216 protein-coding genes, 1 other RNA gene, 4 pseudogenes and 1 riboswitch (1 of these 222 only partly in view) are annotated in these 219,636 nt (G+C 60.1%); of the genes and pseudogenes, 123 read left to right on the forward strand and 98 right to left on the reverse strand.

What is annotated here, in order from left to right; genetic code table 11:
* The coding region (locus tag AAEZ06_RS09925; protein WP_350614101.1) for a hypothetical protein at positions 1-276 on the forward strand (276 nt) is incomplete at its 5' end.
* Here the strand turns inward: AAEZ06_RS09925 and AAEZ06_RS09930 are convergent.
* Positions 273-737 carry a TIGR02444 family protein gene (locus tag AAEZ06_RS09930; protein WP_149412331.1) on the reverse strand — a complete coding sequence of 155 codons (465 nt, stop codon included), beginning with the start codon at positions 735-737 and terminating at the stop codon, positions 273-275. The two genes, AAEZ06_RS09925 and AAEZ06_RS09930, sit on opposite strands and share 4 nt — an antisense overlap.
* Before the next feature lie 49 nt (positions 738-786).
* Here AAEZ06_RS09930 and AAEZ06_RS09935 point away from each other — a divergent pair, with 49 nt between their 5' ends.
* The 3 genes from AAEZ06_RS09935 (at position 787) to AAEZ06_RS09945 (ending at position 3,988) form a co-directional block, all read left to right on the forward strand.
* A complete protein-coding gene (locus tag AAEZ06_RS09935; RefSeq protein ID WP_149412330.1) occupies positions 787-2,697 on the forward strand; it encodes an ATP-binding cassette domain-containing protein in 1,911 nt (636 codons plus the stop codon).
* Positions 2,697-3,263 carry a mechanosensitive ion channel family protein gene (locus tag AAEZ06_RS09940; RefSeq protein WP_149412329.1) on the forward strand — a complete coding sequence of 189 codons (567 nt, stop codon included), beginning with the start codon at positions 2,697-2,699 and terminating at the stop codon, positions 3,261-3,263. Before AAEZ06_RS09935 ends, AAEZ06_RS09940 begins: the two co-directional genes overlap by 1 nt.
* Before the next feature lie 92 nt (positions 3,264-3,355).
* Positions 3,356-3,988, forward strand: a complete 633-nt coding sequence (locus tag AAEZ06_RS09945) for a LysE family transporter (protein WP_149412328.1) — start codon at positions 3,356-3,358, stop codon at positions 3,986-3,988.
* A 120-nt stretch (positions 3,989-4,108) separates the two neighbouring features.
* Here AAEZ06_RS09945 and AAEZ06_RS09950 read toward each other — a convergent pair whose 3' ends face one another.
* The 4 genes from AAEZ06_RS09950 to AAEZ06_RS09965 are packed head-to-tail and all read right to left on the reverse strand — an operon-like array spanning position 4,109 to position 7,255.
* Positions 4,109-4,852: a penicillin-binding protein activator LpoB gene (locus AAEZ06_RS09950; protein ID WP_149412327.1), complete on the reverse strand. Its 744-nt coding sequence runs from the start codon at positions 4,850-4,852 to the stop codon at positions 4,109-4,111.
* Between the two features lie 3 nt (positions 4,853-4,855).
* Positions 4,856-5,443, reverse strand: coding sequence for a penicillin-binding protein activator LpoB (gene lpoB, locus AAEZ06_RS09955; RefSeq protein ID WP_133100821.1), 588 nt, complete (start codon positions 5,441-5,443; stop codon positions 4,856-4,858).
* A gap of 35 nt (positions 5,444-5,478) precedes the next feature.
* Positions 5,479-5,847, reverse strand: a complete 369-nt coding sequence (locus AAEZ06_RS09960; RefSeq protein WP_133100822.1) for a YcfL family putative periplasmic lipoprotein — start codon at positions 5,845-5,847, stop codon at positions 5,479-5,481.
* A gap of 10 nt (positions 5,848-5,857) precedes the next feature.
* Positions 5,858-7,255 (reverse strand): COG3014 family protein, encoded by a 1,398-nt coding sequence (locus tag AAEZ06_RS09965; RefSeq protein WP_350614106.1) that lies wholly within the window; start codon positions 7,253-7,255, stop codon positions 5,858-5,860.
* A gap of 315 nt (positions 7,256-7,570) precedes the next feature.
* Here AAEZ06_RS09965 and AAEZ06_RS09970 point away from each other — a divergent pair, with 315 nt between their 5' ends.
* Positions 7,571-9,466: an FTR1 family protein gene (locus AAEZ06_RS09970; RefSeq protein WP_350614108.1), complete on the forward strand. Its 1,896-nt coding sequence runs from the start codon at positions 7,571-7,573 to the stop codon at positions 9,464-9,466.
* A 16-nt stretch (positions 9,467-9,482) separates the two neighbouring features.
* On the forward strand, positions 9,483-9,938 hold the full coding sequence (locus AAEZ06_RS09975) for a YaiI/YqxD family protein (RefSeq protein WP_133100825.1): 456 nt from the start codon (positions 9,483-9,485) through the stop codon (positions 9,936-9,938).
* Here AAEZ06_RS09975 and elbB read toward each other — a convergent pair.
* The gene (gene elbB, locus AAEZ06_RS09980; protein ID WP_149412323.1) at positions 9,935-10,600 is read right to left on the reverse strand and encodes an isoprenoid biosynthesis glyoxalase ElbB; all 666 of its coding nucleotides are present in this window, start codon (positions 10,598-10,600) and stop codon (positions 9,935-9,937) included. The two genes, AAEZ06_RS09975 and elbB, sit on opposite strands and share 4 nt — an antisense overlap.
* 115 nt (positions 10,601-10,715) lie before the next feature.
* On the opposite strand from elbB, the gene AAEZ06_RS09985 reads away from it, so the two are divergent.
* On the forward strand, positions 10,716-11,951 hold the full coding sequence (locus tag AAEZ06_RS09985) for a sterol desaturase family protein (protein WP_149412322.1): 1,236 nt from the start codon (positions 10,716-10,718) through the stop codon (positions 11,949-11,951).
* Here AAEZ06_RS09985 and AAEZ06_RS09990 read toward each other — a convergent pair.
* On the reverse strand, positions 11,932-12,579 hold the full coding sequence (locus AAEZ06_RS09990; RefSeq protein WP_149412321.1) for a DedA family protein: 648 nt from the start codon (positions 12,577-12,579) through the stop codon (positions 11,932-11,934). The two genes, AAEZ06_RS09985 and AAEZ06_RS09990, sit on opposite strands and share 20 nt — an antisense overlap.
* Positions 12,580-12,786: 207 nt before the next feature.
* On the opposite strand from AAEZ06_RS09990, the gene hemB reads away from it, so the two are divergent.
* Both hemB and ppk1 read left to right on the forward strand, forming a co-directional pair.
* Positions 12,787-13,800 (forward strand): porphobilinogen synthase, encoded by a 1,014-nt coding sequence (gene hemB / locus AAEZ06_RS09995; RefSeq protein ID WP_350614111.1) that lies wholly within the window; start codon positions 12,787-12,789, stop codon positions 13,798-13,800.
* Positions 13,801-13,818: 18 nt separating this feature from the next.
* The gene (gene ppk1, locus AAEZ06_RS10000; RefSeq protein WP_149412319.1) at positions 13,819-16,044 is read left to right on the forward strand and encodes a polyphosphate kinase 1; all 2,226 of its coding nucleotides are present in this window, start codon (positions 13,819-13,821) and stop codon (positions 16,042-16,044) included.
* Between the two features lie 100 nt (positions 16,045-16,144).
* On the opposite strand, the gene ppx is transcribed toward ppk1, so the two are convergent.
* The 5 genes from ppx to AAEZ06_RS10025 form a co-directional block, all read right to left on the reverse strand.
* Positions 16,145-17,647 carry an exopolyphosphatase gene (gene ppx / locus AAEZ06_RS10005; RefSeq protein ID WP_149412318.1) on the reverse strand — a complete coding sequence of 501 codons (1,503 nt, stop codon included), beginning with the start codon at positions 17,645-17,647 and terminating at the stop codon, positions 16,145-16,147.
* A gap of 88 nt (positions 17,648-17,735) precedes the next feature.
* Positions 17,736-18,473 carry an amino acid ABC transporter ATP-binding protein gene (locus AAEZ06_RS10010; RefSeq protein WP_149412317.1) on the reverse strand — a complete coding sequence of 246 codons (738 nt, stop codon included), beginning with the start codon at positions 18,471-18,473 and terminating at the stop codon, positions 17,736-17,738.
* Positions 18,460-19,110 carry an amino acid ABC transporter permease gene (locus AAEZ06_RS10015; protein ID WP_133100833.1) on the reverse strand — a complete coding sequence of 217 codons (651 nt, stop codon included), beginning with the start codon at positions 19,108-19,110 and terminating at the stop codon, positions 18,460-18,462. Before AAEZ06_RS10015 ends, AAEZ06_RS10010 begins: the two co-directional genes overlap by 14 nt.
* Positions 19,107-19,775: an amino acid ABC transporter permease gene (locus AAEZ06_RS10020; RefSeq protein ID WP_149412316.1), complete on the reverse strand. Its 669-nt coding sequence runs from the start codon at positions 19,773-19,775 to the stop codon at positions 19,107-19,109. Before AAEZ06_RS10020 ends, AAEZ06_RS10015 begins: the two co-directional genes overlap by 4 nt.
* 21 nt (positions 19,776-19,796) lie before the next feature.
* The gene (locus tag AAEZ06_RS10025) at positions 19,797-20,582 is read right to left on the reverse strand and encodes a transporter substrate-binding domain-containing protein (protein WP_350614115.1); all 786 of its coding nucleotides are present in this window, start codon (positions 20,580-20,582) and stop codon (positions 19,797-19,799) included.
* 254 nt (positions 20,583-20,836) lie between these two features.
* On the opposite strand from AAEZ06_RS10025, the gene AAEZ06_RS10030 reads away from it, so the two are divergent.
* The 6 genes from AAEZ06_RS10030 (at position 20,837) to AAEZ06_RS10055 (ending at position 28,143) form a co-directional block, all read left to right on the forward strand.
* Positions 20,837-21,532, forward strand: coding sequence for a FadR/GntR family transcriptional regulator (locus tag AAEZ06_RS10030; RefSeq protein ID WP_149412314.1), 696 nt, complete (start codon positions 20,837-20,839; stop codon positions 21,530-21,532).
* A 121-nt stretch (positions 21,533-21,653) separates the two neighbouring features.
* The gene (gene trxA, locus AAEZ06_RS10035; RefSeq protein WP_133100837.1) at positions 21,654-21,983 is read left to right on the forward strand and encodes a thioredoxin TrxA; all 330 of its coding nucleotides are present in this window, start codon (positions 21,654-21,656) and stop codon (positions 21,981-21,983) included.
* Positions 21,984-22,217: 234 nt separating this feature from the next.
* A complete protein-coding gene (gene rho / locus AAEZ06_RS10040) occupies positions 22,218-23,477 on the forward strand; it encodes a transcription termination factor Rho (RefSeq protein WP_133100838.1) in 1,260 nt (419 codons plus the stop codon).
* Positions 23,478-23,635: 158 nt separating this feature from the next.
* Positions 23,636-25,618, forward strand: a complete 1,983-nt coding sequence (locus AAEZ06_RS10045) for an acyltransferase family protein (protein ID WP_149412313.1) — start codon at positions 23,636-23,638, stop codon at positions 25,616-25,618.
* A gap of 90 nt (positions 25,619-25,708) precedes the next feature.
* Complete coding sequence (gene ubiD, locus AAEZ06_RS10050) at positions 25,709-27,175, forward strand: 4-hydroxy-3-polyprenylbenzoate decarboxylase (protein ID WP_133100840.1); 1,467 nt, start codon at positions 25,709-25,711, stop codon at positions 27,173-27,175.
* Complete coding sequence (locus AAEZ06_RS10055) at positions 27,175-28,143, forward strand: CDP-6-deoxy-delta-3,4-glucoseen reductase (RefSeq protein ID WP_149412312.1); 969 nt, start codon at positions 27,175-27,177, stop codon at positions 28,141-28,143. The genes ubiD and AAEZ06_RS10055 overlap by 1 nt, the downstream gene beginning before the upstream one ends.
* 66 nt (positions 28,144-28,209) lie before the next feature.
* Here the strand turns inward: AAEZ06_RS10055 and AAEZ06_RS10060 are convergent, their stop codons facing one another.
* On the reverse strand, positions 28,210-28,689 hold the full coding sequence (locus AAEZ06_RS10060; RefSeq protein ID WP_149412311.1) for a sn-glycerol-3-phosphate transporter: 480 nt from the start codon (positions 28,687-28,689) through the stop codon (positions 28,210-28,212).
* A 325-nt stretch (positions 28,690-29,014) separates the two neighbouring features.
* On the opposite strand from AAEZ06_RS10060, the gene AAEZ06_RS10065 reads away from it, so the two are divergent.
* Together AAEZ06_RS10065 and AAEZ06_RS10070 are read left to right on the forward strand one after the other, a co-directional pair.
* A complete protein-coding gene (locus AAEZ06_RS10065) occupies positions 29,015-31,402 on the forward strand; it encodes a TonB-dependent receptor plug domain-containing protein (protein WP_149412310.1) in 2,388 nt (795 codons plus the stop codon).
* Between the two features lie 28 nt (positions 31,403-31,430).
* Positions 31,431-32,084, forward strand: coding sequence for a gamma-glutamylcyclotransferase (locus AAEZ06_RS10070; RefSeq protein ID WP_149412309.1), 654 nt, complete (start codon positions 31,431-31,433; stop codon positions 32,082-32,084).
* Here AAEZ06_RS10070 and glpT read toward each other — a convergent pair.
* The gene (gene glpT / locus AAEZ06_RS10075; RefSeq protein WP_149412308.1) at positions 32,081-33,418 is read right to left on the reverse strand and encodes a glycerol-3-phosphate transporter; all 1,338 of its coding nucleotides are present in this window, start codon (positions 33,416-33,418) and stop codon (positions 32,081-32,083) included. The two genes, AAEZ06_RS10070 and glpT, sit on opposite strands and share 4 nt — an antisense overlap.
* Before the next feature lie 210 nt (positions 33,419-33,628).
* Positions 33,629-34,606 (reverse strand): NADPH:quinone oxidoreductase family protein, encoded by a 978-nt coding sequence (locus tag AAEZ06_RS10080; RefSeq protein WP_149412307.1) that lies wholly within the window; start codon positions 34,604-34,606, stop codon positions 33,629-33,631.
* Positions 34,607-34,755: 149 nt separating this feature from the next.
* On the opposite strand from AAEZ06_RS10080, the gene AAEZ06_RS10085 reads away from it, so the two are divergent.
* Complete coding sequence (locus AAEZ06_RS10085) at positions 34,756-35,172, forward strand: flagellar basal body-associated protein FliL (RefSeq protein WP_149412306.1); 417 nt, start codon at positions 34,756-34,758, stop codon at positions 35,170-35,172.
* A gap of 69 nt (positions 35,173-35,241) precedes the next feature.
* Here AAEZ06_RS10085 and AAEZ06_RS10090 read toward each other — a convergent pair whose 3' ends face one another.
* The 4 genes from AAEZ06_RS10090 to AAEZ06_RS10105 form a co-directional block, all read right to left on the reverse strand.
* Positions 35,242-36,360 (reverse strand): ABC transporter permease, encoded by a 1,119-nt coding sequence (locus tag AAEZ06_RS10090; protein ID WP_149412305.1) that lies wholly within the window; start codon positions 36,358-36,360, stop codon positions 35,242-35,244.
* Entirely contained in the window at positions 36,360-39,083 is a 2,724-nt protein-coding gene (gene rbbA / locus AAEZ06_RS10095; protein WP_149412304.1) for a ribosome-associated ATPase/putative transporter RbbA, read from the reverse strand. Before rbbA ends, AAEZ06_RS10090 begins: the two co-directional genes overlap by 1 nt.
* Complete coding sequence (locus tag AAEZ06_RS10100; RefSeq protein WP_149412303.1) at positions 39,080-40,045, reverse strand: HlyD family secretion protein; 966 nt, start codon at positions 40,043-40,045, stop codon at positions 39,080-39,082. The genes rbbA and AAEZ06_RS10100 overlap by 4 nt, the downstream gene beginning before the upstream one ends.
* 139 nt (positions 40,046-40,184) lie before the next feature.
* Positions 40,185-40,634, reverse strand: coding sequence for an EVE domain-containing protein (locus tag AAEZ06_RS10105; protein ID WP_149412302.1), 450 nt, complete (start codon positions 40,632-40,634; stop codon positions 40,185-40,187).
* A gap of 195 nt (positions 40,635-40,829) precedes the next feature.
* Between AAEZ06_RS10105 and AAEZ06_RS10110 the strand changes: the two genes are divergently transcribed.
* A complete protein-coding gene (locus tag AAEZ06_RS10110; protein ID WP_178114368.1) occupies positions 40,830-40,979 on the forward strand; it encodes a hypothetical protein in 150 nt (49 codons plus the stop codon).
* Positions 40,980-40,981: 2 nt separating this feature from the next.
* On the opposite strand, the gene AAEZ06_RS10115 is transcribed toward AAEZ06_RS10110, so the two are convergent.
* The 4 genes from AAEZ06_RS10115 to AAEZ06_RS10130 all read right to left on the reverse strand — a co-directional run bounded on the left by AAEZ06_RS10115 (position 40,982) and on the right by AAEZ06_RS10130 (position 42,416).
* Positions 40,982-41,617, reverse strand: a complete 636-nt coding sequence (locus AAEZ06_RS10115; RefSeq protein WP_149412301.1) for a 5-formyltetrahydrofolate cyclo-ligase — start codon at positions 41,615-41,617, stop codon at positions 40,982-40,984.
* A gap of 66 nt (positions 41,618-41,683) precedes the next feature.
* Positions 41,684-41,862: non-coding RNA, 6S RNA (ssrS, locus tag AAEZ06_RS10120), on the reverse strand.
* Between the two features lie 30 nt (positions 41,863-41,892).
* The gene (locus tag AAEZ06_RS10125; RefSeq protein ID WP_149412300.1) at positions 41,893-42,210 is read right to left on the reverse strand and encodes a cell division protein ZapA; all 318 of its coding nucleotides are present in this window, start codon (positions 42,208-42,210) and stop codon (positions 41,893-41,895) included.
* The gene (locus AAEZ06_RS10130) at positions 42,207-42,416 is read right to left on the reverse strand and encodes a TIGR02449 family protein (RefSeq protein ID WP_003213954.1); all 210 of its coding nucleotides are present in this window, start codon (positions 42,414-42,416) and stop codon (positions 42,207-42,209) included. The genes AAEZ06_RS10125 and AAEZ06_RS10130 overlap by 4 nt, the downstream gene beginning before the upstream one ends.
* Positions 42,417-42,554: 138 nt before the next feature.
* Here AAEZ06_RS10130 and AAEZ06_RS10135 point away from each other — a divergent pair, with 138 nt between their 5' ends.
* The 9 genes from AAEZ06_RS10135 (at position 42,555) to gcvH (ending at position 51,998) form a co-directional block, all read left to right on the forward strand.
* Complete coding sequence (locus tag AAEZ06_RS10135) at positions 42,555-43,112, forward strand: YecA/YgfB family protein (protein WP_149412299.1); 558 nt, start codon at positions 42,555-42,557, stop codon at positions 43,110-43,112.
* Between the two features lie 20 nt (positions 43,113-43,132).
* Positions 43,133-44,455 carry a Xaa-Pro aminopeptidase gene (gene pepP, locus AAEZ06_RS10140; protein ID WP_149412298.1) on the forward strand — a complete coding sequence of 441 codons (1,323 nt, stop codon included), beginning with the start codon at positions 43,133-43,135 and terminating at the stop codon, positions 44,453-44,455.
* The gene (ubiH, locus tag AAEZ06_RS10145) at positions 44,452-45,639 is read left to right on the forward strand and encodes a 2-octaprenyl-6-methoxyphenyl hydroxylase (protein ID WP_149412297.1); all 1,188 of its coding nucleotides are present in this window, start codon (positions 44,452-44,454) and stop codon (positions 45,637-45,639) included. The genes pepP and ubiH overlap by 4 nt, the downstream gene beginning before the upstream one ends.
* On the forward strand, positions 45,632-46,117 hold the full coding sequence (locus AAEZ06_RS10150; RefSeq protein ID WP_350614124.1) for a DUF4442 domain-containing protein: 486 nt from the start codon (positions 45,632-45,634) through the stop codon (positions 46,115-46,117). The genes ubiH and AAEZ06_RS10150 overlap by 8 nt, the downstream gene beginning before the upstream one ends.
* A gap of 9 nt (positions 46,118-46,126) precedes the next feature.
* Positions 46,127-47,344 (forward strand): 2-octaprenyl-3-methyl-6-methoxy-1,4-benzoquinol hydroxylase, encoded by a 1,218-nt coding sequence (locus AAEZ06_RS10155; RefSeq protein WP_178114375.1) that lies wholly within the window; start codon positions 46,127-46,129, stop codon positions 47,342-47,344.
* 138 nt (positions 47,345-47,482) lie between these two features.
* Positions 47,483-48,487, forward strand: a complete 1,005-nt coding sequence (locus AAEZ06_RS10160; RefSeq protein ID WP_149412294.1) for an extracellular solute-binding protein — start codon at positions 47,483-47,485, stop codon at positions 48,485-48,487.
* Positions 48,488-48,707: 220 nt separating this feature from the next.
* On the forward strand, positions 48,708-50,324 hold the full coding sequence (locus AAEZ06_RS10165) for an ABC transporter permease (RefSeq protein ID WP_149412293.1): 1,617 nt from the start codon (positions 48,708-48,710) through the stop codon (positions 50,322-50,324).
* 156 nt (positions 50,325-50,480) lie between these two features.
* Positions 50,481-51,563: a glycine cleavage system aminomethyltransferase GcvT gene (gcvT, locus tag AAEZ06_RS10170; RefSeq protein ID WP_350614127.1), complete on the forward strand. Its 1,083-nt coding sequence runs from the start codon at positions 50,481-50,483 to the stop codon at positions 51,561-51,563.
* Between the two features lie 51 nt (positions 51,564-51,614).
* Positions 51,615-51,998 carry a glycine cleavage system protein GcvH gene (gene gcvH, locus AAEZ06_RS10175; protein ID WP_149412291.1) on the forward strand — a complete coding sequence of 128 codons (384 nt, stop codon included), beginning with the start codon at positions 51,615-51,617 and terminating at the stop codon, positions 51,996-51,998.
* A gap of 85 nt (positions 51,999-52,083) precedes the next feature.
* On the opposite strand, the gene AAEZ06_RS10180 is transcribed toward gcvH, so the two are convergent.
* The 6 genes from AAEZ06_RS10180 to AAEZ06_RS10205 all read right to left on the reverse strand — a co-directional run bounded on the left by AAEZ06_RS10180 (position 52,084) and on the right by AAEZ06_RS10205 (position 57,574).
* Positions 52,084-53,226 (reverse strand): DegT/DnrJ/EryC1/StrS family aminotransferase, encoded by a 1,143-nt coding sequence (locus AAEZ06_RS10180; protein WP_149412290.1) that lies wholly within the window; start codon positions 53,224-53,226, stop codon positions 52,084-52,086.
* A gap of 154 nt (positions 53,227-53,380) precedes the next feature.
* Positions 53,381-53,698: a DUF2388 domain-containing protein gene (locus AAEZ06_RS10185; protein ID WP_041161049.1), complete on the reverse strand. Its 318-nt coding sequence runs from the start codon at positions 53,696-53,698 to the stop codon at positions 53,381-53,383.
* Between the two features lie 69 nt (positions 53,699-53,767).
* Positions 53,768-54,214, reverse strand: coding sequence for an NfeD family protein (locus AAEZ06_RS10190; RefSeq protein ID WP_149412289.1), 447 nt, complete (start codon positions 54,212-54,214; stop codon positions 53,768-53,770).
* Between the two features lie 10 nt (positions 54,215-54,224).
* Entirely contained in the window at positions 54,225-55,145 is a 921-nt protein-coding gene (locus AAEZ06_RS10195; RefSeq protein WP_149412288.1) for an SPFH domain-containing protein, read from the reverse strand.
* A 245-nt stretch (positions 55,146-55,390) separates the two neighbouring features.
* Positions 55,391-57,151 (reverse strand): type IV pilus assembly ATPase TfpB, encoded by a 1,761-nt coding sequence (gene tfpB / locus AAEZ06_RS10200; RefSeq protein ID WP_350614130.1) that lies wholly within the window; start codon positions 57,149-57,151, stop codon positions 55,391-55,393.
* An 84-nt stretch (positions 57,152-57,235) separates the two neighbouring features.
* Positions 57,236-57,574, reverse strand: a complete 339-nt coding sequence (locus AAEZ06_RS10205; protein WP_149412286.1) for an ACT-like domain-containing protein — start codon at positions 57,572-57,574, stop codon at positions 57,236-57,238.
* A 127-nt stretch (positions 57,575-57,701) separates the two neighbouring features.
* On the opposite strand from AAEZ06_RS10205, the gene AAEZ06_RS10210 reads away from it, so the two are divergent.
* Complete coding sequence (locus AAEZ06_RS10210) at positions 57,702-58,172, forward strand: Lrp/AsnC family transcriptional regulator (RefSeq protein ID WP_133100867.1); 471 nt, start codon at positions 57,702-57,704, stop codon at positions 58,170-58,172.
* Positions 58,173-58,217: 45 nt separating this feature from the next.
* On the opposite strand, the gene AAEZ06_RS10215 is transcribed toward AAEZ06_RS10210, so the two are convergent.
* Entirely contained in the window at positions 58,218-59,585 is a 1,368-nt protein-coding gene (locus tag AAEZ06_RS10215; protein ID WP_149412285.1) for a CYTH domain-containing protein, read from the reverse strand.
* Between the two features lie 159 nt (positions 59,586-59,744).
* On the opposite strand from AAEZ06_RS10215, the gene argE reads away from it, so the two are divergent.
* Positions 59,745-60,893: an acetylornithine deacetylase gene (gene argE, locus AAEZ06_RS10220; protein WP_149412284.1), complete on the forward strand. Its 1,149-nt coding sequence runs from the start codon at positions 59,745-59,747 to the stop codon at positions 60,891-60,893.
* Between the two features lie 135 nt (positions 60,894-61,028).
* Positions 61,029-62,327 carry an amino-acid N-acetyltransferase gene (gene argA / locus AAEZ06_RS10225; RefSeq protein WP_350614134.1) on the forward strand — a complete coding sequence of 433 codons (1,299 nt, stop codon included), beginning with the start codon at positions 61,029-61,031 and terminating at the stop codon, positions 62,325-62,327.
* A 48-nt stretch (positions 62,328-62,375) separates the two neighbouring features.
* Here argA and tauA read toward each other — a convergent pair whose 3' ends face one another.
* Positions 62,376-63,362: a taurine ABC transporter substrate-binding protein gene (gene tauA, locus AAEZ06_RS10230; RefSeq protein ID WP_350614136.1), complete on the reverse strand. Its 987-nt coding sequence runs from the start codon at positions 63,360-63,362 to the stop codon at positions 62,376-62,378.
* A 368-nt stretch (positions 63,363-63,730) separates the two neighbouring features.
* Between tauA and AAEZ06_RS10235 the strand changes: the two genes are divergently transcribed.
* From AAEZ06_RS10235 to AAEZ06_RS10275, 9 genes are all read left to right on the forward strand, one after another.
* On the forward strand, positions 63,731-65,089 hold the full coding sequence (locus AAEZ06_RS10235; protein WP_350614138.1) for an OprD family porin: 1,359 nt from the start codon (positions 63,731-63,733) through the stop codon (positions 65,087-65,089).
* A 272-nt stretch (positions 65,090-65,361) separates the two neighbouring features.
* A complete protein-coding gene (locus AAEZ06_RS10240; RefSeq protein WP_350614140.1) occupies positions 65,362-66,000 on the forward strand; it encodes a peroxiredoxin in 639 nt (212 codons plus the stop codon).
* A gap of 38 nt (positions 66,001-66,038) precedes the next feature.
* On the forward strand, positions 66,039-66,224 hold the full coding sequence (locus tag AAEZ06_RS10245; RefSeq protein ID WP_350614142.1) for a hypothetical protein: 186 nt from the start codon (positions 66,039-66,041) through the stop codon (positions 66,222-66,224).
* A gap of 96 nt (positions 66,225-66,320) precedes the next feature.
* A complete protein-coding gene (gene ssuE / locus AAEZ06_RS10250; RefSeq protein ID WP_350614144.1) occupies positions 66,321-66,914 on the forward strand; it encodes an NADPH-dependent FMN reductase in 594 nt (197 codons plus the stop codon).
* Positions 66,915-67,008: 94 nt separating this feature from the next.
* Positions 67,009-67,977 (forward strand): sulfonate ABC transporter substrate-binding protein, encoded by a 969-nt coding sequence (locus AAEZ06_RS10255; RefSeq protein WP_350614146.1) that lies wholly within the window; start codon positions 67,009-67,011, stop codon positions 67,975-67,977.
* A gap of 25 nt (positions 67,978-68,002) precedes the next feature.
* Positions 68,003-69,151 (forward strand): FMNH2-dependent alkanesulfonate monooxygenase, encoded by a 1,149-nt coding sequence (ssuD, locus tag AAEZ06_RS10260; protein ID WP_149412278.1) that lies wholly within the window; start codon positions 68,003-68,005, stop codon positions 69,149-69,151.
* Between the two features lie 9 nt (positions 69,152-69,160).
* A complete protein-coding gene (gene ssuC / locus AAEZ06_RS10265; RefSeq protein ID WP_149412277.1) occupies positions 69,161-69,949 on the forward strand; it encodes an aliphatic sulfonate ABC transporter permease SsuC in 789 nt (262 codons plus the stop codon).
* Positions 69,946-70,752 (forward strand): aliphatic sulfonates ABC transporter ATP-binding protein, encoded by an 807-nt coding sequence (gene ssuB / locus AAEZ06_RS10270; protein ID WP_149412276.1) that lies wholly within the window; start codon positions 69,946-69,948, stop codon positions 70,750-70,752. Before ssuC ends, ssuB begins: the two co-directional genes overlap by 4 nt.
* 27 nt (positions 70,753-70,779) lie before the next feature.
* Positions 70,780-70,995, forward strand: coding sequence for a TOBE domain-containing protein (locus AAEZ06_RS10275; protein WP_003213899.1), 216 nt, complete (start codon positions 70,780-70,782; stop codon positions 70,993-70,995).
* A 47-nt stretch (positions 70,996-71,042) separates the two neighbouring features.
* Here AAEZ06_RS10275 and AAEZ06_RS10280 read toward each other — a convergent pair whose 3' ends face one another.
* The 3 genes from AAEZ06_RS10280 to AAEZ06_RS10290 all read right to left on the reverse strand — a co-directional run bounded on the left by AAEZ06_RS10280 (position 71,043) and on the right by AAEZ06_RS10290 (position 74,060).
* Entirely contained in the window at positions 71,043-71,792 is a 750-nt protein-coding gene (locus AAEZ06_RS10280; RefSeq protein ID WP_350614149.1) for a hypothetical protein, read from the reverse strand.
* A 17-nt stretch (positions 71,793-71,809) separates the two neighbouring features.
* A complete protein-coding gene (locus AAEZ06_RS10285) occupies positions 71,810-72,442 on the reverse strand; it encodes a TetR/AcrR family transcriptional regulator (RefSeq protein ID WP_149412274.1) in 633 nt (210 codons plus the stop codon).
* Positions 72,443-72,683: 241 nt separating this feature from the next.
* Positions 72,684-74,060, reverse strand: coding sequence for a glutamine synthetase family protein (locus AAEZ06_RS10290; protein ID WP_133100880.1), 1,377 nt, complete (start codon positions 74,058-74,060; stop codon positions 72,684-72,686).
* 278 nt (positions 74,061-74,338) lie between these two features.
* Here AAEZ06_RS10290 and AAEZ06_RS10295 point away from each other — a divergent pair, with 278 nt between their 5' ends.
* The 8 genes from AAEZ06_RS10295 to AAEZ06_RS10330 all read left to right on the forward strand — a co-directional run bounded on the left by AAEZ06_RS10295 (position 74,339) and on the right by AAEZ06_RS10330 (position 83,531).
* The gene (locus tag AAEZ06_RS10295) at positions 74,339-75,118 is read left to right on the forward strand and encodes a gamma-glutamyl-gamma-aminobutyrate hydrolase family protein (RefSeq protein WP_149412273.1); all 780 of its coding nucleotides are present in this window, start codon (positions 74,339-74,341) and stop codon (positions 75,116-75,118) included.
* Positions 75,119-75,157: 39 nt separating this feature from the next.
* Positions 75,158-76,516 (forward strand): glutamine synthetase family protein, encoded by a 1,359-nt coding sequence (locus AAEZ06_RS10300; protein WP_133100882.1) that lies wholly within the window; start codon positions 75,158-75,160, stop codon positions 76,514-76,516.
* A 57-nt stretch (positions 76,517-76,573) separates the two neighbouring features.
* On the forward strand, positions 76,574-77,938 hold the full coding sequence (locus AAEZ06_RS10305) for an aspartate aminotransferase family protein (protein ID WP_149412272.1): 1,365 nt from the start codon (positions 76,574-76,576) through the stop codon (positions 77,936-77,938).
* Between the two features lie 187 nt (positions 77,939-78,125).
* Entirely contained in the window at positions 78,126-79,238 is a 1,113-nt protein-coding gene (locus AAEZ06_RS10310) for a polyamine ABC transporter substrate-binding protein (protein ID WP_178114367.1), read from the forward strand.
* Between the two features lie 184 nt (positions 79,239-79,422).
* Positions 79,423-80,517, forward strand: coding sequence for a polyamine ABC transporter substrate-binding protein (locus AAEZ06_RS10315; RefSeq protein WP_149412271.1), 1,095 nt, complete (start codon positions 79,423-79,425; stop codon positions 80,515-80,517).
* A gap of 73 nt (positions 80,518-80,590) precedes the next feature.
* Positions 80,591-81,733 carry an ABC transporter ATP-binding protein gene (locus AAEZ06_RS10320; protein ID WP_149412270.1) on the forward strand — a complete coding sequence of 381 codons (1,143 nt, stop codon included), beginning with the start codon at positions 80,591-80,593 and terminating at the stop codon, positions 81,731-81,733.
* A complete protein-coding gene (locus AAEZ06_RS10325) occupies positions 81,730-82,650 on the forward strand; it encodes an ABC transporter permease subunit (protein ID WP_149412269.1) in 921 nt (306 codons plus the stop codon). Before AAEZ06_RS10320 ends, AAEZ06_RS10325 begins: the two co-directional genes overlap by 4 nt.
* On the forward strand, positions 82,647-83,531 hold the full coding sequence (locus AAEZ06_RS10330) for an ABC transporter permease subunit (RefSeq protein WP_149412268.1): 885 nt from the start codon (positions 82,647-82,649) through the stop codon (positions 83,529-83,531). The genes AAEZ06_RS10325 and AAEZ06_RS10330 overlap by 4 nt, the downstream gene beginning before the upstream one ends.
* A 460-nt stretch (positions 83,532-83,991) precedes the next feature.
* On the opposite strand, the gene AAEZ06_RS10335 is transcribed toward AAEZ06_RS10330, so the two are convergent.
* Together AAEZ06_RS10335 and AAEZ06_RS10340 are read right to left on the reverse strand one after the other, a co-directional pair.
* A complete protein-coding gene (locus AAEZ06_RS10335; RefSeq protein ID WP_350614155.1) occupies positions 83,992-86,376 on the reverse strand; it encodes a penicillin acylase family protein in 2,385 nt (794 codons plus the stop codon).
* Positions 86,377-86,407: 31 nt separating this feature from the next.
* Complete coding sequence (locus tag AAEZ06_RS10340; protein WP_350614157.1) at positions 86,408-86,983, reverse strand: DUF6436 domain-containing protein; 576 nt, start codon at positions 86,981-86,983, stop codon at positions 86,408-86,410.
* A 110-nt stretch (positions 86,984-87,093) separates the two neighbouring features.
* On the opposite strand from AAEZ06_RS10340, the gene bipL reads away from it, so the two are divergent.
* Complete coding sequence (gene bipL, locus AAEZ06_RS10345; protein ID WP_350614159.1) at positions 87,094-88,035, forward strand: phospholipase BipL; 942 nt, start codon at positions 87,094-87,096, stop codon at positions 88,033-88,035.
* Between the two features lie 43 nt (positions 88,036-88,078).
* On the opposite strand, the gene AAEZ06_RS10350 is transcribed toward bipL, so the two are convergent.
* The gene (locus tag AAEZ06_RS10350) at positions 88,079-88,831 is read right to left on the reverse strand and encodes a DUF2059 domain-containing protein (RefSeq protein ID WP_149412264.1); all 753 of its coding nucleotides are present in this window, start codon (positions 88,829-88,831) and stop codon (positions 88,079-88,081) included.
* A gap of 131 nt (positions 88,832-88,962) precedes the next feature.
* Between AAEZ06_RS10350 and AAEZ06_RS10355 the strand changes: the two genes are divergently transcribed.
* The gene (locus tag AAEZ06_RS10355) at positions 88,963-89,595 is read left to right on the forward strand and encodes a 2OG-Fe(II) oxygenase (protein ID WP_149412352.1); all 633 of its coding nucleotides are present in this window, start codon (positions 88,963-88,965) and stop codon (positions 89,593-89,595) included.
* A 2-nt stretch (positions 89,596-89,597) separates the two neighbouring features.
* Entirely contained in the window at positions 89,598-90,092 is a 495-nt protein-coding gene (locus tag AAEZ06_RS10360; RefSeq protein ID WP_149412263.1) for a 2-thiouracil desulfurase family protein, read from the forward strand.
* Positions 90,093-90,129: 37 nt separating this feature from the next.
* Here AAEZ06_RS10360 and AAEZ06_RS10365 read toward each other — a convergent pair whose 3' ends face one another.
* A complete protein-coding gene (locus tag AAEZ06_RS10365) occupies positions 90,130-90,909 on the reverse strand; it encodes a transporter substrate-binding domain-containing protein (protein WP_149412262.1) in 780 nt (259 codons plus the stop codon).
* Between the two features lie 139 nt (positions 90,910-91,048).
* Here AAEZ06_RS10365 and AAEZ06_RS10370 point away from each other — a divergent pair, with 139 nt between their 5' ends.
* Complete coding sequence (locus AAEZ06_RS10370) at positions 91,049-91,489, forward strand: DUF4399 domain-containing protein (protein WP_133100896.1); 441 nt, start codon at positions 91,049-91,051, stop codon at positions 91,487-91,489.
* A 61-nt stretch (positions 91,490-91,550) separates the two neighbouring features.
* Here AAEZ06_RS10370 and serA read toward each other — a convergent pair whose 3' ends face one another.
* On the reverse strand, positions 91,551-92,780 hold the full coding sequence (gene serA / locus AAEZ06_RS10375) for a phosphoglycerate dehydrogenase (protein WP_350614163.1): 1,230 nt from the start codon (positions 92,778-92,780) through the stop codon (positions 91,551-91,553).
* Positions 92,781-92,984: 204 nt separating this feature from the next.
* On the opposite strand from serA, the gene AAEZ06_RS10380 reads away from it, so the two are divergent.
* From AAEZ06_RS10380 to AAEZ06_RS10395, 4 genes are all read left to right on the forward strand, one after another.
* A complete protein-coding gene (locus AAEZ06_RS10380; RefSeq protein WP_149412261.1) occupies positions 92,985-94,379 on the forward strand; it encodes a D-2-hydroxyglutarate dehydrogenase in 1,395 nt (464 codons plus the stop codon).
* 24 nt (positions 94,380-94,403) lie between these two features.
* Positions 94,404-95,069 carry a fumarylacetoacetate hydrolase family protein gene (locus AAEZ06_RS10385; protein ID WP_149412260.1) on the forward strand — a complete coding sequence of 222 codons (666 nt, stop codon included), beginning with the start codon at positions 94,404-94,406 and terminating at the stop codon, positions 95,067-95,069.
* Positions 95,070-95,241: 172 nt separating this feature from the next.
* On the forward strand, positions 95,242-96,168 hold the full coding sequence (locus AAEZ06_RS10390) for an SdiA-regulated domain-containing protein (RefSeq protein WP_149412259.1): 927 nt from the start codon (positions 95,242-95,244) through the stop codon (positions 96,166-96,168).
* A 121-nt stretch (positions 96,169-96,289) separates the two neighbouring features.
* Complete coding sequence (locus tag AAEZ06_RS10395) at positions 96,290-97,204, forward strand: SdiA-regulated domain-containing protein (RefSeq protein ID WP_149412258.1); 915 nt, start codon at positions 96,290-96,292, stop codon at positions 97,202-97,204.
* Between the two features lie 40 nt (positions 97,205-97,244).
* Here the strand turns inward: AAEZ06_RS10395 and AAEZ06_RS10400 are convergent, their stop codons facing one another.
* Positions 97,245-99,191, reverse strand: coding sequence for an autotransporter domain-containing protein (locus tag AAEZ06_RS10400; protein ID WP_149412257.1), 1,947 nt, complete (start codon positions 99,189-99,191; stop codon positions 97,245-97,247).
* Positions 99,192-99,458: 267 nt separating this feature from the next.
* Positions 99,459-100,130, reverse strand: a complete 672-nt coding sequence (rpiA, locus tag AAEZ06_RS10405) for a ribose-5-phosphate isomerase RpiA (RefSeq protein ID WP_133100903.1) — start codon at positions 100,128-100,130, stop codon at positions 99,459-99,461.
* Between the two features lie 136 nt (positions 100,131-100,266).
* Between rpiA and ilvA the strand changes: the two genes are divergently transcribed.
* Positions 100,267-101,781 carry a threonine ammonia-lyase, biosynthetic gene (gene ilvA / locus AAEZ06_RS10410; protein WP_149412256.1) on the forward strand — a complete coding sequence of 505 codons (1,515 nt, stop codon included), beginning with the start codon at positions 100,267-100,269 and terminating at the stop codon, positions 101,779-101,781.
* 40 nt (positions 101,782-101,821) lie between these two features.
* Entirely contained in the window at positions 101,822-102,235 is a 414-nt protein-coding gene (locus AAEZ06_RS10415) for a DUF2269 family protein (protein WP_350614168.1), read from the forward strand.
* A 122-nt stretch (positions 102,236-102,357) separates the two neighbouring features.
* Here AAEZ06_RS10415 and AAEZ06_RS10420 read toward each other — a convergent pair whose 3' ends face one another.
* Entirely contained in the window at positions 102,358-103,014 is a 657-nt protein-coding gene (locus AAEZ06_RS10420) for a histidinol-phosphatase (protein WP_350614170.1), read from the reverse strand.
* A gap of 143 nt (positions 103,015-103,157) precedes the next feature.
* Here AAEZ06_RS10420 and AAEZ06_RS10425 point away from each other — a divergent pair, with 143 nt between their 5' ends.
* On the forward strand, positions 103,158-103,637 hold the full coding sequence (locus AAEZ06_RS10425; RefSeq protein WP_133100907.1) for an RNA pyrophosphohydrolase: 480 nt from the start codon (positions 103,158-103,160) through the stop codon (positions 103,635-103,637).
* Between the two features lie 22 nt (positions 103,638-103,659).
* Positions 103,660-105,939: a phosphoenolpyruvate--protein phosphotransferase gene (gene ptsP, locus AAEZ06_RS10430; protein WP_149412253.1), complete on the forward strand. Its 2,280-nt coding sequence runs from the start codon at positions 103,660-103,662 to the stop codon at positions 105,937-105,939.
* A gap of 53 nt (positions 105,940-105,992) precedes the next feature.
* On the opposite strand, the gene AAEZ06_RS10435 is transcribed toward ptsP, so the two are convergent.
* Positions 105,993-106,739, reverse strand: a complete 747-nt coding sequence (locus AAEZ06_RS10435; RefSeq protein WP_149412252.1) for an NRDE family protein — start codon at positions 106,737-106,739, stop codon at positions 105,993-105,995.
* A 109-nt stretch (positions 106,740-106,848) separates the two neighbouring features.
* Here AAEZ06_RS10435 and AAEZ06_RS10440 point away from each other — a divergent pair, with 109 nt between their 5' ends.
* The 3 genes from AAEZ06_RS10440 (at position 106,849) to AAEZ06_RS10450 (ending at position 109,551) form a co-directional block, all read left to right on the forward strand.
* A complete protein-coding gene (locus tag AAEZ06_RS10440) occupies positions 106,849-107,631 on the forward strand; it encodes a sulfite exporter TauE/SafE family protein (protein WP_149412251.1) in 783 nt (260 codons plus the stop codon).
* Between the two features lie 84 nt (positions 107,632-107,715).
* The gene (gene lgt / locus AAEZ06_RS10445) at positions 107,716-108,528 is read left to right on the forward strand and encodes a prolipoprotein diacylglyceryl transferase (RefSeq protein ID WP_149412250.1); all 813 of its coding nucleotides are present in this window, start codon (positions 107,716-107,718) and stop codon (positions 108,526-108,528) included.
* 51 nt (positions 108,529-108,579) lie between these two features.
* The gene (locus AAEZ06_RS10450) at positions 108,580-109,551 is read left to right on the forward strand and encodes a thymidylate synthase (RefSeq protein WP_149412249.1); all 972 of its coding nucleotides are present in this window, start codon (positions 108,580-108,582) and stop codon (positions 109,549-109,551) included.
* 165 nt (positions 109,552-109,716) lie between these two features.
* Here AAEZ06_RS10450 and cadR read toward each other — a convergent pair whose 3' ends face one another.
* Entirely contained in the window at positions 109,717-110,166 is a 450-nt protein-coding gene (gene cadR, locus AAEZ06_RS10455) for a Cd(II)/Pb(II)-responsive transcriptional regulator (RefSeq protein WP_149412248.1), read from the reverse strand.
* Positions 110,167-110,250: 84 nt separating this feature from the next.
* On the opposite strand from cadR, the gene AAEZ06_RS10460 reads away from it, so the two are divergent.
* From AAEZ06_RS10460 to AAEZ06_RS10490, 7 genes are all read left to right on the forward strand, one after another.
* Positions 110,251-112,500, forward strand: a complete 2,250-nt coding sequence (locus tag AAEZ06_RS10460) for a heavy metal translocating P-type ATPase (protein ID WP_149412247.1) — start codon at positions 110,251-110,253, stop codon at positions 112,498-112,500.
* 16 nt (positions 112,501-112,516) lie between these two features.
* Positions 112,517-113,383: a LysR family transcriptional regulator gene (locus tag AAEZ06_RS10465; RefSeq protein ID WP_350614175.1), complete on the forward strand. Its 867-nt coding sequence runs from the start codon at positions 112,517-112,519 to the stop codon at positions 113,381-113,383.
* A gap of 151 nt (positions 113,384-113,534) precedes the next feature.
* On the forward strand, positions 113,535-114,599 hold the full coding sequence (locus AAEZ06_RS10470) for a putative 2-aminoethylphosphonate ABC transporter ATP-binding protein (protein ID WP_149412245.1): 1,065 nt from the start codon (positions 113,535-113,537) through the stop codon (positions 114,597-114,599).
* 1 nt (position 114,600) lies between these two features.
* Entirely contained in the window at positions 114,601-116,325 is a 1,725-nt protein-coding gene (locus tag AAEZ06_RS10475; protein ID WP_149412244.1) for a putative 2-aminoethylphosphonate ABC transporter permease subunit, read from the forward strand.
* Positions 116,326-116,374: 49 nt separating this feature from the next.
* Positions 116,375-117,400, forward strand: a complete 1,026-nt coding sequence (locus AAEZ06_RS10480) for a putative 2-aminoethylphosphonate ABC transporter substrate-binding protein (protein ID WP_149412243.1) — start codon at positions 116,375-116,377, stop codon at positions 117,398-117,400.
* Between the two features lie 119 nt (positions 117,401-117,519).
* Complete coding sequence (locus AAEZ06_RS10485; RefSeq protein ID WP_350614178.1) at positions 117,520-118,656, forward strand: TIGR03364 family FAD-dependent oxidoreductase; 1,137 nt, start codon at positions 117,520-117,522, stop codon at positions 118,654-118,656.
* Positions 118,653-119,207: a phosphonate degradation HD-domain oxygenase gene (locus AAEZ06_RS10490; protein WP_149412241.1), complete on the forward strand. Its 555-nt coding sequence runs from the start codon at positions 118,653-118,655 to the stop codon at positions 119,205-119,207. Before AAEZ06_RS10485 ends, AAEZ06_RS10490 begins: the two co-directional genes overlap by 4 nt.
* Here AAEZ06_RS10490 and AAEZ06_RS10495 read toward each other — a convergent pair.
* The gene (locus AAEZ06_RS10495) at positions 119,204-120,577 is read right to left on the reverse strand and encodes a DUF3482 domain-containing protein (RefSeq protein WP_350614180.1); all 1,374 of its coding nucleotides are present in this window, start codon (positions 120,575-120,577) and stop codon (positions 119,204-119,206) included. The genes AAEZ06_RS10490 and AAEZ06_RS10495 overlap by 4 nt on opposite strands.
* Positions 120,570-121,949: a DUF2868 domain-containing protein gene (locus AAEZ06_RS10500; RefSeq protein ID WP_149412239.1), complete on the reverse strand. Its 1,380-nt coding sequence runs from the start codon at positions 121,947-121,949 to the stop codon at positions 120,570-120,572. Before AAEZ06_RS10500 ends, AAEZ06_RS10495 begins: the two co-directional genes overlap by 8 nt.
* A gap of 102 nt (positions 121,950-122,051) precedes the next feature.
* On the opposite strand from AAEZ06_RS10500, the gene AAEZ06_RS10505 reads away from it, so the two are divergent.
* On the forward strand, positions 122,052-122,564 hold the full coding sequence (locus AAEZ06_RS10505) for a dihydrofolate reductase (RefSeq protein WP_149412238.1): 513 nt from the start codon (positions 122,052-122,054) through the stop codon (positions 122,562-122,564).
* A 54-nt stretch (positions 122,565-122,618) separates the two neighbouring features.
* Here the strand turns inward: AAEZ06_RS10505 and AAEZ06_RS10510 are convergent, their stop codons facing one another.
* Complete coding sequence (locus AAEZ06_RS10510; RefSeq protein WP_149412237.1) at positions 122,619-124,010, reverse strand: L-cystine transporter; 1,392 nt, start codon at positions 124,008-124,010, stop codon at positions 122,619-122,621.
* Between the two features lie 242 nt (positions 124,011-124,252).
* On the opposite strand from AAEZ06_RS10510, the gene AAEZ06_RS10515 reads away from it, so the two are divergent.
* Complete coding sequence (locus tag AAEZ06_RS10515) at positions 124,253-125,311, forward strand: HAD family hydrolase (protein WP_149412236.1); 1,059 nt, start codon at positions 124,253-124,255, stop codon at positions 125,309-125,311.
* 153 nt (positions 125,312-125,464) lie between these two features.
* On the opposite strand, the gene ilvD is transcribed toward AAEZ06_RS10515, so the two are convergent.
* The 3 genes from ilvD to AAEZ06_RS10530 form a co-directional block, all read right to left on the reverse strand.
* Positions 125,465-127,306, reverse strand: coding sequence for a dihydroxy-acid dehydratase (ilvD, locus tag AAEZ06_RS10520; RefSeq protein ID WP_149412235.1), 1,842 nt, complete (start codon positions 127,304-127,306; stop codon positions 125,465-125,467).
* A 296-nt stretch (positions 127,307-127,602) separates the two neighbouring features.
* On the reverse strand, positions 127,603-128,061 hold the full coding sequence (locus tag AAEZ06_RS10525; protein ID WP_149412234.1) for an REP-associated tyrosine transposase: 459 nt from the start codon (positions 128,059-128,061) through the stop codon (positions 127,603-127,605).
* Positions 128,062-128,289: 228 nt separating this feature from the next.
* Positions 128,290-129,486, reverse strand: coding sequence for a class I SAM-dependent rRNA methyltransferase (locus AAEZ06_RS10530; RefSeq protein WP_133102468.1), 1,197 nt, complete (start codon positions 129,484-129,486; stop codon positions 128,290-128,292).
* Positions 129,487-129,619: 133 nt separating this feature from the next.
* Between AAEZ06_RS10530 and AAEZ06_RS10535 the strand changes: the two genes are divergently transcribed.
* The gene (locus tag AAEZ06_RS10535) at positions 129,620-130,486 is read left to right on the forward strand and encodes an HDOD domain-containing protein (protein WP_149412233.1); all 867 of its coding nucleotides are present in this window, start codon (positions 129,620-129,622) and stop codon (positions 130,484-130,486) included.
* Between the two features lie 36 nt (positions 130,487-130,522).
* Positions 130,523-131,335 (forward strand): bifunctional DNA-formamidopyrimidine glycosylase/DNA-(apurinic or apyrimidinic site) lyase, encoded by an 813-nt coding sequence (gene mutM / locus AAEZ06_RS10540; protein WP_149412232.1) that lies wholly within the window; start codon positions 130,523-130,525, stop codon positions 131,333-131,335.
* 32 nt (positions 131,336-131,367) lie between these two features.
* Here the strand turns inward: mutM and AAEZ06_RS10545 are convergent, their stop codons facing one another.
* The 5 genes from AAEZ06_RS10545 to AAEZ06_RS10565 all read right to left on the reverse strand — a co-directional run bounded on the left by AAEZ06_RS10545 (position 131,368) and on the right by AAEZ06_RS10565 (position 136,022).
* On the reverse strand, positions 131,368-131,616 hold the full coding sequence (locus AAEZ06_RS10545) for a YfhL family 4Fe-4S dicluster ferredoxin (protein ID WP_149412231.1): 249 nt from the start codon (positions 131,614-131,616) through the stop codon (positions 131,368-131,370).
* Between the two features lie 181 nt (positions 131,617-131,797).
* Entirely contained in the window at positions 131,798-132,277 is a 480-nt protein-coding gene (gene coaD, locus AAEZ06_RS10550) for a pantetheine-phosphate adenylyltransferase (RefSeq protein ID WP_049711086.1), read from the reverse strand.
* Positions 132,278-132,391: 114 nt separating this feature from the next.
* Positions 132,392-133,987, reverse strand: coding sequence for a GMC family oxidoreductase (locus AAEZ06_RS10555; RefSeq protein ID WP_149412230.1), 1,596 nt, complete (start codon positions 133,985-133,987; stop codon positions 132,392-132,394).
* A 33-nt stretch (positions 133,988-134,020) separates the two neighbouring features.
* On the reverse strand, positions 134,021-134,566 hold the full coding sequence (locus AAEZ06_RS10560) for a twin-arginine translocation pathway signal protein (protein ID WP_350614187.1): 546 nt from the start codon (positions 134,564-134,566) through the stop codon (positions 134,021-134,023).
* A 28-nt stretch (positions 134,567-134,594) separates the two neighbouring features.
* Entirely contained in the window at positions 134,595-136,022 is a 1,428-nt protein-coding gene (locus AAEZ06_RS10565) for a coniferyl aldehyde dehydrogenase (protein ID WP_149412228.1), read from the reverse strand.
* A gap of 147 nt (positions 136,023-136,169) precedes the next feature.
* Here AAEZ06_RS10565 and AAEZ06_RS10570 point away from each other — a divergent pair, with 147 nt between their 5' ends.
* Both AAEZ06_RS10570 and AAEZ06_RS10575 read left to right on the forward strand, forming a co-directional pair.
* Positions 136,170-136,841, forward strand: coding sequence for a TetR/AcrR family transcriptional regulator (locus tag AAEZ06_RS10570; protein ID WP_149412227.1), 672 nt, complete (start codon positions 136,170-136,172; stop codon positions 136,839-136,841).
* 31 nt (positions 136,842-136,872) lie between these two features.
* A complete protein-coding gene (locus AAEZ06_RS10575) occupies positions 136,873-137,727 on the forward strand; it encodes a sulfurtransferase (protein WP_350614190.1) in 855 nt (284 codons plus the stop codon).
* Here AAEZ06_RS10575 and AAEZ06_RS10580 read toward each other — a convergent pair.
* The 4 genes from AAEZ06_RS10580 to AAEZ06_RS10595 all read right to left on the reverse strand — a co-directional run bounded on the left by AAEZ06_RS10580 (position 137,690) and on the right by AAEZ06_RS10595 (position 142,237).
* Positions 137,690-138,706, reverse strand: a complete 1,017-nt coding sequence (locus AAEZ06_RS10580) for a hydrolase (RefSeq protein WP_350614192.1) — start codon at positions 138,704-138,706, stop codon at positions 137,690-137,692. The two genes, AAEZ06_RS10575 and AAEZ06_RS10580, sit on opposite strands and share 38 nt — an antisense overlap.
* Before the next feature lie 78 nt (positions 138,707-138,784).
* Complete coding sequence (gene rsmD, locus AAEZ06_RS10585; RefSeq protein WP_149412224.1) at positions 138,785-139,399, reverse strand: 16S rRNA (guanine(966)-N(2))-methyltransferase RsmD; 615 nt, start codon at positions 139,397-139,399, stop codon at positions 138,785-138,787.
* The gene (locus AAEZ06_RS10590) at positions 139,399-140,889 is read right to left on the reverse strand and encodes a M16 family metallopeptidase (protein WP_149412223.1); all 1,491 of its coding nucleotides are present in this window, start codon (positions 140,887-140,889) and stop codon (positions 139,399-139,401) included. Before AAEZ06_RS10590 ends, rsmD begins: the two co-directional genes overlap by 1 nt.
* Positions 140,882-142,237 (reverse strand): M16 family metallopeptidase, encoded by a 1,356-nt coding sequence (locus tag AAEZ06_RS10595; protein WP_133102455.1) that lies wholly within the window; start codon positions 142,235-142,237, stop codon positions 140,882-140,884. The genes AAEZ06_RS10590 and AAEZ06_RS10595 overlap by 8 nt, the downstream gene beginning before the upstream one ends.
* A gap of 353 nt (positions 142,238-142,590) precedes the next feature.
* Between AAEZ06_RS10595 and ftsY the strand changes: the two genes are divergently transcribed.
* From ftsY to rpoH, 4 genes are all read left to right on the forward strand, one after another.
* Positions 142,591-144,036, forward strand: coding sequence for a signal recognition particle-docking protein FtsY (gene ftsY, locus AAEZ06_RS10600; protein ID WP_350614195.1), 1,446 nt, complete (start codon positions 142,591-142,593; stop codon positions 144,034-144,036).
* A complete protein-coding gene (gene ftsE, locus AAEZ06_RS10605; protein WP_149412221.1) occupies positions 144,033-144,704 on the forward strand; it encodes a cell division ATP-binding protein FtsE in 672 nt (223 codons plus the stop codon). The genes ftsY and ftsE overlap by 4 nt, the downstream gene beginning before the upstream one ends.
* Positions 144,701-145,726 carry a permease-like cell division protein FtsX gene (gene ftsX / locus AAEZ06_RS10610; protein ID WP_149412220.1) on the forward strand — a complete coding sequence of 342 codons (1,026 nt, stop codon included), beginning with the start codon at positions 144,701-144,703 and terminating at the stop codon, positions 145,724-145,726. Before ftsE ends, ftsX begins: the two co-directional genes overlap by 4 nt.
* Before the next feature lie 129 nt (positions 145,727-145,855).
* Entirely contained in the window at positions 145,856-146,710 is an 855-nt protein-coding gene (gene rpoH / locus AAEZ06_RS10615; RefSeq protein WP_003176698.1) for an RNA polymerase sigma factor RpoH, read from the forward strand.
* Positions 146,711-146,779: 69 nt separating this feature from the next.
* On the opposite strand, the gene mtgA is transcribed toward rpoH, so the two are convergent.
* Positions 146,780-147,502, reverse strand: a complete 723-nt coding sequence (gene mtgA, locus AAEZ06_RS10620) for a monofunctional biosynthetic peptidoglycan transglycosylase (RefSeq protein ID WP_149412219.1) — start codon at positions 147,500-147,502, stop codon at positions 146,780-146,782.
* Positions 147,503-147,576: 74 nt separating this feature from the next.
* On the opposite strand from mtgA, the gene AAEZ06_RS10625 reads away from it, so the two are divergent.
* The 4 genes from AAEZ06_RS10625 (at position 147,577) to trmB (ending at position 149,847) form a co-directional block, all read left to right on the forward strand.
* On the forward strand, positions 147,577-147,957 hold the full coding sequence (locus tag AAEZ06_RS10625; protein WP_133102450.1) for a DUF423 domain-containing protein: 381 nt from the start codon (positions 147,577-147,579) through the stop codon (positions 147,955-147,957).
* A gap of 91 nt (positions 147,958-148,048) precedes the next feature.
* A complete protein-coding gene (gene thiS / locus AAEZ06_RS10630) occupies positions 148,049-148,249 on the forward strand; it encodes a sulfur carrier protein ThiS (protein ID WP_178114366.1) in 201 nt (66 codons plus the stop codon).
* A gap of 68 nt (positions 148,250-148,317) precedes the next feature.
* Complete coding sequence (locus tag AAEZ06_RS10635) at positions 148,318-149,112, forward strand: thiazole synthase (RefSeq protein WP_149412217.1); 795 nt, start codon at positions 148,318-148,320, stop codon at positions 149,110-149,112.
* A 9-nt stretch (positions 149,113-149,121) separates the two neighbouring features.
* Positions 149,122-149,847: a tRNA (guanosine(46)-N7)-methyltransferase TrmB gene (gene trmB / locus AAEZ06_RS10640; RefSeq protein WP_149412216.1), complete on the forward strand. Its 726-nt coding sequence runs from the start codon at positions 149,122-149,124 to the stop codon at positions 149,845-149,847.
* A gap of 79 nt (positions 149,848-149,926) precedes the next feature.
* Here the strand turns inward: trmB and AAEZ06_RS10645 are convergent, their stop codons facing one another.
* The 10 genes from AAEZ06_RS10645 to AAEZ06_RS10690 form a co-directional block, all read right to left on the reverse strand.
* Positions 149,927-150,250 (reverse strand): DUF3392 domain-containing protein, encoded by a 324-nt coding sequence (locus tag AAEZ06_RS10645; protein WP_133102446.1) that lies wholly within the window; start codon positions 150,248-150,250, stop codon positions 149,927-149,929.
* A gap of 18 nt (positions 150,251-150,268) precedes the next feature.
* Positions 150,269-151,471, reverse strand: coding sequence for a radical SAM family heme chaperone HemW (gene hemW / locus AAEZ06_RS10650; RefSeq protein ID WP_149412215.1), 1,203 nt, complete (start codon positions 151,469-151,471; stop codon positions 150,269-150,271).
* Positions 151,468-152,064, reverse strand: a complete 597-nt coding sequence (gene rdgB / locus AAEZ06_RS10655; protein WP_149412214.1) for an RdgB/HAM1 family non-canonical purine NTP pyrophosphatase — start codon at positions 152,062-152,064, stop codon at positions 151,468-151,470. The genes hemW and rdgB overlap by 4 nt, the downstream gene beginning before the upstream one ends.
* Positions 152,061-152,495, reverse strand: a complete 435-nt coding sequence (locus AAEZ06_RS10660; protein WP_350614202.1) for a DUF4426 domain-containing protein — start codon at positions 152,493-152,495, stop codon at positions 152,061-152,063. The genes rdgB and AAEZ06_RS10660 overlap by 4 nt, the downstream gene beginning before the upstream one ends.
* Positions 152,496-152,519: 24 nt before the next feature.
* On the reverse strand, positions 152,520-153,140 hold the full coding sequence (metW, locus tag AAEZ06_RS10665; protein WP_133102442.1) for a methionine biosynthesis protein MetW: 621 nt from the start codon (positions 153,138-153,140) through the stop codon (positions 152,520-152,522).
* 7 nt (positions 153,141-153,147) lie between these two features.
* Complete coding sequence (gene metX / locus AAEZ06_RS10670) at positions 153,148-154,287, reverse strand: homoserine O-succinyltransferase MetX (protein ID WP_149412212.1); 1,140 nt, start codon at positions 154,285-154,287, stop codon at positions 153,148-153,150.
* 62 nt (positions 154,288-154,349) lie between these two features.
* Positions 154,350-154,643, reverse strand: coding sequence for a DUF167 domain-containing protein (locus AAEZ06_RS10675; protein ID WP_133102440.1), 294 nt, complete (start codon positions 154,641-154,643; stop codon positions 154,350-154,352).
* Positions 154,643-155,233, reverse strand: coding sequence for a YggT family protein (locus AAEZ06_RS10680; RefSeq protein ID WP_149412211.1), 591 nt, complete (start codon positions 155,231-155,233; stop codon positions 154,643-154,645). Before AAEZ06_RS10680 ends, AAEZ06_RS10675 begins: the two co-directional genes overlap by 1 nt.
* Positions 155,234-155,242: 9 nt before the next feature.
* A complete protein-coding gene (proC, locus tag AAEZ06_RS10685) occupies positions 155,243-156,061 on the reverse strand; it encodes a pyrroline-5-carboxylate reductase (protein WP_149412210.1) in 819 nt (272 codons plus the stop codon).
* A gap of 33 nt (positions 156,062-156,094) precedes the next feature.
* A complete protein-coding gene (locus AAEZ06_RS10690) occupies positions 156,095-156,781 on the reverse strand; it encodes a YggS family pyridoxal phosphate-dependent enzyme (RefSeq protein ID WP_350614206.1) in 687 nt (228 codons plus the stop codon).
* Positions 156,782-156,838: 57 nt separating this feature from the next.
* Between AAEZ06_RS10690 and AAEZ06_RS10695 the strand changes: the two genes are divergently transcribed.
* The gene (locus AAEZ06_RS10695; RefSeq protein WP_149412208.1) at positions 156,839-157,873 is read left to right on the forward strand and encodes a type IV pilus twitching motility protein PilT; all 1,035 of its coding nucleotides are present in this window, start codon (positions 156,839-156,841) and stop codon (positions 157,871-157,873) included.
* Between the two features lie 28 nt (positions 157,874-157,901).
* Here AAEZ06_RS10695 and AAEZ06_RS10700 read toward each other — a convergent pair whose 3' ends face one another.
* A complete protein-coding gene (locus AAEZ06_RS10700; protein WP_149412207.1) occupies positions 157,902-158,537 on the reverse strand; it encodes a C40 family peptidase in 636 nt (211 codons plus the stop codon).
* 251 nt (positions 158,538-158,788) lie between these two features.
* Between AAEZ06_RS10700 and AAEZ06_RS10705 the strand changes: the two genes are divergently transcribed.
* Positions 158,789-159,217 (forward strand): TM2 domain-containing protein, encoded by a 429-nt coding sequence (locus AAEZ06_RS10705; protein WP_149412206.1) that lies wholly within the window; start codon positions 158,789-158,791, stop codon positions 159,215-159,217.
* A 122-nt stretch (positions 159,218-159,339) separates the two neighbouring features.
* On the opposite strand, the gene AAEZ06_RS10710 is transcribed toward AAEZ06_RS10705, so the two are convergent.
* The 7 genes from AAEZ06_RS10710 to gshB all read right to left on the reverse strand — a co-directional run bounded on the left by AAEZ06_RS10710 (position 159,340) and on the right by gshB (position 165,230).
* Positions 159,340-160,611 carry a dihydroorotase gene (locus AAEZ06_RS10710; RefSeq protein ID WP_149412205.1) on the reverse strand — a complete coding sequence of 424 codons (1,272 nt, stop codon included), beginning with the start codon at positions 160,609-160,611 and terminating at the stop codon, positions 159,340-159,342.
* Positions 160,608-161,612, reverse strand: a complete 1,005-nt coding sequence (locus tag AAEZ06_RS10715; protein WP_149412204.1) for an aspartate carbamoyltransferase catalytic subunit — start codon at positions 161,610-161,612, stop codon at positions 160,608-160,610. Before AAEZ06_RS10715 ends, AAEZ06_RS10710 begins: the two co-directional genes overlap by 4 nt.
* Positions 161,613-161,636: 24 nt before the next feature.
* The gene (gene pyrR, locus AAEZ06_RS10720; RefSeq protein ID WP_149412203.1) at positions 161,637-162,143 is read right to left on the reverse strand and encodes a bifunctional pyr operon transcriptional regulator/uracil phosphoribosyltransferase PyrR; all 507 of its coding nucleotides are present in this window, start codon (positions 162,141-162,143) and stop codon (positions 161,637-161,639) included.
* Positions 162,144-162,225: 82 nt separating this feature from the next.
* Positions 162,226-162,663 (reverse strand): Holliday junction resolvase RuvX, encoded by a 438-nt coding sequence (gene ruvX, locus AAEZ06_RS10725; protein ID WP_133102430.1) that lies wholly within the window; start codon positions 162,661-162,663, stop codon positions 162,226-162,228.
* Positions 162,663-163,232 carry a YqgE/AlgH family protein gene (locus AAEZ06_RS10730; RefSeq protein WP_350614211.1) on the reverse strand — a complete coding sequence of 190 codons (570 nt, stop codon included), beginning with the start codon at positions 163,230-163,232 and terminating at the stop codon, positions 162,663-162,665. Before AAEZ06_RS10730 ends, ruvX begins: the two co-directional genes overlap by 1 nt.
* A gap of 67 nt (positions 163,233-163,299) precedes the next feature.
* The gene (locus AAEZ06_RS10735) at positions 163,300-164,199 is read right to left on the reverse strand and encodes an energy transducer TonB (RefSeq protein WP_149412201.1); all 900 of its coding nucleotides are present in this window, start codon (positions 164,197-164,199) and stop codon (positions 163,300-163,302) included.
* 77 nt (positions 164,200-164,276) lie between these two features.
* Complete coding sequence (gshB, locus tag AAEZ06_RS10740) at positions 164,277-165,230, reverse strand: glutathione synthase (RefSeq protein WP_149412200.1); 954 nt, start codon at positions 165,228-165,230, stop codon at positions 164,277-164,279.
* 238 nt (positions 165,231-165,468) lie between these two features.
* On the opposite strand from gshB, the gene pilG reads away from it, so the two are divergent.
* The 16 genes and pseudogenes from pilG to AAEZ06_RS10820 form a co-directional block, all read left to right on the forward strand.
* Positions 165,469-165,876 carry a twitching motility response regulator PilG gene (gene pilG, locus AAEZ06_RS10745; protein WP_149412199.1) on the forward strand — a complete coding sequence of 136 codons (408 nt, stop codon included), beginning with the start codon at positions 165,469-165,471 and terminating at the stop codon, positions 165,874-165,876.
* 46 nt (positions 165,877-165,922) lie between these two features.
* Entirely contained in the window at positions 165,923-166,288 is a 366-nt protein-coding gene (gene pilH, locus AAEZ06_RS10750; protein WP_149412198.1) for a twitching motility response regulator PilH, read from the forward strand.
* A gap of 12 nt (positions 166,289-166,300) precedes the next feature.
* Positions 166,301-166,840: a chemotaxis protein CheW gene (locus AAEZ06_RS10755; RefSeq protein ID WP_149412197.1), complete on the forward strand. Its 540-nt coding sequence runs from the start codon at positions 166,301-166,303 to the stop codon at positions 166,838-166,840.
* Entirely contained in the window at positions 166,837-168,891 is a 2,055-nt protein-coding gene (locus tag AAEZ06_RS10760; RefSeq protein WP_350614215.1) for a methyl-accepting chemotaxis protein, read from the forward strand. The genes AAEZ06_RS10755 and AAEZ06_RS10760 overlap by 4 nt, the downstream gene beginning before the upstream one ends.
* 42 nt (positions 168,892-168,933) lie before the next feature.
* Positions 168,934-174,783: an Hpt domain-containing protein gene (locus AAEZ06_RS10765; protein ID WP_350614217.1), complete on the forward strand. Its 5,850-nt coding sequence runs from the start codon at positions 168,934-168,936 to the stop codon at positions 174,781-174,783.
* Positions 174,776-175,231 carry a chemotaxis protein CheW gene (locus tag AAEZ06_RS10770; RefSeq protein ID WP_149412194.1) on the forward strand — a complete coding sequence of 152 codons (456 nt, stop codon included), beginning with the start codon at positions 174,776-174,778 and terminating at the stop codon, positions 175,229-175,231. The genes AAEZ06_RS10765 and AAEZ06_RS10770 overlap by 8 nt, the downstream gene beginning before the upstream one ends.
* 238 nt (positions 175,232-175,469) lie before the next feature.
* On the forward strand, positions 175,470-177,140 hold the full coding sequence (gene mdcA / locus AAEZ06_RS10775) for a malonate decarboxylase subunit alpha (protein WP_350614219.1): 1,671 nt from the start codon (positions 175,470-175,472) through the stop codon (positions 177,138-177,140).
* Positions 177,141-177,998, forward strand: a complete 858-nt coding sequence (locus AAEZ06_RS10780) for a triphosphoribosyl-dephospho-CoA synthase (RefSeq protein WP_350614221.1) — start codon at positions 177,141-177,143, stop codon at positions 177,996-177,998.
* On the forward strand, positions 177,998-178,297 hold the full coding sequence (locus AAEZ06_RS10785; RefSeq protein WP_350614223.1) for a malonate decarboxylase subunit delta: 300 nt from the start codon (positions 177,998-178,000) through the stop codon (positions 178,295-178,297). The genes AAEZ06_RS10780 and AAEZ06_RS10785 overlap by 1 nt, the downstream gene beginning before the upstream one ends.
* The gene (locus AAEZ06_RS10790; protein ID WP_350614225.1) at positions 178,290-179,132 is read left to right on the forward strand and encodes a biotin-independent malonate decarboxylase subunit beta; all 843 of its coding nucleotides are present in this window, start codon (positions 178,290-178,292) and stop codon (positions 179,130-179,132) included. Before AAEZ06_RS10785 ends, AAEZ06_RS10790 begins: the two co-directional genes overlap by 8 nt.
* On the forward strand, positions 179,129-179,905 hold the full coding sequence (mdcE, locus tag AAEZ06_RS10795; protein ID WP_350614227.1) for a biotin-independent malonate decarboxylase subunit gamma: 777 nt from the start codon (positions 179,129-179,131) through the stop codon (positions 179,903-179,905). The genes AAEZ06_RS10790 and mdcE overlap by 4 nt, the downstream gene beginning before the upstream one ends.
* A gap of 5 nt (positions 179,906-179,910) precedes the next feature.
* The gene (locus AAEZ06_RS10800) at positions 179,911-180,510 is read left to right on the forward strand and encodes a malonate decarboxylase holo-ACP synthase (RefSeq protein WP_350614401.1); all 600 of its coding nucleotides are present in this window, start codon (positions 179,911-179,913) and stop codon (positions 180,508-180,510) included.
* Positions 180,507-181,412: a malonate decarboxylase subunit epsilon gene (mdcH, locus tag AAEZ06_RS10805; RefSeq protein ID WP_350614229.1), complete on the forward strand. Its 906-nt coding sequence runs from the start codon at positions 180,507-180,509 to the stop codon at positions 181,410-181,412. The genes AAEZ06_RS10800 and mdcH overlap by 4 nt, the downstream gene beginning before the upstream one ends.
* 67 nt (positions 181,413-181,479) lie before the next feature.
* Positions 181,480-181,872: a malonate transporter subunit MadL gene (gene madL / locus AAEZ06_RS10810; protein WP_149412187.1), complete on the forward strand. Its 393-nt coding sequence runs from the start codon at positions 181,480-181,482 to the stop codon at positions 181,870-181,872.
* A gap of 5 nt (positions 181,873-181,877) precedes the next feature.
* A complete protein-coding gene (gene madM / locus AAEZ06_RS10815; RefSeq protein WP_133102413.1) occupies positions 181,878-182,642 on the forward strand; it encodes a malonate transporter subunit MadM in 765 nt (254 codons plus the stop codon).
* A 192-nt stretch (positions 182,643-182,834) separates the two neighbouring features.
* A pseudogene (locus AAEZ06_RS10820) lies at positions 182,835-183,032 on the forward strand (malonate transporter subunit MadM); the annotation flags it as partial.
* Positions 183,033-183,248: 216 nt separating this feature from the next.
* On the opposite strand, the gene AAEZ06_RS10825 reads toward AAEZ06_RS10820, so the two are convergent.
* Positions 183,249-184,163 carry a LysR family transcriptional regulator gene (locus tag AAEZ06_RS10825; RefSeq protein ID WP_149414418.1) on the reverse strand — a complete coding sequence of 305 codons (915 nt, stop codon included), beginning with the start codon at positions 184,161-184,163 and terminating at the stop codon, positions 183,249-183,251.
* A 161-nt stretch (positions 184,164-184,324) separates the two neighbouring features.
* Between AAEZ06_RS10825 and trhA the strand changes: the two genes are divergently transcribed.
* On the forward strand, positions 184,325-184,942 hold the full coding sequence (trhA, locus tag AAEZ06_RS10830) for a PAQR family membrane homeostasis protein TrhA (protein WP_149414419.1): 618 nt from the start codon (positions 184,325-184,327) through the stop codon (positions 184,940-184,942).
* A gap of 5 nt (positions 184,943-184,947) precedes the next feature.
* Here the strand turns inward: trhA and AAEZ06_RS10835 are convergent, their stop codons facing one another.
* Entirely contained in the window at positions 184,948-185,850 is a 903-nt protein-coding gene (locus tag AAEZ06_RS10835) for a LysR family transcriptional regulator (RefSeq protein WP_149414420.1), read from the reverse strand.
* Between the two features lie 62 nt (positions 185,851-185,912).
* Between AAEZ06_RS10835 and AAEZ06_RS10840 the strand changes: the two genes are divergently transcribed.
* The 3 genes from AAEZ06_RS10840 to AAEZ06_RS10850 are packed head-to-tail and all read left to right on the forward strand — an operon-like array spanning position 185,913 to position 188,502.
* Positions 185,913-187,199 (forward strand): D-amino acid dehydrogenase, encoded by a 1,287-nt coding sequence (locus AAEZ06_RS10840; protein WP_350614403.1) that lies wholly within the window; start codon positions 185,913-185,915, stop codon positions 187,197-187,199.
* Between the two features lie 10 nt (positions 187,200-187,209).
* On the forward strand, positions 187,210-187,563 hold the full coding sequence (locus tag AAEZ06_RS10845; RefSeq protein ID WP_149414421.1) for a RidA family protein: 354 nt from the start codon (positions 187,210-187,212) through the stop codon (positions 187,561-187,563).
* A 36-nt stretch (positions 187,564-187,599) separates the two neighbouring features.
* Positions 187,600-188,502 carry a transporter substrate-binding domain-containing protein gene (locus tag AAEZ06_RS10850; RefSeq protein ID WP_350614233.1) on the forward strand — a complete coding sequence of 301 codons (903 nt, stop codon included), beginning with the start codon at positions 187,600-187,602 and terminating at the stop codon, positions 188,500-188,502.
* 85 nt (positions 188,503-188,587) lie between these two features.
* On the opposite strand, the gene AAEZ06_RS10855 is transcribed toward AAEZ06_RS10850, so the two are convergent.
* Positions 188,588-189,307, reverse strand: coding sequence for a 16S rRNA (uracil(1498)-N(3))-methyltransferase (locus tag AAEZ06_RS10855; RefSeq protein ID WP_149414423.1), 720 nt, complete (start codon positions 189,305-189,307; stop codon positions 188,588-188,590).
* A gap of 69 nt (positions 189,308-189,376) precedes the next feature.
* The gene (locus tag AAEZ06_RS10860; protein ID WP_149414424.1) at positions 189,377-190,783 is read right to left on the reverse strand and encodes an adenosylmethionine--8-amino-7-oxononanoate transaminase; all 1,407 of its coding nucleotides are present in this window, start codon (positions 190,781-190,783) and stop codon (positions 189,377-189,379) included.
* A 282-nt stretch (positions 190,784-191,065) separates the two neighbouring features.
* Here AAEZ06_RS10860 and AAEZ06_RS10865 point away from each other — a divergent pair, with 282 nt between their 5' ends.
* The gene (locus AAEZ06_RS10865; protein WP_149414425.1) at positions 191,066-191,617 is read left to right on the forward strand and encodes a cytochrome b; all 552 of its coding nucleotides are present in this window, start codon (positions 191,066-191,068) and stop codon (positions 191,615-191,617) included.
* Between the two features lie 32 nt (positions 191,618-191,649).
* A complete protein-coding gene (locus tag AAEZ06_RS10870; protein WP_149414426.1) occupies positions 191,650-192,246 on the forward strand; it encodes a YceI family protein in 597 nt (198 codons plus the stop codon).
* A gap of 224 nt (positions 192,247-192,470) precedes the next feature.
* Here AAEZ06_RS10870 and AAEZ06_RS10875 read toward each other — a convergent pair whose 3' ends face one another.
* Together AAEZ06_RS10875 and AAEZ06_RS10880 are read right to left on the reverse strand one after the other, a co-directional pair.
* Entirely contained in the window at positions 192,471-193,025 is a 555-nt protein-coding gene (locus AAEZ06_RS10875) for a LysR substrate-binding domain-containing protein (protein ID WP_306108720.1), read from the reverse strand.
* Positions 193,012-193,197 carry a LysR family transcriptional regulator gene (locus AAEZ06_RS10880; protein WP_306108719.1) on the reverse strand — a complete coding sequence of 62 codons (186 nt, stop codon included), beginning with the start codon at positions 193,195-193,197 and terminating at the stop codon, positions 193,012-193,014. Before AAEZ06_RS10880 ends, AAEZ06_RS10875 begins: the two co-directional genes overlap by 14 nt.
* Positions 193,198-193,322: 125 nt before the next feature.
* Here AAEZ06_RS10880 and AAEZ06_RS10885 point away from each other — a divergent pair, with 125 nt between their 5' ends.
* On the forward strand, positions 193,323-193,697 hold the full coding sequence (locus AAEZ06_RS10885; protein WP_149414427.1) for a nuclear transport factor 2 family protein: 375 nt from the start codon (positions 193,323-193,325) through the stop codon (positions 193,695-193,697).
* 64 nt (positions 193,698-193,761) lie between these two features.
* Here the strand turns inward: AAEZ06_RS10885 and rhlE2 are convergent, their stop codons facing one another.
* The 6 genes and pseudogenes from rhlE2 to AAEZ06_RS10915 all read right to left on the reverse strand — a co-directional run bounded on the left by rhlE2 (position 193,762) and on the right by AAEZ06_RS10915 (position 199,983).
* Positions 193,762-195,651 carry an RNA helicase RhlE2 gene (gene rhlE2 / locus AAEZ06_RS10890; protein ID WP_149414428.1) on the reverse strand — a complete coding sequence of 630 codons (1,890 nt, stop codon included), beginning with the start codon at positions 195,649-195,651 and terminating at the stop codon, positions 193,762-193,764.
* A 222-nt stretch (positions 195,652-195,873) separates the two neighbouring features.
* Positions 195,874-196,690: pseudogene (locus AAEZ06_RS10895) on the reverse strand (substrate-binding periplasmic protein).
* Positions 196,691-196,763: 73 nt separating this feature from the next.
* Positions 196,764-197,087 (reverse strand): annotated as a pseudogene (locus AAEZ06_RS10900) (hypothetical protein); the annotation flags it as partial.
* A gap of 167 nt (positions 197,088-197,254) precedes the next feature.
* Complete coding sequence (gene metF, locus AAEZ06_RS10905; RefSeq protein WP_350614239.1) at positions 197,255-198,100, reverse strand: methylenetetrahydrofolate reductase [NAD(P)H]; 846 nt, start codon at positions 198,098-198,100, stop codon at positions 197,255-197,257.
* Between the two features lie 171 nt (positions 198,101-198,271).
* Positions 198,272-199,681: an adenosylhomocysteinase gene (locus AAEZ06_RS10910; RefSeq protein ID WP_149414431.1), complete on the reverse strand. Its 1,410-nt coding sequence runs from the start codon at positions 199,679-199,681 to the stop codon at positions 198,272-198,274.
* A gap of 21 nt (positions 199,682-199,702) precedes the next feature.
* Positions 199,703-199,809: riboswitch (S-adenosyl-L-homocysteine riboswitch) on the reverse strand.
* Positions 199,810-199,860: 51 nt separating this feature from the next.
* Entirely contained in the window at positions 199,861-199,983 is a 123-nt protein-coding gene (locus tag AAEZ06_RS10915) for a hypothetical protein (RefSeq protein WP_256666342.1), read from the reverse strand.
* Between the two features lie 24 nt (positions 199,984-200,007).
* Between AAEZ06_RS10915 and AAEZ06_RS10920 the strand changes: the two genes are divergently transcribed.
* The 5 genes and pseudogenes from AAEZ06_RS10920 (at position 200,008) to AAEZ06_RS10940 (ending at position 202,193) form a co-directional block, all read left to right on the forward strand.
* The gene (locus AAEZ06_RS10920) at positions 200,008-200,412 is read left to right on the forward strand and encodes an acyl-CoA thioesterase (RefSeq protein ID WP_149414432.1); all 405 of its coding nucleotides are present in this window, start codon (positions 200,008-200,010) and stop codon (positions 200,410-200,412) included.
* Positions 200,413-200,509: 97 nt separating this feature from the next.
* A complete protein-coding gene (locus AAEZ06_RS10925) occupies positions 200,510-200,728 on the forward strand; it encodes a hypothetical protein (protein WP_149414433.1) in 219 nt (72 codons plus the stop codon).
* Between the two features lie 56 nt (positions 200,729-200,784).
* A complete protein-coding gene (locus AAEZ06_RS10930) occupies positions 200,785-201,624 on the forward strand; it encodes a formate/nitrite transporter family protein (protein WP_149414434.1) in 840 nt (279 codons plus the stop codon).
* Positions 201,625-201,672: 48 nt separating this feature from the next.
* Positions 201,673-201,762, forward strand: a pseudogene (locus tag AAEZ06_RS10935) (EamA family transporter); the annotation flags it as partial.
* A 44-nt stretch (positions 201,763-201,806) separates the two neighbouring features.
* The gene (locus AAEZ06_RS10940; protein WP_149414435.1) at positions 201,807-202,193 is read left to right on the forward strand and encodes an MAPEG family protein; all 387 of its coding nucleotides are present in this window, start codon (positions 201,807-201,809) and stop codon (positions 202,191-202,193) included.
* Positions 202,194-202,253: 60 nt separating this feature from the next.
* Here the strand turns inward: AAEZ06_RS10940 and mltA are convergent, their stop codons facing one another.
* The gene (gene mltA, locus AAEZ06_RS10945) at positions 202,254-203,426 is read right to left on the reverse strand and encodes a murein transglycosylase A (RefSeq protein WP_350614243.1); all 1,173 of its coding nucleotides are present in this window, start codon (positions 203,424-203,426) and stop codon (positions 202,254-202,256) included.
* A gap of 128 nt (positions 203,427-203,554) precedes the next feature.
* Between mltA and AAEZ06_RS10950 the strand changes: the two genes are divergently transcribed.
* Positions 203,555-204,004: a c-type cytochrome gene (locus AAEZ06_RS10950; protein ID WP_149414437.1), complete on the forward strand. Its 450-nt coding sequence runs from the start codon at positions 203,555-203,557 to the stop codon at positions 204,002-204,004.
* A gap of 30 nt (positions 204,005-204,034) precedes the next feature.
* Here the strand turns inward: AAEZ06_RS10950 and AAEZ06_RS10955 are convergent, their stop codons facing one another.
* The 5 genes from AAEZ06_RS10955 to AAEZ06_RS10975 form a co-directional block, all read right to left on the reverse strand.
* Positions 204,035-204,430: a DUF1090 domain-containing protein gene (locus tag AAEZ06_RS10955; RefSeq protein WP_149414438.1), complete on the reverse strand. Its 396-nt coding sequence runs from the start codon at positions 204,428-204,430 to the stop codon at positions 204,035-204,037.
* Between the two features lie 81 nt (positions 204,431-204,511).
* Positions 204,512-206,188 carry an NAD-dependent DNA ligase LigB gene (gene ligB / locus AAEZ06_RS10960; RefSeq protein ID WP_371923847.1) on the reverse strand — a complete coding sequence of 559 codons (1,677 nt, stop codon included), beginning with the start codon at positions 206,186-206,188 and terminating at the stop codon, positions 204,512-204,514.
* Between the two features lie 101 nt (positions 206,189-206,289).
* Entirely contained in the window at positions 206,290-206,637 is a 348-nt protein-coding gene (locus tag AAEZ06_RS10965; protein ID WP_149414440.1) for a DUF1090 family protein, read from the reverse strand.
* Between the two features lie 223 nt (positions 206,638-206,860).
* Complete coding sequence (gene metK / locus AAEZ06_RS10970; RefSeq protein WP_133102391.1) at positions 206,861-208,051, reverse strand: methionine adenosyltransferase; 1,191 nt, start codon at positions 208,049-208,051, stop codon at positions 206,861-206,863.
* Between the two features lie 19 nt (positions 208,052-208,070).
* The gene (locus AAEZ06_RS10975; protein WP_149414441.1) at positions 208,071-209,066 is read right to left on the reverse strand and encodes an ArsR/SmtB family transcription factor; all 996 of its coding nucleotides are present in this window, start codon (positions 209,064-209,066) and stop codon (positions 208,071-208,073) included.
* Between the two features lie 260 nt (positions 209,067-209,326).
* Here AAEZ06_RS10975 and tkt point away from each other — a divergent pair, with 260 nt between their 5' ends.
* From tkt to AAEZ06_RS11010, 7 genes are all read left to right on the forward strand, one after another.
* A complete protein-coding gene (gene tkt / locus AAEZ06_RS10980; RefSeq protein ID WP_133102389.1) occupies positions 209,327-211,324 on the forward strand; it encodes a transketolase in 1,998 nt (665 codons plus the stop codon).
* Between the two features lie 183 nt (positions 211,325-211,507).
* Positions 211,508-212,569: an erythrose-4-phosphate dehydrogenase gene (epd, locus tag AAEZ06_RS10985; RefSeq protein WP_149414442.1), complete on the forward strand. Its 1,062-nt coding sequence runs from the start codon at positions 211,508-211,510 to the stop codon at positions 212,567-212,569.
* A gap of 25 nt (positions 212,570-212,594) precedes the next feature.
* Positions 212,595-213,758, forward strand: a complete 1,164-nt coding sequence (locus tag AAEZ06_RS10990) for a phosphoglycerate kinase (RefSeq protein ID WP_350614248.1) — start codon at positions 212,595-212,597, stop codon at positions 213,756-213,758.
* Between the two features lie 31 nt (positions 213,759-213,789).
* On the forward strand, positions 213,790-214,011 hold the full coding sequence (locus tag AAEZ06_RS10995) for a hypothetical protein (protein WP_149414444.1): 222 nt from the start codon (positions 213,790-213,792) through the stop codon (positions 214,009-214,011).
* Positions 214,012-214,071: 60 nt separating this feature from the next.
* On the forward strand, positions 214,072-214,407 hold the full coding sequence (locus AAEZ06_RS11000; protein WP_350614250.1) for an MliC family protein: 336 nt from the start codon (positions 214,072-214,074) through the stop codon (positions 214,405-214,407).
* Between the two features lie 125 nt (positions 214,408-214,532).
* Positions 214,533-215,597 (forward strand): class II fructose-bisphosphate aldolase, encoded by a 1,065-nt coding sequence (gene fba, locus AAEZ06_RS11005; RefSeq protein ID WP_029297347.1) that lies wholly within the window; start codon positions 214,533-214,535, stop codon positions 215,595-215,597.
* Positions 215,598-215,771: 174 nt separating this feature from the next.
* Positions 215,772-216,455, forward strand: coding sequence for a pentapeptide repeat-containing protein (locus AAEZ06_RS11010; RefSeq protein ID WP_350614252.1), 684 nt, complete (start codon positions 215,772-215,774; stop codon positions 216,453-216,455).
* A gap of 24 nt (positions 216,456-216,479) precedes the next feature.
* On the opposite strand, the gene alr is transcribed toward AAEZ06_RS11010, so the two are convergent.
* Both alr and AAEZ06_RS11020 read right to left on the reverse strand, forming a co-directional pair.
* On the reverse strand, positions 216,480-217,709 hold the full coding sequence (gene alr / locus AAEZ06_RS11015; RefSeq protein WP_149414447.1) for an alanine racemase: 1,230 nt from the start codon (positions 217,707-217,709) through the stop codon (positions 216,480-216,482).
* A 130-nt stretch (positions 217,710-217,839) separates the two neighbouring features.
* Positions 217,840-218,505, reverse strand: a complete 666-nt coding sequence (locus AAEZ06_RS11020; RefSeq protein ID WP_149414448.1) for a polysaccharide lyase family 7 protein — start codon at positions 218,503-218,505, stop codon at positions 217,840-217,842.
* A gap of 309 nt (positions 218,506-218,814) precedes the next feature.
* Between AAEZ06_RS11020 and AAEZ06_RS11025 the strand changes: the two genes are divergently transcribed.
* Positions 218,815-219,636: the 5' end (the start) of a putative bifunctional diguanylate cyclase/phosphodiesterase gene (locus AAEZ06_RS11025; RefSeq protein ID WP_350614255.1), read on the forward strand. Its footprint extends 1,272 nt past the window's final position; only the first 822 of its 2,094 coding nucleotides appear in the window; the start codon lies at positions 218,815-218,817; its stop codon lies beyond the right edge, outside the window.

The raw sequence follows: 219,636 nt of genomic DNA on the forward strand, positions 1-219,636 counted from the left end.
GCTAAAACCGCTGCTGCAAAACCGGCCGCCAAGCCAGTTGCTAAAACCGCTGCTGCGAAACCAGCCGCCAAGCCAGCCGCCAAGCCAGCTGCTAAACCTGCTGCTGCAAAGCCAGCCGTCAAGCCAGCCGCCGCTAAACCTGCTGTAACAAAACCAGCCGCTATCGCTGCCAAGCCAGCTACCCCGGCCGCACCGGCTGCCAGCACTGCGGCATCTGTCGCGTCGGCCAGCAGCACCCCTGCACCGGCAAGCACCACCCCAACCAGCGCTTCCTAAGTGCCGGTGATCGCGACGCGCAGCTGATGCAGCGCGTCGCGGTCAAGGTTGGCGGCTTCGGTCGCCAGTCCTTCAAGCCAGGCACCTTGATCGGTCGCCTCGCCCAATGGCCATATCTGCGCCAGGGCTTCCAGGCGCGACAGCAATTGCCGTTCGGCATCCAGCTCCAGGGCCTTGACCCGTTCCCGTAACACTCCCAGCTCGGCATCCTGCTGCGCCATGGCGCGCCATTGCTTGCGCACGTGTCGTAGGGGTTCGACCACCTCGGCCTGCCAGGGATCTGCGATCTGTCGCAGCGCCTGCAAGCGGCGCTGTTCGAACGTCACGCCACGCTGATCCAGCCACAACCCACACAGCAACAGGCACACATCGGCCCCTTGACCCTGCAGGCGTAGGCAAGCGTCCTCGACACCCGGGCGGGCGTAGGTCAAGAGGGCAAAGCTCCACAGGTCAGCGCACATATTCCCCCCAAGCCAGCGGTCAACGAAGCTGGTAGACTCCGCCGCCATTATGATCCGACTTCAAAGCCTAACATTACAGCGTGGCCCGCAACGTCTTCTTGAAGACGCCGAGCTGATCCTGCACGCCGGTCACAAAGCCGGCCTGATCGGTGCCAACGGCGCCGGCAAATCCACGTTGTTTGCCTTGTTGCTGGGCGAGATGACTCCCGATTCCGGGGATTGTCTGCTGCCGGCCGACTGGCGAATCGCCCATATGCGCCAGGAGATCGACACCCTGGACCGCATCGCGATCGACTACGTGCTCGATGGCGACCTGCGCCTGCGCCAGGTGCAACACGACCTGGCCGAGGCCGAGAAGGCCCAGGACGGCGCCGCACAGGCCCGCCTACATGCCGAGCTGGACAGCGCCGATGGCTACACCGCCGACGCCCGCGCCCGCAAGATGCTGGCTGGCCTCGGGTTCACCAACGAACAAATGGATCGCCCGGTCGCGGACTTCTCCGGTGGCTGGCGCATGCGCCTTAACCTGGCCCAAGCGCTGATGTGCCCCTCGGACTTACTGCTGCTCGATGAACCGACCAACCACTTGGATCTTGATGCGATCCTGTGGCTGGAAGACTTTCTGAAAGCTTACACGGGCACCCTGTTGCTGATTTCCCACGACCGGGACTTCCTCGACGCCGTGGTCGACAACATTGCGCACATCGAACAGAAAAAAATCACCCTCTATCGCGGTGGTTACAGCGCGTTCGAGCGTGCCCGTGCCGAACGCCTGGCTCAACAGCAACAAGCCTACGAGAAGCAACAGGTGCAACGGGCGCACATGGAAAGCTACATCGCCCGGTTCAAGGCCCAGGCCACCAAGGCCCGTCAGGCCCAGAGCCGGATCAAGGCCCTGGAACGCATGGAAGAACTGTCGGCGGCCCACGTCGACTCACCGTTCGACTTCGTGTTCCGCGAATCGCTGAAAATCTCCAGCCCCTTGCTCGACCTGTCCGATGCTCGCCTGGGCTACGGCGAGAAGACCATCCTGGAGAAGGTCAAGCTGCAACTCGCGCCGGGCGCGCGGATCGGTTTGCTCGGCCCCAACGGTGCGGGCAAGTCGACGCTGATCAAAAACCTTTCCGGCGATCTGCAACCCCTGGCCGGTCGCCTGGTGCGTGGCGAGAACCTGGTGGTGGGCTACTTCGCCCAGCATCAGTTGGACTCTCTCGACTCCAAGGCCAGCCCGTTGTTGCACTTGCAGCGCCTGGCGCCCACCGAGCGGGAGCAGGTACTGCGCGACTTCCTCGGCGGGTTTGACTTCCGTGGCGCGCGCATCGACGAGCCAGTGCTGAATTTTTCCGGAGGCGAAAAAGCTCGTCTGGCCCTGGCGTTGATCGCCTGGGGCCGGCCGAACCTGTTGCTGCTCGATGAGCCGACTAACCACCTGGACCTGGAAATGCGCCTGGCGCTGACCATGGCCCTGCAGGAGTTCACCGGCGCCGTGCTGGTGGTGTCTCACGATCGGCACTTGCTCAAGAGCACTACCGATAACTTCCTGCTGGTGGCCGATGGCAAGGTTGAGGAGTTCGACGGTGACTTGGAAGACTACGCCCGCTGGCTGACGGACTATCGTCTGCGCCACGCGCCGGCCAGCAATACTCCGGTCAATCCCGACAAAACCGACAAGAAGGCCCAGCGCCAGGCCGCCGCCGCGTTGCGTCAGCAACTGGCCCCTCACAAACGCGAAGCCGACAAGCTGGAAGCCGAGTTGGGCAAGGTCCACGAGAAGCTGGCGAAGATCGAAACCAGCCTCGGCGACAGCGCTGTGTACGAACCTGCGCGCAAGGACGAGCTGCGCGACCTGCTGGCCGAACAGGCCAAGCTCAAGGTGCGTGAAGCGCAATTGGAAGAAACCTGGATGGAATCCCTCGAACTGCTGGAAAGCCTGCAAGCAGAGCTGGAGGCGCTGTCCTGATGGAAGCGTTGCAACTGCCGCTGCCGCCGCAATGGGTCGAGCCCATATGGTTTGGCGTGCAAATCCTGCTGATCCTGCTGGCTGGCTACCTCGCCCAGCGTTTTGTCGCCAAGTGCCTGACCCGTCTGGGCGAGCGTTATCCGTTCCCGCCGCAACTGCTGATGCCCCTGCGCGGCGGCTTGCGCTGGCTGATCATGGGCAGTGCGCTGATCTTTGTGCTGGAGCGCCTCGGCGTTTCTGCCACGGTGCTGTGGACCGCGCTGTCGGGCTTTGTCGCCGTGGCAGCGGTAGCGTTCTTCGCCATGTGGTCGGTGCTGTCCAACCTGCTCTGCGCCATTTTGATCTTCACCGTTGGGCCGTTTCGCCTCGGAGATGTGGTCGAGTTGGTGGACACCGTCGACAAGCCTGGCGTCAAAGGCCGGGTGGTGGCGATCAACCTGCTCTACACCACGCTGATTGAAGTGGAGGAGGCGGGGACCGGCAGCGTCATGGTGCAAGTGCCCAACAGCCTGTTCTTCCAGCGCTCGGTGCGCCGTTGGCGCGGCACCGATGTAACACCTTTGTAGGCGCGAGCGCTTCTACAGAAAAATCTGTAGCCATTGTTCGGGTGCCGGGGTTAGTTTAAGAAATATTCAGCAAACTCTCCCCGAGGTGTGTAATGGCGCTCGACACATGGCTGGCCTTTTTCCTGGCCAGTTGGATCATCAGTCTCTCTCCTGGCGCGGGCGCCATCGCCTCGATGTCCAGTGGCCTGCAATACGGTTTCCTGCGCGGCTACTGGAACGCCCTGGGCCTGCAACTGGGCCTGGCAATGCAGATTGCCGTGGTTGCCGGCGGCCTGGGCGCGATTCTCGCCACATCGTCCACTGCCTTCTACGCAATCAAATGGTTTGGCGTGGCCTACCTCGTGTACCTGGCCATCAAGCAATGGCGCGCACTGCCGGCCGACCTGACCGATGACGCAGCGGTTCGCCCCATCGGCAAGCCGTTGGCGATGATGTTTCGCGGCTTCCTGGTAAATGCCAGCAACCCCAAGGCCCTGGTGTTCATGCTGGCGGTGCTGCCGCAGTTCGTGAACCCGCAGGCTCCGCTGCTGATTCAGTACCTGATCTTGGGCGCGACGATGATCTGCGTGGATATGATTGTAATGGCGGGCTACACGGGGCTGGCGTCGAAAGTGTTGCGTTTGTTGCGCACGCCCAAACAACAGAAACGTATGAACCGTACGTTTGCCGGGTTGTTTGTGGGCGCGGCGGGTTTCCTTGCCAGCCTGCATCGCGCAACGGCCTGACTGAAGAAACCGAATCAAAATGTGGGAGCTGGCTTGTCTGCGATAGCATCACCACGGTGTAACTGATACACCGAGGCGTTTGTATCGCAGGCAAGCCAGCTCCCACATTTGATTTGTGTATCAGCGCAGAATTTTCGGCGCTTCATCTCGTGGCAAGTTGTTGCGCAATGCAGGTTGACCAGGTTGCTCCTGATAGCCGCTGCCCAGTTGCTCCTGCAACTGGCGCGCTACATCTTCCCCCAACGCCTTCGACACTTCCCGCACTACCCGTGGCCGGCTCAGGCTGACCTTTACATCGCGACTGTTCACCAGCTTGGTGTCCTGGCCTTCGCCTATGGCGGTAAACGCCGAGGTGATCTCAAAGGTGCGGGTGTTGATCAGGCTGAAATCGGCCACCAGGGTCAGGCCCAGGACCGCCGAGTAGCTGTTGGTGTTGTCCAGGGCGTTGATGTCCTGGGTGAAGTCGATGTCCGACAAGGTGCCGAACAGCACGTAGTCGGCACCCTTGAAGTTGCCCGCCTTGATGCGCTTGATCACGTCGTAGACATCGCCCTTGGCGTCAGCGGTATAGGGCGTGCCCTGCACCAACTGAAACTGCCGCGACTTGAGGATCTCGCCCTTGATGTCGCCCGTGAATTTACGCAACTCGGTCTGTTCGATGTAGCTGTTGCGGCTTTCGAACTCGCTGTAGCTCGACGAACCACTGGCGTTGTAGGCGCTGGCCTGGAAGTTGTTGTTGGCCGAGACCGCGTGGATGTACTCCTCCACTCGTGCCTCGTAGGCCAGGTCAGTGACGGCGATCTTGGGTGCGGCCGAGGCGCCAAAGGCGCACAGCAGGCCGATTATGCCGATCCATGCACGCATTGCTTAGCGCTCCGTGGTCTTGCGGATTTCTTTTTCGTCCATCCATTCGGCCAGGCCGCTTTCGACGTCGATCAGTTGCAGGCTGAACTTGTAGAACACGTCCTTGTAGTCAGCGCTGCGCTTGACGATGGAGCTGATGGAGCCTTCCAGCCGGTACTTGGCGGCGATCATGTTGCCGGTCTTGCTGACCGTGGCCTTCTTGTACAGACCGCTCTGGTTTTGCAGCTTGAGCTGGTCGACCTGGCTTTGCATGTCGGTGTTGTCGCTGGCAAAACGCGCGGTACCGGTCTTCATCAACTGGGTCTTGATTGAGGTGGTGATTTCGCGCGTGTCAATGTACTCGCTGGTCTTGTTCTTCACGTCGTACACCTGCACCACAGGGCGGCCGTGGAGGATGCCGGACTGGGCCAGGGAGCGGGTCATGCTTTCGGCGATCATCTGCAGGTCGGTGGAACCGAACTCGTTGGTCACCAGTTCCACGGCCTTGGTGTCGCCGTAACTGATGTTTTTCCCGCCGATGACCGGCGAGGTGTTGGCGCAGCCGCTGGCCAAAACGGCGACCACGGCGAGGAACGAAAAGCGTGCAAACATGGGGATGTCTCTCTGAAGCTTAATAGGGGGGTGGATCACGGCGTTTTTACTTCAAGGCGGAAGTCGGCAGCCTGGGGCAGGTTGGCGATAGCCGGCAGGAAGGTGGCCTGGTTGGCATAGAGCGTCAGCACTTTCCAGGTCTCTTCATCGCCCACCGGGAAACCATCGGCACCTAACCAGGCGAAGCGGTAATACATCATCTGGTTGCTGCTGGTGATGTTGCTCAGTTGCACCTTGGCGGTCATGAAGCCGTTTTCCCGGGCGACGCGGATTGCGCCCACGGCGATGCCCTTGAACTTGCCCATCACCACGATTTTGCTCGCAGCGCTGCCCGGTTCCGGTGGCGGTGTGGCGCAGCCGGCGAGCAGGACCAGCGCCAGGGCGCCGAAAATGAAATGACGCATAGCGTGCTCCTTAAGGTTGTTTGAGGCTGGCGACAGCCTGGGAAGGGTTGCTTGGTACCACATGGGCCGCCAGACCGCTGGCGAACACCTGGTTGCCGACCACGCGTAAGGTGATCACTTGATAACGCTGGTCGGCTTTAACCGTCACCAGGCTGCCGCCCAAGGCATTGGGCAGGCTGACCTGATGCTCGCCGTGCTTGAGGCGCAGGCGCGTCACCTGGGTTAGGTCTGGCAGGGTGCGCCAGGTGCGGGTGTCGGCGCCTTCGGTGATCGCCGAGGCGATACCCAGCACCAGGCCGGCCATGGGATTAACCTCGTTGAGGTTCTTTTGCGTTATGCCTCGGGTAATCGCCCGCACGGTGGTGCGCAGGATGATCCCCGGCATGTCATCGCGCAGGGCGCGACGAGACATGGCGGTGGTGCTGTTGAGGGCGGTGAGGTTCTGCTGCCGACCGCCGACGCCGATCTGGTTGAATGTCGCGGTGGAGGTGTCGGGCTTGATCACCGGGAACGACAGCGGAGTGATCACCAGATTGCCGTTGATGGGGATCGGTAGCGGCAAGCGAATCGAATCCCGGGCCGGTGCCAAACCGCTTTGCACGACGATCAGCACGTCGCTTTCATCGGCGCTGGAAGCTGATTTATCCAGATCCAGCAGCGCCTGTTCCAGCAACGGCGTATTGGGGCGCAGTTCAGCAGCCTTGCGATAGCCCGGCGCGGCCAGGTCTTTCTCGCCCAGGGCCTCGTAGACGAAGCCAGCCAGGTAATGACTGAAGGCACTCTGGTAGCTGTTCTTCAAGCCGACCACTTCCGGTGCATTCAGGCTTTCCACCGGGTAGCCGCGCAGATCCTTGAATTGGGTGCTCACGCCCTGGCGTTCAGCCGCCTCTTCGCGCTTGAGGTATTCCTTATCCCGCAGATCCGCGATCACTGCTTCGCGTTCGTGGGTTTTCTTGATTTCGGTGCGGGCGCCGTCGAAGTCATTCACGGCCAGCAGGTTCAGCGCCATCTGCGTGGTCAGCATGACTTTCTCGTAGTCATAGCCTTCGTAGCGGCGGACTTTATCGTTGACCAGGAAGCTGCCGAACTGCGACAGGTAGCGCTCGGTGTCGAACTTCACCGACTCTTCCCATTTGTAGACCGCCAAATCCGCACTGCGCCAGGCTGTCTGGCTGCCGGTCAAGTCACCCTTGGCCCGAAGCAGCTCGCCTTTTTCAAAGTAGTAGAGAAGGTCCTTGTCTTCGCCGCTGTTGTTCTTCTCCAGCAACGTCAATGCGCCGTCAACATTACCGGTGGCCAACTGCTGATTGGTAGCCTGCAACTCCGAATCGTAACTGCGAAACATAGAACAGCCCGTCAGCAACATGACCGCGCTGAGCGCAAGCGAAGTAAAGAGGCGAGATACCATTGGAGTGCTGCTTCCCTGAGCGTAATCGGCCTAATGTGCTGGTTGGGCCGAATAACCAATCGCAGGAGAAGCCTCTATCCCACAAATCCCTCATAAAAGAGGAGCAAAATGCCATTTCGCGATAACGAAGGCGCCGCATTATAGGTCCCTCTACTGGCAAAACAATGGCTTTTCAGTGCCATCGCTTAACGAAAATGCCACTACCTACATCGACCCAATGACGGGTCATTGCACCCGACAAATCACTAACGTCTTGAGTCAAACCTTCTAACACTCGACAATGTGTTACTTCTTATTTCCATTTGGGAATCATTCATGACTGCCCCTTCCCGTTTTCTCGCCTGGTTGCTCCTGCCTGCGTTGGTGTCGTGCAGCTTCAACCTGTTGGCTGCAACCGCAGAGGGTGCCACTCAGGCTCTGCATCTACTGGACTATATCGGCGCCGATTACCCGCCGACGGTGGAGGCGGGCAAGGTTATCGATGATTCTGAATACCGTGAACAGGTGGAATTCCTTGGCGTTTTGCAGGGGCTTGTCGCTGAACTACCGGACAAGCCCGAACGCGCTGAACTGGTGAAAGGCGTTGATCAACTGGTTGCTGCCGTGAACGGGCATCAGGAGGGTGAGTCGGTAGCCCATCAGGCTCGCCAATTGGGCGCGAAGCTGGCGGTGGCCTATGAAGTCAGCCAGGCCCCGGCCATCACTCCAGACCCGACGCGTGGCGCGCCGTTGTACGCCCAGCAGTGCTCGGTGTGCCACGGCGATGCAGGCGCCGGCGACGGTCCTGCGGGCGTTGGCATGACGCCGCCACCGGCCAACCTGCGTGATACCGCGAGGCTGGACCGCTTGAGTCTCTACGGGATCTACAACACCCTTGGTCTCGGGGTCGAAGGCACTGACATGCCGTCTTTCGCCGATCAACTGGACGACCGCCAGCGCTGGGACCTGGCCACCTACATCGCCGGCTTCACCGCCAACCCGGCTGCGGCGAAAAGCGAAAAATCCTTCAACCTTGCCGAGCTGGCTCGACAGACCCCCAACGAAGTATTGGCCGCCGAAGGCCCGGACGCGGCTGTCACCTTTCGTGCGCAACGGGCGCAGCCGCCTCAGGTCAAGCGAGGCCCGGCGCAGTTGCTTGATTACACCGCGACCACCCTGGACAAGAGCCTTGCTGCCTTTCGCAACGGTGAACACGAACAGGCCTATGACCTGTCGGTGGCTGCCTACCTGGAAGGGTTCGAGCTGGTTGAAAGCTCTCTGGACAACGTCGACGCCAACGTGCGCAAGGACACCGAAAAAGCCCTGATGGCCTATCGGCAGTCGTTGCAGGATGGGTTGCCGATCGAGCAAGTCCAGCAGCGCCTGGATATGGCCAAGGGCAAGCTCACGGAATCTGCCGGCCTGTTGGGCAGCGATGGCTTGAGCTGGTCGTTGAGCTATATCTCCGGCTTGTTGATTCTGCTGCGTGAAGGGTTGGAAGCGATTCTGGTGCTGGCGGCGATCCTCGCATTCCTGCGTAACACCGGCCAGCAATCGGCGGTGCGCAGCGTCAACGTTGGTTGGGGCCTGGCGCTGGTGGCTGGCTTGGCGACCTGGGCGTTGGCGGCGTATGTGATTGATGTCAGCGGCGCCCAACGCGAATTGCTGGAAGGCTGCACGGCGCTGTTTGCCAGCGTCATGGTGCTGTGGCTCGGGGTGTGGATGCATGACCGGCGTCACGCGGCGGCCTGGCAGGACTATATCAAGAGCAGCCTGGTGGGCGGCGGCGGGCGTTTTGGCTTTGCGGTGCTGGCGTTCTTCTCGGTCTACCGTGAGTTGTTTGAAGTGATTCTGTTCTACGAGACCCTGTGGCTGCAGGCAGGTCCCTCCGGGCACAACGCGGTACTGGCAGGCGGCGCCACGGCGCTGGTGCTGTTGATGGGCCTGGCATGGGTGATTTTGCGCGGTTCGGCAAAACTGCCGCTGGCGCTGTTTTTTGGCATCAACGCGGCGCTGCTGTGCGCACTGTCGGTGGTGTTCGCCGGGCATGGCGTCAAGGCGTTGCAGGAAGCCGGTGTCTTTGGCACGCGGCCGGTGGCGTTCTTTGACTTCGACTGGCTGGGCATCCACGCTGATGCCTATTCGCTGAGTGCCCAGGCGGTGGCAATTCTGGCGATTGTGGTGCTGTATGGCCGCAGTCGGCTGGCCGATAAGCGCCGGGCTACGGTCTGATCAAAAGGAAATACCCATGCGAGTCTGGATCGACGCCGACGCCTGCCCTCGGGCGGCCAAGGATCAGGTGGTGAAATTCGCTCTCAAGCGCCAGTTTGAAGTGGTGTTGGTGGCCGGACAGAGCCAGATCAAGCCGAGTTTTTCGTGCGTGAAGCTGATCGTCGTGCCCAGCGGCCCGGACGCCGCCGATGATTACCTGGTGGAACACGCGGTGCCTGGTGAACTGGTGATTTGCAGCGATGTGCCGTTGGCGGATCGCCTGGTGAAAAACGGCGTGACTGCTCTCGACCCTCGCGGCAAGGAGTTCAGCCCGCAGAACATGAGCGAGCGGCTGGCAGTGCGCAACCTGTTCACTGATCTGCGGGAGCAGGGCCAGATGGGCGGCGGTCCGCCGCCTCACGGTGAACGGGAGAAGCAAGCCTTCGCCAATGCCCTGGACCGGATCTTGATCCGGTTGATGCGCACCGATTAATCGTTCTCGTGGGTCAGTTCCAGCACGCGGTCCACCAGTTTGTTGATCCCTGAGGCCACTTCACTGATGTTCTGCCCCAGCATGTAAGCCGGGGTGCTCACCAGTTTGCGGGCCTTGTCTTCGACAATCTCATCCACGGTACATTCCTGGTGAGTCGCACCCATCTTGTCCATGGCCGCCGCTGTGTCGGCGTCGTTGCCGATGGTGCAGATCACGCCAGGGCCGTAGATCTTCGCCGCCAAGGCCGGCGAGATGCAGATCAGCCCCACCGGCTTGCCTGCTTCAGCAAAGGCTTCAGCCAGTTCCAGCACCTGCGGATTGACGCTGCACCCGGCGCCTTCAATAGCGAAGTTCGACAGGTTTTTCGCCGCGCCAAAACCGCCGGGCACGATCAGCGCGTCAAACTCTTCGGCGCGGGCTTCTCGAATATCCTTCACCTGGCCCCGGGCAATGCGCGCCGATTCCACCAGCACGTTGCGTGATTCGGGCATTTCTTCGCCGGTCAGATGGTTGATCACATGCAACTGCGCAATATTGGGTGCAAAGCACTGCACCTGAGCGCCGCGTTGGTCCAGGCGCAGCAGGGTGATTACGCTTTCATGGATTTCAGCGCCGTCGTACACGCCACAGCCGGAAAGGATCACTGCAATCTTTTTGCTCATGGGCATTTCTCCTGATTCATGGCGTTAAATGTCTACTAATTTGTCACTCGTTGCCAATGGGATCTCAAGCCGCTACACCTAATCTTGATGTAACAATAATTGACCGGACTTGCCCATGGACTTCGTTCCTTACGCGGTACCGTTTTTCATTGCGCTGATCGTGGTCGAGCTGCTGGCCGACCGTTGGCGCGGTGAGCGCAACTATCGGGTGGCGGACGCCATTAACAGTCTCAGCACCGGCGTGCTTTCCACCACCACGGGGTTGCTGACCAAAGGTGTGGGGCTGTTGACCTATGCGTTTGCCCTCAAGCACCTGGCAGTCATCGAACTCTCGGCCCAAAGCGTCTGGACGTGGGTATTTGCCTTTGTCTTCTATGACTTCTGTTACTACTGGCTGCATCGCTGTGGCCACGAGCGCAACATCCTCTGGGCCGCGCATTCGGTGCATCACCAGAGCGAGGATTACAACCTCACCACGGCCTTGCGCCAGACCAGCACCGGCTTTCTGCTGAGCTGGATCTTCTACCTGCCGCTGACCGTGCTCGGCGTGCCGCTGGTGGTATTTATCAGCGTAGCGTCCCTCAACCTGCTGTATCAATTCTGGGTCCACACCCGCCATGTGCCCAAGCTTGGCTGGTTCGAGTGGTTTTTCGTCACGCCGTCCAATCATCGGGCTCACCATGCGCAGAACGCTCTCTACATGGATCGCAACTACGGCGGTGTGTTCATTATTTGGGACCGGCTGTTTGGCTCCTTCCAGGAGGAAGACGAAAACGAGCCGGTCATCTTTGGCGTGACCACGCCGCTGGCCAGTTGGAACCCGCTGTGGGCTAACCTGCAGTTTTATGCACAGCTGTGGAGCGATGCCCGGCGCACCGAAAGTAGGTGGGACAAGCTACGCATCTGGTTCATGCGCACCGGTTGGCGCCCGGCGGACGTGAAGGCCAAGTACCCGCTGGCCAAGCCGGACCTGAGCCAGTTCCGCAAATTCGAGGTGCCGTTGGATGCGCGCCAGCAGATTTATGTCGCCCTGCAATTCGCCGCTTATGTAGGATTTGGCAGCTATCTGATGAATTTTGGCGAAGCAATGCCGACTGCGGCCCTGGTATTGGGCTGGAGCGCGATGGCATTGGGGTTGTTTACGCTGGGCGTGGCTTTGGAGAATCGCCCATGGGCATTGAAGGCTGAGCTTGTGCGACTGGCGCTGAACGTGCCGTTGGTGTGGCTGGCGCCGCTGGTCGGGCTATGGCCGGCCAGTTCGCTGAGCTGGCTGGGGCTGCTCAGCTACAGCTTGCTTAGCGTCATCGGCCTCTACTGTTGCAGAGACCGGCTTACTCGACTGGCGTCTTAGGCGTGTTGGATGTTTGCGGTTCGCTCAACTGTTCTTCTGCCAGGCGAACCTTTTCGGCAGCGCAGGCTTCCCGGATCAGGCGGGCGTTCTTGATGCGGCGACGGATCCACAGGCCCAGGCCCAGTACCAGCAAGGCGCCCAGCACCCACAGTTCGTATTTCTTGACGCTGCCCAGCATGCCTTCAAGTACCGCGCCGAAGTGGTAGGCCGCAGCGCCCAGCGCAGTCGCCCAGATCGCCGCACCGATGCCGTTAAGCAGCAGGTAACGTCCCGGCGGATAGCCCGACAGACCGATGGCCACCGGCATGACGGTGCGCAGGCCGTAGACAAAACGGAAACTCAGCACCCAAATGTCCGGATGCCTGCGGATATGCTCCAGCGCCTTGTCACCCAGCAGTTGCCAGCGCGGCTTGCGTGCCAGCAGTTTGCGGCCATGCTTGCGCCCCAGGAAATACCACAGCTGGTCGCCGGCGTAGCTGCCGCAAAAGGCAATGACCACCACCAGGTTGATATCCATGTATCCGCGGAACGCCAGGAAGCCTGCGAGCACCAAGATGGTTTCGCCTTCGAAGAACGTGCCTAGGAAGAGGGCAAAATAGCCGAAGTCATGCAGAAGTTGTTGGAGCATTGTCTGGGTGCTAGCGAAATGAACGCGCAGCCTACGCCTTCGTGAACATTCATGAAAGTATCGAGATGTGTCACGAAGTGAACAATTCCTACAAAAACTGCGAATGCGACTACAGGTCGCATGGCTAAGCACAACTGTCATTCCTTCGTCATAATGGCCGCTTATAACTGTCACGCTCGCCCGTCAACACGGGCTCAGGAGTCTGCCGTGAGCTTCACTCCCGCCAACCGCTTGTTCCCTGCCACGCGTCTGCGCCGCAACCGCTGTGATGATTTTTCTCGCCGTCTGGTTCGTGAAAACGTCCTGACGGTGGATGATTTGATCCTGCCGGTATTTGTGCTGGACGGTGAAAACCGTCGGGAAGCGGTGGCGTCGATGCCTGGTGTCGAGCGCTTGACCATTGATCTGTTGCTTGAAGAAGCTGTGCACTGGGTCGAGTTGGGAATTGTGGCGCTGGCGCTATTCCCGGTGACGCCATCCGAACTCAAGTCACTGGACGCCGGCGAAGCCTGGAACCCCGAAGGCATCGCCCAGCGCGCCACTCGTGCCCTGCGCGAGCGTTTCCCGGAGCTTGGGGTGATTACCGACGTGGCCCTGGACCCGTTCACCGCACATGGGCAGGATGGCATCCTGGACGAAGACGGTTATGTGCAGAACGACATCACCGTCGATGCACTGGTCAAGCAAGCTCTATCCCATGCGGCGGCGGGCGCTCAGGTGGTTGCTCCATCGGACATGATGGACGGTCGAATCCAGGCGATCCGCGAAGCCCTGGAGCTGGCCGATCACGTCAACGTGCGGATCATGGCCTACTCGGCCAAGTACGCCAGCGCCTATTACGGCCCGTTCCGCGATGCGGTCGGCTCGGCGCTTAACCTGGGCAAGGCCAACAAGGCCTCGTACCAGATGGACCCGGCCAACAGCCACGAAGCCCTGCACGAAGTGGCGGCAGACTTGGCCGAAGGCGCCGATATGGTTATGGTCAAGCCCGGCATGGCGTACCTGGATATCCTTTACCGCGTCAAAGATGAATTCAAGGTGCCGACCTTTGTCTATCAGGTTAGCGGTGAGTACGCCATGCACATGGCCGCGATCCAGAATGGTTGGTTGAGTGAAGGGGTGATTCTTGAATCCTTGACTGCCTTTAAACGTGCGGGAGCTGATGGCATCCTGACTTACTTTGCCGTCCGTGCCGCCCAATTGCTTAGAGAGCAAAAATAGCCCTCACAGGAACACTCGATGAATACCGAAGGACTCACAGAAGTTGCCGTAAAAGACGCTCACCCGGTGGTCGAACCAGTTGCCGAAACCCCGTCGGTACTGGAGCCCGCGCCGCCTGCCGTGATCGCGGAACCGCCGGTGGTGGTGGCGCCTGCGATCGTGATTCCGAACCTGGATGACAGCAGCCTCTACATCCATCGCGAGCTGTCGCAACTGCAATTCAACATTCGCGTACTGGAACAGGCACTGGATGAGTCCTACCCGCTGCTGGAGCGACTGAAGTTCCTGCTGATTTTCTCCAGCAACCTGGACGAGTTCTTCGAGATTCGTGTCGCTGGCCTCAAGAAACAGATCACCTTCGCCCGCGAACAGGCCGGTGCCGATGGCCTGCAACCGCACCAGGCCTTGGCCCGCATCAGCGAGTTGGTGCATGGTCATGTTGATCGTCAATACGCCATCCTCAACGACATCCTGTTGCCGGAACTGGAAAAACATCAGGTCCGCTTCATTCGTCGCCGCAACTGGACCGTCAAGCTCAAGACTTGGGTGCGTCGCTATTTCCGTGACGAGATCTCACCGATCATCACCCCGATCGGCCTGGACCCGACGCACCCGTTCCCGCTGCTGGTGAACAAGAGCCTGAACTTCATTGTTGAGTTGGAAGGTATCGACGCCTTCGGTCGCGATTCGGGCCTGGCGATCATTCCGGCACCGCGTCTGTTGCCGCGAATCATCAAGGTGCCCGAAGAGGTTGGGGGTGCTGGCGATAACTATGTGTTCCTTTCATCGATGATCCACGCCCACGCCGATGACCTGTTCCAGGGCATGAAGGTCAAGGGCTGCTACCAGTTCCGCCTGACCCGTAACGCGGACCTTGCGGTAGACACCGAAGACGTCGAAGACCTGGCCCGCGCCTTGCGCGGCGAATTGTTCTCCCGTCGCTACGGCGATGCAGTGCGCCTGGAAGTGGTGGACACCTGCCCCAAGCACCTGTCCGACTATTTGCTCAAGCAGTTCAACCTCGCCGAGACCGAGTTGTACCAGGTCAACGGCCCGGTGAACCTGACGCGCCTGTTCAGCATCACCAGCCTGGACAGCCATCCGGAGCTGCAATACATCCCCTTTACCCCGCAGATCCCGAAACTGCTGCAAAACAGCGAGAACATTTTCAGCATGGTCAGCAAGCAAGACATCTTGCTGCTGCACCCCTTTGAGTCGTTCACCCCGGTGGTCGACTTGCTGCGCCAGGCTGCCAAGGACCCGCATGTGTTGGCGGTGCGCCAGACCCTGTATCGCAGCGGCGCCAACTCGGAAATCGTCGATGCGCTGGTGGACGCCGCGCGTAACGGCAAGGAAGTCACTGTAGTGATCGAATTGCGCGCGCGCTTCGATGAAGAATCCAACCTGCAACTGGCCAGCCGTCTGCAAGCGGCCGGTGCGGTGGTGATCTACGGCGTGGTCGGCTTCAAGACCCACGCCAAGATGATGCTGATCCTGCGTCGTGAAGCCGGCGAAATCGTGCGTTACGCCCACTTGGGCACCGGTAACTACCACGCTGGTAACGCCAAACTCTACACCGACTACAGCCTGCTGACCTCCGACGATGCATTGTGCGAAGACGTCGGCAAACTGTTCAGCCAGTTGATCGGCATGGGCAAGACGTTGCGCATGAAGAAGCTGCTGCACGCGCCGTTCACCCTGAAAAAGGGCATGCTCGACATGATTGCCCGGGAAACCCAGTTCGCCCTCGACGGCAAGTCGGCACACATCATCGCCAAGTTCAACTCGCTGACTGATCCGAAAATCATCCGCGCGCTGTACAAGGCAAGCCAGTCTGGCGTGCGCATCGACTTGGTGGTGCGTGGCATGTGCTGCCTGCGGCCGGGCATCGCCGGGGTCTCCCATAACATCCATGTGCGCTCGATCATCGGCCGCTTCCTGGAGCACACGCGGGTGTTCTACTTTCTCAACGGCGGCGAGGAGCAGATGTTCCTCTCCAGTGCCGACTGGATGGAGCGCAACCTCGACAAACGTGTGGAGACTTGCTTCCCGGTGGAAGGCAAGAAGCTGATCATGCGGGTTAAGAAGGAACTGGAGAGTTATCTCACCGATAACACCCACAGCTGGAGCCTGCAGTCGGACGGTCGCTACGTGCGCAACACGCCAACCGGCAACCAGAACCCACGCAGCGCCCAGGCGACGTTGCTGGAGCGGTTGGGCAGCCCGGTGTTGAACGTTCGTTGAGACTCTTTTAAGCCTGACAAAAAACGGCCCTTGCGAGGGCCGTTTTTGATTGGGGCGGGTAACTCTCAATGTGGCGAGGGAGCAAGCCCCTCGCCACAGATCAACGCACGTTCAGGCTAAACCCAACCCGCGTCAGCCACTCCGCTTCCTGGGCGAAATCCGCCTGGGTCAGTTGGTTTTCGTTCAGCCAGTTTTTCGGGAACACCACATCGAGGTTGTCACCGTGCGCGCGCAAGGTGACCTGAGGCATTTCCTGGGTGCCACGAATGTGGTGGAACAAAATTGCAAACCGCAGCAGGGCGCACAGGCGAATCAGCTTGATGCCCTCGGCACCGAACTCGGCGAACTTGTCCTTGGGGATATTGCGGCGATGGCCGCGTACCAGGAGCGCAAGCATTTGCTGGTCTTCCCGGGAGAAACCGGCCAGGTCCGAGTGTTCGATCAGGTAGGCGCCGTGCTTGTGGTAATGATAGTGGGCGATGTCCAGGCCCACTTCATGGACCTTGGCCGCCCAGCCCAGCAATTCACGCCAGACGCCGTCTGCCAGGTCCCAATCCTCGGCCACCTGGTCGAAGGCATGCAGCGCCTTGCGCTCGACTCGCTCCGCTTGTTTGAGGTCGACGTGGTAGCGCTCCATCAGGGAGCCCAGGGTGCGTTCACGGACGTCTTCGTGGTGATGGCGGCCCAGCAGGTCGTAGAGCACGCCTTCGCGCAGGGCGCCATCACAGTGATCCATGCGTTGCAGTTCAAGGGCGTCGAAAATCGCTTCGAGGATCGCCAGGCCGGCGGGGAAGATCGCCCTGCGGTCAGGCTTGATGCCGTCGAAGTCGATTTTTTCGGCGTCGCCCAATTTGAAAATCTTGCGCTTGAGCCAGGCCAGGCCTTCGGCATTGACCTCGCCGGTGCCGTGGCCGCCGGCCTTCAGGGCCAGGCCAATGGCGCGGACGGTGCCGGATGAGCCGATGGCTTCACCCCAGGTCAGGCGATGCAGGGCATGTTCGATGCTCATGATCTCCAGCCGCGCCGCCGTATACGCCTGGGCATAGCGGGCCGGGGTGATCTTGCCATCCTTGAAATAACGCTGGGTGTAGCTGACGCAACCCATCTGCAGGCTTTCGCGCAGCAAGGGTTCAAAGCGTTGGCCGATGATGAACTCGGTACTGCCGCCGCCGATGTCTGCCACCAGGCGCTTGCCAGGGGTGTCGGCCAGGGTGTGGGACACGCCGAGGTAAATCAGGCGTGCTTCTTCACGACCAGAAATGACTTCTACCGGATGCCCCAGGATTTCTTCGGCGCGACGGATGAATTCGCCACGGTTACGGGCTTCCCTGAGGGCGTTGGTGCCGACAATTCGCACGGCGCCCGGAGGCATGCCGTTGATCAGTTGGGCAAAGCGCTTGAGGCAATCGAGCCCGCGCTGCATGGATTCTTCGTTGAGCTTGCGCTCTTCGTCGATCCCGGCAGCCAGTTGCACCTTTTCACCGAGCCGCTCAAGGATACGGATCTCGCCGTTCTGGGCCTTGGCCACGACCATGTGAAAGCTGTTGGAGCCCAGGTCGATGGCGGCGATCAGGGACAGATTCTTGGCTTGGGATTGCGGCATGGGTAGGGGATCTCGGTCGATAACCTCGCCATCGTGCCACGATCAAACGCTGACGCCAACGCGTAGTGCCTGGGGAATTTTGAGCTGGTCAGCCCGGCTCTTCCACCGAACCGATGAAGTTGGCCAGTTCAGCTGTCTGCGGGTTGGCAAACAGCACCTTCGGGTCGCCGACTTCGTGCACCTTGCCCTGGTGCATGAACACCAGTTTGTCACCCACCTCCCGGGCAAAACGCATCTCGTGGGTGACCATGATCAGGGTCATGCCGTCCTTGGCCAGTTGGCGGACCACGCTGAGCACTTCGTTGACCAGCTCCGGGTCCAGCGCCGAGGTGATTTCGTCGCACAGCAACACCTTGGGCGACATTGCCAGCGCACGGGCGATGGCCACACGCTGTTGCTGGCCGCCGGACAGGCGATCGGGGAAAGCATCGAACTTCTCCCCCAACCCAACCCGTTCCAGCATCTGCCTCGCCAGCTGTGCGGCCTTGGCCTTGGGCACTTTCTGCACCACCTGCGGCGCGAGCATGACGTTTTCACCCACCGTCAGATGGGGGAACAGGTTGAACTGCTGGAATACCATGCCGACTTTCTGCCGCAGGCTGCGCAGGTCGGCACGGGCGGCGTCGAGGTATTCGCCATCGACCTCGATCACGCCATCGTTGATCGACTCCAGGCCGTTGAGGGTGCGCAGCAAAGTGGATTTTCCCGAGCCGCTGCGGCCGATGATCGCGACCACCTGGCCTTCTTCGATCGTCAGGTCGATACCCTTGAGCACATGGTGATCGCCGTAATACTTATGCAGGGCAGAAATTCTAAGCAGAGGCATGCAGTCTCCTTTCCAGGTAGCGCGCACTGAGGGACAAGGGGTAGCAGAGCAGGAAGTAACCCAGCGCCACCAGGCCATAGACCATGAAGGGTTCGAAGGTGGCATTGGCGAGCATGCCGCCGGTCTTGGTCAGTTCGGTGAAGCCGATGATCGAGGTCACGGCGGTGCCTTTGACCACCTGCACCGAGAAACCTACGGTGGGCGCCACGGCGATGCGCAGGGCTTGGGGCAAGATCACGTAGCGAAGTTGCTCATACGGGTTGAGGGCCAGGCTCGCCGACGCTTCCCATTGCCCGTGGACGATGGATTCGACGCAGCCACGCCAGATCTCCGCCAGGTAGGCGCTGGTAAACAGGGTCAAGGCAATCGCCGCCGCCAGCCAGGGTGAGATATCAATCCCCAGCAGGGCCACGCCGAAGAACACCAAAAACAGCTGCATCAACAGCGGCGTGCCCTGGAACAGTTCGATGTAAGTACGCGCGACGTTGCGTGGGAACGCCTTGGTGCTGATGCGCATCGTCATCACCAGCAAACCGATCAGGCCGCCACCAATAAACGCTACCAGCGACAGCAGCAGGGTCCATTGCAGGCCGGTGAGCAGGTTGCGCACGATGTCCCAGAAGGAAAAATCACTCATCGACTGTTTCTCATCACATAGCGGCGGCCGATCCAATTGAGTAACTGACGGATCATCAACGCCATGCACAGGTAGACCAGGGTGGTCAGGGCATAGGTTTCAAAAGCGCGGAAGTTGCGCGACTGGATAAAGTTGGCGGCAAAGCTCAACTCCTCAGTGGCGATTTGCGAACAGACTGCCGAGCCGAGCATTACGATAATGATCTGGCTGCTCAGGGCGGGCCAGACCTTGCCCAGCGCCGGCAGCAGCACCACATGGCGGAACGCCTCGAAGCGGGTCATCGCCAGCGCCGCCGCGGCTTCCAGCTGTCCACGAGGAATGGCCTGGATGCCGGCACGGATAATCTCCGTGGAGTAGGCCCCCAGGTTGATCACCATCGCCAGTACAGCCGCCTGCCATTCGGAAATCTGCAGGCCGAGGGAGGGCAAACCGAAGAAGATGAAAAACAACTGCACCAGGAACGGCGTATTGCGGATCAATTCGACATACACCCCGAAGATCCAGCAAAACGGCTGGATCTTCCACGCCCGCACCACTGCCCCGGCGATCCCCAGGGCGACGCCCAGCACCGCGCCGATGGCGGTCAGCTCAAGTGTGAACAGCGCGCCGCGCAGCAACAGATCGGTATTGGCCAGGACTGGCACAAAGTCAAATTGATAGGCCATATCTAACCCTCTTCGCAGCGATTAGAGATCAGCTGGCAGCGGCTCTTTGAGCCACAGTTTTGCGTTCTTTTCCAGGCTGCCGTCGGCCTTGGCCGCGACCAGGATCTGGTTGACCTTGTCCAGCAGCGCTGGCTCGTTCTTGTTCACGCCCACGTAGACCGGCGAGTCCTTGAGCTTCACTTTCAGTGCCGGCACGCGCTTGGGATTGCGCGCGCTGATGGCCACCATGACCACGTTGCCGCTGGCGATCAGGTCTACCTGGCCTGCGAGGTAGGCGGCGATGGTTGAATTGTTGTCTTCAAAGCGCTTGATGGTGGCTTCTTTGGGCGCGACGGCGGTCAGCTCGATGTCTTCGATGGCACCACGGGTCACGCTGATGGTTTTGCCCTTGAGGTCGTCGAGGGTGCTGATCGTGGCGTCAGGCGGACCGAAGACCGCCAGGTAGAACGGCGCATAAGCTTTGGAGAAATCGATGACTTTTTCCCGCTCCGGATTCTTGCCCAGGCTGGAAATCACTAGGTAGACCTTGCCGGTGGTCAGGAACGGAATGCGATTGGTGCTGTTGACTGGGGTCAGTTCCAGCTTGACCTTGAGCTGGTCGGCCAACAGTTTTGCGGTATCGATATCCAGGCCGCGAGGCTTCATGTCGGGTCCTACCGAACCAAACGGCGGGAAGTCCTGAGGCACGGCGACCTTGAGGGTGCCACGGGCAACGATATCGTCCAGGCTGTCAGCCTGTGCGGGCGCCTGGCTCAGCATCAGGCTGGCAAACAGGGCAGTGAGCAGGACGCTGCAACGCTTGGTCATGGCAACTCTCCGAAAAGGGCGAAGGGATTTTCTGATTTCTGCCAGTGCACAGCCCATGCCATCACTGCCTGGATCGGCTGAAAGATCGGTACTTGTTGAGCTACGGCGGTCTTACTGGTCTGAACAGTTACTGCGCTTTTTGCACCCTTTTCGAGCGTTGCCAAAACCCCACGAGCCCCTTTAGGGCGTGGCTTGCCGGCTGGTGCGAATAGCTTTACAACTAGCCGATCAGTTGACTGGAAACTTGAGTTTTTATGAATTCCATCGCGCAGGCCGTACCGGAGGTGGCGTTGCAAGCCATCCGCAAACTGATCGCTGAAGAGGGTTTCGGGCCGGGCGATGCGCTGCCCTCCCAGCGCGACCTGGCGCTGCAATTGGGCGTGAGTCGCGCCTCGTTGCGCGAAGCCTTGTCTTCCCTCAGCGCTTTGGGCGTGGTCAGTGTGCAGCCAGGTAAAGGTGTGTTCGTACAAGCGCCCGAGGAAACCCCGGGGCTGGCCTGGCCTTTTGCTGCGCAGGCCACGCCGCTGGACATCTTTCAACTGCGCTACGCCCTGGAAGGGTTCGCGGCGGGGCTGGCGGCGGTGACGTTGACCACCGATGAGCTGGATCTCCTGGAAGATAATGTCGAGGCGATGCGCAAGGAGTTCAAGATCGGCGACTTTGAGGCGTCGGCCCGGCTAGACTTCGAATTCCACCAGCACATCCTCCAGGCCAGCGGCAATCAGGCGATGCTCAGCATTCTCAGTGCCAGTGCCGAGGTGTTTCTGGAGAGCCAGAAGCTACCGTTCATCCGGCCGGAGCGTGCCATGGAAACCTGGCAGGAGCACCGCAAGATTCTCCGGGCGCTGGCCCGGCGCGCTAGCGGGGTGGCGCAGAAAACCATGCAGGAACACGTACGCAATGCGGCGTTGCGTACAGGAATTGCCTTCATTACTCCCGTCGCACCTTAAGTTGGGCTATACCCAAACTCATGCACCACCATAGCAAGACTCAATCAGAGGCGGCTTCCTGAACGAGGGAAGGGCAGCTATGATGGGCAACGTTTTTTTTGCTTACAACCCGGAGACATCCATGAGCAACGATCTTATCAAGCACGTCACCGACGCGACCTTTGAGGCAGAAGTACTTCAGGCCCAAGGCCCGGTGCTGGTTGACTACTGGGCTGAATGGTGTGGTCCTTGCAAAATGATCGCTCCGGTCCTGGACGACATTGCTACCACTTACGCAGGCAAACTGACCATTGCCAAGCTGAACATCGACGACAACCAGGAAACCCCGGCCAAGCATGGCGTGCGTGGTATCCCGACGCTGATGCTGTTCAAGAACGGCAACGTCGAAGCCACCAAGGTCGGCGCACTGTCCAAGTCCCAGTTGCAAGCATTCCTCGACGCCAACATCTAAGCGTCGTAAAAAAAGCCCCGCAAATTGCGGGGCTTTTTCGTAAGTCAGGGCTAGACGCTCTGAAACTCAGGTGGTACATTCGGTCCCGCACTGGTTTCTCCACTGCCCCCTGCAAGCCGTCGCCGACGCTCTTCTTTTCGATTAGTACGCGATTCTGTCGCCTTCTCTGCGGCGCGGCCTCATTAAGCCCAAAGCTTAATTCCCCCCCTCCATAAATGATTACGTCATTCCTATATGAATCTGACTGAACTCAAGCAAAAGCCGATTACCGAACTGCTCGAATTGGCCGAACAGATGGGCATAGAAAATATGGCCCGTTCGCGCAAGCAGGACGTGATTTTCTCCTTGTTGAAAAAGCACGCGAAAAGCGGCGAGGAAATCTCCGGTGATGGCGTGCTGGAGATCCTCCAGGACGGCTTCGGCTTCCTCCGCTCTGCAGACGCTTCCTATCTTGCCGGTCCAGACGATATCTACGTCTCGCCGAGCCAGATCCGTCGCTTCAACTTGCGCACCGGTGACACCATCGTTGGCAAGATCCGTCCTCCGAAGGAAGGCGAGCGTTATTTCGCCCTGCTCAAGGTCGATACGATCAACTACGATCGTCCCGAGAACGCGAAAAACAAGATTCTCTTCGAGAACTTGACGCCGCTGTTCCCGACCGTGCGCATGAAGATGGAAGCCGGCAACGGTTCCACCGAAGACTTGACCGGTCGTGTCATCGACCTGTGCGCCCCGATCGGTAAAGGCCAGCGTGGCCTGATCGTCGCGCCACCGAAGGCTGGCAAGACCATCATGCTGCAGAACATCGCAGCGAACATCGCTCGTAACAATCCTGAAGTTCACCTGATCGTATTGTTGATCGATGAGCGTCCGGAAGAAGTGACCGAAATGCAGCGCACCGTGCGCGGCGAAGTGGTTGCCTCGACGTTCGATGAGCCGCCAACCCGCCACGTGCAGGTTGCCGAAATGGTGATCGAGAAGGCCAAGCGCCTGGTCGAGCACAAGAAGGACGTGGTGATTCTGCTCGACTCCATCACCCGTCTGGCCCGTGCCTATAACACCGTGATCCCGAGCTCCGGCAAGGTCCTCACCGGTGGTGTCGATGCCCACGCCCTGGAGAAACCTAAACGTTTCTTCGGCGCCGCACGGAACATCGAAGAAGGCGGCTCGCTGACCATCATCGCCACCGCGCTGGTTGAAACCGGCTCGAAGATGGATGAAGTGATCTACGAAGAATTCAAAGGTACCGGCAACATGGAATTGCCTTTGGATCGTAAGATCGCTGAAAAACGCGTCTTCCCGGCCATCAACATCAACCGCTCCGGCACCCGCCGCGAAGAGTTGCTGACTGCCGACGACGAACTGCAACGCATGTGGATCCTGCGCAAGCTGCTGCACCCGATGGACGAAGTAGCCGCCATCGAGTTCCTGATCGACAAGTTGAAACAAACCAAGACCAACGACGAGTTTTTCTTGTCGATGAAGCGCAAGTAACGCGACTTTTCAGGTCGAAAAAAGATGGCGCCCTACGGGGCGCTATTTTTTTTGTGTCGAGAGAGGGAGGTTTAGGCACTATGCGTGTCTGTTAAGAAACAAAAAAGGTGAGCACGTCTACGCTCACCCCATTCGCATCTGACTGACAATAAGACTTTATGACCACATTTGCTTACCGACGGGATATCGACGGCCTGCGCGCAATAGCTGTAATCGCTGTAGTGTTATTCCATTTTGGCGTTCCAGGGTTCACAGGCGGCTTTATTGGCGTCGACGTGTTCTTTGTGATTTCTGGCTACTTGATCACTTCCATCATCTGGCGCGAGCGCCAATCCAATCGTTTCAGTTTCGTGGATTTCTGGGCCCGTCGTGCCCGGCGCATCCTGCCTGCGCTGTTCGTGATGATGATCGCGGCGCTGCTGATGGGCTGGTTTCTGCTGGCGCCCAAGGACTATGAAGAGCTGGGGCGTTCGGTGCGCTATCAGGTGCTGTTCACCTCCAACCTGCTGTTTATGCGTCAGGACGGCTACTTTGACGTGGCGTCCGACCTCAAGCCCTTGCTGCACACTTGGTCGCTGGCGGTGGAGGAGCAGTTCTACATCCTGTTTCCGCTGTTACTGGCGCTGCTGTCTCGTTACTTGAAACACTGGCGCACGGCGTTGTTCGCGGTGTTGCTGGTGTCGTTCGGGCTCAGTGTCTGGGCCGTGGCTTATCACCCGGAAAAAGCCTTCTTCCTGCTGCCGATGCGAGCCTGGGAGCTACTTGCCGGTGCCATGCTGGCGGTACAGCCCAAGCGTAACTGGCGCGCATCACCGGCCCTGGCTCAAGGCGTCAGCCTGGTGTCCATGGTGCTGATCCTGGTGGCGGTGTTCTGTTTTGACCCCCGCACGCCATTTCCAGGTGTGGCGGCGTTGCTGCCGGTGCTGGGCGTGGTCGGGCTGATATGGGCCAACGGACATCAGCAAACGCTGATGGGACGGCTGCTGGGCACGCGAGTGCTGGTGGGGCTGGGGCTGATTTCCTATTCCTGGTACCTGTGGCATTGGCCAGTGTTTGTTTTTGCCAGTTATGCCAGCGTCGATGGTCTGGGGCCGTTCGAGCTCGCTGGGCTGATTATGTTGACCCTGGGACTGGGTTACCTGTCCTGGCGGCTGGTGGAAAGCCCGTTCCGGGAAAAGCGTTTGTTGGCGGGACGCAAGGCGATATTGGCTGCGGCGGGCGTCGGCATTCTTTGTATCGGCCTGGCCGGGCAAGCGTTGCGCTGGACCGATGGCTTGCCCTGGCGGCTGTCCGAGGAGGCGTTGCGTTATGCCCAGGCCAAAGAGTGGAGCCCGGAACTGTTGGCGTGCCTGGCCGAGAAGGACACCCCTGATGACCGGCTTTTCTGCCATTTCGGGCCCAAGAGTCGCTCGGTTTCCGCCCTGGTCTGGGGCGACAGCCATGCCACGGCGTTGATCCCGGCCCTTGAGGATGGGGCGCAGAAACACGATATCAGCCTGGTTCAGGCCAGTTTTGCCGGCTGCGTGCCCCTTGCAGGCCTGGAAGGTATTCCCCGTTGTGCGCATTTCAACCAGCGCGTGCAGGAGGTCCTGGTCCAGCAAACCTTCAGCGATGTGGTGCTGGTGGCCCGTTGGAGCCTATACGTTTATGGGCAGGCGTCTGGTGACAAAGAGCATGCGCTCAAGGACCCGGCCACCGGCCACTACGTGCAGGCTATTGCCGAACAGCGTTTCGCCGAGGGCATGCGTGAGCGCGTCGCCGGGTTGCGCGCCGCAGGGCATCGGGTCTGGCTGGTCAAGGAAGTGCCGCTGCAGGAGTTTAGCGTGCCGTACCGCCTGAGCCGTCTGGCGATGCTCCATCGGCCGGTGGAAGGCCAAGGATTACCGCTGGCTCAGCACTTGCAGCGCCAGGGGTTCATCAACCAGTTGTTCGATCAGATGGCCGCCGCCGACTCAGGCGTCGTAGCGTTGGACCCTGCGTCCCGGTTGTGTGCTATCGACAGCCTGTGCCGGGTCGAACTCAATGGCCAGGCGCTGTATACCGACGACAACCACATTTCCGAGGTGGGCGCGCGCTACATTGAGGGTTTTCTGGAGCCGTTGTTCAGTTCGCTGCAATCGCGAGGGCTGACGGCCAATTAAGCGTGCGCGGCACTCAATTGCACCGCGATAAGCTGCCAGCCGCCCTCAGAGCAGGTAGGATGTACGCCTATTTTACGGGTGGCATGGTTAATGAAATTCAAGGATCTTCGGGATTTCGTGCAGCAACTTGAGCAGCGCGGAGAGTTGAAACGTATCCAGGTGCCGATTTCCCCGGTCCTGGAAATGACTGAGATTTGCGACCGCACCTTGCGTAACAAGGGCCCGGCGTTGCTGTTCGAAAAACCGGTGGGCTTTGATATTCCGGTGCTCGGCAACCTGTTCGGCACCCCCGAGCGAGTGGCCTTTGGCATGGGTGCCGAAGCGGTCAGCGAGTTGCGCGAGATTGGCAAGCTGCTGGCCTTCCTCAAGGAGCCCGAGCCACCCAAGGGCCTGAAAGACGCCTGGTCGAAGCTGCCGATCTTCCGCAAGATCATTGCCATGGCCCCCAAGGTGGTCAAGGATGCGGTATGCCAGGAAGTCGTCATCGAAGGCGATGACGTCGACCTTGGCATGCTTCCGGTGCAAACCTGCTGGCCCGGCGACGTTGGCCCGCTGATCACCTGGGGCCTGACCGTTACCAAGGGCCCGAACAAGGACCGCCAGAACCTCGGCATTTACCGTCAGCAAGTGATCGGCCGCAACAAGGTCATCATGCGTTGGCTGAGTCACCGAGGTGGTGCGCTGGATTATCGCGAGTGGTGCGAGAAGCATCCCGGCAAACCGTTCCCGGTCGCCGTGGCCCTGGGCGCAGACCCGGCAACCATCCTCGGCGCGGTGACGCCGGTGCCCGACAGCCTGTCCGAATACGCCTTTGCCGGATTGCTGCGCGGTAATCGCACCGAGCTGGTGAAGTGCCGTGGCAACGACCTGCAAGTGCCGGCGACTGCCGAAATTATCCTCGAAGGCGTGATACATCCCGGGGAGATGGCTGCTGAAGGTCCGTATGGCGACCACACCGGCTACTACAACGAAGTCGACAGCTTCCCAGTGTTCACCGTCGAGCGCATCACCCACCGGATCAAGCCGATCTACCACAGCACCTACACGGGCCGCCCGCCCGATGAGCCGGCGATTCTCGGCGTGGCGCTGAACGAAGTATTCGTGCCTATCCTGCAGAAGCAGTTTCCGGAAATCACCGACTTCTACCTGCCGCCTGAAGGTTGCTCGTATCGCATGGCCATCGTGACCATGAAGAAGTCGTATCCGGGCCACGCCAAGCGGGTAATGCTCGGTGTCTGGTCGTTTTTACGACAGTTCATGTACACCAAGTTCGTTATTGTGACCGACGACGACATCAACGCCCGGGACTGGAATGACGTGATCTGGGCCATTACCACGCGCATGGACCCCAAGCGCGACACGGTGATGATCGACAACACGCCAATCGACTACCTCGACTTCGCCTCGCCGGTATCAGGCCTGGGATCAAAAATGGGCCTGGATGCCACCCATAAATGGCCGGGTGAAACCACCCGCGAGTGGGGCCGGGTGATCGTCAAGGACGAGGCGGTGACTGCTCGTATCGATGCGCTCTGGAAAGAATTAGGAATAGATTGATGCGTGTAACCCTGCAGCCTTCCGGTGCGGTACTTGAGCTTGTGCCCGGTGAGCGGATTCTCGATGGCGCGCGGCGCCTGGGCTACGATTGCCCCCAGGCCTGTCGCAACGGCGTGTGCCACGTGTGCGCGGCACTGCTGGTCGAGGGCCGCGTGCAGCAGGCCGGCGAGGTGCGTGACCATGGCGAATTCTATACCTGCATTGCCGAGCCGCTGGAGGATTGCATCGTTCTATGGGATGGCGTGTTGGCGCCGGGAGAGTTGCCCGTGCGCAAGCTGTCGTGCCAACTGAGCGAGTGCGTGGACATCGGCGGTGATGTCTGGCGCGTCCGCTTGCGGGCGCCGGCCGGCAAGCCAGTGCGTTATCACGCCGGGCAGTACTTGATGATTGAGCGGGAAAACGGCGAGAAGTCGGCGTTTTCACTGGCCTCGGCCCCCCACGGTGGACGTGAGCTTGAGCTGCATGTGCTGGTCCGCGAAGACAGTGCCCGTAGCCTGATCGAGCAGTTGCAACGCAACCAGATGGCGCGGGTCGAATTTCCGTTTGGTGATACTCACCTGGCGGAATTGCCCGACGGGCCGCTGGTGTTGATCGCCGCCGGTACCGGCATGGCGCAGATGCACAGCCTGATCGAACATTGCCGGGCCAGCGGTTTCAAACACCCGGTGCACCTGTATTGGGGCGTGCGTCGTCCCGACGACTTTTATCAGATCGAGCATTGGGAGCAGTGGAAGCAACTGTCCAACCTGTTCCTGCACAAAGTGGTCAGCGACCTTTGCGGTTGGGAAGGGCGCTGCGGAATGTTGCATGAAGCAGTGTGCGAAGACATCAGCGAACTCAAGGCCGTGCATGTCTACGCCAGCGGTTCCCCGGCGATGATCTATGCCACGCTGGATGCGTTGGTGACGGCCGGCATGGATGCGCACCAGATGCGTGCCGATGTGTTTGCCTATGCCCCAAGGTCCTAACCTCAAAGGCTGCCGAGTATCCTGTGGCGAACGGGCTTGTTGTGGAAAGCCCGCTCGCCACAGCAATCAAAACCGCAGCCCCGTCGTCACCATCGCCGCATTAAACCCCAGCAACACAAACTCCCCGGCCACAGGCCCATAGTTAACGCCCACTGACGGAATGATCACCGGCGCCACGCCAAAACGGTTCAGCGGGATCTTGTCGCGGTACTTGCCGCGATAGCCCTGGATCACCCCGCCGGTCAGCTTCAGGTACACCGGATAGTCGGTCATGTCATAGCGCTTGCCGGCATAGGCGTAGTAGGACCGCTGACTGAACGAGTTGCGAAACGTCGCCCCGCCATACACCAGGCCCGAAGCTTCATTGCGCTCCAGGCCAATCAGGTCCTGGTTGTTGTTGTGCTCGGGGTCTGGGGCAAAGTGCCGGGTGTAGACGCTGGTCTGGACGTACCAGAAGCCTTTGTCATCTTCGGTCGGTGGTGTTTCGACCGCCAGGGCAGTGGTGGCCTGTGCAATAAGCAGCAGGCCGCAAAGTCGGTATTTCATGGTGCGACCTCGATAGTCGGTTGAGTGACGGCTAAGTGGGTCGTGACGTACGCCTATTTTGAAGGCTCGGGGTGCACAAAGGCTGAACGGATGCTGAAAGTACCGGAATTGAGTCGCTGAATCCTGACGGGCGGGTGTACGGGCTTATACCTTTGCTTATTCCTAGACGGTATTTATTCTGTCCAATAGATATCATTAAGCTATATATATCGGGCCACCGACTATCTGCCAATAACCAGACACTGACCGCCACCGTCTGCCACACGGATCGATCGTATGAGCTCAGAGCATTGATGTTCTGACTTTTGATTCCAAGGGGAGCGGTATGGGGAGCAACAAGCAGCACCTGCTTTACACGGCGATTTTGTCGGCTAATTTGCTGGCCGCCGTGGGATTTCGTCCCGTCGCAGCCGCCGAAACGGTCACTGCCGATGTACCAAAACTCGACACCGTCATCGTGACCGGTACGCGCGCTCAAGAGCGCACCGCCAGCGCCTCGCTGTCACCGATTGACGTGATTTCCGGCGACAGCTTGCGCAGCACCGGTTCCGATGAGTTGGGCGCCGTGCTGGCGCGCTTGATCCCTTCCATCAACTTCCCGCGCCCCAGCCTGGTGGACGGTGCCGAACTGGTGCGCCCGGCGCAACTGCGCGGCCTGTCACCGGATCAGGTGCTGGTGCTGGTCAACGGCAAGCGTCGTCACACCAGCGCCTTCGTCAACCTCGGCGGTGCGGTAGGTCGAGGTTCGGCACCGGCGGATTTGAATGCGATCCCGCTGTCGGCGGTGGACCACATCGAAGTACTGCGCGACGGCGCCTCCGCCCGCTACGGCTCCGACGCGATCGCCGGGGTGATCAACGTCATCCTCAAGCACGCCGACCATGGCGGCTCAATCTCCACCAAGTTCGGCGAGTACAAAAAAGGCGACGGCATCCAGCGCAACATCAGCGGCAACACCGGCTTGGCGCTGGGGGACAACGGCTTTATCAACCTCTCGGCCGAAGGCGCCGATAACGATTACACCAACCGCGCCGGTAACGATTACCGCCCGGCCAGCGTGGGCTCCACCACCTATGGTCAGCGAGTGTTCCGCCAGGGCGAACCGTCGACCAATGAAGGCAAGCTGGCGTTCAACGGCGAATATTCCTTCAACGAAGCCGCCGAGTTCTACTCCTTCGGCGGCTACAGCAAGCGTCGCGGTGAGACGGCGGCCTTCTACCGGGCGAGCAACGCTTCCAACAACATTGCGGCACTCAACCCCAACGGCTACTTGCCGCTGATTCGCGGCAGCCTGGAAGACACCTCGTTGGTGGTTGGTCTGCGCGGCCTGCTGGCTTATGACTGGCATTACGACTTGTCGGCCAACTACGGCAAGAACCAGTACGAACTGGGCACCGAGACCATCAACACCTCCCTGGGCTTGGCGACACCACGCAAGTTCGACAACGGCACCCTGAGCAACGACCAGAAGCAAGTGAGCTTGGACCTGTCTCGTGAGTTCGACCTGGGCTGGTTGCCGTACCCGGTATCGGTGGCCTTTGGTGGCGAATATCTGCACCAGGGCTACGAAATCGAGGCCGGCGAGCCAGCGTCCTACTACCAGACCGGCAGTTCCGGCCTGGGCGGTTTCCGTGCGGCAGATGCCGGCACTGCATCGCGGCACAACTGGGCCCAGTACCTGGACCTGGAAACCAACTTCACCGAAAAACTCAGCGCCTCGGCCGCCGTGCGTCATGAGGACTACAGCGACTTTGGCTCCAACGTCAGCGGCTCGCTCTCGGCCCGTTACGACTTCACTCCGCAAGTGGCCTTGCGCGGCAGCGTCTCCAATGGTTTCCGAGCGCCGTCCCTGGCCCAGCAAAACTTTGCCTTCACTTCATCGCAACTGATCGGCAATACCGTGCAGGAAGCCGGTACCTTCCCGGCCAACAGTCAGGTGGCCCGCCTGCTTGGTGCCGAAGACCTCGAGGCCGAGAAGTCGCGCAACTACAGCCTCGGCCTGGTGCTGGAGCCCACCGACAACCTGACGGTGACCGCCGACGTCTACCGCATAGACATCCGTGACCGCATCAGCCTGTCGTCGAACCTGGTGCTGAACCCGGCTGCGATTGCTTACCTGCAAGCCAATGGCGTCGGCAACATCAACTACACCAGCGCCCGCTACTTCACCAACGCCACCGACACCAGCACCGACGGCGTCGATCTGGTGGCCAACTATCGCTACCCACTGGACAACGGCGTGCGCTGGAACAGCACCGTCGGCTACAACTACAACCACACCAAGGTCACGGACGTAAAAGCTAACCCGGCGGTGCTGGATAACCTGGGCGTCAACCTGGTGCGGGTGGACCGTCGCGAACGCATCGGTTTACTGGGTGATACCACTCCCCAACACAAGTTGAGCCTGGGCAACGACCTGAGCTTCGGCAACTGGGCGCTGCACAGCAACTTGGTGCGTTATGGCGAGTTCACCAGCTATCAGGCAGACAAGGTCAACGACCAAACCTTCAAGGCCGCTTGGGTGCTGGACCTGTCGGCGGACTACAAGTTGAAGAACTGGACCTTCACCGTCGGTGGCGACAACGTCACCGACAAATACCCGGAAAAGCTCAATGCCTACGCGAGTAGCGGTGGTAACTTGGCCTATAGCACTTTTTCGCCGTACGGTTACAGCGGCGCGTTCTATTACGGTAAAGTTGCATACAATTGGTAATTAAAAAGGGGGACCTAAGCGATTCGCCATGACCGCCATTGAATCTGATCTTTTGCAATTGGCTTACCCTCCGCGGCTCGATCTTGGGCCGCAACTCACTCACGAACAGTTGATGAGCTCGATGCAGGCCACCATGGGTCGGCACAAGGGTGGGCCGGTCTGGCTATTCGCATATGGCTCGCTGATCTGGCGGCCTGAATGCTCAGCTGTAGAGCGGGTGCGGGGACGGGTACATGGTTATCATCGCGGCTTGTACCTGTGGTCCCACGAGCATCGGGGCACGCCGGAGTTGCCGGGGCTGGTGTTTGGCCTGGACCGTGGCGGCTCCTGCAGCGGGTTTGCCTACCGCTTGCCGGAAGAGCAACTGGAAGCGTCGCTCTACGCCCTGTGGCGCCGCGAGATGCCGTTTCCATCCTACCGCCCGCACTGGCTCAGCTGCCGTCTTGCCGATGGCAGCCAGGTGCAGGCGTTGGGGTTTGTCCTGGAACGGCACCTGCCCAGCTACGCCGGCAACTTGCCGGACAGCGTGCTGAACCAGGTATTTGAAAGCGCTTGCGGGCGTTACGGCACTACGCGCGATTATGTCGAGCAGACCGTCAACGCCCTGCGTAGCCACGCCATGCCAGATAAAAACCTGGAGGCGCGGCTCAAGCGTTGTTTGAAGGATTGCTCCGTCGACTAGCGCGCGTTGCTGACGCTATTGGTGTGCCACAAGGTGGGGATCAGGAAGGCAATCGCCAACAGACACGCACCGATCAGCAACACAAAACCGCCATCCCAGCCGAAGTGGTCAACGGTGTAGCCCATGGCTGCACTGGCTGCCACGGAACCGCCCAGGTAACCGAACAGGCCGGTAAAGCCTGCCGCCGTACCAGCGGCTTTCTTCGGTACCAATTCCAGCGCCTGCAGGCCGATCAGCATCACCGGGCCGTAGATCAGGAAGCCGATGGAGAACAGCGCGATCATGTCGACCATCGGGTTGCCTGGTGGGTTGAGCCAGTAAACCAGGGTCGCGACCGTCACCAATGCCATAAACACAATGCCGGTCAGGCCACGGTTGCCCCGGAAGATCTTGTCTGACATCCAGCCGCACAACAGCGTGCCTGGAATCCCTGCCCACTCGTAGAGGAAATAGGCCCAGGACGTTTTATCGACGTCGAAGTGCTTGGCTTCTTTCAAATAAGTCGGCGCCCAGTCCAGTACGCCATAGCGCAGCAGATAGACGAAGACGTTGGCGAAGGCGATATACCAGAGCATTTTATTGCGCAGCACGTACTTGACGAAGATTTCCTTGGCGCTGAATTCCTCTTCGTGGCTGGCGTCGTAGCCTTCCGGGTAATCGTTTTTGTATTGCTCGATCGGCGGCAGGCCTACCGATTGCGGGGTGTCGCGCATGGTGATGAAGGCAAAGGCCGCCACCAGCAGAGCCACGGTGGCCGGGACGTAGAATGCCGCGTGCCAGTCGTTGAACAAGGCCATGCCCAGCAGGAACAGCGGGCCGATCAGGCCGCCGCCGACGTTATGCGCCACGTTCCACACAGACACCACGCCGCCGCGTTCCTTCTGCGACCACCAGTGCACCATGGTCCGCCCACTTGGCGGCCAACCCATGCCCTGGGCCCAGCCGTTAATGAACAGCAAAATGAACATCATGGTGACGCTGGACGTCGCCCAAGGTGCGAAACCGAAAATGAACATCACCCCGGCGGAAACCAGCAGGCCGAAGGGCAGGAAGTAACGTGGGTTGGAGCGGTCGGAAATCAGGCCCATGAGGAACTTGGACAAGCCGTAGGAAATTGCAATCGCCGACATTGCCAGGCCTAACTGGCCTCGGGTGTAACCCTCGTCGATCAGATACGGCATGGCCAGGGAGAAGTTTTTGCGCAGCAGGTAGTACCCGGCGTAACCGACGAAAATACCGGCGAAGATCTGCCAGCGCAGGCGTCGGTAGGTGCTGTCTATTTTTTCTTTAGGCAGGGGCGCCTGGTGTGCGGCAGGTCGAAAGAAAGCAAACATTCAAGAGCTCCAAGTTTCTTGTTTTGACTGCGGATGCGAATGTTACAGTTTCGTTACCGAAAATAGCATCGCCTCTTATCTGGGAGCACAGGAATTGGGAGCTATTGCATGTTCTTTTACGAACATGTCGCTAATGGATAAGTTAGGGGCGTAATAAGGTAGGAGCGAGCAAGAACTAGGCGTCCCCCTCGCTCCCACAGAAAGGCAGGGTTAGCGGACTTGAACCACGACTTTGCCCACCGCCTTGCGCTGGCCGAGGTCATTGATCGCCTGGGCGGCGTTGTCGAGCGGATACACCTGCGACACCAACGGCTTCAACTTGCCCTCGGCATACCAGCCAAACAACTGCGCAAAGTTCGCCGCATTATCCTGGGGCTGGCGCTGGGCAAACGAACCCCAGAACACCCCGACCACTGCCGCGCCCTTGAGCAGTGCCAGGTTCACCGGCAGCTCGGGGATGCGCCCGCTGGCAAAACCCACCACCAGCAGCCGGCCGTTCCAGGCGATGGCGCGGATGGCCTGGTCAAACAGATCGCCACCCACCGGGTCGTAGATCACATCAGCGCCGTTGCCGTCGGTCAGGCGTTTGATTTCATCCTTGAGGCTGGTTTCGCTGTAGTTGATTAACTCATCAGCGCCGGCTGCCTTGGCCACCGCGAGCTTTTGCGCGCTGCTGGCGGCAGCAATCACCCGGGCGCCCATGGCCTTGCCGATTTCCACAGCAGCTAGACCAACGCCGCCAGACGCGCCCAGTACCAACAGGGTTTCCCCTGCTTGCAGGTTGGCGCGCTGTTTCAAGGCATGCATCGACGTGCCGTAGGTCATGCTGAAGGCGGCGGCGGTGTTAAAGTCCATGCTTGGCGGGATTGGCAGCACGTTGTAGCCCGGTACCGCGACCTGTTCGGCAAAGCTGCCCCAGCCGGTCAAGGCCATGACCCGGTCGCCGACTTTCAGGTGGCTGACCTTTTCCCCGACTTCGCTGACCACGCCCGCCGCTTCACCACCCGGCGAAAACGGGAAGGGCGGCTTGAACTGGTATTTGCCTTCGATGATCAAGGTGTCCGGGAAATTCACCCCGGCGGCGTGCACATCCAGCAGGATTTCGTTCTTCTTGATTGCCGGGCTTTCGACGTCTTCCAGCACCAGGGTTTCGGCGGGGCCGAAGGCTTTGCACAGCACGGCTTTCATCGGACTCTTCCTTTTGGCGTATTGGCCGATAAGTGTAGGTGGGTAAGTCGAGGGGTCAACGAGCATACCTTGGCCTGATAAGTCGCCATAAGCTTGTGCTCAGCCTTGCTAGCGTTATGCTACTGAGCAATCGAATTGAGGAATGAACTGTGAAAGCGTGGACCCTGTTGATGCTGGCCCTGACGTTGCCAATGGCAGCCCATGCCGAAGAAGCCAAAGAAGCCAAGGAAGGCGAAGCGCCGAAGGTGAGCTATATCAGCCTGACGCCGCCCTTCGTCGGCAACTATGGCCTGGACGGCACTGCGAAACTCAAGGTGTACAAGGCTGACATCGCCCTGCGCGTGACCGGGCCGGAGGCTGCTGCTGCGGTCAAAGCCAACGATCCGTTGATTCGTAATCAGTTGGTGGCCCTGTTCACCCAGCAAACCGCCGAGGCCATGGGCAGCGTCGAGGGGAAGGAAAAACTGCGTCAGGAAGCCTTGAAGCAGACCCAGCAAGTGATGAACGACGAGACCGGTAAACCGATGGTTGAGGATTTGTTGTTCAACAACCTGATCATCCAGTAATCGCACCCTATTGCTGTGTGCGGCGGGCCCTTTGTGGCAAGCCCGCTCGCCACAGAGATCGGCAATACCTTAAGAGGCAAGGCTCTTCCTGAACCGCGCCAACGCCACCGCAAAAAACAGCAAGCCAATCCCCGCCAGCGCCAGCAAGTCCGGCCACACCACGCTCACACCCGCATCCCTGAACAGGATCGCCGCACTCAGGCTGACAAAGTGCGTCGACGGCGAGCCCTGCATCACCCATTGCAACCATTGCGGCATGCTGTCCAGCGGTGTGCTGCCGCCTGACAGCAACAGCATCGGAATGATCACCGGGATCGCCAGCAAGCCGAACTGTGGCGTCGAGCGGGCGAGGGTGGCGAGGAAGATTCCCAGGGCAGTACTGGCAAACAGATACAGTGCCGTGACCAGCAGAAACAACGTCAGCGATCCTGCCAGCGGTACCCCGAGCAAGCCCTTGACCACCACTTCCAGCGACAGCCAGGTACAGAGCACCACCACCAGCATGTTGCTCCAGATTTTCGCCAGCATGATTTCCAGCGCCGTCAGCGGTAGCACCAGCAAGTGGTCGAGGGTGCCGTGTTCGCGCTCGCGCAGCAATGCGGTGCCGGTCAGCACAATGGCGAGGATGGTGATGTTGTTGACGATCTGGATCACCGCCAGGAACCAGCCGCCTTCCAGGTTGGTATTGAACAACGCCCGCGTGGTGAGTAACGCCGGCGCCTTGTTGGCCGCATCGGCCTGACCGCTATAGGTGAGCAGTTCGCGCTGGAAAATCCGCCCGATGTACCCGGCGCCCATAAAGGCCTGGCTCATGGCTGTGGCATCGACATTGACCTGCACACTCGGCTGGCGCCCGGCCAACAGGTCGGCCTGGAAATTTGCCGGCACGTTGATCACGAAGGTGTACTGGCCGCTGTCCATGACCTTGTCCAGCTGGTCATAGGGCAACGGCACCGCGGGCTGGAACTCTGGCGGTAGCAAGGCTTCGGCCAACTGGCGGGACAAGTGACTGTGGTCTTCATCCACCAGGGCAACGCTGGCGTTATGTACGCCGATGACCGAACCGGCCGCCGGCATATAGATCGCCACCGTGAAGGCGTAGAACAAAAACAACAGCAACACGCTGTCGTGGCGCAGGCTGGTCAGTTCTTTAATGCCCAGGCGCAGGATATGAGCGAGCTTGTGCATCAGGCCTCCTGCTTCTTGAGCATGATCAGGCTAAGTCCGGTAAACCCCAGGAAAAACCCGAACAGTGCCAGGCACTGCGGCCACAGCTGGCGCAGGTCCAGGGCCTTGGTGAAGGTGCCGACGGCAATATCGAGAAAGTAACCGGCCGGGAACAGCATGCCCATCAGCGCGGCCGCACCTTCCAGGGACGAGCGCGGCACGATCAACCCGGAGAACTGAATGGTCGGTAGGCTGGTGATAATCATGGTGCCGAGGATCGCGGCGATCTGGGTGCGGGTGAACGCCGAAATCAACAGGCCCATGCTGGTGGTCGCCAGCACGTAAAGCAGGCCGCCGAAGGCCAGGGTCACGCCGCTGCCCTTGAACGGCACGCCGAACAGCCAGCGATTCATCGCCACCAGCAAGGCCAGGTTGATCAGGCTGACGGCCAGGTACGGCGCCTGTTTGCCCAGCAGAAATTCCAGGCGGGTCAGCGGCGTGGCATAGAAGTTGGTGATGGAACCCAACTCCTTCTCACGCACGATTCCGAGGGCGGTGAGCATCGCCGGGATAAACGCCAGGATCAGCGCCATGACGCCGGGGCCGATGGCGTTTACGCTGACCACGTCCTGATTGTAGCGAAAGCGGGTTTCCAGTTTGGCGGCGGCGCGGTTGTTCAGTGGTGGGCTGTGGAGTTCGGCCAGTTGCTGGAGATTGGCCTGGTGTACTGCTTCCACGTAGTTGCGGCTGGTCTCGGCCCGAAACGGCATGCCGCCGTCGAGCCATGCGGCAACCGCCGGTTGGCGCCCGGCGTACAGGTCGCGGCCGAAACCGGGTGGAATTTCCAGGGCCAGCTTGATTTCCGAGCGTTGCAGGCGCTTGTGCAGTTCGTTCGAGTCCTGGATCGGCGGTTGTTCGGCGAAGTAGCGCGAACTGCGAAAGGCTTCCAGGTAGGCGCGGCTTTGTGGAGTTTGGTCCTGGTCGTAGACGGCGAAGGCGAGCTTCTCCACATCGAGGGAAATGCCGTAGCCAAAGATCACCATCATGAAAATCGCCCCGAGCAGGGCGAAGGCCATGCGCACCTTGTCGCGCAACAACTCCTTGCCTTCGCGGCTGGCGACAGCCAACAGGCGGGCTACGCTGAAGCCGCGTTTGCTGGTGGGCACCGTGGCGGGTGTTTCAGCAGTGGCGGTCTCGACGGTTGTCGGCGCGTCAGGCGCACCCTGGGCTTGTTCCAGGCAAGTAACAAACGCCGCTTCCAGGGTCTCGCCGTGAAATTGCTGTTGCAGTGCATCGGGCGTATCGCAAGCCAGCACCTTGCCGGCGTGCATCAGCGAGATGCGGTCGCAGCGCTGGGCTTCGTTCATGAAGTGGGTGGACAGAAAGATCGTCACCCCTTGCTCGCGGGACAACTCTATCAACAGCCGCCAGAAATCATCCCGCGCCGCCGGGTCGACGCCGGAAGTCGGTTCATCGAGGATCAGCACTTCCGGACGATGCAGCACCGCCACCGCCAATGACAGGCGCTGACGCAAGCCCAATGGCAACTCGCCGGAAGGCTGCTCGGCAACGCCGCTCAGGTCAAAGCGCTTGATCAGCTCGTCGATGCGCTGCTCGCTGTCAGCCTTGGGCAGGTCGAACAGTTGCGCATGCAGCACCAGGTTCTGCCGCACGCTGAGTTCGCCGTACAGCGAGAAGCTTTGTGACATAAAGCCCACGCGCTTGCGAGTGGCCAGGTCCTTGGCGTTCACCGGGTTGCCCAGCAAGGTGGCGCTGCCTTCACTGGCCGGCATCAGCCCGGTGAGGACTTTCATGGTAGTGGTCTTGCCGCAGCCGTTGGAGCCGAGGAAGCCGAAGATTTCGCCCCGGCCGATAGCGAAGCTGACCTTGTCCACCGCCGTGAAGTCGCCGAAACGCAGGGTCAAGTCATGGGCTTCTATGGCGATGTCAGTGTTGTCGCTCGCCCTGGGTGGAATTACCAACGGTTGGTTGTTGTGGGCGCTGTCGCCCTGGAAGTGGGTAAAGGCTTCATCCAGTTTGCCGCTGGGGGTGATGGCCGCCAGTTCGCTGCTCAGGCCGTCGGCGATCAATTTGCCGCGGTCGAGCATCAGGCAATGTTCGAACTGCTCGGCCTCTTCCATATAAGCGGTGGCCACCAGCAGGGTCAGTTGCGGCCGCTCGCTGCGTACGTTTTCTACCAGCTCCCAGAAGCGCCGGCGGGAGAGCGGGTCTACGCCAGTGGTGGGTTCGTCAAGGATCAACAGGTCCGGGTCGTGGATTAGCGCGCAGCACAGGCCGAGCTTCTGTTTCATCCCGCCGGAGAGCTTGCCCGCCGGGCGCTCGGCGAAACGAGCCAGGTCGGTGGCCAGCAGCAGGTTGTGCATGCGCTGGTCGCAATCGGCTTTCGACAGGCCGAACAGGGTCGCGAAGAAACGGATGTTTTCGCTGATGGACAGCTCGGGGTAAAGGTTGCCGCCCAGGCCTTGGGGCATGAAGGCGATGCGCGGGTACAGGCTGTTGCGGTGGCGGCGGTCTTCGATGGAGCCGCCGAGCACCTCAAGTTGACCGTCCTGGAGCTTTTTAACCCCGGCGATCAATCCCAGCAGGCTCGACTTGCCGGCACCATCCGGGCCGATCAGCCCGCAACGGGTGCCGGCCGGCAAGCTGAAGGCTATGTCGATCAAGGCCTGTTGCTTACCGTAGCGATGGTTGATGTCTGTGGCGTGCAGCGCCGGGCCGGTCATTGCAGGTTAGCCGGCCAGTCCAGTTCGGCGGTGCGCACGTAGCCGGCGCCGGGCATGCCGGGCTTGGCTTGCGGCACGGCACTGGGTTGGGTCAGGCGCAACTTGACCCGGAATACCAGTTTCTGGCGCTCGTCGCGGGTTTCAACTTCTTTGGGGGTGAACTGGGATTTGGCGGCGACAAAGCTGATTTTTGCCGGCAGCGGTTGTTGTGGCAGGGCGTCGAGGACGATCCGCGCTTCGCTGCCTACGGTCAGGCGACCGGTAACGGAGGCGGGCAAATAGAGGTTCATGTATTGGTCGTTGGGATCGATCAGCAACAACACCCGGCCACCGGCGCCGAGCACTTCGCCGGGCTCGGCCAAGCGCAACTGGATGATGCCGTCGATGGGCGCCCGCAGGCTGCTGTCTTCGATTTCACTGGTGAGCTGTTCGACGCTGGCCTGGGCGGCGCCAATGGCGGCCTTGACTGCGTTGACCTGAGCGCGGGCAGCAAGCACGGCGGCGTTACCGGTGTTCTGGTGGGCCTGTTGCTGGTCGATCAGTTGGCCGCTGGCGAAGCCGCGCTTGTACAGCTCCTGGGTGCGCTTGAGTTCCTGGTTGGCCAGCAGCTGTTCGCTCTGGCGCAGTTGCACGTTGGCCTCGGCTGCCGCGAAGTTTTCCTTGGCCCGCAGCACTTCAGCTTCGGCCTGGGCACGCTGGGCTTCCAGGGTGCGTGTGTCGATGCGCGCCAGCAGTTGGCCCTTGAGCACCTTGTCGCCTTCATCGACCCGCACCTCGGCCAGGCGCCCGGGGATTTTGGTGGCGATCTGCACTTCGGTGGATTCGAGCCGGCCGTTGCCCATGCTCAAGCCTTCGGGCAGGCGGTCCTGGGTGGACTTCCAGTAACCGAAGCCGCCAGCGGCCACCAGCAGAAGTATCAGGAGCGTGGCGAAAAGATGGGAACTGCGATGGGTCGTCGACATGGGTGCGTCCTGCGGTGTTAGCGTCCTAGTTTGACAGATACTGCCCTAGGGCCCTTGATACCGGTCAAATGAAGCGCAAGCCTAACCCGGTTGACGCGCAGATGCATGCGCCGGTGGCGTGACCGCAGGGTTCTGCTGTCTAGCGCAAGCCCAGCACGGCGGCCCATTGGTCGGCGGTTACCGGCATCACCGACAGTCGGCTGCCTTTTTGCACCAGGGGCAATTCGGTAAGGGCACTCTGTTGTTTCAAATACCCCAGGCCCAGCACCTTGGGGAAAGTCTCGACATGGGCGACGTTGATCGCGCTCCACGGATTCTTTTCGGGCGTAGCCTTGGCATCGAAATAATGACTCTCGGGCTCCAGCGCGGTCGGGTCGGGATAGGCCGCCTCGATGATTTTCCCTATCCCGGCAATCCCCGGTTCCGGGCAGCTGGAGTGGTAGAAGAAAAACTCATCGCCCACCGCCATGGCCCGCAGGAAGTTGCGCGCCTGGTAATTGCGCACGCCATCCCAACGGGCTTCACTGAGTTTTTCCAGGTCCTTGATGGACAGCTCGTCGGGCTCGGATTTCATCAGCCAATAGGCCATGTTTTTGCTCCTTTTGGGGTATTGGGCAAGTTGTTCGGCAATTGCATGACAAACCGACGGTCGGTTGACGTCAAGGTTTGCGTGTTGGATCACGTTAACGCAGAATGCCGGGATTTTAAGCTTGACGCAGCCAGAACGGACTACTTATGGAACGTTGCTGTCATCGTGTGTGATATGCCTGAAGGGGGGCAATCGATGAAACGCAAACCGGATTTACTATGGATTTTGGTTATTTTGTTCGGTCTGGGCGTCGTGACCACTGGCTACGCGCAAAGCCTGTGGACGAACAAGACCGAAGCACCGATTGAACTTGCACAACAGACGCCACAACTCTTCAAGCGTTGAAGCTACTTCGGCGCCGCTGACTCCAGCTGCGTCCTCTCTGCGACATACCATTGCCTATCGGTGACCGTGCCTTCAAGCGGCACATCCCACCTCGCCTGCGCCAGTCGTTCGACTTTCTGACATTCATGGGCCAGGCCCAATAGCGTCGGCTTGCGCCAGGTCGTTCGCCGCGCCAAGTAGGCAAGACTGCGGTCATAAAAGCCGCCGCCCATGCCAAGGCGTCCACCCATATCATCGAAACCCACCAGCGGTAACAGCACCAGATCCAGGGCCCAGACCTTGCGCTGGCGGCCAACGTTGACCCGTGGCTCAAGAATGCGAAAACGGTTAGGCGACAGCTTTTCCCCCGGACGCACCCGTTGAAACACCATCTTGGTTCGCGGCCACGCACTGAGTACCGGCAGGTAGGTAGCCTTGCCCCGGCGCTGGGCGGCGCGCAGCAGCAAGCGCGGATCGATTTCACCGTCCATCGGTAGATATAAAGAGATATGTTTGGCCCGGCGAAACAGCGGGTGTTGTGCCAGTTGCCGATACAGGCCGTGGGCGGCCTGGCGTTGCTCGCTCGGCGTCAGGGCGCGACGGGCTTTGCGCAGCATGCGTCGAAGTTGCGGGCGGGAAAGCGGCGCAGGTTCGGTCATGGGGATCTGCTTTTTTCGGGTCATAAAACAATGCCAGTCACAAGACTGGCATTGGATTTGGGAATCAGGCTCCCCGACAGAACCGCTGTCGACTAAGCCCTTGAACCCGAAAGTTCAAGGTGGAAGATGCAGTAGGCTTTAAGGCTTTCCGTCTAGCGGACATGCACACCAGCCAAACGTGCAACTTCCAGGGTAGTGCGAATCGGCTCCGGGACATCGCCGACTGGCAAGCACGCCAGGGAGTGGGGCGAGTATACCCGAAACAGACACTGCAATCAGCCCTTGGGTGGCTCCTGGTCGGTAGAAAGCACCAGATCAACGCGCTCCAGCAGGTCGCGTACCTGCTCGCGCGTCGAGCCGCCGGCCTGCACGTCAGGGCGTTCCTGCTTATGCAGCAAATCGTGGGTGATATTCAACGCGGCCATCACAGCGATGCGATCGGCGCCAATCACTTTGCCGCTGCTGCGGATTTCACGCATCTTGCCATCCAGGTAGCGGGCAGCGCTCACCAGGTTGCTGCGTTCTTCCTGGGGGCAACTGATCGAATATTCTTTATCGAGAATCTGCACGGTGACGCTATTGCTTGAACTCATGAGTCTTGCTCCAGGGCCTTCAGGCGCGAAATCATCGACTCGACCTTACGCCGGGCGATTTCGTTTTTTTCAATGAGGTGAGCGCGCTCCTCGCGCCAGGTCTTTTCCTGAGCTAATAGGAGTCCATTCTGGCTCTTTAGTTGCTCGACCCGGTTAATTAGCAATTCGAGTCTGGCCATCAGCGCTTGCAGGTCGGTGTCTTCCATTGGGTTCCACTGGATTTGTCTGATGAATGGCAACTGCTGGATAAACGATCTGACGCCCTCGATAGTCTTGGTACGTCTGCCGATGCTAGGATACAGCGCTTCATTCTAGACATTGCGCCGCTTGGCGCCTAGCTCACCATGCCTATTCAGAATTCCCCGTACGACGCTTTTTCCAAACTGCTGAGCATCAGCGGTCATCCTTGCTCGCCTGCCGAGCTTCACGGCGTGCTGCTGGGTCGCAGTTGCACCGGTGTCGGGTTTGATGCCGACAACTGGTTGGCTGACGTTGCCGAGCTGCTTGAAACCGAGCCGCAAGAGAACGTTCGCAACGCCCTGATCGGCTTGCAAGAGATGGTCAAGGGCGAGCTGACCGGCGACGACGTGACTGTCGTCCTGCTGTTGCCAACCGATGATGCGCCGCTCCCTGACCGTGCCGCGGCACTGGGCCAATGGTGCCAGGGCTTCCTCCATGGTTTTGGGGTGAACGCCGCCGGCCTGGAGTTGAGCACCGACGCCAAGGAAGTGCTGCAAGACCTCGCCGCCATCTCCCAGGTGCAAGAAGCCCTGGAAGAATCCGAAGACGGTGAAAGCGACTATATGGAAGTGATGGAATACTTGCGCGTCGCGCCGCTGCTGCTGTTCACCGAGACCAAGAAACCGGATGAACCGGCAGCAATCAAGCCTTCGCTGCACTAAGAAAGGAAGCCCACCTGCCCATGATTCATATCCCCAAAGCGGAATACACCCGGCGCCGCAAGGCGCTCATGGCGCAGATGGAACCCAACAGCATCGCGATCCTGCCTGCTGCTGCCGTGGCGATCCGCAATCGCGATGTCGAACATGTCTATCGCCAGGACAGCGACTTCCAGTACCTGAGTGGCTTCCCCGAGCCTGAGGCGGTGATCGTGCTGATGCCCGGTCGCCAGCATGGCGAGTACGTGCTGTTCTGCCGTGAACGCAATGCCGAGCGCGAGTTGTGGGACGGCCTGCGTGCTGGCACAGAAGGCGCGATCCGTGAGTTCGGTGCCGACGATGCTTTTCCCATCACCGATATCGACGACATCCTCCCTGGCCTGATCGAAGGCCGCGACCGGGTGTATTCGGCCATGGGCAGCCACGCCGAATTCGACCGGCACCTGATGGAGTGGATCAATGTGATCCGCTCCAAGGCGCACCTGGGCGCCCAGCCACCGAACGAATTTGTTGCCCTGGATCATCTGCTCCACGACATGCGGCTGTATAAATCCGCCGCGGAAGTGAAGGTGATGCGCGAGGCTGCGCGGATTTCCTGCGCGGCCCATGTACGGGCGATGCAGGCCAGCCGTGTCGGGCTGCATGAATTCAGCCTGGAAGCGGAGCTTGATTACGAATTTCGCAAGGGCGGGGCGAAGATGCCGGCCTATGGCTCCATCGTCGCGTCGGGACGCAATAGTTGCATCCTGCATTATCAGCAGAATGACGCGGTGCTCAGGGACGGCGATCTGGTGCTGATCGACGCCGGTTGCGAGATCGACTGCTACGCCAGCGACATCACGCGTACCTGGCCGGTCAACGGCAAGTTTTCTGCTGAGCAGAAAGCGATTTACGAAATAGTGCTGGCGTCCCAGGAAGCAGCGTTTGCTCAGATCGCGCCGAACAAGCACTGGAACCAGGCCCACGAAGCGACGGTGCACGTCATCACCGCCGGGCTGGTGAAGTTGGGCTTGTTGCAGGGCGATGTGGATGAGTTGATCGCCAGCGAAGCCTACAAGGCTTTTTACATGCACCGCGCCGGCCACTGGCTGGGGATGGATGTGCACGACGTCGGGGAGTACAAGGTCGGCGGTGAGTGGCGGGTGCTGGAAGTCGGCATGGCCCTGACCGTGGAGCCGGGGATCTATATCTCGTCGGACAACCAGAACGTGGCGAAGAAATGGCGTGGCATTGGCGTACGCATCGAGGACGACGTGGTGGTGACCAAGCAAGGCTGTGAAATTCTGACCGTTGGCGTACCCAAGACGGTCGCCGAGATCGAAGCCCTGATGGCGGATGCACGATGAGCCGGATCAATCTGGCAATCATTGGTGGCGGCCTGGTGGGCGCCAGCCTGGCGTTGGCGCTGCAGGCCGGGGCCAAGGCGCGCGGCTGGAAGATCGTGCTGATCGAGCCCTTCGCCCCCGGCGACAGTTTCCAGCCGAGCTACGATGCCCGCTCTTCGGCACTGTCCTTCGGTGCGCGGCAGATTTATCAGCGCCTGGGGGTGTGGCAAGACATCTCCCGCCGCGCCGAGCCAATCAAGCAGATTCATGTGTCGGACCGTGGACGTTTCTCTACCGCGCGCTTGTCGGCCATGGAAGAAGGCGTTCCGGCTCTCGGCTACGTGGTGGAAAACGCCTGGCTCGGCCAGTGCCTGTGGCAAGGCCTGGACAAGGACGTGATCAGTTGGCGCTGCCCGGCCGAAGTCACCCGCATGGAGCCGCTGGTCGACGGCTATCGCCTGACGCTGAACGATGAAACCGTCCTCGAATGTGACCTCGCGGTACTCGCCGATGGCGGCCGTTCCGGGCTGCGGGAGCAGTTAGGCATCGGCGTTAAACAACGCCCGTACAACCAGAGCGCGTTGATTGCCAACATCACCCCGAGTGAAGCCCATAACGGCGAGGCGTTCGAACGTTTCACCGATGACGGCCCGATGGCCTTGCTGCCGCTGCCGGACAACCGTTGCGCGCTGGTTTGGACCCGTGTCGGCATGGACGCCCAGCGTCTTGCCAATCTCGACGAACGTAGTTTTCTCAGTGAGTTGCAAGGTGTGTTCGGCTATCGCCTTGGCACCCTGAAACAGGTGGGCGCTCGGCATTTGTATCCGTTGACCCTGGTGGAAGCCGAGGAGCAGGTGCGCTCCCATCTGGCGATACTGGGTAACGCCGCCCACAGCCTGCACCCGATTGCGGGGCAGGGTTTCAACTTGTCCCTGCGCGATGCCTACGCCCTGGCCGAGGCCTTGTTGGCCGGGCCGGCGGTGCCGGGTGACCTGGCGACCTTGCAGGCGTACCGCGAACGCCAGCGCATGGATCAGAAATTGACCGTGGGTTTCTCCGATCAGGTCACCCGCCTGTTTGGCAGTGCCCAGCCGTTGGTCGCGTTGGGCCGCAACATGGGCTTGCTCGGTCTGGACTTGTTGCCACCGGCCAAGCGCTGGTTCGCCCGTCAGGCCATGGGCCTGGGCACCCGTCCCGATGCGTAGGTGGCTGATCGAGCGGCTGGGCAAGGCGCGGCTGTTGCGCTGGGTCATGACCCTGTACCCGCCGTACCTCGGCGCCGGGGTTCGCGTGCAGCACATCAGCAGCGACTTTCGTCAGGTCAAGGTGCGCATGGGCCTGGGCTGGTACAACCGTAATTACGTAGGCACGCAGTTTGGCGGCAGCCTGTACTCGATGGTCGACCCGTTTTTCATGCTGATGCTGATGGAGAACCTGGGCCGCGACTACATCGTATGGGACAAGGCTGCGGCCATCGACTTTATCTCGCCGGGTAAAGGCCCGGTGTTTGCCGAGTTTTCCATTGACGAAGCCTTGCTGGACGAGATTCGCCGACAGACCGATAGCGGCGACAAGTATTTGCCGCACCTCAAGGTCCTGATTCATGACGGCTCCGGCACCCTGGTGGCGGGGGTCGACAAAACCCTTTACGTGCGGCGCAAGCCGCAAGCGAGACAGGCTTAAAGCATGGACATGCGCGCAGATGTTCTGATTGTCGGGGCCGGAATGGTCGGAAGCGCCCTGGCGCTGGCGTTGCAGGGCAGTGACCTGCAAGTGCTGCTGCTCGATGGCAGCCCGCTGAGCGTCAAGCCCTTCGACGTGGATGCGCCGTTCGAACCGCGGGTGAGCGCCTTGTCGGCCGCCAGCCAGCGAATTCTGGAGCGCCTCGGCGTCTGGGACGGCATCGTTGAGCGCCGCGCGAGCCCTTATGGCGAGATGCAGGTGTGGGACGGCAGCGGCACCGGGCAGATCCACTTTTCGGCGGCCAGCGTGCATGCCGAGGTGCTCGGGCATATCGTCGAAAACCGCGTGGTCCAGGACGCCTTGCTCGACCGCCTGCACGACTGCGACCTGGGCCTGTTGGCCAATGCGCGGCTGGAGCAGATGCGCCGCTCCGGCGACGACTGGCTGCTGACCCTGGCCGACGGCCGCACCTTGCGCGCGCCGCTGGTGATCGCCGCTGACGGCGCCAATTCGGCGGTGCGACGTCTGACCGGTACCGCGACACGTGAATGGGATTACTTGCATAACGCCATCGTCACCAGCGTGCGCAGCAGCCTGCCGCATCAGCGTACCGCCTGGCAGCGCTTTACCGACCATGGCCCGCTGGCGTTCCTGCCGCTGGTACGGGACGGCCAGGAAGATTGGTGTTCGATCGTCTGGTCGACCACGCCGAGCGAATCCGAACGCCTGATAGCGCTGGATGATGAAAGCTTCTGTCGTGAGCTGGAGCGTGCCTTTGAAGGCCGTCTTGGCACCGTGGTGAGCGCCGACCCGCGACTGTGCGTGCCGCTGCGTCAACGCCATGCCAAGCGCTATGTGGCCGAAGGCCTGGCGCTGATCGGCGATGCGGCTCATGTCATTCACCCGCTGGCGGGGCAGGGTGTGAACCTGGGTTTCCTGGATGCAGCCGTGTTGGCTGAGGTGTTGTTGCAGGCATCGGAGCGCGGCGAGCGGCTGGCGGATGTGAAAGTGCTCAGCCGTTATGAGCGCCGGCGCATGCCCCATAACCTGGCGCTGATGGCGGCAATGGAAGGCTTTGAGCGGTTGTTCCAGGCCGATCAACTGCCGTTGCGCTGGCTGCGCAATGCCGGCTTGAAAGTGGTGGACCAGATGCCTGAGGCCAAGGCGATGTTCGTGCGTCAGGCGTTGGGGTTGACCGGGGATTTGCCGGAACTGGCCAAGGCGTGAAGGAGAGGGTGCGGCTGATGGCCTCACCCGAAATTCCGGTTGCGCAACATCTCGTAACGCCTTCGCCAAGTGTTCAGTTGAGAAGCTAAATGTGAGTCCTTATCATTTACGCTCATTTCGCTACGAGAGACCGCACTCATGTTGGTACCCAAGCGCCTCCTGACTGCCCTGGCACTCACTCTAATTGGCAGCACCACCGTCCAGGCGGCTGACGAGGTGGTGGTCTACTCCTCGCGTATCGACGAACTGATCAAGCCAGTCTTCGATGCCTACACCAAAAAAACCGGCGTACAGATCAAGTTCATCACTGACAAGGAAGCGCCGCTGATGCAGCGCATCAAGGCCGAAGGCGAAAACGCCACCGCCGACCTGCTGCTCACCGTCGACGCCGGCAACCTCTGGCAAGCCGAGCAAATGGGCATCCTGCAACCGCTCACCTCCAAGGTGATCGACGCCAACATCCCGCTGCAATACCGCTCATCGACCCATGCCTGGACTGGCTTGAGCCTGCGGGCGCGGACCATCGCCTATTCCACCGATCGCGTAAAACCGGGCGACTTGACCACTTACGAAGCCCTCGCCGACAAGCAATGGGAAGGCCGCCTGTGCCTGCGCACGTCGAAAAAGGTCTACAACCAGTCGCTGACTGCCACCCTGATCGAAACCCACGGCGCGGCCAAGACTGAAGAAATCGTCAAGGGCTGGGTCAATAACCTGTCCACCGACGTGTTCTCCGATGACATTGCCGTGCTGGAAGCCATCAACGCCGGCCAGTGCGATGTTGGCATCGTCAATACTTACTACTTCGGCCGCCTGCACAAGCAGAAGCCGGGCTTGGCGGTGAAACTGTTCTGGCCGAACCAGGGCGACCGTGGCGTGCACGTCAACCTGTCGGGTATTGGCCTGACCAAGCACGCGCCTCACCCGCAAGCGGCCAAGGCGCTGGTGGAGTGGATGACCACACCTGAGGCCCAGAGAATTTTTGCAGACGTGAACCAGGAGTTCCCGGCCAATCCGGCTGTGCCGCCGTCGGCCGAAGTGGCCGCCTGGGGCAAGTTTGTCGCCGACACCCTGCCGGTTGAAGTGGCTGGCAAGCGCCAGGCCGAAGCCATTCGCCTGATGGATCGCGCTGGCTGGAACTAAGCCAAACGCTATACTGCGCCCCGCATTTGCGGGGCGTTTTGCTTAACGGGCTTTGCTTTGTGTAGGAGCGAGCTTGCTCGCGAAAAGCCTGAGAGCGCCGCATTCTTCCAGGCAAGCCCGAGTTGCCGTTGACGTTTTTCGCGAGCAAGCTCGCTCGTACAGTAGAGCCGCGGCGTATTCTGCAAAGCGCACATATTCCTACCTTGATCGAGAGTTTTCCTTGGCCCACCCCGCTCAACGCCGCTGGTACCTGCCGGTCTTCATCGTCGCCGCCCTAGTGCTGTTGCCGCTGAGCGTCCTGTTGCTGTCATGGCAAAGCATCGACCAGCAAATCTGGTCCCATTTATGGGAAACCCAGATGACGCGCCTGCTGGGTAATACCCTGACCCTGGTGTTGGGCGTTGGCGTGGGCGTTACGGTGCTGGGTGTCAGCCTGGCCTGGCTGACCAGCCTCTGCGAGTTCCCCGGCCGCCGCTGGCTGGACTGGGCGCTGATGCTACCGTTCGCCATTCCCGCCTATGTTCTGGCATTTGTCTTCGTCGGCCTGCTGGACTTCTCCGGCCCCGTGCAAACCCTACTGCGCGAATGGTTCGGCAGCGGCCTGCGCCTGCCGCGGGTGCGCTCCACCAGTGGCGTCATCATCGTGCTGGTGCTGGTGTTCTACCCCTACGTCTACCTGCTGGCGCGCACCGCATTCCTGGCCCAGGGCAAGGGCCTGATGGAAGCGGCGCGGGTGCTGGGGCAATCGCCGTGGCAGGCGTTCTGGCGCGTGGCCTTGCCCATGGCCCGGCCGGCCATCGGGGCTGGTGTGGCGTTGGCGCTGATGGAAACCCTGGCAGATTTCGGCGCGGTCTCGGTGTTCAACTTCGACACCTTCACTACCGCCATCTACAAGACGTGGTACGGCTTTTTCAGCCTTTCCAGCGCCGCGCAATTGGCAAGCCTGTTGCTGCTGGTGGTGATGCTGGTGCTGTACGGCGAGCGTCGTGCCCGGGGTTCCAGCCGGCCGAGCAATGAACGGCCGCGTGGCAAGGCGCTCTATCACCTGCGCGGGTTCAAGGCGGCAGCGGCCAGCGGCTGGTGCGGATTGGTTTTCGCCTGCGCTTTCGTCATCCCTATGGTGCAACTGGTGGCCTGGTTCTGGCAGCGTGGCCGGTTCGACCTCGACGAGCGTTACGCCGGGCTGATCGTCCATACCTTGTACCTGGGCGCCATGGCGGCGTTGATCACCGTTAGCGTGGCGTTGGTGCTGGCGTTTGCCCATCGCTTGGCGCCGACCCGGGCCATTCGTTCGGGTATCAGCCTGGCCAACCTCGGCTACGCCTTGCCGGGTTCGGTGCTGGCGGTGTCGATCATGTTGGCATTCAGTTACCTGGACCGTGAACTGGTGATCCCGGTGTCGGGCTGGTTGGGCGGTGCGGGTAAGCCGTTGCTGTTGGGCAGCCTGTCGGCATTGCTGTTGGCTTATCTGGTGCGGTTCATGGCGGTGGCCTACGGGCCGCTGGAAAACAGCCTGGCGCAAATCCGACCCTCGCTGCCTGAAGCCGCCCGCAGTTTGGGGGTAAGTGGCCCGCGACTGTTTTGCAAAGTGTATCTGCCGTTATTGCTGCCGGGGACCTTGAGCGCGGCGCTGCTGGTGTTTGTCGATGTGCTCAAGGAAATGCCTGCGACCCTGCTGATGCGCCCGTTCGGTTGGGACACGTTGGCGGTACGAATCTTCGAAATGACCAGTGAAGGCGAGTGGGCGCGCGCGTCTCTGCCAGCGTTGACCCTGGTGCTGGTGGGCCTATTACCGGTCATCGGATTGATCCGGCGCTCAGCGCGACGAATCGGTTAGGTGCCAGTCCTACGGCTTGAGGCTACAATGCGCGGCATTCGGTGCGGTCCATCTTTTAGATCGGGTGACTGAACGTGGCTGCAGGCCTTGTATTGCAAGGTGTGTGGCCCGAACGGCAACCGTCCGCACCTTCGCCACGCCCGGAAGGAGAAACCCATGGGACAGCGTACGCCTCTGTATGACCTGCATCTCGCCCTTGGCGCGAAAATGGTCGATTTTGGCGGTTGGGATATGCCTCTGCATTACGGCTCGCAGGTCGAAGAGCACCATCAGGTGCGACGTGACTGCGGAGTATTTGATGTTTCCCACATGACCGTGATCGACGTCACCGGCCTGCAGGCCACGCAATGGCTCAAGTATTTATTGGCCAATGATGTTGATCGTTTGCATGGCTGCGGCCGTGCCTTGTACAGCGCCATGCTCAACGAGCAAGGCGGCGTGGTGGACGACATGATTGTCTACCGCACTGAAGCCGGCTATCGGCTAGTGGTCAACGCTGCCACCCACGACCAGGACATCGCCTGGATGCAGGCTCATTTGGGCAGCTACCAGGTGCAACTGCACGAGCGCGCGGACTTGGCCATGCTCGCCATTCAGGGCCCCCATGCGCGGTACAAAATTGCCGAACTAGTGACTCAGTCCCGTGGCGTCCTGATTCACCAGCTCAAACCTTTTGAAGGTCAGGCCGACGGCGACTGGTTTATTGCGCGTACCGGCTATACCGGCGAAGACGGCCTGGAAATTATCCTGCCTGCCGATCAGGCCCCGGCGTTTTTCAACGACCTGGTAGGTGCGGGTATCTCGCCCATCGGCCTCGGCGCCCGTGACACCCTGCGCCTTGAGGCCGGGATGAACCTCTACGGACAGGATATTCACCTGAATGTATCGCCGCTTGCCGCCAATATGGCCTGGAGCATCGCCTGGGAACCTGCCTGCCGCGACTTCATCGGCCGCGCTGCGCTGGAAGCCGAGCGGGCAGGCGGTGTGAAGTTCAAGCTGGTGGGCCTGGTGCTGGAAGAACGCGGGGTTTTACGTGCTCATCAGGTGGTCCGTATCGCCAATGTTGGCGAAGGAGAGATCACCAGTGGTAGTTTCTCTCCTACGCTTAGCAAATCCATTGCCCTGGCGCGTGTACCGATGGCGACCGCTGACCGTGCCGAAGTGGAAATTCGCGGTAAGTGGTACCCGGTCCGGGTGGTCAAACCGACCTTCGTGCGCCATGGCAAAACATTGATTTAAATTTTCCGGCGGGCCAATGGCCGCTGACATTTCTTCTTGAGGACACAGATTATGAGCGATATCCCTGCCGACCTGCGTTTTGCCGAAAGTCACGAATGGGCCCGTCTGGAAGCTGATGGCACCGTAACTGTCGGAATCTCCGACCATGCCCAGGAAGCTCTGGGGGATGTGGTGTTCGTCGAGTTGGCTGAAGTGGGCAAGGTGTTTGGCAAGGGCGATCAGGCTGGCGTGGTAGAGTCGGTGAAAGCGGCCTCGGACATCTATGCACCGATTGCCGGTGAAGTGATTGCAGTCAATGAAGACTTGAGTGGCAGCCCCGAGTCGCTGAACACCGACCCGTACGGCGCCTGGATCTTCAAGCTCAAGCCAAGCAATGCCGCGGAACTGGACAAACTGCTGGATGCTGCCGGCTACAAGGCCGCCATCGGCGAATAAGCCCGAGAGCTGCAACGGCACAAATCAGTGCGGGAGCTGGCAAGCCAGCTCCTGCATTTGATTGGAGGAGGCTAAAAATCGTTGTTTAGCTTGCCTTCAACACTGCTTTGACCGCCGCCACCGAACGCTCTACATCCGCTTTCGTCATCGCCGTAAACATCGGCAACGAAACAATCAAACGCCCGACTTTTTCCGCCACCGGGAACATGCCTTCCTTGAATCCTTGTGCCCGATACAGGCTCAGCAGGTGGATCGGCGGGTAGTGATAGCCAATGCCGACGCCGTGGGCCTGCATCTGCTCCATGAACGTGGCGCGTGCCGGCAGGCCGTCCTGGCGCTCCGGCAGCACCAGTTGGAACAGGTGCCAGTTGCTGTTCTCGAAGTCTGTCGGCGGCAGTTGCGCGCCGTACTTCTCTTCAAAATCACTGCCAAAACATTCGAAATAGTGCTGGGCCAGTGCCTGGCGATGGGCGGTGATGTTCTCTATATGGGCAAACTGACCCAGGCCGATGGCCGCCGCAATATCAGTCATGTTGAACTTGCCGCCCAGCACATCCACGTCCAGGCCGTCGAAGCCGCTGCGGGTAACGCCTTGCAGGCGATATTTCTCTGCCAGTCGGGCTTCTTCGGCGTTGTTCAACACCAAGCAGCCGCCTTCAGAGGAAGTAATGTTTTTGTTCGCCTGGAAGCTGAACGACACAAAATCTCCGGTGGCACCAATACGCTGGCCATCCCAGCTGGAGCCCAGTGCCTGCGCGGCATCTTCGACGATGCGCAGGCCGTACTTATTGGCCAGCGCGTAGAGCATTGGCATGTCCAGCGGTAGGCCCGCCAGGTACACCGGAATGATTGCCTTGGTGCGCGGCGTGATGGCCGCTTCCACCTGGGCCAGGTCGATGTTGCGGGTGACCGGGTCGATATCGGCAAACACCGGTGTGGCGCCCACTTCAAGAATCACGTTGGCCGTGGCCACCCAGGAGATCGGCGTGGTGATGACTTCATCCCCAGGCCCAACGCCAGCGATGCGCAAGGCAATCTCCATCGTGCAGGTGCCTGAGTTGAACGTGCGCACCGGCCGGCCGCCAAAATATTCCGATAACTGCGCCTCGAACGCTTGCACCTTGGGCCCGCTGGTGATCCAGCCAGAGCGCAACACATCACCAACCGCCGAGATGGTGGCTTCATCAATGGTGGGCTTTGAAAACGGCAGGAAGGGCAACTGGCTCATGACGTGGCAGGTATCCGTTTAAGAGAGGCAATGGGTAAGAACATATCAACATGGTTACATGCAGAGACTGAATATAGCCTGTCATCTGTGAACGAATTGTCACCCTCCAGGCAAAAAAAAGCCGCTTCAAAAGCGGCTTTCTCATGAGGCGGTTTTACTCGGAAGCGATGGCGTTTTTCGCCAGGATGGCGTTGGCCAGCTCCATGTCTGTGGCTTTCAGGCCAGGGTTGTCAGCGCGGACCTTCTGCATTGCGGCTTCCAGGTACGGGCCACGGATGCCGCCGTCACTGGCGACGAAACTGCCGGCGTCGTCCTGGGCTGCGACCACGAGTTTGTGGTCCTTGAAGGTCAGGTACGTCGAGCCGGTTGTGGCGCCCGACGAGATGACATTACGCCAGAAGCTGTCGGCCATGGCTGAACCGACAGGAAGGGATAGCACGGCGAGGGTTGCGACAGCATATTTGAGACGCATGATGGGTGACTCCAACTGGGTTATCTAAATCGTTGGATTATAGATAGCCCAGCCTAGTTCCCTGGCTGACTAAACAGTTTCAACCCGCAGAACCACGCCATCCTGGCCAATCACTCGGACTTGAGCCCCCACCGGCGCATCTTCACCGGTGGCCATCCACACGCCATCGCCGACTTTGATCTTGCCCCGGCCATCGACAATCGCTTGATGCACCACAAAGGTGCGACCGATCAGCTCCGAACCACGCATGTTCAGCCCCGGTTGGTCACTGACCTTGGCGCTGCTGCGTTGGCGTTTCCACCAATACACCGCCGTCAATATGGACAGCACGGCGAACAGCAGCAGTTGCAGTTCCAGCCCAAGCCCTGGGATCAGGAACTTGAGCACGCCGACGGCCGCCGCCGCGATACCCATCCACAACAGATAGCCACCGGCACCGAACACTTCAAGGATCAACAGCACGGTGCCCAGTGCCAGCCAGTCCCAAAAAGACAGGTTCTGCAAGAATTCCCACATGGCGTGTGCCTCAGGCTTTCTTGTTGTCGAAGGTGGCTTTGACGATCTCGCCGATGCCGCCCACCGCACCGATCACCTGGCTGGCTTCCAGAGGCATCAGGATCACTTTACTGTTGTTGGCCGAGGCCAGCTTGCCGAGGGCGTCGATGTACTTCTGCGCAACAAAATAATTGATGGCTTGCACGTTACCGGTGGCAATTGCCTCCGATACCACTTTGGTGGCGCGGGCTTCTGCCTCGGCCTGACGCTCACGAGCTTCGGATTCCAGGAATGCGGCCTGGCGACCACCCTCGGCTTCAAGAATCTGTGCCTGCTTCTTGCCTTCAGCCGTCAAGATCGCCGCCGCCCGCAGGCCTTCGGCTTCAAGGATCTGGGCACGCTTGATCCGCTCGGCCTTCATCTGGCCGGACATGGCGGCCATCAGGTCGGCAGGCGGGCTGATGTCCTTGATTTCGATCCGGGTGATCTTGATGCCCCACGGCGCGGTCGCTTCGTCGACGGTGCGCAACAGTTTTTCGTTGATACCGTCACGCTGGCTGAGCATCGCGTCCAGTTCCATGGATCCGAGCACGGTACGGATATTGGTTTGCAGCAGGTTGCGTATGGCGTGTTCGAGGTTGTTCACCTCGTAGGCCGCCTGGGCGGTGTTGACCACCTGGAAGAAGCACACGGCATCGATCTGTACCGTGGCGTTGTCGGCGGTGATGACTTCCTGGGGCGGAATATCCAGCACGCTTTCCATCACGTTGATCTTGCGACCGATGCGGTCCATGACCGGAATGATGATGTTCAGGCCGGGTGTGAGCGTGTTGGTGTAGCGCCCGAAGCGTTCGACCGTCCACTGATAGCCCTGTGGCACGACCTTGAAACCCATGAAGAGGATGGCGATAGCTAAGCCTACAAAAAGAAGCAATACGGTACCGATCTGCATAACTATTCCCTGTCTGGATGGTGGCGGTAAAGCGAGGTTTGGCTGATTGTAACGGGCTTGTCAGAGATAAGAACGGTTTACTCGGTGAACAATTAAGGGATTGCGCCACTCGTGGTGACGTGGCGGACCTTAAGGGCAAACCCTGCCCCCTCTACGGCGTGCTTTCATGATCTTTGGCCCCGCCCCGTCGGTCATTTTGTTAAATAAGTGTGCTGATGTTGCTGGCAGCTTTGGCGACGCAATCTTTATCGCACTTCGTTTTGAGGCGTTACCCGCAACACTTCCTCAAGGGTTGTGAGCCCTTCGGCCACCTTGAGCGCGCCCGATAACCGCAGGCTGTGCATGCCTTCCTTGAGCGCCTCGCGCCGCAGGGCCTGCACATCGGTGTCCGGGCTGATCAGTGCCTTGACGTCATCGCTCATCCGCATGATTTCGTAAACGCCGGCCCGCCCGCGATAACCGCTTTCCCGGCATTCCGGGCAGCCGACGGCCTGATAAACCTGCTCTGGGCGAGGGACCGGCCAAGGCTGGGTCAGGCTTTGCCAATCCTCTTGCGCCAGGGCCATGGCCTGTTTGCAGTGCGGGCACAGCAGGCGCACCAGACGTTGAGCCATGACCCCCAGCAAAGTTGCCTTGATCAAATAGTGAGCAATCCCCAGTTCCAGCAGGCGACTGATGGCGCTCGGCGCGTCGTTGGTGTGCAGCGTCGACAGCACCAGGTGCCCGGTCAGCGCGGCCTGGATCGCCATTTCGGCGGTTTCCAGGTCGCGGATTTCACCGATCATGATGATGTCTGGGTCCTGGCGCATCAGTGCGCGTATGCCACTGGCGAAGGTCAGGTCGATGTTGTGCTGGACCTGCATCTGGTTGAAGGCCGGCTCTACCATCTCGATCGGGTCCTCCACGGTGCACAGGTTGACCTCGCGGGTCGCCAGCTGTTTGAGGGTGGTGTACAGCGTACTGGTCTTGCCCGAGCCGGTGGGACCGGTAACCAGAATGATGCCATTGGCCTGGCCGGTCATACTTTTCCAGCGTTGCAGGTCGTTACTTGAGAGCCCTAGTTGGTGGAAGTCCTTGAGCAGCACCTGGGGATCGAAAATCCGCATGACCAGCTTTTCGCCAAAGGCTGTGGGCAAGGTCGAGAGGCGCAGTTCCATTTCTATTCCGGTCGGACTTTTGGTCTTCACGCGGCCGTCCTGGGGTTTGCGCTTTTGCGCCACGTTCATCCGCCCGAGGCTTTTCAGGCGGCTGACCACGGCCGTCGTCACCTGGGGCGGGAATTGATAGACATCGTGCAGCAGCCCGTCGATGCGAAAGCGCACGCGGCCCTGATCGCGACAGGGTTCGACATGAATATCGCTGGCGCGCTGATCAAAGGCGTATTGCAGCAGCCAATCGACGATGTTGACGATGTGCGCATCGTTGGCGTCGGGCTCCTGGTCACTGGCGCCGAGGTTGAGCAACTGTTCGGGATTGAACGCGCTGAGTGTTTTTTGATCAGCTCCGCTGACTGACTTGGCCAGCCTGAAAAACTCCACGCTACAGCGCTGGATGGTCTGGGGATTGGCCAGCACGCGTTTGATCGAGCGTTTCAGTACATGGGCCAGGCCTAATTCCCAACTGCACAGATAAGGCTCGGCGCTGGCGACCGTCACGCTTTGGGAGTCGAGGGCGATGGCGAGGATTTTATGCCGTTGGGCAAAGGCGTAGGACATCAGTGGCACCACCGTCGCCACGTCGATCTTCAACGGGTCGATGCGCAGGTAGGGTTGGCCAACGTGACAGGCGAGCCATTGCGTCAGGGTTTCCAGGGACAGCGACTGGCCGGGGTGGGCGGGATCGGCGAGCTGCCGGCTGGCGAGAAACTCCAGGGGATGCAGTCCGTTGTCCGTCTCGTTCGACAACCGCTTGGCCATGTCTTCGCTGATCAGTCCTTGTGTGATCAACGCGGGTAGCAGCTCATCAAGCGTCAGCCTGCGATCCTGAGGGGTTGGCGCAACGGGCATGGTGAATTTCCTGGACGATATCGAGAGGTGCAACAAGGCTAGTTGCGCCTTGGGCCTTGTCGTCCAGCAGGGTATTGCAGGCTTTTACTGAGCCACCGCCTGTACCGCTTGTAGCCGCGTGGATTCAAGCGGTTGCAGCTCCAGCGAACAGACGCTGATCAGGTTACGAAGTTTTTCACCGATCACCTGGGCCCGATGCCAGCTCAAACCGTCCATGACCACGTCGATGGTCAACAGGTCATCGTCGCGCATCACACTCACCTGCTGCGGCACCAAAAACTGCAGGGCGAAGTAGTTGAGCACCCGGCACAACACGTCGGGTTCCGCCTCGGCGAGGATTTGATAGTGGGCCCGGCAATGGCTGTTGTTGACTGCCCAGGCATCGACGCGGGTGGCTGGGCGAGTAGCTTCGACTGAGTGCATGGCAATTCTCCGGATTCGACTGGAGAAATTTTTACATGCTGCAGCGGGTATTTCTTATCTATGTTTGGACGTATTGGCCTATAAATGAATAAATCAATTCGTAGATATGACGCTTAAAGGTATTTTTATGCACAGTGAGTTGGATATATACGACCGCCGGATTCTGGCGCTGCTACAGGAAGACGCTTCGCTTTCCAGCGCGCAGATTGCCGAACAGGTCGGCCTCTCGCAGTCGCCGTGCTGGCGGCGGATTCAGCGGCTCAAGGAGGAAGGGGTGATCCGTGGACAGGTGACCTTGCTCGACCGCAAGAAAATCGGCCTGAACACGCAAATTTTCGCCGAGGTCAAACTCAATGCTCACGGGCGCTCCAACTTCACCGAATTCACCGAGGCGATTCGCGGTTTTCCGGAAGTTCTGGAGTGTTATGTGTTGATGGGGGCGGTGGATTTTCTGCTGCGGATCGTCACGTCAGACATCGAGGCGTATGAGCGGTTTTTCTTCGAAAAACTGTCGATGGTGCCGGGGATTCAGGAGGTCAATTCGATTGTGGCCTTGTCGGAGATCAAATCAACGACGAGCTTACCGGTGTTGCGCTAGGCGGCCCTTGTGGCGAGCGGGGCAAGCCCGCTCGCCACAGGTTTTTTACAGGCGCAGTAAAGTCTTCCACGCCCGATTCTGATACACCGCAATCGCCTGGTGCATCCGCGCATCCAACGATTCATCGGTGATCGGCTGATTGGCCAGGTGCGCCAACTTATTTAGCTCACCGTACAAGCGATCCATCTCCGGAATTTCCAGTACCTGACGCGCATGGTGCAACCAGGCCAGGATGCGTTCGATGCGTGGCAGTTGCTCGGCCAAGTCTTCCGGCTGTTGCTGATAGCGCTGCAGTTGCAGGGCGACGGCTTCGTCGGCCAGTAGGCGCGGTAGCCAGTTGGCGACTTGTGCAGCGCCCTGACGGTTGCCGCGTACGTTGCGATCAGCAGCCCAGGTACGGGCCAGCAGCCAGCGGGAAGTGTTCAGTGAGAACAGGCCCCAGCGCACGTCTTCCAATTCATCGGCGAACTGTTCCGGCGCAGCTTTGCGCACGTCTTCATCTTCGTCGCCGGCCTGAACCAACGGGCGCCAGTCTTCCAGCAAGGCGTCCAGCGCACTGCGCAGTTCACTGGTGGATTGGCGTGGCGCGGCTTGGCCGAGGCTGCCAATCAAGGCGCGCAGTTCGCCGAGGTTTTCCACCCAGTCTTGCAACAGGCGCCAGTGACCGTTGAAACGGTACTGCTCGGCCAGGCGCTGGCTGCTGCCCAGCAAATGCCACATCACGGCGGCGAAAGCGTCGTCCAGCGGCGTTTCGGCGTGCAGCACCGGCGCTGGCAGGCTCAGGGAATAGCTGTTGGCGTCGAACAGGCGATAACCACGCTCGGCCTTGCTGATGTCGCAGGGCATCAGCGCCAGGGTCGCCGCCAATTCCGCAGCCAGTTCCAGCAGCGCGGCGGGTTCGCCTTCGCGCAGTTCCAGTTCCAGTTCGCAGATTTCTTCTTTCTGTTTGCCGGCAATCACGTGGCCCAGGTCCAGGGCGGCTTCGATCACCACCTTGGCCTTGCCACGGCCCCAGGCAATTTCGGCGCGTTCGCGGACAAAATCGGTGGTGAAGATCGGCTTGAGGGTCTTCTTGTCCAGATCGGCCAGTTGCTCGGGCCAGCATTCGCCGTCGAGCTTTTTCACGTCGAGCTTGGCTTTGGCCAGTTTCCAGTCGTATTCGTTACGTTCCGACAAGCCGGCGACGCTCTGGCCACGGGTCTTGAGGGTCTGGATCACTTCGTCGCCATCCTTGCGCAGGCGCAGGGCCACCTTGGCCTGGGCCAGGTCACGCTCAGGCGTGTCGAAGTACTGGTTCATCAGCTCACGGCGTTCCCAGCCACTTTTGTTGCGCTTTTTCAGTAACGGGTGCTCACGCAGCGCGGCGAGGGTTTCGCGGCTGACGCGGAGCTTGATTTCGGTTTCTTTCTGCATGGCCGGAAAATCCAGGATCGGGAGCGCAGCCGGGGAAATGTGTGGCTGCCAAAGTCGTGCAGTGTACAGGACTGAGCCCGGCAACGTGCCGCAACGGTTTATTCCTCGGCGCAGATGGCTCTATGATGGGTTTCATCTGTGGAAGTTGAGAGACAGCGCATGCCTTTACCACCCATGAAAGATCAATTTGCCGCGCTGATTGCCGCACCTTCGGTCAGTTGTACCCAGGCGTCTCTCGATCAAACCAACCGGCCGGTGATCGACTTGCTGGCAACCTGGCTCGGCGACCTGGGTTTTGCCTGCGACATCCAGCAGGTCAGCCCCGGTAAATTTAACCTGCTGGCCAGCTTCGGTACCGGACCTGGTGGCCTGGTACTGGCGGGGCACAGCGATACGGTGCCTTACGACGGCGCGCTGTGGCAGACCGATCCACTCAAGCTGACGGAAGTGGACGGTCGCTGGGTAGGCTTGGGCAGCTGCGACATGAAGGGTTTTTTCGCCCTGGTGATCGAAGCCGTGCAACCGCTGTTGGATCAACCGTTCAAGCAACCGCTGCTGATCCTCGCCACCTGTGATGAAGAAAGCTCCATGGCCGGCGCCCGTGCGTTGGCTGAGGCGGGGCGCCCGCTGGGCCGCGCAGCGGTGATTGGCGAGCCGACGGGCCTCAAGCCAATCCGCCTGCACAAGGGTGTGATGATGGAGCGCATTGATATTCTCGGACGCAGCGGCCATTCGTCGGACCCAAGCCTGGGCCACAGCGCCCTGGAAGCCATGCACGATGCCATCGGCGAACTGCGTGGCCTGCGCCTGGCCTGGCAGCGTGAATACCGCAACCCGCAGTTCAGTGTGCCGCAACCGACTATGAACTTTGGCTGCATTCATGGCGGCGACAACCCCAACCGCATCTGCGGCCAGTGCTCCCTGGAGTTTGATCTGCGGCCCTTGCCGGGCATGGACCCGCAAGTCTTGCGCGCCGCCATCCGACAGAAACTGGAACCCTTGGCCGAGCGCCATCAGGTGAAGATCGACTATGCGCCGCTGTTCCCCGAAGTGCCGCCGTTCGAGCAGGCAGAAGACACTGAATTGGTGCGCGTTGCGCAGCGACTGACCGGCCATCGTGCCGAAGCAGTAGCGTTCGGCACCGAAGCGCCTTATCTTCAGCGCCTTGGTTGTGAAACCATTGTGCTTGGCCCTGGCGACATCGCCTGCGCCCACCAGCCGGGCGAGTACCTCGAAATGTCACGCTTGACGCCTACAGTGCGTCTATTGCGGGAACTGATTGAACATTACTGCCTGAAGCCTGCATAAATTAACCACTGACCATCCCGTACATAAAGGAGAGTGAGCGTGTCGCCAAGCCTGTTCCGACGATAAGCAACAGCCCGCTGTGTGTTTTCACGATTCATCCTTTTTCGGCTGCTTTTTATTACAGGCCCAGGTTTTATGCCCGAATACGTCAATTGGCTTCGTCATGCTTCGCCCTACATCAACGCCCACCGCGACTGCACTTTTGTGGTCATGCTGCCGGGCGATGGTGTGGACCATCCGAACTTCGGCAACATTGTTCATGACCTGGTGCTGCTCCACAGCCTTGGCGTGCGACTGGTGCTGGTCCACGGTTCGCGCCCGCAAATCGAAACCCGCCTCATCGCTCGTGGCTTGACCCCGCATTACCACGAAGGCTTGCGCATCACCGATGCTACGACCCTGGAGTGTGTGATCGACGCGGTTGGCCACTTGCGCATCGCCATCGAAGCACGCCTGTCCATGGACATGGCTTCTTCGCCGATGCAGGGCTCGCGCCTGCGGGTGGCCAGTGGCAACCTGGTGACAGCGCGTCCCATCGGCGTGCTGAATGGCATCGATTACCAGCACACCGGCGAAGTGCGCCGGGTCGACCGCAAGGGCATCAACCGCCTGCTGGACGAGCGCTCCATCGTGCTGTTGTCGCCGTTGGGCTACTCGCCTACCGGAGAAATTTTCAACCTGGCCTGCGAAGACGTCGCCACCCGTGCGGCCATCGACCTGAGTGCTGACAAATTGCTGCTGTTTGGCGCCGACTTGGGCCTGATCGATGAAAACGGTTGCCTGGTGCGTGAGCTGCGGCCGCAACAAGTGCCCGCGCACTTGCAGCGCCTGGGCAGCGACTACCAGGGCGAATTGCTGGATGCCGCCGCCCAGGCGTGTAGTGGCGGAGTTGGGCGCAGCCATATCGTCAGCTACGTCGAAGACGGCGCCTTGCTCACCGAACTGTTTACCCGTGACGGCGGCGGTACGCTGGTGGCCCAGGAGCAGTTCGAACTAGTGCGCGAGGCGGCGATTGAAGACGTCGGCGGCTTGCTGGACCTGATCAGCCCGCTGGAAGAGCAGGGGATTCTGGTGCGTCGCTCGCGCGAAGTGCTGGAGCGGGAGATCGAGCAGTTCAGCGTGGTCGAGCGTGAAGGCATGATCATCGCCTGTGCGGCGCTGTATCAAATCGCCGAGTCGGATGCTGGCGAGCTGGCGTGCCTGGCGGTCAACCCGGAGTACCGTCATGGTGGTCGGGGTGATGAACTGCTGGAACGCATCGAGACCCGCGCCCGGGCCCAGGGGTTGAAGACGCTATTCGTGCTGACGACCCGCACCGCCCACTGGTTCCGTGAGCGGGGCTTTGTGCCCAGCAGCGTAGATCGTCTGCCGTCGGCGCGGGCTTCGCTGTACAACTTCCAGCGTAATTCGAAGATCTTCGAAAAAACGCTGTAACCCCCTTTCTTGCCAGGAGCGAGCACGCTCGCTCCATTTAGCTCTTCTTTAATCGCTGACAAATTTCCCCGTCACAAACGCCGAATAATCCGGCAGCACCGTCTCCACTTTTCCTTGTTCCTTGAGAAACTTCGCGGTTTCCCCAATCGCCTTGGCCGTTCCGCCGTTAAGCAAGGCGTCGGTTTGCTGCGCCCTGGCATCGGGGAACGTCGAGCCGGTCAGCAACTCAGGGATGTCAGCAGCATTAGCACCTGTCAATTTGGCTATTTTTTTCACGGGTGCGGAGTCGACCGTCCACTCGGATTTATGGGCCGCATAGTCGGCAAATGAATCCAGGGTGACCTTGGCAAACTTGGCCACGACGTCAGGATGCTTTTCGGCGAAATCCTTGCGCGCCACCCACACCTCGAACGTCGGCGCGCCCCACTGACCCACCTGCGCCGCATCTGTCAGGGTTTTCCCGGTCTTGCGGATCTCCCCCAGCGCCGGCGACCAGACAAATGCGCCGTCGATATCTCCACGTTTCCACGCGGCAGCAATCTCGGCCGGTTGCAGGTTCACCACTTTGACTTTCGAGGTGTCCAGCCCCCAATGCTTCAAGGCGCCAAGCAGGCTGTAATGGGAGGTTGAGACGAACGGCGTGGCAATGGTTTTGCCGATCAGGTCCTGGGGTGCGTCAATGCCGCTGCCGTTACGCACTACTAAGGCTTCAGAACTATTGATCTGGGCCGATACGATGAACGCCACGATGGGTAGATTGCGCGAAGTGGCTGCTGCCAATGGGCTTGAGCCGAGGTTGCCGATCTGCACATCGCCGGAGGCAATCGCGGTGATTACGTCCGGGCCGCTGTTGAAGCGACGCCAGTCGATCTTTTCGCCGATGGCTTTTTCGTACAAGCCGTCTGCCTGGGGCACTTTGCTGGGGTCGATGCCGGTTTGATAACCAATGGTGAGGTTGGCCGCCTGCACGCTAAAAGAAAGCGCTAGCAATACAAAAACTGTAACAAATTGACGAGAGGATGTCCGTTTGGCCATGATGGCGTCGCCTTTTTGATCGTGAGTGACGTATGCAACTGTACGTTCACACTAAGCGATCTAAAAAATGGCCAACAAATACCCTTTAGGAATTAGCTTATGGAGCGGTGTCCTCGTTGTCGGGTCTATCGCCCCATGGAAAGCCTTATTCCTGGATCGTATGAAAAATGATGAAATAATTCTTTTTGGGTGTATGGAAAACTCATTACCCTGCAGGGACCAAATAACTGCGGTTAGACCAAGGTCGTAGACACACAATGTTACGTTGACTTGTCAGTCACGATCTGGCGCTAATCGCGCATCTGTGGATCAAGGGCGTCAGACCCGAGACCAAGAACTACAAAAATTAGAAATGAGAGGAGCGGTACATGAAGAAGTCCACATTGGCGTTGGCTGTAGCTGTTGGGGTTTTGGCTCAGCAGGCAGGCGCCGCAGGTTTTGTAGATGACAGCAAGCTTACTTTTTCCGCACGTAACTTTTACATCAACAACGACAACCGTGACTCGGCTGCACGGACTGCTGCCAACACCCAGAGCAAGAACGAAGAGTGGGGCCAAGGCTTCCAGCTCAACTTCATCTCTGGCTACACTCAAGGGACTGTCGGCTTCGGTGTCGATGCCATTGGCCTGTTGGGCATCAAGTTGGATTCGGGCGGCGGCACCAACGGCGCCACTTCAGCCTCCTACGGCGGCACGATCTTCCCGAGCAAGTCCAATGGCGAAGCCGTTGACAACTACTCGAGCCTTGGCCTGACCGCCAAAGCCAAGATCTCGAAAACCGAGCTGAAACTGGGCACCCTGATGCCTAAGCTGCCTGTGATCTCGTACAACGACGGTCGCCTGCTGCCTCAAACCTTCCAAGGTGGTCAGATCACTTCCAACGACATCGACAACCTCACTCTGGTTGGTGGTCAAGTTGAGAAAACCAAAGGGCGTAACTCCAGCAACGAAGAGAATTTCTCCCTTGCTGGCGCCAACACCCGTGGCGTGAACTGGCGCGACAGCAACAAGTTCATCTACGCCGGTGGTGACTACAAACTCACCAAAGACCTGACTGCCCAGTACTACTACGGCAACCTGGAAGATTTCTACAAGCAGCACTTCCTGGGTCTGGTTCACAACTGGTCGATCGGCCCGGGTGTATTGAAGTCTGACCTGCGTTACTTCAACAGCAGCGACGACGGTGCCAACGGTAGCGATCCGAAGTACTACACCACTGGTAATTACAATGCGGCCAGCGGCAAGGGCAAGGTTGACAACAACCTGTACAGCGGCCTGTTCCTGTACACCGTTGCCGGTCACACCTTCGGCGGCGGCTACCAGGTCAGCAATGGCAGCAGCGACTTCCCTTGGTTGAACCAAGGCGACGGTTCGTCGAACTACACCATCACCGACATGCAAATCCAGAAGTTCGGCCGTGCCGGCGAACGCACCTGGCAAGCACGCTACTCGTATGACTTCGCCAAGGCCGGCCTGCCAGGCCTGACCGCTGGTGTGGTTTACCTGCGTGGTGACAACATTGACACCGTCGGTGCCAACAGCCAGTCGACTGGTAAAGACCAGACCGAGTGGGAACGTGACATCACCGTGGCCTACGTTGTACCAGAAGGCCCGCTGAAGAACGTTGGCGTGGCCTGGAAAAACGCTTCGTGGCGCAACAACATTGCGAGCACGCGCGATCAGGACGAAAACCGTTTGATCCTCAGCTACACCCTGCCGATTTTCTAAATCGGATATAACCTTGCCCGGCGCAATGCCGGGCAAGGTGCTGTTGCTTTCAAGTCGGGCTACCCCCGCAAGCCCTTCCTGAACCCCTCTGTTTACAGCGTCTCAAGGCCTTCTCGAACCTTGACGGGCATGTTGGCCTGCGCCTTTTCCACGGTCCAGTGAACAGATTTTTAATATTCCTATATCGTCTAAATAAATCGATATTTATTCTTTTTAAATTATCGCAAGCACAGGCACAGTGAACTCCATAAGCACTCATCAGGAGCCACACCATGAGCCTCAGACTGGGCGATATCGCCCCCGACTTCGAACAGGACTCCAGCGCCGGCAAGATTCGCTTCCACGAATGGTTGGGCGATAGCTGGGGCGTGCTCTTTTCCCACCCGGCAGACTTCACCCCGGTATGCACCACCGAGTTGGGCTTCACCGCCAAGCTCAAGGACGAATTTGCCCAGCGCGGTGTCAAGGCCATTGCCCTGTCGGTAGACCCGGTGGATTCGCACCACAAGTGGATCGAAGACATCAACGAAACCCAGAACACTGTCGTCAACTTCCCGATCCTGGCCGACGCCGACCGTAAGGTCAGCGACCTGTATGACCTGATCCACCCGAACGCTAACGACACCCTCACTGTGCGTTCATTGTTCGTGATCGACCCGAATAAAAAGATTCGCCTGACCATCACCTACCCGGCCAGCACTGGCCGTAATTTCCACGAAATCCTGCGGGTTATCGACTCGTTGCAGCTGACCGACAACTACAAAGTCGCCACCCCGGCCAATTGGCAGGACGGTGATGAAGTGGTGATCGTGCCTTCGCTCAAGGATGAGGAAGAGATCAAGAAGCGCTTTCCCAAGGGTTATCGTGCGGCGAAGCCGTACCTGCGACTGACACCTCAACCCAACCGTTAAGATCAACCGAATCAACCGAATCAACTGTAGGAGCGAGCTTGCTCGCGAAGAACGTCAACGATAACGCAGCGTGTCGGGTTGCCCGCGGTGCCTGTGCGTTCTTCGCGAGCAAGCTCGCTCCTACAGGAAAGCAGGGGTTTTCAGGCCGTTTTTACGGCCTTTTTTTTCGTTTGGCGATTGAGTATCCGTATATGCATTTAAAGAATAAACAAATGAAAAAATGAGATTTATAGATATATAAATCTGCTGATAAGGTCTGTCCCATCTTGGCGCCATCGCCGCACAGCGAACCGCCGACACTTGCTCAAGGAATTCTCTAGATGCTGGTCGTAACACTTGGTGGCAGTCCCAGCCAGCGCTCCCGCTCCGGGGTCTTGCTGGATCATTCCCGGCGCTGGTTGCAGCAGCAAGGCGTGGAAGTGGTGAGTTATCAGGTACGGGACTTCCCGGCCGAAGACTTGCTGCATGCGCGCTTCGACAGCCCCAAGGTCATCGACCTGCTGGCGCAAGTGGCAAACGCGGATGGCCTGGTGATCGCCACGCCAGTGTACAAGGCTTCGTTTTCGGGCGCGTTGAAAACCGTTCTTGACCTGCTGCCCGAGCGTGCCCTGGCCCACAAAGTGGTATTGCCGATGGCTACCGGCGGCAGCATCGCCCACATGCTCGCGGTGGACTATGCCTTGAAGCCGGTGCTGTCAGCCCTGAAAGCCCAGGAGTTGCTCCACGGGATCTTCGCCGAAGACAGCCAGATCGCGTACGGCGAAGGCAGTGCCCAGGCGCAATTGGTGCCGATTCTTGAACAACGCTTAAGCGAGGCCTTGGATCAGTTTTACAGCGCCATGGCCCGCCGCCCCAAGCCCCTTGACCCCCATGTGTTGAATGAACGTTTGTTGAGTGCTCGCTGGAGCATCTGAGCTTCACCCTGATCTAGAAACACTCACCTTACTCAGCCGCCAACGGCCAAGCAGGTGCAGCCAAAATCCTAATCGCATAATTGGAGAGAGCGCCATGCGCACTGTCATCTTGCGTCGTGGTCTGGTCGCACTGTTTGCTGCGGCTGTGTCCTTCGGCGCCATTGTTCAAGCTCAAGCGGCCGAAACCTTGCGTATCGGCTATCAAAAATACGGCACCCTGGTAGTGCTCAAGGCCAAGGGCTCGCTGGAAAAGCGCCTGGCTGAGCAGGGCGTGCAGGTGCAATGGACGGAATTCCCCGGTGGCCCGCAGCTTCTTGAAGGGCTGAACGTTGGTTCCATCGACTTCGGCGTCACCGGTGAAACCCCACCAGTGTTCGCCCAGGCCGCCGGTGCTGATTTGCTCTACGTCGCCTACGAACCACCGGCCCCCACCAGTGAAGCGATCCTGGTGCCTAAGGACTCACCGATCAAATCGGTGCAGGACCTCAAGGGAAAGAAAATCGTACTCAACAAAGGCTCCAACGTGCACTACCTGCTGGTGCGTGCCCTGGAAGATGCTGGCTTGAAATACACCGACGTGCAGACCGTATTCCTGCCGCCCGCCGACGCCCGCGCCGCATTTGAGCGTGGCAGTGTCGACGCCTGGGTGATCTGGGACCCGTATCAGGCCGCCGCCGAGAAACAACTGCAAACCCGCACCCTGCGTGACGGCACCGGCATCGCCGACAACCATCAGTTCTACCTGGCGACCAAGCCTTACGCCGAAAAACACCCTGAAGTGATCAAGGCGTTGGTGGAAGAAGTACGTGCCGTGGGCGAGTGGTCCAAGGCCAACCCTGAAGAAGTCACCACCCAAGTCGCGCCGCTGCTCGGCCTGCCCGCCGACATCACCCTGACCTCAGTGAAACGCCAGGGCTACGGCGCGCTGTTCCTGACGCCGGAAGTGGTCGGTGCCCAACAGAAAATCGCCGACACCTTCTACCAACTCAAACTGATCCCCAAACCCTTGAGCATCAAGGACGTGATCTGGACGCCGCCTGCGACCGTTGCCAAAGCACCGTAATCCGACTTCTTCAGGAGACAACTCCATGGGCCTCAATATTTTCTGGTTCCTGCCTACCCACGGCGATGGCCATTACCTTGGCACCGCTGAAGGCGCTCGCGCCGTTGATCACGGGTATTTGCAACAAGTGGCCCAGGCGGCGGATCGCCTTGGTTTTGGCGGGGTACTGATCCCCACCGGGCGCTCCTGCGAAGATTCCTGGCTGGTGGCGGCCTCGTTGATTCCAGTAACCCAGCGCCTTAAGTTTTTGGTCGCCCTGCGCCCCGGGATCATTTCCCCGACGGTGGCAGCACGTCAGGCAGCAACGCTGGATCGCCTGTCGGGCGGGCGGGCGTTGTTCAACCTGGTGACTGGCGGTGACCCGGAAGAATTGGCCGGTGACGGTTTGTTCCTCAGCCATGAAGAGCGTTATCAAGCCTCGGTGGAATTCACCCGCATCTGGCGTCGGGTACTGGAAGGCGAAACCGTTGATTACGACGGTCAGCACATCAGTGTCAAAGGCGCCAAATTGCTTTATCCACCGATCCAGCAACCACGTCCGCCGTTGTACTTCGGCGGCTCTTCGGAAGCCGCGCAGGATTTGGCAGCCGAACAAGTGGAAATGGTTTTGACCTGGGGTGAGCCGCCGGCAGCCGTGGCGGAAAAAATCGAACAGGTACGGGCCAAGGCCGCGAAGCTGGGGCGCACCGTACGCTTCGGCATTCGCCTGCATGTGATTGTGCGTGAAACCAACGCCGAAGCCTGGCAAGCGGCCGACAAACTGATTTCCCATGTGGACGACGACACCATCGCCCGCGCCCAGGCGTCCCTGTCGCGCTTCGATTCGGTGGGCCAGCAACGCATGGCTGCCTTGCACGGTGGCAGCCGTGACAACCTGGAAGTCAGCCCCAACCTGTGGGCAGGTGTCGGCCTGGTGCGTGGCGGTGCGGGCACGGCGCTGGTGGGCGACGGGCCGACCGTTGCGGCGCGGGTCAAGGAATACGCGGACTTGGGCATCGACACTTTTATCTTCTCCGGTTATCCACACTTGGAAGAGTCGTACCGGGTCGCCGAACTGTTGTTCCCGCACCTGGACATCGAGCGTCCGCAGCTGCCTAAAAGCGCCGGTTACGTCAGCCCGTTTGGCGAGATGGTGGCCAACGATATCCTCCCCAAAGCTGCGTCCAAGAGCTGAGGCGCTACCATGAATATTGAAAAGTTAAGCCATCGACTGGCGCCTTGGGCGCTACCGATTTTCTTGCTGGCGGTGTGGCAGTTGTCGGTCTCGGCGGGCTGGTTGTCCACTCGAATTCTGCCAGCGCCCAGCGCGGTAATCGAAGCCGGCATCAACCTGGTGCGCAGCGGCGAAATCTGGACGCACCTGGCCATCAGCGGTTGGCGTGCGGGCCTTGGTTTTATCATTGGCGGCGGTATCGGCCTGGCCCTGGGCTTTATCACCGGCCTGTCGGCGTGGGGTGAACGCCTGCTGGACAGTTCGGTGCAGATGATCCGAAACGTGCCGCACCTGGCGCTGATCCCACTGGTGATCCTGTGGTTCGGCATTGATGAGACGGCAAAGATTTTCCTGGTCGCCCTCGGCACGTTGTTCCCGATCTACCTCAACACCTACCACGGCATCCGTAACGTCGACCCGGCGCTGGTGGAAATGGCCCGCAGTTATGGCCTGTCCGGTTTCAGCCTGTTTCGCCAGGTGATTCTGCCGGGTGCCTTGCCTTCGATTTTGGTGGGTGTGCGTTTTGCCCTGGGCTTTATGTGGCTGACCTTAATTGTTGCGGAAACCATCTCCGCCAGTTCCGGTATTGGGTACCTGGCAATGAATGCCCGCGAGTTCCTGCAAACCGACGTCGTGGTGCTGGCGATTGTGCTGTACGCCGTGCTCGGCAAGCTCGCCGACCTGGCGGCTCGCGGCCTGGAACGTGTCTGGTTGCGTTGGCATCCGGCTTATCAAGTGGCCAAGGGAGGTGCAGCATGACCGCTCAACAACCCCCACGCCTGCTGCGCGGTATTCCGCTGGCAGTGCGCAAGCTACGTAAATCCTTTGGCGCTCGGGAAGTACTGCGTGAGATTGACCTGCACATTCCGGCAGGCCAATTCGTCGCAGTGGTCGGCCGTAGTGGTTGCGGTAAAAGCACCTTGCTACGCCTGCTTGCCGGTCTGGATAAAGCCAGCAGTGGTGAATTGCTGGCAGGTTCTGCGCCGCTGAGCGAAGCCATTGAAGACACGCGGTTGATGTTCCAGGAAGCGCGTCTGTTGCCGTGGAAAAAAGTCATCGACAACGTCGGTCTTGGACTCAAGGGCAACTGGCGCGCCAAGGCACTGGAAGCGCTGGAAGCCGTCGGCCTGGCCGAACGCGCCGATGAATGGCCGGCGGCCTTGTCCGGTGGCCAGAAGCAGCGCGTCGCCCTGGCTCGTGCCTTGATTCATCAGCCGCGCTTGCTGCTGCTCGATGAGCCGCTGGGTGCGCTGGATGCCCTGACCCGGATCGAGATGCAGCAACTGATCGAGAACCTTTGGCAGCAACACGGTTTTACCGTGTTGCTGGTGACCCACGACGTCAGCGAAGCCGTGGCCATTGCCGACCGGGTGATCCTGATTGAAGACGGCGAAATCGGCCTCGACCTGCTCGTCGACCTGCCACGCCCACGGGCCCGTGGTTCGCACCGCCTGGCAGCACTGGAAGCCGAAGTGCTCAACCGCGTGCTGTCATTGCCTGGTACTGCGCCGGAACCCGAACCTGTTTCACCGTTGCCTACGCAATTGCGTTGGGCGCAATAACTCACTTGCCCATGAAGGAAGAACAACATGACTATTAAAGCCATTAACGTGCGTAACCAGTTCAAAGGCACCATCAAGGAAATCGTCGAAGGCGACGTACTGTCGGAAATCGACGTGCAGACCGCTTCGGGCATCGTCACTTCGGTGATCACCACCCGCTCGGTAAAAGAGCTGGAGTTGGTGATTGGCAGTGAAGTGATTGCGTTCGTTAAGTCCACCGAGGTGTCGATCGCCAAGTTGTGATCGATGTGCGACAGACGACCCCGGACGGCATGAGCCCTTCGGGGTTTTCAGCGTTTTGGGGAGGGATCTGAAGCGAGTTTCCAGCCGTTGGTTGGGGCGAAATAACCCATGGCATGGCTGAACAGATCGTCGGCCAACGGTTCCACGCTGGCCGGCAGTAGTCGCTGGCCGATCTGCGCGGGCAGGGTGGAGTAGTCGATGTGCCAGGGCATGGCGCCAGCACGATGTTGGCCGAAGGACAGTTCACAGGCCAGCAGTGCCTGCCGGTTTTCACTGTCGATACGTTCACGCAAGTGGCCGTTGGGTGCCAGTGGTGCATGCCGGTCGGCGGCGAACAAAAAATAGTCGCCCGCGAGTACCAGGCACGCGCTGCGGGTCGGGTTGTCGTTGGCTTGTAGCCATTGGCTGCGACACAGACCTTTAGAGTCGGCAAGCCGCTCCCATATTTCGTAATAATCATCGTCCAGGGCGGTTTCGATCAGGCGGTCGCGGGTTTCAAAATGCATCCGGCCGATATCGGCCTCATTGCTGGCGGGCTGAAAGTCGATGTGTCGATGCCATTGGCAGATATCGCCGTCGACCTGGGTCACGCCGGCAAAGCCTTTTTGTTCGCACAGGGCCAGGCGGTCGGCATGACTGATGGAGTGAGCAGGCATGTCTGTCGGGATGCGCAGGTCGGCGAACAGGCGCGGTGTTTGCAGCCAGTACACCGAGGTGTGTTGATCGATTTCGCCGTTCTGATAGCTGATCAGGCGTCGTTTCCATACGCCCAGATAGTGTTCGGGGACTTGCTGCATGAGCCCATCCTGGAATTTCAGTGGCTGCGCTTGGGCAGGTAGGGCGGCAGGTAAAGCCCTAAATACGCATCAAATACGCGCATCCCTTCCTCGGCCATACGCGGCGTAATGTGGTCATTTTGTTGCACCGAGCGGGCGTAGACCCGGTCGCTCAGCTCCATGGCCAGGGCGAACACGTCGACGTCTGTGGGCAGGGCCGGCAGTTGGAAGTGCTGGTCGAACACGGTGAGCATCAAGTCCCCCAACTCCAGGTCATGCTGACGGTCAGCCTGGGTCACTTCGGTCAGCCCATGCTGGGCGAGAATCAACTGGCGGGCGGCGGCATCCTTGCTGTAGATGCTCAGCATGCGCAGTTCCACCAGGCGTGACAGATCGCGCCAATGGTTGAGTTTTTCATGATCGATAGGCGCTTGCAGGGCGGCGCGGAAGGCGGCGTGAACATCAGCCGTCAGCGCTTGCAGCAGCGCCGGGACGCTGGCGAAGAAGTGGTAGACCGACGACGGCGGAATCTGCGCCCGTTCGGCCACACTGTAGATCGACAAACTGGCCACGCCTTCGGCGGCCAGCAAGGTGCGGGCGGCATCGAGGATCGCGTCGATCCGGGCCTGGCTGCGGGCGCGGGGTTTGCGAGGGGCTGCGGGGCGGGTCATGGAAGTCTCCTACAGGGCAGTGGGCATTGTACGCAGAGCCTGAAGATGATCCATACCTGTGGCGAGTGGGCTTTTGTGGCGAGCGGGCTTGCCCGCGTTGGGCTGCGCAGCAGCCCCCGGGGTATCGCCGTAATCTTGATGGAGTCAGATCAAAGGAGTTGGGGCCGCTTCGCGGCCCAACGCGGGCAAGCCCGCTCGCCACAGCAAAAGCCTGCGGCGTTCCTTTTACTGTCGCAACCGCTTACACGGTATGCAGGTACCAGTTGTACTCAAGGTCGGAGATGGAGTGTTCAAACTCTTCCAGCTCACTTTCCTTACAGGCGACGAAGATATCGATGTATTTCGGATCGATGTACTTGGCCATCACTTCGCTGTCGTCCAGCTCGCGCAATGCATCGCGCAGGTTGTTCGGCAGGCTTTGCTCGTTCTGCTCGTAACTGTTGCCTTCCACCGGAGCGCCCGGTTCGATCTTGTTGGTCAGGCCGTGGTGCACGCCCGCCAGGACCGAAGCCATCAGCAGGTACGGGTTGGCATCGGCGCCGGCCACGCGGTGTTCCAGGCGGACCGCGTCGGCGGAACCGGTGGGTACGCGTACCGCAACAGTGCGGTTATCCAGCCCCCAGCACGGCGCGTTCGGCACGTAGAACTGTGCGCCGAAACGACGGTAGGAGTTGACGTTGGGGCACAGGAACGCCATTTGGGCGGGTAGGGTCTCCAGCACACCGCCGATCGCATGTCGCAGTGCGGCGTTCTGCTCGGGATCCTCGCAGGCAAAGATGTTCTTGCCTTCCTTGTCCAGGATCGAAATGTGTACGTGCAAACCGTTGCCTGCCTGGCCTGGGTAAGGCTTGGCCATGAAGGTGGTGTCCATCTCATGGTCGTAGGCGATGTTCTTGATCAAACGCTTGAGCAGTACCGCGTAGTCGCAGGCCTTTATCGGGTCGGCAACGTGGTGCAGGTTCACTTCGAACTGCGCCGGGGCACTTTCCTTGACGATGGCGTCGGCAGGGATGCCTTGCTCTTTTGCACCTTCCAGAATGTCCTGGAGGCAGTCGACGTATTCGTCGAGGTCGTCGATCAGGTAGACCTGTGTCGAGTGCGGGCGTTTGCCGGAGATCGGCGAGCGGGGCGGCTGTGGCCGGCCATTCACGTTCTCCTGGTCGATCAGGTAGAACTCCAGCTCGAATGCGGCGCAGATGGTCAGACCGAGGTCATCAAACTTGCTCACAACTTGGCGGAGCACTTCGCGAGGATCGGCGAAGAAAGGTTCACCTTCGATTTCGTGCATGGTCATCAGCAGTTGCGCGGTTGGGCGCTTTTGCCAGGGTTCATTGCACAGGGTGTCAGGGATTGGATAACAGATTCGGTCAGCATCACCGATGTCCAGACCCAGGCCGGTGCTTTCCACCGTCGAGCCATTGATATCCAGGGCAAATAAAGAGGCCGGCAAATTGATGCCTTTCTCGTAAACCTTGTGGAGGCTGGTGCGTTCGATGCGCTTGCCGCGCACCACACCATTCATATCCGCAATTAGAAGGTCTACGTACAGAACCTCAGGATGATCCTTAAGGAACGCGTTCGCTTCGTTAAGCTGAACGGCACGCGGGGGTACCGACATGATGCAACACCTTTGTTGTTAAAAATATCAATCATTGAAATCTTCGGGTTTCAGTCAACCCGAACGGCATGCCGAAGTCAAGCGAGGCCTTTTTTGCCCTAAAAAAGCGCCCTGAGGGCATTTTCGAGGCTTTTTGGGGCGATTTTTTGTATTTGAGTCTCTTGGAACCAGCACGTTTGAGCGGGCCGTGTTGTATTTTTTACGGGGGTGTTGTGTAAAAAAATGAACAAGGCTAAGCTCGATTCAAACCCATAACAGCAATAATATCGGGGTGCTTCATGTCTCGCCTGCCGTTAATCGGCGTCGCCGCCTGTTCCAAACAGGTCGGTCTGCATGCTTATCACATCAGTGGCGACAAATACGTCCGTGCAGTGGCCACCGCTGCCAAGGGCTTGCCATTGATTATTCCGTCTCTGGCGGATTTGCTCGACCCGGCCAATATTCTTGACGGTCTGGACGGCATTCTCTTTACCGGCTCACCCTCCAATATCGAACCTTTTTATTACGACGGTCCGGCCAGCGCGCCCGGGACTGCTCATGACCCTGCACGGGACCAAACCACCTTGCCGTTGATTCGCGCCGCGATTGTCGCAGGCGTTCCGGTGCTGGGGATTTGCCGTGGCTTCCAGGAAATGAACGTGGCGTTTGGCGGCAGCCTGCATCAGAAGGTTCATGAGGTGCCGGGCATGATGGATCATCGCGAAGACGACACCCAGCCGCTGGACGTCCAGTACGGCCCGGCTCACCCGGTGACGATCTCTGCAGGTGGTGTATTGGCAAGCCTGGGTTTGCCAGAAACGATCCAAGTCAACTCGATTCACGGGCAGGGCGTTGATCGTCTGGCGCCTGGGCTACACGTTGAAGCAACAGCTCCCGATGGCTTGGTCGAAGCCTTTTCGGTGACAGACGGCAAGGCTTTTGCTTTGGGAGTGCAATGGCACCCCGAATGGCAGGTAAGCTCTAACCCGCACTATCTCGCGATCTTCCAGGCATTTGGCAATGCCTGTCGAAAGCGGGCGACACAACGCGACGCGGATGATGCGTCAACCAACGCCTGACCTTTAATGGATGTCAGGAAACTCAGCCCAGAGGCATTTATGAGTAACAACCTCGACCAGCTCACCGATTGGTTGAAAGACCACAAGATCACAGAAGTCGAATGCATGATTGGCGACCTCACCGGGATCACCCGGGGCAAGATCTCGCCGACCAACAAGTTCATCGCCGAAAAAGGCATGCGCCTGCCCGAGAGCGTTCTGTTACAGACCGTGACCGGCGACTATGTCGAAGACGACATCTATTACGAACTGCTCGACCCTGCCGACATTGACATGATCTGCCGCCCGGACGAGAACGCGGTATTCCTTGTGCCTTGGGCCATAGAGCCCACGGCCCAGGTGATCCACGACACCTACGACAAGCAAGGCAACCCTATCGAGTTGTCGCCGCGCAACGTGCTCAAAAAAGTCCTCAAGCTCTACGCCGACAAAGGCTGGCAGCCCATCGTGGCGCCGGAGATGGAGTTCTACCTGACCAAGCGCTGCGAAGACCCGGACTTTCCGCTGCAACCGCCGATTGGCCGCTCTGGCCGCCCGGAAACCGGTCGCCAGTCCTTCTCTATAGAAGCGGCCAACGAATTCGACCCGTTGTTCGAAGACGTCTACGACTGGTGCGAACTGCAGGAGCTGGACCTCGACACCCTGATCCACGAGGACGGCACGGCGCAGATGGAAATCAACTTCCGTCACGGCGATGCCCTGTCTTTGGCCGACCAGATCCTGGTGTTCAAGCGCACCATGCGTGAGGCCGCGCTCAAGCACAATGTGGCCGCCACGTTCATGGCCAAGCCGATGACCGGCGAGCCCGGCAGCGCCATGCACCTGCACCAGAGCATCATCGACATTGCCACCGGCAAAAACGTCTTCTCCAACGAAGACGGGTCCAAGAGCGAACTGTTCCTTTACCACATCGGCGGTCTGCAAAAATTCATCCCCGAGCTGTTGCCGCTGTTTGCGCCCAACGTCAACTCGTTCCGCCGCTTCCTGCCGGACACCTCGGCACCGGTTAACGTGGAATGGGGCGAAGAAAACCGCACCGTCGGCCTGCGGGTGCCGGATGCCGGCCCACAGAACCGTCGGGTGGAAAACCGCCTGCCGGGCGCCGATGCCAACCCGTACCTGGCGATTGCCGCCAGCTTGTTGTGCGGCTACATCGGTATGGTCGAAGGCATCAACCCAAGTGCACCGGTGGTCGGTCGCGGTTACGAGCGTCGCAACCTGCGCCTGCCGTTGACCATCGAAGACGCCCTGGAGCGGATGGAAAACAGCAAGACCATCGAGAAATACCTGGGTCACAAATTCATCACAGGCTATGTCGCGGTCAAGCGGGCCGAGCATGAAAACTTCAAGCGCGTGATCAGTTCGTGGGAGCGGGAATTCCTGCTTTTTGCCGTCTGATGCGCCGGGTGCGGCCGTTACACGCCGCACCTTCACCTGCTACTTTTGGAGATTGGTATGACCAGCAGCAACCCGCAAACCCGTAAATGGCAAGCCTTGAGCAGCGATCACCACCTGGCGCCGTTCAGCGACTTCAAACAGTTGAAAGAGAAAGGCCCGCGAATCATCACCAAAGCTCACGGTGTCTACCTGTGGGACAGCGAAGGCAACAAGATTCTCGACGGCATGGCCGGCCTGTGGTGCGTGGCCATCGGTTATGGCCGCGATGAACTGGCTGACGCCGCCGCCAAGCAGATGAAAGAGCTGCCGTACTACAACCTGTTCTTCCAGACCGCCCACCCGCCGGTACTGGAATTGGCCAAGGCCATCTCTGACGTTGCCCCTCAAGGCATGAACCACGTGTTCTTCACCGGCTCCGGCTCCGAAGGCAACGACACCATGCTGCGCATGGTTCGTCACTACTGGGCGATCAAGGGCCAGCCGAACAAGAAAATCATCATCAGCCGCAAGAACGGCTACCACGGTTCCACCGTTGCCGGCGCGAGCCTGGGCGGCATGACCTACATGCACGAACAGGGCGACTTGCCGATCCCGGGCATCGTCCACATCGCCCAGCCGTACTGGTTCGGCGAAGGCGGCGACATGAGCCCCGAAGCGTTCGGCATCTGGGCCGCCAACCAACTGGAAGAGAAGATTCTGGAACTGGGCGTGGACAACGTCGGCGCCTTTATTGCCGAGCCGATCCAGGGTGCCGGTGGCGTGATCATACCGCCCGACAGCTACTGGCCGCGCATCAAGGAAATCCTCGCCAAGTACGATATCCTGTTTGTCGCCGATGAGGTGATCTGTGGTTTCGGCCGTACCGGTGAGTGGTTCGGTAGCGATTTCTACAACCTCAAGCCGGACATGATGACCATCGCCAAGGGCCTGACCTCGGGTTATATCCCCATGGGCGGTCTAATCGTGCGCGACGAAGTGGTTGCTGTGCTCAATGAAGGTGGCGACTTTAACCACGGTTTCACCTACTCCGGTCATCCGGTGGCCGCCGCAGTGGCCCTGGAAAACATCCGCATCCTGCGCGATGAAAAAATTGTCGAGCGCGTCCACAGCGAAACGGCACCCTATTTGCAGCGACGCCTACGAGAGCTGAGTGATCATCCCCTGGTGGGTGAAGTACGCGGTGTCGGCCTGTTGGGTGCCATTGAGCTGGTGCAGGACAAAGCGACGCGCAAGCGTTACGAAGGGAAAGGCGTTGGCATGATCTGCCGCACCTTCTGTTTTGAGAATGGCCTGATCATGCGCGCTGTCGGCGACACCATGATCATTTCGCCGCCGCTGGTGATCAGCAAGGCCGAGATTGACGAGTTGGTGACCAAGGCGCGCAAGTGCCTGGACCTGACTTTGGCGGCATTGCAGGGCTAAGTGTTAGGCTCAGGACGGAGTGGCCTTTGGCCGCTCCGTTATAAATGTGGGGCTTTGGTTGAAAGCCGGCCCTTGAACTTGCCAGACTGTCGCCCTGTTTTGTTGCCCTTCGAGGGGCCACTCAACACTTTGCAGCTGTTTATAGATAAAGAATGTGGCCCAAAAAGAAAAATTGGAGCATGACCGAATGAAGGCATTAGGTTTGAAGAACGCTGGCAAGACCCTCCTGGCCTTGTCCCTGATGGGCGTGATGGCGGGCGCGGCCCAGGCAGACGACAAAGTGCTGCACGTCTACAACTGGTCCGATTACATTGCACCGGACACCGTGAAGAAGTTCGAAGCGGAGTCGGGCATCAAGGTGGTCTACGACGTATTCGACAGCAACGAAACCCTGGAAGCCAAGCTGCTGGCGGGCAAATCCGGGTATGACATCGTCGTGCCTTCCAACAACTTCCTGGCCAAGCAGATCAAGGCCGGTGTTTACCAGAAGCTGGACAGATCCAAGCTGCCAAACTGGAAAAACCTCAATCCTGAATTGCTCAAGGCTGTTTCGATCAGCGACCCGGGCAACGAACACGCGTTCCCTTACATGTGGGGCTCGATCGGTATTGGCTTCAACGCCGATAAGGTCAAGGCCGCACTGGGTGCCGACGCACCGACCAATTCCTGGGATTTGCTGTTCAAGCCGGAAAACGCGGCCAAGCTGAAATCCTGCGGTATCAGCTTCCTCGACTCGCCAACCGAAATGTTGCCGATTGCCCTGCATTACCTCGGTTACCCGACCGACAGCCAGGACAAGAAACAGCTGGCCGAAGCCGAAGCACTGTTCCTGAAGATCCGTCCTTCGGTCGGTTACTTCCACTCCTCCAAGTACATCTCGGACCTGGCCAACGGCAACATCTGCGTGGCAGTCGGTTACTCGGGTGATATCTACCAGGCCAAGGCCCGTGCCGCCGAAGCGGGTGACAAGGTCAAAGTCAGCTACAACATTCCCAAGGAAGGCGCTGGCAGCTTCTTCGACATGGTCGCCATCCCTAAAGATGCCGAAAACGTCGACGGCGCCTACAAGTTCATGACCTTCCTGATGAAACCGGAAATCATGGCCGAGATCACCGACGCGGTGCGTTTCCCCAACGGTAACGCGGCGGCGACTCCACTGGTCGACAAGGAAATCACCAGCGACCCAGGTGTTTATCCACCAGCGGACGTCATGGCCAAGCTGTATGCAATTGCTGACTTGCCGGCCGCCACTCAGCGCTTGCTGACCCGCAGCTGGACCAAGATCAAATCGGGCAAATAAGCTGGTTTGATGAGGTCTTCGTTAACCGCCGCGATGCGCGCGGTGGTTAACGAAACAATTAAATGACAGAAAGTTTTGCCGGATCGGTTTATCGAGGGTAAGTTGCGCGCCGGTTTTGTTGCCGCGCAGTGTTGCTGCCATGCCGCTCGGGTAACTTGGCCCAACTAGTTGAGAGGACCTCCACTTGCCAATTTCTTTATTTCGCAAAGCCTTGCTGGTCGGTGCGGGCGTCACGTTGGCAGTCAGCGTGCAGGCCGCTTCAACCGTGCATGTTTATAACTGGTCGGACTATATCGGCCCCGACACCCTGGCCAACTTTGAAAAGGCCACCGGCATCAAGCCCGTCTACGACGTGTTCGATTCCAACGAAACCCTGGAAGGCAAGTTGCTGGCCGGTCGTACCGGCTATGACGTGGTAGTGCCGTCCAACCACTTCCTAGGCAAGCAAATCAAGGCCGGCGCATTCCAGAAGCTAGACAAGTCCCAGCTGAGTAACTACGCCAACCTGGACCCGGCGCTGCTCAAGCGGCTGGAAAAGAACGATCCAGGCAACCAGTACGCAGTGCCCTATCTGTGGGGCACCAACGGCATTGGCTACAACGTCGAGAAAGTCAAAGCGGCGCTGGGCGTCGACAAGATCGACTCCTGGGCGGTGCTGTTCGAGCCAGAAAACATCAAGAAGCTCTCCAAGTGCGGCGTGGCGTTCCTTGATTCGGCCGATGAAATGTTGCCGGCGGTGCTCAATTACATGGGCCTGGACCCCAACAGCCAGAACCCCGAAGACTATAAAAAGGCTGAAGCCAAGCTGATGGCGGTGCGTCCGTACGTGACTTACTTCAACTCCTCCAAGTACATTTCCGATCTGGCCAATGGCGAGATCTGTGTCGCCGCCGGCTTCTCCGGCGACGTCTTCCAGGCCAAGGCTCGTGCGGCCGAAGCGGGCAAGGGCGTGAACATCGCCTACGTCATCCCGAAAGAAGGCGGCAACCTCTGGTTCGACGTGCTGGCGATCCCCAAGGATTCCACCAACGTCAAGGAAGCCCTCGCTTTCATCAACTATTTGCTGAAACCTGAAGTGATCGCTCAGGTCAGTGATTACGTCGGTTACGCCAACCCTAACCCAGGGGCGGACACACTGATGGAGCAATCGATACGCACCGACGAAGCGGTTTACCCACCGCAGGCGGTTCTCGACCGGACCTTTGTCAACGGCGAGCTACCCCCGAAGGTGCAACGCTTAATGACCCGCAGCTGGACCAAGGTCAAGTCGGGCAAGTAAGGCTCAAAGCTCAAACTATCCAAGGTTCGCCCGCCTCGGGCGAACTGCACTCTTCTTGTTGGGAGTTTCGTAAATGGCAGTTGCCTCCGGCGCCTATAAGAAAGCCCTCGAGGGCGACCAGACACCGAAAAAGGTGCTGGTCAAAATCGACCGGGTCACGAAGAAATTCGACGAGACGATTGCCGTGGACGATGTGTCCCTGGAAATCAAGAAAGGCGAGATCTTCGCCTTGCTCGGCGGTTCGGGTTCAGGCAAGTCCACCCTGCTGCGTATGCTCGCAGGTTTCGAGCGCCCGACCGAGGGCCGGATTTTCCTCGACGGTGTGGACATCACCGACATGCCGCCCTACGAGCGGCCGATCAACATGATGTTCCAGTCCTACGCCTTGTTCCCGCACATGACGGTGGCGCAGAACATCGCTTTCGGCCTGCAACAGGACAAGATCCCCAGGGCCGAGGTGGATGCCCGCGTCGCGGAAATGCTCAAGCTGGTACAGATGAGCCAGTTCGCCAAGCGCAAGCCGCACCAACTGTCTGGCGGCCAGCGTCAGCGCGTGGCCCTGGCCCGCTCCCTGGCCAAGCGGCCGAAGTTGCTGTTGCTCGATGAGCCGATGGGCGCCCTGGACAAGAAGCTGCGTTCGCAAATGCAACTGGAGCTGGTGGAAATCATCGAGCGCGTGGGTGTGACCTGCGTGATGGTGACCCACGACCAGGAAGAGGCCATGACCATGGCCGAGCGCATTGCGATCATGCACCTGGGCTGGATCGCGCAGATCGGCAGCCCCATCGACATCTACGAGACGCCAACCAGCCGCCTGGTGTGCGAGTTCATCGGCAACGTCAATATCTTCGAAACCCAGGTTGTGGACGACGCCGAAGGCCACGCGCTGCTCAAGTGCCCTGACCTGGACCGCGACATCTATGTCGGCTACGGCATCGCCACCTCGCTAGAAGACAAGTCGGTGACCTACGCCATCCGCCCGGAAAAACTGCTGGTGACCTCCGAAATGCCGACCTGCGAGCACAACTGGTCCAGCGGTAAGGTCCACGATATCGCCTACCTGGGAGGGCACTCGGTGTTTTACGTCGAGCTGCCCAGCGGCAAGCTGGTGCAGTCCTTCGTCGCCAACGCTGAACGCCGTGGCGCGCGGCCGACCTGGGGTGACCAGGTCTACGTGTGGTGGGAAGACGACAGCGGCGTGGTACTTCGTTCATGAACATGAAGAAACTCAAGCGCCAGTTGCAACGAATAACCCCCGGTGGCCGGCATGTGGTCATCGGGATACCTTTCCTCTGGCTGTTCCTGTTCTTCATGCTGCCGTTCTTCATCGTCCTGAAGATCAGCTTTGCCGAAGCCGACGTAGCGATCCCTCCGTACACTGAGATCTACACCTTCGTTGAACAGAAGCTGCAGTTGGTGCTCAACCTGGCCAACTACGCGATGCTGGGCGATGACGAGTTGTACATCGCAGCCTATCTTGGCTCGCTGAAGATGGCGTTTTTCAGCACAGTGTTGTGCCTGCTGATCGGTTATCCGATGGCCTATGCCATCGCCAGCGCCCGCAAGGAAATGCAGACCGTGCTGGTGCTGCTGATCATGATGCCGACCTGGACGGCGATCCTGATCCGCGTCTATGCGTGGATGGGTATCCTCAGCAACAACGGCTTGCTCAATGGCTTCCTGATGTCCATCGGACTGATCAACGAGCCGTTTCAGATACTCAATACCAACATCGCGGTGTATATCGGCGTGGTCTATTCCTACCTGCCGTTCATGATCCTGCCGCTCTACGCCAACTTGGTCAAACATGACCAGAGTCTGCTGGAAGCCGCGTCGGACCTGGGTTCGAGTACCTTCAACAGTTTCTGGAAAATCACCGTGCCACTGTCCAAAAACGGCATCATCGCCGGCTGCATGCTGGTGTTTATCCCGGTGGTGGGCGAGTTCGTGATCCCTGAACTGCTGGGCGGTCCGGAAACCCTGATGATCGGTAAAGTGTTGTGGCAAGAATTTTTCAACAACCGTGACTGGCCGGTGGCTTCTGCCCTGGCGGTGGTGATGCTGGCGATCCTGATCGTGCCGATCATCCTGTTCAACCGCAGCCAAGCCAAAGAGATGGAGGGCAAGATATGAAGCGCTTCAGTTTCTCCAGCTTTATGCTGGTCGTCGGGCTGCTGTTTATCTACCTGCCGATGCTGATTCTGGTGATCTATTCGTTCAACGAGTCGAAACTGGTGACGGTGTGGGGCGGTTGGTCGATCAAGTGGTATATCGGCCTGCTGGATAACACCCAACTGATGGGCTCGGTAGCACGCTCCCTGGAAATCGCCTGCTACACGGCGGTGGCGGCAGTGGCGTTGGGCACGTTGGCGGCATTTGTGCTGACGCGCATCAGCCAGTTCAAGGGCCGCACGCTGTTCGGCGGCCTGGTTACGGCGCCGCTGGTGATGCCAGAAGTGATCACCGGTCTGTCGCTGTTGCTGCTGTTTGTAGCCATGGCGCAGATGATCGGCTGGCCCCAGGAACGTGGCATCGTCACCATCTGGATCGCTCACACCACGTTCTGTTCGGCGTATGTGGCGGTGGTGGTGTCGGCGCGTTTGCGTGAGCTGGACCTGTCGATCGAAGAAGCGGCGATGGACCTGGGTGCGCGGCCGTGGAAGGTGTTCTTCCTGATCACCATCCCGATGATCGCGCCGTCGTTGGCGGCGGGTGGGATGATGTCCTTCGCGCTGTCCCTGGATGACCTGGTATTGGCCAGCTTTGTCTCGGGGCCGGGTTCCACCACGTTGCCGATGGAAGTGTTCTCGGCGGTGCGTCTGGGGGTTAAACCCGAGATCAACGCCGTGGCCAGCCTGATTCTGTTGGCGGTGTCGCTGGTGACCTTCCTGGTGTGGTTCTTCAGCCGCCGTGCCGAAGAGCGCCGCAAGAAGGCGATCCAGCAGGCGATTGAAGAAGCTGCAGCGGACGGTTGGAAGCAGCCAGATGTGCGTCGGGCGCCTGCGCCAGTTTAATCAGGTCTACCTGAAGAAACTGGATCAAAATGTGGGAGCTGGCTTGCCTGCGATGAGGCCCTGTCAGTCGACTGATTGGTTGACTGATACCCCGCCATCGCAGGCAAGCCAGCTCCCACATTTGATTGCATTGCAAGTCGGTTATGCAGTCCAGGGCGACTGGCGAATCACCTCGACAAAGTTCATCGGCCTGAACCCAGACATCTGATCCCCTCGCGGGTTTTTGTGGCGAGCGGGCTTGCCCGCGTTGGGTCGCGAAGCGGCCCCAAACCTGGCGCTGCGACTTTGTCTGTAAGAATGCGGCGGCCTTACTGGGGCTGCTGCGCAGCCCAACGCGGGCAAGCCCGCTCGCCACAAAGCCCGCTTGTCACAAGCCCAGCACATGCGCAGCGTGTTCAATCGCAGGCTTGGAGTGACGCCGCAACAATTCAGGCTGAATTTCGCGGCGCCAGTTTGAGCGCTATTGCGCGGCTCTGGCCGGCAACAGTTTGAGCGTACCTCGGGTATTGGCCGTCACTTCCTCATCATTGAGGTGCGCCTGCTCATACCCACCCTCGATATACGTTTCTGCCTGGTCGGCGTAGTGCTTGTCGAACGGCACGCCGCTTTGCCCTACCGGGTTGATGGTCAGGGCGTGCGCGGCGTCGGCGAAGTCGATCAGGCGCCGGGTTGACGGCCCATAAGTCACCGGCCAGGGCGCCGGGCCGATGGCGGCAGACAGGTTATTTGGCACTTCGTGGGTGCCGGGGGCCGCGAAGGGGCCGACATTGACGATCTGGTCCAACGGCTTCTGCGATCCCAGCGGATGGCCATGAGTCAGGGTATGCGCCTTGCCCCACTGCCACTGCGTCGGGTCATCGCCGAAGGTGGCCTTGAGGTGCGCAAGGCTAGCTTGCCAGGCGAGCCGGACGGTGTCGGTGCGGGTCTCCTTGAGTGGGGTGGTGCGGTTGTCCCACCACGGCGAGTCGGTGGCAGCTGTGAGGCGCGGCAGGGCGGAGTCGATGACCCGGGTCGAGAGCAGGGTCTGGAACATGGCGTCGCCCAGCTCGTCACGCATCGCGGCATCAGCAAGATCAAACAGCAACTGGTTGAACAGCGTGGCGCTGGTGGAGTCGAGCGGGTAATCACCTTTCCACGCGGCCAGTTGCTCCACCAGTTTCAACTCTACCGGGTCCTTGACCACATCACGCAGCACTGGCAACAGCGGCGCCAGCAGCCTTGGCCCGTAGGCGGTGGTGGTGCCGAGCTGCAAGGCCTGGCTGTTTTCCAGATCCCATTTCACGCGGTTGTCGCTCAATTGCGCGTTCAACTGTTGGCCGCGATCCGCCAGGTTGTAATAGCCAGGAATCTCCATGCCGGTGGGCGACACGGGCTGTGCGTTGGCGGAGACCACGTAGCCACGCGCCGGATTTTCTTCCTGTGGGTTGGCGCTAAACGGGTAGAAGCCGAGCTTGTCGGCCTGGGTGGTGCTGCCATCGAGGATAAAACCGGGCTTGGCGTCGGCCGGGCGGATCGGCAACTGCGCCGACGCCCACCAGCCGATATCGCCCTTGGCATTGGCCCAGACAATATTCAGTCCCGGTGCGTGGACCTTGGCCACGGCGCTGCGAGCCTTGGCCAGGGTGTTGGCACGATTGAGCTGGTAGAAGCCGTCGAGGATCGGATTCTCGGTTTCGAGGAACGCCCACCACATGGCGATCGGCGTCTTGCCAGCGTTTGCGCCGAGCACGTCATTGATGATCGGGCCGTGGGGCGATTGACGCAGGGTCAGCGTCACCGGGGCCTGGCCCTTGATGGCGATCTGCTGCTCGCTGCTGGTAATGTCGACCCACTGGTCGTGGTAGCGGACCTGATTGGGGTTGTCCGGGTTGACCTGTTCGGCGATCAGGTCCAGATCATCGTTCTGGAACATGGTCAGGCTCCAGCCGAAATCCTTGTTGTGCCCCAGGAACGCTACCGGCACCAGCGCGTTGTGATAACCGTAGAGTTCAAAGCCCGGTGCCGACAACTGCGCCTCGTACCACACCGACGGCACCGAGAAGCGGATATGTGGGTCGCCAGCCAGCAACGGCTTGCCGCTCTTGGTGCGTGCGCCGCTGATGGCCCAGGCGTTGCTGCCCTCGAACTGCGGCAGGCCGTTATCGGCCAAAGCCTGCTCGCTCAGGCGGGCGATGGCGCCAAGGTCTTTCCAGTCGCCGGCGGCCAGGCCAAGATCGCCCCTGGGTTTCCAGTCAAGGTCGAAAGTTTTCAGGTAGTCGCTGCCGAGTTGATCGCGTACGTAAGTCAGCAAGGGCTCGGTACGAAAGGCGGCGGCAAAGCTGTAGGCCAGGTAGCCGGCGATGCTGATGGTGTCTTCGGCGGTAAACGGGCGCTTGGGGATGCCCAGTACGTCGAACTCCATGGGTTTGGCGTGGCTGTCCTGATACTGGTTGATACCGTCCAGGTAGGCTTGCAGGGCTTTCCAGTGGGGCGACTGGCGGTCCATCTGCGCTGCATAAGTGGTGGCGCGGTCACGGATGCGCAGGCTGCGAAACAGTTTGTCGGTGTCCAGCAACTTGGGGCCGAGCACTTCGGCCAGTTCGCCACGGGCCAGGCGACGCATGATTTCCATCTGGAACAGCCGGTCCTGGGCATGCACATAGCCAAGGGCGCGGTACAGGTCGGCTTCGTTCTCGGCGCGGATATGGGGTACGCCACGGTCGTCATAGCGAACAGTCACCGAGCCTTGCAGGTTGGCTATCTCTACCGTGCCCTGGCGGGTCGGCTGCTTGCTGTAGACGTACCAGCCGGCGCTGAGGGCGATCAGCACCAGTAGGGCTGTGAGGACCGACAACACGCGCTTCATGGAAATTCCTTAGTGAGAATGGGGCAGCAGACTACAAACCTTCCGGCCAGGAACAATAGCAGCCCACCGCCAGGGTGTGGGTTGCGTTCACGTCGCGTCCACCCTTGAGTGCCTGCAGGATAGGTTCGATAAAGCTGTTACTGGAATTACAGGTCAGCCCTTCGCTGTAAGGCCCGAAATAGGCCAGCTTGCCCGTGCGATCCCAAATCCCCACGGCGGGGCTGGCGGGCACGTGTTCGGCGCCGGGCAGGGCCGTGAGGACTTTCATTGCGCCGAGGGTCGTGGGCAACTGGCCGTGGCTGCCGGCTTTTTGCAGGGCGTAGAACTCCACGCCCTGGGGCGCGTATTGCTCGATCAATTCGCTGAGGTGCTGTTGATTGCCGACGTTGCACGGGCACGCAGGGTCCCAGAAATGCACCAGGCGAATCGGGCCGGGCCCGGCGAGGTCGTTGGGCAGCTTGAGCATGTCCCCGGAAAACACCGCCGTGTGTTCGCTGAAGGCTCGCAGGTAGCGATCCTGGAACCAGTCATACGCCGCCCACAACCCCACCGCGCAGATCAGTACGATCAGGCTGGCGAACAGGTCCGTGCGGTAAGGCTTTCGCATTCAGATCAATCCTCGAAGGACGCGTAGCTTGCCATGCTTGCCCTGACAGATGAATATCGCAGCTCGATAAAACCTGTGCAGCGCACCAAGCCTCTAGTCTGGAACCTCTTATGCCCGTGACCTTTGACCCCGATCACCTTCGCGAAAGCTTGCGGCCGTTGGTGGATGCGCAGCCGCTCTCAGCCGAGGCCCGGGTCTATCAGCGCTTCTATGGTCTGGACCTGGCGGCCCGCAAGGAGCCGGTTGTCAGCCGCCTGGGGCGTTTTGAGGTCGACGGATTCGAGGTGGTCAGCCAGGTCTGGTGGCCACGGCAACCTGTGGCAACGATGTTCCTGTTTCACGGTTTCTACGATCACATGGGCCTGTATCGCAACGTGGTGGACTGGGGCCTGGACCAGGGTTTCGTGGTGATCGCCTGCGACCTGCCGGGCCACGGGCTGTCCAGTGGCGAGCGGGCCAGCATCGACGACTTCGCGGTGTACCAGAGCGTGGTGCAGGCGCTGTTCGAGCAGGCCAAGGCGTTGCAACTGCCTCAGCCGTGGCACCTGTTCGGGCAAAGCACCGGCGGGGCGATTGTAGTGGACCACCTGCTCAACCACGGCGTCGACAGCCCGGCGCAAGGCAAGACGTTCCTGTTGTCACCGCTGGTCCGGCCTCGAGCCTGGGGTTGGTCGCAGCTCAGCTATTACTTGCTCAAACCGTTCGTCAAAGGCATTGCCCGACGCTTCAGCGATAACACCAACGACCCTGCGTTCAGGCCGTTCCTGGAAGCGGACCCGTTGCAGCCGCGGCAACTGCCCACCGCCTGGGTGGGTGCGCTGGCACGCTGGATCAAGCGTATCGAAGCCGCACCGCGCAGCAGTCGGCGGCCGCTGATTGTGCAGGGTGAAGAAGATATGACGGTGGATTGGCAGCACAACTTGCAAGTGCTGCAGGGGAAGTTTGATCAGCCTGAGATTTTGATGTTGCCGCGTGGCAGGCATCATTTGGCCAATGAGATTTCACAGATTCGCCAAGAGTATTTCAAGTTCCTCACCGACCACCTGAGCTGACCGAAATCTACAGGTGGGAGCGGGCTTGCCCGCTCCACATTTATTACGGAGCCAGGCTCGATGTACTTTGGCCGACGGCCAGGCCGGCGCGGATCGCGGCCAAGGCCGCTTGATAGTAAGCCTTGCCTTCCGGCGACTCGGCAAACGTAGCGAATTCTTCCAACTCCGGGTCGGACAAATCGCGATAGACGTACAACAGCGTGTTGTTCAAGTCATTGCCAATCTGCTGCATTAACCGCTCGCGCTGGCCGTTCAACATACCTTGGGCCTGACCGCCGCCCAGTAGGCCGGGAATCATCTGGCTCAAGCTGTCGGCCGCCACACCGGCAATCGCCAGGCTAACCTCCGCGCCGGCCTCTCGGGCGGGTAGCGCCTGGGCCAGGTGGCCGATGATCAGGCTACGGGTGGCATCGGCCTGGATTTGCGGCAGGCCCTGGGCGTTTTTCGCCAACTGATCCCGACGGGTCGCGAGCAATTCGGCGGCGACGATCTTGCTGCCCAAGGGCGACTGGAAGAAGGCCAGTGCAGGTTTTGGGTCCACCAGATTTTTGCGCAACTGCGCCTCGGCCCGCTGATCCATGGCCTTGGGGTTGAAGCGCTTATTGCTGTTGTCCACCAGCGCTTGGTATACGGCGGGCGGCAAGCTGTTGCGATAGCGTTGCTGAGCGGCACTCAAGGCGTCATTAAAATGCGCGCGTTGTTCTGGCCAGCCGGCGACCGTGTACAACTGGTCATGGCTGTCTGCCCAAGCGGGTAAAACGCAGAACATCAGCAAGGAAAAAAACAAACGACGCATATGGACTCCTGTCAGTCGGCCACTATTGTCCGTGTCGGGCGTAGGATTTGTCGAGAAGTCCTATCAGTCACCTGACTAAAGTGTATTCAGACGCTCAGCGGTGCTGTCGGATTCACAGGGGTATGGATACTATGCGCGCCATGCAAATACCCTCTGATCACCCGCTGTTGTTACGCATCGTCGACGACTTGGCTGTGAAAGGCTGGTCGCAGCAGAACATCTTCCTGCCAGAGGCTCTGACCCTGGAACTGGCGGCTGAGTGCCATAAACGTGCCGCTGAAGGTGAATTGGCACCAGCAGCCGTTGGGCGCGGGCCGTTTCAGGAGATTCGCGAGGGTATTCGTGGTGATCACATTCAATGGCTGGAAGCCGGCCAGGTCGCTGCCTGCGATAATTACCTCGACCTGATGGACAGCCTGCGGGTGGCGATGAATCGAGGCCTGTTCCTCGGTCTGGAAGATTTTGAAAGCCATTTCGCCCTGTACCCACCGGGAGCGTTTTACCTCAGGCATATTGACCGCTTTCGCGACGACGACCGGCGTATGGTCTCTGCGGTGATCTACTTGAACAATGCCTGGCTGCCTGAGCATGGCGGCCAGTTACGCATGTACCTTGACGAGGGTCTGGAGCACGATGTGGTGCCAATCGGCGGTTGCCTCGTGGTGTTCCTGTCGGGTGAAGTGCCCCATGAAGTCCTGCCCGCCACCCGCGAGCGCCTGTCCTTGACGGGCTGGTTTCGCCGGCGGGGCAACGAGCCGTTTTAATCATGGAAAAAATCTTGATCAGCCGCTGCCTGCTCGGGCATCGCGTGCGATACGACGGCGGGGCCAGCGGGCCCTTTGATCAACTGGCCGCTTGGCAGGCCGAAGGCCGCGTGGTTGCAGTGTGCCCAGAAGTGGCCGGTGGCTTGCCGACGCCACGTCCGTCTGCCGAGATTGCGGGCGGGCAGGGCGTTGATGTCTGGGAAGGCCGCGCTAAGGTGCTGACGGCTGAAGGTGAAGACTTCAGCGAAGCCTTTCTCGACGGCGCGCGTCAGGCGTTGGCGTTGGTGCAGCGCCACGGTATTCGTATTGCGGTGCTCAAGGCCAATAGCCCGTCATGCGGCAATCTGCTGACCTATGACGGCACCTTCACCGGCGTGAAGGTGAGCGGCGAAGGAGTGACAGCGGCGTTGCTCAAGCGCCATGGGGTGTTGGTGTTCAGTGAGCTGGAGCTGCCCGAGGCGGCACAGGCGCTGGCGCACCTCTCAAATCCGCACTGACCTAATGTGGGCTCGACAGCTCCCACATTGATCGAGTTTAGTCAGCCTTCGCCATCGGCTTGCTCGCATCCATCCCGAACCATTTCTCTGACAACGCCGTCAGCCGGCCATCCGCCTTGATTCGTTGCAGCGCCTTGTCCAGGCTCGACTTGAACGCGGGGTTGCCCTTCTGGAAGGGAATCGCCAGGCTCAAGGTCGGGCCGACGGTTGCACCTTCCTTAACCGGTAACTGACTGTCGCGAATCGCGTAGGGAATCAGCAGCCGATCACTGATGGCCGCATCGATCTGCTGGTCGGCCACGTCCTTGATCGGTTGTTTGGCGTCGGCGTAACTGCGCAGGTCGACACCTTCGGCGGTGCGCGCCTGCTCCACAAACTGACTGCCTTGGGCCACGCCCAGCGCCTTGCCCTTGAACGCGTCAAGGCTGCCCAATGGGCGGTTTTCCTGCTTGCGCACAATCAACTGGGCACTGGAATAACTATAGGGTTCGCTGAAATCGAAACGATCCTGCAGTTCAGGAGTCACAGCGATATGGTTGATCGCCACGTCGTACTTACCGCTTTCCACGCCGGGCAGCATGTCCGTGGCATCGGTGGTGATAAAGGAGGCGCGTACGTCCATCTCTTTGGCCAGCAACTCACCCAGTTCCACTTCAAAGCCGGTGAGCTTGTCGCCTTCCTTGAAGTTGAAGGGCGGTGTGTTGGCCTCCTGGGCAATGCGCAATTCGCCGCGATCAAACACATCATCGAACATTTCGGCATGAGCCAAGGGGCTTATCAGGGGTAGCAAAAGTAACAGGCCAGGCAAAAAATGCATGGTCACTCCTAAAGAATTCGAATGTGCGAGGCGTCGTTCAGACTCGCTTTGCTTTGCTATGGTGTTGAGTGCCTTGGACAACGATTTGTCGCTAAGTTGTCATAACCCTACAGATTTCACAAAAAAACTGGAGAAGTTAATGAAAGCCTTTTTGTCCCGTGCAACCCTGGCCAGCCTATTGCTGGGTGCTTCGATGCTGGCGACTGCCGCAGACGGTATCCCTCGTAGCGAACCACCGGCTGATGCCAAAGTCTTCATCGTCTCGCCCAAAGACGGCGCCACTGTCGATAAGACCTTCACCGTCAAGTTCGGCATGGGAGGCCTGAAACTGGCCCCAGCCACCGACCAGACCCCAGGCACCGGTCACCACCACCTGCTGGTCGACCAGAAAGCACTGCCTGACGCCAGCGTGCCGATTCCGGCTACCGACACCGTGATCCACTACGGCAAGGCCCAGACCGAAACCGAACTGACCCTCACTCCAGGTAAGCACACCTTGCAACTGGTGGCCGGCGACAAACTGCACATGCAGTTCAACCCGACTGTAGCGTCTAAAGTCATTACGGTTAACGTTAAGTAAGATTTGTTCAGACAAAAAAAGGGAGACCCGAGGGTCTCCCTTTTTCGTGGACGCTTGAAACCTAGAACAACACGCGGCTACGAATCGTGCCGTTGATGTGCTGCAGCTTCTCTTGCGCCAGGTCCGAGTACTCGGCGTCGACGTCGATGACGACGTAGCCGACTTTCTCGTTGGTCTGCAGGAACTGACCGGAAATGTTGATGCCGTTTTCCGCGAAGACCTTGTTGATCTCGCTCATCACACCCGGAATGTTCTTGTGGATGTGCAGCAGGCGGTGCTTGCCAGGGTGAGCCGGCAGAGCCACTTCCGGGAAGTTGACCGAGGACACCGATGTACCGTTGTCGCTGTACTTGACCAGCTTCTCCGCCACTTCCAGGCCAATGTTGACCTGGGCTTCAGCGGTGGAACCGCCGATGTGCGGGGTCAGGATCACATTGTCCAGGCCACGCAGCGGGCTTTCGAAGATGTCGTCGTTGGAGCGAGGCTCTACCGGGAACACGTCGATGGCGGCGCCGATCAGGTGCTTGTCCTTGATCGCGTCGGCCAGGGCGTCCAGTTCGACCACGGTGCCGCGAGCAGCGTTGATCAAGATTCCGCCCTTCTTGATGGCGCGGATTTCTTTCTCGCCCATCATCCACTGGGTTTCAGCGGTTTCCGGAACGTGCAGGGTGACGATGTCCGACATGCCCAGCAGCTCAGTCAGGCTGGAGACCTGAGTGGCGTTGCCCAGCGGCAATTTGGTCAGGGTGTCGTAGAAGTACACCTGCATGCCCAGGCCTTCGGCCAGGACCGACAATTGCGTGCCGATCGAGCCGTAACCGACGATACCCAGCTTCTTGCCGCGGATTTCGAAGGAGTTGGCCGCGCTTTTGATCCAGCCGCCACGGTGGCAGGAAGCGTTCTTCTCAGGGATACCGCGCAGCAGCAGGATGGCCTCGGCCAGCACCAGTTCAGCAACGGAACGGGTGTTGGAATACGGTGCGTTGAACACCGCGATGCCGCGCTCGCGCGCCGCGTTGAGGTCGACCTGGTTGGTGCCGATGCAGAAACACCCTACAGCCACAAGTTTCTTGGCATGGTCGAAGATTTCTTCGGTCAACTGGGTGCGGGAGCGGATGCCGATAAAGTGCGCGTCGGCGATCTTTTCCTTGAGCTGGGATTCCGGCAGAGAACTGGTGATGTACTCAATGCTGGTGTACCCGGAGGCCTTCAGGACGTCGACGGCCGATTGGTGGACGCCTTCCAGAAGAAGGAACTTGATCTTGCTCTTATCGAGAGAAGTCTTGCTCATCTGCGTAAACCTGTATCCCGGAGAAAATTGGCAGGGAGTCGAGCAGCGCAAGCTGACCCGGACGGCAGGAAAGCCGTCACCGCAGAACGCCCTTGGGCACTATCCTGCGGGGGCGGTATGCTAGCATACGTGCCCCGCTAAACACCCATTCCTGCGACGTGAAGCGTTCTCAGGATGACCATGAATTGTTCGAGAGTTCTGTCGATGACCCATCCTGCCCTGATTGATGAGCTAAAGACCCTGGTTGAGCCTGGCAAGGTCCTGACCGATGCCGACTCCCTGAATGCTTACGGCAAGGATTGGACCAAGCATTTCGCCCCGGCCCCTACCGCCATTGTCTTCCCGAAGACCACTGAGCAGGTGCAGGCCATTGTTCGCTGGGCCAATGAACACAAGGTCGCGCTGGTGCCATCTGGTGGCCGCACCGGCCTTTCGGCCGCAGCGGTAGCCGCCAATGGCGAAGTGGTGGTGTCGTTCGACTATATGAACCAGATCCTCGACGTGAACCTCACCGATCGCACCGCCGTGTGCCAACCGGGCGTGGTCACCAAGCAGTTGCAGAACACCGCCGAAGAAAAGGGCCTGTACTATCCGGTGGACTTCGCGTCGTCCGGCTCCAGCCAGATTGGCGGCAATATCGGCACCAATGCCGGCGGGATCAAGGTGATTCGCTACGGCATGACCCGCAACTGGGTCGCGGGCATGAAAGTGGTCACCGGCAAAGGCGACCTGCTGGAACTGAACAAAGACCTGATCAAGAACGCCACCGGCTACGACATGCGCCAGCTGTTTATCGGCGCCGAGGGCACTTTGGGCTTTGTGGTTGAAGCGACCATGCGCCTGGACCGTGCGCCGAAAAACCTCACCGCCATGGTTCTCGGTACCGCCGATTTCGACTCGATCATGCCCGTGTTGCACGCCTTCCAGAGCAAGCTGGACCTGACCGCCTTCGAATTCTTCTCCGACAAAGCCCTGGCCAAGGTCCTCGCCCGTGGCGACGTGCTGGCGCCGTTCGAATCCGACTGCCCGTTCTACGCGCTGCTGGAATTTGAAGCGACCACTGAAGAAGTGGCCAACGATGCCCTGGAAACCTTCGAGCACTGCGTCGAGCAGGGCTGGGTACTGGACGGCGTGATGAGCCAGAGCGAAACCCAGCTGCACAACCTGTGGAAGCTGCGCGAGTACATCTCTGAGACTATTTCTCACTGGACGCCGTACAAGAACGACATCTCGGTCACCGTATCGAAAGTCCCGGCTTTCCTGAAGGAAATTGACGCGATCGTCGGCGAACACTACCCAGACTTCGAAATTGTCTGGTTCGGCCACATCGGCGACGGCAACCTGCACTTGAACATCCTCAAGCCGGAAAACCTGAGCAAGGACGAGTTCTTCGCCAAGTGCGCCACCGTCAACAAGTGGGTGTTCGAAACCGTCGAGAAGTACAACGGTTCGATCTCCGCCGAACACGGCGTTGGGATGACCAAGCGCGATTATCTGAGCTATACCCGTTCGCCAGTAGAAATTGAATACATGAAGGCAGTGAAGGCAGTGTTCGACCCGAACGGGATCATGAACCCAGGCAAGATTTTCGCTGTTTAACAGTCACGAACCAGGAGTGGGTCAATGAGCTATCAGCATAAGTACGTCGACGGGACCAATATCCACTTTCCCCTGGGGAAAGTGGTGTGCATCGGGCGCAACTACGCCGAACACGCCAAGGAACTGGATAACCCGGTACCCACCGAGCCCCTGCTGTTTATCAAGCCGGGCAGTTGCGTCGTGGCGCTGGAAGGCGGTTTCACCATTCCTGCCGAGCGTGGTTCGGTGCATTACGAAGCGGAAATTGCGGTACTGATCGGCAAGCCCTTGTCGACCAAGCCCAGCCGCGAAGAAGTGCTGGACGCCATCTCTGGCTTCGCTCCGGCCCTGGATCTGACCCTGCGCGACAAACAGGCCGAACTGAAAGCCAAGGGGCTGCCGTGGGAAATCGCCAAGTCCTTCGACGGCGCGGCGGTGATTGCACCGTTTGTAGTGGGCAGCAGTTTTGCGGACATCGCCGACATTGGCATTCGCCTGACCATCAATGGTGAGGTGCGCCAGGATGGTAATAGCGCCAGCATGCTCAATCCAATTATCCCGATGATCCAGCACATGGCTGGCTGCTTTTCGCTGCAGGCGGGTGATGTGATCCTCACCGGTACGCCTGCCGGCGTGGGGCCGTTGAATGCCGGTGATGAACTGGTGCTGGAATTACCGGGTGTCAGTCGCTTCGAAAGCAGCGTTCGCTAAAACTTTGTGGCGAGCGGGCAAGTCCGCTCGCCACGACAAGCCCGTTCCCAGGTTGCCCAGCGTTGGCGTGTTGCATTTTTTTCACAGCTCATCTGGATAATCCCTAGACTGCGGCACGCGGGCCTGTCGATCCTGTGCTATCACCTATAGCTGACTTTTTGGAAAGTTCTCAATGGCCGTGCCTCTTCCGTCAGTAAAACCCTCTCGCCGTTCACGCTTCGTCATGCGCTGGTATTCCTGGCTGTTCCTGGCCGGGTCGATCATCTATGGCGTCTCCTGGGCGATGCACTGGGACGACCGTGGCGTGTTATGGGTGCTGGAGCGCTTCGAAAGCCCGGTAGAGCGCCAGGAAAGCGTTTGGCTTCCGGACTATCACGCGGTGATCGACGCCAAGCTACTGCCGGGGATGGAAAAGGACGAAGCTTCGGACCTGGCCTACAACCCGCAAACCAAAACGCTGTTCTCGGTCATGGGCAAGAACCCGTTCCTGGTCGAGCTGAGCCTGCAAGGCGATGTGCTGCGCAAGATGCCGCTGCTTGGCTGGAACAACCCGGAAGGTGTGACCGTGATGGAGAACGGCGTGCTGGCCATTGTCGATGAGCGCATGCACACCCTGACCCTGGTCAAGGTCGATGCAGGCACCCGCCAACTGACCTTCGCCGACTTCCCGACCTATGACCTTGGCCCGTCCAAGGACCAGAACAAAGCGTTCGAAGCCATCACCTGGGACAAACGCAACCAGCAACTCGTACTGGGTGAGGAACGCCCACCGGCCTTGTTCACCTGGAAAAGCGACGGCAGCCAGGCCCTGGTTGGCGACAAACAGAAGCACCCCAGCACCGAATTGGACATGCGCAACCTTTCGGCCCTGAGCATCGACCCGCGCACCGGCCATATGTTGGCGCTGTCGGCCGATTCCCACCTGCTGCTGGAGTTGGATGGAACAGGCGAGCAAGTCAGCTTCATGACCTTGCTCGGCGGCTTCAACGGCTTGAAGAACACCATTCCCCGTGCTGAAGGTGTGACCATGGACGAGAACGGCACCCTGTACATGGTCAGTGAGCCAAATCTGTTCTATCGTTTCGAGAAGCAGAAATAGCAGACTGATTACGTCGGACTCTTCTCTGTCAGCGGCATTCACCAGACTGTCAGGTGCGTTTAAGCTTAAATTCAGGCGGCCGTGATATTCATTCGCCAGTTTTTACTTTGAGCCCGCTCCCATGCGTCGACTTGCCCGCCCCAAGCCCGCTTTTTTTATCCTGTTGCTGATCGCCCTCGTTGCCGTGGGGGTGCTCGCTCAGCAGTTCCGCCTGTTTGAACGTGCCTGGTTCAACTGGCAGTCCTGGCGCCAGCCTGCCGACGAGCGCTCCATTGGCCTGGCGGGCTACCAAGTCGCTGTGGAGGCCCAGGTCATCGACGGCCTGGACAATGACGTCTCGGCGCTGACCTACGATCCGGTGCGCAACAGTCTGTTCACTGTCACCAATAAAAACGCCGAACTGATCGAGCTGTCCCTGGGTGGCAAAATTGTGCGGCGTATTCATTTGGTGGGCTTTGGCGATGCCGAGGCGGTGGAATTTATCAGCGAGAACACCTACGTCATCAGCGACGAATACCAGCAACGGTTGATCAAGGTTCACCTGAAGGACGACACCCAGTTTCTCGATGCCGCCGATGCCGAACAAATGACCTTGGGTTTGCACCTGGGTAGCAACAAGGGCTTTGAAGGCCTGGCCTACGACTCGGTGGGCAAACGGCTGTTTGTCGCCAAGGAAAAGGACCCGATGCTGATCTACGAAGTGCACGGTTTCCCCCATTTCAAACCAGAAAAAACCTACTCGGTACACGTCATCAACAACCCCAAGCGCGATGCAGGGCTGTTTGTGCGCGACCTGTCCAGCCTGCAATACGATGAGCGCAGCGGCCATTTGCTGGCGCTGTCCGATGAGTCGTTTCTGGTGCTGGAGCTGGATATCGACGGTCGTCCCTTGAGCAGTTTGTCGCTGCTCAAGGGACGCCATGGTTTGAAAAAACGCGTACCCCAAGCCGAAGGGATTGCCATGGACGACCACGGCACGCTCTATATGGTCAGTGAGCCGAACCTGTTCTATGTGTTCAAGAAGCCGGCACCCTGAACCCAACGAACCCACCTCGCTCCTGCAGGGGCCACCTCAATCAAAACATCCATTGCACGCCCAATGAGTAGCCGGTCTGGCTGCCCTCGGAGTGGCCCAGGCGGCCATTTACTTCGGCGTACACCCCAAGCTGCGGAGTGATTGCCAGTTGGCTGCCGACTTGCGCCCGGCCAAAGGTCTTGTCCACTGAACCGAGTTTGGCTGTACGTGCCTGGCCATCGGCGCGGGCGATCAAGTCAAGATCGTCCAGTCGACCATCCGCCAGCTCCTTGACCCAGGCGATATCGCCATAAGGCATCAGGCTCAAGCCATAGGGCAGGGCGACGGCGCCACGCACGCGCCAGCCAAGGCTGGCTTCCAGGGATTCGAAGGACTGTTCCTGATACTCAAGGGCAGTTCGCAGGTTCTGCTTCTCGTGGAATTTATCGATGCGGTAGTGGCTGTAGTCCAGCCCGGCAAACGGCCCGCTCTTGATGGCGCCGAAGTCGAAGTCGTAGCCGCCGAGCACCCGCGCGCCCAGGGACAAGGCATCGGTTTCGCCGGTCAGGTGCTGATTGAGCAGTACTGGCCCACCATTGGCCTGGATCACCAGGTTGCGCTGGGAATCGAAGCTGCTGTGGCCGATGCTCAGGTCGCCCGCCAGCCAGGTCGGGCCGCCATCGTTCAGCAGGGCGTAGACCGCTGCTTGCCACGTGTCGCTTTCCAGTTTTCCGCGATGTTCCAGCTTGTCGCGCCCGTTGAGATAGCTGAGGCTGGCGCCGATATTCAGAGTTGAACTCAACTGGTAGTCGCCCAAGGCGTGCAGCCCCAAGCGCCGGGCTTCGGGGTTGGGCGCAGTGTCGAAACCGCTGTCCGGGTTGTACTCGCCGTCGACGCCAATCTCGCCATCGAAGCTGCCCACCTCGCGGCTGGCCGATTGCAGTGTCAGCCAGCGGCGATCATGCAGACGCACCATGGACTGGTGCTGGCGTTGCAGATTGTCCTGCATATTGCGTGCAACCGCGCCGCCCGAAGCGGTGGATGCCATCAAGTCGGCGTTGGTCAACTCCAGTACCAGGCGGCTGAGCAGGCGTGAATAGTCCCGCAAACGCTGGTCGATGCGCTCCTGGCCGAAGGCGTTGGTCAGCACGGCCTTGTTGTCTTCGTTGGGGTCGTGCCAGGTCGAGCCACCGGGAATCGCCGGGTTGTCGGTCTGGGTGTAGCCGTCCAGGTCCCCCAGCTCCCAGTTGGTGGCTTCGATATAAAGGATCGGGATATTCAGCCCCTCAAAGGCTTCCCCGTCGCTGCAACAGCCGGTGCCAGCGGGGTATTGCGGGTCGAGGCCGGGGTTGGTGAACAGGTTGATGTTCAACTCCTTGGCGATCTGTAAGGTGTGTTCGCGCAGTGAAGCCAGGGCCGGGTTGGCGGTGCTGTTCTGGCCTGCGTGGGCATACATCATGTCGCCGGTTATCAGGCTGTCGAGGTTGATCATCGCCAACATGTTGGCCCGTTGGCTGGCGCTCAGCGAGTCGACGAACGCCTTTGAGCCGCGCAAACCCTCTTCCTCGGCGCCAAAGCCGACGATTTTCAGGCCGTTTTCCAGTTGCAGGCCGCCAAGGTTCTTCGCCACTTCCGTCAGCACGCTGGCGCCGGAGCCGTTATCGTCCAGGCCTTGCAAGGTTGGGCGGCCGAAATAGGTGTCGAAGTGCGCGCCGATCACCACGTACTGCGGTTTTGTGCCGGCGGCATAAGCGACCACGTTTTGCGAGGCGCGGCTGCCACCGCTCCAGGAAAAATCCTGACGGCTGATGTTGTAGGCGCTGCCCATCTGGCTCTGCATCCAGTCGGCCGCCCCGGCGAAATTGGCCGTGCCGCGATAACGACCGGGGTAGTCGTTGATCAGCTTTTCCAGGGTGGTGTTGGCGTGTTGGCCGTAATCGTAGGCCAGGGAGTGGGTCGACAGCAGGGCACTGGCAACGCTGATAGCGAGGGCTAGAGGCTTGATCACAGGTCTTCCTTGAGGTGATTGGGATTCGTGAGCCGAGACCCTTTGCACAATGTGCGCCTCATTCCATGGAGGGTCGCGAATTGGCGCATTGTTAAAAGCGTGGGTCGCCTCGGTGTAATTTGTAACGGATTTGATACCTGATACGGCGTGGGATGCCGTGATGGGGTGCGCAGTTTTGGAAGGGGCTGGGCGGAAATGCTGCGGAAAGTAGCGTTTTTGTTACAAGCGCTGATGGTTCCCACGCGTGGGAACCATCAGTGGGGAGGGTCAAGCCTTAAGGGTTTTCACGCCTTCAGAAGTGCCCAGCAGCAACACATCCGCAGGACGCGCTGCAAACAAGCCATTGGTGACCACGCCAACGATGGCATTGATCTGACGCTCCAGCTCCACCGGGTTGGTGATCTGCATATTGAACACGTCGATGATGATGTTGCCGTTATCCGTCAGCACACCTTCACGGTACACCGGGTCGCCGCCCAGCTTCACCAGCTCGCGGGCCACGTGGCTGCGGGCCATGGGGATCACTTCCACTGGCAGCGGGAACGCGCCGAGGACCGGTACCAGCTTGCTGGCGTCGGCGATGCAGATGAAGGTCTTGGCCACGGCTGCGACGATCTTCTCGCGGGTCAGGGCTGCGCCGCCGCCTTTGATCAGGTTCAGGTGTTCGTCGCTTTCATCGGCGCCGTCCACGTAGAACTCCAGGTCGCTGACGGTGTTGAGTTCGTACACCGGAATTCCGTGGCCCTTGAGGCGTGCGGCGGTGGCTTCGGAACTGGCGACGGCGCCGTCGAACGCGCCCTTGTGCAGGGCCAGCGCATCGATAAAGCAGTTGGCAGTGGAGCCGGTGCCGACACCGACGATGCTTTTATCGTCGAGCTTGGGAAGGATTAAATCGACGGCGGCCTGGGCCACTGCCTGTTTGAGTTGATCCTGGGTCATGCGGGCTCCGGAACGGGCGGGGAGTAAAGAGGGGCGCGAGTATAACCCAACAAAACCTTTGTATTCGTGTGGTCGCCCGGCCAAACGCTGGGTTAGACTCCTTGGCCCTGCCCAAACCGCTCAGTGATGCTTTCCGATGCTCGAACAGTACGTCAAGAAGATCCTCACCTCGCGCGTTTATGACGTTGCCGTAGAAACCCCGTTGCAGACCGCCCGCCAGCTCTCCGAGCGACTGGGTAACAAGGTCTGGCTCAAGCGTGAAGACTTGCAGCCGGTGTTTTCCTTCAAGATTCGCGGCGCTTACAACAAGCTCACGCAACTGACGGCTGAAGAGCGCGCCCGCGGCGTTGTCACCGCATCTGCCGGCAACCATGCCCAGGGCCTGGCCCTGGCGGCCAAGGTGCTGGGGGTCAAGGCCACTATCGTGATGCCCAAGACCACCCCGGAGATCAAGGTTGAAGGCGTGCGCTCCCGTGGCGGCAAAGTAGTGCTGCACGGTGATTCCTTTCCGGAAGCGTTGGCGTACTCGCTGAAACTGGTCGACGAAAAAGGCTTCGTCTACATTCACCCTTACGATGATCCGCACACCATTGCCGGGCAGGGCACCGTGGCGATGGAGATTTTGCGCCAGCATCCAGGTCCGTTGGACGCGATTTTTGTACCGGTGGGCGGTGGTGGCCTGATCGCTGGCATCGCGGCCTACGTGAAATACCTGCGCCCGGAAATCAAGATCATCGGCGTCGAGCCTGACGACTCCAACTGCCTGCAAGCCGCCATGGCGGCGGGTGAACGTGTGGTGCTGCCGACCGTGGGCATCTTCGCCGACGGCGTTGCAGTGGCGCAGATCGGCCAGCACACCTTCGATATCTGCAAAGACTATGTGGATGAAGTGATCACCGTCAGCACCGATGAAATCTGCGCGGCGATCAAGGACATCTACGACGACACCCGCTCCATCACCGAGCCTGCCGGCGCCCTGGGCGTGGCGGGGATCAAGAAGTATGTCGAGACCCGTGGCGTCACTGGTCAGACCTTTGTCGCCATTGATTCCGGGGCCAACGTCAACTTCGATCGCTTGCGCCATGTGGCCGAGCGTGCCGAGTTGGGTGAAGGTCGCGAAGCCATTATTGCCGTGACCATCCCCGAGAAACCGGGCAGCTTCAAAGCCTTCTGTGAAGCCGTGGGCAAGCGCCAGATCACCGAATTCAACTACCGCTACCATTCCGGCAGCGAAGCGCACATTTTCGTCGGCGTGCAGACCCACCCGGAAAACGACCCGCGCAGCGCCCTGATCTCCAGCCTGACCAGCCAGGGTTTCCCGGTGCTGGACCTGACGGAAAACGAACTGGCCAAGCTGCATATCCGCCATATGGTCGGCGGCCATGCGGCGAAGGTCAGCGATGAAGTGGTGTTTCGCTTCGAGTTCCCGGAGCGTCCTGGGGCGTTGTTCAACTTTCTTAACAAGTTGGGCGGGCGCTGGAACATCTCGATGTTCCACTATCGCAACCACGGCGCGGCCGATGGACGTGTGGTCGCCGGCTTACAAGTGCCGGCGAGCGAGCGTCACCTGGTGCCGGCGGCGCTGGAAGCCATCGGATACCCGTATTGGGATGAAAGTGATAACCCGGCCTACCAACTGTTCCTCGGTTGAACGACTACGCTGATTGGGCGGCCTTTAAGGAATTGAGAACATGGAAACGCTGACTACCCTCAAAGTTATCCACATAGCAGCCACCGTATTGCTGCTACTCAGTGGTATCGGGCTGGCCATGCTGGCCTGGCGCAAACGCAGCGCAGGGCCTGCCTATACCGTGCAACGGCCGTGGGTGTTCGTCTGGTTGTTGATGGGGATTTGCCTGGTTAGCATGCCGTTCACCGGTTGGTGGCTGGCGCATCTGATCGGCTGGCCGCTGGGGCAGACCTGGATACTGGGTTCCAGCGTGATCTACACCGTGGCGGCGTTGAGCTGGTTCTGGTTGGTGGCGCGGCTTAATCGACTGCGACTGGGCGGGGCAGGCAGCCTGAGTTTCACCTTGGCGCTGGCAGTTGTCAGTCTGGTGGGCTTTGTTGCCATTGCTGGGTTGATGGGTGCCAAGCCGGTTTAAGGCTTATCAACCCCCGTAGGAGCGAGCTTGCTCGCGAAAAGCCCGAGGGCGCCGCGTTCACTCAGAATGCCAGCGTCATCGTTGACGTTCTTCGCGAGCAAGCTCGCTCCTACAGTGGGTCATCAGCTACGCAGGCTAATCACGGGCCAGCCGCGTTTCTCGGCTTCGGCCCGCAAGTTTGGGTCCGGGTCCACCGCCACCGGGTGTGTCACCTGCTCCAGCAACGGCAAGTCATTCATCGAATCACTGTAGAAATAGCTGTTTTCCAGACTGTACCCGGTCTCTTCCAGCCACCGATTCAAGCGCGTCACCTTGCCCTCGCGAAAGCATGGGATATCGGTACTGCGCCCGGTATAACGGCCATCCGCCATCTCGCATTCCGTCGCGATCAGCGTTTCAACGCCCAAGCGTGCGGCAATCGGCGCGGTGACAAAACGGTTGGTGGCGGTAATGATTACCAACTTATCGCCAGCAGCATGGTGTTTGGCCAGTAATTCAACGGCAAGGGGCAACATGATCGGCTCGATGCAGTCGCGCATATAATCACGGTGCCATTCGTCCAGTTGGGCCATCTCGGTGCGGCCGAGAATTTCCAGGCAGAAGTTGAGGTAGGCGGCGTTGTCGAGCTTGCCGGCCAGGTAATCCTGGTAGAAATCGTCGTTACGGGCCTTATAGGCGACGGCATCGAGGATGCCCCGTTCACATAGGTAATCACCCCAGGCGTGGTCACTGTCGCCGCCCAAAAGCGTGTTGTCCAAGTCGAATAAAGCCAGGCGCATTGCGGTTACTCGCTGAAAAGTCTGTAAAAAGGCGTCCAGAATACGGTCTTTTCACAAGAGTGCACATAAGGTAAGCAGCCTCGTTGCCGCTGGATCAACCTTTGTGGAACAATGCGGCGACATGCGTTTGCGAGGTTGTTGCCGTGATCGACCCCGATGGTTTCCGTCCTAATGTCGGGATTATTCTTACGAATGATTCCGGACAGGTGCTATGGGCTCGCCGTATCAACCAAGATGCCTGGCAGTTTCCTCAAGGCGGAATCAACCCCGACGAAACCCCTGAAGACGCCTTGTACCGTGAGTTGAACGAAGAAGTAGGCCTTGAGCGAGAAGATGTGCAAATACTCGCCTGTACCCGGGGCTGGTTGCGCTATCGTTTGCCGCAACGTCTGGTCAGGACTCACAGCCAACCGCTGTGCATCGGCCAGAAACAGAAATGGTTTCTCCTGCGCCTGGTCTCCAACGAGCAGCGGGTGCGGATGGATTTGACCGGTAAACCGGAGTTCGATGGCTGGCGCTGGGTCAGTTATTGGTATCCGTTGGGCCAGGTGGTGACATTCAAGCGCGAGGTTTATCGTCGCGCTCTCAAAGAGCTTGCCCCGCGCCTTTTAGCGCGCGACTGACGACGGAGTTCGACCCCGAGCCATGCTCAATACGCTGCGCAAGATCGTCCAGGAAGTTAACTCCGCCAAGGATCTCAAGGCGGCGTTGGGGATTATTGTGTTGCGCGTCAAGGAAGCCATGGGCAGCCAGGTCTGCTCGGTTTACCTGCTGGACCCCGAGACCAACCGTTTTGTCCTGATGGCCACCGAGGGCTTGAACAAGCGCTCCATCGGCAAGGTTAGCATGGCGCCCAATGAAGGCCTGGTGGGCCTGGTGGGGACGCGTGAAGAACCCCTGAACCTCGAACATGCCGCCGATCACCCGCGCTATCGCTACTTTGCCGAAACTGGCGAAGAGCGTTACGCCTCGTTCCTCGGTGCACCGATCATTCACCACCGCCGCGTTGTTGGCGTGTTGGTCATTCAGCAGAAAGAGCGTCGCCAGTTCGACGAAGGTGAAGAAGCCTTCCTCGTGACCATGAGCGCGCAATTGGCCGGGGTTATTGCCCACGCCGAGGCCACCGGCTCGATCCGCGGCCTGGGCCGTCAGGGCAAAGGCATCCAGGAAGCAAAGTTCGTCGGCGTGCCCGGTTCGCCAGGCGCTGCTGTCGGCACCGCCGTGGTCATGTTGCCACCGGCCGACCTCGACGTGGTACCGGACAAGACGGTTACCGATATCGAGGCTGAGATCGGCCTGTTCAAGACCGCCCTCGAAGGCGTGCGCAATGACATGCGCACCCTGTCGACCAAGCTGGCTACCCAACTGCGGCCCGAAGAGCGGGCACTGTTCGACGTTTACCTGATGATGCTCGACGACGCGTCCCTGGGCAGCGAAGTCAAGGACGTGATCAAGACTGGCCAGTGGGCTCAGGGCGCACTGCGCCAGGTGGTCACCGATCACGTCAACCGTTTCGAATTGATGGACGACGCCTATCTGCGCGAGCGAGCCTCGGACGTGAAGGACCTCGGTCGCCGTCTGTTGGCTTACCTGCAGGAAGAACGTTCCACGACGCTGGTCTACCCCGACAACACCATTCTCATCAGTGAGGAACTGACCGCCACCATGCTCGGCGAAGTGCCGGAGGGCAAGCTGGTGGGCCTGGTTTCGGTATTGGGTTCGGGCAACTCCCACGTGGCGATCCTGGCACGGGCCATGGGCATCCCCACGGTGATGGGCCTGGTGGACCTGCCGTATTCCAAGGTCGACGGCATTCAGATGATCGTCGACGGCTACCACGGCGAGGTCTACACCAACCCCAGCGAAGTGCTGCGCAAGCAATACGCCGAAGTGGTGGAAGAAGAGCGCCAGCTGTCCCAGGGGCTCGATGCCCTGCGGGAACTGCCGTGCATAACCCTCGACGGCCACCGCATGCCGCTGCTGGTTAACACCGGCTTGCTGGCGGACGTAGCCCGAGCGCAGCAGCGTGGCGCCGAAGGGGTAGGCTTGTACCGCACTGAAGTGCCGTTCATGATCAATCAGCGGTTCCCCAGCGAAAAGGAGCAGCTGGCGATTTATCGCGAGCAACTTTCCGCCTTCCATCCGTTGCCAGTGACCATGCGCAGCCTGGACATTGGCGGCGACAAGTCACTGTCGTATTTCCCGATCAAAGAAGACAACCCCTTCCTCGGCTGGCGTGGCATTCGCGTCACCCTCGACCATCCTGAAATCTTCCTCGTCCAGACCCGCGCCATGCTCAAGGCCAGCGAAGGCCTGAACAACCTGCGCATTCTGCTGCCCATGATCTCTGGCACCCACGAGTTGGAAGAAGCGCTGCACCTGATCCACCGGGCCTGGGGCGAAGTACGCGACGAAGGCACCGACGTGCCGATGCCGCCCATTGGCGTGATGATCGAAATTCCGGCAGCGGTGTACCAGGCCAAGGAGCTAGCGCGGCAGGTGGACTTCCTTTCGGTGGGCTCCAACGACCTGACCCAGTACTTGCTGGCGGTGGACCGCAACAACCCACGGGTGGCCGATCTTTACGACTATCTGCACCCGGCAGTGCTGCAAGCCTTGCAGAACGTGGTGCGCGACGCCCATGCCGAAGGCAAGCCGGTGAGTATCTGCGGCGAAATGGCCGGCGATCCGGCGGCGGCAGTGTTGTTGATGGCGATGGGCTTTGACAGCCTGTCGATGAACGCCACCAACCTGCCGAAAGTGAAATGGATGCTGCGCCAGATCAACCTGAGCAAGGCCAAGGAGCTGCTGGCTGAGCTGATGACCATCGACAACCCGCAAGTTATCCACAGCTCGCTGCAACTGGCGCTGAAGAACCTTGGGTTGGCGCGGATGATCAATCCGGCTTCGGCGAAGACCCTCTAAACCTGGCAGCGAGTGGTTTTTTTGTGGCAAGCCCGCTTGCCACAAATGCCTGTCTAAAGCTTCAGCTCGACTTCTCCCAGTTGCCCACCATAGGGCCCGAAGCTGCGCTCGACGATGTGCCGCGACCCATCGGCATTCACGATCAGCGCCGTACTCGCCCGCGTCCCATAACTGGGGCTGGCAATAAACACGCTAGATAACAAACTCTCAGTCGCCAAACCTACGCCGGTATCCGGCAAGTCGGCGAAAGGCGCGGTCTGCGGGTCGCTCAAAATGCCCAGCAAGGCTTCAGGTCGCGGGTCGTCCAGCACTTCAGTCAGCGCCGCCTTGGCCTTGAGCAATTTGGGCCACGGCGTATCCAGCCCGGCATTGGATAACCCATATATCCCGGCCGCCAACTGAGTGGGCGCAGAATCATTGGCGTTGTAATGCCACAACTCATCCCGCGTCCCAATCAGCAGGTTAAACCCGGCATATTCAATCGATCTACCGTTAACGTCGGCCAAATAGGCGTCCAGCGATAGCGAACCGCTGAGAAATCGCGCTACCAGTTCTCCACGGGACTTACGCGCCGGCGGCTGGTGCGGGTCGCGAATATTGGTCAGCGCGGCAAAGCGTCCATCCGCGCCAACCCCCAGCCATGTGCCCCCTGCTTCCTGATCACGCCCGGCGTAAACCTGCGGTGCATCGAGCCACTGGGCCAGCGGCAGGCTGGGTCGGGCATAGAACTCATCACGGTTGGCCGCGACGATCAGCGGCTGGACATGGCCCGGCCGCCAGGCAAAAACAATCAGGCACATAAGGCGATCCCTTTGTGTTTTTCCCACTGTACCCATAGCTATCCATCGCATCCAGTTCCGCCTTGCGCCCCGCATCCGTTAACATGCCGGTCTGATTTTGAGGGTGCCCATGGAATTTCTACTGTATTTGCTGCTGGGCGCCTGTGCAGGCGTGCTCGCTGGGCTGTTTGGCGTGGGCGGCGGGATCATTATTGTTCCGGTGCTGGTGTTCAGTTTCACTTTGCAGGGTTTTGATCCGCAGGTATTGACTCACCTGGCGGTAGGCACGTCGCTGGCGAGCATTATTTTCACTTCAGTCAATGCTGTGCGTGAGCACCATCGGGTTGGCGCGGTGCGTTGGCCGATTTTTGTGTGGATGACCGTCGGTATTTTGATCGGCGCAGGTTTTGGCGCGTTGACGGCTGAAGCCATCTCAGGGCCTCACTTGCAGAAGATCATCGGCGTATTCGCGCTGATCGTCGCCGTGCAATTGGCCCTGGAGGTCAAACCCAAGGCCAGTCGAACGGTTCCGGGCAAGGTCGGGCTGACCCTGGCGGGCACGGTGATCGGCTGGGCTTCAGCGATTTTCGGCATTGGCGGTGGCTCGCTGACCGTGCCGTTCCTGACCTGGCGCAGCGTGCCGATGCGCCAGGCTGTGGCTACCTCATCGGCCTGCGGCTTGCCGATTGCCCTGGCCAGTGCATTAAGTTTCATGATTTTGGGCTGGCACGATCCGCTGTTGCCCGCTCATAGTCTCGGGTTCGTGTATTTGCCAGCGCTGCTGGGTATCGCCCTGACCAGTATGCTAGCCGCCCGTTTCGGCGCGCGCCTGGCTCACCGATTGTCGCCGCGCTTGCTCAAGCGGCTGTTTGCCGGCCTGTTGTTTTGTGTCGGTTTGAGTTTTCTGCTGTAACGAAGCTTATTTTATGTAACGCAGGCTTAATCGCGTCCCGGCATGGTCCGTGCGCAATAACGAATGATTTAACGAGGAGTCGCAATGCTGCCTTACCCGCATATCGACCCGGTGGCCCTGGCCATTGGTCCGCTGAAAATCCACTGGTACGGGTTGATGTACCTGATTGGCATCGGCGGTGCATGGCTGCTGGCTTCCCGGCGTCTGAACCGTTTCGATCCGACCTGGACCAAGGAGAAGCTCTCCGACATGGTGTTCTGGATGTCGATGGGCGTGATCGTCGGCGGGCGCCTGGGGTATGTGTTGTTCTACGACCTGAGTGCCTACATCGCCAACCCGACGCTGATTTTCGAAGTGTGGAAAGGCGGCATGGCGTTCCACGGTGGTTTTATCGGTGTGATGCTCGCGGCCTGGTGGTTCGGCCGACGCAACGGCAAGTCGTTCTTCCAACTGATGGATTTTGTTGCACCGATGGTGCCGATTGGCCTGGGCGCCGGGCGTATCGGCAACTTCATCAACGCCGAATTATGGGGCAAGCCGACCGATGTGCCGTGGGCCATGGTGTTCCCGGCGTTCAGCGACCCTTCGCAACTGCCGCGCCATCCGTCGCAGTTGTATCAGTTCGCCCTGGAAGGTGTGGCGCTGTTCCTGATTCTCTATATTTACTCTCGTAAACCGCGGCCTACCATGGCGGTATCGGGGATGTTCGCGCTGTTCTACGGGATTTTCCGCTTTATCGTCGAGTTTGTGCGGGTGCCAGATGCGCAACTGGGCTACCTGGCGTTTGGCTGGGTGACCATGGGTCAGGTTCTCAGCATCCCGATGATCCTCGCCGGCCTGGGTCTGCTGTGGTGGGCTTACAATCGCCCGCAACCGATCAAGAACACCGCGCTTTAAATTCGAACGCCGAGGCCTGAGGGCTTCGGCTTCAACGATGCAGGTAATGACATGAAGCAATATCTCGATCTGGTGTCCCACGTCATCAAGAACGGCACCAAGCAGGCCAACCGTACCGGCGTGAACACCATCAGCTTTCCCGGTGCGATGCTGCGCTTTGACCTGCAGGAAGGTTTTCCGGCGATCACCACCCGAAAAATGGCCTTCAAATCGGCGATTGGCGAGATGGTCGGCTTCCTGCGTGGGGTGAACAACGCTGCCGAATTCCGCGCCCTGGGTTGCAAGGTCTGGGACCAGAACGCCAACGAAAACGCCCAATGGCTGGCCAACCCGTTCCGCCAGGGCAATGACGACCTCGGCGAGATCTACGGCGTGCAATGGCGCAAATGGCCGGCGTACAAGCAGATTCCGGTCAGCAACCAGGCTGCCATCGAGCAGACCCTAAGCCAGGGTTACCGCCAAATCGCCGAAGGCGAGGAAGACGGTCAGGCCTATGTGGTGCTGTACAAGGCCATTGACCAGATTCGCCAGTGCGTCGACACCATCATCAAGGACCCGGGCAGCCGGCGTATCCTGTTCCATGGTTGGAACTGCGCCCAGCTCGATGAAATGGCCTTGCCGCCGTGCCACCTGCTGTACCAGTTCCATCCCAACGTTGAGACCAGGGAAATATCCTTGACGCTCTATATTCGCTCCAACGATTTGGGCCTGGGCACGCCGTTCAACCTCACCGAGGGCGCCGCGCTGCTGAGCCTGATCGGCCGTCTGACGGGTTACACGCCGCGCTGGTTCACCTATTTCATCGGTGACGCCCACGTCTACGAAAACCATCTGGACATGCTCAACGAACAGCTCAAGCGCGAGCCGTTCGCGGCGCCCAAGCTGGTGATCAGTGACCGTGTGCCGGAGTTTGCCAAGACGGGTGTGTACCAGCCGGAGTGGCTGGAGCAGATCGAACCGAGCGATTTCTCGCTGGAAGGTTACGAGCACCATGCGCCGATGACAGCGCCGATGGCGGTCTGACACTCGGGCCGGCTTATGGTGGCGAGCGGGCTTGCCCGCGTTGGGCTGCGAAGCGGCCCTAAAATCGGCTACCGCGATCTATCTGACGGAGCGCGGTGATCCTATTGGGGCTGCTGCGCCGCCCAACGCGGGCAAGCCCGCTCGCCACACAGGCCATTACGATCATCAATGCCCGTGGCTCCTGCCCACATGGGAATGCTCCGACTCACTCGCCGCCACACCTCCGCTGACCTCCAGTCGCTTCAAAATCCCACATTGATCAATATCCGGCCCTTCGCCACAACGCTGGCGCAGGTCGAGTAACTGTTCCTGTAACGCCAACAACCCATCGATCCGCGCCTTGACGTGGTGGATGTGCTCGTCGATCAGCGCATTAACGTTTTCGCACTGGTCCTGCGGGCTATCTCGCAAACCCAACAGGCTGCGAATTTCCTCAAGGGTCATGTCCAGGCTGCGGCAGTTGCGGATAAAGGTCAGCCGCTCGGTGTGGGCCTGGGTGTACAAGCGGTAATTGCCCTCGCTGCGCGCGGGCGGCGGCAGCAGGCCTTCCTTCTCGTAATAACGGATGGTTTCCACCTGACAATCCGTCAGTTTTGCCAACTCACCGATCTTCATCGCAGCAATCTCCAAAAGGGTGCTTGACCCTATAGTGGCTACAGGGTCTTTACTTGGCAACAGGCACCTTTCCGGACCCGACTAATGAACGACTCTATCCACGCCCCGCACAAGCACGACCATGATCATGATCACGGCGAAAAGCTTCAGCCTGTGCAAAAGCACAATCATGGCAGCTCTTGCTGCTCCGGCGCCGCGGCACCGTCCCTGGTGCAATTGAGCGAAGCGCCCACCGCAGGCTCCAGGCTGAGCACCTTCCGCATCGAAGCCATGGACTGCCCCACCGAGCAGACGCTGATCCAGAACAAACTGGGCAAGCTCGCTGGCGTGCAACAACTGGAATTCAACCTGATCAACCGCGTCCTCGGTGTGACCCATGACTTGCCGACAACGGCACCGATCATCGAGGCCATCAAATCTCTGGGGATGCAGGCCGATCCGATCGAAGAAGGCATCGCCGCCGCCGCGCCTCCGGCCAAGAAACACTGGTGGCCATTGGCGCTGTCCGGCCTCGGTGCCTTGGGCGCCGAAGTGCTGCACTTCACCAATGCCGCGCCAACTTGGGTGATTGCCTTGGTGGCGCTGGTGTCGATCCTCAGCGGCGGCCTCACCACCTATAAAAAGGGCTGGATAGCCCTGAAAAACCTCAACCTGAACATCAACGCCCTGATGAGCATCGCCGTGACTGGCGCGGTCCTCATCGGCCAGTGGCCGGAAGCGGCCATGGTGATGTTCCTGTTCACTGTGGCCGAGTTGATCGAGGCCAAGTCCCTGGACCGCGCGCGTAACGCCATCAGCGGCTTGATGCAGATGACTCCGGAGCAGGCCACGGTTCGTCAAGCTGACGGAAGCTGGATTGAAAAAGACGTTAAAACCATTGAACTGGACGCTATCGTGCGGGTTCGTCCCGGCGAGCGCATTGGCCTGGACGGCGAGGTGGTGTCCGGCCAGTCGACCATCGACCAGGCGCCCATCACCGGTGAAAGCCTGCCCATCGAGAAAACCGTCGGCGACAAGGTTTTCGCCGGCACCATCAACCAGGCCGGTTCCCTGGAATACAAAGTCACCGCGGCCGCCAACAATTCCACCCTGGCGCGGATCATCCACGCCGTGGAACAGGCCCAGGGCGCGCGGGCGCCGACCCAGCGCTTTGTCGACAGCTTTTCCAAAATCTACACCCCGGTAGTGTTCCTCTTTGCCTTGGGCGTGGCCGTGATTCCACCGCTGTTCATGGGCGGCATCTGGTTCGACTGGATCTACCGCGCGCTGGTGTTGCTGGTAGTGGCTTGCCCGTGTGCGCTGGTGATTTCCACCCCGGTGACCATCGTCAGCGGCCTGGCTGCAGCCGCCCGCAAAGGCATCCTGATCAAGGGCGGCGTGTACCTGGAGGGCGGTTACAAACTCGACTACCTGGCCCTGGACAAGACCGGCACCATCACCCACGGCAAGCCGGTGCAAACCGATTACCTGGCGCTGCTCCCCAATTTTGAAGGCCGCGCGCCGGCACTGGCGGCGAGCCTTGCCGGTCGTTCCGATCACCCGGTGTCCCTGGCCATCGCCAACGCGGCGGTGGATAAAAATCTGCCCGTGCATGCTGTGGATAACTTCGAAGCCCTGACCGGTCGTGGTGTACGCGGTGAGATCAACGGCGAGGTCTATCACCTGGGCAACCACCGCCTTGTGGAAGAACTGGGCCTATGTTCACCGGCCCTGGAAGAAAAACTCTTCGCCCTGGAAAAGCAAGGCAAGTCCGTGGTCCTGCTGCTGGACAAATCCGGCCCGCTGGCACTGTTCGCCGTGGCTGATACCGTCAAGGACAGCAGCCGCGAAGCGATCCAGCAATTGCATGACCTGGGTATCAAAACCCTGATGCTCACCGGCGACAATACCCACACCGCCCAGGCGATTGCCGCCCAGGTCGGCATCGATCAGGCCCGGGGCGACCTGTTGCCCACCGAAAAACTGCAAGCGATTGAAGCCCTCTACGGCAAGGGCTATCGGGTCGGCATGGTTGGCGACGGTATAAACGACGCCCCGGCGCTGGCCCGTGCCGAGATCGGTTTTGCCATGGCCGCCGCCGGTACAGACACCGCCATCGAGACCGCCGACGTGGCGCTGATGGACGATGACCTGCGCAAGATTCCGGCATTCATACGGCTGTCGCGGCAAACGTCGAGTATCCTCAAGCAGAACATCGCCCTGGCGCTGGTGGTCAAGGCGATCTTCCTCGCGGTGACCTTCTTCGGGATGGCCACCATGTGGATGGCGGTGTTCGCCGACATGGGCGTGAGCCTGCTGGTGGTGTTCAATGGTCTGCGCTTGTTGCGCAAATAGTCGATGTGAGGGTGGTGTGCTGAGTGCTGAGCTGAAGGCGTTTTATATGGTCGCCCGTCTGGGTAGCATTACCCAGGCGGCGAAAAAGCTAGGCCTGAGCCAGCCCACGGTGACCACCCAGGTTCGCCATCTGGAAAGCCAGTATTCGGTTGAGCTGTTCTACCGGGGCGGGCGCCGCCTGACGGTCAGTGACGAAGGTGCGCGGCTGCTACCGATGGTCAAGGCGTTGTTGCAGCAGGAAAGCGATATCGAGTTTTTCCTGCGCAACAGCGGCCAGGTCCAGGGCACGCTGAGAATTGCCGCGACCGCTCCGTACTACATCCTCGATTTGGTAAAAACCTTTCGCGAAAGGCTGCCCCAGGTGGAAGTCTCGGTGGAGATCGGCAACTCCCAGCAGGTGCTGGAAGCGCTGGAAGACTACCGGGTGGATATCGCCGCGTCATCGCAATTGCTGGAGGACCCGCGCCTGATTCGTCGGGTGTTGGGCACTGATCCGCTGGTGCTGGCGGTGCATCGCAATCATCCTCTGGCGGTGCTGGACCCTGTGCCGTTGAGCGCCCTGGCCGGGCACACTTTGTTGATGCGCGAAGCAGGTTCCACCACTCGGCGGCTGACCGAAGAAATGTTGCAGGGCGCGGGGGTGAGTTACGGCCCGCTGCTGGAGATTGGCAGCCGGGAATCGATTCGCGAGGCGGTGCTGCGCAATATTGGCATCAGCATCATTGCTCGCCAGGAAGTGCCCCATGATCCGCAGTTGCGGGTACTGACCATCGAGAATGCGCCGCAGATTGCCGAATACCTGTACTGCCTCAAGGAGCGAAAGGGCGCGCGGTTGCCGGCGGCCTTTCTGGGGTTGGCGCAGGAAATGTCGCCAGCGGGCTGACTACTTTCTGTGGCAAGCCCGCTCGCCACACATAATTGTTCAGCCCTGCCCAAATCTACCAATACCACTATCGCTCACTTTTGCCTTCCTGCCACACGAGCTACGCATTTGCTCCCTAGGATGGCCTTCATCAGTTTGATGAGGTGCCTCCATGAACACAGCCATGACCAACCCCGGCGCGCCGATGAAGGTGCGCGGTATCCAGAAGCGTTTCGGCGCCTTTACCGCTCTGGACAACGTGTCCCTGGATGTCGCCGCCGGTGAACTGGTGTGCCTGCTCGGCCCGTCCGGCTGCGGCAAGACCACCTTGTTGCGTTGTATCGCAGGGCTGGAGCGCCAGGACAGTGGCGAGTTGTACCTGGGTGAGCGCGACGTTTCCCTACTGGCCCCTCAGGCGCGGGACTACGGCATTCTGTTCCAGTCCTACGCGCTGTTTCCCAACCTCACCGTCGCAGCGAACATCGGCTACGGCCTGGCCGGCAGCGGCCGCGATGAAGTGCGCAAGCGCGTCGGGCAGATGCTGGAACTGGTGGGCCTGCTGGGCAGCGAAAAGAAATACCCCGGCCAACTCTCCGGCGGCCAACAACAACGCGTGGCCCTGGCCCGTGCCCTGGCGCCCGCACCTTCGCTGTTGTTGCTTGATGAGCCGATGTCCGCCCTCGACGCCCGCGTGCGCGAGCATCTGTGTACCGAACTGCGCCAATTGCAACAGCGCCTGGGCATCACCACCCTGATGGTCACCCACAATCAGGACGAGGCCATGCTGATGGCCGACCGCATCGCCGTGATGAATAACGGCAAGGTTGAGCAATACGCCACTCCCCAGGAAATTTACGATCGCCCGGCCACGCCTTTCGTCGCCGAATTTGTCGGCCAAGGCAACTGGCTGCCGTTCAGCCGCAACAGCGCCAGCCATGCCCAGGTCGGCGGGATGAATGTGCGGTTGGCCGAGAACTCCGGCAAAGCGGCATCGGGTCGTTTGTTCTGCCGCCCCGAAGCCATCAGCGTCAACCCGCCAGTGCATGAGGAAAACCTGTTCCCGGCCAAGGTCCGTGAGATCACCTTCCTCGGGAACCGTTGCCGCATGAGCTTTGAGCTGGACCAATTGCCCGGCCATTCACTGTTGGCCGAACTGGCCCCGGAAGCCATGCCGCGCCTTGGCTCCCAGGACATCTGGGTTGCGCTGCCGCCGCGCAGCCTGCAGGTGTTTGCCTGAGATGGCTGCCGACATGACCTTGCCGGTACCCGACAACGTGGCTCGTCAGGCTTCCCGTGCCGAACTCGGCGACCGCATTTTCGTACTGGGCGGCAAGCTGCTGCTGTTGCTCCTGCTGGGCGTGGCGGTGTTGCTACCGCTGCTGGCGATCTTTTGGCGTGGTTTCAGCGCTGAAGATGGGCAGGGCGGTGGCCTGGTGGCTGCGCGCGAGTTGCTCACCAGTGACAATTTCCACTGGCTGCTGGGCAATAGCCTGAAGGTTTCCCTCAGTGTCTCGGCCATCGTCGTACCGCTGGCCTACCTGTTTGCCTACGCGCTGCAACGCACACTGATCCCCGGCAAGGTCATCTGGCGAGGCATGTCATTGCTGCCGCTGATGGCGCCTTCGATGCTGCCGGGTATCGCACTGGTCTATCTATTCGGCAACCAAGGAATGTTGCGCGGGTTGCTGTCGGACAACATCTACGGCTTCTGGGGTATTGTCATTGGTGAGGTCATCTACACCTTTCCCCATGCGCTGATGATCCTGTTGTCGGCGCTGTCCCTGGCGGATGCGCGGCTGTTCGACGCCGCGTCGAGCATGGGCGCAAGCCCCGCCCGAGCTTTTCGTAGCATCACTTGGCCGGCAACGCGCCAGGCGGTATTCGCCGCGTTCTGCCTGGTGTTCACCCTGACCATCACCGACTTCGGCGTGCCTGTGGTGGTGGGCGGCGACTACCAAGTGCTGGCGTTGGAAGCTTACAAAGCGGTAGTCGGCCAACAACAATTTGGCCGTGGCGCCTTGATCGGCATGGTGCTGCTGCTGCCAGCGTTGTTCAGCTTTGGCGTTGATGCCTGGCTGCGCCGTCGTCATGGTGACTCCATGAGCGGTCGCGCCCAGGTCTTTCAACCTGCGCCATCGCGGCTGCGGGACGGCTGTTACCTGGCCATCGTCCTGCTGATCTGTACGGTGTTGCTGCTGGTGTTCGGCATGGCGGTCTATTCATCGCTGGTGAAGTTCTGGCCCTATAACCTGTCGCTGTCGCTGAACCATTACCAGTTCAACGACACGGCGGGCGGCGGCTGGCTGGCCTATCGCAACAGTTTGACCATGGCCCTGTGCACGGCATTGATCGGCAGCGTGCTGATCTTCACCGGCGCCTACCTGATGGAAAAGACCCACGGCCAACGCGGCCTGAACCTGGCATTGCGCATGCTCAGTTTCGTACCGATGGCGGTACCGGGCCTGGTGCTGGGCCTGGGCTACGTGTTCTTTTTCAACCTCCCCGGCAACCCGCTGCATGTGTTCTACGGGACCATGACCCTGCTGGTGGTGTGCACCATTGCTCACTACTTGACCACCGCACAAATGACCGCCACCACGGCCCTGCGCCAACTAGACGCGGAATTTGAAGCCGCCGCGTTGTCCCTCAAGGCGCCGCTTTACCGCCACTACCTACGGGTCACCGTGCCGATTTGCCTGCCGGCGTTACTGGACATCGTGCGCTACCTGTTCGTCTCGGCGATGACCACTGTCTCGGCGGCGATCTTCCTCTACAGCCCCAACACCATCCTCGCGGCGGTGGCGGTTCTGAACATGGACGACGCCGGCAATGTTGGCGGTGCGGCGGCCATGTCCACGCTCATTCTGTTCACCTCGGCGGGCGTATCGCTGCTGCTGGCGTGGGCCTCACGCGGTTTGTTGCGCCGCTCCCAGGCCTGGCGCCAAACCGCGCCTGGTCAATAAATAAATCCGTCCCCATTAAAAAACGTCCCCATTAAAAAGGAACTGCACCATGTTCAAGCCCCTGGCGTTAGCCGCTGCTGTGCTCGCTGCGTTCAGTCTGAATGCCTTCGCTGCGAAAACCGAGTTGACCGTCTACACGGCCCTCGAAGCCGAGCAGCTGAAGACCTACAAAAAAGCCTTCGAAGCCGCCAACCCAGACATTGAAATAAAATGGGTGCGCGACTCCACCGGGATCATCACCGCCAAGCTGCTGGCTGAAAAAGCCCGCCCGCAGGCTGACGCAGTCTGGGGCTTGGCGGCGTCCAGCCTGGCCATTCTTGACCAACAAGGCATGCTGCAAAGCTACGCCCCGAAAGACCTGGGCAAGATCGGCGCGAACTACCGTGACGCCGCCAACCCTCCGGCCTGGGTCGGCATGGACGTGTGGGCCGCGACTATCTGTTTCAACACTGTCGAAGCTGAAAAGCAGGGCCTGACCAAGCCGATCAGTTGGCAAGACCTGACCAAGCCCGAGTACAAGGGCAAGATTGTCATGCCCAACCCGGCGTCGTCCGGCACGGGCTTCCTGGATGTCAGCGCCTGGCTGCAGACTTTCGGCGAGAAGCAGGGTTGGCAGTACATGGACGACCTGCACCAGAACATCGGCCAGTATGTTCACTCCGGTTCCAAACCGTGCAAGCTGGCGGCTTCCGGTGAGTTCCCGATCGGGATTTCCTTCGAATACCCAGCCGTTCAGTTGAAACGCCAAGGCGCGCCGCTGGACATCGTGCTGCCCAAAGAGGGCCTGGGTTGGGACATCGAAGCCACCGCCGTAATCAAGGGCACCGCTCATGAGGACGCGGCGAAGAAGCTCGCCGACTTCTCTGCCAGCACTGCCGCGATGGACCTGTATAAAGAGAACTTCGCCGTGCTCGCCCAGCCGGGTATTGCCAAGCCGCAGACCGAATTGCCGGCTGACTATGAGCAGCGGCTGATCAAGAACGACTTCGCCTGGGCTTCGAAAAACCGCGACAACATCCTGACCGAGTGGCGCAAGCGCTATGACGGCAAGTCGGAGAAGGTGGCGGGGCAGTAATTTTTCGGTTTGAGCTGATGGCCCCATCGCGGGCAAGCCCGGCTCCCACAGGGGAATGCATTCCAATGTGGGAGCCGGGCTTGCCCGCGATGACGGTCTCACATTCAGGACAGCACTTCATGACACACCACAGCGATCTACTGATCATCGGCGCCGGCATCCTCGGCCTTTCCCACGCTTACGCCGCAGCCAAACGCGGCCTCAAGGTCAAGGTGTTCGAGCGCAGCGCCACGCCCTTGGGCGCCTCGGTACGCAACTTCGGCCAGGCCCTGGTCACCGGCCAGCCGCCAGGGCCGATGCTCGACCTGGCTCTGGAAAGCCGTGACATCTGGGGTCAATGGGCGCAGTTGGCCGGCATCCAGCTCAAGCGCAACGGCTCCTACTTGTTTGCCCGCACCGAAGCGGAAGAAGATTTGCTGGAAGCTTTTTGCGCCGGCCGCGCCCGGGAGCATGGCTACCGCGTCGAGCTGCTACAGGGCGCTGCGATGAGTGATCTGTATGGCGGCCAGTTCCGCCATCACCGCGCTGCGCTCCTTGGCCAGGACGATCAGCAGCTGTATTCGCGCGAAGCTATCCCGGCGTTGATCAACTACCTGAGTCGCGAACTCAAGGTGGAGTTTCACTTTTCCACGCTGGTACGCGACGTCGAGCCTGGTCAGGTGCATACCACCGCCGGGACTTTTCGCGGTGAGCAGATCATCGTCTGCTCCGGTCATGACTACCAAGCCCTGCTGGCCGAGCAAATGGCCGAACTCAATCTGCAAACCTGCCGCCTGCAAATGCTGCGCGTCAAGCCTCAGGTAGATTTGAATCTGCAGCACGCACTGCTGACCGGCCTGAGCTGCGTGCATTACGGTGCCTTCGCTGACCTGCCGGAAGCGGCGGCGGTGCAGGCACAAATCCTTCGTGACACGCCACACCTGCACGAAAACGGCATCCATCTGCTGATCAGCCCGACGCCTTATGGTGAACTGATCATCGGCGATTCTCACCATTACGGTAGTGATCCATCACCATTCAACGCCGAACAGGTGGATAACTGGATGATCGAACTGGCCGAGCACACGCTAGGCTGTGAGATTCAGGTGCTGGAACGCTGGCAGGGCGTTTATGGTTCCCGCGGGCCAGGGCCGTTTTCGTTCTTGCGGGTGGCGCCGGGCGTGAGTGCGGCGTTGATGCACACCGGCGTGGGCATGAGCGTGGGGCCGGCGATGGCCGAGGGCAATATCACCGATCTGTGGGGAGACGCTGCATGACGCTTGAACACGCCATCGCCGAAGTCTTCGGTCTTTACGAGCAACATGGCGCAGCCGATTACATCGGCGAACCGGTGTCGCAGATCGAGCACATGTCCCAGGCCGCGCAATTGGCCATGGCCGAAGGTTTTGATGATGAGGTGGTGTTGGCGGCGTTTTTCCATGACATCGGCCATCTTTGCGGCCATGGCGGCGAGAACATGGGCGGTTATGGCGTGGTCAGTCATGAGCGGCTGGGGGCTGATTATTTGCGGCGGGCCGGTTTCAGCGAGCGGATGGCGAAACTGGTGGAGTACCACGTCCAGGCCAAGCGCTACCTGACGTTCAGCCAGCCGGATTACTACGCGCGCCTGAGTGAAGCCAGCCGCCGCACACTGGGTTATCAGGGTGGCGTCATGACGGCAGATGAAGCGCGGGCGTTTGAGCAGGACCCGTTATGCGCCGTGAGTCTGCGTATGCGCCACTGGGATGAGCAGGCCAAGGAAATGCATGTGCCGGTGCTGGACCTGGGCCTCTTGAAGGCCAAGGCCCAGCGTTTGTTGGCTGCTTAGGTTTCGTCCAGACGCAGGGCCAGTGCTTCGATCTGTTCCTGGCGCTCGGCCTGGCTCAGTTTTGCGTGAGGGTTGAGGGACGACCATTGTGGATGGGCCCGGGCCTTGTTCAGCGATTCAGGTAACTTGCCTTCGCGCCAGGTCTTGTCCTGGGGGGTATCGACCTTGATGCTGTGCATGGCCGCATGGCCTCGCAGGTTCAAGGCCTTGAGCAGTTGCCGCTGGCGCAGGGCCAACAGGCGTAACACGCTGTCATCGACGGTCAGTTCACGCTGGCCCTTGATCTTGCCCAGCAGGCGGCTGCCATAACTGCGGGCGGTTTGCAGCGCGCCACCGGCGATGGCCCCGGCCAGGGCGGCAGCGCCAAGGGTCAGGCCGCCGACCAATAAATCCACACCCGCACCCGCCGCCGCGCCGGCCGCGATACCGCCGCCAACCCGCACACCCAGTTGCTTGAGCGTTTCGGGGTTGAACAGGTCGTCGCCCCAGCGGCCATCCAGCAGCGGCAAATCACTGGCGGCGGCATCTTGTGGGCGAAAGCCGAACAGCTTGAGCAGGGCTTCTACGCAACGTTGTTCGCGCTGGCGTACGGTTTTGCGCAGTTCGCTGATGGCTTGCTGTTCGATATCGGCCTCGCTGACCACGCTACGCCGGCAGGCGGCGCAGTCGATCAGCAGCTCGGCGATCAGCCGGGCGGCGCTTTGCTGACGGGCCTGGCGCTGGGCCTCTTGATCAATAATCAGCCGCTCCAGTTGTGGCCGTGAATGCTCCAGCAACAGGGCCAGGCTTTCATACAGTCGCCGCTCGCCGTCTTCCGGTGGCGCCACGCTGTCGAAGCGCACCAGCGCATGCAGGCCGAGGCGGGCCAGGGCTTCGCGCCAGTCTGGCTCGCGGTGTTCAGCGCTGCTGACAAAATTGAGCACCGGCAACAACGGTTTGCCGCAGCTGGCCAGCACTTGCAGTTCGTCGCGGTATTTGGCCAGCACCGGTTCGCGGGCGTCGATTACGTAGAGCCCGGCGTCGCAGGCCAGCAACTGGCGCAGGACCTTGGCTTCCTGTTCGAAACGCTGCCGGGCTTCGCTGCCGTCCAGAAAGCGCGCCAGTCTGGACGGGCCGTCGAGGCGTTCGCCGGGGCGGTCCAGACGTTCGAGGTAGTCGAGCAGGGCGATGGCATCTTCCAGTCCGGGGGTGTCGTACAGCTCCAGCAGAGCTTCGCCGTTCACCGACAGGCGCGCGCCTTCGACATGGCGGGTGGTGCTCGGGCGATGGGAGACTTCACCAAAGCCCACATCCCGAGTCAGGGTGCGCAGAAGCGAGGTCTTGCCGACATTGGTGTGGCCGACCACGGCAAGTTTCAGCGGTTTAGTCATGACCTGTCTCCAGCCAATTGAGCGGCGCGCAGTCGGCGAATGGCAATTGCAACTGCTGCAAGGCTGTATGCCAATCGCCAAGGCGTTCAGCATCCAGGGCCTGGCCCGGCGGCGCTTGTAGCAGCCAGACACGGGTGGCCGTGGCACTGCGGGCCAGTTCGGCGATCAGCGCCAGGCTGCCGCGATCTGGCGAACGGCGCGGGTCGCAGGCGATGGCCAGGCGCGCGGGCGGGAAACGGGTCAATTGCTCCAGCAGCTTGTGCCGCGATTCGCGGCTGTCGAGGATGCCGGCGTCCTTGACGTTGGCGGGCAGTTTTGGCGGCCATGGGCGTTGATCATCAAGCTCGATGGCCACCAGCAGAGCGCCATCGCTTTCCAGGGTGCTGACGCCACCGGTCACGTGATGCAGCTGTTCGGGCGCGGCGTCGTTGACCCCAAGGCGCTCGCTGCTGGGCATCAAACGCTCACGCAATGGGCTGTAGCCAGGCAGGTTGAGGTCCAGGCGCAAGGCGGTGCGTCCGTGTTTCCAGCGCCATAGGCACAGCAATGCGAGGATCAGTCGGGGCAGGATGCCGTAGATCAGCAGTACGCCGACCAGCCAGGCGGCCCAGGCTTGGCGGGCGCTTTCGATGTTCAGTGCCGAATCGCCGCTGGCGCGGATCATCTCGACGGTGGGCACGCTGAAACCCAGCAGTGCGGGCAGGGCGCCGAGGGTTTGGGTCACGCTGACAAAGGTATCGGCCCGCAGAATAGTGGTTTCCCAGACAAAACCGTAGCGCCGGGTCGCCATCAAAGTCAGCAGGATCACCAGCGCGCTGAACAGGGCCAGCAGCCACAAGCCATTGACCAGCACTCCCACTGCCCAGCGATTGAGTTTCTTGCGCTGCAACAGGAGCAACAGTGCCGGCGCCAGTTGCGCGGCCTTGGCGTCACGGGCGAGTTTTTCGCTGAGCCACAACCACAGGCGCCCGAGGCTGGCACCATGCTCGCCGGCAAACAACAGGCCCAAGGCCCAGCTCAAGAGCAGGATCAGGTTCAAGCCCAGCAGGCTGCCCAGGGCCCAGAACACATTGACCGGCGTCAGGCCGTTGCCCAGCGCGGCGAATGCCAGGCCGGCGCCGCTGATGATGGCGATCACGGCCAATACCATCAGCGCCAGCCGTGCGCCTTGCAGCCAATGCTGCAGGGCGGCGGTCAGGCCATCACGTTCGGCCAGCCACAGGGCGCGGTTTTGAATGCGCGTCGGCAAGTCGCCGCCAGTGCTACGGGCCAGGCGATTGGCTTCTTGGTCTTCCAAAGGGCCCGCGTGTTCTTCACGCAGGCGCACGGTTTCCGTTAGCCAGAGTTGGTGCAGGGGAGTCAGAGCAGTCACGCGCCGTCCTGTTGTGCAAGTGAGGTTGGAGCATAACCGCTGTGGCGTGGGTTGGGGTATGCCGCTCGTTTGTCGGCGTGTGCCTCTGGTATTCTCGCCAGCATGAAAAAAACTCTCCCTTTAAGCCTGATCGCAGCTCTCGGTGAAAACCGTGTGATCGGTGTCGACAACAGCATGCCCTGGCACTTGCCGGGGGATTTCAAGTATTTCAAGGCCACCACGCTGGGCAAGCCGATCATCATGGGGCGCAAGACCTGGGATTCCCTCGGTCGGCCGTTGCCGGGTCGCTTGAATATCGTGGTCAGCCGTCAGACCGATCTGGTGCTTGAAGGTGCGCAAGTTTATCCGTCCCTTGATGCTGCGGTGGCGCGAGCTGAAGAATGGGCTTTGGCGCAGGGTGTTGATGAGCTGATGCTGATCGGTGGCGCGCAGCTTTATGCGCAGGGCCTTGCGCAGGCGGATCGCCTGTATCTGACGCGAGTGGCGTTGAGCCCTGAAGGGGATGCGTGGTTTCCCGAGTTTGATTTGAACCAGTGGAAACTGGTATCGAATGTCGAGAATCCGGCCGAAGGCGATAAGCCGGCGTTCAACTTTGAGGTTTGGGAAAAGATCTGACGACAGATCGTTCCCACGCGCGCGGGAACGATCTCGACAGGTTAAGAGTTCATTCTAAGCCTGCGCCAACTCGGCATGCTTATCGGCATTGAGCAGCTCTTTATCGGTCTGCTGCATGATCTGGCTGGTAATTGCCCCCGCTGTCATCGAACCATTGACGTTCAACGCCGTACGGCCCATGTCGATCAATGGCTCAACCGAAATCAGCAACGCCACCAGTGACACCGGCAAGCCCATGGCTGGTAGCACGATTAGCGCGGCAAACGTCGCACCGCCACCCACGCCGGCCACGCCCGCCGAACTCAAGGTCACAATCGCCACCAGCGTGGCAATCCACAGCGGGTCCAGCGGGTTGATGCCCACGGTCGGCGCCACCATTACCGCCAACATGGCCGGGTACAGGCCGGCGCAACCGTTCTGGCCGATGGTCGCACCAAACGAGGCAGCAAAACTGGCGATGGATTGCGGGATGCCCAGGCGGCGGGTCTGCGCTTCAATGCTCAGCGGGATGCTTGCGGCGCTGGAGCGGCTAGTGAAGGCAAAGGTCAGCACCGGCCAGACCTTGCGGAAAAACCGCAGCGGGTTGATCCCGGACAGGGACAGCAGCAGGCCGTGGACCACAAACATCAGCCCCAGGGCCAGGTAGGACACCGCCACGAAACTGCCCAGCTTGACGATGTCTTGCAGGTTGGAGCTGGCGACCACCTTGGTCATTAGCGCCAGTACGCCGTAAGGGGTCAGCTTCATCACCAGGCGCACCAGGCGCATCACCCAGGCTTGCAGGGTGTCGATGGCGTTGATCACTTTCTGACCTTTCGCCACGTCATCCTTGAGCAATTGCAGCGCGGCAACCCCCAGGAATGCAGCGAAAATCACCACGCTGATAATCGACGTTGGCTTGGCTCGCGCCAGGTCGGCAAACGGGTTTTGCGGGATGAACGACAGCAGCAGTTGCGGCACATTCAGGTCGGCGACCTTGCCGGCGTAGTCGCTCTGGATCACTTGCAGGCGGGCCATTTCCTGGGTGCCGGCAACCAGGCCTTCGGCGGTGAGGCCGAAGAGGTTGGTCAGGCCAATACCGATCAGCGCCGCGATAGCCGTGGTGAACAGCAGCGTGCCGATGGTCAGGAAGCTGATCTTGCCCAGGGCCGTGGCGTTGTGCAGCCGCGCTACGGCGCTGAGGATCGAGGCGAACACCAGCGGGATCACGATCATCTGCAGCAACTGCACATAACCATTGCCTACCAGGTCAAACCAACCGATCGACGCCTTGAGCACCGGGTGACCGGCACCATAAATGGTGTGCAGGATCACACCGAAAACCACGCCGAGCACTAGGGCGAGCAAGACCTTTTTGGCCAGGCTCCAGTGGGTGCGACGGGTTTGTGCCAGGCCCAGCAACAGGGCGAGAAACACCAGTAAATTGAGAATCAGAGGCAGATTCATTGAAGCTCCATGTAGAGGGCAGCCAATCGCGCGAGCCTGCGATTGCGAACCGGAAATCCTAACAGCTTGATATTTATTGATTTAATACCGAGTTGGAATGGTGACTGTCGGTTTTGGCATAAGGGCTTGGCGCTCAGGAGTATGCCCGTGGCGGGATCAGGACGCAGTCGGTCGTGCCCGTGGTGGGAAGCATCACGGGGATTTGTTAGCGTCGATGTCTTTCACTCAGGGAGAAAACGCACATGAAGCTCGCGCCAAGATTATTTGCCGCCGCACTTTGCCTGGGGCTCGCCAGTCAGGCGTTTGCCGCCACCGAGTTGAAGCACTGGCCTGCACCTGCCGCCAAGCAACTGAACGAAATGATCGCCGCCAACGCCAATAAGGGTAACTTCGCGGTGTTCGACATGGACAACACCAGTTACCGCTACGACCTCGAAGAGTCCTTGCTGCCGTTCATGGAAAACAAGGGCCTGATCACCCGCGACACTCTCGATCCTTCGCTGAAGCTGATGCCGTTCAAGGACACCGCTGACCACAAGGAAAGCCTGTTCAGTTACTACTATCGCCTTTGCGAAGTCGACGACATGGTCTGCTATCCGTGGGTTGCCCAGGTTTTTTCCGGTTTCACCCTCAAGGAACTCAAGGGCTACGTCGATGAGTTGATGGCTTCCGGCAAGCCGGTCCCGGCTACCTACTACGAGGGTGACGTGGTGAAGAACATGGAGGTCCAGCCGCCGAAAATCTTTACCGGCCAGGCTGAACTGTTCAACAAATTGATGGAAAACGGCATCGAGGTCTACGTGATGACCGCCGCCTCTGAAGAGCTGGTGCGCATGGTCGCCGCCGACCCGAAGTACGGCTACAACGTCAAACCGCAGAACGTCATCGGCGTCACCACTTTGCTCAAGGATCGCAAGACCGGCGAGCTGACCACCGCCCGTAAGCAAATCACCGCAGGCAAGTATGACGAAAAGGCCAACCTCGGCCTGGAACTGACTCCCTACCTGTGGACCCCGGCGACCTGGATGGCCGGTAAACACGCGGCGATCCTGACCTATATCGACGAATGGAAAAAACCGGTGCTGGTAGGCGGCGACACCCCGACCAGTGACGGCTACATGCTGTTCCACGATGTTGACGTGGCTAAGGGCGGCATCCACCTGTGGGTCAACCGCAAGGACAAATACATGACCCAGCTCAACGGCATGATGGCCAAGCACGCTGCGGCCCAGGCCAAGGAAGGCTTGCCGGTCACGGCGGACAAGAATTGGGTGATCGTCAAGCCGGATGAGATTCAATAGCCCCAACTGTTGTGGCGAGCGGAAAATCCCGCTCGCCACAGAAGGTCAACCGCACAGTAGAACCCAGTGTTTTTGGGTTAACCCAGACAAAAAAATGCCCCGCACTTGGCGGGGCATTTTTATGGGCGACGGCTTTTATGGGTAAGGGCAGGCTTACAGCCCGTCCAACATCGCCTTGTTACGCACGGCACCCTTGTCGGCACTGGTAGCCAGCAGGGCGTAAGCCTTCAACGCGGTGGTGACTTTGCGTGGACGCTTCTCCACTGGCTTCCAGCCTTTCTTGTCCTGCTCGACCCGGCGAGCCGCCAGTTCTTCATCGCTGATCAACAGGTTGATCGAGCGGTTCGGAATGTCGATCAGCACCTTGTCGCCGTCTTGCACCAGGCCAATCGCGCCACCGGCTGCGGCTTCCGGGGAAGCGTGGCCGATGGACAGGCCGGAAGTGCCGCCGGAGAAACGACCATCGGTCAGTAAGGCGCAGGCTTTGCCCAGGCCCTTGGACTTCAGGTATGAGGTCGGATAGAGCATTTCCTGCATGCCCGGGCCGCCTTTCGGGCCTTCGTAACGGATGATCACGATGTCGCCAGCCTTCACTTCGTCAGCGAGGATGCCGCGCACAGAGCTGTCCTGGCTTTCATAGATCTTGGCGCGACCTTCGAACACATGGATCGACTCATCCACACCGGCGGTTTTTACCACGCAGCCATCGATGGCGATGTTGCCGTACAGCACGGCCAGGCCGCCTTCCTGGGAGTAGGCGTGTTCGACGCTGCGGATGCAGCCGTTTTCACGGTCGTCGTCCAGGGTTTCCCAGCGGGTCGACTGGCTGAATGCGGTCTGGGTCGGGATGCCGGCCGGGCCTGCCTTGAAGAAAGTGTGCACGGCTTCATCGTCAGTCTGGGTGATGTCCCATTTGGCGATACCCTCGGCGAGGGACTTGCTGTGTACGGTCGGCAGGTCGGTGTGCAGCAGGCCACCACGGGCCAGGGAGCCGAGGATCGAGAAAATCCCACCGGCACGGTGCACGTCTTCCATGTGGTACTTCTGGATGTTCGGCGCGACCTTGCACAATTGCGGCACATGGCGCGAGAGACGGTCGATGTCGCGCAGGTCGAAGTCGATCTCGGCTTCTTGGGCGGCGGCCAGCAAGTGCAGGATGGTGTTGGTGGAACCGCCCATGGCGATGTCCAGGGTCATGGCGTTTTCGAACGCCTTGAAGTTGGCGATGTTGCGCGGCAACACCGACTCATCGTTGTCGGTGTAGTAACGCTTGCACAGCTCGACGATGGTGCGCCCGGCCTGCAGGAACAGCTGCTCGCGGTCGCTGTGGGTGGCCAGTGTCGAACCGTTGCCCGGCAAGGCAAGGCCCAGGGCTTCCACCAGGCAGTTCATCGAGTTGGCGGTGAACATGCCGGAGCACGAACCGCAGGTTGGGCAGGCGCTACGCTCGTATTCCGCGACCTTCTCGTCAGAAGCGCTGGAATCGGCGGCGATGACCATGGCGTCTACCAGGTCCAGGCCGTGGCTGGCGAGTTTGGTCTTGCCGGCTTCCATCGGACCGCCGGAGACGAAAATCACCGGAATGTTCAGGCGCAGGGCGGCCATCAGCATGCCAGGGGTGATTTTGTCGCAGTTGGAAATGCACACGATGGCGTCGGCGCAGTGGGCGTTGACCATGTATTCCACGGAGTCGGCGATAATCTCGCGGCTCGGCAGGGAATACAGCATGCCGTCATGGCCCATGGCGATGCCGTCGTCCACGGCGATGGTGTTGAATTCTTTCGCTACGCCGCCAGCGCGTTCAATCTCACGGGCCACCAGTTGCCCCAGGTCCTTGAGGTGGACGTGGCCTGGTACGAACTGGGTGAACGAGTTGGAAATGGCGATGATCGGCTTTTTGAAGTCGTCATCTTTCATCCCCGTGGCGCGCCACAGTGCTCGGGCGCCGGCCATGTTGCGGCCGTGGGTGGATGTTTTCGAGCGGTAATCTGGCATGGAGCACTCCGGGCGGCTAATCAGGTATCAAAGGGGAGTGAGCTTCTATTGACGTCTGGAACACATCAGAAATGGCCGTGTGTCCGGAAGTTGCCTCAAACGTTACGGGATCGCCGTGCGCATTGGCCTTGAGCTCATAAACCCGCCGGGGGATGACTGGCGATGAATAGGCCGATTCTACACCGCTGGCGGCTGGAGGGAATGGCGAGAAGCGTGGAGGTAGCGCTTACGAGACGTGTGGGTGCGTAAAATGCAATAACTGTAGGAGCAAGCTCGCTCCTACAGTGGTGTGCATTTCAGAGCCACATTGCGTCCCACAGCGAGTATTCGCCGATATGGTCGACTATCCCGGCTCGCAATGGATTGCCGACGATGTACCGAGCCATCGCTTTCAGATCCTCTTCGCGACGCAGTGCTCGGTCGAAATAACCTTTTTGCCACAGCGTCTCGTGCAGACCTCTCGCCTTATTGATGGCTCGTGCGCTTCGCGACTTGGTGGCTTGCATCAGCTTCGGCAAGTCACCGTTATGTAGCTCAATCAGCCAGTGGAAGTGATCAGGCATGACCACCCACGCCACGGAAGTGGCCTTGCCGTCTTCCTCAGCTCTTCTGAATTCGTTCACCACCAGTCGACCCATGCGCCAATCCTTGAAGGCCGGTTGTCGTTGATGGGTAACGGCAGTTAATAAGTAGAAACGCCCAGGTTCCGAGTAGCGCCCGGTGCGTAAATGATGTGCATGTGGTGCGTTGGACATTCCTTCGTCCTCTTCCGTGATAGGAAGAGAAACGGTAGGCGTGGAGCGGGAGGTTGTCGTTTCGACAGTGGGTCAGGATGTGTCTCGTTTCCTGTAGGAGCGAGCTTGCTCGCGAAGAATGTCAACGATAACGCAGCGCTATCAGGTAGCCCGCGGTGCCCTTGCGTTTTTCGCGAGCAAGCTCGCTCCTACAGTGGGGCCGGTTTCAATTTGAAATCGGTCCTGGCCTTAGCTATTGGGCAACAACCGGCAAGTAATGCTCTTGATGTACCGAGTCTCGGCAATCGCCGGGTGCACCGGATGATCCGGACCCTGACTGCCACGTTCCAGCATCTGGATATTGCGATCCAGGTGACGGGCGCTGGTCAGCAGGATGTTCTGCAGGTCATCTTCCGGCAAATGCATGGAGCACGAGGCGCTGATCAGGATGCCGTCCTTGCTGAGCAGGCGCATGGCTTGCTCGTTGAGACGGCGGTAGGCGCCTTCGCCGTTTTTCATGTCTTTCTTGCGTTTGATGAAGGCAGGAGGATCGGCGACGATCACGTCGAAGCGTTCTTCGCTGGCTTTCAGTTCTTTCAGGGCTTCGAAGACGTCGCCTTCGACGCAGGTCATTTTCTCGGCAACACCGTTCAGCGCTGCGTTGCGCTCGACGCCGTCGAGGGCGAAGGCCGAAGAGTCAACGCAGAACACTTCACTGGCACCGAACGCGGCGGCTTGCACGCCCCAGCCGCCGATGTAGCTGTACAGGTCCAGGACGCGTTTGCCTTTGGCGTAAGGGGCCAGGCGGGCGCGGTTCATGCGGTGGTCGTAGAACCAGCCGGTTTTCTGGCCTTGGATGACCGGCGCTTCGAACTTCACGCCGTTTTCTTCCAGGGCAACCCATTCCGGCACCAGGCCGAATACGGTTTCGACGTAGCGGTTGAGGCCTTCGGCGTCGCGGGCGGCGGAGTCGTTCTTGAACAAGATGCCGCTGGGCTTGAGTACTTGGGTCAGCGCGGCGATCACGTCGTCTTTATGGGCTTCCATGGTCGCCGAGGCGATCTGTACCACCAGGATGTCGCCGAAACGGTCGACCACCAGGCCCGGCAGCAAGTCGGAATCGCCGTACACCAGACGGTAGAACGGCTTGTCGAACAGGCGATCGCGCAGGGACAGGGCGACGTTGATGCGGTGGACCAACAGGGATTTGTCCAGGGGCAACTTGACGTCGCGGGACAACAGGCGGGCGCAGATCAGGTTGTTCGGGCTCATGGCCACGATGCCCAGCGGCTTGCCGCCGGCCGCTTCCAGAATCGCCTGGTCGCCTGCCTTGAAGCCATGAAGTGGGGTGGCGGCCACGTCGATTTCGTTGCTGTAGACCCACAGGTGGCCGTTGCGCAAACGACGATCGGCGTTGGCTTTGAGACGCAGGCTTGGCAGGGACATGACGTCGCTCCGGAAAAAAGAGCGGGAGTATACCCTGTTGTGCAGTAATTGATCGCGCCGTCGGATGTGCGGGAAGGTGTCGGCCCATCCTTTATAAGGGTTAGAATCGCCGCCTAGCCCAGAGTATGAACTTATGTCCCAAGAGCTTTCCGCCGAACAGATCCAGCAGGCCCTGCAAGGCATCAGCGTACCGCCTCAACCGCAAATCATGGTGGATTTGCAGATGGAGCAGTACATGCCCGACCCGGACCTGGAAGTGATTGCCCGGCTGATCTCCCAGGACCCGGGCCTTTCCGGCTCGTTGCTGAAGATCGTCAACTCGCCGTATTACGGCCTGAGCAACAAGATTGCTTCGATCCAACGGGCGGTAAACCTGCTGGGCAGCCGCTCGATCATCAACCTGATCAACGCCCAGTCGATCAAGGGCGAGATGAGCGACGACACCATCGTCACCCTAAACCGGTTCTGGGACACCGCCCAGGACGTCGCCATGACGTGCCTGACCCTGGCCAAGCGCACAGGCTCCCAGGCTGTGGACGAAGCTTACGCCCTGGGGCTGTTTCACGATTGTGGCGTACCGCTGATGCTCAAGCGCTTTCCTGATTACATGGCGGTGCTGGAAGAGTCCTACGCCTGCGCTGGCCCGGAGTGCCGCGTGGTCGATACCGAAAATCGGGCGTTCAACACCAATCATGCAGTAGTCGGCTATTACACGGCCAAATCCTGGCGCTTGCCGGAGCACGTGACCAACGCTATCGCCAACCATCACAACGTCCTGGCGATTTTCAGCGACGAATCTGCGCGCAACAGCCCGTTGAAAAACCTGCTGGCGATCCTGAAAATGGCCGAGCATATTTGCGCCTCTTACCGGGTGCTGGGCAATCAGGTGGATGACCACGAATGGAACAGCATCGGCCATCTGGTGCTCGATTACGTCGGTTTGTCGGATTACGACTTCGAGAGCCTGAAGTTGTCGATTCGCGAGCTGGGTGCGCACTGATCTTTTATTCACGGCCCCGTCATACAAGAGGTAAACATGCCCGAGTTACCTGAAGTCGAAACCACCCGGCGCGGTATTGCGCCGCACCTGGAAGGCCAGCGGGTCAGCCGCGTGGTGGTGCGTGACCGGCGCCTGCGCTGGCCGATCCCCGAAGACCTGGATGTGCGGCTTTCCGGGCAACGCATCGTGCTGGTGGAGCGGCGGGCCAAGTACCTGTTGATCAATGCCGAAGTGGGTACCTTGATCAGCCATTTGGGTATGTCGGGCAATCTGCGGCTGGTGGAGGTCGGCCTGCCGGCGGCCAAGCATGAGCATGTGGACATCGAGCTGGAGTCGGGCCTGGCCCTGCGTTACACCGACCCTCGACGTTTCGGTGCGATGCTCTGGAGCCTGGACCCGCTCAACCATGAACTGCTGATTCGCCTGGGGCCGGAGCCGTTGACCGACCTGTTTGATGGCGAGCGCCTGTTCCAGATGTCCCGTGGGCGGTCCATAGCGGTGAAGCCATTCATCATGGATAACGCGGTGGTGGTGGGGGTGGGCAATATCTACGCGACTGAAGCGTTGTTCGCTGCCGGGATCGACCCGCGCCGTGCGGCCGGAGGCATTTCCCGTGGGCGCTATTTGAAGCTGGCGATTGAGATCAAGCGCATTCTCGCCGCCGCCATCGAGCGCGGCGGCACCACGCTGAGGGACTTTATCGGCGGCGACGGGCAGCCGGGGTATTTCCAGCAGCAATTGTTCGTCTATGGCCGGGGCGGGGCGGGCTGTAAGGTCTGCGGAACCGAGTTGCGCGAAGTGAAGCTGGGGCAGCGGGCGAGCGTGTTTTGCCCCAGGTGCCAGAGCTGATTGAAGGGGAAGCACTTGGGCCGAGCAAATCCTTAAGCCTTGGTAATCACCAGGTACTTCTCCATCAACTGCTCTTGCGTCTCTGGATGAGCCTCGTCCAGCGGAATGCAATCCACCGGGCAAACCTGCTGGCACTGGGGTTCGTCGTAGTGGCCGACGCATTGGGTGCACAGGTTCGGGTCGATCACATAGATCTCTTCGCCTTGGGAAATGGCGGCGTTCGGGCACTCGGGTTCGCAAACGTCGCAGTTGATGCAATCGTCGGTGATGATCAGGGACATGGGAACTCCTGCCAGGGCACATGGCCAAGGCATCTGAAAACTAATGCGCGCAATTGTGCCGCATTGGCGCCCGCAGTGCGAGCTGTGGCGAGCGGGCTTGCCCGCGGTGGGCTGCGAAGCGGCCCCAAAAATGGGACTGCTGTGCAGTCCACCGCGGGTAAACCCACTCGCTACAATTACTTTATTTCTTGAAGCGTAGGGTCAGCGCATCGGCTACCGCAGGGTGGACAAACTTGGTGATGTCACCGCCCAGCGCGGCGATTTCCCGGACCAGGGTCGAGGAAATGAACGAATAACGCTCCGACGGCGTAAGAAACAGGCTTTCCACGTCCGGCGCCAATTGACGGTTCATATTGGCCAGCTGAAATTCATATTCGAAGTCCGACACCGCTCGCAGGCCGCGCAGGAATACATTGGCGTTCTGTTCCTTGGCGAAATGCGCCAGCAGCGTGGCGAAGCCGACGACTTCGACGTTGGGCAGATGCTTGGTGACCTCACGGGCCAGCTCCACGCGCTGTTCCAGGGGAAACAGCGGATTTTTCTTGGGGCTGGCGGCGACCGCGATGATCACATGGTCGAACAAGCGCGAGGCGCGTTCGACCAGATCACCATGGCCCTTGGTAATAGGGTCGAAGGTACCTGGGTACAACACTCGGTTCATCGCGTCGTCCTGGCGGAGTCCGTTGGGGAACCGGATGGTATCGCAGCCATCCCGGTCGGCCAAGTCAACTTATTCAGAAGAAAGCACTATAGACACCGCGAATAGTCTGTTTTTTCAGGCTGTTTTCAGACGTTCTGCCAGTGCTGTTGCCAGTTGCGCCGTCAGCCCATACACCGAAAGCTGTGGGTTGGCGCCGATGCTGGTGGGGAATAAAGAGCCATCGTGGATCGATAGATTGCGCAACTGATGATGGCGGCCGAGGCTGTCAGCTACGGCGTTTTTCGGCTCTTCGCCCATGGCACAACCACCCATCACGTGGGCGCTGCCCAGCCGTGTGCGGTGTAATTCCAGGTTCAGGCCATCGATCATGCTGCGCGCCTGGGCCAGAGTGTTCACGTAGCGCGCATCACCGTGCAGCGGCATCACCGACTTGGCACCGCCGGCAAACTGGATCTCGGCCATGCTGTGGAAGGCGCGGCGCAAGCCGTCCCAGGCGTAGGGCGAGACTTGATAGTCGAGCACTGGCGTGCCGTCGCCGCGTAGTTCGACACTGCCGCCTTGGCTATCGGGGTGAAATCCGTCCCGCAGTAGCGCGAGCATGGCGTGGGTATTGGGTAATTGGCCCATGTCCAGGGCGTTTTGCGTGCCATAACCACCGAACAAGGTGCTGGCCAATCCGGGGTGCAGCGGAGGTACTTCAAGCTTGTAGGACATTTTGCCGGCGGTGCCGTCCTGCCATTGGAAGTGGTCGGAATAGATCGACTGCGGCGCGCCATAGAACGGGTTGATGACCTCGTCGAACAGCCCAGCGGAGAAATTCACCAGGTGCAGGAAGGTCCGCTTGCCCAGCCGTGAATGGGGATCGGGCGCGTCCGAACGCAGCAGCAGCGCCGGGCTATTGATGCCGCCTCCCGCCAGCACGTAATGCTTGGCCTTCACCGTAATTTTTCGGCCTGTGGGCGCCACGCAGCGCGAGTCCATCGCCACGCATTCCAGGCTGGTGATGGTGTCGCCGCTGAACTTCAGGCGTTCGGCGCGGGCCAGGTACAGCAGCTCGCCGCCTTGCTCCAAAGTCGACGGGATGGTCGTCACCAGCATCGATTGCTTGGCGTTGACCGGGCAGCCCATGCCGCAATAACCCAGGTTGAAACAGCCGCGCACGTTGCGCGGGATCACATGCCAACTGTAGCCGAGCGTTTCGCAGCCTTTGCGGATCACATCGTTGTTGGCGTTGGGTGGGATAGCCCAGGGCGCGATACCCAGGCGCTGTTCCATTTTCTCGAACCAGGGCGCCATTTCGGCGCTGCTGTGGCCTTTGACCGCGTATTCGCTGGCCCAGTGGGTGAGCGTCGGGTCGGGCGTGCGGAAACTGGAGGTCCAGTTGATCAACGTGGTGCCGCCCACTGCGCGGCCCTGGAGGATGGTGATGGCACCGTCCTTGCTCATCCGGCCGATGCCTTCCTGGTACAGGCTGGCGTAGGCCTCGTCCTCAAGCATCTTGAAGTCGCTGCTGGTCTTGAGCGGGCCTTCCTCGATCAACAGCACCTTGTAGCCGGCGGCGCTGAGGATTTCAGCAGTGGTGCCACCGCCCGCGCCGCTGCCGATGATCGCGACATCGGCTTCCAGGGTCAGGTCCTGGTCGAGGGCGGCGCCGTTGTGGGTTTTCCAGCCGCGGGCCATGCCGTCGCGGAACAGATCAGGTACGGGCATCAGTGTCTTCTCTTGTTTTTATAGGGATGCAGATCAGATATTGGGCGGGCCGGGATACCCGCAATGGGCCCAGGATTGGGCTCGGAAATACCAGGCCATGATCACCAGCTTGAGCAGCGAGCCCTGGCCCATGCGCAGCAGGTTCAGGTAGCTGTTCTCCCAGCGGTGCAGGAAGTTGCGGATCTGCTCGCTGCTGGCGTTTTCCCAACTGCCCCACACGCCGGTCAATGGCCCGCGGGTGATGGCCATGCCCAGCACGTCAAATAACTGCTGGGTCAGCTTGAACATCTCCGGTGACAGGTGTTGCAAGCTGTAATCGAGTTTTTTCAGCGTGTCTTCAATTCCAGCTGCCACTTCCTGGGTGCTGGCCACGCCTTCCAGCAGCACTGGAATCACCGCCCGTAAAAACGGTAGGTCACTGCTGCGCAACATGGCAAAGCCGCTGGCCGGGATACTGCTGGAGCAACCGCTAAGGCTGGCGCCTGCGCCTGCGGTTGCCAGGAACACACTGGCCCACAGGCCTATTTTCAGGACGCCGCGCCGCGACAGCCCAGGTGTTTCTATCAGGCTAGGGTTCATTCTTATTGTTATCCCGGTGATGGGTTTGTTAGCGGACAAACAGCTTCTGGATCAACTTCTGGATCGATTTGCCATAGGGCGGATAAATCAATTTCGCCGCGTTCAGGCGTTGCTTCACCAACACGCCCTTGGCCTTGCTGAACGTCAGGAAACCTTCGTGGCCGTGGTAATGGCCCATGCCTGAGGGGCCGATGCCGCCAAAAGGCATATCGTCCTGGGCCACATGTAACAGGGTGTCGTTCAGACACACGCCGCCGGAGTGGGTTTCATGGAGCACGCGATTCTGTTCGGTCTTGTTGTAGCCGAAGTAATACAAAGCCAGTGGGCGAGGGCGCTGGTTGATGTAGGCAAAGGCTTGATCGAGGCCGCGATACGGGACGATGGGCAGCACTGGGCCGAAGATTTCGTCCTGCATCACCGTCATCTCGTCGCTGACATTCAGCAGCAGGCTGTGGGCCATACGCCGTCCCTGGCCTTGGTCATACAGCGGGATCAGAGTCGCGCCCTTGTCGGTAGCGTCCTTGACGTAACCGTTGAGCCGGGCCAATTGCCGTTCGTTGATGATCGCTGTGTAGTCCGGGTTGTCGGCCAGGGTCGGATAAAACCCGCGAACCGCCTTGCTGTAGGCTTCGACGAAACCGTCGACACGGTCTTCCGGCACCAGTACGTAGTCCGGCGCCACGCAGGTTTGTCCGGCATTCAACGTCTTGCCGAAGGCGATCCGCTCGGCGGCGTCCTTGAGCGGTACATCTGCTGAAACGATTGCCGGCGACTTGCCACCCAGCTCCAGCGTGACAGGCGTCAGGTGCTCGGCCGCCGCACGCATTACATGCTTACCGATGCTGGTGGCGCCAGTGAACAGCAGGTGATCGAAACGCAGCCTGGAAAACGCGATGCCCACTTCGGCTTCACCGAGCACCACGCAGACCAAGTCTTCGGGAAAGATCTTCGCCAGCAGGGTCTTGAGCAACTGCCCGGTGGCGGGGGTGGATTCGCTGAGCTTGAGCATCACCCGATTACCGGCCGCCAGAGCGCCGACAAGCGGGCCGATGGCTAGGTACAACGGGTAGTTCCAGGGCACGATAATCCCGACCACGCCCAACGGTTGATAAATAACCTTGGCCGAGGCGGGCTGGAAGGCAATGCCTACAGCGCGACGGGACGGTTTCATCCAGCCCTTGAGGTGTTTGCTGGCGTAATGAATGCCGTGCAGGCTGGGCATTAACTCGGCGAACAGGGTTTCGTCGGCGCTGCGATGGCTGAAATCACTGCTGATGGCGTCGATCAGAGCCTGGCGCTCATCGCTGAGCAGATCTCGCAAGGCCTTGAGCCATTGCTGGCGTTGTGCGGCCGGCGGCATGGGGTTGGCGGCGTAGGCCCGGCGCTGGATGTCGAACAGCCCCTGTAGCTGATCCAGCGCTTGGGAATCTTGCAGGTAGGCAACGTTGGCAGACATGGCAGTTCCCGACTTTTTATTGGAATGAATGAGTTTTTAGAGTTGTTACTCTAAGTTGTCAAATAACATTGCAGTAACACTTGGATTTATCCAGACAAGGATAGGTCGTAAGATGCCCGCACCACTGGTAATCGAAGCTGATCCCCCATGGCACCACGAGTAAAGACCAGCGAGCGCATCGTGCAAACCAGCCTGGAACTGTTCAACCAGCAAGGCGAGCGCAGTGTCAGCACCAACCATATCGCCGCCCACATGGAGATTTCTCCGGGTAACCTGTACTACCACTTCCCCAATAAGCAGGCGATTATCGCCGTGCTGTTTCGCGAGTACGAAGCCCTGGTCGACAGTTTCCTGCGCCCACCTCAAGGCCGTGCCGTGACCGTCGAAGACAAGCGTTTCTACCTGCAAGCGGTGCTGGCCGGCATGTGGCGCTACCGCTTTTTGCACCGCGACCTGGAACATCTGCTGGAAAGCGATCCGGAACTGGCTACCGGCTACCGGCGTTTTTCTCAGCGTTGCCTGATTCAGGGCGGCGCTATCTACAAGGGTTTTGTCGACGCCGGCATCCTGAACATGAACCCGGTGCAGACGGAGGCCCTGACCCTCAATGCCTGGATCATCCTTACCTCCTGGGTGCGTTTTTTGTGCACCACCAACGAAAACTCAGCGCACCTGAGCGCCGAGGCGATTAAGCGCGGGGTGTATCAGGTGCTGGTGCTGGAAGCCGGGTTTGTCACGCCGCAGGCTTTGGATGCGGTGGATGCACTGTTCAAGGAGTTTTACGTGCCGCTGAGCCAGGCACTGGAAGACGTGAAGTAGAACCTTTCTGACCTATTCATGGGAGTCCACTATGCCGCTTGCCCAATTGATCAGCCCCCAGCAACTGGCCGAACGCCAGAAGACCGGTGCACTGGTGATCCTGGATTGCCGCTTTGCCCTGGAAGACCCGGATTACGGTCTTTGCAGCTATGCCGAAGGGCATATCGAAGGCGCCAGCTTTGCTGACTTGGAACGAGACTTCAGCGGGCCGGTGACCAAGGGCGTGACCGGGCGCCATCCGCTGCCGGCGCCAGACACGTTGGTCGGGCAGTTGCGGGCTTGGGGCGTTAATGGTGACAGCGATGTGGTGCTGTACGACGACGGCCCCGGTGCATTTGCCGCCCGTGGTTGGTGGTTGCTGGCCTGGCTGGGCAAGCGCGATGGCGTGTTTATCCTCGATGGCGGCCTGAAAGCCTGGCATGCCGCCGGTTTACCGCTGAGCCTGGATGCACCGGTGATTGAAGTCGGGACGTTTACGGGTGCGCCTGACAATCGCTTGCTGCTGGACGCCGAGCACCTGCAAAAGCGTCTTGGCGAGCCGGGCCTGACCTTGATCGACGCCCGCGCCCAGCCGCGTTTTCGCGGTGATGTGGAATCCCTTGATCCGGTGGCCGGGCACATTCCCGGTGCGCAATGTGCCGCGTTCAACGAAAACCTGGGCAGCGATGGCCGCTTTCTGCCGGTCGATCAACTCAAGCAGCGCTTTGCTGACAAGCTTGATGGGCGCTCTGCGGATGAACTGGTGGCGTATTGCGGCTCCGGGGTGACGGCCTGCCACAACCTGTTCGCCCTGAGCCTGGCGGGTTATCCGTTGGGCAAGCTGTATGCCGGGTCGTGGAGTGAGTGGATTACCGATCCAAAGCGGATTGTTGCGACGGGCGACTGAGCAGCCAGGCCGGAATCCGCCGCTCTAGGTAGTACCCCGGCCGCTTCAGCGTGCCATCGACAAACCCCACATGGCCGCCCTTGGCTAGCAACTCGAACTCGGTGCAAGCCGACAGTTCGCTGGCCTCGGGAAGGCTGTGGGCGAATACGAAGGGATCGTCGGCGGCCTGGATAATCAGGGTCGGCGTGCGGATCGCGCCCAGGAAATACCGGCTGGAGGCCCGACGGTAATAATCCTCGGCGCTCAGGTAGCCATGCAATGGCGCAGTGACCCGGCCATCGAAGTCCCAGAAGGTGCGCATCTTTTCCAATGAGCCTAGGGCGGCGATGGCTTTCAGTCCTTCTTCACGGCCATCCTGGAGGAACTGGCGCTCCTTGACGCGGATGTAAGCCAGCATCTCGCGCATGAAATGCTTTTGGTACACACGAGAGAATCCCAGGCCAATGCGGTCTGCGCACTGATCCAGGCGAAATGGCACCGATACCGCCGCTGCGCCTTGCAGGCCGGAGTCTTCGCCGGTTTCTCCCAAATGCTTGAGCAGCACGTTGCCACCCAGGGAATAGCCCACTGCATACAACGGTGCTAACGGGCGCTTGCTTCGCAGGTGCGTAATGGCGGCGGCCAAATCTTCGCTGGCACCGGAATGGTAACTGCGGGCCAACAGATTAGGCTCGCCGGAACAGCCGCGCCAATTCAGCGCCACGCTGGCCCACCCTTGGGACGCCAGGGCTTTTTGCAGGCCAGCCACGTAGGGCGAATTGGAAGAGCCGGTCAGCCCGTGCAGTACCAACACCAAGGGCGCGTGCGGATCGTGCGGGCCGTGCCAGTCGAGGTCGAGAAAATCGCCGTCCTCTAGCCACAGCCGTTCACGCTGACGTTCGATATGAGTAGTCGGGCGCCACAGCGGCCCCCACAACGTTTGCAGGTGCGGGTTGCCGAGGCCGAAGGCTGGGGTGAAGCGGTCGGGAGAATGGGTCATGCAAATCTCTATGCCGAGCGGGCTTGTTGCGGCGAGCGGGCAAGCCCCCTCGCCACAAAAGAGGGCGCACCGTGCGTATTAAGCGCTCTCAGCCGTACGTTGCCACAACGCGTAATACACCCGCCCGGATCTTTGCTCCCGGTGCAGGCGCCAGGTGCCGGGCAGGCCGAGGGTAGACGGCGCGGTTTCGCTTTCGGTGTAGATCCAGGCGTTCTCGGCCAGCCACTGACGCTCTTCCAGTAGCGCGCAAACGGTCGGCAGCAGGTTCTGGTTGAACGGCGGGTCGAGGAACACCACGTCGAACTCACGAGCTTCCTGGGTTTCCAGGTAGCGCAGGGCATCGGCGGTCTGCACTTGCCCGGTGGTGCAGCGCAAGGTGCCCAGGTGCTCCTTGAGGCTGGCGACCGCTACGTTACTGGCGTCCAGCGCCTGGCCCAGGGCGGCGCCACGGGACAGGGACTCCAGGAACAGCGCGCCGCTGCCGGCAAACGGATCCAGCACCTTGGCGCCTGCAATATACGGCGCGAGCCAGTTGAACAAGGTTTCGCGCACGCGGTCCGGCGTCGGGCGCAGGCCTACTACGTCGGGGAAGCTCAGCTTGCGGCTGCCCCACTCTCCGCCGATGATGCGCAGTTGGCCCACACCGTTGTGGACGTTGTGGACAGGTTTTTTGGGACGCGATGGACTAGCCATTAATGCTCCGGAACCCCGAGCGGTTGCTCGGCAGGTTTATCAGTGGGGGGCGGTAGTGGCTTTTGCGCGGTGGTCGGGCCGGCGGTGACGATGACCATTTTGTCGCTGCTCAGGTGTTTATTCAGCGCGGTTTTGACTTGTTCTACCGTCAGGGCCTGGGACTGCTTCATGAAGTCTTCCAGGTAGTTGAGCGGCAGATTATAGAACCCCATGGCACCCAATTGCCCGACGATATCAGCGTTACTGGCGGTGGATAGCGGGAAGCTGCCGGCCAGTTCACGCTTGGCGTCGTCCAGTTCCTTTTGCGTCGGGCCGGTCTTGAGGTAATCGGCGAGGACTTCCTCGACCAGTCGCAAGGTGCCGCCGCTCATTTCGGCGCGGGTTTGCAGGTTGATCATGAACGGACCACGCACCTGCATCGGCGAGAAGCCAGAGTAAACGCCGTAGGTCAGGCCGCGTTTCTCGCGCACTTCACTCATCAAGCGGGTGCCGAAGCCACCACCACCGAGGATCTGGTTGCCCAGGGACAAGGCAGCGTAATCCGGGTCGGCGCGGTCGATGCCCAATTGGGCGAACAGCAAGTGTGTCTGTTTGGAGGGGAACTCAATGTGGCTGAGACCTGCCTTGGGGTCGACCGGTTGAGCGATTTTCGCCAGCGCCGGGCCCTTTGGCAGCGACGCGGACACCTTGGCGGCCATCGCTTCGGCGTCGGCACGGGACAAGTCGCCCACCACTGCAATCACCGCGTTGCCGGCGGCGTAGGCCTTGGCATGGAACTCACGCAGTTGTGCGAGGGTGATGGCAGGAACGCTCTGGGCGTTGCCTTCGCTCGGGTGCGCGTAGGGATGATCGCCATACAGGCGCTTGAACAGCTCGATACTCGCCAGTTTGGCGGGGTTCTGTTTCTGGTATTCGAAGCCGGCCAGCAACTGGTTTTTGATCCGCGCCAGGGAATCAGCAGGGAAGGTTGGTTTACCGATCACGTCATCAAACAGCGTCAGCGCGGCATCCCGTTTGTCGGCAGTACTTAGGCTGCGTAACGAAACCAGGGCCATGTCGCGGTAGGCGCCATTGCTGAAATCAGCGCCCAGGCCTTCAAAACCAGCGGCAATCTGGCCGACGTCCTTGCCCGGTACGCCTTCATTGAGCATGGCGTTGGTCAGCAGGGCCAGGCCTGGTGCATTGCCGTCCTGGCTACTGCCGGCGGCGAACAGAATGCGAATGTCGAACATCGGCAGTTCATGGGCTTCGACGAACAGCACCTTGGCGCCTTCGGCGGTGTTCCAGGTCTGTACGTTGAGCTGGCGGTTGGTCGGGTTCTTGCCGTCCAGTTCCGCCAGGGATTGCAGGGTGTTGGCAGCCTTGGCCTTTTCCAGCGCCTCACTGGCGACGGATTCGTCCGGGCGGCCGAAATACACCGCAACAGCGGCGACCAGGGTGACAACGATCAGGCCGGGAATAACCAAGCGGCTATTTTTGCGGTCACTCATGAGCGGTCTCCTCGGGCAAAACATGGGCGACGCTGAGACGTTCGCGGGTGAAATAGGTGCGGGCGGCTTTCTGGATGTCGTCGACGGTCACGCTTTGCAACTCGGCAAGCTCGGTGTCCATGAGCTTCCAGGACAGGCCGACGGTTTCCAGGGAGCCAATGGCCGTGGCCTGGCTGGTGATGGAGTCGCGCTCATAGACCACGCCGGCAATCACTTGGGCGCGGATACGCTCCAGCTCCTCAGCGGTCGGCGGTTTGGCCTTCAACTCATCCAGCAAGCGCCAGAGGCCGGCTTCGGCCTGGGCAACGGTCTTGTTCTTCTGCTGGTTCGGCGTGGCGCTGAGGGTGAACAGGCTGTCGCCGCGGGTGTAGGCGTCGTAGTTGGTCGAGGCGCCGGACACCAGTTCTTCGCCGCGCTCCAACTGTGTTGGGATGCGCGCGCTGTAGCCGCCGTCCAGCAACGCCGAGATCAGGCGCAGGGCGTTGACCGAGCGTTTGTCTTCGGCGGTGGCGATGCTTGGTACGTTGAACCCGAGGATCACGCTCGGCAGTTGGGTCTGCACATGCATGGTCAACAGGCGCTCGCCAGGCTCGGCCAGTTCCAGAGGGATTTTCGCCGGTGGCACGTCGCGTTTGGGAATTGGGCCGAAATAGCGTTGCGCCAGGGTTTTAACTTCATCCGGGGTCACGTCGCCGACCACCACCAGGGTGGCGTTGTTCGGCACGTACCAGGATTGGTACCAGTGGCGCAGCTCTTCGACCTTCATGCGATCCAGGTCAGCCATCCAGCCGATGGTTGGCGTGTGGTAGCCGCTGGCCGGGTAGGCCATCGCCTTGAAGCGCTCGTAGGCCTTGGACATCGGGTTGTCGTCGGTGCGCAGGCGGCGCTCTTCCTTGATTACCTCGATTTCGCGGCTGAACTCGTCGGCCGGCAGGCGCAGGGTGGCCATGCGGTCGGCTTCCAGTTCGAAGGCGACGCCCAGGCGGTCACGGGCCAGGACCTGGTAATAAGCGGTGTAGTCATCGCTGGTGAAGGCGTTTTCTTCGGCGCCGAGGTCGCGCAGGATCAACGATGCTTCACCGGGGCCGGTCTTGGAGCTGCCCTTGAACATCATGTGTTCCAGGGCGTGGGACAAACCGGTCTGGCCCGGGGTTTCATAGCTGGAACCGACTTTGTACCAAACCTGCGAAACCACCACTGGCGCACGATGGTCTTCGCGCACGACGACCTTGAGGCCGTTGTCCAGGGTGAACTCATGGGTGGGTTGTGGGTCGGCAGCCAAGGCTGAAAGGGGCAGACAAACTGTGCTGAGCAGCAGGCCTGCGGCGCGGCGGGCTAGAGCATTCATTCGTTTTTAAACCTGTTGGGCTGCCCGCTTGGTCTTAGCGTCGGCGGGCGAGGAGGTGCTAGGATACTGATCCGTTTTACTGGCGGCCACGGCTATAAGGCGCGAGGCATCCAAACCGTTTCGGATTCAGTCGTAGGAATAATGGAGTTGGCGGTAGTTTTCCCCGACGATCTTTGTTTTTTCGCCGATTTTATTGCTTAAGATCTATATTGAATCGATTTGTTGAGGCCGTGTTTACGCCTTACAAAATGTTGCGCATGAACAAGCTGGCTAAAAAACAGTCTGTTACGCATCGAATATTATTTACCGAAGCGCCACCTTGGCGCGTCGCTACCTTGAGATAGCCGTCCTCCATGTTTGGTTCCAACGACGACAAGAAGACCCCAGCTGCGGCTGGCGAGAAAAAAGGCCTGTTCGGATGGCTGCGCAAAAAGCCGCAGGAAACCGCCGTCGAACAGCCGCAAGTTCAGCCTGAGCCGATCCCTGAGCCGGTAGAAGCCGAGCCGATTGCCGAAACGCTGGTGCCGGTGGTGTTGCCCATGGCTGAGCCGGTATTGCAGCCGGTTGTTGAAGCCGTGCCGAAACCTGAGCCCGAGCCCGAGCCAGAGCACAAACCCTGGCTGGTCTTGCCGGTGGCGGAAGAGCCCGTAGCCTTGGTCGAAGACGAGCAGGCTGAACATGTGGTGCCGCCGATTCCGGCGTTGGAGCCCGTTCAGGTTGTGATTGAAGAGGTGCCGGTCGTTGAAGTGCCTGCCCTTGTTGTCGCCGAGCCTGCCCCTGTGCCAGTCGTCGCCCCAGTTGTGGTCGCGGCGCCAGCTGTCATCGAGCTCGCCGCCGATCCGGAGCCAGTCGCTGTCACCGTAGCCAGCAAAACCGGCTTCTTCGCCCGTCTGAAGCAAGGCCTGAGCAAAACCAGCGCGAGCATTGGCGAAGGCATGGCTAGCCTGTTCCTGGGCAAGAAAATCATTGATGACGAACTGCTCGAAGACATCGAAACCCGCCTGCTGACCGCCGACGTGGGCGTCGAAGCCACCGCCGTGATCATCCAGAGCCTGACCCAGAAGGTCGCGCGCAAGCAACTGACCGACGCGGATGCGCTCTACAAGTCGTTGCAGGCCGAGTTGACCGCTATGCTCAAACCGGTGGAACAACCACTGGTCATCACCCCGAACAAGCCGTTCGTGATCCTGGTGGTGGGCGTCAATGGCGCCGGCAAGACCACTACCATCGGCAAGCTGGCGAAGAAGCTGCAACTGGAAGGCAAGAAAGTCATGCTCGCCGCCGGTGACACCTTCCGCGCCGCCGCCGTGGAGCAACTGCAGGTCTGGGGTGAGCGCAACAAGATCCCGGTGATCGCCCAGCACACCGGTGCCGATTCGGCTTCTGTGATTTTCGATGCCGTGCAGGCTGCCAAGGCCCGCAACATTGATGTGCTGATTGCTGATACCGCCGGTCGCCTGCACACCAAAGATAATCTGATGGAAGAGTTGAAGAAGGTGCGCCGGGTCATGGGCAAGCTGGACGCTGACGCTCCCCATGAGGTTTTGCTGGTGCTGGATGCGGGTACTGGCCAGAACGCCATCAGCCAGGCCAAACAATTCCATCAGACGGTCCAACTGACTGGCCTGGCATTGACTAAGCTCGACGGCACGGCCAAGGGCGGCGTGATTTTCGCCCTGGCTAAACAATTCGGGCTGCCCATTCGTTATATCGGTGTTGGTGAAGGCATCGATGATCTGCGAACTTTTGAAGCCGAATCCTTTGTCCAGGCACTGTTTGCCGAGCGGGAGAGTTCATGATTCGTTTCGAACAAGTCGGTAAACGCTACGCTAACGGGCATGTCGGCTTGCATGAGCTGAGTTTTAGAGTGCGTCGCGGCGAATTCTTGTTCGTCACCGGTCATTCCGGTGCTGGCAAAAGTACCTTGTTGCGGTTGCTGCTGGCCATGGAGCGCCCAACCACTGGCAAGCTGCTGCTGGCGGGCCAGGACCTGGCGACCATCAGTAACTCGCAGATCCCGTTCTTGCGCCGTCAGATTGGCGTGGTGTTCCAGAATCACCAGTTGCTGTTTGATCGCACGGTGTTCAACAATATTGCCTTGCCGTTACAGATTCTCGGGCTGTCCAAGGCGGAAATCGTCAAGCGTGTGGATTCGGCCCTGGAGCGTGTGGCGCTGTCGGACAAGACCGATCTTTATCCCGGCGACCTGTCTACCGGCCAGCAGCAGCGCGTCGGCATCGCCCGCGCCATCGTCCATCGCCCGGCCTTGCTGCTCGCGGATGAGCCCACCGGTAACCTCGACCCACGTCTGGCAGCAGAAATCATGGGTGTTTTCGAAGACATCAACCGCCTGGGCACCAGTGTGCTGATCGCCAGTCACGACCTGGCGCTGATCGCCCGCATGCGCCATCGCATGCTGACCCTGCAACGCGGCCGCTTGATCGGTGACGGGGAGGCTGGCGTATGAGTGCTACACGCAGCCCTAAGGTTTCCGAACGTGTCGCGCCGAAACCGGCCGACCCGCAACCGCAGAAGAAAAAGAAACACGACGAGGACGACGGCCCAGACTTCAGCACCTTGCTGCATGCCTGGGTCGAAAACCACCGCGCCAGCCTGCTGGACAGCCTGCGCCGTCTGGGCAAGCAGCCGGTGGGTAGTTTTTTTACCTGCCTGGTGATGGCCGTAGCCTTGAGCCTGCCGATGGGTTTGTCGCTGCTGCTTAATAATGTCGAGCGCCTCGGCGGTTCCTGGCAGCGGGCGGCGCAGATTTCCCTGTACTTGCAATTGGACGCCAGTCCCGCTGAAGGCGAGGCTCTGCGCGAGCAGATCAAGAACATGCCGGGTGTGGCTGATGCCGAGTACATCAGCCGCGATCAGGCTCTGGAAGAGTTCCAGCAGCAAACCGGTTTGGGTGAGGCATTGAAAGAATTGCCGCAAAATCCGCTGCCGGGCGTGGTGCTGGTGACGCCTAATGAAGTCGACAAGCCGACCCTTGAAGCCTTGCGACAAAAACTGTCCGAGCTGCCCAAGGTGCAACAGGCGCAGCTTGATCTCGTCTGGGTCGAGCGCCTGGCGGCAATTCTCAAGCTGGGTGACCGGTTTGTCTTCGGTTTGACGGTGCTTTTGGTTTCTGCATTACTTTTGGTGATAGGTAATACCATTCGTCTTCATATTGAAAACCGTCGCACAGAGATAGAAGTGATTAAACTGGTCGGCGGCACGGACAGCTATGTGCGTCGTCCATTTCTGTATATGGGGGCGTTGTATGGCTTTGGTGCCGGGATTCTGTCCTGGGGCGTCCTTGCGTTTGGCCTGGATTGGCTGAACGATGCGGTGGTCGGCCTGGCTGGTTTGTACGGCAGCGATTTTGCGCTGGCCGGCGTGCCGGCAGCCGATGGTCTGTCGCTCTTGCTTGGCGCGGTATTGTTGGGGTATATCGGTGCTTGGATTGCGGTCGCACGGCATTTACGTGAGCTGGCACCGAAGTAGTTAATGTCAGATTAACGTGGTTTTGTTTGTATTGACCGTATCAGCGGTTTAGGGAACTTGTCCTACGGTTCCCGGTCAATTTTCGCAGTGCTGAACTGCACGAGTTATGTGAGTCGGAGGTTTTTTCGTATGACCACTTCTTTGCAACCTGCTTATGCCTTGGTCCCGGGTGCGAACCTGGAAGCTTATGTGCACACGGTCAACAGCATTCCATTGCTGACGCCCGAGCAGGAGCGTGAACTGGCCGAGAGTCTCTACTATGAGCAGGATTTGGGGGCGGCTCGGCAGATGGTGCTCGCCCACCTGCGTTTTGTTGTACATATTGCCCGTAGCTATAGCGGCTACGGCCTGGCCCAGGCTGACCTGATCCAGGAAGGCAACGTCGGCCTGATGAAGGCGGTAAAGCGCTTCAACCCTGAGATGGGTGTGCGTTTGGTGTCGTTTGCCGTGCACTGGATCAAGGCGGAAATCCACGAGTTCATCCTGCGCAACTGGCGCATCGTGAAAGTGGCGACCACCAAGGCCCAGCGCAAGCTGTTCTTCAACCTGCGCAGCCAGAAGAAACGCCTGGCGTGGCTGAATAACGAGGAAGTCCATCGCGTGGCGGAAAGCCTCGGTGTGGAGCCTCGGGAAGTGCGCGAGATGGAAAGTCGCTTGACCGGCCATGACATGGCCTTTGACCCGGCCGCGGAAGCGGACGACGACAGCGCCTTCCAATCGCCGGCCAACTACCTGGAAGACCACCGGTATGACCCGGCACGTCAACTGGAAGATGCCGACTGGAGCGATAACTCCAACCACAACCTGCACGAAGCACTGGAAGTGCTGGACGACCGCAGCCGTGACATCCTCTACCAGCGCTGGCTGGCAGAAGAAAAAGCCACGCTGCACGACTTGGCGCAGAAGTACAACGTGTCGGCCGAGCGGATTCGTCAGCTTGAGAAAAGCGCGATGAATAAGCTGAAACTGTCGATCGCCGCTTAAAACGCTGCGAAAGACATAAAAAATGCCCCGATCGAAAGATCGGGGCATTTTTTTTGGTGCTGGAAACAATCAGTCGGCCCATGGCGCCTTACGCGAATTGCTCAGTTCATTCAGGTAACTGTCGCCACCCAACTGACTCATCTGCTGGCGAATCCAGGCGGCCCGTCGGGCTACATAAGCAGTCGGATGACTGGCGCTCCAAACCCGTGGGTTAGGCAGCACCGCCGCCAGATAACTGGCCTGCTGACGGCTCAGGGACTTCGCGCTCACGCCAAAGTGATGCCGTGCCGCCGCCTCCGCGCCAAATACCCCTTCATCCCACTCCACGCTGTTGAGGTACACCTCAAGAATTCGCTGCTTGGGCCAAAGAGTCTCGATCAGCCCGGTAAACCACGCCTCCAGCCCCTTGCGCAGCCAACTGCGCCCGGCCCACAGGAACAAGTTCTTCGACACTTGCTGGCTCAAGGTGCTGGCACCGCGAAGCGAACCGCCGCGCTCGTTATGCAGCAAGGCGGCCTGGATCGCACCAAAATCAAAGCCCCAATGCTGGGGAAAGCGCTGATCCTCGCCAGCCATCACCGCTACTTTCAGATCCTCGGAGATTTCATCCCACGGCACCCAGCTGCGCTGCAGGTCAATGGGTTCGCCGTCGAACCAGGACTCGACCTTGCGCTCGACCATCAACGCGGTTCCCGGTGGCGGTACCGCGCGAAACAGCAGCACCAGCAAAACGCTGCCGATGGCAAACCATTTCACGGCTTTGAGGAAACGACTGAAGAGGAGACGCAGCATAGAGATGGCTTGGCCGAACCGTTTGAGCGGGCCATTATACAGACCCTGCCCAATGAGTCTGACTGGAGTTCCTCATGCTGCGTGGCTTTCTGTTACTGGCTGCCTTTTTTGGTTTCACCGGTGTCGCCCTTGGTGCGTTTGCCGCCCACGGCCTGAAAAACCGACTGAGCGCCGACTATCTGGCGATTTTCCACACCGGCGTGACCTACCAACTGGTACATACCCTGGCACTGTTCGGCGTGGCTCTGCTGGCCGCGCACATTCCCGGTCGGCTGGTCACCTGGGCGGGCATGTCGTTTGTCGTCGGCATCCTGCTGTTCTCCGGCAGCCTGTACCTGCTGACGCTGACCGGCATCAGCAAACTTGGGATCATTACGCCGTTCGGCGGCTTGGCGTTCCTGATTGGTTGGCTGTGCCTTGGCCTGGCTGCCTGGCGCTTGCAACTCTCGGCTTAAAGCTTGCCGCTTGCAGCTGACGAAGGGCCTTGGGTCGGCAAGGCCGATCGAGCTAGAATGCTGGCCCCTAAAAACGATGGCGGCCTGCGGCATGCGCATTCAGTTGAACGGCGAACCCTTTGAACTGCCCGACGGTGAAACCGTTGCGACCCTGCTGACCCGTCTGGACTTGACCGGACGCCGCGTCGCAGTGGAGCTCAATCAGGATATCGTCCTGCGTAGCCAGCACGCCGAGACCGCGCTCACCGAGGGTGACCAGGTCGAAGTGGTCCACGCTATCGGCGGCGGCTAGCCGTTCGCCCGGCGCGTAAGCGCGCCACCCCGCATTCTGCAGAACCTCACCCCAACAGAGGATTTCCCATGAGCATCGTTCGTAGCGACAAGCCCTTCGTCCTGGCCGGTCGTACCTACCAGTCGCGTTTGCTGGTAGGCACCGGCAAGTATCGCGACATGGAAGAAACCCGCCTGGCCATCGAAGCCTCGGGCGCCGAGATCGTCACGGTTGCCGTGCGCCGCACCAATATCGGCCAGAACCCGGGCGAACCGAACCTGTTGGATATCCTGCCGCCGGATCGCTACACCATCCTGCCGAACACCGCCGGTTGCTACGACGCTATCGAGGCCGTGCGCACTTGCCGCCTGGCCCGTGAACTGCTCGACGGCCACAACCTGGTGAAGCTGGAAGTCCTGGCCGACCAGAAAACCCTGTTTCCCAACGTGATCGAAACCCTCAAGGCCGCTGAAATCCTGGTCAAGGAAGGCTTCGACGTGATGGTCTACACCAGCGATGACCCGATCATCGCCCGTCAACTGGCGGAAATCGGCTGTATCGCCGTGATGCCGCTGGCTGGCCTGATCGGCACTGGCCTGGGGATCTGCAACCCTTACAACCTGCAGATCATCCTCGAAGAAGCCAAGATTCCTGTGCTGGTGGACGCCGGTGTCGGTACCGCCTCCGACGCCACCATCGCCATGGAGCTGGGCTGCGAAGCGGTGCTGATGAATTCGGCCATCGCCAACGCGCAGCAACCGATCATGATGGCGCAAGCCATGAAGCACGCCATTGTCGCCGGTCGCCTGGCGTACCTCGCCGGGCGTATGCCGAAAAAACTTTACGCCAGCGCCTCCTCGCCGCTGGATGGTCTGATCAAGTAAGAGCCATTGATGACTGAATCAAACGAAACGCCGAACCCTGTGGAAGAAGGCGAAGAGCGCCAGCACCGCCGCATCAAGAGCTTCGTGATGCGCGCTGGGCGCATGACTGAAGGCCAGCAAAAGGGCCTGGAGCAGGGCACGCCGCTGTTCGTCCTGCCCCTGGCCGACGCGCCGGTGGACTTCGACCAAGTGTTTGGCCGCTCGGCCCCGCGCTCCCTGGAAATCGGCTTCGGCATGGGCCACTCCCTGCTGGAAATGGCCGCGGCCTCGCCGGAACAGGACTTTATCGGTGTCGAAGTGCACCGTCCGGGTGTCGGTGCGCTGCTCAACGGCGTGCTCACCCAGGGCCTGACCAACCTGCGGGTCTACGACTGCGACGCCATTGAAGTGCTCAACCGTTGCATCGCTGACAATAGTCTCGACCGCCTGATGCTATTTTTCCCCGACCCATGGCACAAGAGCCGTCACCACAAGCGCCGCATCGTCCAGGCTTCCTTCGCGGAGCTGGTACGCAGCAAGCTCAAGGTCGGCGGCATCCTGCATATGGCCACCGACTGGGAACCGTACACCGAGTACATGCTGGAAGTCATGGACGTCGCCCCCGGCTACCGCAACCTGGCCGAAGACGGCAAATGCGTCCCGCGTCCGACCGAACGGCCGATCACCAAGTTCGAGCGTCGCGGCGAGCGACTGGGGCATGGGGTTTGGGATATGAAGTTCGAGAAGCTGTCTTAATCAGCTAGAAAGCTGAAATGCAATCAAATGTGGGAGCAGGCAAGCCAGCTCCCACATTTTTTTTGTGTTGGGTTTGAGGTCAGCGTCGATCCGCTACAACCCCAATCAACACCAGCACCACCAACAACACTGGCGCCAGGCTGTAGTTGTTGAACTGGCTCAGCCCCCGAACAATCCACGGTGTGGCGTAGATCAACGCGGCGCCACTGCCGATCATGCACACCAGGGCCATCAGCGGTACGCGCAACGCGCCTGCGATGCTGCCCATGCGGGCGTCGACCCAGCCCTTGATGTCGGCGCCAAACACCACCAGCAGGCAGCCGACGAGGGCCAGGGAGATTTCCGACAGGTTGCTGCGGCTCCAGCGGGATACGGTGGCGAGCAGGTCGAGTACCAAATCCATTCGATTTCCTTAGAGCTATCAGCTCAAAAACTTCTGCAGCAGGTCATTGAGAAAGAGTTGCCCGCGGTCGGTGGCCGCCAGGCGTGACGGTTCGACCTGCAATAAGCCACTTTGTTCTGCCTCGCGGCGGGCTTCACTGAGGCTGGCCAGGTCCAGGCCGGTGCGCTCGGTGTAGAGCCTGGCTTCGACGCCGTCGGTGAGGCGCAGGGCGTTCATCAGGAACTCGAACGGCAACTCATCATTGGTCAGTTCTTTCGAGCCGGCCTGGAAGTTCTTTGCCGGGTTGAGGTAGTCCTTGGGCAGGCGGGTTTTCCAGGTGCGCACGATGCGCCCGTCTGGATGGCTGAGCTTGCCGTGGGCGCCGGCGCCGATGCCGATAAAGTCGCCGAAACTCCAGTAATTGAGGTTGTGCCGCGCCGGCCGGCCCGTCTGGGCGTAGGCCGAGACTTCATACTGGGCGTAACCGTGTTCGGCCAGCAGGGCTTGGCCTGCCTCCTGGATATCCCACAAGGTGTCGTCTTCCGGCAGTGTCGGCGGCTGGTTCCAGAACACCGTGTTGGGTTCCAGGGTCAGTTGATACCACGACAGGTGTGTGGGCTTGAGGGCAATGGCCTGGCGCAGGTCGTCCAGGGCGTCATCCAGGGACTGATCGGGCAAGCCGTGCATCAGGTCCAGGTTGAAGTTGTCGAACCCTGCCTGACGCGCCATACCGGCGGCACGTATGGCTTCGTCACCATTGTGGATTCGGCCCAGGGCCTTGAGTTTTTCCTGCTGGAAGCTCTGGATGCCAATGGACAGTCGATTGATTCCCAGCTTGCGATAAGCCACGAACTTCTCTTGCTCGAAGGTTCCGGGATTGGCTTCCAGGGTAATCTCGATGTCGCAGGCAAACGGGATACGTTGTTCCACGCCCTTGAGCAGCCGGCCCAGCGCGGTTGCGCTGAACAGGCTGGGGGTGCCGCCGCCGAAGAAGATCGAACTCAGTTCGCGGCCGTAAACGGCGTGCAGGTCCTGATCAAGGTCAGCCAGCAAGGCATCGACGTACTCTTCTTCCGGCAACACGGGGCTGGCGGTGTGGGAGTTGAAGTCGCAATAGGGACATTTACGCACGCACCACGGGATGTGGATGTACAGCGCCAGGGGCGGCAGGTGAGGCAGGGCCGCCCGAGGTGTTTGCGCGCCACCGAGGATCAGTGGCTGCGCAGAGGTGTTCTGGATCATTTCAGGCCCAGACGCTGGCGCAGCAAATCCATTGCACGGGCGCGGTGGCTGATCTGGTTCTTGTCTGCCGGACTCAGCTCGGCACTTGAGCAGTCGCGCTCTGGTACCCAGAACAGCGGGTCATAACCAAAACCGTGGGCTCCGCTGGCTGTATGCAGGATACGCCCGTGCCACAGGCCTTCGCAGAGGATCGGCAACGGGTCGTCAGCGTGACGCACCAAGGCCAGCACACAGACGAACTGTGCGCCGCGCTCAGCGTCGGGCACGTGCTTGAGTACGTCCAGCAGCTTGGCGTTGTTCGCCGCATCGCCTTGGCCATCGGCATAACGGGCTGAATAAATGCCCGGCGCACCGCCAAGAAAGTCCACCGCCAGCCCCGAATCGTCTGCCAGGGCCGGCAGGCCCGAGATGCGCGAAGCATTGCGGGCCTTGAGGATGGCGTTCTCGACGAATGACAGGCCGGTCTCTTCCGGCTCGACGGTGCTGAACTCGCCAATCGAGCGCAGTTGCACCGACTCGCCGAGCATGGCCTGGAGTTCTTTGAGTTTGCCGGCGTTATGGCTGGCCAGTACGAGTTGCGTGAGGTTCATTATTCGGCCGGAAACAGTTCTTGGTTGAAACTGAAACCGTGGGCTTTGCCGCCGGTTTCAACGTTGATGGTAAAAACCCGGATTTCTTGCTGGGGCACCGGGTATTGGGCGAGGTAATAAATCGCCCCCTTTTCAGTAATCTGCTTGAAGCTCAGAGGCACGCTCTTGCCGCTCAACTCTTTGATCGTACCGCTGACCTGTGCGGTTAACGGAGTGCCGCCCTTGATCACAGAAACGTTGATCACGCCCTGCTGCTTGCTGCGCACCAGCTCAACCGCCTGGGCCACATCGGGTTGCAAAAAGGTGGAATTGAAGGTGCTGTAGTGAACGGTGATATCACCAAACACTTCCTTGCGCTCACCCTTGATAACATCGGCGGCCATGGCCGTGACGCTTAGGCACGCGGTGAGTAGAAAAACAGCCAGGCGACTCATGATCGTCCTCCTTAAATAGGGTTGTTAGATGGCAATCTGATGGTCTGTCAGGCCTGGACTGCTGACCCGGTAAATCCCGATCTCACCCAACAGATTAGGCCATAGCTTACTGGCCCACCCGTGGCGGTGCTGTTGGTCGACAGCAAGGCGGTTGATGACTTTGGCTTCGCGCTCACTGCACAGCGCTTCGAAATCCTCGAAGGTGCAGAAGTGGATGTTCGGCGTGTTGTACCAAGTGTACGGCAGGAAATCTGACACCGGCATCCGGCCCTTGCTGGCCAGGTACCAGCGGCAGCGCCAGTGGCCGAAATTGGGGAAGGTGATGATGCACTGGCGGCCTACCCGCAACATTTCGTCGAGAATCCGGTCCGGGTAGTGCACGGCTTGCAGGGCCTGAGTCATGACGACGATATCGAAACTGTTGCTGGCGAAGTTGCCCAGCCCCTTGTCCAGGTCCTGCTCGATGACGTTGATACCCTTGGCCACGCACTGGGCAATGTTGTCCGGGTCGTTTTCCAGGCCATAGCCGGTGACTTGCTTGTTGTCCCGCAGCCAGCTCAGCAGTTCGCCATCGCCGCAACCCAGGTCGAGCACGCGGCTGCCGGCGGGGATCCAGTCTTGGATAATTTCCAGGTCGGCTCTCATGGCGTTCTCACAGTTTTATGCGGTTCATGTAGTGGGTGAACGCTTGCAGGTAGCGCGGGATCGGGATCAGGAAGGCGTCGTGGCCCTGCGGTGCGTCGATCTCCAGGTAGCAGACGTCTTTCTTCGCAGCCATCAGTGCATCTACCAGCTCCCGCGAACGGGCCGGGGAGAAGCGCCAGTCGGTGGTGAACGACATTACGCAGAACTTGGATGTGGCATTGGCGAAGGTTTTCGCCAGGTCATCGTCGAAGTTCGCTGCCGGGTCGAAGTAGTCCAGGGCCTTGGTCATCAGCAGGTAGGTGTTGGCGTCGAAACGCCCGGAAAACTCTTCACCCTGATAGCGCAAGTAACTTTCGACCTGGAACTCGACGCTGTGGAAGTCGTAGTTGAGCTTCTCGCTCTTCAAGCCACGGCCGAATTTCTCGCCCATGGAGTCATCCGACAGGTAAGTGATGTGTCCCACCATCCGCGCCAGCATCAGCCCGCGCTTGGGGATCACGCCAGCTTCCTGGAACGAACCGCCATGGAACTCGGGGTCGGTGAGGATCGCCTGGCGTGCCACTTCGTTGAAGGCGATGTTCTGCGCCGACAACTTGGGCGCTGAGGCAATGGCCAGGCAATGGCGCACCCGATCCGGATAAGTGATGGTCCATTGCAGGGCTTGCATGCCGCCCAGGCTGCCGCCGATCACCGCTGCCCATTGGCCGATGCCCAGCAGATCAGCGAGGCGCGCCTGGCTGTGGACCCAATCTTCCACGGTCAGTACCGGGAAGTCGGCGCCGAACGGTCGGCCAGTCTCCGGATTGAGGCTGCTGGGGCCGGTTGAACCGTTGCAACCGCCGAGGTTGTTCAGGCTGACCACGAAGAACTTGTTGGTGTCGATAGGCTTGCCAGGGCCGATGCAGCTGTCCCACCAGCCGGGCTTGCGCTCGTCGACGTTGTGGAAACCGGCTGCGTGATGGTGGCCGGACAGGGCATGGCAGATCAGCACGGCGTTGCTGGCCGTGACGTTCAGTTCGCCATAGGTTTCGTAGATCAGGTCGTAGGCTGGCAGCGAACGGCCGCAGGCCAGGGCCAGCGGTTCGCTGAAGTGCGCCACTTGTGGCACGACCAGTCCAACAGAATCGGGGGGAAAGGCAGTTGGCATCGACCCTGCTCTCGTTTAAATGAGGCGTAAGTCTAAAGAGCGGGGGCCTCAGCGGCAAGCGATCAGGCCGGGCGCACCAACCCCGGTAAGTCAGGAAGCTTTTTAGGCGCCTTCAGCCGAACCCGTTTCTGCCGATTCAGCTCTCCGCTGATCAGGCTGACCTGGCTTTTAGGGATGCCAAAGGCCTTGCCCAGAAACGCCATCAGGTAGGCATTGGCCTTGCCCTCCACCGGCGGGGCGGTGAGGCGGATTTTCAGGCGTTCGCCGTGCAGGCCCGCGAACTCGTTGCTGCGGGCTGCAGGTTGCAGGTGACAATCCAGAATCAGATCGTCACCGTCCCAGCGGAAATAGCTCATCAGATAAGCAGGCGCAGGATGTCCGGCATTTGGGTCATGGCCGCCAGATTGTTGATCACCAGCATATCCAGCAGCTTGAGCGTCATGAAGGCGAGGATCGGCGAAATATCCAGGCCGCCCAGGTTCGGCAGAATCTTGCGGAACGGCGCCAGGGCAGGCTCGCAGATCTGGTTGACCAGTTCGGCGCCAGGGTTATGGCTGCCCGGTGCGACCCAGGACAGGATCACACTGATGATCAGGGCAAAGAAGAAGATCTTCAGAAACAGCGCGGTCACACCGATCAGGGACCAGGCCACCAACTGCAGGAAATTGCCGGTAGTGCCGTAGGTCAGCAGCAACGTCAGGGCCATCAACGCCAACTGCACCAGAATCGCCAGTACCAGCGAGGACATGTCCAGGCCGAACAGGCTCGGGATCACTCGGCGCAATGGCTTGAGCAGCGGCTGCGTAGCCTTCACGGCGAATTGGCAGAGCGGGTTGTAGAAGTTTGCCCGTACCAGTTGCAGGACAAAACGCAACAGCACGATCAGCAAGTACAGACTGCCGAGGGTTTGCAGCACGTAGACGGCTGCGGTGTTCAAACCAATCATGTTGGCTCCTTATTGACCTAGTTGTTCGGCCATCTCGGCCGAGCGGTGCGCGGCGGCGCCCAATGCTTTTTCCACCAGGGCTTCAAAGCCCCCGGCCTGGAACGATTCGATCGCAGCTTGTGTGGTACCACCCGGCGAGGTCACGCGATGGCGCAGTTCGGCGGCATCGACATCACTCGCCACCGCCATGTGCGCGGCGCCCAGCGCGGTTTGAAGGGTCAGTTGCTCGGCAGTTTCCCGAGGCAGGCCAAGCTTCACGCCGGCGGCGGTCATCGCTTCAATCAGCAGGAAGAAGTACGCAGGACCACTGCCGGATACGGCGGTGACGGCGTCCAGTTGTTGCTCTTGTTCCAGCCACAGGGCGATGCCGACAGCCGACAACAGCTCTTGCGCCTGATCACGTTGTGCCGCGTTAACTTCGCTGGTGGCATACAACCCGCTCACACCCTGACGCAGCAGCGCCGGGGTATTGGGCATGCAGCGCACAATCGGCTGGGCCCCGAGCCAGTTGTTCATGCTGGCACACGTGATGCCGGCGGCAATGGACACCACCAGTTGATGGGGTTTGAGGCTCGGGCGCAGGCTTTCGCACACGGCTTTCATGGCCTGTGGCTTGACCGCCAACACGATCACGTCGACGCCTTGAATGGCCTCGGCGTTGTCGGCGAAGACTTCGATGCCGTGTTCAGCGCTGACGCGGGCGCGGGTCTCGGCGCCGGGGTCGCTGGCGCGAATCCGGTCCGCTTCCAGGCCCTTGGCCCGCAGGCCGCCGATCAGGCTGGCCGCCATGTTACCAGCGCCGACAAAGGCAATACGCGTGTTGCTCATGACAGGTCCTTACTCAGATGGAAGTCAGCCATTTCACGGCTGGCCGTAGTCGCGGGCGCCAAACAGGGCGGTACCGATCCGCACCCAAGTGGCGCCTTGGGCGATGGCCGACTCAAGGTCGTGGCTCATGCCCATGGAAAGTGTGTCCAGTGGCAGGTTCAGGCTTGCTTGCAGATCGCGTACAGCTGAGAACGCGGCGTCCTGGGCTGCCCGATCTTCAGACGGTTCGGGAATCGCCATCAAACCGCGCAGCTTCAAGCGTGGCAGGGCGTTTATTGCTTCGGCCAGTGCCGGCAAATCTGCGGGTGTACAGCCGGATTTACTGTCTTCGCCACTGACGTTGACCTGAATGCAGATATTGAGCGGCGGCAGGTTGGCCGGACGTTGCTCGGACAGGCGTTGTGCGATTTTCAGGCGGTCCACGGAATGCACCCAAGCGAAATTCTCGGCGATCGCACGAGTCTTGTTCGATTGAATGGGGCCAATGAAGTGCCAACTCAAGGGTAGGTCGGTTAATTCCAGCTGTTTGCCGAGCGCTTCCTGCAGATAGTTCTCGCCAAAGTCGCACATCCCGGCGGCATAGGCTTCGCGCACGGCTTGCGCGGGTTTGGTCTTGCTGACGGCCAGCAGGTGGATGCTGTGTTCGTCGCGCTGTACGGCCTGGGCCGCCGCGCGGATCCGGTCACTAACCAGGCCGATGTTGTCTGCTATCGTCGACATTCAAGATGCGCCCGTGGATATGGAGTCCGCGGCATTCTACTGGAAATGGAAAGCCCTATGGATATCACTCAATTGCTGGCTGCAAGCGTCAGCCAGGGCGCGTCCGACCTGCATCTGTCGGCCGGGCTGGCGCCGATGGTGCGGGTCGATGGCGAGGTTCGTGCGCTCGACTGGCCGGTGCTGAGCTCTACGCAAGTTGCGGATCTGCTCAGCCCTTTACTCAACAAACACCAGCAAAAGGATTTCGAAATATCTCTTGAAACGGATTTCGCCTTCGAGTTGCCCGACGTGGGGCGCTTTCGGGTGAATGTCTTTCAGCAGCATCGGGGCGTTGGGGCGGTGTTCCGCACTATTGCGTCAAAGGTCCAGAGCCTGGAAAGCCTGGGGTTGGGCGAGGTGTTTCGGCGGATCGCCGATCTACCCAGGGGGCTGGTATTGGTCACCGGCCCTACCGGCTCCGGGAAATCCACCACCCTGGCGGCGATGATCGATTACCTCAACAACCACCGTCATCAACACATCCTTACCCTTGAAGACCCCATCGAATTTGTCCACCAGCCGAAAAACGCCCTGATCAACCAGCGGCAGATGCATCGCGATACCCATAGCTTTTCGACAGCCTTGCGCTCGGCACTGCGCGAAGACCCTGACGTCATCCTGGTGGGCGAGATGCGCGACCTGGAAACCATCCGCCTGGCGCTGACCGCGGCGGAAACCGGGCATTTGGTGTTTGGCACCCTGCACACCTCGTCGGCGGCGAAAACCGTGGACCGGGTGGTGGATGTGTTTCCGGGCGGGGAAAAGGCCATGGTCCGCTCAATGCTCTCGGAGTCATTGCAGGCGGTGGTGTCACAAGTGTTGATCAAGAAGATCGGCGGCGGACGGGTGGCGGCCCATGAAATCATGCTCGGCACACCGGCGATCCGTAACCTGATCCGCGAGGACAAGGGGGCGCAGCTGTATTCGGCGATTCAGACGGGTGGGACGTTGGGAATGAAGACGTTGGACATGAGCTTGAAGGCTTTGGTCAGCCAGGGTCTGATCCGTCGCGAGGATGCGCGGGAGAAGGCGAGGGTGCCTGGGGAACTGTAGGAGCGAGCTTGCTCCTACAGTAAGCCGATCAGCGCTGCACAATCCGCAGATTGTTTTGTTCTTTAGGCAGCACGCGCTTGGCAATCACGTAGTTCTTGTCCCAGAACGGTTTTTTCAGCGTGTCGATGCTGACCGACTTGCCACGGCGTGGTGCGTGGATGAAGCGGTCGTTGCCCAGGTAGATGGCAACATGATTGACCTGGCGGCTCTTGAGCTTGAAGAACAGCAGGTCGCCCGGTTTCAGGTCCTTGCGATCAACCTTTTGCCCGTGGCCGTTGGCCATGGCATTGGAGGTGCGCGGCAAATCAACCGCGGCAACATCATTAAATGCATATTTCACCAAGCCGCTGCAGTCGAACCCTTTACTTGGGCTGCTGCCGCCCCAACGATAAGGAGTGCCGAGCACGTTGACGGCGCGGCTCAAGACGGTACTGCTTTGCTTGGTATTGACCGCTATCAGGCCGGGTGTTGCTTTACCGTGGGCCTTGCTCAGTTGAGTCGGGCGCTTGACGGTCAGCTTTACCGATTTGGCGGAGCTGGTAGTGGCATGAACTTTAGGGGTGAAACCGTTAACGTTCGGAAGTCGTTGCTCACGATTGGTGGCGTGGGCGGCCAGTGGCATTAATAGGCAAATGGTTAGCCATGTCTTGAAAAATGGTCGCATTAGGCAAGGCTCTATATGGGTTTGCGCGCAACTTTATAACAGCTTTTTGTGTCGTTCTCAGGCCGTCTGTCGACTGAACCTTGGGGTCAAACTCAGGAAAAGCGCGACGAACTGCCGCAATTGTCCTACACAAGTCAGGTGGTACAGGGCTTTGAGGGAAGCGACGATACCATTTGCCATACGTCGGGTGCCTGTAAAAAAGTCACAAAGAAACCAGAAATATTTATCTATCGAGACAAAAGAGGTCATTTATGAACACCTATCGACAGGATGTTTCGCAGCAAGACACCCACAGCAAGGTGATCGGTTACCTGCTCTGGATTTTGGGCTTTACGGGTGCTCACCGTTTCTATTACGGCAAACCGGTGACCGGCACGATCTGGTTTTTCACCTTGGGCCTGTTGGGGATTGGCTGGTTGATCGACCTGTTCCTGATTCCGGCCATGGACCGGGAAGCGGACCTGCGTTTTACCGCTGGCCCCATTGAATATAATGTCGCCTGGATCTTGTTGGCGTTCCTCGGGGTGTTTGGTTTGCACAGGATGTATCAGGGCAAATGGCTTACCGGTCTCCTTTATCTGCTGACCGGTGGTTTGTTCCTGATTGGCGTGCTGTATGACTTCTGGACGCTGAATACGCAGATTTCGATTCGCAATGCCGAGCGGCTTGGCGGTCGATAACAGCTACAGCGGTTTCTGTCTTCAAAATATGTAGATACGTATGGTGCGATAGCAGTGTGTCAGTCGATATTTTGGGTATCTGACACTCCGCTATCGCGCTCCCACATTGACCGAGTAGGTCATCAAGCCTGGTAGCTGATCCGCCCATCCATGAAGGTGTACCGCACATTCGCCGGCAAACTGTGACCGATGAACGGGCAGTTTTCGCCTTTGGACAGCCAGTGCTCCCCGGCAACCGTGGAGCTGGCCGGATCAAACAGCACCAGATCCGCCGCCGAACCCACTTCCAGCTTACCCGCCGGCAGGCGCAACGCTTGCGCAGGGCCTGAGCTCAAGCGCGCCAACAGCGTTGGCAAGTCCAGCAAGCCATCCTCCACCAACGTCATCGCCAACGGCAGCAGCAATTCAACACTGCTGATCCCAGGCTCTGTCGCGCCGAACGGCGCCATCTTGGCATCCCGCTCGTGAGGCTGGTGATGGCTGGAAATCGCCGAAATCACCCCGGATTTTACCGCCGCCCGCAAACCATCACGATCAGCACGAGTGCGCAGTGGCGGCTGTACGTGGTACAGGCTGGAAAAGTCGATCAGTGCTTCATCCGTCAAAATCAGCTGATACAGCGCCACATCCGCCGTCACCGGCAAACCGCGAGTTTGTGCCTGGGCGATCAGTGCCACGCCCCGTGCACTGGTCAACTGGCTGAAGTGCGCCCGCACGCCGCTTTGTTCCACCAGCAGCAGGTCCCGGGCCAAGGCCACGGTTTCTGCGGTTTCCGGGATGCCCGCCAGGCCGAGGAAGCTGGCGGTGGGGCCTTCGTGGGCCAGGCCGCCTTCGGCCAGGTCGCGGTCTTGGGAGTGGAAAATCACCGTCAGGTCGAAGGTGGCTGCATATTCCAGGGCGCGGCACAGGGTGCGGGTGCTGCGAAAGCTCTCCAGGCCATTGCCGAAGGCCACGCAACCGGCGTCGCGCAGGGCGATCAGCTCGGCCAGCCGTTCGCCGTCTAGGCCTTTGCTCAGGGCGCCGATGGGGAAGACCTTGCAGTTGCCGGCTTCGCGGGCGCGATCGAGGATCAGCTCGGTCACGGCCGAGGTGTCCAGCACCGGCTTGGTGTGCGGCGGGCAGCACAGGCTGGTGACGCCACCGGCGGCGGCTGCGCGGGTTTCACTGGCGATGCTGCCTTTGCGGCTGTAACCCGGCTCGCGCAGGGCGACACTCAGATCCACCAACCCAGGTGCGGCGACCAAGCCTTTGGCGTCGATGGTCTCGACGGCGCTGAAGTCGGTGGGTGCGGCGCCGATGGCAATGATCTTGCCGGCTTCCAGGTGTAAATCGCTGACTTGATCCAGGCCACTGGCGGGATCGATGACGCGGGCGCCGAGGATGCTGATCTTCACTGGGCGTTCTCCTGCTCGAATTGACGTTGTGCGGTTTGCCCGCTCATGGCCATGGACAATACCGCCATGCGTACGGCGATGCCGTAGGTGACCTGGTTGAGAATCACCGACTGCGGCCCGTCGGCCACTGCCGACTCAATCTCCACACCACGGTTGATCGGGCCAGGGTGCATGACAATGGCATCCGGTTTGGCGCCGGCCAGGCGCGCGCTGGTCAGGCCGAACAGGCGATAGAACTCACCTTCGCTGGGCAGCAGGCCGCCGGACATGCGTTCGCGTTGCAGGCGCAGCATGATCACCACATCGACGTCTTTCAGGCCTTCGACCATATCGGTGTAGACCTTAACGCCATATTGCTCGATGCCAATGGGCAGCAGGGTTTTTGGCGCGATCACCCTGATATCCGGGCAGCCAAGGGTTTTCAGGGCCAGCATGTTCGAGCGCGCTACCCGCGAGTGCAGGATGTCGCCGACGATGGCCACCGAGAGATTTTCGAAGCCGCCCTTGTGTCGACGGATGGTCAGCATGTCGAGCATGCCCTGGGTTGGGTGGGCGTGACGGCCATCGCCGCCGTTGATGATCGCCACCTGCGGGCACACGTGTTCCGCGATGAAGTGCGCCGCGCCCGAGTCACCGTGACGCACGACGAACATGTCGGCGGCCATGGCTTCGAGATTGCGCAGGGTGTCGAGCAGGGTTTCGCCCTTGCTTGCCGACGATGTGGAGATGTTCAGCGTGATGACATCCGCCGACAAGCGCTGGGCCGCCAGTTCAAAGGTGGTGCGGGTGCGGGTGGAATTCTCGAAGAACACGTTGCATAGGGTCTTGCCCCGCAGCAGCGGGACCTTTTTCACTGCCCGGCCGCCGACTTCAAGGAACGAGTCGGCGGTGTCGAGGATTTCGGTGAGCAGTTTGCGGGGCAAACCGTCGAGGGACAAAAAGTGGCGCAGCTGGCCCTGAGCATTGAGCTGCAGCGGGCGCTTGGTATCTGGAGGCGTCATCGCGGGGACTCTTTACAAGGAGGGTTAAAGGGCAAGCTCTTGCAGTTCGAGTTTGAGCGGCGCAGGGCCGGACAATTTCACCCGTTGCTGAGCGCCCAGCGACAGGGTGGCGCCGACCACGTCCGGGCTGATGGGCAGCTCGCCGGCGTCCAGGTCCAGTAGGCAGACCAGGGTCACGCTGGCCGGGCGGCCGTAGTCGAACAGTTCGTTAAGGGCGGCGCGGATGGTGCGGCCGCTCATCAGCACATCATCGATCAGCACCAGGTGCTGGCCTTCGATCTCGAAGGGCAGGGCCGAAGGGCGCACTTGCGGGTGCAGGCCGTTCTGGCTGAAGTCGTCGCGATAGAAGGACACGTCCAGGGTGCCAAGGGGGGAGTCGCTGCCCAACTCTTCCAGCAACGCCTGGGCCACCCAGATGCCGCCGGTGCGAATGCCGATAAAGCGCGGCTCGCGGATGGCGCGGTGTTCCAAGTGTGCCGTAAGGCTTGACGCCATTTGGCGGATCAGTTCGGCGGGATTGGGCAGGCTCATGGTGGCTCCTTCAAGGCCTTGCACGGCAAGGTGTCGGCAAGGTCCGGGCTCAAATGTAAGAAGACGCGGCAAGCCGCGTCAGTCAGGATTCAAATAAAGCGGTATTTTCGTCCAGCCAGCCTTGCAGCAGCAGGGCGGCCGCAATGGCGTCCACCGGGTTGTCGCGGTAGCTGCCTTTTTGCCCGCCACGGGCCAGGCGTTCGCCCTTGGCTTCGAAGGTGGTCAGGCGTTCGTCGTGGGTATAGAAGGGCAGGTTGTAGCGGCCATTGAGGCGCCGGGCGAATTTTTCGGCCCGCAGGCACATGTCGCTCGGGGTGCCGTCCATGTTCAGCGGCAAGCCCACCACCACGGCGTCGGGTTTCCATTCCTTGATCAGGGCTTCGACCTGGTTCCAGTCAGGTATGCCGTTCTGGGCTTTCAAGGTACACAGCTCGCGGGCCTGGCCGGTGATTACCTGGCCGACGGCGACGCCGATCTGTTTGGTGCCGTAGTCAAAACCGAGGATAAGACGCAGGGCCATCAGGCGTGCCCCGCCTGGCTGGTCAATAGGCTGAGATTGACGCCCAGCCTTGCCGCCGCGGCTTCAAGGCGCAGTTCGCTGGCGGTATTGAACAGAATGTCAGCATCGAACGGGCAGGTCAGCCAGGCGTTGTTGGCCAGTTCGTCTTCCAGTTGCCCTGCGTCCCAGCCGGCGTAACCCAGAGTAATCAGGCTCTGCGGCGGCCCGACGCCGTCGGCGATGGCGAGCAGCACGTCCAGGGAGGTGGACAGGGACAGCCCGTCGAGATCCACAGTGGCCTGGAATTTGGGACCCGTAGGGTGCAGCACGAACCCCCGGTCAGTTTGCACCGGCCCGCCGATGTAGATCGGCACGCCCTGGCTGTTGGCTGGCGGCTCAATGTCCGGGCGCAACTGCTCAAGGATGTCGGCCAGGCTCAGGTGCTGTGGGCGATTGACCACCAGCCCCATGGCACCATTGGCCGTGTGCTCGACGATATAGGTCAAGGTCTGCGCAAAGTTCGGGTCGGCCATATGGGGCATGGCGATCAGGAATTGGTGCTTGAGGTAGGTCGGGCTGACATTTTTCATGTTCGCTAGTGTGGCGTTGGAGGGGCGAACTGACAAGCTGAGGATGTGTAGGAAATCAGCATGGCAGTCAATTGCTGGACAACCGATCACCCTTGGCAAAGCGCCAGGTGCGGATGATTTCCAGTCGATCAATGTCCGCGAGGTCTCCGGTAAAGGGGGCAAACGGTGCTGCCAGACGGACAATCCGTTGCGCCGCCTGGTCCAGCATCGGCTGGCCGGACGACTCCAACACCAGCACTTCATATAAAGAGCCGTCGCGATTGATCGACACCAGCAGGCGCAAATTGCCGTAGATCTGCTGGCGCCTGGCTTCGTCCGGGTAGTTCAGGTTGCCGATGCGCTCGACCTTCTTGCGCCATTCGTCCTTATACCAGGCGCCTTTATCGCGCATGGTCGAGGCGGCGTTCAGGCGATAAATACGTGGGCGCTTGGCGTACAACTGCTGCTCGGCGGCCAATTCTGCTTCCAGGCTGGAGATTTCGCTGGAGAGTTGGGAGCTGTCGAAGGTTGGAGCTGGTTTGCTGGGAGCCGGCTCGGTCTTCACCGTTTCGCGCTGGGTCACGGCTTTTTGCGGTTTAGGAGCGACGGTGGCAACGGCGGCCTTCGGCGCGGCCTGCTTGACCTCAGGCTTGGGGGCCGGCGGTGGAGTGACCTTATTGACCTTGTTGTCCTGGAACGGCGCGACTTCGGTGGTCTTGGGCACCGCCTTCTTGTCCAGGGTGCCGCTGCCTTGCTGATTGTCCTGGGCGAGGAAGTCAGCCTTTTCCGGCTTCTTTTCGCTTTTGAAGGTGGCGAGGGTGATTTCCAGGGTTTTGCTGATCTGCTTGGGTTCGGCGAAGGTGAAGCCCAGGCCGAGGATCAGGGCTAAATGAATCAACGCCGCCAGAAACAGGGTAAATCCGAGCCGATCAGCCGGGCGCACGCCACTGCGGGAGAGTTCGGGGGGCAGTTCGGGGGGGAGCGTCATAACAGGAAAACCAACATCGCGCATTTCACAGGTGGGGCATGATAACGCAATGTCGGTTTGTGTCTGGCTGTTCTATGTCACTTGGTTTTTAGCTTTTGGTCGATAGCCGCCATCAGCATTTCACCGATATTGGTGCCAAAGGCATTGTCGATTTCACGAATGCAGGTCGGGCTGGTGACGTTGATTTCCGTGAGGTTCTCGCCAATCACGTCAAGGCCAACAAACAGCAGGCCTTTTTCGCGCAGGGTCGGGCCGACTTGGGCGGCAATCCAGCGATCCTTGTCCGTCAAAGGACGGGCTTCACCGCGACCGCCGGCGGCCAGGTTGCCACGGGTCTCACCCGCTGCCGGAATCCGCGCCAGGCAATAGTCCACCGGTTCACCGTCGATCATCAGGATGCGCTTGTCGCCGTCCTTGATCGCCGGGATATAGGCCTGGGCCATGATCTGCTGGCTGCCCAGCGCGGTCAGGGTTTCCAGGATCACTGACAGGTTCGGGTCGCCGGCTCGATGCCGGAAGATCGAGGTGCCGCCCATACCGTCCAGGGGTTTAAGGATCACATCGCCGTGCTTGGCGGCAAACTCACGCAGTACATCGGCGCGACGGCTGACTACGGTGGGCGGCGTGCACTGCGGGAACAGCGTGGCGAACAGCTTTTCGTTGCAGTCGCGCAGGCTCTGGGGCTTGTTGACGATCAGCACACCGGCACGTTCGGCCTGCTCCAGCAGGTAGGTGGAGTAGACGAACTCCATGTCGAACGGCGGGTCCTTGCGCATCAGGATCACGTCCAGGTCGCTCAGGGGGCTGTCAATTTCGGCGTCCAGTTCGAACCACTTCTCAGGGTTGGCAAACACCTGCAGCGGGCGCATCCGTGCCCGAGCTTCCCCTTGGGCCTGATAAAGATCACGCTGTTCCATATAGAACAGGGTCCAGCCGCGGGCCTGGGCGGCCAGCAGCATGGCCAGCGAGCTATCCTTTTTATAGGAGATGCTGGCGATAGGGTCCATGACAATGCCGACGCGAACGCTCATGGGGGGTTTCCTCTAGCAAATAAGGGCGCATAAAAGTGGCGTCAGAGTGGCGCTGCGGCTGTTGCGGGTCAAGGAAAAACCACCTTGCCGGTCGGCTGATAGATTGCCTCCCCAGTCTGTGCTAAAAAGGCTGCCATGGCGTGTTGGCCCTTGAACCGCAAGGGTTTTGGCGCTCGTCCCTTGCAACATCAGGCAGTGCACACCGAAACCGATTTGCTGTGGCGAGGGTAGAGCAGATATGGAACAGCATTCCAACGCCTTGAAAGTGATGGTGATCGACGATTCGAAGACGATTCGCCGCACCGCTGAAACACTGTTGAAGAACGTAGGGTGCGAAGTCATCACGGCCATCGACGGTTTCGATGCCTTGGCCAAGATCGTTGATCATCACCCGCACATTATCTTTGTCGACATCATGATGCCGCGCCTGGATGGCTATCAGACCTGCGCGTTGGTCAAGAATCACCCGTCGTTCAAGGCGATACCGGTGATCATGCTGTCTTCCAAGGACGGTCTGTTCGACAAGGCCAAGGGACGCATCGTCGGCTCTGATCAGTTTTTGACCAAGCCTTTCAGCAAGGAAGAACTGCTGAGCGCGATCAAGGCGTATGTGCCGGGTTTCGCTGCAGTAGAACAAGCACATTGACGCAGGCCCATATGGGCTTGCATCGACCAATGTAGTGGGGAAAACCATGGCACGTATTCTGATCGTCGACGATTCGCCGACTGAAATGTACAAACTGACCGGCATGCTGGAGAAGCACGGTCACGAGGTCCTCAAGGCCGTAAACGGTGGTGATGGCGTAGCGCTTGCCCGCCAGGAAAAGCCAGATGCGGTGCTGATGGATATCGTCATGCCGGGTCTCAACGGCTTCCAGGCGACGCGCCAGTTGACCAAGGACCCGGAAACCGGCCATATCCCGGTGATCATCATTACCACCAAGGATCAGGAAACTGACAAGGTCTGGGGCACACGCCAAGGCGCCAAGGATTACCTGACCAAGCCGGTGGATGAAGAGACCCTGATCGCCACCCTGAACAAAGTGTTGGTCGGCTGACGGCACGCTCCCATGACCGAGTCGCAAACCGCCTTCGAGCTGCTGCTGGACATCGACCGCCGCTGCCGCCTGTTGGCCGCCGATCTGCCGTCCCAGGAAACCCGGCTGCACAGCTGGAGCGGGATCGGTTTTCGATTGGGTGATCACTGGTACGTGGCGCCCATGGGCGAAGTCGCCGAAGTGCTGCACGAGCCGCGCTGCACCTTGATGCCGGGGGTCAAGCCTTGGGTCAAGGGCGTGGCCAACCTGCGCGGGCGCCTGTTGCCGGTCATTGACCTGTGCGGGTTCTTCGGTCACGGGTTGTCTGCGCGGCGCAAACAGAGGCGGGTATTGGTGATCGAGCACGAAGATATCTTTGTCGGCCTGCTGGTAGATGAGGTAGTCGGCTTGCAGCATTTTGCCCAGGACCTGCTGGAACGCGCCGAGCTGTCGATGGATGAAGCGGCCAGTGCGCCGTTTATCCAAGGCCAGTTCAGCAGCGACCAGCTGTGGCAGGTCTTCAGCCCCTTCGCCCTGGCCCAGGCACCAGGCTTCATGGATGTCGCCGCATGACCACCGTCACTCCCGCCAAACCCCAGGAAGCCTCCCGTAGCCGTTCGCAGATCATTGTGCTGTTTATCGCACTGATCATTTTCATCATGCTGCTGTTCGCCAACTTCGCCTACCTCAATACCCAGTCCACCTACGACAAGCAGTACATCGGCCATGCCGGCGAGTTGCGGGTGCTGTCCCAGCGTATCGGTAAGAACGCCACCGAAGCCGCAGCCGGCAAGGGCGCCGCGTTCAAGCTGCTGAGCGAGGCGCGCAACGATTTTGCCCTGCGCTGGGGTTACCTCAAAAAGGGTGACCCGGCCACCGGCTTGCCTGCTGCACCCAGTGCTGTACGCGGCGAGATGCGTGCGGTGCAGCATGACTGGGAAGCGCTGCTGAAGAACACCGACGCGATCCTGGCCAGCGAACAGACGGTGCTGTCCTTGCATCAGGTGGCCGCGACCCTGGCTGAAACCGTGCCGCAATTGCAGCTGGAGTCGGAAAAGGTCGTGGAGATTCTCCTGCAACGCGGCGCGCCAGCCAGCCAGGTGGCCGTGGCCCAGCGGCAATCGTTGCTGGCCGAGCGAATCCTGGGAGCGGTCAACACCGTGCTCGCCGGCGATGAAACCGCCATCAAGGCCGCCGATGCCTTTGGCCGCGATGCCAACCGTTTTGGCCTGGTACTCAACGGCATGCTCCAGGGCAACGCCGGCCTGAAGATCACCGAAGTGCAAGACCCCGATGCCCGTGCCCGCCTGGCAGAAATTGCGGAGCTGTTCGAATTCGTCTCAGGCTCTGTGGATGAAATCCTCGAGACCTCGCCGCAACTGTTTCAGGTCCGCGCCTCGGCGAGCAATATTTTCAGCCTGTCGCAAACCCTGCTCGATGAAGCCTCGCACCTGGCTACCGGTTTTGAAAACCTGGCGGACGGTCGCACCTTCGACACCATCGGCGGTTACGTGCTGGGTTTGCTGGCGCTGGCCTCAATCATCCTGATCGGCTTGGTGATGGTGCGCGAGACCAATCGCCAACTGCGCGAAACCGCCGAAAAGAACGAGCGCAACCAGAACGCGATCATGCGCTTGCTGGACGAAATCGAAGACCTGGCCGACGGCGACCTCACCGTCACGGCCTCGGTGACCGAAGACTTTACCGGCACCATCGCTGACTCCATCAACTATTCCGTAGATCAACTGCGCGACCTGGTGGCAACTATCAACCTCACCGCCGGCCAGGTCGCCGGCGCGGTGCAGGACACCCAGGCCACCGCCATGCACCTGGCCCAAGCCTCGGAGCACCAGGCCCAGCAGATCGCCGAAGCTTCCACGGCGATCAATCAGATGGCCCAGTCCATTGATCAAGTATCGGCCAACGCCGCCGAATCCTCGGCCGTGGCAGAGCGCTCGGTGGAAATCGCCAACAAGGGCAACGAGGTGGTGCACAACACCATCCATGGCATGGACAACATCCGCGAACAGATCCAGGACACCGCCAAGCGCATCAAGCGCCTGGGGGAATCGTCCCAGGAAATTGGCGACATCGTCAGCCTGATCGACGACATCGCCGAGCAGACCAACATCCTCGCCCTCAACGCCGCGATCCAGGCCAGCATGGCCGGTGATGCCGGGCGCGGTTTCGCGGTGGTGGCCGACGAAGTACAGCGTCTGGCGGAGCGTTCTTCGGCCGCTACCCGACAGATCGAAACCTTGGTGCGGGCGATTCAGACCGACACCAACGAAGCGGTTATTTCCATGGAGCAAACCACCACCGAAGTGGTGCGCGGTGCCCGGTTGGCCCAGGACGCTGGGGTAGCGCTGGAAGAGATCGAAGGCGTGTCGAAAACCCTCGCCGCGCTGATCCAGAGCATTTCCAATGCGGCGCAACAGCAGACCTCGTCGGCGGGGCAGATATCCCTGACCATGAACGTGATCCAGCAGATCACCAGCCAGACCTCGTCGGGCTCTACGGCCACGGCCGAAAGCATCGGCAACCTGGCGAAAATGGCCAGTCAGTTGCGGCGCTCGGTGTCGGGGTTCACCTTGCCGCCGGCTCGGCAGGTGGATGAAGATTGATGCCAGCGACACTGCAATTCATGAATTCTGACGGGAGTCGTTATGGTTGACCGGCACGACTACGTAGCCCTCGAATGGGTCAAGGGCGAAATTGCCGAAACCCTGAAGCAGGCCCGTTCGGCGCTGGACGCCTTTGTCGACGATTCGAGCCGCGAGGCGATTTCGGGCTGCCTTGAGTGCATTCACCAGGTCCATGGCAGTTTGCTGATGGTCGAATTCTACGGCGCGGCCCTGCTCGCCGAAGAAATGGAGCACCTGGCGCTGGCGTTGCAGGCTAAACGCGTCAGCCAACGCGATGAAGGCATCCGCTTGTTGCAACAGGCCCTGGGGCAATTGCCGCTGTATCTGGATCGAGTGCACAGCGCCCGTCGCGACCTGCCGCTGGTGGTGTTGCCGCTGCTCAATGATCTGCGCAGCGTGCGCGGCGAAAGCCTATTGTCGGAAACCAGCCTGTTCAGCCCACAACTGCTGGTGATTGCGCCGCTGCCCGATGATGCTCTGGCCCAGCGCACGCCAGAGGATTTTCCCGAGCTGCTGCGCCAGTGGCGGCAAATGCTGCAACAGGCCTTGGCGGGTTTGTTGCGCGAAGACCACGGCCCCAGCAACCTGGAAGACATGGCGCGGGTCTTCGCCCGGCTCGAAGCCCTGTGCCACGGCGCGCCGTTGCTGCCCTTGTGGCAAGTGACCTCGGCGCTGGCCGAAGGCATGCTCACCGGCGTCATCGCCAACAGTCCGGCCCTGCGCAGTTTGCTCAAGGCCTGTGACAAGGAACTCAAGCGACTGCTGGCCCAGGGCATCGCCGGGATCAACACGGCGGCGCCCGATGAATTGCTCAAGAGCTTGCTGTTCTACATCGCCAAAGTCACCCGTCCGACGCCGCGCATGCAAAGCCTGAAAGAACGCTATGGCCTGGACGAAGCGCTGCCTGACAGTGCCGTGGTGGACGCCGAGCGCGCGCGCCTGGCGGGACCCGACCGCGATGCCATGGGCTCGGTGCTCGGCGCCCTGTGCGAAGAGCTGGTACGGGTTAAGGAACGTCTGGATTTGTTCGTGCGCAGCGACCGCCAACACACCTCTAATCTCGACAGCCTGCTGTCGCCCCTGCGCCAGATTGCCGACACCCTGGCGGTGCTGGGCTTCGGTCAGCCGCGCAAAGTGATCATCGACCAACTGGCCGTGGTGCAAGGCCTGGCTCAGGGGCAGCGTGAGCCTAACGATGCGGTGTTGATGGATGTCGCCGGCGCCTTGCTCTACGTCGAAGCAACATTGGCCGGCATGGTGGGCACCGTCGAACCGGAAAGGCGCGAAGAAAGTCGCCTGCCGACCACCGACCTGACCCAGATCCACCAGCTTGTCATCAAGGAGTCGTGCCAGTGCCTGAAACAGGCCAAGGAGCTAATTGTTGACTGTCTCGAAGCTGGTTGGGACAAGCAGCGCCTGGAGTCCCTGCCAGAGCTGCTGACCCAGGTGCGCGGCGCCCTGGCGATGATCCCGCTGCCGCGCGCGGCGAGCCTGATGCGCGGCTGCAATGATTACGCCCAAGAGCAATTGATGGTCAACGAAAGCGCGCCTTCAGAGGCGCAGCTCGACCATTTTGCTGATGTGCTCACCAGCCTGGAGTACTACCTGGAGCGAATGCTCCAGGACCATGACGCCCCCGGCGAGCGGGTGCTTGAAGTTGCCGCCAAGGGTCTGACGGTGCTTGGCTATGCGCCGGCCGAGACCCAACTGCCGTGGCGCCAGGAACTGCCCGCGCCCAACGATCCGCCACAGGTGCAGTCCTTGGCCGAGGTACTGGCCAACCCAACTTCGCGCCTTAACCCTCCGGCGCTGCAGCGTCCCGGTAGCTTGCTGCCACCGCCTGCCGGGGAAGAACCGGTGGATGATGAGTTGCGCGAGGTCTTTCTCGAAGAAACGGGGGAAGTGCTTGAGGTGCTACATCGCTATGTGCCAAATGGTACGGCGAGCCTGGAAGACAAGGCCGTCTTGAGCGAAATGCGCCGTGCCTTCCACACCTTGAAAGGCAGTGGTCGCATGGTTCGTGCGCTGGTGTTGGCGGAGTTGGCCTGGGCGCTGGAAAACCTGCTCAATCGTGTGCTCGAACGCAGTGTCGCGCCGGGACCGCAGGTGCAGGCGGTCCTCAATGACGTGGTGGCACTGCTGCCGGAGTTGATCGCCGATTTCGCCGTCGATGCCCAGCGCCAAAGGGACGATGTCGACCACCTGGCGGCCCGTGCCCATGCGCTGGCCAGCGGTGTCGAGCTGCCGGGCGCGGTGCAAGAGGATGCGACGGCCTTCGACCCGCAGTTGCTGGAAATCTTCCGCAATGAAGCCCAGAGCCACCTGGACAGCCTCAACCATTTTCTGCACCAGGCCACCGAGCATGTGCCGTTGCAAGTCAGTGACGAACTGCAACGGGCGTTGCATACGCTCAAGGGCAGCGCCCATATGGCTGGCGTGTTGCCCATCGCCGAACTGGCGCGGCCACTGGATCACCTGACTCGCGAGTACAAGGCCCACCGCCTGGCGCTGGACCTGGATGAAATCGAATTGCTGCTGGAAGCCGAAGCCTTGTTCCAGCGCGGCTTACGCCAGTTGGAGGGTGATCCGCTGACACCGATCAACGGCGCCGCTTCCTTGATCGAGCGCACGCAAAATCGCCTCAACAGCCAACTGGAAGCGCTGCTCAACGCCCCCAGCACCGACCTGCGGGTCAAGCGCGATCCACACCTGATCGCCAACTTCCTGGCCCAGGGCATGGACATTTTGCTGGACGCGGAAAACCTCCTGCGTCGCTGGCAGCAACATCCCGGCGAGCGTCAGGAACTCAGTGCGCTGCTGGACGAATTGACGACGTTGGGGGAGGGCGCGCACCTGGCTGATCTGCACCCGATGGACCAGTTGTGCGAAGCCTTGCTCGACCTGTATGGCGCGGTTGAAGAGAGCAGCCTGGCGGTCAGCGAGCGATTTTTTCATGAGGCTGAGCAGGCCCACGAAGCGCTGATCAACATGCTTGACCAACTGGCCGCCGGCCAGGAAGTCAGCCCTGCGTCGGCACGGGTGCGAGCCTTGCGCGAGCTGCTGGATGAAGGCCTCGATCCATCCGCCACCGGGCTGATCAAGAGCGACGGCAGCCGCGCCCTGAGTATTTCTGAACTCGGCGCCGCGACGGCGCAGTTGGGGCAAGACTCGGCGGTGGACGACGAAATCGTCGAGATATTCCTTGAGGAAGCGGTGGATATCCTCGACAGCGCCGGGCAGTCCCTCAAGCGTTGGCTGCTGGACCCCGATAGCATGGCGCCGCTTTCGTCCTTGCAACGAGATATGTACACCCTCAAGGGCGGCGCGCGCATGGCCGACATCGGCCCCGTGGGCGACCTGGCTCTGGAGCTGGAAAACCTTTACGAAGGGCTGGTGGATCGTCGTTACAGCTACTCTGGCGACCTGGCTCAGGTGCTGATGGCCAGCCACGAGCGACTGGCGCTGCTGTTGGAGCAATTGCAACACCAGCAACCGCTGAGTGATTCCAGCGCCCTGATCAGCAATTTGCATGAGCTTCGTCAGAACACCGGGCTTGTGCCGACGCCCGTGGCGCCCGAGGTCGAGTCGGCTGGCAGTGATCCCGAGTTGCTGGAGATCTTCCTCGAAGAAGCCGCCGACATCCTCGACAGCTCCGGCGCCGCGTTGCTGCGCTGGCAGGCTGATCCACACAATCGCCAGGAAGTGGAAACCCTGCTGCGCGATCTGCACACCCTCAAGGGCGGCGCGCGCATGGTCGAGATCGGGCCCATTGGCGACCTGGCCCACGAGCTGGAGTTTCTCTACGAAGGCTTGTCGGCAGGGTTGCTGGCGCCGTCCGCGGAACTGTTCGCGCTGCTGCAAGGTTGTCACGACCGCCTGGCGCAGATGGTTGAAGCGGTGACGGCGGGCATGCCGGTGGGCTCGGTGGATCAACTGATCGAGCGGATCAGAAGCCTGATGCGTCCAGCCGAAGATCAGGTGGTGCCTGTGACGCTGCCAGCAATCAAGGCCGAGGCCGTACCGGTCAATGAGCCGGCCGCCGACATGGTGAAAATCTCCGCCGAGTTGCTGGACGACTTGGTCAACCTGGCCGGCGAAACCTCGATCTTTCGCGGGCGTATCGAGCAGCAAGTCAACGATGCACGCAGCGCCCTTCACGAGGTGGAAACCACCATCGAGCGCATGCGCGACCAGCTGCGAAGGCTGGATACCGAAACCCAGGGGCGGATTCTCAGCCGCCAGCAGGCCGAAGCCGAGCGCTTGGGTTATGAAGAATTCGATCCGCTGGAAATGGACCGTCATTCCCAGTTGCAACAATTATCCCGCGCCTTGTTCGAATCGGCTTCCGACCTGCTGGACCTCAAGGAAACCCTCGACCAGCGCAATCAGGATGCACAGAACCTGTTGCAGCAACAGGCGCGGATCAATACCGAATTGCAGGAAGGCCTGATGCGCACGCGCATGGTGCCATTTGAGCGCATGCTGCCAAGGCTCAAGCGTATCGTGCGGCAAGTGGCTGGCGAGCTGAGCAAAGACGTTGAGTTTATCGTCGGCAATGCCGAAGGTGAGATGGACCGCAACGTGCTGGAGCGCATGGTCGCACCCCTGGAACACATGCTGCGCAACGCCGTCGACCATGGCCTGGAGTCCCGTGATGCGAGGCTGTTGGCGGGCAAACCGGAAAAAGGCCGGATTACCCTGGACCTGACCCATGAGGGCGGCGACATCGTCTTCGACATGCGCGACGACGGCGCCGGTGTGCCCCTGGAGGCAGTGCGGCGCAAGGCAATCAAGCGCGGTTTGCTCGACCCTGCGCTGGAGATCAGCGACCGCGATGTCTTGCAGTTCATCCTGCAACCGGGGTTCTCTACTGCGGAAAAAATCACTCAGATTTCCGGGCGTGGCGTCGGCATGGACGTGGTACACGAAGAAGTGCGTCAGCTCGGCGGCTCCATGGTCATCGATTCCACGCCGGGGCAGGGCGTGCATTTTCGCATTCGCTTGCCGTTCACCGTGTCCGTCAACCGGGCGTTGATGGTGCAGTGCGCGGACGATCAATATGCGATCCCGCTCAACACCATCGAAGGCCTGGTGCGGGTGTTGCCCAATGAGCTGGAAGGTCATTACCAGCTCGATCCGCCTGTCTATGAATACGCCGGGCAGCGTTACGAGTTGTACTACCTGGGCGAGTTGCTGCACACCGTCGCCCGGCCGAAACTACTGGGCCAGAGCCTGCCACTGCCGGTGCTGCTGGTGCAATGCAACGAGCGGCGCATCGCCGTGCAGGTGGACGCCATGGCCGGCACCCGGGAGATTGTGGTCAAGGGCCTGGGCCCACAATTCGCCGGGGTCAAGGGCTTGTCCGGTGCGACCATTCTCGGCGATGGCCGGGTGGTGCTGATCATCGACCTGCTGGCGCACATTCGCGCGCTGCAACCGGCGCAGCCATCCCTGAGGACGGACAGTCAATTGGCGGTCAACGAACCCCAGCAAAAACGCCCTCTGCTGGTGCTGGTGGTGGACGACTCGGTCACCGTGCGCAAAGTCACCAGCCGCCTGCTGGAGCGTAACGGCATGAATGTACTCACCGCCAAGGACGGCATTGACGCCATTGCCCTGCTGGAAGAGCACACTCCGGACCTGATGCTGTTGGACATCGAAATGCCGCGCATGGATGGCTTCGAAGTGGCCCTTCAGGTACGTAACGACCCACGGCTAAAAGACCTGCCGATCATCATGATCACCTCCCGCACCGGGCAGAAACACCGCGATCGCGCCATGGCCATCGGCGTCAACGACTACCTCGGCAAGCCTTACCAAGAGTCGGTGTTGCTGGAAAGCATCGCCTACTGGAGCCCCAATCATGCTTGACCACCGCGCCAGCCAACTCACCGGGTTGCTGCTGCCTTTAGCCGACCGCCATTTGCTGCTGCCCAATGTTGCGGTTGCCGAGCTGATCGACTTCCAGCGTGGTGAGCCGGCCAGCGATGCGCCGCCGTGGTATTTGCGCCAGGTTACGTGGCGGGATCGGCAGTTGCCGTTGATCAGCTTTGAGGCGGCTTGCGGTAGCGCCAGTGTCGTGGGGGAGCGAGCGCGGATCGTGGTGCTCAATACCTTGGGCGGGCGGCCGACGTTGAAGTTTATTGCGCTGGTGATTCAGGGGATTCCGCGCTCTTACAAACTCGACAGCCAGTTGAGCTATGTCGATGTACCGCTGTGTCCGCTGGAACTAGCGGCGGTGCAGGTGGGGGAGCATGTGGCAAAGGTGCCGGATTTGATGGGGTTGGAAGCGTTGTTGGTGGAGTCTGGATTAGCCTGAGCTACACATTTTTTATGGGCAATTAATTACCCCAGTGGCGAGGGAGCTTGGTCCCGTTGGACCGCGAAGCGGCCCCAAAACCTTCCCCTCGAGTCACATTTGATTTTCTTTGAATTCGAGCCCTGCGTTTACTGTAGAACCATTACTCCAGCCGTAACAATCCACCGCCGAGCTTGATTGATACCCCCCTGATTCACTCCTAAGGTACAGCCCACGACACAACCCTCGTGGAGTGACCATGACAACAACAATAACCCCCGGCTCGCGCTGGACGCGGCGGCGCGATGAGAAGCAGCGGCGGCTGGCGCTGGTAAAGTCTTTCGCCGACGGCGCCGTCCTCCCCAGCGAGCGAATCATCGAAGCCCTGGAAGCCTTAATCCTCCCCGGCGACCGCGTAGTCCTCGAAGGCAACAACCAGAAGCAGGCCGATTTTCTCTCTCGCTCCCTGGCCAAGACCGACCCGGCCAAGCTCCACGATTTGCACATGATCATGCCCAGTGTCGGCCGCTCCGAGCACCTGGACCTGTTTGAAAAGGGCATCGCCCGCAAGCTGGACTTCTCCTTCGCCGGCACCCAATCCCTGCGCATCAGCCAGTTGCTGGAAGACGGCCTGCTGGAAATCGGTGCGATTCATACCTACATCGAACTCTATGCGCGGCTGGTGGTGGATCTGATTCCCAACGTGGTCCTTGCCGCCGGCTTCATGGCCGACCGCGCCGGCAATATCTACACCGGGGCCAGTACCGAAGACACCCCGGCGCTGATCGAGCCGGCGGCCTTCAGCGATGGCATTGTCATCGTCCAGGTCAACCAGTTGGTGGATGACGTCAGCGACTTGCCCCGTGTCGACATTCCGGCAAGTTGGGTCGACTTCGTGGTGGTGGCCGACAAACCTTTCTACATCGAACCGCTGTTCACCCGTGACCCACGGCACATCAAGCCGGTGCATGTGTTGATGGCGATGATGGCGATCCGTGGCATCTATGAGAAACACAACGTCCAGTCCCTGAACCACGGCATTGGTTTCAACACCGCCGCCATCGAGTTGATCCTGCCGACCTACGGTGAATCCCTGGGCCTGAAGGGCAAGATCTGCCGTAACTGGACCCTCAACCCGCACCCAACCCTGATCCCCGCTATCGAAAGCGGCTGGGTGCAAAGTGTGCATTGCTTCGGCACCGAACTGGGCATGGAAAACTACATCGCCGCCCGCCCGGATGTGTTTTTCACCGGCCGAGATGGCTCGATGCGTTCCAACCGGATGTTCTGCCAACTGGCCGGCCAATACGCCGTGGACCTGTTTATAGGTGCCACTTTGCAAGTGGATGGCGACGGCCATTCATCTACCGTGACCCGTGGTCGCCTCGCCGGTTTTGGCGGGGCGCCGAACATGGGCCATGACCCGCGCGGTCGCCGCCACGGCACCCCAGCCTGGCTCGACATGCGCCACGATGACGCCCCCGAAGCCTTGCTCGAACGCGGCAAGAAGTTGGTGGTACAAATGGTCGAGACCTTCCAGGAGGGCGGCAAACCGACCTTCGTTGAAACGCTGGACTCGGTGGAAGTGGCGCGCAAAAGCGGCATGCCCCTGGCGCCGATCATGATTTACGGCGACGACGTGACCCACTTGCTCACCGAAGAAGGCATCGCCTACCTGTACAAGGCCCGCTCCCTGGAACAGCGCCAGGCGATGATCGCCGCGGTCGCCGGGGTGACTGCCATCGGTATGCGCCACAACCCCAAGGACACTGCGCGCATGCGGCGCGAAGGCCTGATTGCGCTGCCCGAAGACCTCGGTATCCGCCGCACCGACGCCACCCGCGAGTTGCTCGCGGCGAAAAGCGTGGCCGATTTGGTGGAGTGGTCCGGTGGTTTGTACAACCCGCCCGCCAAGTTCAGGAGCTGGTAAATGAACGCACTCAAATTGCATAAGCTGACATTGGCTGAACACTTGGCCGACCTGGCCGTAGATGCGTTGATCGATGAGGCTGACCTGTCTCCGAAACCGGCCCTGGTGGACCGCCGTGGCAATGGCGCCCACAGTGATTTGCACCTGGGCCTGATGCACGTCTCGGCGTTGTCCCTGTGGCCGGCGTTCAAGGCAATGGCTGAAGCGGCCATCGAGTTCGGCGAAGTTGGTTTACCCCTGCGCGAAGCCCTTGGGCGTATTGGCCGCGAAGGTGAACAGTCGATGCTCACCACCACACACGGAGTGAACACGCATCGCGGGGCGATCTGGGCGTTGGGGTTGTTGGTGGCCGCTGCCGCGCTGGAACCTGAATCCAGCCAAGCCAGCGAGCTGACCTTGCGCGCTGCCCGCCTGGCTTTGCTCAACGACCGCCATGCGCCCCAGCCGCTGAGCCACGGCGCCCTGGTCGCCCAACGCTACGGCGCTCGCGGTGCCCGTGAAGAAGCGCAACTGGGCTTCCCATCGCTCCTGCAACGCGGCCTGCCGCAACTGCAAAAAAGCCGCCTGCAACAGCACGGCGAACAGAACGCCCGCCTCGACGCGTTGCTGGCGATCATGACCGATCTGGTCGACACCTGCGTGCTCTACCGCGCCGGTACCGAAGGTTTAAACACCATGCAGCAAGGCGCCCAAGCCGTGCTGGATGCCGGTGGTAGCGCGAGCCTTGCAGGGCGTCGCCGCCTGCATGAACTGGATCAACAACTGCTCGCCTTGAATGCCTCCCCAGGCGGCGCCGCCGACCTGTTGGCTGCCTGCCTGTTTATCGACCGCATCGAGTCTTGCGACGGAGCGTTTTGATGGAAACCTTATTCTTTGAATTCCCCGCCGGGCAGCCCGCCAAAGGTCGTGCGCTGGTGGGTTGCGTCGGTTCCGGTGACCTGGAAGTGCTGCTGGAACCGGGCACGGTGGGTACCCTGACGATCCAGGTGCAAACCTCGGTCAATGGCGCCGAACAACGCTGGCAGCATCTGTTCGAACGGATCTTCCAGGAGCAGACGCCACCGGCCCTGAACATTGATATCCACGACTTTGGCGCCACCCCCGGGGTGGTGCGCTTGCGCCTGGAGCAAGGCTTCGAGGAGATCGATCATGAATGACTTGCTCAGCAAACACAGCTTCGTCGAACTCGGCGCCCGGCAGCGGGCCAAGGCCTTGCTCGACCAAGGCAGTTTTCGTGAACTGATCGACCCGTTCCAGCGGGTGATGTCGCCGTGGCTGGCTCGCCAGGGCGTTGTCCCGCAAGCCGACGACGGCGTGGTGATTGCCAAGGGCAGCATCGGTGGTTTGCCGGTGGTGATCGCCGCTATCGAAGGCAATTTCCAGGGTGGCAGCCTCGGTGAAGTGGGCGGGGCGAAAATCGCCGGGGCCCTGGAACTGGCTGCTGAAGACAACCGCAATGGCATTCCCACTCGCGCCGTGTTGCTGCTGGAAACCGGTGGCGTGCGTTTGCAGGAAGCCAACCTGGGGCTGGCGGCGATTGCCGATATCCACGCCGCGATTGTCGACCTGCGCCAGTACCAGCCGGTGATCGGTGTGGTGGCGGGCAGCGTTGGCTGCTTTGGCGGCATGTCCATTGCCGCAGGCTTGTGCAGTTATCTGGTGGTCACCCGAGAAGCACGGCTGGGTCTGAACGGCCCGCAAGTGATCGAACAGGAAGCTGGCCTTGAGGAATACGACTCTCGCGACCGGCCCTTTATCTGGAGCCTGACCGGTGGCGAACAGCGCTTTGCCAGCGGCCTGGCCGACCGCTATGTAGCGGACGATGTGGCGCAGATTCAACAACAAGTCACTGAGTTGTTGCAGCAAGGTTTGCCCAGTATTCAACGCAGCCGTCAGGCCGATCACTACCTTGAACGCCTCGCGCGCCTGGGCGCCGAACCGCAAATCGACCCAGCAACGGTTCGCGACCTGTATCAGGGAGAAAGGTCATGAGAGGTTTGCAGTGGTTCAATGCATTGAGCACCGGCGCCATTTCTGTAAACGGTTTGCCGAATTCGCTGAAAGTCGCCGATGGCACGCTCGGTGATCAACAGGTGCGCTTCATCGCTGTCGTCACCGACCCGCAAAACCGCTTCCCCCGTGCGCGCAATGGTGAAGTCGGTTTGCTGGAAGGCTGGGGCTTGGCCAAGGCCATCGATGAAGCTATCAACACGGGCGACAAGCGCCCGCTGATCGCCATCGTCGACGTGCCTAGCCAGGCCTACGGTCGTCGCGAAGAAGCCCTGGGCATCCATCAAGCCCTGGCCGCTGCCGCTGCCAGTTACGCTCGCGCTCGGCTGGCCGGGCATCCGGTGATTGCGCTGCTGGTGGGCAAGGCCATGTCCGGCGCGTTTCTCGCTCATGGTTACCAGGCCAACCGCTTGATCGCCCTGCGCGATCCCGGTGTGATGGTTCACGCCATGGGCAAGGCCTCGGCGGCGCGGGTGACCCTGCGCAGCGTCGAGGAGTTGGAAGCCTTGGCTGCCAGCGTTCCGCCCATGGCCTATGACATCGACAGCTTTGCCAGCCTCGGTTTGCTGTGGGAGACCTTGTCGGTCAGCCAGATCGAGCAGCCGACGGCGGACGATCTGGCTCGGGTGAGCGACTGCCTGGTGCAGGCGATCAAGGACGTGCAGGCCGGCGGTCGTAACTTGAGCGGTCGCCTGGGCGCCAGCAATCGCGCCGCTTCCGCCCATGTTCGTCAGCTGTTGCGTGAGCAGTGGTGAACGGTGTGCTGCCCCATGACTTGCTCTGGGGGATGATGCCAGAGCACCTTGCTGTCGATGCGCCGTCGTGGGTGTTGGATACGCTGAGCGCTGGGCACCCTGTGGTGGTGCGCCGTGCCATGACCGCTGTAGGTCAGGTGTCGGTGGGCGTGCGCGGGCCGTTGCGAGAACAGCGTTATGGTGCGGTCATGCCGGTGTCTGCTATTCAGCGCCGGACAAGTCCGGAGCAATTGCGCAGCGTGCAGTCGCCACGTGACTTACCGGCGTTGCAGGCGCTCGATCAACTGCGGCCATTGCTGGAACAGCTCGGGCTGGATTGGGGCGTCAGCGGCAGTGCCGGGTTTGAATTGGCCAGCAGTGTTGAAGCGCTGCATGTACGCAGTGATCTGGACCTGATTCTGCGCACGCCGCAACCCTTGGAGCGCAATGCCGCCCGTGAACTATTGGCGTTACTGGATACCGCTGTGTGCCCGGTAGACCTGCAGTTGCAAGCACCGCAAGGAGCGGTCGCCTTGCGTGAGTGGGCCGGTCCGTCGCGGCGCGTGTTGTTGAAAAGCGCCAGCGGTGCGCATCTGGTCCTTGATCCCTGGCAGGCAGTGGCATGAGCAGCCTTTTGGTGTTCCCGGGGCAGGGCGCCCAGCGTCCGGGCATGCTCCAGCATTTGCCCGCAGTGGTGCTGCAGCAGGCGAGCGACGCCTTGGGCGAAGAGGTGCGCAATCTTGATTCGGCCCAGGCGCTGTCTTCGACTCGCGCGGTCCAGCTATGCCTGTTGATCGCAGGCGTCGCCAGTGCGCGGATGCTTGAGCAAACACCGGACTACGTCGGGGGTCTGTCCATCGGCGCCTACCCGGCAGCGGTGATTGCGGGCTCCCTGGCGTTTAGCGACGCGTTGAAACTGGTCAGCCTGCGCGGTGAGTTGATGCAACAGGCTTATCCACAGGGCTATGGAATGACCGCGATCATCGGCCTGCAATTACCCGCCGTCGAAGCACTCCTCGTTCAAGTCCACAGCCCACAAACACCGGTCTACCTGGCCAATATCAACGCCGACAATCAAACCGTGATCGCCGGCAGCGATGATGCAATGAAGGCGGTCGCGGCACTGCTACGAGGCGCGGGTGTCGCCAAGCGCCTGGCCGTCAGCGTGCCGTCCCATTGCCCGCTGCTGGAAAAACCGGCCCACGCCCTGGCCGAGGCATTTACCAGCGTTACGTTGAAAGCCCCAACCATCACTTATCTGAGCAGCACCCGCGCCCGGCCGATCCGCGATATCGAACACCTGCGCGATGACCTGGCCTTCAACATGTGCCGCATCGTCGACTGGCGCGGCACCGTGCAAAGCGCCTACGAGCGCGGCGTACGCCTGCAGATCGAGTTGCCCCCGGGCGCGGTGCTCAGCGGCCTGGCGCGGCGAGTGTTTGAGCAAGGCACGGTGATCGCCTTCGAAGGTGCTCGCCTGGACACCTTGCAGGCCCTGTTGCGAGAGGAGGGCCGCCGCCACCAATAAAGCAGCACCTGAGGCTTTCGAAGCACAAAAACAACAATTTCGATGAAGCACTTTGAGGACAACCAGCATGATTATTTACGGTGTGGCGTTTTTGGCGCTGTGTACCCTGGCGGGCCTGTTTGTCGGCGAGCTGCTGGGGAAATGGATGGGCATCCCGGCCAACGTCGGCGGGGTGGGGATTGCCATGTTGCTGTTGATCGGCCTGGGCAGCTATCTGGGCAAGCGCGGCTTGTTTACCGGCAAGTCGGAACAGGGCGTGAGCTTCTGGGCGGCGGTTTATATTCCGATTGTGGTGGCCATGGCTGCCCAGCAAAACGTCTACGGCGCCATCAGTGGCGGCCCCATGGCCATTCTTGCCGGAACCGCTGCCGTGGTCGTGGCCTTTGCCCTGGTACCGGTGCTGGTACGTATCGGCAACCGTGAGCCGAGTGCGGTTGTCCCCACCAAAGAAGCCGGGTGATTGCCATGTATGAATCCATGATGAAAGTGATCACCGGCTACGGCCTGATCAGCGGCTTTGCGGTGATTGGTTTGACGATGTGGGTCTCCTACTGGATCTCCGACACCTTCACCAAGGGCCGTCTGCATGGCTCGGCCATCGCCATTTTGCTGGGGTTAGTCCTGTCCTATGTCGGCGGTGCCTTTACTGGTGGCTCAAAAGGCGTGGTGGATATCCCGTTGCTCTCGGGCATCGGCCTGCTGGGCGGGGCGATGCTGCGGGACTTTGCCATCGTCGCCACGGCGTTTGGCGTCAGTGTCGATGAACTCAAGCGGGCAGGGTACGTCGGTGTGTTGGCGCTGTTTGTCGGCGTTGGCTCATCGTTTATCGCCGGGGTGGGGGTGGCCATGGCGTTTGGGTACACCGATGCAGTAAGCCTGACCACCATCGGTGCTGGCGCCGTGACCTATATCGTTGGGCCGGTGACCGGTGCGGCGATTGGTGCCAGTTCCGAGGTTATGGCGTTGTCCATTGCCGCCGGGTTGATCAAGGCCATTCTGGTGATGGTGATGACGCCGTTTGTAGCTCCCCTGATTGGCCTTAACAGTCCGCGCAGCGCGGTGATCTTCGGCGGGTTGATGGGCACCTCCAGCGGTGTGGCCGGCGGGTTGGCGGCGACCGATCCGAAGCTGGTGCCTTACGGTTGCCTGACAGCGGCTTTTTATACGGCGCTGGGGTGTTTGCTGGGGCCGTCGTTGCTGTTTCTGATCATGCGCGGGTTGGTGGGCTAAAGCCCTGACTGCTGTGATATGAGCGCGACTTGTTGTGGAAAACCCCCTTGTTGTGGCGAGCGGGCTTGCCCGCGTTGGGCCGCGAAGCGGCCCTAAAACCAATCACTGCGGTCTTTCTGATAAATCATAGCGACCGGCCAGGAAGTGCTCCGCACTCCAACGCGGGCAAGCCCGCTCGCCACAATAAGCCTGATTGGCCTTAACAGTCCGCGCAGCGCGGTGATCTTCGGCGGGCTGATGGGCACCTCCAGCGGTGTGGCCGGCGGGTTGGCGGCGACCGATCCGAAGCTGGTGCCTTACGGTTGCCTGACGGCGGCGTTTTATACGGCGCTGGGGTGTTTGCTGGGGCCGTCGTTGCTGTTTTTGATCATGCGCGGGTTGGTGGGCTAAAGCCCTGACTGCTGTGATATGAGCACGACGTGTTGTGGCGAGCCTCCTTGTTGTGGCGAGCGGGCTTGCCCGCGTTGGGCCGCGAAGCGGCCCTAAAACCAATCACTGCGGTCTTTCTGATAAATCATAGCGACCGGCCAGGGAGTGCTCCGCACTCCAACGCGGGCAAGCCCGCTCGCCACAATAAGCCCGCTCGCCACAACGGCCCGTGGGGTGTCAGGTCTGCCGATTGGCATACATCCGACACTCTGCCAGCAGCGCTAGCAAGTTCGGGTCGCGTTCCTTGGCCTTCAAGAACATCACGCCGATGCGCTGCTGTAACCGATAGCGCGGCTGCAACGGAATCAGCTTCACCCGATTCTCATACACCGCCGCAATCCTCCCCGGCAGTAGCGCATACCCCACCCCTGAACTGACCATGCTCAGCAGCGTGAAGATGTCGTTGACCTGCATCGCCACCTTGGGCTCGAAGCCAGCCTGCTTGAACACCCGATTGCCATCCTGGTGAGTGGCGAAGCCTTGGGTCAGGGTGATGAAGGTGGCGTCGCGCACATCGGCCAGGTCGATTTCCTGTTCGCGGTCCAAGGGCGAATCGGCAGGCGTGGCGAGGAATATGTCATCGGAAAACAACGCGATTTGCTCACAGTCCGAGTCGCAGGCGTTGTCGTCCAGGGAGATCAGGATCGCGTCCACTTCCATGTTCTTGAGCTTGTACAGCAGGTCGAAATTGGAGCCCAGGATCAGGTCGATATTCAGCTCGCTGCGGCGGATTTTCAGGCCCATGATCAGCTGCGGCACGGTCTTCACCGTCAGGGAATACAGGGAACCCAGCTTGAAACGCTCGGCGGAGAACCCGGCGGCTTCGCGGGTCAGGCGTACGCTGTCGACCACGTCCTGGATCAGCTTTTGTGCGCGTTCCTCCAGCACATAGGCGCTTTCCAGCGGTGTGAGGTTGCGACCTTCATGCTTGAACAGCGGGCAGCGCAGGGCGTTTTCCAGGGAGTGGATCGCCCGGTGCACGCTAACGTTGCTGGTCTGCAACTCGGCCGCCGCCCGGGCCAGGTTGCCGGTGCGCATGAACGCCAGGAAGATTTCCAGTTTTTTGAGGGTGAGTTCTTCGTCGATCAGCATGGCCGTGACTCTTGTTCGAATGCGCTCGATTGTGCCCCTAAAACATGCGCGCTCCCAGGCATGTAGCGCAGCTTGAGGCGCGGACGTCAGAACGGCCTTGCACTATCACTCGCCAGGCATGAGCCTTGTTGGCAACACAGGCTATTGGAGGTCAGTGACACATGTATCACGGGGAACGATTTAACGCCTGGAGCCATTTGCTTGGGGCGGTCGCGGCCTTTGTTGGCGCGGTTTGGATGTTGGTGGTTGCAAGTCTCGATGGCAGCCCCTGGAAGATTGTCAGCGTGGCGATTTATGGTTTCACGCTGTTGGTGCTGTACAGCGCGTCAACGGTTTATCACAGCGTGCGTGGGCGCAAAAAAGAGATCATGCAGAAGGTCGATCACTTTTCGATCTACCTGCTGATCGCCGGCAGCTACACGCCGTTTTGCCTGGTGACCCTGCGCGGGCCGTGGGGCTGGACGCTGTTCGGGATTGTCTGGGGGCTGGCAGTGATTGGCATCCTGCAAGAGATCAAACCACGCTCGGAGGCGCGGATTCTGTCGATCGTGATCTATGCGGTGATGGGCTGGATTGTGCTGGTGGCGGTCAAACCGCTGATTGCGGCGTTGGGCACGGCGGGGTTTATCTGGCTGGCGTCGGGCGGGGTGTTGTACACCGTGGGTATTATTTTCTTTGCTCTGGAGCACCGTCTGCGGCACTCCCATGGGATCTGGCATTTGTTCGTGATTGGCGGGAGTTTGCTGCATTTCGTGGCAATCATGCGCTATGTACTGTGACGCTCCTACAGGCGGTCGAGTTGTTCCTGGGCCCGGTTGCTGAAAATCTCCAGTAGGCTCGCCAGCATATGTGGCGGCGGTTCATCGGCGCGGGTCAGGGCATACAAGGTGATCGGCAGTGGTGGTGCCAGCGGACGGATGCAGGTGGTGGACGTTGACGCACCCAGGGCCGTAAACGGATCAATCACCGCCAGCCCTGCACCGGACTCGACCATGGCCCTGGCCAGGGAGTAAGTCTGCACTGCGATGCTTACACGCGGTGGCGGGTCGACGGCTTCCAGGTAACTGTCGAGTTTCGCCGACAATGGGTCGGCGCTGGACAGGCCAATCAACGGCGCATCGGCCAACGCCATCAGTGGCAAGGGTTTCCCATGTTCTGCCTCGGGCCAGTAACCTCGCGGCGCCAGGGCGACCAGCACGCCATGGGCCAACGCCTGGGCCTTCAACCCTGGGTGATCGGGAGACTTGAGCGTCAGCGCCACATCCATCTCGCGCATCAACAGGTTCTGCACCAGCTCGCGGCTGTGGGCGCTGGACAGTTCGCAGGCGATGTCCGGGTAGCGCTGAGTCCACTCGCGAATGGCCGGCGGCAGCAGCGATAACGCCAGGGCTGGTGTGGCGCCGATGCGCAGGCTTTGACCCGGCTCGCGGCGCAGGTTCTGCGCCAGGCGCCGCACGCCTTGCAGGCTTTCGGTGACCTTGTCGACTTCCCGCTCAAGGGCCAGCGCCTCGGGCGTGGGCAGCAGTTTGCCGCGTATGCGCAAAAACAGCGGGAAGCCCAGTTGCAACTCGGCGTGCTGCAACACTTTGCTCACCGCCGGTTGCGAGACGTGCAGCAACTGCGCGGCGGCGCTGACGGAGCCGGTCTGGCGGATCGCCTGGAAGATTTCGATATGACGCAAGCGCATGGTAAGTCCATAACCTTTGTTTATGGGTGCCCCATCTTTATTCATTGTCCGGCGTCTGTCACCTGGCCCTAACCTTCAGCTCTGACAATCAACGGCTAAGGACTGACATGGCTCAGCAGGTTTGCATCATCGGCGGTGGGGTCATCGGCCTGGCGAGCGCTTACGCCCTGGTACGCGCCGGAATGGACGTGACGGTGGTCGAGGCGCGGGAAACCCTGGGCAGCGAAACCAGCTTTGCCAACGGCGGCCAACTGTCCTATCGCTATGTCGCACCGCTGGCCGATAAAGGGGTGCCGCTGCAAGCCATCGGCTGGATGCTGCGTGGTGACTCGCCATTGAAGTTGCGCCCGCGCCTGGACCCAGCGCAATGGCGCTGGATGGCGTCCTTTCTCGGCGCCTGTCGCGCCTCGGTCAACAAGCGCAATGCCGGGCATTTGTTACGCCTGGCGTCTTTGAGTCAGAGCACCTTGCAGCAGTGGCGTGACGAAGACGGCCTGGACGGCTTCGACTGGCGGCGCAACGGCAAGCTGGTGACGTTTCGCAGCCACAATACGTTTGAGCATGCGCGGGGCAAAGTGACCGATCGCCTGCAACAACAAGTGTTGTCGGCGGCTGATTGTGCGCGGCTGGAGCCGACCCTGGGCGCTGGGAATTTTGTTGGTGGGATCTACACGCCCAACGAAGAAGTGGCGGACTGTCATGGCTTCTGCCAGCAACTGGCAGCGCGCCTTCAAGCTTCGGGGCGTTGCACGTTCATGCTGGGCCGTAAAGTCACCGGCATTCGTCACGCGGATGGCGCCGTGCAGGCGATCGAGATGGGCGGCGAGGTGCTGGCGGTCGAACACTTGGTGCTGGCGGCGGGTCATCGCAGCCCCGAGCTGGCTCTGCCTGGCGTGTCGTTGCCGCTGTATCCACTCAAGGGCTACAGCCTGAGCGTGCCGATTGGCGAACAGCATCAAGCGCCGAATATCAGCATCACCGATTACGACCGCAAAATCGTCTACGCCCGTATCGGCGAGCAACTGCGGGTGGCGGCGATGGTGGATATCGTAGGCTTCGACACCCGTATTGAACCCAAGCGTCTGGCGCTGATCAAGCGCCAGGCCTGTGAAACGTTCCCGCTGGCCGGTGATTACACACAGGCCATCGAATGGGCCGGTATGCGTCCGGCCACGCCCAGCGGCGTGCCGCTGATTGGCGCCAGTGCCTATCGCAACCTGTGGCTTAACCTCGGCCATGGTGCCCTGGGGTTTACCCTGGCCTGTGGCAGCGGCCAATTGCTCGCCGAATTGATCGGCCAACACACGACTTCCATTGATATGCAGGGCCTCGCTCCCCGCGCCGCCTGAGGATGCACCGATGAGCATCACCCGAATCAACAGCAACAGTCGTCTGTCCGGCGCAGTGACCTTTCAGGGCCTGGTGTTTTTGTCCGGCCAGGTGCCCGGCGAGGGCCAGGATGTGACGACGCAAACCCAGGAAGTCCTGGCCAAGATAGATGCGCTGCTGCGCGACGCTGGCAGCGACAAGGATCATCTACTCAACGCAACCATTTACCTGAAGAATATCCAGGACGGTTTTGCGCCGATGAATGACGTCTGGTCAGCCTGGCTGTCGCCCGGCCAGGCGCCAACCCGCACCACCCTGCAAGCGGAGCTGGCACGTCCTGACGTGCTGGTAGAAATCAGCGTCATCGCTGCTCGCCGCCCTTAACGATCTGCATAACAAGAAAACCAACGGAGAATAACAATGCAAAAAATCACGTTGATCGGCTGCACCCTGGGGCTGTTGCTTGGGGCTCAGGCCCACGCCACTGAAGCACCCTTGCAAGGCACGTTGAGCAAGATCGCCAACGCCAAGAGCATCACCCTGGGTTATCGCGATGCCTCGGTGCCGTTTTCCTACGTCGGTGATCACACCGGTAAACCCATGGGCTACTCGGTGGATCTGGCGAGCAAGATTGTCGAGCGCATTCAACAGAAAACCGGCGTGCCGAAACTCAATGTTAAGTACAACCTGGTGACGTCCCAGACCCGCATCGCGTTGGTGCAGAACGGCACCGTGGACCTGGAGTGTGGCTCTACCGGCGTGACCGCCGAGCGGCAAAAGCAGGTGGCGTTTTCCTACGGTTTTATCTACGTGAAGGGTCAGTTGCTGACCTCCAGGGACAGCGGCATCAACAGCTTCGCTGACCTCAAAGGCAAGAACGTAGTGACCACCGCGGGAACCACCAACGAGCGCTTTATCAAGAGCTACAACGCCGACCACAAGCTGAACATATCGGTGATCAGCGCCAAGGACCACGGCGAAGCGTTCCAGATGCTGCAGTCGGGCCGGGCAGTGGCGTTCTACATGGACGACGCCTTGCTCTACGGCGAGCGCGCCAAGGCCAAGGACCCCCATAAGTGGGTAGTGGTGGGTGAGGAACAGTCGCGGGAAATCTACAGCTGCATGGTGCGCAAGGACGATCCGCAGTTTCTCGCGGTGGTCAACGAGACGTTGGCGGGTCTGTACAGCTCGGGGGAGATCAACGGGATTTACCAGCGCTGGTTTGAACAGCCAATCCCGCCCAAGGGCTTAAACCTGGAGTTTCCGATGACCAGCGAATTGAAGGCGATTATTGCCAAGCCGGTGAGTGACCCGGTGGAGTGATGAAGTGGTAGCCCGGTCAAAATGTGGGAGCAGGCAAGCCAGCTTCCACATTTGATTGGGTTTTCATGGGGTGAGTTGCGTTGGTTTAGAAATCGCCCCACAGCTGCTGGGCCACCGCCAGCGCCACGACTGGCGCTGTTTCGGTGCGCAGTACTCGCGGCCCCAGTCGCGCCGAGTGGAATCCGGCATTCTGCGCGGTGTCCACTTCCCCATCGGTCAAACCGCCCTCTGGCCCGATCAGAAACGCCAGGCTTGCAGGCTTGGCATGGCTGACTAATGGTTCGGCCACCGGGTGCAAGACCAGTTTCAAGTCCGCCTCGGTCTGCTTCAGCCAATCCGCCAGCAACAGCGGTGGATGAATCACCGGCACCCGCGAACGACCGCACTGCTCGCACGCACTGCTCGCCACTTGGCGCCAGTGCTGAAGGCGCTTGTCGGCCCGTTCGTCCTTGAGGCGTACTTCGCAGCGCTCGCTGAAAATAGGGGTGATTTCGTTGACCCCCAGCTCAGTGGCTTTCTGGATCGCCCAGTCCATCCGTTCGCCACGGGACAAGCCCTGGCCGAGGTGGATCTGTAACGGTGATTCGACCTGCCCGGCGAAGGCTTCGGTCAGTTGCACCACCACGCGTTTTTTACCGACTTCCAGCAACGTGCCGAGAAACTCCTGGCCGGAGCCGTCGAACAACTGCACGGGATCGCTTTCGTTCATGCGCAACACGCGGCTGATGTAATGCGCCTGGGCTTCGGGCAACTCGTGGTCGCCAATGCTCAGGGGGGCGTCGATAAAAAAGCGGGACAGTCTCATTTCTGTTCTCTGGAAATAGTGTGCAGGGCAGACGCGGAGCGTGGGAGCGATCAACAAGGGGGTGGGCAATCAGCCTGGATCACGAAACCCTGGGTGAAAGTCCTTGGGCACTGCCACGCTGACTTTACTGTTGGTGGCAATATCAATGCCTTCACTGGCCACTTCTGCGAGGAAGTCGATCTGCTCCGGGGTAATCACATAAGGCGGCAAGAAATACACCACGCTGCCTAACGGGCGCAGCAACGCACCGCGCTCAAGAGCATGTTCGAAGACCTTGAGCCCACGGCGTTCCTGCCACGGGTAGGCGGTCTTGGTGGCCTTGTCCTGGACCATCTCGATGGCCAGGACCATGCCGGTCTGACGCACTTCCGAGACGTGGGGATGATCCACCAGGTGCGCGGTGGCCGTGGTCATGCGCTGGGCCAGGGCCTTGTTGTTCTCGATGACGTTGTCTTCTTCGAAAATATCCAGGGTCGCCAGCGCCGCCGCACACGCCAGAGGATTGCCGGTGTAGCTGTGGGAATGCAGGAAGGCACGCAGAGTCGGGTAGTCGTCGTAGAAGGCGCTGTAGACATCCTCTGTAGTGACCACGGCCGCCAGCGGCAAATAACCGCCGGTCAGGGCCTTGGACAGGCAGAGGAAGTCCGGGCGGATGCCGGCCTGTTCACAGGCGAACATAGTGCCGGTGCGTCCGAAGCCGACGGCAATTTCGTCGTGGATCAGGTGTACGCCGTAGCGGTCGCAAGCGTCGCGCAGCAACTGGAGGTACACCGGGTGGTACATGCGCATGCCACCGGCGCCCTGGATCAGCGGTTCGACGATCACGGCGGCGACGCTGTCATGGTTCTCGGCCAGGGTTTGTTCCATGGCCAGGAACATGTTGCGTGAGTGTTCTTCCCAGCTCATGCCCTCGGGGCGCAGGTAGCAGTCCGGGCTCGGCACCTTGATGGTGTCCAGCAGCAGGGCCTTGTAGGTTTCGGTGAACAGCGGCACATCGCCCACCGACATCGCCGCGATGGTTTCACCGTGGTAACTGTTGGTCAGGGTGACGAAGCGCTTCTTGGCAGGCTGGCCACGGTTGAGCCAGTAGTGAAAGCTCATCTTCAGCGCGACTTCTATGCACGACGAACCATTGTCGGCGTAGAAGCAACGGGTCAGGCCTTCGGGCGTCATCTTCACCAGGCGCTCGGACAGCTCGATCACTGGCTGGTGGCTGAAACCGGCGAGGATCACATGCTCCAGCTGATCCACCTGATCCTTGATGCGCTGGTTGATGCGTGGGTTGGCGTGGCCGAACACGTTGACCCACCAGGAACTGACGGCGTCCAGGTAGCGCTTGCCTTCGAAGTCTTCCAGCCACACGCCTTCACCGCGCTTGATGGGAATCAGCGGAAGTTGCTGATGGTCTTTCATCTGGGTGCAGGGATGCCACAGCACCGCAAGATCGCGTTGCATCCACTGGTTATTCAATCCCATCTTCAGTCTCCTCGAAGCGGCTCGCGACGTGCGCGGGCGAAACAATCGCGCAAGCCTATGCAATGCCGGGCAGTGTCACAACCCATTGCGTGCTTTGAAAATCGAATTGGTGCCTGTAGCAGGACGGTCTGTCACGTTTCTTCTGAATAATCCTTAATCCCCGGTTAATTTATTGTTCCTACGCTTAACATCATATTTCTCGATATTTCAAAGCGAAATTTTCCGCTTTAATTCGATAGGTAAAACGCTAGTCTTGGGCGCAGCTCTTACGGGATTTGGGTAATGCAACTACGAAATTCATCGGCCCGCTACGGCTGGGTCAGTATTGTTATCCACTGGGGCGTGGCCTTGGTGGTGTTCGGTCTGTTCGCTCTTGGGCTGTGGATGGTCGGTCTTGACTACTACAGCATGTGGCGCAAAGACGCGCCGGACCTGCACAAGAGCATCGGCATCACGTTGTTCGCCATCATGCTGTTGCGGGTGATGTGGCGCTTTATCAGCCCCCCGCCGCCGTCACTGGCCAGCTACAGCCGCTTGACCCGCTTGGGTGCCAGGTTTGGTCATGCCTTCCTTTATCTCGGGCTGTTTGCCGTGATGATTGCCGGTTACCTGATTTCCACCGCAGACGGTGTCGGGATTCCGGTGTTTGGCCTGTTTGAAATTCCTGCGCTGGTTTCCGGTCTACCGGACCAGGCAGACGTAGCCGGCTTGGTGCATTTTTACCTGGCCTGGGTACTGGTTGTGTTCGCTGGCCTGCATGGTGTGGCTGCACTGAAACACCACTTTATTGATCGTGATGCGACCCTGGTTCGTATGCTGGGGCGCAAAGCCTGATGTTCAACCTCGACTCACAAGGAATATAAAGCATGTTGAAAAAGACTCTCGCTGCTCTGGCAATCGGTTCTGCTTTGCTGTCTGCCGGTCAGGTGATGGCGGCTGATTATGTGGTCGACAAGGAAGGCCAGCACGCCTTCGTCGATTTCAAGATCAGCCACTTGGGCTACAGCTACATCACCGGTACCTTCAAGGATATCGATGGCAAGTTCAGCTTCGACGCTGCGAAGCCTGAAGACAGCAAGATCGAATTTAATGTTCGCACTGCCAGCCTGTTCACTAACCACGCTGAACGTGACAAGCACATCGCCAGTGCCGACTTCCTGAACGTTGGCAAGTTCGCCGACGCCAAGTTCGTCTCCACCAGCGTCAAGTCCACCGGCAAAAATGCTGATGGTAAAGACACGGCTGATGTCGCCGGCGACCTGACTTTGCTGGGTGTGACCAAGCCGATCGTGGTCAAGGCTACTTTCCTGGGTGAAGGCAAGGATCCATGGGGCGGATACCGTGCTGGCTTCGAAGGTACCACCAGCATCAAGCGCTCTGATTTCGGCAAGCAGAAGGATCTGGGCCCGTCCTCCGACGCGGTCGAGTTGTACATCACGTTTGAAGGTGTCAAAGCGAAGTAATTTTTGCTGCGTCAACCCTAAGCGCCGACCTCAGGGTCGGCGTTTTGCTGTCTGTCAGTTGTAAGCTTATAGGCTGCCCTGATACTGCACGACCTGCTCTTTGAGCCACTTAAGCAGTGATGATATTTGCGCCGAACGTTTGCTGCCGTTGGGCCAGACCAGAAAGTAGCGTGATGAATGCACGGGTTCGATATCCGTCAGTTTGACCAACTCCCCGCGCTCTATCAGGGAATGGGCAATCGAACGTCGGGTCTCAGCGCAATGCCGTATCCCAGCCTGACGGCCTCAAGCAGTAGCGTGGAGTCGGTGAACTCTAGTGTGGCGGGAGGGCGTTGCCCCTCGATTCCAGCCGCGCTGAGCCAGACTGGCCAGCTTTCACTGGCATGTAGCAGCGGCTGTTCCAGTACGGCCTGCGGGGTGATTGGCAGCGCGCCGCCGTTGAAGTTTGCAGCGGCGACCACCAGCAATGAGTCCGCCATCAGGGGTTCGCAATGCACGTCGGGCCATTGGCCGTGGCCGAAGCGGATTGCGCAATCTACCAGCCCCTGCTCAAAACTGACGAACTCCATGGTGGAGGCCAGCTTGAGGTGCAAGTCGGGGTGGGCGCACATGAAGCCTTTGAGCCTGGGCAATAGCCAAAAAAGGCCATACGAGGGCAGGACCGACAGCGTCAGTTGTGGATGCTTGGTCTTCGCCAGAAACTTTTCGGTGACCCCAGCAATCTCTCCCAGCGCTTGGCGGATTTGATAGGCGTAGATCTGGACTTCATCGGTCAACACCAATGAACGCCCAGCGCGCGACCAGCGCCACGTCGAGGTATTCCACCAGGGAGCGGATTTGATGGCTGACGGCGCTGTGGGTGACATGCAACTCCAGCGCTGCCAGGTTCACCTTGCCCAATCGGGCGAGTGCTTCGAAAGCACGCAAGGCAGCGAGGGGAGGCAGTTTCAATAGGTGAATTCCGTTCACATAAAGGACGAATAATAGCCGCTATACCCGAGTCCGGTGCCTTGCTGATAATTGGCTGCATGTTACTTATTGAAATGGCACACAGTTAAATCATCAGGGGACCCAGTATGGTTAGTCATGAAATTCAAAGCATGTTGAAAGAGTACTTTGATGTGTTGCAAACCCAAGACTTAAACACGTTCGATCAGGTTTTTCATCCGGGTTGTGTGCTGTATGCCGCTCAGGATGGGCAAGTGACCGTGCGCCCTTTCGCTGAGTATCGCGCCATGGTCCAGGGCCGTAAGTCGCCGCAGGAAGGTGGGTTTGCGCGATTGGACGAAGTGCTGATGATTGATGTGATGTCACCGGAAATGGCCATGGTCAAGGTTCGCCTGCGCCTGTTCGATAACATCATGGTGGATTACTTGAACCTGATGAAAGTGGACGGTCGCTGGACTATTTTTGCCAAGCTTTTTCATAAGGTTGGTACGGCTGTCGATTAATAAGAAAAGTGCCAGATACAAAAACGCCCCGAACCAGTCGGGGCGCTTTTTTACAGCTGAAAACTCAGCGGTTGCGGGTCAGCAGCGCTGGTTTTTCACCACGAGGACGGCCTGGCAGTTGATCCAGCTGCTCAGGTGTCAGGGAGCGATCGCTTTTCGACTCCTTGTGGATGATCTTCGGCGCAGGGCCGCCACGCGGGTTTTGCACAGCCGGTTCCGACGACTGTGGCTGCTCGTCACGAGCTGGCCGGCGGTTGCGTGGCGCCTCTTCGCGACGGGCCTGACCGTCACGGGGAGCACCGTTGCGTGGGCCGTTGCGCTTGGCTGGCGGGGTGCCAGTGGTTGCGCCGTTGCTGCTGCGCGGAGTGCTCTGGCGACCCTGCGGCTGGCCGGTGCGTGGAGCACCAGTTCCTGTGCCTGCACCCTGTGCCGGAGCACCTGGACGACGACCACGGCCCTGGGCTGGTTTGGCCTGGGGCACGTAGTCAGCGCGGTTACCGAAGTTATCCACGTCGTCGTCGAGGAACTCGTCCGGGGCGCGGTCAGCGGCAGCACGTGGTGGTTGGCTCGGCTGGCGCTGTTCGCGGGCCGGGGTGCTTTCACGAGGCTTCTGCTCGCGGGCTGGACGTTCGCCGCGGCTGCTGGCTGCAGGTTTTTCCTTGGCGCCCTTGTCCTTGCCCTTGTCCTTGCGACCACCGCCGCCACCGCCGCCGTTCGGGCCATCGCCCTTCGGACCGCGTGGGTTGTTGCGTGGGTTGCGCACGTCCGGACGCTCGCGCACTTCCGGCTTCTCGGCTTCCACTGCACTGGCATCGAAGCCCATCAGGTTGCCGTCGGCAATTTTCTGCTTGGTCATGCGTTCGATGCTTTTGAGCAGCTTTTCTTCGTCCGGCGCGACCAGGGAAATGGCCTCGCCCGAACGACCGGCACGGCCGGTACGGCCGATACGGTGCACATAGTCTTCGTCGACGTTTGGCAGCTCGAAGTTGACCACGTGGGGCAACTGATCGATGTCCAGGCCGCGCGCGGCGATGTCGGTGGCCACCAGGATGCGCACTTCACCGGCCTTGAAGTCGGCCAGGGCTTTGGTCCGTGCGTTCTGGCTCTTGTTGCCGTGGATGGCGACGGAGGTGAGGCCGTGCTTGTCCAGGTACTCGGCCAGGCGGTTGGCGCCGTGCTTGGTGCGGGTGAACACCAGGACCTGTTCCCAGGCGCCGGCGGTGATCAAGTGGGCCAGCAGCGCACGCTTGTGGCTTGCGGCCAGGCGGAACACCCGTTGCTCGATACGCTCGACGGTGGTGTTCGGCGGCGTGACTTCGATGCGCTCGGGGTTGTGCAGCAGCTTGCCGGCCAAGGACGTGATGTCATTGGAGAAGGTCGCCGAGAACAGCAGGTTCTGGCGTTTGGCTGGCAGGCGGGCGAGGACTTTCTTCACGTCATGGACAAAGCCCATGTCGAGCATGCGGTCGGCTTCGTCCAGCACGAGGATTTCCACGTGGGACAGGTCGACGCTGCCTTGGCCGCACAGGTCGAGCAAGCGACCTGGGCAGGCAACCAGTACGTCGACACCACGGGCCATGGCCTGAACCTGTGGGTTCATGCCGACGCCGCCGAAGATGCAGGCGCTGACGAACTTCAAGTCGCGGGCATAGAGCTTGAAGCTCTCGTGCACTTGGGCTGCGAGTTCGCGGGTAGGGGTCAGGACCAATACGCGCGGTTGGCGCGGGCCGTGACGCTGGGATTTGTCCGGGTGACCATTGGGAAACAGCCGTTCCAGAATCGGAAGGGCGAAGCCGCCGGTTTTACCAGTACCTGTCTGTGCCGCAACCATTAGGTCGCGACCTTGCAACACGGCGGGAATGGCCCGCTGTTGCACCGGAGTAGGCTCGGTATAGCCCGCTGCCTCGATGGCACGGACTAAAGCCTCGGAGAGACCGAGGGAAGCAAAGGACATGAGTAATCCTGTTTTAGTTAGGGCTTGGCCCAGAGGGATAGTCTTGCCTGGCGCGAATGGCGTTTAGATGAACGCAATCCCGTCCGGTCCTGCTGGGGCTGGCAGGCACTTCGACGGCTCGCGCGGGCTGCAAAGCTGCGCAGTAGCTGCATCGGGGTGTCTTTTATAGACCCAAGCGTCCGGGCGTAAGCCTGGCGGAAAGGCCGGAGTATAACAGAGCAATCAGTATGCGCTGCTTTCCTGCTGCTCAACGGTTTTGTCCGGGGGGTGGCGCTGGAAGCAGCAATGAGGTCGTTTCAGCGCTGGCGCCTGCGTATTTGGCGCTCAAGGCCGCGTAGGCAGGCTCTTGCTTGAAGCGCTTGAGCTCGGCGCCGAAGCGCTGGACCAGCAAGTCCATCCCCGCGCCACGGCGCACGGCGAGAAATTGCTGTTGGCTGCTGATCACGTTCGGCGCCTGGGTGATCTGGTCTTCAAGGCCCAATTCCTTGAGTGCATGCTGGCCGACTCGGCGATCGGTGATCAGCAAGTCGATCCGTCCACGGGCCAATTTGCCGAAGTTGGCTTCATGGCTGGGGGCCGGTTCGCGGTTGAAGAGGGTGGATTCGCTGAATTCAGCGCCGTAAAGGTAGCCCGGCGAAGTGCCGATGGTCAGGCCGCGCAGGTCATCAAGGGTCTGGAACGGGTGAGGGCGCTCGTTGGCATAGAACATTACGAACTCCACTCGGGACAGCGGTTCACTGGGGTACAGCAGCACATTGTCCCGTTCGTTGCTGTGGAAAATGTCCAGCGCGCCGTCGGCCTGGCCCTGGTCGAGCATGGCCAGGCAACGCTTCCAGGGTAGGAACTGCCATTGCACATCAATCCCCAGGCGCTGAAAGACAATTACCGTGGTCTCGTAGTCGAGGCCGCGCATGCTGCCGTTTTCCTCGTACACATAGGGCGCCCAGGGTTCGGTGACAATACGCAGTTTCTCGCCTCGGGCGGTCAGGCTCAGGCAAGTGAGAAGAACAGCTGTCAACAACTGGAAAATGGCTGGCATACCTGAGGTTACGACTGTCTCCGCTTAAATAGAAGCTCTGGAACAGGTATCTGCGGGTGCTGATACTGAATTTTTATTTTGGCGAAGACTTCATCAGGTGTTCGTAAATGGCTTCGCGGCGCTCGTCGAGGATCAGGCGCACAACGGGGTTGGCGAACCAGTGCTCCAGAAGGCTGGCATCAATAGGACGGCCTTGGCGTTCTTCCTGATTCTGCCGCGCCTTGTCCCACCAAACCGGGCCACAGGCCTGGTCGAATTCGTTGGGGTGTTCGTAGCAGCCGTAGAGGATTTCCCGGATGAACTGCTGCTGATGCTTGGGCAGCACCAGGGTGATCAGCTTGTACATCAAGCGCTGCAGGTGAGCGGAGACCTGGCGCGTATCGTCCAGGGCGCTGGCGATGCTGAATACCGCTTCCTGATGGTAAGTCTCGGAGCCAAATATCAGGTAAACCAGTTGCGGGCGCGGAGTCGGGGCGGCTGTATTCATGGACTGCAGGTTTTCGTGGGCATTTAAAACGGCAAAGGCCCTCGTATTAAGAGGGCCAGGGCACTTTGAAACGAACCTTAGCGAGGTAGCTTGAGGTTGTTCCAGACGGCCAAGCTTGGTTCAGCCTGGTTCAGGGTATAGAAGTGCAACCCTGGCGCGCCACCTTGCAACAAACGTTCACACATTTCGCTGATGACCTGCTCGCCGAACGCCTGGATGCTTTTGACGTCATCGCCATAGGATTCCAGTTGTTTGCGAATGAAGCGGGGGATTTCCGCGCCGCAGGCGTCAGAGAACCGCGCCAGTTTGCTGTAGTTGGTGATTGGCATGATGCCCGGGACGATTGGAATGTTCACACCCAACGCCCGTACACGCTCGACGAAGTAGAAATAGCTGTCGGCGTTGAAGAAGTACTGGGTGATCGCACTGTCGGCACCGGCATTGGCCTTGCGCACGAAGTTGCGCAGATCGTCTTCGAAGTTGCGCGCCTGGGGGTGCATTTCCGGGTAAGCAGCCACTTCGATGTGGAAGTGATCACCGGTCTCTTCGCGGATGAAACTCACCAGGTCATTGGCGTAGCGCAGCTCGCCGCTGGCTATGCCCATGCCGGACGGTAAGTCGCCGCGCAGGGCGACGATGCGCTTGATGCCCGCACTTTTGTATTGTGTCAGCAGGCTATGCAGGTCGGCCTTGCTGTCGCCAACGCAGGACAAATGCGGGGCGGCGGGTACTTTGACTTCGCTTTCCAGCTGCAGCACGGTGTTGATCGTGCGATCACGGGTGGAACCGCCGGCACCGTAGGTGCAGGAGAAGAAATCGGGGTTATAGCTGGCCAACTGACGGGCAGTGGCGAGCAGTTTTTCATGCCCAGCATCGGTCTTGGTGGGGAAGAACTCGAAGCTGTAGCGACGGTCTTGGGACATGGTAATACCCTTGGGAACTCGAAAACCGACTGTGCATCCATCTGTACTGTAGGAGCGAGCTTGCTCGCGAAGAACCGCAACGATAACGCGTGTAAACAGGATATGCGCGGTGCCTTTGGGCTTTTCGCGAGCAAGCTCGCTCCTACAGGTAGAGCAGGTGGCGCCGGTTACTTAGTAGCGATATGCGTGCGGCTTGAACGGACCTTCAACGGTCACGCCGATATAGTCGGCCTGGGTCTTGGTCAGTTGAGTCACCACGCCGCCGAAGCCGCGGACCATTTCCAGGGCCACTTCTTCGTCGAGTTTCTTCGGCAGTACTTCTACGGTCAAGCGCTCGGCCTTCTGGGCAGGCGACAGGTCGGCGTACTTCTGGCCGAACAGGAGGATTTGCGCTAGTACCTGGTTGGCGAACGAACCGTCCATGATGCGGCTTGGGTGGCCGGTGGCGTTGCCCAGGTTCACCAGACGGCCTTCGGCCAGCAGGATCAGGTAGTCGTCGTTCTGTGGATCGAAGCCAGCTGCGCCTGTGCGGTGAACCTTGTGCACCTGCGGCTTCACTTCTTCCCATGCCCAGTTCTTGCGCATGAAAGCGGTGTCGATCTCGTTGTCGAAGTGACCGATGTTGCAGACCACGGCACGCTTCTTCAGGGCCTTGAGCATGTTCGAGTCGCAAACATTGACGTTGCCGGTGGTGGTAACGATCAGGTCGATCTTGCCCAGCAGGGCTTTATCGATGCTTGCTTCGGTCCCGGTGTTGATGCCGTCGATGAACGGCGAAACCAGCTCGAAACCGTCCATGCAGGCTTGCATGGCGCAGATAGGGTCAACTTCGGAAACCTTGACGATCATGCCTTCCTGACGCAGGGACTGGGACGAACCCTTGCCCACGTCACCGTAGCCGATAACCAGCGCTTGCTTGCCGGACAGCAGGTGGTCAGTGCCGCGCTTGATCGCGTCGTTCAGGCTGTGACGGCAGCCGTACTTGTTGTCGTTCTTGCTCTTGGTCACCGAGTCGTTGACGTTGATGGCCGGGATTTTCAGTTCGCCCTTGGCCAGCATGTCCAGCAGGCGGTGTACGCCGGTGGTGGTTTCTTCGGTCACGCCGTGGACGCGGTCGAGGATGGCCGGGTATTTCTTGTGCAGCAACTCGGTCAGGTCGCCGCCGTCATCGAGGATCATGTTGGCATCCCATGGCGCGCCATCCTTAAGGATGGTTTGCTCCAGGCACCACTCGTACTCTACTTCGGTCTCGCCTTTCCAGGCGAAAACCGGAATGCCGGCAGCGGCGATAGCGGCAGCGGCCTGATCCTGAGTCGAGAAAATGTTGCAGGACGACCAGCGTACTTCGGCGCCCAGGGCAACCAGGGTTTCGATCAGCACGGCAGTCTGGATGGTCATGTGGATGCAGCCGAGAATCTTCGCGCCCTTGAGCGGTTGCTCAGCGGCGTACTTTCGGCGCAGACCCATCAGGGCTGGCATTTCGGATTCGGCGATAAAGGTTTCGCGACGGCCCCAGGCGGCGAGGGACATGTCGGCGACTTTGTAGTCGTTAAAATCTGCAGGCGTGATTACAGCGCTCATGAAGAGCCTCCATTCGTAGTGTGCGAATGGGCGCCGTTGTGCGTTTAGTATCAGGCCAGGACAACCAGGCCAGACAACGCCCCATCCGAGCCTGACAGGTCGAGCCTGCTGCAGCGCCCCTCGGACAGGTGGCGGGAGAACGGTATCAACTGAAGATGACCGTTTTGAAACGGTGGGGATTATAGCGGGCTGCGGCTGACTTCCCAAGCCTTTCTGTCGGCAGCATGAAGATCGCTCATGGGGTTGATAGGCAATGGTTCATAGAGCTTGCTGCGCTGCTCTGCCATGATGTTGCCCATCATTTGGCAAGACGCTTTGGAGTGACCATGAACTTCCACACCCGCAAATGGGTAAAACCCGAAGACCTCAACCCCAACGGCACCCTGTTCGGTGGCAGCCTGCTGCGCTGGATCGACGAAGAAGCTGCCATCTACGCGATTGTCCAGTTGGGCAACCAGCGGGTGGTGACCAAGTACATCTCCGAAATCAACTTTGTCAGCGCCTCGCGCCAGGGCGACATCATCGAACTGGGCATCACGGCCACCGCGTTTGGTCGCACCTCCATCACCCTGACCTGTGAAGTGCGTAACAAGATCACGCGCAAGAGCATCCTGACGGTGGAAAAGATGGTTTTCGTCAACCTGGGTGAAGACGGTTTGCCGGCCCCCCACGGTCGTACCGAAATCAAGTACGTAAAGGATCAGTTTCAGGATGACGGCATCAGCGAATAACTCAGCGCCGGTTTGATTTTTAGTCAAATCATTCTGGATGGATATGTCCCAGGCTCTCTCGTCATTCAGGACTGCATCCTGTAGGGATAGTCCGCGTATGAAACTGCTCGAATCTGTGCCACGCCACGCTACTGTGGCGCCGATCATCACAAGCCCCCTGGCCTCTGCGGCGCAATCCGAAGGTGTGGCTGCGCCCGTGGAAGAGGGCGCGGGCGAACGCAAGATGATCCTATGGCGAGCCCCCGATGGCCGGATCAAGGTGGAGTTATCGCCGCCCCCGGCCTGGCGCCTGCCGGTCAAGTTATCCAGCCACTGAACAGCCCTGAATCCAGCGTGTCGTAGTTACAGGCACGCCTTGAATTGAGGAGCACTATGGCCACGCAAAAAGACGGCAAGACCCCCAACCTGTCGCAGGAAGAACAGCAGGACGTGGACAAGAACCAACCGCCTCGTGCGGCGGTTTTGCATGAAATCATCCGTACCCAGGGCGATCAGGAGCTGGAGCGTACCGTTGCCGCACTTTGGTGGTCAGCATTGGCTGCGGGCCTGACCATGGGCCTCTCGCTGATGGCCATGGGCTTGCTCAACTCGCGCCTGCCGGGCGGTGAAGGGTTCAAGGTCATTGCCAGCTTCGGCTACTGCGCGGGGTTTCTGGCGGTCATTCTGGCACGCCAGCAATTGTTTACCGAAAACACCCTGACCGCCGTGCTGCCGGTGATGAGCAAGCCGACCCTGGCCAACGCCGGGCGGCTGCTGCGTTTATGGACGGTGGTGCTGGTGGGCAACTTGTGCGGCACCTTGCTGGTGGCGTACGTGATGTTGCATCTGCCGATCTTCGATGCCAAGACTGACCTGGCTTTCCTCGATATCGGGCGCAAGGTCATGGAAAACGACAGCAGCCAGATGTTTGCCAAGGGCATCGTCTCCGGCTGGATGATCGCCACCATGGTGTGGATGATTCCGTCGATGGAAAGCGCCAAGATCTGGATCATTATCCTGATCACTTACCTGATGTCCCTGGGGGACTTCACCCACATCGTCGTTGGCTCGGCGGAAGTGTCTTACCTGGTGTTTGCCGGCGAGTTGCCGTGGAAGGATTTCTGGCTGGTGTTTGCCGGGCCGACCCTGGCCGGCAACATCATCGGCGGCAGCTTTATTTTTGCCTTGATCAGTCATGCGCAGATTCGCAGTGAAAGCAGTTTGCCTAAGTAATAGACAGATACCGCATGAGCAACTCATGCTGCAATTTATCAGCGCGCTCTGGTGCTTTGGGCCATGCAGTCGGGCTCGATTGCCGAGGCCGTTGCGCTGCGGGAAGTCAGTGTGATTCTGGTGGTGTTGTTCGGCATGTTCGTGATGAAACTCTAAATAAAACGCTAACAAAGGAATGAGTTATGACAGTCGCTTTCTGGTGTGTGTTGATCGCTATCGCTCTGCCTTACCTGTGTATCGGTGTGGCCAAGTTCAGCGGTGGCAAGTTCGGGCCCCGTCAGAACCACGATCCTCGGGCCTTCCTGGAAACCCTGGAGGGTTTTGCCAAGCGCGCCCACAGCGCGCAGCTCAACAGCTTTGAAGTGACCCCGGCGTTTGCTGCTGCGGTGATCATTGCCCACCTGGCTGGCAACGCGGAATTGGTGACTATCAACGTGCTGGCGGTGTTGTTTATTACCAGCCGATTGCTCTACATCATTTGCTACCTGGCGGATTGGGCAATGCTGCGTTCGCTGGTGTGGTTTGTGGGGGTGGGGTTGATTGCGAGTTTCTTTTTTGTATCGATATAAGGCTCGCCTGTGGGTCGGCTCTATGTGGCGAGCGGGCAAGCCCGCTCGCCACAATGATCGCTAGGTCCCAGTCGGCGCATCCGGCACTTTTGGCAGCACCGCGCCTTTGGGCCACAGCATCCAGATCTGCCCCTGCTGTTTCATATTGCCCGCCAACTCACCCGCCGCATCGCCGGTACCCCAGAACAGGTCGGCCCGCACTTCACCGGTAATCGCGCCGCCAGTGTCCTGGGCAGCCACCGGGCGTACGATCGGCGCGCCATCGGGACGTGTCGTCGACAGCCACAACAGGCTGCCCAACGGAATTACCTTGCGATCCACTGCCACGCTGTAGCCGGCGGTCAACGGCACATTAAGAGAACCGCGCGGGCCTTCGTTACTGTCGGGGCGAGTGCTGAAAAAAACATAGCTGGGGTTGCTCGCCAGGAGCTCCGAAATCCGCTCGGGATGGGCCTTGGCCCAGGTGCTGATGGCGCCCATGGTCACGTCTTCTTTCTTCAGTTCGCCTTGTTCCACCAGCCAGCGGCCGATGGGGCGATATGGGAAGCCGTTTTGATCAGCATAACCCACGCGCAGTTGACGTCCGTCGGCCAGTTGGATGCGGCCCGAACCCTGGATTTGCAGGAATTGCAGGTCCATCGGGTTGGTTAGCCAGGCGATGGGCTTGGCAGTAGAGCCTTGTTGATTGATGGCGCTGGCGTCGTCATAAGGCTTGAGCACGCGACCTTCCAAGCGACCGCGCAGGCGTTTGCCCTTGAGTTCCGGGTAGATGCTTTCCAGGTTGACGATGATCAGGTCGTCCGGCACACCGAACACCGGCACATGAGCCGTTTTGGTTTCGGAGAGGCTGCCTGGGTAAACCGGTTCGTAGTAGCCGGTGATCAAACCGTGCGGAGTGTTGTCCGCCGAGCGCAAGCCATAGACGTCGAGGTGTTCTTTAAGAAAACCGCGAATGGCGACGGCAGTTGCCGGAACGCTGATGGCCGAGGCGCAGGTCGCGCCCCATATCGGATCGCTCTTGAGACGTTGGCAAGCGCTGCGCCAGGATTCGAATCCTGCCTGCAAATCGCTATCTGAAACCGTCGGCAAGGCTTCCCAGGTGGCACTGACATAGGTGGCAATTGCGTGGGGTTTTTCTGGCTCCTGCTTGCTGGCGTTGCAGCCGGCGAGCAGCGCAATCATCGGTAAAGTCCACGCGAGGCGGCGGCTCCAGGGTTTCAATGTAACATTCATGCAAGCAATTCCTGAGGCGATTGCCCGAGCCTGTTGGCGCTCAAGCAATCCGTATTATTAATAGGGCTATTGGTCTTTGCGAGCGGGGCGAGGATACTGGCCGCCGTTTCCCGTGACCCTGAGCCACCATGATTCTTAAAAAACTGACCGTTGTATTGCTGGCCTGCCTGACACTGTCTGCGTGCGGCGGCGTTGATCCGAATTCGCCGTTGGGCCAGCGCAAGGCCATTTTCAAGCAGATGCTCAAGACCAGCGAAGACCTGGGCGGCATGCTGCGTGGGCGCATACCGTTTGACGGCGCGAAATTCGCCGAGGGCGCGGTCAAGCTCGACAGTCTGTCCCATGAGCCTTGGAAGCATTTCCCAACCGTGCGCGAAGAAGACCACACCAGCGCCAAGGATGATGTCTGGCAAAAGCAGGCCCGTTTTCAGGAGATGGCCAGAAACCTTGAAGCGGCCACCGGTGATTTGGTGATCGCCAGCCAGGTGCAGCCTTACAAGGCCAGCAACCTGGGGCCTGCGGTGCAGAAAGTCGAAGATGCCTGCAGCGCCTGCCATAAACAGTTTCGTGATCATTGAGCCTGCCTGGGCAAGGGGGCGGTAAGCGCCTTACTTGTCCAATTCGTCCAAGGCTTCCTGCAACTCTTTGCGTGATTCGGCGAGTTTGTCTTTGCGCTTGTTGATCCTCTCGGAATCACCTTTCTTCATGGCCTTGTCGAGGTCGGCCTGGCGGCGGCTGACTTCGTGCTTGGCGTCGAGCACCTTGTTTTCCCGCTCCTTTTTCAGGGCGGCGTCGGTGCAATGGGCGGTGACTTCGCTCAGTGCTTTTTCCAGGCCGGCTTGCTGCTCGCTGTTGCCGTGGGCCTTGGCCTGTTCGACCTGGGCGCTGAGGGCCTGACGCTTGGCGGCGCAGCCGGTGAGTTCCTGTGCTTCTTCGGCCGCCAGCAACGGGGTGGTCATGAAGCTTGCGACGGTCAAGAGGGCGAACGGTGCAAGAAATTTCATAAGGGCTCCAGGGTAAACAAGGTTGCAATCTGGTGGGCAGGATGAGTTCTGCTGGCACCGGTTAATACTGCAGGGGCCGGGCTAAAAACCGTCTATCCCGGCAGCGCGTAATGTTTCACTCATGGCCAGGACGTGCGGGTCGCGAAAAAAAGCGCTCAATTGCGCTGCGCGTCCCGGGCCGATTCCAGCTTCAGCCTGCCAGGCTTGAGTGTTTCTGGCGGCCAGGGTTTGCCAGCCACCTTCCAGGTTATTGCGGGCAGTGGGCGGAACACCCAAAGCCATCAGCCATTGTGCGAATGGTCGCTGCCGGGCACTGCGCAAACTGCCGAGCAGGCGCGCACTGCTGCGATCACCGAATCCGTCAATGTTAGCAAGCTCTGCTTCATCCAGCTTCAACCAATCGAGCAGACCGCTGATTAGGCCTGCCTGGATTAGCGTATTCCAGGTTTCACGGCCGATATGTGGCAGGGCCAGGCCTTGGTTGCCACTGAGCCAGGTCAGGCGGGCAAGCAGTTGTTCCTCACAACCAGGGACCAATTGCCAGCAGCTCAAATGATGGAAGGCGCTGGCCGCTGGCACCTCGATGTGGGTTCGTGGCTGGCTGCGCAGGATGACCTGATCGAGCCTGGGAATGACTTGGCCGGCGAGGCTGATGGCGACTTGGTCACCGGGGCGGATATCCAGTTCTTGCCAGCGCTTCAGCGAGCCGACGCTGACGCGCCTGATCTGCCGATCATCGAGCAACACCGGGTCCAGTTCCAGAATAGGCGTGATACGCCCGGTGCGTCCGATCTTGAAATGCACCTTGCGTACCTGGGCCAGCGCTTTGATTACCGGATATTTCCAGGCCGCCGCCCAGTAGGGTGTGCTGGCCTGCCAACGGTTAGCCGGTGCGCGCTGGCTTTGGTGCAGTACCACGCCATCGCTGGCGAACGGCAGTGGGTTGTTGTACCAGAAGGTACGCCAGTGACGAGCGTCGTCGAGGTCACTGATGGGTTGGCTGTAACGCTTGCTGTCGGTAAAGCCCCATCGCTCCAGCGTGTCCAGTTGCTCATTCAAGTTGGCCGGCCCATGTGGCCACGCCCAGACAAACAGGCCGATACCGGCGGCATCGGTATCGCTCAGCTGTTGGCGGTTCATCAGCCCGGCGACTTTACTGCGGGCATTAATACCGCCCCGTTCGGATTGGAGGTGTTCGTTCAGGTGCCAATAGAGTTCACCCTGCAGCAGCAGATCAATGGGTTCGGGCAGTTGCTGCACGATGCCAGGGATCTTGCGTGCCGAGGCTGACCAGTCTTGCCCGAGAACCCCGTCACCGCGGCTGATGACCTGAACCAGGCGACCTTTTTGATAGATCAGCGTTACGGCGACTCCGTCGACTTTGGGTTGAATCCACAGGTCGTGCCGGGTAGTGATCCAGTCTTCGACGGCCCGGTCACTGATCAGTTTTTCCAGCCCGGTGTGTGGTGTCGGATGGGTCAGAGTGCCCCTGGAACTGGCCAACGGGTTGTCGGGGCGCGGTGCGTTCTGTGCAAGGCAGGTGCGCCATTGGTCAAGGCGCAGACGTGCCTGGTCGTAGAGTTCATCGCTGATCAAGGATTGGCCAAGCCGGTGGTAACTGTCGTCCCAAAGGCTGATTTGTTGTTGCAGTGCGGCCATTTCATCCCTGGCCTTGTCGGAGTGCCAGTCAGGACAGTCTTGGCTCCAGGCCGTTATGGGGAAGAGGATCAACAGCAGGCAGACCAGCAGGCGCGGCATCATCATGAGCATCCTTGCTCCGAAGGGACGCCCAGCCTAAGGCATCGGAGCACCCACAAAAAAGCCCCGCAGGCGCGAGGCTTTTTACCGGGTATTTCTACTTACTTGAACAAACCACCCAAGGCTTTCACTGTGTCGTTGCCGTCGGCCTTGGCCTGTTGCTTTTGTTGGGTGGAGTCCAGCTTGTCCTGGGACTCGCTGACTTTTTTGCAACCTTTGTTTACCTGGTCCAGTGCGGTCTGCATGGCCTTCACTTTCAATTCTTCGCCATTGGTCTTGGCCGCGTCGACCTTGGCTTGCAGGTCTTTGCCTTGTTTTTCGCAGTCGCCAGAAGTGCCACCCAGTTGAGGCGTCAGAGCACCGCCCAGTGCGCCGAGGTCGACGGCTTGCACTGGCAGGGCGAACAGGCTGAGCAGAAGGGCGGCAGGAGCGAGCGTGGAAATACGCATGAAAAACCTCAATGTTCGATTGCCTGCGCACAAAAGGATCCCGAGCAGGCGCAGTGCAATATCCAAGTAGGTGAAGGGCTCGGGAGGGCGCGGATTCTAGTGGGCCATTATTTGGCCTGCAAGGCCCCTGCTGAACAAATGTGAACGTCATCGCGCCAATCAGCGCGCAACAAAAAGCCCCGCCGAGTAAACCCGGTGGGGCCTTGGGTACAACGGGCAGCGATTACAGGCCTGCAGCGGTAAGCAGGTCGTTGGCGCGGTCGGTTTTTTCCCAGGTGAACGTGGTGAAGGTGTCGTCGCCGACGGTCTTCTGTTCAGGGGTGCGACCGAAGTGGCCGTAGGCCGCAGTTTCCTGGTACATCGGGTGCAGCAGGTCGAGCATGGTGGTGATCGCGTACGGACGCAGGTCGAACACTTCGCGCACCAGCTTGATGATCTTGTCATCGCTGATCTTGCCGGTGCCGAAGGTGTTCAGCGAGATCGACGTCGGCTGGGCGACACCAATGGCGTAGGACACCTGAATCTCGCAACGCTCGGCCAGACCGGCGGCAACGATGTTCTTGGCCACGTAACGACCGGCATAGGCGGCGGAGCGGTCAACCTTCGATGGGTCCTTGCCGGAGAACGCACCGCCACCGTGACGGGCCATGCCGCCGTAGGTGTCGACGATAATCTTGCGACCAGTCAGGCCGCAATCGCCCACCGGGCCACCGATAATGAAGTTGCCGGTGGGGTTGATGTGGAACTGGGTGTCCTTGTGCAGCAGTTCGGCAGGCAGCACGTGCTTGACGATCAGCTCCATCACGCCTTCGCGCAGGTCTTTGTAGGAGACTTCCGGATTGTGCTGGGTCGACAGCACCACGGCGTCGATGCCCACTACTTTGCCGCCTTCGTAGCGGCAGGTCACCTGGGACTTGGCATCCGGACGCAGCCACGGCAGCTGGCCGGACTTGCGGGCTTCGGCCTGGCGCTTCACCAACTGGTGGGAGAAGGTGATCGGCGCAGGCATCAGCACGTCGGTCTCGTTGCTGGCGTAGCCGAACATCAGGCCCTGGTCGCCGGCGCCCTGGTCTTCCGGCTTGCTGCGGTCAACGCCCTGGGCGATGTCCACCGACTGCTTGCCGATGATGTTCATCACGCCGCAGGTCGCCCCGTCGAAGCCCACGTCGGAGCTGTTGTAGCCGATATCAAGGATCACCTTGCGAACGATGTCTTCCAGGTCGACCCAGGCCGAGGTGGTGACTTCGCCAGCGATGATCGCCACGCCGGTTTTCACCAGAGTCTCGCACGCCACACGGGCGAACTTGTCTTCAGTAATGATGGCGTCCAGCACCGCATCAGAAATCTGGTCGGCGATTTTGTCCGGATGCCCTTCAGACACGGACTCGGAGGTGAAAAGGGAGTATTCGCTCATCTCGATGTTTTCCTGATATTTACCGATGGTGAGTGTCGCCAGATGGCCGCTGAAAATGGCGGACCTGAATCTGGAAACCATTACGTAAGCCTACATAGAGACTTTCCCCGGGAACGAGTCCCGCAGCGGTGGCCCAACGGGCCAGATCGTCCTGTTCAAAGCCCAGCCAGAGATCACCGCAGGCCTCCCTGGCCCAACTCTGGTTGTGGCTGCATAAATCTGTCACTAGCAGGCTGCCGCCGGGTTGCAGCAAACCGGCCATTTGCTTGAGGGCTTCAGCCGGGGCGGCGAAATGGTGCAAGACCATGTTCAACACCACGCAGTCGGCCCGCAGGCTTACATTATTCAAGGCATCGGCCAGTTGCAGACTGACGTTGCTCAAGTTATCGCGTTCACACACCTGGCGCGCCAGTTCAAGCATCGCGGGGCTGTTGTCCAGCGCCGTGACCTGGTGGAAGCGGCGCGCCAGTTCCGGCAGAAAGCCGCCGTCGCCAGGGCCGACTTCGAGCGCCGTGGCCTCATCACTGAAGCTCAGCTTGTCGAGAAGTGCCAGCACGCTTTCGCGGTATTGCGCCAACCCGGCGATCAAGTCCTGCTGCGCGCGAAACTTCTCCGCCACCCGCGAGAAAAAATCCTGGCTGGCCGCAGCGCGTTGCCCGTGGACCTGGCCGATTCGCGACTGTACGTCAGCCGGCAGCGCCAGGTTATCCACTTCTTCCAGGAGCGCGGCATGCAGCTTGCCACCCAAATGGTCGGTGTGCGGCAGCGCGCGCCGGTAAAAAATCGCATTGCCTTCGCGGCGCGTGGCCACCAGGTCGGCCTGTGCCAGCACCTTCAGATGGTGGCTCATACCGGACTGACCGATGGCGAAGATCTGTGCCAGTTCCAGCACGCCGAATGAGTCGTTGGCCAGCGCGCGCAACACATTCAGGCGCAAGGGATCACCGCCGGCCTTGCACAAGGCCGCCAGCTCATCGCAGTCGTCATGACGAAGGGAAGGCGCGCGTAAGTTCATAGGGCCAGCAGTCTAGTGATGGGGATAAATCCTCGCAAGGCCAATATCAAAAAGTTTTGATATTGGTCGATAAGTGGTGGCTATAAGCAGGCTCTGTAACCTTTAGACGAAGGGGTGAAAGGTTTCTCCAGGCCAATGCAGGCCAATCCACAGGAAAAACCCCCTCAAGTGACTATCTGTCATTGCCCCGAAGGCCGTGGCTGAGGGAAAATGCCGGTCCTTTTTTCCGTTTCTTTTATTCAAGCCCCAGGAGAACAGCGATGCCCAGCCGTCGTGAGCGTGCCAACGCCATTCGTGCCCTCAGCATGGATGCCGTGCAAAAAGCCAACAGCGGCCATCCCGGTGCCCCGATGGGCATGGCGGATATCGCCGAGGTACTTTGGCGTGACTACCTGAAACACAACCCGAGCAACCCGTCGTTCGCCGACCGTGACCGCTTCATCCTGTCCAACGGCCACGGCTCGATGCTGATCTACTCGTTGCTGCACCTGACCGGTTACGATCTGTCCATCGACGACCTGAAAAACTTCCGCCAGATCCACAGCCGCACCCCGGGCCATCCGGAATACGGCTACACCGCTGGCGTTGAAACCACCACCGGGCCCCTGGGCCAAGGCCTGGCTAACGCGGTCGGTTTCGCCCTCGCCGAAAAAGTCCTAGCGGCGCAGTTCAACCGTCCTGGCCACAACGTTGTCGATCACCACACCTATGTGTTCCTGGGTGATGGCTGCATGATGGAAGGCATCTCCCACGAAGTCAGCTCCCTGGCCGGTACCCTGGGCCTGGGCAAACTGATCGCCTTCTACGATGACAACGGCATCTCCATCGACGGCGAAGTCGAAGGCTGGTTCACCGACGACACGCCAAAGCGTTTCGAAGCCTATAACTGGCAGGTGATCCGCAATGTTGATGGCCACGATCCGGAAGAGATCAAGACAGCCATCGACACCGCCCGCAAGAGCGACCAGCCGACGCTGATCTGCTGCAAAACCACCATCGGCTTCGGCTCGCCGAACAAACAAGGCAAGGAAGACTGCCACGGCGCTCCACTGGGTGACGCGGAAATCGCGCTGACCCGCGCTGCGCTGAAGTGGAACCACGGCCCGTTCGAAATCCCGGCTGATATCTATGCCGAGTGGGACGCCAAGGAAACCGGCCGTGCTGCCGAAGCTGAGTGGGACCAGCGTTTTGCTGCCTACTCTGCTCAATTCCCTGAGTTGGCCAGCGAACTGGTGCGTCGCCTGGCCGGTGACCTGCCAGCTGACTTCGCTGAAAAAGCGTCGGCCTACATCGCCGAAGTCGCCGCCAAGGGCGAAACCATTGCCAGCCGCAAAGCCAGCCAAAACGCCCTGAATGCCTTTGGTCCGCTGCTGCCTGAGTTCCTCGGCGGCTCGGCTGACCTGGCCGGTTCCAACCTGACTCTGTGGAAAGGTTGCAAAGGTGTCTCGGCTGAAGACGCCAGCGGCAACTACATGTACTACGGCGTTCGCGAGTTCGGCATGAGCGCCATCATGAACGGCGTTGCCCTGCACGGCGGCCTGGTGCCTTACGGCGCGACCTTCCTGATGTTCATGGAATACGCCCGCAACGCGGTACGCATGGCTTCGCTGATGAAGAAACGTGTGATCTTCGTCTACACCCACGACTCCATCGGTCTGGGCGAAGACGGCCCGACGCACCAGCCGGTCGAGCAAATGACCAGCCTGCGCACCACGCCGAACCTGGACACCTGGCGTCCATCGGATGCGGTCGAATCGGCCGTGGCCTGGAAGCACGCTATCGAGCGCAAGGACGGTCCTTCGGCGCTGATCTTCTCCCGTCAGAACCTGCAGCACCAAACCCGTGATGCGGCGCAGATCGAAGGCATCAGCCGTGGTGGCTACGTGCTCAAGGACTGCATCGGCGAGCCGGAGCTGATCCTGATCTCTACCGGTTCAGAAGTGGGTCTGACGGTTCAAGCCTACGACAAACTGACCGAACAGGGCCGCAACGTGCGCGTGGTTTCGATGCCATGCACCAGCGTCTTTGAAGCCCAGGATGCCGACTACAAACAATCGGTACTGCCGTTGCAGGTCAGCGCCCGTATCGCCATCGAAGCGGCTCACGCCGACTACTGGTACAAGTACGTGGGCCTGGAAGGCCGCGTCATTGGCATGACTACCTACGGTGAGTCGGCGCCAGCGCCAGCGTTGTTCGAAGAGTTCGGCTTCACCCTGGAAAACATCCTGGGTCAGGCTGAAGAGCTGCTGGAAGACTAAAAGCGCGAACGCGGTGGCCGATGGTCACCGCATCCCTTGTAGGAGCGAGCTTGCTCGCGATGGTCGTTAACGATAACGCTGGCTGTCTGGATAAACGCGTTGTCCTCAAGTTCATCGCGAGCAAGCTCGCTCCTACAATGGTTTTGTGTCGCTCATAAGAAGTTGTCCGCCATCGAGAACCCCATGTCCCAACCGCGCCCCTACAAAGTTGCACTCAACGGCTACGGCCGGATTGGTCGTTGCGTCTTGCGTGCTCTGTTCGAGCGAGGGCCGGCTGCCGGGTTTGAAATTGTTGCGATCAACGATCTGGCCGACATGGCCAGCATCGAATACCTGACACGCTTTGACTCCACCCACGGTCGGTTCCCCGGCGAAGTGCGGGTCGACGGCGATTGTCTGCATATTAATGGCGACTGCGTGAAGGTCCTGCGCAGTGCCACCCCCGAGGGCATCGACTGGGCGTCGCTGGGCGTTGACCTGGTGCTGGAATGTTCCGGTGCCTACCACACTCGCACCGATGGCCAGCGTTTCCTCGACGCCGGTGCGCCGCGTGTGCTGTTTTCCCAGCCGATGGCCAGCGAGGCGGATGTCGACGCCACCATCGTCTACGGCGTCAACCAGGATTGCCTGACCGGCGCCGAGTTGCTGGTGTCCAACGCCTCCTGCACCACCAACTGCGGCGTGCCGTTGTTGCGCCTGCTGGATCAGGCCATCGGGCTGGAATACGTGTCGATCACCACTATTCACTCGGCGATGAATGATCAGCCGGTGATCGATGCCTACCATCACGAAGACCTGCGCCGCACGCGTTCGGCGTTCCAGTCAGTGATTCCGGTGTCCACCGGTCTGGCAAGAGGCATCGAACGCCTGCTGCCGGAACTTGCCGGGCGAATCCAGGCCAAAGCAGTTCGGGTGCCGACGGTGAACGTGTCCTGCCTGGACATCACCATGCAAACCGTCAGCGACACCGACGCCGACGAGGTCAACAGGATTCTGCGCGAGGCCTCTACCAGTGGCCCGCTCAAAGGACTTTTGGCCTACACCGAGTTGCCCCACGCCAGTTGTGATTTTAACCATGATCCGCATTCGGCCATCGTTGATGCCAGCCAGACCCGCGTTTCCGGCCCAAGGCTGGTTAACATCCTGGCCTGGTTTGATAACGAATGGGGTTTTGCCAACCGAATGCTGGACGTTGCAGAGCATTACCTGCAAACAGCTTCTCCATTACCTAAACCTGCTCTCTAATTCAGTAACACAGGAACTGCGACCCATGACCGTGTTGAAGATGACCGATCTCGATCTGCAAGGTAAGCGCGTACTGATCCGCGAAGACCTCAACGTCCCAGTCAAGGACGGTGTTGTCACCAGCGATGCGCGAATCCTGGCTTCGCTGCCGACCATCAAGCTGGCCCTGGAAAAAGGCGCGGCCGTAATGGTCTGCTCCCACCTGGGTCGTCCGACCGAAGGTGAGTTCTCTGCCGAAAACAGCCTCAAGCCTGTCGCCGAGTACCTGAGCAAGGCCCTGGGCCGCGACGTGCCGCTGGTGGCTGATTACCTGGGTGGCGTCGACGTCAAGGCCGGCGACATTGTGCTGTTCGAAAACGTGCGTTTTAACAAGGGCGAGAAAAAGAACAGCGACGAACTGGCCCAACAATACGCTGCCCTGTGCGACGTGTTCGTGATGGACGCCTTTGGTACCGCTCACCGCGCCGAGGGTTCTACCCACGGCGTGGCCAAGTTCGCCAAAGTCGCTGCGGCTGGCCCGTTGCTGGCTGCTGAACTGGACGCCTTGGGCAAAGCCCTCGGTGCGCCGGCTCAACCAATGGCCGCCATCGTTGCTGGCTCCAAGGTCTCGACCAAGCTCGACGTGCTCAACAGCCTGAGCCAGATCTGCAACCAGTTGATCGTCGGCGGCGGCATCGCCAACACCTTCCTCGCTGCTGCCGGTCACCCGGTCGGTAAATCGCTGTACGAGCCGGACCTGCTGGACACCGCCCGCGCCATCGCCGCCAAGGTCAGCGTACCGCTGCCAGTGGATGTGGTGGTGGCCAAGGAGTTCTCTGAAAGCGCAGAAGCCACCGTCAAACTGATCGCTGACGTCGCTGCTGACGACATGATCCTGGATATTGGCCCACAAACGGCTGCCAACTTCGCCGAGCTGCTGAAGTCGTCCCGCACTATTTTGTGGAACGGCCCGGTAGGTGTGTTCGAGTTCGATCAGTTCGGTAACGGCACCAAGGTGCTGGCCAAGGCCATTGCTGAAAGCTCGGCGTTCTCCATTGCGGGCGGTGGCGATACCTTGGCGGCCATCGATAAATATGGCGTTACTGACCAGATCTCCTACATTTCTACCGGTGGTGGTGCTTTCCTTGAGTTCGTCGAAGGCAAGGTATTACCAGCTGTCGAAGTGCTGGAAAGCCGGGCCAAGGGCTGAGGCCTGAAGACCTGAGAAAAGGAGTATTCCCATGGTCAAGTCGATAGCGCTGGTAATCGCCGCAGGCTTGTTGGCCGGGTGTAGCAGCGCGCCGCCTGCGGTGCCCGAAACCGGGAAAGCCGTACCGGACAAAGGCTGCTACCAGGCCGACTGGCAAGCTGAAACCCTGCCGGTGATCAGCAAGCGTATCGGGCCGGATGGGCTGGAGAAGTACGATTCCCCGCCCAAAGGTAAGGAACAGGGCTGCCCTTGACGGGTCTGATTCACTAACCGACAGCAGTGGCGGCCTCCGGTCGCCGTTCGAGGATTGGCAATGAAAGGCGTTTTCGCCCTGGCAGCACTGGCCTTATTGGCTGGTTGCGCCAACCTGAACATGTACAACAAGGCAGAACCGCAACAGGACAAATGGACCACCTGGACCTGCGACAGCCAGGCACAAGTGGTTTGGCGGTTTACCGATCAGGCCCACAGCCAGGTGGATATACGCCTTGGCGGTTCGGACCAGGTTTATCGCCTCAAGCAGGATGTGGCGGCTTCGGGCGTGCTGTACAGCAATGACCAGTTGGCGTTTCACACAAAAGGTGAGGAAGGCCTGGTTTACTGGGTTGCCACCGACGACTTGATCGGCCGCGGCTGCAAAGCGCCGTAAGCCTTAGTGCAATAACGATTCAGCAAATCGGCCTTCAAACCCCCGATCTGCAATAACTTGAATAGCAGCCGCCGCTACGGCAGGCTTGCACGATTAACGACCCTCGACCGGGAGAGAGACTCACAATGGCACTTATCAGCATGCGCCAGATGTTGGACCACGCAGCCGAATTCGGCTATGGCGTTCCAGCCTTCAACGTCAACAACCTTGAGCAGATGCGCGCCATTATGGAAGCCGCTGACAAGACTGACTCTCCAGTGATTGTCCAGGCTTCGGCCGGCGCCCGCAAATATGCCGGTGCCCCGTTCCTGCGTCACCTGATCCTTGCCGCCATCGAAGAGTTCCCGCACATCCCGGTGTGCATGCACCAGGACCACGGTACCAGCCCTGACGTGTGCCAGCGCTCCATTCAACTGGGCTTCAGCTCGGTGATGATGGACGGCTCCCTGGGCGAAGACGGCAAGACTCCGACTGACTACGACTACAACGTCCGTGTCACCCAACAAACTGTGGCCCTGGCTCACGCCTGCGGCGTATCGGTTGAAGGTGAGCTGGGCTGCCTGGGTTCGTTGGAAACCGGCATGGCCGGCGAAGAAGACGGCATCGGCGCTGAAGGCGTGTTGGATCACAGCCAAATGCTGACCGACCCGGAAGAAGCCGCCGACTTCGTCAAGCGCACCCAAGTCGACGCCCTGGCTATCGCCATCGGCACCAGCCACGGCGCCTACAAGTTCACCAAGCCACCGACCGGTGACGTGCTGGCCATCGACCGCATCAAGGAAATCCACAAACGCATCCCCAACACCCACCTGGTGATGCACGGTTCTTCCTCGGTACCGCAAGAGTGGCTGGCGATCATCAACCAGTACGGCGGCGACATCAAAGAAACCTACGGCGTACCGGTTGAAGAAATCGTCGAAGGCATCAAGCACGGCGTGCGCAAGGTCAACATCGACACCGACCTGCGTCTGGCATCCACCGGTGCGATGCGTCGCCTGATGGCGACCAACCCGAGCGAGTTTGATCCGCGTAAATTCTTCGGCGCTACCGTGACCGCAATGCGTGATGTGTGTATCGCGCGTTATGAAGCGTTTGGTACTGCGGGCAATGCTTCGAAGATCAAGCCGGTCTCCCTGGAAGCGATGTACCAGCGGTATTTGAAAGGTGAGTTGAACGCTAAGGTTAACTAAGCCTCAAGCGTTTATAAAAAACCCGCAGTGATGCGGGTTTTTTTTGCCGAGTTATTCATTGAAAGGGCGATCCATTTAACTGCTAAATAGATCCGTCCCCTTAAATATATGCCGATAGGCAGCGTCGGGTTAAACTCGCGCCTCAATTTGGTTCGGCCATTGCCCGGAGGCCCCATGCAGCATACCGATATCGAGGGCGGCACCTTGCAACGCGAGGAGCTGGAAGCCTTGATGGGTACTCACGGCGGGCCATTGCGCTTGATCGGTGTCGACTTGAGCGGTGCCGACTTGTCGCGCTTGGTGCTGGATCATTGGGTGTTTGAGCGCTGTATCCTGGTCCAGACGTGCTTTCTCGGGGCGCGGCTTGAGGGCACGCAGTGGAAAAGTTGCCGGGCAGCCCACGCGGTTTTCGAGGCGGCCAATCTGCTGGAAGCGGTGTTCACCGGGTGCGACCTGAACAACACCCGCTGGCAGCGCAGCAAGCTGTCTCAGGCCAGTTTCTCCAACTGCAAGCTGACCGGTGCCAACTTCACCCATTGCGCCTCCCTGGGTTTGACGTTCACTGAGACGCTGCTCAACAGTGCTTTTTTGTCCGGGCTGTCCTTTGCCCGAACCACCCTCGATACCCTGGATTTCTCCGACAGTGACCTGTCGGACGCAGATTTTCGTAAAGCCGAATTGATCGACTGCAGCCTGGCCCATACCCGTATCAACGGCGCCAATTTCGCCGGTGCCGACCTGCGGGGTGCGGACTTGAGTGGGTTCAGGCTCAGTGATGCCAAACTTTTCAAAGGCGCCGTGATTTCCAAAGCCCAGGCGTCGATGTTGTTATCCGAGTTGGGCTTGTCCGTCGCTTGAGGTAATGGGCGTCCCCTTTAAAGGTTATTTGTCGACTAGGACTTTCGGGTTGGAGTTACCCCAAACCGTATACAAGTCTGCCAACAATGCCCCGTTGATGTCCTCGACTTCCGCTTGGGCAATCTGCGCATTGCCCTGCTTGCCAAACAACACCACCTCATCCCCACTCTTTACGGTCGGCACATCGGTGACATCGACCATCAACGTATTCATCGACACTTTGCCCACCACCGGCACGCGATGGCCATTGATCAGCACGATGCCTTTGTTGGTGAACGCGCGGCGATAGCCATCGGAATAACCCACGGTAATGTTAGCCAGTTTCGAATCCCGCGCCAGGGTGTAGGTGCGGTCATAGCCAACGGTGTTGCCCTTTGGGTAGCTGTTGACCGACGCCACATGGGACTTGAACTGCATCACCCGCTTGTATTCGGTAAACGCCGGTACGGTGTCGCCAAACAGCAGGCCGCCTGGGCGAACCATGTCCAGGCGCGACTCGGGCACTTCCAGGGTGGCGAAGGAGTTGGCGGCGTGCAGGGTGATTTTGCTGCGGTCCAGTTGGGCGACGTTGATCAGCCAGTTGGCCTGTTCGTTGAAGGACTTGAGGCCGGTGCGTACGTCGGCGGCGTCTTCAACGGCGAAGTGGGTCATGATCGCCTTCACTTCAAGGTTCGGCACTTTGGTGATGGCGACGGCATCGCGGCGGCCTTGGGCGGTGGTCATTTCCACGCCGTTGCGGCTCATACCGCTGGAGTTCAGGCCCAGGTGGACCACCAGTGGGCGGCCGTGGTGTTCGGCGATCAGGCTGGCGCGCACCGCGAAATCCAGATTGCCCACCAACTCTTCGACGTTATAGGGCAGTGCCGCTTCCAGCTCGCTCAAGGCGGCTGTGCGTACGCGGATCAGTTGGCCCTTGAAGCCGCTTTCGCGTACCACGCGGGCTTCTTCGTTGCTGGCGATGCCGACGCAGGGCACACCCAGCTTGATCACCGACGGCATCAGCAAACCAATGCCATGGCCGTAGGCATCAGCCTTGAGCACGGCGCAGATTTTCGACTTGTCGGCGAGAGTGGTTTGCAGGGTGCGGATGTTGTGTTCGAAGGCGGCTTTGTTGATTTCGACCCAGGCGTTGCTGTCCTGGATATTGACCTGCGCCACCCCGTCGGTCATCGACAGTGGCGGAGCGGCGAAGGTTGGGTTTTGCAGCAGAACCATGCCCAGTGAGAGGGCGAGCAATGTGCGAGTAAATGGCATTGGCGAGTCTCCATGACTTTCTTGTAGGGGGTATTGCGCGTGTGCGGCGCCATACTCGGATCGTCCTACAAAAAAGTCGAGACCCTGGGTCGCGGTTCTGTCCTAAAGCGTCGTGAGAATGATCAGAGTGTTAGTCGTGATCGATATCCAGCTTGGCAAAGGTCACTTTGCCGCCTTCCTTGCTCTCGCCGCTGTTGTCTTGCACGTAGACCCCGGCCTTGAAGTACAGCGGCTTTTTTCCCCAGGCGGCACCGATGCGTTCGTTCCATTGGCCGTTGGCGGCTTCGACGCTCAACAGGCCTGCGCGGTTCAAGTGGATGACGTAGGTGAAGTTACGCTCCAATGGCACATTCTCGGCGACGATGATCACCCGGCCTTCGCTGTCATCCGGGCGCATGCGGACTTTGGCGACGATGTTGCCGGTCTGGGTTTTTTCCTTGTACTGGTATTCGACTTTTATCAGCGGTTTCTGGCTGTCATAGGCGTGGATCTGGCCGATGACGATCTTGCCGGAAGACGGCACCTGATTGATGGCCAGGGTGGCGCGCAGGTAATTGTCGGCGTCCGGATACATCCAGTTGCGCAGGCGACCGTCGGCGTAGGTTTCCCGCAGTTCACTGCGAGGGTAAATGGCGTTTTCGGTGCGCGTCCCGGTGACCGGGGACCAGAACTGCACGCTGCTGTCTTCGGCCTGGAAGTATTGGTCCTTGAAACCGCTGAGCAGTTTGGGGGTGTCGATGGTGGTGGGCGGGGAGCCAACGGGAATGCTCAGGTTCCAGGTGGACAGATCAATCATTGAGTACGCCTTTAATAGGAGGAAGAAGGCCGTGGCCCGAGGGTTCGCGGATTCTTTATAAGCGCCTGGTAATAGATTGTTAATGATTTTGTGGCGGGTTATTGACGTCAGTAGAATGTCAAAAAGCCATGTTCCCCATAAAGCGGGGGCTGTGGGCACTTACCGTTAGTCGGTTGTATGGCCGTTGGCGCAATGATGGCACTGTCGTCACTTCTGCTTTATTGGATCCAGGGCTAGAGTGAGTCCTCAATGTTTGTCCGGCTTTTTCTCAAAAGTGACCGGAGTGGCTCCTCAAGGAAGAGATGCAACATGGCATGCGCTTCAATCAAGCCCGGCGAAGGCACTTCAGTTCTCTTGGTGGTCGATGACTACCCTGAAAACCTGATCAGCATGCGCGCGCTTTTGCAGCGTGAGGATTGGCAGGTCGTGACTGCCGGCTCGGGTCTTGAAGCCCTTGAGTTGTTGCTGGAGCACGATGTCGACCTGGTACTGCTGGATGTACGGATGCCCGGCATGGACGGCTTTGAAGTCGCCCGACTGATGCGTGGCAGCCAACGCACCCGGATGACACCGATCATTTTCCTAAGCGCCAATGCGCAATCGCCGGCGGCGGTGCTGGAAGGCTATGCCAGCGGCGCGATCGATTACCTGTTCAAACCCTTCGACCCCCATATCCTCAAGCCCAAGGTCCAGGCCCTGCTGGAGCATCAGAGCGGCCGCCGGGCCCTGCAGCGCTTGAGTCATGACCTGGAGTCAGCTCGTGCCTTCAATGCCTCGGTGCTGGACAACGCCGCCGAGGGCATTCTGGTGGTAGGCGAAGACGGTGTGATCAGCTACGCCAACCCGGCAATTTCGCGTCTGCTCAATGCCTCGGTCAATGAGTTGCAGGGCAAGGAATTCCTCAGCTTCCTGCAAAAGCCCCAGGTGCCCGGCTGGTCCGACTCCGAGCTGTACGCCGGCTATCGCCGAGGCGAGACCTGGCGCCTGCACGACGCCATCCTGCGCACCGCCCCTGGTCAGCAACTACCGGTGGCGATGTCTTGCGCGCCGTTGCCCGCCGAGCAGAAGGCCATGGTAGTCACGGTGCTGGACATGTCTGAGGTGCGCCATTTGCACCAGCAACTGGAGTTC

Source organism: Pseudomonas sp. HY7a-MNA-CIBAN-0227 (genome assembly GCF_040310325.1).
In the GTDB taxonomy this organism is placed as follows: domain Bacteria; phylum Pseudomonadota; class Gammaproteobacteria; order Pseudomonadales; family Pseudomonadaceae; genus Aquipseudomonas.

What these genes read in the sequence shown, in the direction of transcription:
- AAEZ06_RS09930 (WP_149412331.1), bottom strand. Translation starts at nt 737, where the DNA reads ATGTGCGCTGACCTGTGGAGCTTTGCCCTCTTGACCTACGCCCGCCCG.
- AAEZ06_RS09935 (WP_149412330.1), top strand. Translation starts at nt 787, where the DNA reads ATGATCCGACTTCAAAGCCTAACATTACAGCGTGGCCCGCAACGTCTT.
- AAEZ06_RS09940 (WP_149412329.1), top strand. Translation starts at nt 2,697, where the DNA reads ATGGAAGCGTTGCAACTGCCGCTGCCGCCGCAATGGGTCGAGCCCATA.
- AAEZ06_RS09945 (WP_149412328.1), top strand. Translation starts at nt 3,356, where the DNA reads ATGGCGCTCGACACATGGCTGGCCTTTTTCCTGGCCAGTTGGATCATC.
- AAEZ06_RS09950 (WP_149412327.1), bottom strand. Translation starts at nt 4,852, where the DNA reads ATGCGTGCATGGATCGGCATAATCGGCCTGCTGTGCGCCTTTGGCGCC.
- lpoB (WP_133100821.1), bottom strand. Translation starts at nt 5,443, where the DNA reads ATGTTTGCACGCTTTTCGTTCCTCGCCGTGGTCGCCGTTTTGGCCAGC.
- AAEZ06_RS09960 (WP_133100822.1), bottom strand. Translation starts at nt 5,847, where the DNA reads ATGCGTCATTTCATTTTCGGCGCCCTGGCGCTGGTCCTGCTCGCCGGC.
- AAEZ06_RS09965 (WP_350614106.1), bottom strand. Translation starts at nt 7,255, where the DNA reads ATGGTATCTCGCCTCTTTACTTCGCTTGCGCTCAGCGCGGTCATGTTG.
- AAEZ06_RS09970 (WP_350614108.1), top strand. Translation starts at nt 7,571, where the DNA reads ATGACTGCCCCTTCCCGTTTTCTCGCCTGGTTGCTCCTGCCTGCGTTG.
- AAEZ06_RS09975 (WP_133100825.1), top strand. Translation starts at nt 9,483, where the DNA reads ATGCGAGTCTGGATCGACGCCGACGCCTGCCCTCGGGCGGCCAAGGAT.
- elbB (WP_149412323.1), bottom strand. Translation starts at nt 10,600, where the DNA reads ATGAGCAAAAAGATTGCAGTGATCCTTTCCGGCTGTGGCGTGTACGAC.
- AAEZ06_RS09985 (WP_149412322.1), top strand. Translation starts at nt 10,716, where the DNA reads ATGGACTTCGTTCCTTACGCGGTACCGTTTTTCATTGCGCTGATCGTG.
- AAEZ06_RS09990 (WP_149412321.1), bottom strand. Translation starts at nt 12,579, where the DNA reads ATGCTCCAACAACTTCTGCATGACTTCGGCTATTTTGCCCTCTTCCTA.
- ppk1 (WP_149412319.1), top strand. Translation starts at nt 13,819, where the DNA reads ATGAATACCGAAGGACTCACAGAAGTTGCCGTAAAAGACGCTCACCCG.
- ppx (WP_149412318.1), bottom strand. Translation starts at nt 17,647, where the DNA reads ATGCCGCAATCCCAAGCCAAGAATCTGTCCCTGATCGCCGCCATCGAC.
- AAEZ06_RS10010 (WP_149412317.1), bottom strand. Translation starts at nt 18,473, where the DNA reads ATGCCTCTGCTTAGAATTTCTGCCCTGCATAAGTATTACGGCGATCAC.
- AAEZ06_RS10015 (WP_133100833.1), bottom strand. Translation starts at nt 19,110, where the DNA reads ATGAGTGATTTTTCCTTCTGGGACATCGTGCGCAACCTGCTCACCGGC.
- AAEZ06_RS10020 (WP_149412316.1), bottom strand. Translation starts at nt 19,775, where the DNA reads ATGGCCTATCAATTTGACTTTGTGCCAGTCCTGGCCAATACCGATCTG.
- AAEZ06_RS10025 (WP_350614115.1), bottom strand. Translation starts at nt 20,582, where the DNA reads ATGACCAAGCGTTGCAGCGTCCTGCTCACTGCCCTGTTTGCCAGCCTG.
- AAEZ06_RS10030 (WP_149412314.1), top strand. Translation starts at nt 20,837, where the DNA reads ATGAATTCCATCGCGCAGGCCGTACCGGAGGTGGCGTTGCAAGCCATC.
- trxA (WP_133100837.1), top strand. Translation starts at nt 21,654, where the DNA reads ATGAGCAACGATCTTATCAAGCACGTCACCGACGCGACCTTTGAGGCA.
- rho (WP_133100838.1), top strand. Translation starts at nt 22,218, where the DNA reads ATGAATCTGACTGAACTCAAGCAAAAGCCGATTACCGAACTGCTCGAA.
- AAEZ06_RS10045 (WP_149412313.1), top strand. Translation starts at nt 23,636, where the DNA reads ATGACCACATTTGCTTACCGACGGGATATCGACGGCCTGCGCGCAATA.
- ubiD (WP_133100840.1), top strand. Translation starts at nt 25,709, where the DNA reads ATGAAATTCAAGGATCTTCGGGATTTCGTGCAGCAACTTGAGCAGCGC.
- AAEZ06_RS10055 (WP_149412312.1), top strand. Translation starts at nt 27,175, where the DNA reads ATGCGTGTAACCCTGCAGCCTTCCGGTGCGGTACTTGAGCTTGTGCCC.
- AAEZ06_RS10060 (WP_149412311.1), bottom strand. Translation starts at nt 28,689, where the DNA reads ATGAAATACCGACTTTGCGGCCTGCTGCTTATTGCACAGGCCACCACT.
- AAEZ06_RS10065 (WP_149412310.1), top strand. Translation starts at nt 29,015, where the DNA reads ATGGGGAGCAACAAGCAGCACCTGCTTTACACGGCGATTTTGTCGGCT.
- AAEZ06_RS10070 (WP_149412309.1), top strand. Translation starts at nt 31,431, where the DNA reads ATGACCGCCATTGAATCTGATCTTTTGCAATTGGCTTACCCTCCGCGG.
- glpT (WP_149412308.1), bottom strand. Translation starts at nt 33,418, where the DNA reads ATGTTTGCTTTCTTTCGACCTGCCGCACACCAGGCGCCCCTGCCTAAA.
- AAEZ06_RS10080 (WP_149412307.1), bottom strand. Translation starts at nt 34,606, where the DNA reads ATGAAAGCCGTGCTGTGCAAAGCCTTCGGCCCCGCCGAAACCCTGGTG.
- AAEZ06_RS10090 (WP_149412305.1), bottom strand. Translation starts at nt 36,360, where the DNA reads ATGCACAAGCTCGCTCATATCCTGCGCCTGGGCATTAAAGAACTGACC.
- rbbA (WP_149412304.1), bottom strand. Translation starts at nt 39,083, where the DNA reads ATGACCGGCCCGGCGCTGCACGCCACAGACATCAACCATCGCTACGGT.
- AAEZ06_RS10100 (WP_149412303.1), bottom strand. Translation starts at nt 40,045, where the DNA reads ATGTCGACGACCCATCGCAGTTCCCATCTTTTCGCCACGCTCCTGATA.
- AAEZ06_RS10105 (WP_149412302.1), bottom strand. Translation starts at nt 40,634, where the DNA reads ATGGCCTATTGGCTGATGAAATCCGAGCCCGACGAGCTGTCCATCAAG.
- AAEZ06_RS10110 (WP_178114368.1), top strand. Translation starts at nt 40,830, where the DNA reads ATGAAACGCAAACCGGATTTACTATGGATTTTGGTTATTTTGTTCGGT.
- AAEZ06_RS10115 (WP_149412301.1), bottom strand. Translation starts at nt 41,617, where the DNA reads ATGACCGAACCTGCGCCGCTTTCCCGCCCGCAACTTCGACGCATGCTG.
- AAEZ06_RS10125 (WP_149412300.1), bottom strand. Translation starts at nt 42,210, where the DNA reads ATGAGTTCAAGCAATAGCGTCACCGTGCAGATTCTCGATAAAGAATAT.
- AAEZ06_RS10130 (WP_003213954.1), bottom strand. Translation starts at nt 42,416, where the DNA reads ATGGAAGACACCGACCTGCAAGCGCTGATGGCCAGACTCGAATTGCTA.
- AAEZ06_RS10135 (WP_149412299.1), top strand. Translation starts at nt 42,555, where the DNA reads ATGCCTATTCAGAATTCCCCGTACGACGCTTTTTCCAAACTGCTGAGC.
- pepP (WP_149412298.1), top strand. Translation starts at nt 43,133, where the DNA reads ATGATTCATATCCCCAAAGCGGAATACACCCGGCGCCGCAAGGCGCTC.
- ubiH (WP_149412297.1), top strand. Translation starts at nt 44,452, where the DNA reads ATGAGCCGGATCAATCTGGCAATCATTGGTGGCGGCCTGGTGGGCGCC.
- AAEZ06_RS10150 (WP_350614124.1), top strand. Translation starts at nt 45,632, where the DNA reads ATGCGTAGGTGGCTGATCGAGCGGCTGGGCAAGGCGCGGCTGTTGCGC.
- AAEZ06_RS10155 (WP_178114375.1), top strand. Translation starts at nt 46,127, where the DNA reads ATGCGCGCAGATGTTCTGATTGTCGGGGCCGGAATGGTCGGAAGCGCC.
- AAEZ06_RS10160 (WP_149412294.1), top strand. Translation starts at nt 47,483, where the DNA reads ATGTTGGTACCCAAGCGCCTCCTGACTGCCCTGGCACTCACTCTAATT.
- gcvT (WP_350614127.1), top strand. Translation starts at nt 50,481, where the DNA reads ATGGGACAGCGTACGCCTCTGTATGACCTGCATCTCGCCCTTGGCGCG.
- gcvH (WP_149412291.1), top strand. Translation starts at nt 51,615, where the DNA reads ATGAGCGATATCCCTGCCGACCTGCGTTTTGCCGAAAGTCACGAATGG.
- AAEZ06_RS10180 (WP_149412290.1), bottom strand. Translation starts at nt 53,226, where the DNA reads ATGAGCCAGTTGCCCTTCCTGCCGTTTTCAAAGCCCACCATTGATGAA.
- AAEZ06_RS10185 (WP_041161049.1), bottom strand. Translation starts at nt 53,698, where the DNA reads ATGCGTCTCAAATATGCTGTCGCAACCCTCGCCGTGCTATCCCTTCCT.
- AAEZ06_RS10190 (WP_149412289.1), bottom strand. Translation starts at nt 54,214, where the DNA reads ATGTGGGAATTCTTGCAGAACCTGTCTTTTTGGGACTGGCTGGCACTG.
- AAEZ06_RS10195 (WP_149412288.1), bottom strand. Translation starts at nt 55,145, where the DNA reads ATGCAGATCGGTACCGTATTGCTTCTTTTTGTAGGCTTAGCTATCGCC.
- tfpB (WP_350614130.1), bottom strand. Translation starts at nt 57,151, where the DNA reads ATGCCCGTTGCGCCAACCCCTCAGGATCGCAGGCTGACGCTTGATGAG.
- AAEZ06_RS10205 (WP_149412286.1), bottom strand. Translation starts at nt 57,574, where the DNA reads ATGCACTCAGTCGAAGCTACTCGCCCAGCCACCCGCGTCGATGCCTGG.
- AAEZ06_RS10210 (WP_133100867.1), top strand. Translation starts at nt 57,702, where the DNA reads ATGCACAGTGAGTTGGATATATACGACCGCCGGATTCTGGCGCTGCTA.
- AAEZ06_RS10215 (WP_149412285.1), bottom strand. Translation starts at nt 59,585, where the DNA reads ATGCAGAAAGAAACCGAAATCAAGCTCCGCGTCAGCCGCGAAACCCTC.
- argE (WP_149412284.1), top strand. Translation starts at nt 59,745, where the DNA reads ATGCCTTTACCACCCATGAAAGATCAATTTGCCGCGCTGATTGCCGCA.
- argA (WP_350614134.1), top strand. Translation starts at nt 61,029, where the DNA reads ATGCCCGAATACGTCAATTGGCTTCGTCATGCTTCGCCCTACATCAAC.
- tauA (WP_350614136.1), bottom strand. Translation starts at nt 63,362, where the DNA reads ATGGCCAAACGGACATCCTCTCGTCAATTTGTTACAGTTTTTGTATTG.
- AAEZ06_RS10235 (WP_350614138.1), top strand. Translation starts at nt 63,731, where the DNA reads ATGAAGAAGTCCACATTGGCGTTGGCTGTAGCTGTTGGGGTTTTGGCT.
- AAEZ06_RS10240 (WP_350614140.1), top strand. Translation starts at nt 65,362, where the DNA reads ATGAGCCTCAGACTGGGCGATATCGCCCCCGACTTCGAACAGGACTCC.
- ssuE (WP_350614144.1), top strand. Translation starts at nt 66,321, where the DNA reads ATGCTGGTCGTAACACTTGGTGGCAGTCCCAGCCAGCGCTCCCGCTCC.
- AAEZ06_RS10255 (WP_350614146.1), top strand. Translation starts at nt 67,009, where the DNA reads ATGCGCACTGTCATCTTGCGTCGTGGTCTGGTCGCACTGTTTGCTGCG.
- ssuD (WP_149412278.1), top strand. Translation starts at nt 68,003, where the DNA reads ATGGGCCTCAATATTTTCTGGTTCCTGCCTACCCACGGCGATGGCCAT.
- ssuC (WP_149412277.1), top strand. Translation starts at nt 69,161, where the DNA reads ATGAATATTGAAAAGTTAAGCCATCGACTGGCGCCTTGGGCGCTACCG.
- ssuB (WP_149412276.1), top strand. Translation starts at nt 69,946, where the DNA reads ATGACCGCTCAACAACCCCCACGCCTGCTGCGCGGTATTCCGCTGGCA.
- AAEZ06_RS10275 (WP_003213899.1), top strand. Translation starts at nt 70,780, where the DNA reads ATGACTATTAAAGCCATTAACGTGCGTAACCAGTTCAAAGGCACCATC.
- AAEZ06_RS10280 (WP_350614149.1), bottom strand. Translation starts at nt 71,792, where the DNA reads ATGCAGCAAGTCCCCGAACACTATCTGGGCGTATGGAAACGACGCCTG.
- AAEZ06_RS10285 (WP_149412274.1), bottom strand. Translation starts at nt 72,442, where the DNA reads ATGACCCGCCCCGCAGCCCCTCGCAAACCCCGCGCCCGCAGCCAGGCC.
- AAEZ06_RS10290 (WP_133100880.1), bottom strand. Translation starts at nt 74,060, where the DNA reads ATGTCGGTACCCCCGCGTGCCGTTCAGCTTAACGAAGCGAACGCGTTC.
- AAEZ06_RS10295 (WP_149412273.1), top strand. Translation starts at nt 74,339, where the DNA reads ATGTCTCGCCTGCCGTTAATCGGCGTCGCCGCCTGTTCCAAACAGGTC.
- AAEZ06_RS10300 (WP_133100882.1), top strand. Translation starts at nt 75,158, where the DNA reads ATGAGTAACAACCTCGACCAGCTCACCGATTGGTTGAAAGACCACAAG.
- AAEZ06_RS10305 (WP_149412272.1), top strand. Translation starts at nt 76,574, where the DNA reads ATGACCAGCAGCAACCCGCAAACCCGTAAATGGCAAGCCTTGAGCAGC.
- AAEZ06_RS10310 (WP_178114367.1), top strand. Translation starts at nt 78,126, where the DNA reads ATGAAGGCATTAGGTTTGAAGAACGCTGGCAAGACCCTCCTGGCCTTG.
- AAEZ06_RS10320 (WP_149412270.1), top strand. Translation starts at nt 80,591, where the DNA reads ATGGCAGTTGCCTCCGGCGCCTATAAGAAAGCCCTCGAGGGCGACCAG.
- AAEZ06_RS10325 (WP_149412269.1), top strand. Translation starts at nt 81,730, where the DNA reads ATGAACATGAAGAAACTCAAGCGCCAGTTGCAACGAATAACCCCCGGT.
- AAEZ06_RS10330 (WP_149412268.1), top strand. Translation starts at nt 82,647, where the DNA reads ATGAAGCGCTTCAGTTTCTCCAGCTTTATGCTGGTCGTCGGGCTGCTG.
- AAEZ06_RS10335 (WP_350614155.1), bottom strand. Translation starts at nt 86,376, where the DNA reads ATGAAGCGCGTGTTGTCGGTCCTCACAGCCCTACTGGTGCTGATCGCC.
- AAEZ06_RS10340 (WP_350614157.1), bottom strand. Translation starts at nt 86,983, where the DNA reads ATGCGAAAGCCTTACCGCACGGACCTGTTCGCCAGCCTGATCGTACTG.
- bipL (WP_350614159.1), top strand. Translation starts at nt 87,094, where the DNA reads ATGCCCGTGACCTTTGACCCCGATCACCTTCGCGAAAGCTTGCGGCCG.
- AAEZ06_RS10350 (WP_149412264.1), bottom strand. Translation starts at nt 88,831, where the DNA reads ATGCGTCGTTTGTTTTTTTCCTTGCTGATGTTCTGCGTTTTACCCGCT.
- AAEZ06_RS10355 (WP_149412352.1), top strand. Translation starts at nt 88,963, where the DNA reads ATGCGCGCCATGCAAATACCCTCTGATCACCCGCTGTTGTTACGCATC.
- AAEZ06_RS10360 (WP_149412263.1), top strand. Translation starts at nt 89,598, where the DNA reads ATGGAAAAAATCTTGATCAGCCGCTGCCTGCTCGGGCATCGCGTGCGA.
- AAEZ06_RS10365 (WP_149412262.1), bottom strand. Translation starts at nt 90,909, where the DNA reads ATGCATTTTTTGCCTGGCCTGTTACTTTTGCTACCCCTGATAAGCCCC.
- AAEZ06_RS10370 (WP_133100896.1), top strand. Translation starts at nt 91,049, where the DNA reads ATGAAAGCCTTTTTGTCCCGTGCAACCCTGGCCAGCCTATTGCTGGGT.
- serA (WP_350614163.1), bottom strand. Translation starts at nt 92,780, where the DNA reads ATGAGCAAGACTTCTCTCGATAAGAGCAAGATCAAGTTCCTTCTTCTG.
- AAEZ06_RS10380 (WP_149412261.1), top strand. Translation starts at nt 92,985, where the DNA reads ATGACCCATCCTGCCCTGATTGATGAGCTAAAGACCCTGGTTGAGCCT.
- AAEZ06_RS10385 (WP_149412260.1), top strand. Translation starts at nt 94,404, where the DNA reads ATGAGCTATCAGCATAAGTACGTCGACGGGACCAATATCCACTTTCCC.
- AAEZ06_RS10390 (WP_149412259.1), top strand. Translation starts at nt 95,242, where the DNA reads ATGGCCGTGCCTCTTCCGTCAGTAAAACCCTCTCGCCGTTCACGCTTC.
- AAEZ06_RS10395 (WP_149412258.1), top strand. Translation starts at nt 96,290, where the DNA reads ATGCGTCGACTTGCCCGCCCCAAGCCCGCTTTTTTTATCCTGTTGCTG.
- rpiA (WP_133100903.1), bottom strand. Translation starts at nt 100,130, where the DNA reads ATGACCCAGGATCAACTCAAACAGGCAGTGGCCCAGGCCGCCGTCGAT.
- ilvA (WP_149412256.1), top strand. Translation starts at nt 100,267, where the DNA reads ATGCTCGAACAGTACGTCAAGAAGATCCTCACCTCGCGCGTTTATGAC.
- AAEZ06_RS10415 (WP_350614168.1), top strand. Translation starts at nt 101,822, where the DNA reads ATGGAAACGCTGACTACCCTCAAAGTTATCCACATAGCAGCCACCGTA.
- AAEZ06_RS10420 (WP_350614170.1), bottom strand. Translation starts at nt 103,014, where the DNA reads ATGCGCCTGGCTTTATTCGACTTGGACAACACGCTTTTGGGCGGCGAC.
- ptsP (WP_149412253.1), top strand. Translation starts at nt 103,660, where the DNA reads ATGCTCAATACGCTGCGCAAGATCGTCCAGGAAGTTAACTCCGCCAAG.
- AAEZ06_RS10435 (WP_149412252.1), bottom strand. Translation starts at nt 106,739, where the DNA reads ATGTGCCTGATTGTTTTTGCCTGGCGGCCGGGCCATGTCCAGCCGCTG.
- AAEZ06_RS10440 (WP_149412251.1), top strand. Translation starts at nt 106,849, where the DNA reads ATGGAATTTCTACTGTATTTGCTGCTGGGCGCCTGTGCAGGCGTGCTC.
- lgt (WP_149412250.1), top strand. Translation starts at nt 107,716, where the DNA reads ATGCTGCCTTACCCGCATATCGACCCGGTGGCCCTGGCCATTGGTCCG.
- AAEZ06_RS10450 (WP_149412249.1), top strand. Translation starts at nt 108,580, where the DNA reads ATGAAGCAATATCTCGATCTGGTGTCCCACGTCATCAAGAACGGCACC.
- cadR (WP_149412248.1), bottom strand. Translation starts at nt 110,166, where the DNA reads ATGAAGATCGGTGAGTTGGCAAAACTGACGGATTGTCAGGTGGAAACC.
- AAEZ06_RS10460 (WP_149412247.1), top strand. Translation starts at nt 110,251, where the DNA reads ATGAACGACTCTATCCACGCCCCGCACAAGCACGACCATGATCATGAT.
- AAEZ06_RS10470 (WP_149412245.1), top strand. Translation starts at nt 113,535, where the DNA reads ATGAACACAGCCATGACCAACCCCGGCGCGCCGATGAAGGTGCGCGGT.
- AAEZ06_RS10475 (WP_149412244.1), top strand. Translation starts at nt 114,601, where the DNA reads ATGGCTGCCGACATGACCTTGCCGGTACCCGACAACGTGGCTCGTCAG.
- AAEZ06_RS10480 (WP_149412243.1), top strand. Translation starts at nt 116,375, where the DNA reads ATGTTCAAGCCCCTGGCGTTAGCCGCTGCTGTGCTCGCTGCGTTCAGT.
- AAEZ06_RS10485 (WP_350614178.1), top strand. Translation starts at nt 117,520, where the DNA reads ATGACACACCACAGCGATCTACTGATCATCGGCGCCGGCATCCTCGGC.
- AAEZ06_RS10490 (WP_149412241.1), top strand. Translation starts at nt 118,653, where the DNA reads ATGACGCTTGAACACGCCATCGCCGAAGTCTTCGGTCTTTACGAGCAA.
- AAEZ06_RS10495 (WP_350614180.1), bottom strand. Translation starts at nt 120,577, where the DNA reads ATGACTAAACCGCTGAAACTTGCCGTGGTCGGCCACACCAATGTCGGC.
- AAEZ06_RS10505 (WP_149412238.1), top strand. Translation starts at nt 122,052, where the DNA reads ATGAAAAAAACTCTCCCTTTAAGCCTGATCGCAGCTCTCGGTGAAAAC.
- AAEZ06_RS10510 (WP_149412237.1), bottom strand. Translation starts at nt 124,010, where the DNA reads ATGAATCTGCCTCTGATTCTCAATTTACTGGTGTTTCTCGCCCTGTTG.
- AAEZ06_RS10515 (WP_149412236.1), top strand. Translation starts at nt 124,253, where the DNA reads ATGAAGCTCGCGCCAAGATTATTTGCCGCCGCACTTTGCCTGGGGCTC.
- ilvD (WP_149412235.1), bottom strand. Translation starts at nt 127,306, where the DNA reads ATGCCAGATTACCGCTCGAAAACATCCACCCACGGCCGCAACATGGCC.
- AAEZ06_RS10525 (WP_149412234.1), bottom strand. Translation starts at nt 128,061, where the DNA reads ATGTCCAACGCACCACATGCACATCATTTACGCACCGGGCGCTACTCG.
- AAEZ06_RS10530 (WP_133102468.1), bottom strand. Translation starts at nt 129,486, where the DNA reads ATGTCCCTGCCAAGCCTGCGTCTCAAAGCCAACGCCGATCGTCGTTTG.
- AAEZ06_RS10535 (WP_149412233.1), top strand. Translation starts at nt 129,620, where the DNA reads ATGTCCCAAGAGCTTTCCGCCGAACAGATCCAGCAGGCCCTGCAAGGC.
- mutM (WP_149412232.1), top strand. Translation starts at nt 130,523, where the DNA reads ATGCCCGAGTTACCTGAAGTCGAAACCACCCGGCGCGGTATTGCGCCG.
- AAEZ06_RS10545 (WP_149412231.1), bottom strand. Translation starts at nt 131,616, where the DNA reads ATGTCCCTGATCATCACCGACGATTGCATCAACTGCGACGTTTGCGAA.
- coaD (WP_049711086.1), bottom strand. Translation starts at nt 132,277, where the DNA reads ATGAACCGAGTGTTGTACCCAGGTACCTTCGACCCTATTACCAAGGGC.
- AAEZ06_RS10555 (WP_149412230.1), bottom strand. Translation starts at nt 133,987, where the DNA reads ATGCCCGTACCTGATCTGTTCCGCGACGGCATGGCCCGCGGCTGGAAA.
- AAEZ06_RS10560 (WP_350614187.1), bottom strand. Translation starts at nt 134,566, where the DNA reads ATGAACCCTAGCCTGATAGAAACACCTGGGCTGTCGCGGCGCGGCGTC.
- AAEZ06_RS10565 (WP_149412228.1), bottom strand. Translation starts at nt 136,022, where the DNA reads ATGTCTGCCAACGTTGCCTACCTGCAAGATTCCCAAGCGCTGGATCAG.
- AAEZ06_RS10570 (WP_149412227.1), top strand. Translation starts at nt 136,170, where the DNA reads ATGGCACCACGAGTAAAGACCAGCGAGCGCATCGTGCAAACCAGCCTG.
- AAEZ06_RS10575 (WP_350614190.1), top strand. Translation starts at nt 136,873, where the DNA reads ATGCCGCTTGCCCAATTGATCAGCCCCCAGCAACTGGCCGAACGCCAG.
- AAEZ06_RS10580 (WP_350614192.1), bottom strand. Translation starts at nt 138,706, where the DNA reads ATGACCCATTCTCCCGACCGCTTCACCCCAGCCTTCGGCCTCGGCAAC.
- rsmD (WP_149412224.1), bottom strand. Translation starts at nt 139,399, where the DNA reads ATGGCTAGTCCATCGCGTCCCAAAAAACCTGTCCACAACGTCCACAAC.
- AAEZ06_RS10590 (WP_149412223.1), bottom strand. Translation starts at nt 140,889, where the DNA reads ATGAGTGACCGCAAAAATAGCCGCTTGGTTATTCCCGGCCTGATCGTT.
- AAEZ06_RS10595 (WP_133102455.1), bottom strand. Translation starts at nt 142,237, where the DNA reads ATGAATGCTCTAGCCCGCCGCGCCGCAGGCCTGCTGCTCAGCACAGTT.
- ftsY (WP_350614195.1), top strand. Translation starts at nt 142,591, where the DNA reads ATGTTTGGTTCCAACGACGACAAGAAGACCCCAGCTGCGGCTGGCGAG.
- ftsE (WP_149412221.1), top strand. Translation starts at nt 144,033, where the DNA reads ATGATTCGTTTCGAACAAGTCGGTAAACGCTACGCTAACGGGCATGTC.
- ftsX (WP_149412220.1), top strand. Translation starts at nt 144,701, where the DNA reads ATGAGTGCTACACGCAGCCCTAAGGTTTCCGAACGTGTCGCGCCGAAA.
- rpoH (WP_003176698.1), top strand. Translation starts at nt 145,856, where the DNA reads ATGACCACTTCTTTGCAACCTGCTTATGCCTTGGTCCCGGGTGCGAAC.
- mtgA (WP_149412219.1), bottom strand. Translation starts at nt 147,502, where the DNA reads ATGCTGCGTCTCCTCTTCAGTCGTTTCCTCAAAGCCGTGAAATGGTTT.
- AAEZ06_RS10625 (WP_133102450.1), top strand. Translation starts at nt 147,577, where the DNA reads ATGCTGCGTGGCTTTCTGTTACTGGCTGCCTTTTTTGGTTTCACCGGT.
- thiS (WP_178114366.1), top strand. Translation starts at nt 148,049, where the DNA reads ATGCGCATTCAGTTGAACGGCGAACCCTTTGAACTGCCCGACGGTGAA.
- AAEZ06_RS10635 (WP_149412217.1), top strand. Translation starts at nt 148,318, where the DNA reads ATGAGCATCGTTCGTAGCGACAAGCCCTTCGTCCTGGCCGGTCGTACC.
- trmB (WP_149412216.1), top strand. Translation starts at nt 149,122, where the DNA reads ATGACTGAATCAAACGAAACGCCGAACCCTGTGGAAGAAGGCGAAGAG.
- AAEZ06_RS10645 (WP_133102446.1), bottom strand. Translation starts at nt 150,250, where the DNA reads ATGGATTTGGTACTCGACCTGCTCGCCACCGTATCCCGCTGGAGCCGC.
- hemW (WP_149412215.1), bottom strand. Translation starts at nt 151,471, where the DNA reads ATGATCCAGAACACCTCTGCGCAGCCACTGATCCTCGGTGGCGCGCAA.
- AAEZ06_RS10660 (WP_350614202.1), bottom strand. Translation starts at nt 152,495, where the DNA reads ATGAGTCGCCTGGCTGTTTTTCTACTCACCGCGTGCCTAAGCGTCACG.
- metW (WP_133102442.1), bottom strand. Translation starts at nt 153,140, where the DNA reads ATGAGAGCCGACCTGGAAATTATCCAAGACTGGATCCCCGCCGGCAGC.
- metX (WP_149412212.1), bottom strand. Translation starts at nt 154,287, where the DNA reads ATGCCAACTGCCTTTCCCCCCGATTCTGTTGGACTGGTCGTGCCACAA.
- AAEZ06_RS10675 (WP_133102440.1), bottom strand. Translation starts at nt 154,643, where the DNA reads ATGAGCTATTTCCGCTGGGACGGTGACGATCTGATTCTGGATTGTCAC.
- AAEZ06_RS10680 (WP_149412211.1), bottom strand. Translation starts at nt 155,233, where the DNA reads ATGATTGGTTTGAACACCGCAGCCGTCTACGTGCTGCAAACCCTCGGC.
- proC (WP_149412210.1), bottom strand. Translation starts at nt 156,061, where the DNA reads ATGAGCAACACGCGTATTGCCTTTGTCGGCGCTGGTAACATGGCGGCC.
- AAEZ06_RS10690 (WP_350614206.1), bottom strand. Translation starts at nt 156,781, where the DNA reads ATGTCGACGATAGCAGACAACATCGGCCTGGTTAGTGACCGGATCCGC.
- AAEZ06_RS10695 (WP_149412208.1), top strand. Translation starts at nt 156,839, where the DNA reads ATGGATATCACTCAATTGCTGGCTGCAAGCGTCAGCCAGGGCGCGTCC.
- AAEZ06_RS10700 (WP_149412207.1), bottom strand. Translation starts at nt 158,537, where the DNA reads ATGCGACCATTTTTCAAGACATGGCTAACCATTTGCCTATTAATGCCA.
- AAEZ06_RS10705 (WP_149412206.1), top strand. Translation starts at nt 158,789, where the DNA reads ATGAACACCTATCGACAGGATGTTTCGCAGCAAGACACCCACAGCAAG.
- AAEZ06_RS10715 (WP_149412204.1), bottom strand. Translation starts at nt 161,612, where the DNA reads ATGACGCCTCCAGATACCAAGCGCCCGCTGCAGCTCAATGCTCAGGGC.
- pyrR (WP_149412203.1), bottom strand. Translation starts at nt 162,143, where the DNA reads ATGAGCCTGCCCAATCCCGCCGAACTGATCCGCCAAATGGCGTCAAGC.
- ruvX (WP_133102430.1), bottom strand. Translation starts at nt 162,663, where the DNA reads ATGGCCCTGCGTCTTATCCTCGGTTTTGACTACGGCACCAAACAGATC.
- AAEZ06_RS10730 (WP_350614211.1), bottom strand. Translation starts at nt 163,232, where the DNA reads ATGAAAAATGTCAGCCCGACCTACCTCAAGCACCAATTCCTGATCGCC.
- AAEZ06_RS10735 (WP_149412201.1), bottom strand. Translation starts at nt 164,199, where the DNA reads ATGACGCTCCCCCCCGAACTGCCCCCCGAACTCTCCCGCAGTGGCGTG.
- gshB (WP_149412200.1), bottom strand. Translation starts at nt 165,230, where the DNA reads ATGAGCGTTCGCGTCGGCATTGTCATGGACCCTATCGCCAGCATCTCC.
- pilG (WP_149412199.1), top strand. Translation starts at nt 165,469, where the DNA reads ATGGAACAGCATTCCAACGCCTTGAAAGTGATGGTGATCGACGATTCG.
- pilH (WP_149412198.1), top strand. Translation starts at nt 165,923, where the DNA reads ATGGCACGTATTCTGATCGTCGACGATTCGCCGACTGAAATGTACAAA.
- AAEZ06_RS10755 (WP_149412197.1), top strand. Translation starts at nt 166,301, where the DNA reads ATGACCGAGTCGCAAACCGCCTTCGAGCTGCTGCTGGACATCGACCGC.
- AAEZ06_RS10760 (WP_350614215.1), top strand. Translation starts at nt 166,837, where the DNA reads ATGACCACCGTCACTCCCGCCAAACCCCAGGAAGCCTCCCGTAGCCGT.
- AAEZ06_RS10765 (WP_350614217.1), top strand. Translation starts at nt 168,934, where the DNA reads ATGGTTGACCGGCACGACTACGTAGCCCTCGAATGGGTCAAGGGCGAA.
- AAEZ06_RS10770 (WP_149412194.1), top strand. Translation starts at nt 174,776, where the DNA reads ATGCTTGACCACCGCGCCAGCCAACTCACCGGGTTGCTGCTGCCTTTA.
- mdcA (WP_350614219.1), top strand. Translation starts at nt 175,470, where the DNA reads ATGACAACAACAATAACCCCCGGCTCGCGCTGGACGCGGCGGCGCGAT.
- AAEZ06_RS10780 (WP_350614221.1), top strand. Translation starts at nt 177,141, where the DNA reads ATGAACGCACTCAAATTGCATAAGCTGACATTGGCTGAACACTTGGCC.
- AAEZ06_RS10785 (WP_350614223.1), top strand. Translation starts at nt 177,998, where the DNA reads ATGGAAACCTTATTCTTTGAATTCCCCGCCGGGCAGCCCGCCAAAGGT.
- AAEZ06_RS10790 (WP_350614225.1), top strand. Translation starts at nt 178,290, where the DNA reads ATGAATGACTTGCTCAGCAAACACAGCTTCGTCGAACTCGGCGCCCGG.
- mdcE (WP_350614227.1), top strand. Translation starts at nt 179,129, where the DNA reads ATGAGAGGTTTGCAGTGGTTCAATGCATTGAGCACCGGCGCCATTTCT.
- mdcH (WP_350614229.1), top strand. Translation starts at nt 180,507, where the DNA reads ATGAGCAGCCTTTTGGTGTTCCCGGGGCAGGGCGCCCAGCGTCCGGGC.
- madL (WP_149412187.1), top strand. Translation starts at nt 181,480, where the DNA reads ATGATTATTTACGGTGTGGCGTTTTTGGCGCTGTGTACCCTGGCGGGC.
- madM (WP_133102413.1), top strand. Translation starts at nt 181,878, where the DNA reads ATGTATGAATCCATGATGAAAGTGATCACCGGCTACGGCCTGATCAGC.
- AAEZ06_RS10825 (WP_149414418.1), bottom strand. Translation starts at nt 184,163, where the DNA reads ATGCTGATCGACGAAGAACTCACCCTCAAAAAACTGGAAATCTTCCTG.
- trhA (WP_149414419.1), top strand. Translation starts at nt 184,325, where the DNA reads ATGTATCACGGGGAACGATTTAACGCCTGGAGCCATTTGCTTGGGGCG.
- AAEZ06_RS10835 (WP_149414420.1), bottom strand. Translation starts at nt 185,850, where the DNA reads ATGCGCTTGCGTCATATCGAAATCTTCCAGGCGATCCGCCAGACCGGC.
- AAEZ06_RS10845 (WP_149414421.1), top strand. Translation starts at nt 187,210, where the DNA reads ATGAGCATCACCCGAATCAACAGCAACAGTCGTCTGTCCGGCGCAGTG.
- AAEZ06_RS10850 (WP_350614233.1), top strand. Translation starts at nt 187,600, where the DNA reads ATGCAAAAAATCACGTTGATCGGCTGCACCCTGGGGCTGTTGCTTGGG.
- AAEZ06_RS10855 (WP_149414423.1), bottom strand. Translation starts at nt 189,307, where the DNA reads ATGAGACTGTCCCGCTTTTTTATCGACGCCCCCCTGAGCATTGGCGAC.
- AAEZ06_RS10860 (WP_149414424.1), bottom strand. Translation starts at nt 190,783, where the DNA reads ATGGGATTGAATAACCAGTGGATGCAACGCGATCTTGCGGTGCTGTGG.
- AAEZ06_RS10865 (WP_149414425.1), top strand. Translation starts at nt 191,066, where the DNA reads ATGCAACTACGAAATTCATCGGCCCGCTACGGCTGGGTCAGTATTGTT.
- AAEZ06_RS10870 (WP_149414426.1), top strand. Translation starts at nt 191,650, where the DNA reads ATGTTGAAAAAGACTCTCGCTGCTCTGGCAATCGGTTCTGCTTTGCTG.
- AAEZ06_RS10885 (WP_149414427.1), top strand. Translation starts at nt 193,323, where the DNA reads ATGGTTAGTCATGAAATTCAAAGCATGTTGAAAGAGTACTTTGATGTG.
- rhlE2 (WP_149414428.1), bottom strand. Translation starts at nt 195,651, where the DNA reads ATGTCCTTTGCTTCCCTCGGTCTCTCCGAGGCTTTAGTCCGTGCCATC.
- metF (WP_350614239.1), bottom strand. Translation starts at nt 198,100, where the DNA reads ATGTCCCAAGACCGTCGCTACAGCTTCGAGTTCTTCCCCACCAAGACC.
- AAEZ06_RS10910 (WP_149414431.1), bottom strand. Translation starts at nt 199,681, where the DNA reads ATGAGCGCTGTAATCACGCCTGCAGATTTTAACGACTACAAAGTCGCC.
- AAEZ06_RS10915 (WP_256666342.1), bottom strand. Translation starts at nt 199,983, where the DNA reads ATGATGGGCAACATCATGGCAGAGCAGCGCAGCAAGCTCTATGAACCA.
- AAEZ06_RS10920 (WP_149414432.1), top strand. Translation starts at nt 200,008, where the DNA reads ATGAACTTCCACACCCGCAAATGGGTAAAACCCGAAGACCTCAACCCC.
- AAEZ06_RS10925 (WP_149414433.1), top strand. Translation starts at nt 200,510, where the DNA reads ATGAAACTGCTCGAATCTGTGCCACGCCACGCTACTGTGGCGCCGATC.
- AAEZ06_RS10930 (WP_149414434.1), top strand. Translation starts at nt 200,785, where the DNA reads ATGGCCACGCAAAAAGACGGCAAGACCCCCAACCTGTCGCAGGAAGAA.
- AAEZ06_RS10940 (WP_149414435.1), top strand. Translation starts at nt 201,807, where the DNA reads ATGACAGTCGCTTTCTGGTGTGTGTTGATCGCTATCGCTCTGCCTTAC.
- mltA (WP_350614243.1), bottom strand. Translation starts at nt 203,426, where the DNA reads ATGAATGTTACATTGAAACCCTGGAGCCGCCGCCTCGCGTGGACTTTA.
- AAEZ06_RS10950 (WP_149414437.1), top strand. Translation starts at nt 203,555, where the DNA reads ATGATTCTTAAAAAACTGACCGTTGTATTGCTGGCCTGCCTGACACTG.
- AAEZ06_RS10955 (WP_149414438.1), bottom strand. Translation starts at nt 204,430, where the DNA reads ATGAAATTTCTTGCACCGTTCGCCCTCTTGACCGTCGCAAGCTTCATG.
- ligB (WP_371923847.1), bottom strand. Translation starts at nt 206,188, where the DNA reads ATGCCGCGCCTGCTGGTCTGCCTGCTGTTGATCCTCTTCCCCATAACG.
- AAEZ06_RS10965 (WP_149414440.1), bottom strand. Translation starts at nt 206,637, where the DNA reads ATGCGTATTTCCACGCTCGCTCCTGCCGCCCTTCTGCTCAGCCTGTTC.
- metK (WP_133102391.1), bottom strand. Translation starts at nt 208,051, where the DNA reads ATGAGCGAATACTCCCTTTTCACCTCCGAGTCCGTGTCTGAAGGGCAT.
- AAEZ06_RS10975 (WP_149414441.1), bottom strand. Translation starts at nt 209,066, where the DNA reads ATGAACTTACGCGCGCCTTCCCTTCGTCATGACGACTGCGATGAGCTG.
- tkt (WP_133102389.1), top strand. Translation starts at nt 209,327, where the DNA reads ATGCCCAGCCGTCGTGAGCGTGCCAACGCCATTCGTGCCCTCAGCATG.
- epd (WP_149414442.1), top strand. Translation starts at nt 211,508, where the DNA reads ATGTCCCAACCGCGCCCCTACAAAGTTGCACTCAACGGCTACGGCCGG.
- AAEZ06_RS10990 (WP_350614248.1), top strand. Translation starts at nt 212,595, where the DNA reads ATGACCGTGTTGAAGATGACCGATCTCGATCTGCAAGGTAAGCGCGTA.
- AAEZ06_RS10995 (WP_149414444.1), top strand. Translation starts at nt 213,790, where the DNA reads ATGGTCAAGTCGATAGCGCTGGTAATCGCCGCAGGCTTGTTGGCCGGG.
- AAEZ06_RS11000 (WP_350614250.1), top strand. Translation starts at nt 214,072, where the DNA reads ATGAAAGGCGTTTTCGCCCTGGCAGCACTGGCCTTATTGGCTGGTTGC.
- fba (WP_029297347.1), top strand. Translation starts at nt 214,533, where the DNA reads ATGGCACTTATCAGCATGCGCCAGATGTTGGACCACGCAGCCGAATTC.
- AAEZ06_RS11010 (WP_350614252.1), top strand. Translation starts at nt 215,772, where the DNA reads ATGCAGCATACCGATATCGAGGGCGGCACCTTGCAACGCGAGGAGCTG.
- alr (WP_149414447.1), bottom strand. Translation starts at nt 217,709, where the DNA reads ATGCCATTTACTCGCACATTGCTCGCCCTCTCACTGGGCATGGTTCTG.
- AAEZ06_RS11020 (WP_149414448.1), bottom strand. Translation starts at nt 218,505, where the DNA reads ATGATTGATCTGTCCACCTGGAACCTGAGCATTCCCGTTGGCTCCCCG.